Annotated in this window: 168 protein-coding genes, 2 other RNA genes and 1 pseudogene (2 of these 171 only partly in view); 45 read left to right on the top strand and 126 right to left on the bottom strand. The window is 66.2% G+C overall.

Annotated features, from left to right (window positions below; genetic code table 11):
- The 10 genes from bcsB to FHY18_RS11485 form a co-directional block, all read right to left on the bottom strand.
- Positions 1 to 1,482 carry the 5' portion of a cellulose biosynthesis cyclic di-GMP-binding regulatory protein BcsB gene (bcsB, locus tag FHY18_RS11440; protein WP_259154908.1) on the bottom strand. It extends 834 nt beyond the left edge of the window, so 1,482 of the gene's 2,316 nt are visible here — the first part of the coding sequence; the start codon lies at positions 1,480 to 1,482; its stop codon lies off the left edge, out of view.
- Positions 1,483 to 1,526: 44 nt separating this feature from the next.
- Positions 1,527 to 3,671, bottom strand: coding sequence for a UDP-forming cellulose synthase catalytic subunit (gene bcsA, locus FHY18_RS11445; RefSeq protein ID WP_259154917.1), 2,145 nt, complete (start codon positions 3,669 to 3,671; stop codon positions 1,527 to 1,529).
- An 85-nt stretch (positions 3,672 to 3,756) separates the two neighbouring features.
- The gene (locus FHY18_RS11450) at positions 3,757 to 4,254 is read right to left on the bottom strand and encodes a hypothetical protein (protein ID WP_259154918.1); all 498 of its coding nucleotides are present in this window, start codon (positions 4,252 to 4,254) and stop codon (positions 3,757 to 3,759) included.
- Between the two features lie 28 nt (positions 4,255 to 4,282).
- Positions 4,283 to 4,738: a hypothetical protein gene (locus tag FHY18_RS11455; RefSeq protein ID WP_259154919.1), complete on the bottom strand. Its 456-nt coding sequence runs from the start codon at positions 4,736 to 4,738 to the stop codon at positions 4,283 to 4,285.
- A gap of 191 nt (positions 4,739 to 4,929) precedes the next feature.
- Entirely contained in the window at positions 4,930 to 6,111 is a 1,182-nt protein-coding gene (gene pncB, locus FHY18_RS11460) for a nicotinate phosphoribosyltransferase (RefSeq protein ID WP_259154921.1), read from the bottom strand.
- 303 nt (positions 6,112 to 6,414) lie between these two features.
- Complete coding sequence (locus FHY18_RS11465; protein WP_259154922.1) at positions 6,415 to 7,383, bottom strand: glycosidase-like protein; 969 nt, start codon at positions 7,381 to 7,383, stop codon at positions 6,415 to 6,417.
- The gene (locus FHY18_RS11470; RefSeq protein WP_259155961.1) at positions 7,365 to 8,657 is read right to left on the bottom strand and encodes a hypothetical protein; all 1,293 of its coding nucleotides are present in this window, start codon (positions 8,655 to 8,657) and stop codon (positions 7,365 to 7,367) included. Before FHY18_RS11470 ends, FHY18_RS11465 begins: the two co-directional genes overlap by 19 nt.
- Positions 8,658 to 8,703: 46 nt before the next feature.
- Positions 8,704 to 10,611: a glycosyltransferase family 2 protein gene (locus FHY18_RS11475; protein WP_259154937.1), complete on the bottom strand. Its 1,908-nt coding sequence runs from the start codon at positions 10,609 to 10,611 to the stop codon at positions 8,704 to 8,706.
- Between the two features lie 13 nt (positions 10,612 to 10,624).
- Positions 10,625 to 11,659 (bottom strand): hypothetical protein, encoded by a 1,035-nt coding sequence (locus tag FHY18_RS11480; RefSeq protein ID WP_259154939.1) that lies wholly within the window; start codon positions 11,657 to 11,659, stop codon positions 10,625 to 10,627.
- A gap of 130 nt (positions 11,660 to 11,789) precedes the next feature.
- Complete coding sequence (locus FHY18_RS11485) at positions 11,790 to 12,629, bottom strand: glycosyltransferase family 2 protein (protein WP_259154940.1); 840 nt, start codon at positions 12,627 to 12,629, stop codon at positions 11,790 to 11,792.
- Positions 12,630 to 12,984: 355 nt separating this feature from the next.
- Between FHY18_RS11485 and FHY18_RS11490 the strand changes: the two genes are divergently transcribed.
- From FHY18_RS11490 to FHY18_RS11505, 4 genes are all read left to right on the top strand, one after another.
- Positions 12,985 to 14,142 (top strand): aminoglycoside phosphotransferase family protein, encoded by a 1,158-nt coding sequence (locus FHY18_RS11490; protein WP_259154948.1) that lies wholly within the window; start codon positions 12,985 to 12,987, stop codon positions 14,140 to 14,142.
- A 45-nt stretch (positions 14,143 to 14,187) separates the two neighbouring features.
- Positions 14,188 to 16,359, top strand: a complete 2,172-nt coding sequence (locus FHY18_RS11495; protein WP_259154949.1) for a TonB-dependent receptor — start codon at positions 14,188 to 14,190, stop codon at positions 16,357 to 16,359.
- A gap of 267 nt (positions 16,360 to 16,626) precedes the next feature.
- Positions 16,627 to 17,202, top strand: coding sequence for a nicotinamide riboside transporter PnuC (pnuC, locus tag FHY18_RS11500; RefSeq protein WP_205392445.1), 576 nt, complete (start codon positions 16,627 to 16,629; stop codon positions 17,200 to 17,202).
- 105 nt (positions 17,203 to 17,307) lie between these two features.
- Positions 17,308 to 18,036 carry a UTRA domain-containing protein gene (locus tag FHY18_RS11505; protein WP_205392446.1) on the top strand — a complete coding sequence of 243 codons (729 nt, stop codon included), beginning with the start codon at positions 17,308 to 17,310 and terminating at the stop codon, positions 18,034 to 18,036.
- A gap of 272 nt (positions 18,037 to 18,308) precedes the next feature.
- Here FHY18_RS11505 and FHY18_RS11510 read toward each other — a convergent pair whose 3' ends face one another.
- The 17 genes from FHY18_RS11510 to purL form a co-directional block, all read right to left on the bottom strand.
- Entirely contained in the window at positions 18,309 to 19,148 is an 840-nt protein-coding gene (locus tag FHY18_RS11510; protein WP_259154952.1) for a glycosyltransferase, read from the bottom strand.
- Complete coding sequence (gene gspD / locus FHY18_RS11515) at positions 19,145 to 21,442, bottom strand: type II secretion system secretin GspD (RefSeq protein ID WP_205392448.1); 2,298 nt, start codon at positions 21,440 to 21,442, stop codon at positions 19,145 to 19,147. The genes FHY18_RS11510 and gspD (FHY18_RS11515) overlap by 4 nt, the downstream gene beginning before the upstream one ends.
- Entirely contained in the window at positions 21,439 to 22,230 is a 792-nt protein-coding gene (xpsN, locus tag FHY18_RS11520; protein ID WP_259154959.1) for a type II secretion system protein XpsN, read from the bottom strand. Before xpsN ends, gspD (FHY18_RS11515) begins: the two co-directional genes overlap by 4 nt.
- The gene (gene gspM, locus FHY18_RS11525; RefSeq protein ID WP_259154960.1) at positions 22,220 to 22,870 is read right to left on the bottom strand and encodes a type II secretion system protein GspM; all 651 of its coding nucleotides are present in this window, start codon (positions 22,868 to 22,870) and stop codon (positions 22,220 to 22,222) included. Before gspM ends, xpsN begins: the two co-directional genes overlap by 11 nt.
- Positions 22,854 to 23,975: a PilN domain-containing protein gene (locus FHY18_RS11530; protein WP_259154961.1), complete on the bottom strand. Its 1,122-nt coding sequence runs from the start codon at positions 23,973 to 23,975 to the stop codon at positions 22,854 to 22,856. The genes gspM and FHY18_RS11530 overlap by 17 nt, the downstream gene beginning before the upstream one ends.
- Positions 23,972 to 24,823 (bottom strand): type II secretion system protein GspK, encoded by an 852-nt coding sequence (locus FHY18_RS11535; protein WP_259154962.1) that lies wholly within the window; start codon positions 24,821 to 24,823, stop codon positions 23,972 to 23,974. The genes FHY18_RS11530 and FHY18_RS11535 overlap by 4 nt, the downstream gene beginning before the upstream one ends.
- Positions 24,820 to 25,455: a type II secretion system protein J gene (locus tag FHY18_RS11540; protein ID WP_259154963.1), complete on the bottom strand. Its 636-nt coding sequence runs from the start codon at positions 25,453 to 25,455 to the stop codon at positions 24,820 to 24,822. Before FHY18_RS11540 ends, FHY18_RS11535 begins: the two co-directional genes overlap by 4 nt.
- Positions 25,452 to 25,868 (bottom strand): prepilin-type N-terminal cleavage/methylation domain-containing protein, encoded by a 417-nt coding sequence (locus FHY18_RS11545; protein ID WP_259154964.1) that lies wholly within the window; start codon positions 25,866 to 25,868, stop codon positions 25,452 to 25,454. Before FHY18_RS11545 ends, FHY18_RS11540 begins: the two co-directional genes overlap by 4 nt.
- Positions 25,865 to 26,371 (bottom strand): GspH/FimT family pseudopilin, encoded by a 507-nt coding sequence (locus tag FHY18_RS11550; protein ID WP_259154965.1) that lies wholly within the window; start codon positions 26,369 to 26,371, stop codon positions 25,865 to 25,867. Before FHY18_RS11550 ends, FHY18_RS11545 begins: the two co-directional genes overlap by 4 nt.
- A gap of 9 nt (positions 26,372 to 26,380) precedes the next feature.
- The gene (gene gspG, locus FHY18_RS11555; RefSeq protein WP_039426219.1) at positions 26,381 to 26,812 is read right to left on the bottom strand and encodes a type II secretion system major pseudopilin GspG; all 432 of its coding nucleotides are present in this window, start codon (positions 26,810 to 26,812) and stop codon (positions 26,381 to 26,383) included.
- A 225-nt stretch (positions 26,813 to 27,037) separates the two neighbouring features.
- Positions 27,038 to 28,255, bottom strand: coding sequence for a type II secretion system F family protein (locus FHY18_RS11560; RefSeq protein WP_005988200.1), 1,218 nt, complete (start codon positions 28,253 to 28,255; stop codon positions 27,038 to 27,040).
- Positions 28,256 to 28,430: 175 nt separating this feature from the next.
- Positions 28,431 to 30,158, bottom strand: coding sequence for a type II secretion system ATPase GspE (gene gspE / locus FHY18_RS11565; protein ID WP_259154982.1), 1,728 nt, complete (start codon positions 30,156 to 30,158; stop codon positions 28,431 to 28,433).
- 129 nt (positions 30,159 to 30,287) lie between these two features.
- Positions 30,288 to 32,171, bottom strand: a complete 1,884-nt coding sequence (locus tag FHY18_RS11570) for a diffusible signal factor-reguated S8 family serine peptidase (RefSeq protein ID WP_259155962.1) — start codon at positions 32,169 to 32,171, stop codon at positions 30,288 to 30,290.
- A gap of 217 nt (positions 32,172 to 32,388) precedes the next feature.
- Complete coding sequence (locus FHY18_RS11575; protein WP_259154985.1) at positions 32,389 to 38,889, bottom strand: ESPR-type extended signal peptide-containing protein; 6,501 nt, start codon at positions 38,887 to 38,889, stop codon at positions 32,389 to 32,391.
- 541 nt (positions 38,890 to 39,430) lie between these two features.
- A complete protein-coding gene (locus tag FHY18_RS11580; RefSeq protein WP_259154987.1) occupies positions 39,431 to 41,308 on the bottom strand; it encodes a S8 family peptidase in 1,878 nt (625 codons plus the stop codon).
- 102 nt (positions 41,309 to 41,410) lie between these two features.
- Positions 41,411 to 45,370, bottom strand: coding sequence for a YadA-like family protein (locus FHY18_RS11585; protein ID WP_259154988.1), 3,960 nt, complete (start codon positions 45,368 to 45,370; stop codon positions 41,411 to 41,413).
- A gap of 674 nt (positions 45,371 to 46,044) precedes the next feature.
- On the bottom strand, positions 46,045 to 50,097 hold the full coding sequence (gene purL, locus FHY18_RS11590; RefSeq protein ID WP_259154989.1) for a phosphoribosylformylglycinamidine synthase: 4,053 nt from the start codon (positions 50,095 to 50,097) through the stop codon (positions 46,045 to 46,047).
- A 353-nt stretch (positions 50,098 to 50,450) separates the two neighbouring features.
- Between purL and FHY18_RS11595 the strand changes: the two genes are divergently transcribed.
- Positions 50,451 to 50,525, top strand: a non-coding RNA gene (locus FHY18_RS11595) — sX9 sRNA.
- A 119-nt stretch (positions 50,526 to 50,644) separates the two neighbouring features.
- Here FHY18_RS11595 and FHY18_RS11600 read toward each other — a convergent pair.
- Positions 50,645 to 51,448 carry a DsbC family protein gene (locus tag FHY18_RS11600; protein ID WP_039425013.1) on the bottom strand — a complete coding sequence of 268 codons (804 nt, stop codon included), beginning with the start codon at positions 51,446 to 51,448 and terminating at the stop codon, positions 50,645 to 50,647.
- 445 nt (positions 51,449 to 51,893) lie between these two features.
- Between FHY18_RS11600 and xerD the strand changes: the two genes are divergently transcribed.
- Both xerD and FHY18_RS11610 read left to right on the top strand, forming a co-directional pair.
- Entirely contained in the window at positions 51,894 to 52,865 is a 972-nt protein-coding gene (xerD, locus tag FHY18_RS11605) for a site-specific tyrosine recombinase XerD (RefSeq protein ID WP_259154992.1), read from the top strand.
- 329 nt (positions 52,866 to 53,194) lie between these two features.
- Complete coding sequence (locus tag FHY18_RS11610) at positions 53,195 to 53,662, top strand: RDD family protein (protein WP_259154993.1); 468 nt, start codon at positions 53,195 to 53,197, stop codon at positions 53,660 to 53,662.
- 317 nt (positions 53,663 to 53,979) lie between these two features.
- Here FHY18_RS11610 and FHY18_RS11615 read toward each other — a convergent pair whose 3' ends face one another.
- Genes FHY18_RS11615 through lptF form a run of 3 tightly spaced genes read right to left on the bottom strand, consistent with a single transcriptional unit; the run spans position 53,980 to position 56,496 of the window.
- A complete protein-coding gene (locus tag FHY18_RS11615) occupies positions 53,980 to 54,309 on the bottom strand; it encodes a hypothetical protein (protein ID WP_259154994.1) in 330 nt (109 codons plus the stop codon).
- Between the two features lies 1 nt (position 54,310).
- Positions 54,311 to 55,417: an LPS export ABC transporter permease LptG gene (lptG, locus tag FHY18_RS11620; protein WP_259154995.1), complete on the bottom strand. Its 1,107-nt coding sequence runs from the start codon at positions 55,415 to 55,417 to the stop codon at positions 54,311 to 54,313.
- Complete coding sequence (gene lptF, locus FHY18_RS11625; RefSeq protein WP_259154997.1) at positions 55,414 to 56,496, bottom strand: LPS export ABC transporter permease LptF; 1,083 nt, start codon at positions 56,494 to 56,496, stop codon at positions 55,414 to 55,416. The genes lptG and lptF overlap by 4 nt, the downstream gene beginning before the upstream one ends.
- Before the next feature lie 107 nt (positions 56,497 to 56,603).
- Between lptF and FHY18_RS11630 the strand changes: the two genes are divergently transcribed.
- The 7 genes from FHY18_RS11630 to FHY18_RS11660 all read left to right on the top strand — a co-directional run bounded on the left by FHY18_RS11630 (position 56,604) and on the right by FHY18_RS11660 (position 68,476).
- Complete coding sequence (locus tag FHY18_RS11630; protein WP_259154999.1) at positions 56,604 to 58,088, top strand: leucyl aminopeptidase; 1,485 nt, start codon at positions 56,604 to 56,606, stop codon at positions 58,086 to 58,088.
- A gap of 121 nt (positions 58,089 to 58,209) precedes the next feature.
- On the top strand, positions 58,210 to 58,635 hold the full coding sequence (locus FHY18_RS11635) for a DNA polymerase III subunit chi (RefSeq protein ID WP_057673282.1): 426 nt from the start codon (positions 58,210 to 58,212) through the stop codon (positions 58,633 to 58,635).
- Between the two features lie 201 nt (positions 58,636 to 58,836).
- Positions 58,837 to 61,677, top strand: a complete 2,841-nt coding sequence (locus FHY18_RS11640) for a valine--tRNA ligase (protein ID WP_259155005.1) — start codon at positions 58,837 to 58,839, stop codon at positions 61,675 to 61,677.
- Positions 61,678 to 62,106: 429 nt separating this feature from the next.
- Positions 62,107 to 63,354 carry a multifunctional CCA addition/repair protein gene (locus FHY18_RS11645; RefSeq protein WP_259155008.1) on the top strand — a complete coding sequence of 416 codons (1,248 nt, stop codon included), beginning with the start codon at positions 62,107 to 62,109 and terminating at the stop codon, positions 63,352 to 63,354.
- 176 nt (positions 63,355 to 63,530) lie between these two features.
- Complete coding sequence (locus FHY18_RS11650; RefSeq protein ID WP_259155011.1) at positions 63,531 to 63,716, top strand: DUF6229 family protein; 186 nt, start codon at positions 63,531 to 63,533, stop codon at positions 63,714 to 63,716.
- Between the two features lie 6 nt (positions 63,717 to 63,722).
- A complete protein-coding gene (locus tag FHY18_RS11655; protein ID WP_259155013.1) occupies positions 63,723 to 66,596 on the top strand; it encodes a type 2 lanthipeptide synthetase LanM family protein in 2,874 nt (957 codons plus the stop codon).
- Positions 66,597 to 66,601: 5 nt separating this feature from the next.
- Complete coding sequence (locus FHY18_RS11660) at positions 66,602 to 68,476, top strand: ABC transporter ATP-binding protein (RefSeq protein WP_259155022.1); 1,875 nt, start codon at positions 66,602 to 66,604, stop codon at positions 68,474 to 68,476.
- Positions 68,477 to 68,529: 53 nt separating this feature from the next.
- On the opposite strand, the gene FHY18_RS11665 is transcribed toward FHY18_RS11660, so the two are convergent.
- The 21 genes from FHY18_RS11665 to FHY18_RS11765 form a co-directional block, all read right to left on the bottom strand.
- Entirely contained in the window at positions 68,530 to 71,106 is a 2,577-nt protein-coding gene (locus FHY18_RS11665; RefSeq protein WP_259155963.1) for a TonB-dependent receptor, read from the bottom strand.
- A 903-nt stretch (positions 71,107 to 72,009) separates the two neighbouring features.
- Entirely contained in the window at positions 72,010 to 73,392 is a 1,383-nt protein-coding gene (locus tag FHY18_RS11670; RefSeq protein WP_259155025.1) for a S41 family peptidase, read from the bottom strand.
- A gap of 324 nt (positions 73,393 to 73,716) precedes the next feature.
- On the bottom strand, positions 73,717 to 74,871 hold the full coding sequence (nagA, locus tag FHY18_RS11675; RefSeq protein WP_259155044.1) for an N-acetylglucosamine-6-phosphate deacetylase: 1,155 nt from the start codon (positions 74,869 to 74,871) through the stop codon (positions 73,717 to 73,719).
- A gap of 2 nt (positions 74,872 to 74,873) precedes the next feature.
- On the bottom strand, positions 74,874 to 75,902 hold the full coding sequence (locus tag FHY18_RS11680) for an SIS domain-containing protein (protein ID WP_259155045.1): 1,029 nt from the start codon (positions 75,900 to 75,902) through the stop codon (positions 74,874 to 74,876).
- A gap of 6 nt (positions 75,903 to 75,908) precedes the next feature.
- A complete protein-coding gene (locus tag FHY18_RS11685; RefSeq protein WP_259155046.1) occupies positions 75,909 to 76,976 on the bottom strand; it encodes a LacI family DNA-binding transcriptional regulator in 1,068 nt (355 codons plus the stop codon).
- Between the two features lie 40 nt (positions 76,977 to 77,016).
- Positions 77,017 to 78,291 carry a sugar MFS transporter gene (locus FHY18_RS11690; protein ID WP_259155047.1) on the bottom strand — a complete coding sequence of 425 codons (1,275 nt, stop codon included), beginning with the start codon at positions 78,289 to 78,291 and terminating at the stop codon, positions 77,017 to 77,019.
- A gap of 43 nt (positions 78,292 to 78,334) precedes the next feature.
- Positions 78,335 to 79,057, bottom strand: coding sequence for a GntR family transcriptional regulator (locus tag FHY18_RS11695; protein ID WP_259155964.1), 723 nt, complete (start codon positions 79,055 to 79,057; stop codon positions 78,335 to 78,337).
- Between the two features lie 389 nt (positions 79,058 to 79,446).
- Positions 79,447 to 80,163, bottom strand: a complete 717-nt coding sequence (gene gspN / locus FHY18_RS11700) for a type II secretion system protein N (RefSeq protein ID WP_259155051.1) — start codon at positions 80,161 to 80,163, stop codon at positions 79,447 to 79,449.
- A complete protein-coding gene (locus FHY18_RS11705; protein ID WP_259155053.1) occupies positions 80,160 to 80,615 on the bottom strand; it encodes a type II secretion system protein M in 456 nt (151 codons plus the stop codon). The genes gspN and FHY18_RS11705 overlap by 4 nt, the downstream gene beginning before the upstream one ends.
- Positions 80,612 to 81,700, bottom strand: coding sequence for a type II secretion system protein GspL (gene gspL, locus FHY18_RS11710; protein WP_259155054.1), 1,089 nt, complete (start codon positions 81,698 to 81,700; stop codon positions 80,612 to 80,614). Before gspL ends, FHY18_RS11705 begins: the two co-directional genes overlap by 4 nt.
- Complete coding sequence (gene gspK, locus FHY18_RS11715) at positions 81,697 to 82,689, bottom strand: type II secretion system minor pseudopilin GspK (protein ID WP_259155060.1); 993 nt, start codon at positions 82,687 to 82,689, stop codon at positions 81,697 to 81,699. Before gspK ends, gspL begins: the two co-directional genes overlap by 4 nt.
- Positions 82,686 to 83,288 carry a type II secretion system minor pseudopilin GspJ gene (gene gspJ, locus FHY18_RS11720; protein ID WP_259155066.1) on the bottom strand — a complete coding sequence of 201 codons (603 nt, stop codon included), beginning with the start codon at positions 83,286 to 83,288 and terminating at the stop codon, positions 82,686 to 82,688. The genes gspK and gspJ overlap by 4 nt, the downstream gene beginning before the upstream one ends.
- Entirely contained in the window at positions 83,285 to 83,662 is a 378-nt protein-coding gene (gene gspI, locus FHY18_RS11725) for a type II secretion system minor pseudopilin GspI (RefSeq protein ID WP_259155067.1), read from the bottom strand. The genes gspJ and gspI overlap by 4 nt, the downstream gene beginning before the upstream one ends.
- The gene (locus FHY18_RS11730; protein WP_259155068.1) at positions 83,646 to 84,089 is read right to left on the bottom strand and encodes a GspH/FimT family pseudopilin; all 444 of its coding nucleotides are present in this window, start codon (positions 84,087 to 84,089) and stop codon (positions 83,646 to 83,648) included. The genes gspI and FHY18_RS11730 overlap by 17 nt, the downstream gene beginning before the upstream one ends.
- Positions 84,090 to 84,155: 66 nt before the next feature.
- Positions 84,156 to 84,620, bottom strand: coding sequence for a type II secretion system major pseudopilin GspG (gene gspG / locus FHY18_RS11735; protein ID WP_259155069.1), 465 nt, complete (start codon positions 84,618 to 84,620; stop codon positions 84,156 to 84,158).
- A gap of 27 nt (positions 84,621 to 84,647) precedes the next feature.
- Entirely contained in the window at positions 84,648 to 85,844 is a 1,197-nt protein-coding gene (gene gspF / locus FHY18_RS11740; protein ID WP_259155212.1) for a type II secretion system inner membrane protein GspF, read from the bottom strand.
- Complete coding sequence (gspE, locus tag FHY18_RS11745) at positions 85,831 to 87,324, bottom strand: type II secretion system ATPase GspE (RefSeq protein WP_259155219.1); 1,494 nt, start codon at positions 87,322 to 87,324, stop codon at positions 85,831 to 85,833. Before gspE (FHY18_RS11745) ends, gspF begins: the two co-directional genes overlap by 14 nt.
- Before the next feature lie 4 nt (positions 87,325 to 87,328).
- Entirely contained in the window at positions 87,329 to 89,398 is a 2,070-nt protein-coding gene (gene gspD, locus FHY18_RS11750; RefSeq protein WP_259155224.1) for a type II secretion system secretin GspD, read from the bottom strand.
- Positions 89,395 to 90,207 (bottom strand): type II secretion system protein N, encoded by an 813-nt coding sequence (locus FHY18_RS11755; RefSeq protein ID WP_259155228.1) that lies wholly within the window; start codon positions 90,205 to 90,207, stop codon positions 89,395 to 89,397. Before FHY18_RS11755 ends, gspD (FHY18_RS11750) begins: the two co-directional genes overlap by 4 nt.
- 160 nt (positions 90,208 to 90,367) lie before the next feature.
- On the bottom strand, positions 90,368 to 93,022 hold the full coding sequence (locus FHY18_RS11760) for a TonB-dependent receptor (RefSeq protein WP_259155229.1): 2,655 nt from the start codon (positions 93,020 to 93,022) through the stop codon (positions 90,368 to 90,370).
- A gap of 78 nt (positions 93,023 to 93,100) precedes the next feature.
- Positions 93,101 to 94,585 (bottom strand): hypothetical protein, encoded by a 1,485-nt coding sequence (locus tag FHY18_RS11765; protein ID WP_259155231.1) that lies wholly within the window; start codon positions 94,583 to 94,585, stop codon positions 93,101 to 93,103.
- 187 nt (positions 94,586 to 94,772) lie between these two features.
- On the opposite strand from FHY18_RS11765, the gene FHY18_RS11770 reads away from it, so the two are divergent.
- The gene (locus FHY18_RS11770; protein ID WP_259155232.1) at positions 94,773 to 95,633 is read left to right on the top strand and encodes a 2OG-Fe(II) oxygenase; all 861 of its coding nucleotides are present in this window, start codon (positions 94,773 to 94,775) and stop codon (positions 95,631 to 95,633) included.
- 178 nt (positions 95,634 to 95,811) lie between these two features.
- Positions 95,812 to 97,857, top strand: a complete 2,046-nt coding sequence (locus FHY18_RS11775) for a TonB-dependent receptor (RefSeq protein ID WP_259155233.1) — start codon at positions 95,812 to 95,814, stop codon at positions 97,855 to 97,857.
- 225 nt (positions 97,858 to 98,082) lie between these two features.
- On the opposite strand, the gene FHY18_RS11780 is transcribed toward FHY18_RS11775, so the two are convergent.
- Complete coding sequence (locus FHY18_RS11780) at positions 98,083 to 98,496, bottom strand: VanZ family protein (RefSeq protein ID WP_259155237.1); 414 nt, start codon at positions 98,494 to 98,496, stop codon at positions 98,083 to 98,085.
- Complete coding sequence (locus tag FHY18_RS11785) at positions 98,484 to 99,737, bottom strand: SAM-dependent methyltransferase (protein ID WP_259155241.1); 1,254 nt, start codon at positions 99,735 to 99,737, stop codon at positions 98,484 to 98,486. The genes FHY18_RS11780 and FHY18_RS11785 overlap by 13 nt, the downstream gene beginning before the upstream one ends.
- On the opposite strand from FHY18_RS11785, the gene FHY18_RS11790 reads away from it, so the two are divergent.
- Positions 99,736 to 100,473, top strand: coding sequence for a pteridine reductase (locus FHY18_RS11790; protein ID WP_259155242.1), 738 nt, complete (start codon positions 99,736 to 99,738; stop codon positions 100,471 to 100,473). The two genes, FHY18_RS11785 and FHY18_RS11790, sit on opposite strands and share 2 nt — an antisense overlap.
- A 253-nt stretch (positions 100,474 to 100,726) precedes the next feature.
- Here FHY18_RS11790 and folK read toward each other — a convergent pair whose 3' ends face one another.
- The 6 genes from folK to FHY18_RS11820 all read right to left on the bottom strand — a co-directional run bounded on the left by folK (position 100,727) and on the right by FHY18_RS11820 (position 106,190).
- Complete coding sequence (folK, locus tag FHY18_RS11795) at positions 100,727 to 101,236, bottom strand: 2-amino-4-hydroxy-6-hydroxymethyldihydropteridine diphosphokinase (RefSeq protein ID WP_259155243.1); 510 nt, start codon at positions 101,234 to 101,236, stop codon at positions 100,727 to 100,729.
- A 90-nt stretch (positions 101,237 to 101,326) separates the two neighbouring features.
- The gene (locus tag FHY18_RS11800; RefSeq protein ID WP_259155244.1) at positions 101,327 to 102,829 is read right to left on the bottom strand and encodes a hybrid sensor histidine kinase/response regulator; all 1,503 of its coding nucleotides are present in this window, start codon (positions 102,827 to 102,829) and stop codon (positions 101,327 to 101,329) included.
- 3 nt (positions 102,830 to 102,832) lie between these two features.
- Positions 102,833 to 103,273, bottom strand: coding sequence for a response regulator (locus FHY18_RS11805; protein ID WP_046964586.1), 441 nt, complete (start codon positions 103,271 to 103,273; stop codon positions 102,833 to 102,835).
- Positions 103,270 to 105,081: an ATP-binding protein gene (locus FHY18_RS11810; protein ID WP_259155245.1), complete on the bottom strand. Its 1,812-nt coding sequence runs from the start codon at positions 105,079 to 105,081 to the stop codon at positions 103,270 to 103,272. The genes FHY18_RS11805 and FHY18_RS11810 overlap by 4 nt, the downstream gene beginning before the upstream one ends.
- Positions 105,082 to 105,138: 57 nt before the next feature.
- Positions 105,139 to 105,747 carry a hypothetical protein gene (locus FHY18_RS11815; protein ID WP_259155246.1) on the bottom strand — a complete coding sequence of 203 codons (609 nt, stop codon included), beginning with the start codon at positions 105,745 to 105,747 and terminating at the stop codon, positions 105,139 to 105,141.
- A 71-nt stretch (positions 105,748 to 105,818) separates the two neighbouring features.
- Positions 105,819 to 106,190: a BON domain-containing protein gene (locus FHY18_RS11820; RefSeq protein ID WP_259155965.1), complete on the bottom strand. Its 372-nt coding sequence runs from the start codon at positions 106,188 to 106,190 to the stop codon at positions 105,819 to 105,821.
- Between the two features lie 149 nt (positions 106,191 to 106,339).
- Here FHY18_RS11820 and FHY18_RS11825 point away from each other — a divergent pair, with 149 nt between their 5' ends.
- Positions 106,340 to 107,398 (top strand): oxidoreductase, encoded by a 1,059-nt coding sequence (locus FHY18_RS11825; RefSeq protein WP_259155248.1) that lies wholly within the window; start codon positions 106,340 to 106,342, stop codon positions 107,396 to 107,398.
- Positions 107,399 to 107,737: 339 nt separating this feature from the next.
- Here FHY18_RS11825 and gnd read toward each other — a convergent pair whose 3' ends face one another.
- The 8 genes from gnd to FHY18_RS11865 all read right to left on the bottom strand — a co-directional run bounded on the left by gnd (position 107,738) and on the right by FHY18_RS11865 (position 116,298).
- The gene (gene gnd / locus FHY18_RS11830; protein ID WP_259155250.1) at positions 107,738 to 108,679 is read right to left on the bottom strand and encodes a phosphogluconate dehydrogenase (NAD(+)-dependent, decarboxylating); all 942 of its coding nucleotides are present in this window, start codon (positions 108,677 to 108,679) and stop codon (positions 107,738 to 107,740) included.
- A gap of 21 nt (positions 108,680 to 108,700) precedes the next feature.
- Complete coding sequence (locus tag FHY18_RS11835) at positions 108,701 to 109,987, bottom strand: hypothetical protein (protein ID WP_259155966.1); 1,287 nt, start codon at positions 109,985 to 109,987, stop codon at positions 108,701 to 108,703.
- 201 nt (positions 109,988 to 110,188) lie between these two features.
- A complete protein-coding gene (locus FHY18_RS11840) occupies positions 110,189 to 110,566 on the bottom strand; it encodes a glycine zipper 2TM domain-containing protein (protein ID WP_259155251.1) in 378 nt (125 codons plus the stop codon).
- Positions 110,567 to 110,689: 123 nt separating this feature from the next.
- Positions 110,690 to 111,460, bottom strand: coding sequence for a DUF2242 domain-containing protein (locus FHY18_RS11845; RefSeq protein WP_259155252.1), 771 nt, complete (start codon positions 111,458 to 111,460; stop codon positions 110,690 to 110,692).
- Between the two features lie 73 nt (positions 111,461 to 111,533).
- Positions 111,534 to 112,598, bottom strand: coding sequence for a DNA methyltransferase (locus FHY18_RS11850; protein WP_259155253.1), 1,065 nt, complete (start codon positions 112,596 to 112,598; stop codon positions 111,534 to 111,536).
- The gene (locus FHY18_RS11855; RefSeq protein WP_259155254.1) at positions 112,591 to 113,691 is read right to left on the bottom strand and encodes a hypothetical protein; all 1,101 of its coding nucleotides are present in this window, start codon (positions 113,689 to 113,691) and stop codon (positions 112,591 to 112,593) included. Before FHY18_RS11855 ends, FHY18_RS11850 begins: the two co-directional genes overlap by 8 nt.
- 22 nt (positions 113,692 to 113,713) lie before the next feature.
- Positions 113,714 to 115,117, bottom strand: coding sequence for a nicotinate phosphoribosyltransferase (locus FHY18_RS11860; protein ID WP_259155255.1), 1,404 nt, complete (start codon positions 115,115 to 115,117; stop codon positions 113,714 to 113,716).
- A gap of 125 nt (positions 115,118 to 115,242) precedes the next feature.
- Positions 115,243 to 116,298: a bifunctional nicotinamide-nucleotide adenylyltransferase/Nudix hydroxylase gene (locus FHY18_RS11865; RefSeq protein WP_259155256.1), complete on the bottom strand. Its 1,056-nt coding sequence runs from the start codon at positions 116,296 to 116,298 to the stop codon at positions 115,243 to 115,245.
- A 164-nt stretch (positions 116,299 to 116,462) separates the two neighbouring features.
- Between FHY18_RS11865 and FHY18_RS11870 the strand changes: the two genes are divergently transcribed.
- The gene (locus tag FHY18_RS11870) at positions 116,463 to 117,323 is read left to right on the top strand and encodes an endonuclease/exonuclease/phosphatase family protein (protein WP_259155257.1); all 861 of its coding nucleotides are present in this window, start codon (positions 116,463 to 116,465) and stop codon (positions 117,321 to 117,323) included.
- Positions 117,324 to 117,377: 54 nt separating this feature from the next.
- On the opposite strand, the gene FHY18_RS11875 is transcribed toward FHY18_RS11870, so the two are convergent.
- Complete coding sequence (locus FHY18_RS11875) at positions 117,378 to 118,262, bottom strand: LysR substrate-binding domain-containing protein (RefSeq protein ID WP_259155258.1); 885 nt, start codon at positions 118,260 to 118,262, stop codon at positions 117,378 to 117,380.
- 178 nt (positions 118,263 to 118,440) lie between these two features.
- Between FHY18_RS11875 and FHY18_RS11880 the strand changes: the two genes are divergently transcribed.
- The gene (locus FHY18_RS11880; protein ID WP_259155259.1) at positions 118,441 to 119,184 is read left to right on the top strand and encodes a sulfite exporter TauE/SafE family protein; all 744 of its coding nucleotides are present in this window, start codon (positions 118,441 to 118,443) and stop codon (positions 119,182 to 119,184) included.
- 178 nt (positions 119,185 to 119,362) lie between these two features.
- Here FHY18_RS11880 and FHY18_RS11885 read toward each other — a convergent pair whose 3' ends face one another.
- The 5 genes from FHY18_RS11885 to FHY18_RS11905 all read right to left on the bottom strand — a co-directional run bounded on the left by FHY18_RS11885 (position 119,363) and on the right by FHY18_RS11905 (position 125,136).
- On the bottom strand, positions 119,363 to 121,522 hold the full coding sequence (locus tag FHY18_RS11885; protein WP_259155967.1) for a carboxy terminal-processing peptidase: 2,160 nt from the start codon (positions 121,520 to 121,522) through the stop codon (positions 119,363 to 119,365).
- 360 nt (positions 121,523 to 121,882) lie between these two features.
- The gene (gene lipA / locus FHY18_RS11890) at positions 121,883 to 122,896 is read right to left on the bottom strand and encodes a lipoyl synthase (RefSeq protein WP_259155260.1); all 1,014 of its coding nucleotides are present in this window, start codon (positions 122,894 to 122,896) and stop codon (positions 121,883 to 121,885) included.
- A 14-nt stretch (positions 122,897 to 122,910) separates the two neighbouring features.
- A complete protein-coding gene (gene lipB, locus FHY18_RS11895) occupies positions 122,911 to 123,603 on the bottom strand; it encodes a lipoyl(octanoyl) transferase LipB (protein ID WP_259155261.1) in 693 nt (230 codons plus the stop codon).
- Positions 123,591 to 123,869, bottom strand: a complete 279-nt coding sequence (locus FHY18_RS11900) for a YbeD family protein (protein WP_046965075.1) — start codon at positions 123,867 to 123,869, stop codon at positions 123,591 to 123,593. The genes lipB and FHY18_RS11900 overlap by 13 nt, the downstream gene beginning before the upstream one ends.
- A gap of 277 nt (positions 123,870 to 124,146) precedes the next feature.
- On the bottom strand, positions 124,147 to 125,136 hold the full coding sequence (locus FHY18_RS11905) for a CsgG/HfaB family protein (protein ID WP_259155968.1): 990 nt from the start codon (positions 125,134 to 125,136) through the stop codon (positions 124,147 to 124,149).
- Between the two features lie 298 nt (positions 125,137 to 125,434).
- Here FHY18_RS11905 and FHY18_RS11910 point away from each other — a divergent pair, with 298 nt between their 5' ends.
- Positions 125,435 to 126,496, top strand: coding sequence for a lipid A deacylase LpxR family protein (locus FHY18_RS11910; protein WP_259155263.1), 1,062 nt, complete (start codon positions 125,435 to 125,437; stop codon positions 126,494 to 126,496).
- 216 nt (positions 126,497 to 126,712) lie between these two features.
- Here the strand turns inward: FHY18_RS11910 and FHY18_RS11915 are convergent, their stop codons facing one another.
- From FHY18_RS11915 to mltB, 3 genes are all read right to left on the bottom strand, one after another.
- The gene (locus FHY18_RS11915) at positions 126,713 to 127,918 is read right to left on the bottom strand and encodes a D-alanyl-D-alanine carboxypeptidase family protein (RefSeq protein WP_046965072.1); all 1,206 of its coding nucleotides are present in this window, start codon (positions 127,916 to 127,918) and stop codon (positions 126,713 to 126,715) included.
- 240 nt (positions 127,919 to 128,158) lie between these two features.
- Positions 128,159 to 129,559, bottom strand: coding sequence for a septal ring lytic transglycosylase RlpA family protein (locus FHY18_RS11920; protein ID WP_259155264.1), 1,401 nt, complete (start codon positions 129,557 to 129,559; stop codon positions 128,159 to 128,161).
- Entirely contained in the window at positions 129,556 to 130,695 is a 1,140-nt protein-coding gene (mltB, locus tag FHY18_RS11925; protein ID WP_259155265.1) for a lytic murein transglycosylase B, read from the bottom strand. The genes FHY18_RS11920 and mltB overlap by 4 nt, the downstream gene beginning before the upstream one ends.
- Before the next feature lie 335 nt (positions 130,696 to 131,030).
- Here mltB and FHY18_RS11930 point away from each other — a divergent pair, with 335 nt between their 5' ends.
- Positions 131,031 to 131,414 carry a hypothetical protein gene (locus FHY18_RS11930; RefSeq protein WP_259155989.1) on the top strand — a complete coding sequence of 128 codons (384 nt, stop codon included), beginning with the start codon at positions 131,031 to 131,033 and terminating at the stop codon, positions 131,412 to 131,414.
- Here the strand turns inward: FHY18_RS11930 and FHY18_RS11935 are convergent.
- The 6 genes from FHY18_RS11935 to FHY18_RS11960 form a co-directional block, all read right to left on the bottom strand.
- On the bottom strand, positions 131,341 to 132,738 hold the full coding sequence (locus tag FHY18_RS11935; RefSeq protein WP_259155267.1) for a glycosyl hydrolase family 28 protein: 1,398 nt from the start codon (positions 132,736 to 132,738) through the stop codon (positions 131,341 to 131,343). The two genes, FHY18_RS11930 and FHY18_RS11935, sit on opposite strands and share 74 nt — an antisense overlap.
- A gap of 316 nt (positions 132,739 to 133,054) precedes the next feature.
- Positions 133,055 to 134,173 carry a rod shape-determining protein RodA gene (rodA, locus tag FHY18_RS11940; protein ID WP_259155268.1) on the bottom strand — a complete coding sequence of 373 codons (1,119 nt, stop codon included), beginning with the start codon at positions 134,171 to 134,173 and terminating at the stop codon, positions 133,055 to 133,057.
- On the bottom strand, positions 134,170 to 136,230 hold the full coding sequence (gene mrdA, locus FHY18_RS11945) for a penicillin-binding protein 2 (protein WP_259155269.1): 2,061 nt from the start codon (positions 136,228 to 136,230) through the stop codon (positions 134,170 to 134,172). Before mrdA ends, rodA begins: the two co-directional genes overlap by 4 nt.
- Before the next feature lie 3 nt (positions 136,231 to 136,233).
- Positions 136,234 to 136,719: a rod shape-determining protein MreD gene (mreD, locus tag FHY18_RS11950; protein ID WP_259155271.1), complete on the bottom strand. Its 486-nt coding sequence runs from the start codon at positions 136,717 to 136,719 to the stop codon at positions 136,234 to 136,236.
- Positions 136,716 to 137,996, bottom strand: a complete 1,281-nt coding sequence (mreC, locus tag FHY18_RS11955) for a rod shape-determining protein MreC (RefSeq protein ID WP_259155272.1) — start codon at positions 137,994 to 137,996, stop codon at positions 136,716 to 136,718. Before mreC ends, mreD begins: the two co-directional genes overlap by 4 nt.
- Before the next feature lie 172 nt (positions 137,997 to 138,168).
- Entirely contained in the window at positions 138,169 to 139,215 is a 1,047-nt protein-coding gene (locus FHY18_RS11960) for a rod shape-determining protein (RefSeq protein ID WP_003482734.1), read from the bottom strand.
- Positions 139,216 to 139,490: 275 nt separating this feature from the next.
- On the opposite strand from FHY18_RS11960, the gene FHY18_RS11965 reads away from it, so the two are divergent.
- The 3 genes from FHY18_RS11965 to FHY18_RS11975 all read left to right on the top strand — a co-directional run bounded on the left by FHY18_RS11965 (position 139,491) and on the right by FHY18_RS11975 (position 143,802).
- The gene (locus FHY18_RS11965) at positions 139,491 to 140,423 is read left to right on the top strand and encodes a carbohydrate kinase family protein (protein ID WP_005990298.1); all 933 of its coding nucleotides are present in this window, start codon (positions 139,491 to 139,493) and stop codon (positions 140,421 to 140,423) included.
- 453 nt (positions 140,424 to 140,876) lie between these two features.
- Positions 140,877 to 141,404: a hypothetical protein gene (locus FHY18_RS11970; RefSeq protein WP_259155969.1), complete on the top strand. Its 528-nt coding sequence runs from the start codon at positions 140,877 to 140,879 to the stop codon at positions 141,402 to 141,404.
- 424 nt (positions 141,405 to 141,828) lie between these two features.
- Positions 141,829 to 143,802 carry a sigma-54-dependent Fis family transcriptional regulator gene (locus FHY18_RS11975; protein ID WP_259155274.1) on the top strand — a complete coding sequence of 658 codons (1,974 nt, stop codon included), beginning with the start codon at positions 141,829 to 141,831 and terminating at the stop codon, positions 143,800 to 143,802.
- Positions 143,803 to 144,662: 860 nt separating this feature from the next.
- Here FHY18_RS11975 and FHY18_RS11980 read toward each other — a convergent pair.
- The 11 genes from FHY18_RS11980 to ubiE all read right to left on the bottom strand — a co-directional run bounded on the left by FHY18_RS11980 (position 144,663) and on the right by ubiE (position 160,313).
- A complete protein-coding gene (locus FHY18_RS11980) occupies positions 144,663 to 147,095 on the bottom strand; it encodes a TonB-dependent receptor (protein WP_259155276.1) in 2,433 nt (810 codons plus the stop codon).
- Between the two features lie 10 nt (positions 147,096 to 147,105).
- Positions 147,106 to 148,212, bottom strand: coding sequence for an S-(hydroxymethyl)glutathione dehydrogenase/class III alcohol dehydrogenase (locus FHY18_RS11985; RefSeq protein WP_259155278.1), 1,107 nt, complete (start codon positions 148,210 to 148,212; stop codon positions 147,106 to 147,108).
- A 35-nt stretch (positions 148,213 to 148,247) separates the two neighbouring features.
- Complete coding sequence (locus tag FHY18_RS11990) at positions 148,248 to 149,312, bottom strand: beta-propeller fold lactonase family protein (RefSeq protein WP_259155281.1); 1,065 nt, start codon at positions 149,310 to 149,312, stop codon at positions 148,248 to 148,250.
- Positions 149,309 to 149,965, bottom strand: coding sequence for a cytochrome c (locus FHY18_RS11995; RefSeq protein ID WP_259155282.1), 657 nt, complete (start codon positions 149,963 to 149,965; stop codon positions 149,309 to 149,311). Before FHY18_RS11995 ends, FHY18_RS11990 begins: the two co-directional genes overlap by 4 nt.
- 25 nt (positions 149,966 to 149,990) lie before the next feature.
- On the bottom strand, positions 149,991 to 151,766 hold the full coding sequence (locus FHY18_RS12000) for a quinoprotein dehydrogenase-associated putative ABC transporter substrate-binding protein (RefSeq protein ID WP_259155283.1): 1,776 nt from the start codon (positions 151,764 to 151,766) through the stop codon (positions 149,991 to 149,993).
- Positions 151,763 to 153,781, bottom strand: a complete 2,019-nt coding sequence (locus FHY18_RS12005; protein WP_326521153.1) for a methanol/ethanol family PQQ-dependent dehydrogenase — start codon at positions 153,779 to 153,781, stop codon at positions 151,763 to 151,765. Before FHY18_RS12005 ends, FHY18_RS12000 begins: the two co-directional genes overlap by 4 nt.
- Positions 153,782 to 154,525: 744 nt before the next feature.
- Entirely contained in the window at positions 154,526 to 155,155 is a 630-nt protein-coding gene (locus tag FHY18_RS12010) for an HAD family hydrolase (RefSeq protein WP_259155284.1), read from the bottom strand.
- 3 nt (positions 155,156 to 155,158) lie between these two features.
- The gene (locus FHY18_RS12015) at positions 155,159 to 155,878 is read right to left on the bottom strand and encodes a hypothetical protein (protein ID WP_259155285.1); all 720 of its coding nucleotides are present in this window, start codon (positions 155,876 to 155,878) and stop codon (positions 155,159 to 155,161) included.
- 403 nt (positions 155,879 to 156,281) lie between these two features.
- The gene (locus FHY18_RS12020; protein WP_259155972.1) at positions 156,282 to 158,246 is read right to left on the bottom strand and encodes a M1 family metallopeptidase; all 1,965 of its coding nucleotides are present in this window, start codon (positions 158,244 to 158,246) and stop codon (positions 156,282 to 156,284) included.
- Between the two features lie 220 nt (positions 158,247 to 158,466).
- Positions 158,467 to 159,357: a GGDEF domain-containing protein gene (locus FHY18_RS12025; protein WP_259155286.1), complete on the bottom strand. Its 891-nt coding sequence runs from the start codon at positions 159,355 to 159,357 to the stop codon at positions 158,467 to 158,469.
- Positions 159,358 to 159,551: 194 nt separating this feature from the next.
- Positions 159,552 to 160,313, bottom strand: coding sequence for a bifunctional demethylmenaquinone methyltransferase/2-methoxy-6-polyprenyl-1,4-benzoquinol methylase UbiE (gene ubiE / locus FHY18_RS12030; RefSeq protein ID WP_029218915.1), 762 nt, complete (start codon positions 160,311 to 160,313; stop codon positions 159,552 to 159,554).
- An 87-nt stretch (positions 160,314 to 160,400) separates the two neighbouring features.
- Here ubiE and FHY18_RS12035 point away from each other — a divergent pair, with 87 nt between their 5' ends.
- The 4 genes from FHY18_RS12035 to FHY18_RS12050 all read left to right on the top strand — a co-directional run bounded on the left by FHY18_RS12035 (position 160,401) and on the right by FHY18_RS12050 (position 164,395).
- Positions 160,401 to 162,050: an MFS transporter gene (locus FHY18_RS12035; RefSeq protein WP_259155287.1), complete on the top strand. Its 1,650-nt coding sequence runs from the start codon at positions 160,401 to 160,403 to the stop codon at positions 162,048 to 162,050.
- A complete protein-coding gene (locus FHY18_RS12040) occupies positions 162,047 to 163,135 on the top strand; it encodes an HlyD family secretion protein (protein ID WP_259155288.1) in 1,089 nt (362 codons plus the stop codon). Before FHY18_RS12035 ends, FHY18_RS12040 begins: the two co-directional genes overlap by 4 nt.
- Before the next feature lie 307 nt (positions 163,136 to 163,442).
- Complete coding sequence (locus tag FHY18_RS12045; protein ID WP_259155289.1) at positions 163,443 to 163,943, top strand: GNAT family N-acetyltransferase; 501 nt, start codon at positions 163,443 to 163,445, stop codon at positions 163,941 to 163,943.
- Positions 163,940 to 164,395: a nucleoside deaminase gene (locus FHY18_RS12050; protein ID WP_259155290.1), complete on the top strand. Its 456-nt coding sequence runs from the start codon at positions 163,940 to 163,942 to the stop codon at positions 164,393 to 164,395. Before FHY18_RS12045 ends, FHY18_RS12050 begins: the two co-directional genes overlap by 4 nt.
- A 784-nt stretch (positions 164,396 to 165,179) precedes the next feature.
- Here the strand turns inward: FHY18_RS12050 and hslU are convergent.
- The 9 genes from hslU to FHY18_RS12095 form a co-directional block, all read right to left on the bottom strand.
- Positions 165,180 to 166,547: an ATP-dependent protease ATPase subunit HslU gene (hslU, locus tag FHY18_RS12055; RefSeq protein ID WP_259155292.1), complete on the bottom strand. Its 1,368-nt coding sequence runs from the start codon at positions 166,545 to 166,547 to the stop codon at positions 165,180 to 165,182.
- A 100-nt stretch (positions 166,548 to 166,647) separates the two neighbouring features.
- Positions 166,648 to 167,199, bottom strand: a complete 552-nt coding sequence (gene hslV / locus FHY18_RS12060) for an ATP-dependent protease subunit HslV (RefSeq protein ID WP_005997221.1) — start codon at positions 167,197 to 167,199, stop codon at positions 166,648 to 166,650.
- A 189-nt stretch (positions 167,200 to 167,388) separates the two neighbouring features.
- Complete coding sequence (locus FHY18_RS12065; protein WP_259155296.1) at positions 167,389 to 167,862, bottom strand: DUF1203 domain-containing protein; 474 nt, start codon at positions 167,860 to 167,862, stop codon at positions 167,389 to 167,391.
- A 177-nt stretch (positions 167,863 to 168,039) separates the two neighbouring features.
- Positions 168,040 to 168,948: a tyrosine recombinase XerC gene (gene xerC / locus FHY18_RS12070; protein ID WP_259155297.1), complete on the bottom strand. Its 909-nt coding sequence runs from the start codon at positions 168,946 to 168,948 to the stop codon at positions 168,040 to 168,042.
- 75 nt (positions 168,949 to 169,023) lie between these two features.
- The gene (locus tag FHY18_RS12075) at positions 169,024 to 169,695 is read right to left on the bottom strand and encodes a DUF484 family protein (protein WP_259155298.1); all 672 of its coding nucleotides are present in this window, start codon (positions 169,693 to 169,695) and stop codon (positions 169,024 to 169,026) included.
- On the bottom strand, positions 169,695 to 170,546 hold the full coding sequence (dapF, locus tag FHY18_RS12080; RefSeq protein ID WP_259155299.1) for a diaminopimelate epimerase: 852 nt from the start codon (positions 170,544 to 170,546) through the stop codon (positions 169,695 to 169,697). The genes FHY18_RS12075 and dapF overlap by 1 nt, the downstream gene beginning before the upstream one ends.
- Positions 170,536 to 170,790 (bottom strand): lipoprotein, encoded by a 255-nt coding sequence (locus tag FHY18_RS12085; protein ID WP_259155300.1) that lies wholly within the window; start codon positions 170,788 to 170,790, stop codon positions 170,536 to 170,538. Before FHY18_RS12085 ends, dapF begins: the two co-directional genes overlap by 11 nt.
- Positions 170,791 to 170,829: 39 nt before the next feature.
- Entirely contained in the window at positions 170,830 to 171,228 is a 399-nt protein-coding gene (locus FHY18_RS12090) for a YbaN family protein (RefSeq protein ID WP_259155301.1), read from the bottom strand.
- 350 nt (positions 171,229 to 171,578) lie between these two features.
- Positions 171,579 to 173,690 (bottom strand): S9 family peptidase, encoded by a 2,112-nt coding sequence (locus tag FHY18_RS12095; protein ID WP_259155302.1) that lies wholly within the window; start codon positions 173,688 to 173,690, stop codon positions 171,579 to 171,581.
- 109 nt (positions 173,691 to 173,799) lie between these two features.
- Between FHY18_RS12095 and FHY18_RS12100 the strand changes: the two genes are divergently transcribed.
- The gene (locus tag FHY18_RS12100; protein ID WP_259155303.1) at positions 173,800 to 174,984 is read left to right on the top strand and encodes a pyridoxal phosphate-dependent aminotransferase; all 1,185 of its coding nucleotides are present in this window, start codon (positions 173,800 to 173,802) and stop codon (positions 174,982 to 174,984) included.
- Between the two features lie 304 nt (positions 174,985 to 175,288).
- Here the strand turns inward: FHY18_RS12100 and FHY18_RS12105 are convergent.
- The 3 genes and pseudogenes from FHY18_RS12105 to FHY18_RS12115 all read right to left on the bottom strand — a co-directional run.
- Positions 175,289 to 175,564 (bottom strand): annotated as a pseudogene (locus FHY18_RS12105) (AAA family ATPase); the annotation flags it as partial.
- A 743-nt stretch (positions 175,565 to 176,307) separates the two neighbouring features.
- Entirely contained in the window at positions 176,308 to 178,401 is a 2,094-nt protein-coding gene (locus FHY18_RS12110) for a prolyl oligopeptidase family serine peptidase (RefSeq protein WP_259155304.1), read from the bottom strand.
- Positions 178,402 to 178,470: 69 nt separating this feature from the next.
- Positions 178,471 to 178,782: a hypothetical protein gene (locus FHY18_RS12115; protein ID WP_259155305.1), complete on the bottom strand. Its 312-nt coding sequence runs from the start codon at positions 178,780 to 178,782 to the stop codon at positions 178,471 to 178,473.
- Between the two features lie 277 nt (positions 178,783 to 179,059).
- Here FHY18_RS12115 and FHY18_RS12120 point away from each other — a divergent pair, with 277 nt between their 5' ends.
- Positions 179,060 to 179,629, top strand: a complete 570-nt coding sequence (locus FHY18_RS12120) for a lipocalin family protein (RefSeq protein ID WP_259155312.1) — start codon at positions 179,060 to 179,062, stop codon at positions 179,627 to 179,629.
- 503 nt (positions 179,630 to 180,132) lie between these two features.
- Here the strand turns inward: FHY18_RS12120 and FHY18_RS12125 are convergent.
- Entirely contained in the window at positions 180,133 to 181,098 is a 966-nt protein-coding gene (locus tag FHY18_RS12125) for a YafY family protein (protein WP_005997239.1), read from the bottom strand.
- Between the two features lie 275 nt (positions 181,099 to 181,373).
- Between FHY18_RS12125 and FHY18_RS12130 the strand changes: the two genes are divergently transcribed.
- Entirely contained in the window at positions 181,374 to 182,180 is an 807-nt protein-coding gene (locus FHY18_RS12130) for a DUF481 domain-containing protein (protein WP_259155330.1), read from the top strand.
- Positions 182,181 to 182,468: 288 nt separating this feature from the next.
- Here the strand turns inward: FHY18_RS12130 and hemC are convergent, their stop codons facing one another.
- The 9 genes from hemC to FHY18_RS12175 form a co-directional block, all read right to left on the bottom strand.
- Positions 182,469 to 183,383 (bottom strand): hydroxymethylbilane synthase, encoded by a 915-nt coding sequence (gene hemC / locus FHY18_RS12135; RefSeq protein ID WP_259155334.1) that lies wholly within the window; start codon positions 183,381 to 183,383, stop codon positions 182,469 to 182,471.
- A 30-nt stretch (positions 183,384 to 183,413) separates the two neighbouring features.
- Positions 183,414 to 184,151, bottom strand: a complete 738-nt coding sequence (locus FHY18_RS12140) for a LytTR family DNA-binding domain-containing protein (protein WP_259155343.1) — start codon at positions 184,149 to 184,151, stop codon at positions 183,414 to 183,416.
- A 32-nt stretch (positions 184,152 to 184,183) separates the two neighbouring features.
- Entirely contained in the window at positions 184,184 to 185,236 is a 1,053-nt protein-coding gene (locus tag FHY18_RS12145; protein WP_259155350.1) for a histidine kinase, read from the bottom strand.
- Between the two features lie 4 nt (positions 185,237 to 185,240).
- On the bottom strand, positions 185,241 to 185,909 hold the full coding sequence (locus FHY18_RS12150) for an alpha/beta hydrolase (protein WP_259155353.1): 669 nt from the start codon (positions 185,907 to 185,909) through the stop codon (positions 185,241 to 185,243).
- A 244-nt stretch (positions 185,910 to 186,153) separates the two neighbouring features.
- Entirely contained in the window at positions 186,154 to 188,091 is a 1,938-nt protein-coding gene (gene mdoH / locus FHY18_RS12155; protein WP_259155363.1) for a glucans biosynthesis glucosyltransferase MdoH, read from the bottom strand.
- 1,117 nt (positions 188,092 to 189,208) lie between these two features.
- Entirely contained in the window at positions 189,209 to 190,858 is a 1,650-nt protein-coding gene (locus FHY18_RS12160; protein ID WP_259155365.1) for a M28 family metallopeptidase, read from the bottom strand.
- 163 nt (positions 190,859 to 191,021) lie between these two features.
- A non-coding RNA gene (locus FHY18_RS12165) (sX9 sRNA) lies at positions 191,022 to 191,098 on the bottom strand.
- 59 nt (positions 191,099 to 191,157) lie between these two features.
- On the bottom strand, positions 191,158 to 192,138 hold the full coding sequence (locus FHY18_RS12170; RefSeq protein ID WP_259155367.1) for a GGDEF domain-containing protein: 981 nt from the start codon (positions 192,136 to 192,138) through the stop codon (positions 191,158 to 191,160).
- Between the two features lie 241 nt (positions 192,139 to 192,379).
- Entirely contained in the window at positions 192,380 to 193,867 is a 1,488-nt protein-coding gene (locus FHY18_RS12175; RefSeq protein WP_259155370.1) for a SulP family inorganic anion transporter, read from the bottom strand.
- A gap of 210 nt (positions 193,868 to 194,077) precedes the next feature.
- Here FHY18_RS12175 and FHY18_RS12180 point away from each other — a divergent pair, with 210 nt between their 5' ends.
- Together FHY18_RS12180 and FHY18_RS12185 are read left to right on the top strand one after the other, a co-directional pair.
- Complete coding sequence (locus tag FHY18_RS12180) at positions 194,078 to 195,523, top strand: cellulase family glycosylhydrolase (protein ID WP_259155381.1); 1,446 nt, start codon at positions 194,078 to 194,080, stop codon at positions 195,521 to 195,523.
- Positions 195,524 to 195,833: 310 nt separating this feature from the next.
- Positions 195,834 to 197,966, top strand: coding sequence for a methyl-accepting chemotaxis protein (locus FHY18_RS12185; protein ID WP_259155973.1), 2,133 nt, complete (start codon positions 195,834 to 195,836; stop codon positions 197,964 to 197,966).
- A 642-nt stretch (positions 197,967 to 198,608) separates the two neighbouring features.
- Here FHY18_RS12185 and FHY18_RS12190 read toward each other — a convergent pair.
- Positions 198,609 to 201,275 (bottom strand): PAS domain S-box protein, encoded by a 2,667-nt coding sequence (locus tag FHY18_RS12190; protein WP_259155391.1) that lies wholly within the window; start codon positions 201,273 to 201,275, stop codon positions 198,609 to 198,611.
- A 492-nt stretch (positions 201,276 to 201,767) separates the two neighbouring features.
- Here FHY18_RS12190 and FHY18_RS12195 point away from each other — a divergent pair, with 492 nt between their 5' ends.
- Positions 201,768 to 204,647: a pitrilysin family protein gene (locus tag FHY18_RS12195; RefSeq protein ID WP_259155399.1), complete on the top strand. Its 2,880-nt coding sequence runs from the start codon at positions 201,768 to 201,770 to the stop codon at positions 204,645 to 204,647.
- 413 nt (positions 204,648 to 205,060) lie between these two features.
- Positions 205,061 to 205,993: a GAF domain-containing protein gene (locus tag FHY18_RS12200; RefSeq protein WP_259155402.1), complete on the top strand. Its 933-nt coding sequence runs from the start codon at positions 205,061 to 205,063 to the stop codon at positions 205,991 to 205,993.
- A gap of 132 nt (positions 205,994 to 206,125) precedes the next feature.
- Here FHY18_RS12200 and FHY18_RS12205 read toward each other — a convergent pair whose 3' ends face one another.
- Complete coding sequence (locus FHY18_RS12205; protein ID WP_259155412.1) at positions 206,126 to 207,145, bottom strand: hypothetical protein; 1,020 nt, start codon at positions 207,143 to 207,145, stop codon at positions 206,126 to 206,128.
- A gap of 573 nt (positions 207,146 to 207,718) precedes the next feature.
- Here FHY18_RS12205 and treA point away from each other — a divergent pair.
- The gene (gene treA, locus FHY18_RS12210) at positions 207,719 to 209,392 is read left to right on the top strand and encodes an alpha,alpha-trehalase TreA (protein WP_259155420.1); all 1,674 of its coding nucleotides are present in this window, start codon (positions 207,719 to 207,721) and stop codon (positions 209,390 to 209,392) included.
- 146 nt (positions 209,393 to 209,538) lie between these two features.
- Here the strand turns inward: treA and FHY18_RS12215 are convergent, their stop codons facing one another.
- Positions 209,539 to 210,543 carry an arabinan endo-1,5-alpha-L-arabinosidase gene (locus FHY18_RS12215; protein WP_259155421.1) on the bottom strand — a complete coding sequence of 335 codons (1,005 nt, stop codon included), beginning with the start codon at positions 210,541 to 210,543 and terminating at the stop codon, positions 209,539 to 209,541.
- Between the two features lie 274 nt (positions 210,544 to 210,817).
- Complete coding sequence (locus FHY18_RS12220) at positions 210,818 to 212,917, bottom strand: NHL repeat-containing protein (protein WP_259155422.1); 2,100 nt, start codon at positions 212,915 to 212,917, stop codon at positions 210,818 to 210,820.
- A gap of 191 nt (positions 212,918 to 213,108) precedes the next feature.
- Here FHY18_RS12220 and FHY18_RS12225 point away from each other — a divergent pair, with 191 nt between their 5' ends.
- On the top strand, positions 213,109 to 213,804 hold the full coding sequence (locus FHY18_RS12225) for an AIM24 family protein (protein WP_259155423.1): 696 nt from the start codon (positions 213,109 to 213,111) through the stop codon (positions 213,802 to 213,804).
- An 869-nt stretch (positions 213,805 to 214,673) separates the two neighbouring features.
- On the opposite strand, the gene FHY18_RS12230 is transcribed toward FHY18_RS12225, so the two are convergent.
- Both FHY18_RS12230 and cycA read right to left on the bottom strand, forming a co-directional pair.
- Complete coding sequence (locus tag FHY18_RS12230; RefSeq protein WP_259155424.1) at positions 214,674 to 215,585, bottom strand: CorA family divalent cation transporter; 912 nt, start codon at positions 215,583 to 215,585, stop codon at positions 214,674 to 214,676.
- Positions 215,586 to 215,859: 274 nt separating this feature from the next.
- Positions 215,860 to 217,233, bottom strand: coding sequence for a D-serine/D-alanine/glycine transporter (gene cycA / locus FHY18_RS12235; protein ID WP_259155425.1), 1,374 nt, complete (start codon positions 217,231 to 217,233; stop codon positions 215,860 to 215,862).
- A 556-nt stretch (positions 217,234 to 217,789) separates the two neighbouring features.
- Between cycA and FHY18_RS12240 the strand changes: the two genes are divergently transcribed.
- Positions 217,790 to 219,562 carry an expansin EXLX1 family cellulose-binding protein gene (locus tag FHY18_RS12240; protein WP_259155426.1) on the top strand — a complete coding sequence of 591 codons (1,773 nt, stop codon included), beginning with the start codon at positions 217,790 to 217,792 and terminating at the stop codon, positions 219,560 to 219,562.
- Between the two features lie 423 nt (positions 219,563 to 219,985).
- Here FHY18_RS12240 and FHY18_RS12245 read toward each other — a convergent pair whose 3' ends face one another.
- The gene (locus FHY18_RS12245; protein WP_259155427.1) at positions 219,986 to 220,198 is read right to left on the bottom strand and encodes a hypothetical protein; all 213 of its coding nucleotides are present in this window, start codon (positions 220,196 to 220,198) and stop codon (positions 219,986 to 219,988) included.
- A 295-nt stretch (positions 220,199 to 220,493) separates the two neighbouring features.
- Here FHY18_RS12245 and FHY18_RS12250 point away from each other — a divergent pair, with 295 nt between their 5' ends.
- Positions 220,494 to 221,264 (top strand): transporter substrate-binding domain-containing protein, encoded by a 771-nt coding sequence (locus FHY18_RS12250; RefSeq protein WP_259155428.1) that lies wholly within the window; start codon positions 220,494 to 220,496, stop codon positions 221,262 to 221,264.
- A 121-nt stretch (positions 221,265 to 221,385) separates the two neighbouring features.
- On the opposite strand, the gene FHY18_RS12255 is transcribed toward FHY18_RS12250, so the two are convergent.
- Positions 221,386 to 222,261: a DMT family transporter gene (locus FHY18_RS12255; protein WP_046964496.1), complete on the bottom strand. Its 876-nt coding sequence runs from the start codon at positions 222,259 to 222,261 to the stop codon at positions 221,386 to 221,388.
- Positions 222,262 to 222,695: 434 nt separating this feature from the next.
- Here FHY18_RS12255 and FHY18_RS12260 point away from each other — a divergent pair, with 434 nt between their 5' ends.
- The gene (locus tag FHY18_RS12260; protein WP_259155429.1) at positions 222,696 to 223,547 is read left to right on the top strand and encodes an MnmC family methyltransferase; all 852 of its coding nucleotides are present in this window, start codon (positions 222,696 to 222,698) and stop codon (positions 223,545 to 223,547) included.
- Positions 223,548 to 223,613: 66 nt separating this feature from the next.
- Positions 223,614 to 224,147, top strand: a complete 534-nt coding sequence (locus tag FHY18_RS12265) for a hypothetical protein (RefSeq protein ID WP_259155430.1) — start codon at positions 223,614 to 223,616, stop codon at positions 224,145 to 224,147.
- Positions 224,148 to 224,303: 156 nt separating this feature from the next.
- Here FHY18_RS12265 and FHY18_RS12270 read toward each other — a convergent pair whose 3' ends face one another.
- The gene (locus FHY18_RS12270) at positions 224,304 to 224,624 is read right to left on the bottom strand and encodes a hypothetical protein (protein WP_259155431.1); all 321 of its coding nucleotides are present in this window, start codon (positions 224,622 to 224,624) and stop codon (positions 224,304 to 224,306) included.
- A 306-nt stretch (positions 224,625 to 224,930) separates the two neighbouring features.
- On the opposite strand from FHY18_RS12270, the gene FHY18_RS12275 reads away from it, so the two are divergent.
- Positions 224,931 to 225,476 (top strand): hypothetical protein, encoded by a 546-nt coding sequence (locus FHY18_RS12275; RefSeq protein WP_259155432.1) that lies wholly within the window; start codon positions 224,931 to 224,933, stop codon positions 225,474 to 225,476.
- Between the two features lie 186 nt (positions 225,477 to 225,662).
- On the opposite strand, the gene FHY18_RS12280 is transcribed toward FHY18_RS12275, so the two are convergent.
- Positions 225,663 to 227,537 (bottom strand): GGDEF domain-containing protein, encoded by a 1,875-nt coding sequence (locus FHY18_RS12280; protein WP_259155974.1) that lies wholly within the window; start codon positions 227,535 to 227,537, stop codon positions 225,663 to 225,665.
- 656 nt (positions 227,538 to 228,193) lie between these two features.
- Between FHY18_RS12280 and FHY18_RS12285 the strand changes: the two genes are divergently transcribed.
- Together FHY18_RS12285 and FHY18_RS12290 are read left to right on the top strand one after the other, a co-directional pair.
- Positions 228,194 to 229,252 (top strand): DUF1615 domain-containing protein, encoded by a 1,059-nt coding sequence (locus FHY18_RS12285; protein WP_259155975.1) that lies wholly within the window; start codon positions 228,194 to 228,196, stop codon positions 229,250 to 229,252.
- A 160-nt stretch (positions 229,253 to 229,412) separates the two neighbouring features.
- Positions 229,413 to 230,686, top strand: the 5' portion of a protein-coding gene (locus FHY18_RS12290) for a S9 family peptidase (RefSeq protein WP_259155436.1). It continues 1,051 nt past the right edge of the window; only the first 1,274 of its 2,325 coding nucleotides appear in the window; it begins with the start codon at positions 229,413 to 229,415; its stop codon lies off the right edge, out of view.

Below are 230,686 nucleotides of genomic sequence, written 5' to 3' on the forward strand. Positions count from 1 at the left end.
GCCGGACACATCCGGGAAGGTGTTCTTGCAGGCCTCGCCTTGCGGGCGATCGAAGAAGAAATGGAAGCGCAGTTGGCTATTGGCCGAAAACGCGCCCACCGGCAGTTTCAGATCCTGATGCACCGGCATGCTGCCGCGCGTGCCCAGGCTGTTCCACCAGCGCATCGGCGTGGATTCGGCGAACGGGCGGCCGGTCAGCGGCAAGGTGGTCACGAACGACTCGTTGATGCTGACATTGAGCGCGGACTTGTTGTCCTGCTCCGGAAGCGTGTAGCGGTACTTCAGCGCCACCGGAATGCCGTCGCGCTCCCACACGAACAGGTCCGGCGGCAGTTGCAGACCGACCCGGATCAGGTCCGGGTGATAGCCGGTGACGTTGAGCGCGCCGGACTGGGTGACCAGGTCGCCGAAGCGCACCGGATGCTCGCTGGAAACCCACTTGGGCGCGTCGTATGGCCGACGCGGCGTCGGCGCGGACATCTCGCCGATCCGCGCCACCGCACCGGTCAACGGCGCGCGCAGCGCCAGCGCGGTAGCCGCGCGTTGCAGATCGTCGGTGTTGCGGCCCAGCACTAGCAGCAGCTTGCCGTTGGGATCGGTCGGGTTGACCACCACCGCAACCGTCGGCCCGCGGATATCGGCCACGCCGCTGTCGGCGGTGGCGAACTGCGCAGGCAAGGTGTCGGGCGTGGCGAACACCACCGCGTTGCCGGTGGCCGGCAGGGCGCTGGTCGAGGCCGTGAACACCGCACCGCGATACCCGGCCAGGGTGCCGAACCACGAGGCGACCGTGCCGGCGGCCTGCAACGTGGCCATGTCCGGCTGCTGCGGGAAATAGAACGGCAGCTCCAGACGCCGCGTATCGCGCACATCGAAAAACGGCACCGGCAGCAGCGCCAGGTTGTTGGCCAGCGCCAGCGGCGTGGTGGTCAACGACAGGCTGGTGGCCGCGTCCACATTCGCCCACAGGCTGCTGTGGTCGGGGTCTTCGCACTCGCGCGTGTAATGCCCGATGAGTTGCAGGTTGAGCTGGTTGTAGTCGGTGATCAGCCGCGGATCGACCGGCAGATCGGCCGAGAGCAACTTGCCGGCGTTGGCCTTGTCGGTGGGCAAGGTCGCAACGGTCACGCCGTTGATGGTGACCTTGACGTGCGACAGGTCCGGCAGCAGCGATGGCGAGTAGCTGTATTTCAGGTTGAGCGTGGCGGCGGTGACGATTTCATCGCTACGCACACTGAAGGGCACACCGGCACTGCCCTGCACGCCGCGCAAGGTGATTTCGTAATCGATGCCGAGATCGCGCAGCGTGGCCGCGCGCGTGCTGCCAGCGGGCAGCGGTGCCGGCGCCGCAGGTGCGATCGCTGTTGCCGCCGCGCTCTGCGCATCGTCGTCGGCCTGCGCAGCCGGCACCGGTTGTTGCGCCTGCGCCAGACCGGCCAGTAGCGTGAGCGCGCAGGTCAACACCGCCGGGGACATTCGCATCAGTTGTTTCTTTGCAGGGGAAAGGGAACTACCACGCATCACGTTCACGACTCCAGATCCACCGCGCGCGCCGGACGGAACCCCTGGCGCGTGCTATCCACCATATGCCGGCCCAGGCGCCCGAACCCGCGCGCACTCGCCGCCAAGACCTGACCCATCGAGCGCCAGAACGAATCGCGATCGTGCTGGCCCCATTGCGACAACCAGATATCGGCGCGCGCAAAGGTGGACGCCACCAGCCAGCGCTCCTGCTCCATCGACATCGCGGTGAACTGCACGCTGACCTGGCCATCGCGGTCCTGCCGCACCACGGCCGGCAAGGTCTGCTCGATGCCGCGATGACTGAGTCCGATCTGCACCGCCAGGCCGGGTTCGATCGGCTGCGGCTGCGCGAGCTTGATCGCCATGCCGCCGGTGGAAAAATTCACCGAGCGGCATGCCAGCGCCCCGCCGTCGGGCAGGTACAGATTGACCGGGATATCCAGCGGCACACGGTGCGCGCTGCGCACCTGGCGGGTTTCGCTGGCCGTGGCGATCGTGGCGCCGAGCAGCACCATGTTGTAGAGCGTCCAGGCCAGGTTGAACCAGATCGTCTGCTGCTCGCCGCTGCCGCCGACATAGATCAGCCGCAGCACGCCGGCGATCACGCCGACCACATTGAGCAGCAGCAGGAACAGATACGGCTTGGCGATCTGCGCATCGAAATAACTGCGCGCCACCAGCCCGCCCTTGGGCGTGACGTTGAACTTGCCGAGCTTGGGATTGAGCAAGGCCACCAGCGTGGGGCGGAAGATGTACCAGGCCAGCGTGGTCTCGTAGACCTCGTTCCACAACAGATGGCGGAAGCGGCTCTGCACGCGCAGGTTGGTCAGATTGGCCTGCAGGATGTGCGGCAGCGCGTAGGCCAGGATCATCAACGCCGATGCCTGGATCACATGCGCGCCGAAGAACAGGTACGCCAGCGGCGCGGTGAGATAGATGATGCGCGGCAGCCCGTAGAAGAAGTGCAGCATCGCGTTGAGATAGCACAGCCGCTGCGACAGCTTGAGCCCGCGACCGAGTAACGGATTATCGATGCGCGCGATCTGCGCCATGCCGCGCGCCCAGCGGATGCGCTGCGCCACATGCCCGGACAGGCTCTCGGTGGCCAGTCCCGCCGCCTGCGGCACCGCCAGATACGCGGTGCGATAGCCGCGACGCTGCAATTTGAGCGCGGTGTGCGCATCTTCGGTCACGGTTTCCACCGCCACACCGCCGACCTCTTCCAGCGCGGTGCGCTTGATCACCGCGCACGAGCCGCAGAAGAACGTGGCGTTCCATTGGTCGTTGCCATCCTGCAACAGGCCGTAGAACAGCTCGCCTTCGTTGGGTACCTTGCCGTGCGTATCGAGGTTGCGCTCGAACGGATCCGGCGAGAAGAAATAGTGCGGCATCTGCACCAGCGCCAGCTTGGTGTCGCGCAGAAACCAGCCCATCGCCACCTGCAGGAACGAGCGGGTCGGGATGTGATCGCAATCGAAGATGGCCACGTATTGACCGCTGCACTTCTTCAACGCCGCATTGATGTTGCCGGCCTTGGCGTGCGCATTGTTGGTGCGGGTGACGTAGTTGATGCCGACCTCGGCGCAGAACTCGCGGAACTCGTCGCGGCGTCCGTCATCGAGCAGGTGGATGGTGATCTTGCCGGCCGGCCAATCGATCACGCTGGCGGCCAGCACGGTGGTGCGCACTACCGACAACGGCTCGTTGTAGGTGGGGATGAACACGTCCACGCTCGGCCACAGGCTCTGGTCGGCAGGCAAGGGCGCCGGCTTGCGATTAAGCGGCCACAGCACCTGGAAATAGCCCAGCACCAGGATCACGAATGCATACAGCTCCGCGCCGAGCAGGCCCAGGCCGAGAATGAAATCCACCGCGCTGCCCACGCCCATGGTCTGCGTCATGCGCCACCAGATGTAGCGGCACGACACCGCCAGCGACATGCTCATCATCATCAGGATGACCACCCGCCCGCCACGGTTGCGCACCGCCAGCGCCACCGCGAACAGCACTCCGGAAAACACCATCTGCTGGGTGACATCCATCGGCACGGCCACCACGAACACCAGCAGCAGGCCACCCAGCAGCCACAGCGCCCAGGTTGCCAACGTGGGCAACGGTGATGCGGAACGGAGGCGGGCTGTGGTCATCGGGCAATCCTGGAAACGTGGCGGACGTGCGGCAACGCAGCGGCAATCGCCTGACGCGCTTGCCGGGAAGGACGGAGGTGAGGCGTCAACGCGAGCGCAGGCGCTGCAGCGGGCTATGCGCAGAGCTGCGCGCGTCGGCCTGCAGCAGGCGCTGGAACAGTTGTTCCAGCGGTGTCTGCGCCGGTCGCTCCGGCGGCGGCGATGCGCGCACGCCAGGCTCCTCGCGCTGCCGCAATTTGCGCAGTGGCGCCAGCGCATCGCCCGGCGATCCGTTGGCTGTCTGGTCGGTGGGTGCTGCGACGTGCATCGCAGGCGACGGTCGGTCGGCAAGCGGCGCGCCTGGTGCGACCGCCGCAACTGAGGGTGCTGCCGGCACGTGCCCCGGCGCCACCACAGCCTCCAGCGCAGCCGGCGCGGCCTGCCCCGTTGCCGGCGCCTCGGCAGGCGTCACGCCTGGCTTGCGCGGCGGCAGCTGGGTGTACGCAAAGTCGTGATATCCCTCGCTCGCCTGCGTCCCCAGACGCGCGAACAGGCCCGAGACATCGTCGTGTCCCTGCGCGTTTTTGGTGTTCTTCGGTGCCATCACAGTCCCCTTGCCCGATCGCACATGGTCATGCCGTCCGCGCCAACACAAACAGGCGCAGATCGACGGTATCGGCCGGCGCGCTCTGCACCGCCAGCCCTGCCAGCATCCCCAATTGCTGGAACCATCCCTCATACACACCCTGCAGGAAACCGTCGCTCCATGCGGCCCCGTCCAGCGCCACGCTCAACGGCGCACCGCCATGCCGGATCTGCACATGGTCCGGGTGTTCGTCCATCGTGCACTGGCCCCAGTCGCAGCTGTCCCAGATCGCGTTGGCGGCCTGTTGCACCTGGTCCAGCGCGATGCAGGGCGCCAGCCTGTGCTCGCGCGCGAAGCGGCGGCCGATCCGGGCCATCAAGGTGGCCAGGTCATGCTCGGGCAGCTCGGCGCCGAATTCCTCGGCCATCGCCCGCACAAAGCCCAGCCACTGTCGGGAGCAGCTCCGCGTGCGGTACAGCGACAAGGGGTCGAGTGCAGGCATTCAACAGGCTTCGCGAGGGAGGGACGTCACATACGACGGTTGCACTAAAAGTGATGCAAGCGTGATGCCAATGTTAACGTTTGCCAACTAGCGATTGAGAGATGCATCTCACTTTTCCGGGCATTCCCTGACAGCGGCACACACTTTTTGGCAGTTAATGCCGGCCTGCGTCAGTCGTTGCCGCCCCCCGGTCAGGCGCCTTCGGGCATCGGCGGCAGACCGAACACGTCGCGCAGGTAGCGCAGGTAGCCGGCGTCCTCGCACATGCTCTTGCCGGGCGAATCGCTGAGCTTGGCCACCGGCTGGCCATTGCAGCGGACCATCTTGATGACGATCTGCAACGGCGTCGGTCCCAGGTCGTTGGTCAGGCTGGTGCCCACCCCGAACGCCAGCCGGCAGCGGGTGTGGAAGTGCGCGTACAGGCGCATCACCTTGTCGATGTTGAGGCCATCGCTGAAGACCAGCACCTTGGTCTTGGGATCGATGCGATGGGCTTCCAGGTGCGCGATCACCCGCTCGCCCCATTCGAACGGGTCGCCGGAGTCGTGGCGCATGCCGTCGAACAGCTTGCAGAAATACAGGTCGAAATCGCGCAGAAACGCGTCCAGCCCCACGATGTCCGACAGCGCAATGCCCAGATCGCCACGGTACTCGCGCGCCCACGATTCCAGCGCGGCGACCTGGCTGTCGCGCAGCCGCGGCCCCAGCGCCTGGAATGCCTGCAGGTATTCGTGCGCCATCGTGCCCAGCGGGGTCAGCCCGTAGTGCTTGGCGAAATACACGTTGCTGGTGCCCACGAACTGCTCGCCCAGGCCATCGCGCAGCAGCGGCAGCAGCTCGCCGTGCCAGTGCCGCGAGTAACGGCGACGGGTGCCGTAGTCGGCGATCTTGCAGCCGGCCGGCATGTTGCGCAGGCTGCTCACCTTGGCGCGCAGGCGGCTGCGGCCCTCTTCGAAATCCGGCTCGGAGGTGTTGCGGAACCACACCTCGTTGATGATCGCCAGCAGCGGCACTTCGAACAGGATGGTGTGCAGCCACGGGCCGCGGATGGTCAGCTCGATCTCGCCCGGGTGGGTGGCCGACGCCGACAGCTGCAGATACTTGCGGTCCAGATGGAACAGCGCCAGAAAGTCGGCGAAGTCCGGCTTGATGAAACGCAGGCTGCGCAGGTAGTCCACCTCGTCCTCGCGCAGGCGCAGCCGGCACAAGGCATCGATCTCGCGCGAGATCTCATCGATGAACTGCGCCAGGTCCACGCCCGGCGTGCGGCATTTGAAGCGGTACTCGACCTGCGCGGCCGGATGCTGATGCAGCACCGCCTGCATCATGGTGAATTTGTACAGGTCGGTGTCGAGCAGCGAATGGATGATCATGCGGCCGGATTATGCCCGCAGCGGCGGTGACCGCGCGTGCATTGGGCATGACCGGAGCGCCGGCCGCGATGCACCCGCCCTGCGCTCAGGGCGCACGCTCCGGCACGCTGGCCAGGTCGAAGTTTCGAGGGTGTCCGCGAGGGCGCATGGGGCCATCGGCTGTTCGGTGCCACGCACCAGCGGCGCCAGTCAGCTCCACAAGGCCACCGATCGCAGATCCACTCCCCGAGCGCCTGCACAGTGGGATCACCACTCGCAACAGCCGCGCCGGCTAGTCGCCAGGCACGGCCGCCCGTCGATGCATCAACGTGCTAGCACCTGCTGCGCCGGCTTGCCCTGCACGGTGAAGTCGCTGTCGCCCGGGCCGCCGGCGGCAGGGTCGGTATACCAGCACCACAGCGCAATGCCGTCCACGCCATGGGCCTGCAACACGGTGCGCCACTGCTGCAGCACCTGCAGCTGCAGCTGGGTATCCACTGCGGCGGTACGTTGCTCCGGGCTTTCCCAGGGCGCTGCCAGGCTGCCGCGCGCCGAGCGCAGGCCCAGTTCGGCCACCCACACCGGCTTGCCCACGCGTTGCCCCAGATCCTGCAGGCGCTGCGCGGCGGCAGTCATTTCCGCAGCGCGCGCGCCGGCAGCGTCGGACAGGCGCGGATACAGGCTGGTGCCGACCGCGTCGAACAGCGACCAGTAACGGAAGGTTTCTGCATGCTCCATCCCGTCGGCCACGTACAGCAGCTTGCCGCGATAGACCTTGCGCACCGCCGCGACCAACTCTGGCCATTGCGGTGCGTCCTGCAGCTTGCGCAGTTCGGTGCCGACCACCAGCGCCTCGGCGTGCTCGTCTTCGGCAAGCTGCGCCAGCGGCAGCAGCGCCTGTCGATACGCCGCAAACCAGGCGGTCTGATCGGCAGGCGCCACCTCGCCGGCCCAGTGACCGGGCACCCACACGTGCACCTTGAGCGTGGGCTGCAGGCCGGAACGATGGCTCTGCCGCAGCGCTGCGCGCATCGCATCCAGGCTGCTGTCGCTGCCCAGCACCGGGTCGTTCGATTGCGGGTTCGCCTGCCAGACGAAGGCCACCAGCAGCGCCTTGCGCGCACCGGTGGCAGCCAGCGCATCCAGCGACTGCGCAGCGGCAGCGCTCTGCCACGGCGCATTGGCCGAGACCTTGACGTTGGCACCCATCCACATCGGCGCGGCCGCGTTGCAGCCATTGGCCAGCAGGCACACGGCGAGCAACGCCGCGAGAATTAAAACGCGCTTGAACATGCGGCGGACACCTCGCTGGTGGGCGCTGCACTGCCCTGCACGCACTTGCCCGTATGCAACGTTGCGTTACCGACGTCCGGCTGAAGCGCGGTGGCGGCTGCAGGGCCGGCTGGCGCGGCAGCGCTCAGCTGCGCTGCCACATGCGCCTGGATCGCCGCATCCGCCTCGGCCAACGGGGTCACTGCGGCCGCAGCGGCCGGCGTCGCCACGCGTGCGACCGGCAGCGACACCGGCGCGGCCACGACCACCGCCTCGCCCTGCAGCAGCGACTGTTCGTCGGCAGGCGCCGCACGCATCCAGCTGCCCCAGCCCTGCGGTTGCACCCAGGCCGCGCCGATCAGGCCGAGCAGCAGCAATCCCGCAGCCTGACTGCGCTGGTCGGCCTGCAGGGCGCGCAGCAACAAGGCCGCCGGCACCCACAGTAGCAACAAGGCATCGAAACCGGCCCAGCCGAGCGCGAACGAGAGTGCGGCCGCACAGATCACCGTGCCGGCGCTGGCCACAACGCCACGCATCAGCGCAGCGTTGTGCGCCCGCGCTACCAACGCCAACACCGGGAAGCAGGCCACCGCCGCCACGCCCCAACGCACCGCCGGCAACCAGCCTTCGGCCTGCTCGGCCAGCGGCAATGGCAGCGGACTGGCCGCGTGCCCGATGCTCGACAAGGTCGGCCACGGCGCGTTGAACACGGTCAGATTGACGTAGGCCCACATGCCAACCAGAAACGCAAACGGCAGATAGCACACCAGGTAAAACGAGCCCGGCGCCTTGCGCAACATCTGCGGCGGCATCACCAGCAGCAGCCACGGCGCCACCATCGTCGACAACGCCAACGTCTGCAGATCCAGGCACAGCAGGATGCACAGCCACCCGGCGATACGCAGGTAGGTGAAGGCTTCCACCGGCGCCTGCAGGCGGCGCAGCGTGCGGCACAAGCCGTAGAACGCCAGCAGGCCCACGGCCTGACTGCCGCCCGCGGCGATCGGCAGCAGGAACAGCGGGTTGCAACCCACCAGCAACGTCAGCCCGCTGGCCCAGCCGCGCCCGAACACGCCAGCCAGATCGCGCCACAGCAACGACAGGAACAGCGCATTGGCAGCCACCGCCAGGAACGGCCATACCTGAAACGGCAGATCCCAACGGTGCAACGCCAGATCCACCGCCCATGCCAGCAACCCGCTGGCCGGCACACCAATGCCGGGCGTGGTGGTCGGTGCAACAGCGCCCAGCGACTGCACCAACAACGGCTGGCTCAGCAGCGACAACGCCACCACGGCCACCAGAAACGCCGGCAAGCCACTGTCGCGACGCGCTACCGGCTCACTCTTCGAGTGCGGCGCGGCGTTCGTTTTCCGAATGCTTGCTGATGCCATGCGTGGTCTTCTCCCAATAGAACGGATTGCGGATCAACTGCCATAGACCCTTGAAGGCGGCGATCGATTGCAACGCCCAGTAAAACGGTACCGTCAACGCGTACGGCGCCAACTTGAAGTAGTCGCGCTTGAACGCGGCCACCAGCGTGATGTAGATGAAGAACGCATTGGCCAGCAGCAGATTGACCATCGAGATCGCGGCCAGCCACGGCGGGAAGATGGCATCGAACACGCGTGCACCGCTCAGCACGCTGACCAGGCACAACGTCCACATCACCGGCACACCCAGTGCGATGAAGAAATTGCCGCCGATAAAGAACTGGAAACCCCAGAATCCCTTGAACCCGGTGCTGCGATACAGATGCACCGGGTCGCGCATGTGCACCAGCCAGGTCTGCATGTAGCCCTTGAGCCAGCGTGAGCGCTGCCGGATCCAGTTGGGAATGCTGACGTTGGCTTCTTCGAACGTGGTGGAATTGACCACGTTGACGCGGTAGCCGTTCTGGATCAGCCGCACGCCCAGGTCGGCGTCTTCGGTCACGTTGTACGGGTCCCATGCGCGCACCTGGCGCAACACATCCAGACGGAAGTGATTGGAGGTGCCGCCCAGCGGAATCGGGATGCGCAGGTATTCCAGCGCCGGCAGGTAGAAGTCGAACCAGAGCGTGTACTCCAGCGTGAACATCCGCGTCAGCCAGTTTTCGTCGGCGTTGTAGTAGTTCAGCCGCGCCTGGATGCACACCACATCCTTTTCGGCCTTGCGGAACGCCGCCACCACGCGCTTGAGCTGATCCGGCTCGGGTTTGTCTTCGGCGTCGTAGATGGTGAGTAGTTCGCCACGCGCAAAGTGCAGCGCGTAGTTGCAGGCCTTGGGCTTGGTCTTGGGCTGCGATGGCGGCACCCGGATGATTTCGAAGAACGCTTCCAGGCCGAGTTTCTTGGCCGCTTCGATGGTGTCGAAGTCGTCGGCTTCCAGCACCAGCTTCACGTCGAGCTTGCTGATCGGGTAATCGAGCTTGCGCAGCGCGTTGGCCAGGATCGGCAACACCTCCGGTTCCTTGTACATCGGCACCAGCACGGTGTAGACCGGCAGGTCGTCGTCGCGCAGCGCGGCCACTTCGTCTTCGGTGACCTTGATGTCGATGCGGTGGCGCGAGCCGAACCACACCAGCAACAGCTTCAAGCCGAAGGTCGCCAGGAAGCCGAACGCCACCAGCACGTTGACGGCGATCAGCGTAGGCACCGGGAACAGCACCATCGCGATCAGCAATACCGCCGCGATCGCCCACAACGTGAACTTCTGCCCGCGCGTGACCACCTGGCGCGCCGAGTAGGTCGGTGCGTGCGATGCGAGCAGGTTCAAGGCGTTGTCGGTGAGCTGCTCGTCGGCGTAGCGCTGCAGGCTCCAGATGATGTCGAACTTGGCAGTGCCGACAAACCGCACCTCTTCGTCGTAATGCGCACGCGCCCAGGCGAACAACGCCGGGTCGGGGTCGGCCACGGCCAGTACCAGCACGCCGTCTTCGCGCTTCCACGGCAACACCAGGCGTTGCGCATAGCTATCCAGGTCGCCGGGGGTGAGCAGGCTCGGATCCGGCGGCTGCTGCACCAGATCGATGAACTCCAGCCCGAAGTGCGCGGCGACGATGGCGTAGAACCGCTGCGCCGGTACACCGCGCTGGGCCAGGATCACATCGCCCAGGCGCGAGTTCCAGCGCTGCTGCAGCGCCAGCGCCGAGCGCAGCTGTTCGTCGGTGATGACGCCTGCCGTGACCAGCGCGCGACCCAACAGTCCACGTTCGCGACCGATGTCCGGCGCCCGTCCCAGCGCTTCCATTTCGCAGGTGACCGTCATTGTCGTGGCGTCCTCAGAAACGCCACCAGGCGGCCACGAAGGGCCCGCCTGCAGCGCCGGTATTGCGGCCCATCACCGGCTGTTGGTAGCCCAACTGCCACTGGCTGCCACCCGGCGCGGTGTACAGCGTGGACAACTGCAGCTTGGTGAGGTCGTAGTTGGTGCCGGTGGCGACGAAGCCGACGCCGCCAGCAGAGCCGGGGACATCAAAGTTGCTACGTCCGTTGCCCAGGCCCTGGATCACGTTGAGCTCGCCCAGCAGCAACCAGCTCGGAGTCAGGCTCAGACCGGTGGATGCATCCACCCGCACTTCGTCGGAGGCGGCGCTGCCACGCAGGCGCACTGCGCCACCCAGGTCGACGTAGCCGTTGCGCCCGCCAAGCGTGTAACCGCGGCCACGGCTGTAACGCAGCTCCAGGCCGTAGTCGCCCAGGCCAAGCGCAGGATCGGAATTCGCGTCGGGATTATTCGGATGATAGGTCTTGCTGCGGCCGTAGGCGGGGATGCTGACCAACGCCTGCACCGAGCTGCGCCACACATCGTTCTGCGCGCTCGGCAGCGCATAGCGCAAGCCGATTTCCTGATCGGCAAAGCCGGTGGTCGTGGTCTGCTGCCGTCCGCTCACGGCATCGTGGCTGCTGAAGCCGATGTCGTTGAAATAGAAATTGCCGATGACGCTGAGCGTGTCGGTCAGGCCATGCTCGACGTAGACATTGAGCTGGTCCTGGCGACTGCGGCCGTTGCCATCGAATTGCTGGCCGTCGCCAAAGGTCGTGCGGTGATGGCTGTCGTCGAACCATCCTCGGCCATCGCTATGCAGCGCCTTGACGATCACCAACGTGTCGCCCTGCGGCTGGGTCCAGGCACCGGCGATGGCGCTACCCGGTAACGCGGCCAGCGCGCAGCTCAAGGCGAGTGCCGACATCGCGGCCACCGACAGGCGGCGGGCGTTACGGGCAGGAGTAGACGATGCAACAACCGGACTGGACTGCCCGGAGGTGAGGCACGACTGACGTACCCGCGAGCGCGGGTCGTTCTGTAAGGACATTTGTACGATTCCTGATGGGGGACCCGTTAGGGACAGGAAGCACGGGCTGGATCACACTTCGCGGCGAAACGTATCACAGTTTCGCCCGCGCCCTCATCACAGATTTATCACCAATTTAACGCCAGCAACTTCATTTCTGGCGCAACAATCGCGGCACCTGCGCGGCGGCATGGGTCCAGATCGCCAGCCACACCCCGACCCGGGTCAAGGGCCCGCGCTCAGCGGCCTCGAATTTGCGGAAATACCGCCACAATCCACGATGTTTATGCCATTCCACGAAAAATGGCCGCGCACGACTGGAGACGCCGCGCACATGCACCACCTGCAGGTCGTTGGCCACCGCGACCAGCGCGCCGGCCTGACGGGCGCGCCGGCACAGGTCCAGGTCCTCGGCGTGCAGGCGATAACGGCCGTCCCAGCCGTCCAGGCGATCAAACAGGCTGCGCTGCATCAGCATCAAGGCGCCCGAGATCGCATCCACCGGCTGCAGGGCAAGCGACGGATTGGCGGGCACGGCGAGCTGGGCAGCGGCACGCGGCGCGCGCAGCATCGCGGCAAAGTCCGGGTCGCGGCGGCGCACGGCCGCATCCGGCCGACCCTGCTCGTCCACCTGCTCCACCCCCAGCAGCACCGCCGCATGCCCATCGGCGCGCGCGCACAACTGCACCAGGGTATCGGTTTCGACCATCAGATCCGGGTTGATGAAGACCAGCCAGGGCGCCTGCGAGTCGCGCGCCCCCTGATTGCAGGCGGTGGCAAAGCCTGGATTGTCCGGGTTGGCGATGAAGTGCACCCGCGCATCGGCCAGCGCATGCCGCTGCACTACGTCCAGGGTGTCGTCGCTGGACGCGTTGTCGACCACCCGGATCTCGCCGACGCCGTCGGCCGCACGTAGCCGCGACAGGCAGGCATCGATGGTGCTGCTGCTCTGATAGGTGACAACGACGGCGGCGATCTGGACTGGAGTCATCCGGCCATTATCCGGTGCCGGGAGCGCGCAGCGCCATCGCGGCAGCGTGCCGGCATGGCGGCCGGCGGCGGCACGGGGCATACTGCGCGCCCGACGGCCGCCACGCGGCCTGGTTCGGCGCCGCCTGCGGCACTCCCACACTTGATTGTTGAGATGACGGCCAGCGACCTTTCGGTTTCGCGCTGCCCTTCCACTCCATGTCGCGCGAACGCCTGATGGCGCCAGCGCGACAACGACGGCCCGGCAGCGCCGTCCGTGTTGTCGCCGGCCTGCATGCCGGACACATTGGATCGGCCTCGTGCAGCTGGTCTATACCAATCGTGTTTTCGCCAGCATGGCTGCGGAGCGCGCGCCCATGAGTGCGACCCATCAGGTGCATGGCATGAGCCTGGAGCTGGCCCTGCCCGACTGGCCGGCACTGAGCATGGATGAAATCCGCCACGTGCTGCAGCGGTTCGCCGGGCTTGGCGCCGACCAGGGCGTGCATTGGCACAGCGCGCGTCCGTTCTCCGCTGCCGCCTGCGTACAGACCGCGTCCGGCGCGGTGATCGTCAAACGCCACCACCGCAGCGTGCGCAGTGTCGCGGCCTTGCGCGAAGAACACAGCTTCATGGCGCACCTGCGCTGGGCCGGCGCGCCGGTGGTGGAGGTGCTGTACGCGGCTGACGGTCAGACCGCTCTTGCGCAGGACCAATGGGTCTACGAAGTGCAACGCGTCGGGGCGGGACGCGACCTGTATCGCGATGCACTGTCGTGGACGCCGTTTAGCCACGTCGAGCATGCGCAGGCCGCAGGGGCTGCGCTTGCGCAGCTGCACCACGCCGCGCAGGGCTTCGATGCGCCGCCGCGCTCCACCAATGTTCTGGTCGCCAACCTGCGGCTGTTTACCCAGCAGGATCCGGTGCAGGCGCTGCAGCGCGCCTTGCCCGCGCGGCCGCAGCTGGCCGCAGCGTTGCAGGCGCTGCCCTGGCAGCACGATCTGGCCACGCACCTGCTGCCCTGGCATGCGCGTGCCTGGCCGCTGCTGTCTGCGCCGGATGCGATGCCGCCGCTGTGGACGCATGGCGACTGGCATGCGTCCAATCTGCTGTGGAATACCGACCACGGCGCCGGCGAGGTCAGCGCGATCTTCGATTTCGGATTGAGCGATCGCAGCAGTGCCTTGTTCGATCTGGCCACCGCGATCGAACGCAACCTGATCCCGTGGCTGCAGCTGGATACCGGCGCGCGCGCGCAGGCGCAGCTGCAACAACTCGATGCCTTGCTGGATGGCTATGCGCTGCATCGCCCACTCAGTGCAGGACAGCTGCGCTGCCTGGCCGCGCTGCTGCCGATCGTGCATGCCGATTTCGCCTTGAGCGAGATCGAGTACTTCGCCGGCATCACGCGCTCGCCCGACAACGTGGATATCGCCTATCACCGCTATCTGCTGGGCCACGCGGACTGGTTTGCCAGTGCCGATGGTCAAACGCTGCTTGCGCATCTGCATGCGCGCGCGGCGCTGCTGCGATGAGCGGCAACCCCGTCTATTTCCTCCCCCCTTTTGCGAGTTCTGTGCATGTCCCGTCTGTCGCTAGTTGCACTTCCCCGTCGCCCGCTGACGCTCGCCCTGGCGCTGGGCCTGGCCACCCCTGCGTTGGCGCAACAGCAGCAACCCGGCGCGTCCGCGGTGCAGCTGGACACGGTCAACGTGCTGGGCGAGCGCAGCGATAGCAGCACGGCGTTGGGCGGCTTCGGCGCCACGCGCCTGCTCGATGCACCGGCGTCCATCGCAGTGATCGAGCGCCAGCAACTGCTCGATCGCCAGGCGCGCGTGCTCAGCGAGGTGCTGCGCGCCGATGCCTCGACCGGCGATGCGTATGCGCCGATCGGCTATTACGAGAACTTCGTGGTGCGCGGCTATTCGCTCAATGCCGCCAACAGCTATCGCATCAACGGGCTGAGCGCGGTGGGCGAGCAGTCGATTGCGCTGGAAAACAAGCAGCAGGTGCAGATCCTCAAGGGCCTGGCCGGGCTGCAATCGGGCGTCAACGAGCCGGCCGGCTTGATCGACTACCGCACCAAACGCCCCGAGCATGTGCGCAGCGTGACCCTGGGCACCGACGAGCAGGGCTCGCGCTACGTCGCCGCCGATCTGGGCGAGTGGTTCGGCGCCGAGCGCACGCTCGGCCTGCGGGTGAATGCCGCGCGCGAAGACATCGACAGCTATGTCGATCACGCCGATGGCTACCGCAACTTTCTGTCGCTGGCCGGCGACTGGAAGATCAGCGCGCAATCGCTGCTGCAGCTGGACGTGGAATACCAGCATCGCCAGCAACGCTCGGTGCCCGGCTACCAATTGCTCGGTGGCACGCAGGTGCCGCGCGACATCGATGTGCACCGCCTGCTCGGTTACCAGCCGTGGGCACGACCGGTGGAAATGGACTCGCTCAACGCGCAGCTGCGCTATGCGTATCAGTTCAACGACGACTGGCGCGGCACTGCCGAGGCCTCGCGCAGCCGTTCGGCGATCAACGATTTTTCCGCATTCGCCTGGGGCTGCTACGGCGCGGCAAGCTGTGCCGACATCGCCACGCCCAACTTCTTCAGCGCACAGGGCGAGTACGACATCTACGACTATCGCAGCCCCGACGACACCCGCGTGCACGATCAGCTGCGCGCCACCCTCGAAGGCCACGTGGTCACCGGCGCGCTGGAGCATCACCTGAGCATCGGCGGCGACTGGCTGCGCCGCACCATCGATCGTTTCGGCTCGGTCAACGAGTTCGTCGGCAGCGGCAGCATCGACCGCGACCCTGAGGTCTTTGCACAGACCGATGTGGCGCTGGACCCCAAGCAACGCCGCCTGGATAGCCGTCAACGCGCGCTGGTGCTGGCCGACCGCATCGGCCTGGGCACACAGTGGGAACTGTCACTGGGCGCACGCGCGGTGCGTCTGGACGAGCGCGCCTTCGACCGCGACGGCCTGCTGGAGCGACGCACGCGCAAGAATGCGGTCTTGCCGCAGGCCGCACTGCTGTTCAAGCCGCAACAGAACGTGTCGCTGTATGCCAGCTACGCCAAGAGCCTGGCCGCCGGCGGCACCGCGCCTTGGTTTGCCGACAACGCCGATGAAATCCTGCCCCCCACCAATGCCTATCAGCTGGAAACCGGCGCCAAGCTCGAGCTACAGGGCCTGCGCCTGGGCGCGGCGCTGTTCGATATCCGGCAGGCGTATCAATTCACCCAGCCGCAGCCCGATGGTGGCCTGCTGTTCGTGCAGCAGGGCCGCCTGCACAACCGCGGGCTGGAGCTGTCCGCCGATGGCGCGGTAACCGAGCAACTGCGCCTGTTCGCCAGCGTCGCCGCCATCCGCGCGCGCGCCGAAGACACCGACATTGCCGCCTACGAAGGCCATCAGGCGATCAATGTGCCCGAGCTGCGTGCCAGCGTGCAGGCCGACTACAGCGTGCCTGGTGTCGATGGCCTGGCGGTGCTGGCAGGCGCGCAATACAGCGGCCGCAAGTTCGCCGACCGGCTCGGCAATGCCAGCGTGCCGGCCTACACCGTGGCCAACCTGGGTGCGCGTTACGCCACTGCGCTGGGCGGGGTGGCGACCACCTGGCGTCTGAACGTGGACAACGTGTTCGACAAACGCTACTGGCGCGATTCCGGCGAATACCAGGGCGATGCCTATCTGTTTCCGGGTGCGCCGCGCACGGCGCGGCTGACGGTGCAGGTGGATTTTTGAGGCCTGCTGCCCCCATCCGCCCTTCGGGCACCTTCCCCCGCAGGCGGAGGAAGGACGTCGAAGCGAGCCAGCCGTGCTTGTGCGTGTTTCAGGCAATGGCTGAAAACAGCAGGCACCAGTTGAAGGCAGGGGCTCAGCGGTGAGGGCGCTATCGCGTTTCCATCGCACGCAGATTCGGGGCATCGCGCAGCATCCACTTCCGACCGCACCGCTGTTTTGCACGGGTTGCACCTCTCCCACCGCTGTCCCCTTTCCATCAGGCATTGCATGTCGTTGCTCGAATCCATCGCCGTTGTGATCAACCTGCTGGGCGTGTGGCTGACCGCGCGGCGCATCCGCTGGTGCTGGCCGGTGGGGATCGTGGCGGTGGCCTTGTACGCTTGGCTGTTCTATCAGTGGAAGCTGTATTCGGACATGCTGCTGCAAGGGGTCTACGTGCTGACCCAGCTCTACGGATGGTGGCACTGGCGGCGCGGCGCCGCTGCAGAAACGCGGATTCGCCCGCTGCCGATGCCGGCTGCGGAACTGTGGCTGTCGCTGTGCATCGGCGCGGCGTTCGCTGCCGCGCTCGGCGCCTACATGCATCACCGCACCGATGCCGCACTGCCCTGGCTGGACGCGGCACTGGCCAGCTTCAGCCTGGTCGCCAGTGTGTGGGCGGCGCGCAAGCGCATCGCCAACTGGGTGTTGTGGATCGTGCTCGACTGCATTTACGTCGGCGTGTTCGTCAGCAAGGCGCTGTATCCCACTGCCCTGCTCTACGCGGGCTTCGTGGCGTTGGCGGTCTACGGCTGGCGCAGCTGGAAAACCCAACAGACCCGGAACCTGACAACGGCACGCTGAGCCCGGTGCGGTTTGCGTGCGCGTTCTTCTTTACCATCGCGGTATGCACGATCTTCATCTCATTGCCTGGCCGACGGGCCGTATCTCCAAGTGGCGGCGCACCGCATGACCGCCTCGCGCCAACATGCCATCACCGACATCATCGCCGCGCAGATCGCCGCCGGCGAATGGGGCCCGGACCAGCGCCTGCCGGTGGAGCGCGCGCTGGCCGAGCGCTTCGACTGCACCCGCATCACCCTGCGTGAAGCCTTGCAGCATCTCGAAGCCGAAGGCCGCATCTACCGCGAGAACCGCCGTGGCTGGTTCGTCAGCGCACCACGCGTGCGCTACGACCCCACCAGCATCGCCGGCTTCATGCAGTACGTGGCCGCGCAGGGGCGCAAACCGCGCACCGAACTGCTGAGCGCGACCCGCCAGCCCGCAGGCGCTGCGTTTGCGGCCGCGTTGCGCCTGGACACGCCCTACGAGGACGTCTTCGTGCTGCAGCGCCGGCGCTGGATCGACCGCCGCGCCGTGCTGCTGGAAACCAATGTGGTGCTGGCAGCGTGGGCGCCGGGCCTGCTCGAGCACGAGTTGGCCGGCTCGCTGTCGAGCGTGTTCAACCAAAAGCTCGGGCTGTTCCTGAGCCGCGCGCAGCTGTCGATGCATCCGGCCGGCCTGGATGCCACGCAGGCCCTGCTGCTGCAGTCCACCACCGGCACGCCGTGTTTCCGCCTGCGGCGGATCAGCTTCGCCGAAGACGGTCGCGCGGTGGAGCTGGATATCGAATCCTGGCGCCACGATGCACTCGACGTCGTGGTACGCACCGATGCGCCGACGCGGGATGCGCTTTAGCGCCGGGAATCGGGAATCGGGATTCGATGACGAGCATCGCGTACGCCTTTCTTCGTTGCGTCTGTCGTGCATCGTTGCGCCCTGTCCGCGGCTGACAACACGCCAACGGCTGAAGTGGATGCGTCATGCACGCTCAAAGCGTGCATGACGCAGTGAGCGACAACGGCGCTGTGCCTGCCTGACAACTGCGCAGCCGTTCTTGTCTGTCGCCCTGCAATGATTCCGTCGCTACTGCCGCGACATCGTATCGGGCAGGCTCGGCCATGCCATCGCTACGCGTCGAACAACATGCGTTGTGGGTCCGGCGGCGGCAGGTCGGCGAGTAGCTGGGCGAGTTGGTCGCGTTGCGCACGCAGCGGGTCGTGCATCAGGAAATTGGCCAGCCGCGCGTGCCAGGCCGGCCAGCGCGTTGCCAGCGCATCCATGTCGCCATCGGCCGGACGGCCTTCGCGTGGCGAGGCGACGAAGGCGGTATCGCACAGCACATTGCGCCAGCCAAGCCCGCCCATGCGCAGGCTCAAATCCACCAGCGCGGCGTACCACGAACCATAACTGCTGGCATCCAGGCCGCCGGCCTTGCGCCGCGCGCTGCCGCGCAACAGCACCGCATGGCCGACCGCCGAGGGCAGCTCTGGATGCAGCGGCGGCATCGCCGCGCAGGCGACGGCAAGCCGTTCCGGCGCATCCGGCATGGGGTTGAGTTCGCCCAGGCGTGGCCAGCTGCAGGCTTCGCCCACATTGCTCCAGGGTGTCGCCGTGGCGATGGCTGCATCGCGCGCGAAACACGCGCTCAACTGGCCAAGCCAGCCGGGTAGCGGGCAGGCATCCACGCCCAGCACCACCACGTCGGCGTCGCCGCAGGCGCTGAGCATTTCATCCAGATGCGCCACCTCGCCCAGCATGCGCTGGCGACGGGTGTGGTGCGCTTGCAGCTGCGTGCGCGCCAGCCAGTGCTCGATCACCGCGCGGCCGCGCGGGCCAGCCTGTGCATCGTCGGCCAGCCACACCCGCGTGCCGGCGGGCGTGGCTGCATCCAGTGCACCCAGACAGGCATCCAGCGCCTCGTCGTCGGTGCCGACCGGCACCAGCACGACGGGCAGTGCCGCACTCATTGCGGCTTCTGGCTGGGTTTCAGCGGCTCCATGGCCTTGAACTTCTGGCCGTACTCGTCGGTGAGATTGCGTGCTTCCTGCGGGTTGCGCACGATCGTGGGAGTGATCAAGACGATGACTTCACGGCGGTTGGTATCTCTGTTTTTCTGACCAAACAGGGCGCCGACGACCGGCAACTTGCTGAGAAACGGCACGCCAGCGCTGCTATCGGTCGTACTGTCGTCAATCAGGCCGGCCAGCATCATGGTGTCGCCGCTTTGCACCGCCGCCTCGGTTTTGACACGACGCGTATTGATATCGACATTGCAAGCAGCGCTATTGACGGTGGTTGTGGTTGCTGCCGTACACGCTGCAGGTCGTGCGCCCGGGGTGCTGATTTCCTGCACGATATCCAGGAACACCATGCCGTCCTTGGTGACGCGTGGACGCACCTTCAGGATCACACCGGTATCGATGTATTGCACCGACGAGAAACTGCTGTCGCTGCCCAGGCCAGTATTGATCGACGTGGAATTGATCGGGATGCGTGAGCCAACATTGAGCGTGGCTTCGGCATTGTTTCGCACAAACACTGACGGTGTCTGCAGCAGTCGCAAATTGGTGACCGTATCCAGGGCACTGATGACTGCCGCAGCATTCTTGCCGAGAAACGTCCAGCCCACGCCGCCGTTGGTGACGGTGCCTGCGATGTCTCCCCAAATGCTGCGCCCCGCCGCCGAGGGAAGTCCGGCACCACCAGCCGCCGTAGCAGCATTGACCGCGTTCTCGAAGTACCAGTTGACGCCGTACTGAAGCTCACCGGTCAAATTCACCTCGGCCACCTGCGCTTCGATATGCACCTGCATCGGCATCACGTCGAGCTTTTCGATGACGTCGCGGATGGACGTCCATGCCTGCGGAGTGGAGCGCACCAGCAAGGTGTTGGTTTCGGCTACCGCCGATACGCCGACCTTGTCGCCTTCCACTTCCAGGGTCACCGCGCCGTTGCCGTTGCTGCGCGGCGATAGCTGCAGGCTCCCGTTGCCCAGTCCACCGCTGCTGCTTCCAGTGCCGCTGCTGCCACCGAAGCTGCTGCCGGAAGAGCTGCCATCGTTGCTTTCGCCGACGCTGCCGCCGGTCATGCCGGAGCTGCCGCCCATGCTGCTGTCGCGATTACCCAATGCGCCGCCTAGCACGCTGGTTTCCGAGCCCGGCGCCAGCGAAGCGCTGGAGTCGCCGCTGTTGCTGCGCCCGCCGAACACTTCCGACAACCGATCGGCCAGGTCCTTGGCCTTGATGTACTTCAATTCGTAGGAGAACAGCCGCACGCCGCCGCCGGCGCTGTCGATGCGGTCCAGCCACTGCTGGATCTGGTCCAGATAGCGCGGCTGCGGGGTGATTACCAGCACCGCATTGGCGTTTTCCAGCGGCATGAAACGGAACATGCCGGCGCTGGGCGTCTTGCTCTGTTCGCCGAACACCTTTTCCAGGTCCGCGCTGACCTTCTCGGCCTTGCCGGACTGGATCGGGAACACGCCGACCGACATGCCCGACAACCAGTCCACGTCGAAGATCTGCACGGTGCGCAGGTAGTTTTCCAGCTCGGCGCGGGTGCCGCCCAGGGTGATCACGTTGCGCGCCGGATCGGTGCCGACGATGGCGTTCGGGCGCGCGTACGGCTCCAGCACCTTCTTCATTTCGCTGGCGGAAATGAACTTCAACGGCACCACGCGCACTTCGAAACCGCGCGCGGCAGACGGCGACGCGGTGCTGGGCGCGACGGTGCCGGCCAGCGCCTGGTCGGCCGGCACGATGTTGTAGCGGCCACCGCTGAACACCATGCGCGCATTGTTCCAGCCCAGCACCATCTCCAGCAGGTTCAAGGCCTGCGCCGGAGAGACCGGGTTGGGCGTGGCCAGGGTCACGGTGCCCTGCACGCCCGGGGCAATGACGTAGTTCTGCCCAAGCATGTCGCCCAGGATCGCCTTGACCACCGCCTGCACCGATTCGCCTTCGAAGTTGAAGGTGGCGCTGCCGCTGCTGGCCATGCCCAGGGTCGGAGCGGGGGCGCCGGCAGCGCTCTGGTTGATCATGGTGCCGCTGCCGCGCCGGATCACCGGGCTGGGCTTGGCGCTGGCGTTGCCATTGCCGTCGGCGCGTTGATCGGCAGCGGTCTGGGTGGCGCCGGCAGCGCCGACTTGCGGATCCAGGCGCGCATTGCGGCGCACGTCCGGCGGCGGAGTGGTGGCACAACCGGCCAGCAGGCCAATCAGCAGGGACACGGGAAACAGGCGCGGCGTCATGCGTTCACTCATTGGGTCTGACCGGGGGTAGAGCCGCTTTGGCGCTGCTGTTGCAGCTGGCGGCGTCGGGCTTCGATACGTTCGCGGATGGCACGCATCTGATCGTCGGAGGGGCGTGGGGCTTCCTGCGCGCCATCACTGCGTTGCGGCGGCACCGTCGGCGGGGCTTGCCCGCCAGGCTGCTGCTGTGTCGGCGGGGTGGCAGGCTGCGGCTGAGGCGGTTGCACGGTCGCGGCGGCATCGGGCGACGGCAACGGCGGGACCGCGCCCGCAGCACCACGCGCGGCGGCGTTGGCGGTCGGCGGTTGCCCGCCCTGACCGTTGAACACGTGCAATTCCAGGGTCTGGGTGCCGCCGGGGCCTTCGATGGTGGCACTGCGCGGCTGCAGGGCCAGCAGGCGCCAGCCCTTGACCGCTTCGCCGCCGAGCTGCACGCGCACCGAGTCCTGCGGGTCCAGGGTCAGCGTGGCCATCTTGAAGTTTTCGGTCAGCAGCACGCCGGTCAGACGCACCGTCGAGGCCGCGCCGCTGCCGTCGTTGCCGGACAGGAAGAACGGATGCGGCAGGCGGTCTTCGGCGAAAGCCGGGTGCGCGGCGATCTCCGAATATTTTTCGAAAGCTCCCAGCCGCTCCGGCGCAGGCGCCGGCAAGGTGGGCAGGCGCTGCACCAGCGCCGGGTCGTCCGGGAGCAGTTCCACGCGCTTGCCCAGCCCGGCCACGGCAAGGATGCATACCAGCAGCGCCCAGCCGACCACCGTGGCCAGCAACCAGGTACGCAACCCGATCAGGTCAAGGCGCATTGCTGGCCTCCCCGGCGGCGGCGGCGGGCGCGGCATCGGTATTCAACGGCGCAGCGCTGGCACCGGGACGCAGATACCCTGCCAGCTCGAACGCGATGTCCAGGCCGTTGCCGCTTTCGTTGGGCGAGAGTTGGTAGCGCTGTGCCATCACATTGAGGTTATCCACGAACAGCCGCGGCGTGCCGTTTTCCAGGCTGTACAACACCGAGGCGAGCTCCGGCGTGCCGCAGCGCAAGCGCACCTGCACCGCCACGCGGGTGAAGCGGCCCTTGCTCTCCGGCTGCAGCGGGGAGCGGTTGCTGATGGCGCAACTGCGATTGCCGGGGCTGGCGTCCACCACGGCGCGTTCCAGCCGCTGCACCAGCCCGGCCGAGGCCAGTTCGGCAGAGGTTTCCGGCAAGAATCCCGGGCGGCTTTCCAGCGTTTGCCGCGCCTGTCGCAGCCGCTGGCTGACCTGTGGCGCCTGCTGCAGTTGCACGCGCACGCGCAGCTCGCGCTCGCGCAACGATTGCAGCTCGTCCTGCACGGCGATCATCGGCTGGGTGAACCATGGGTGCACCAGCACCAGGTACGCCACGCCGAGCACCAGCAGCAGCAGGCCCAATGCGATCCAGCGATCGCGCTTAACGCTGCGTGGCATCGGCCGCCTCCTTCGCATCGGGGCCGGCCAGCTCGGCGGTGATGGTGAAACGGTCGACATTGCGACCGGCATCGCTCTGCAGCACGCCGGTCAGCGATGGCGTACGCCACAGCGGCGAGCCTTCCAGACGCCGCACCAGCGAGGACGCTTCGTTGCTCAAACCGATCAGCTGCAACTGCCCGCCTTCGACCGAGAATTTTTCCAGATAGGTGCCTCCGGGCAGGCGCCGGCTCAGCTCGTCCCAGATTTCCACCGAGGTCGGACGCGTGGCGCGTTGCTGCTGGAAGAAGCTGGCACCTTCGACCAGATCCACCAACTGCTGGCGCTCGGCAGCCACCTGCCGCGCGCGCGCGGCGTTGGCCTGGACCTTGGCGCGCAGGTCGTCGGCGGCCTGACGGCGATTGTCCAGCAGCAGCCAGCCGGCCACTGCCAGCAACACCACCGCGGTGGCGGCGAGCAACAGGTTCCAGCGTTGCATCGGGTCGCTGCGCCGCAACCGGCGTGCCGGCGGCAGCAGGTTCACACCCAATGGGGCGCCCTGCGCATCGGCCACATCGATGCCGGACAACGCGTTGGTCCAGGCGTCGGGCACACCGGCCGGGCCATCGATCATGCGCCGCGGCACCACCACCAGCTCGGCATCGAGCTGGCCGTCTTCGCGCACATCGAGCACGCGCGCATCGAAATACACCTGGTCGGCGGTGAACGGGGTCTGCCGGTCGATTTCAAAACGTGCCACGTCCTGCAGCCGCGCGGCGGCGGCGGCGGGCAGGCGCAACGGGCGCCGCAACGCATGCGCCGACGGCAACAGCCAATGCCGCGGCAGGCCATCCAGCGCCGTCGGCAGCACGGCGTTGACTTCCTGCGGCTGCACCGGCCACGGCAGGCTGGCGATCGCCTCGCGGGTCTGATCGCGGTGACGCAGCAACTGCAAGGTCTGCCCATCGAGTTGCAACAACAGGCGCGCCTGCGACAGGCCCAATTGCCATTGCCAACGCTGCGGCAACCACGCCAGCAGCGAGTGCTGCCACCAACGCCAGAAGCCTCCGGCTCCCGGCATGGCGCGTACGCCGATACGACCCAAGGTATCCCGCCATGCGGTCATTGCACTGCTGCTCCCTCTTCCCAACGCAACACGGTGTAGGCCGATCCCGGAACTGCAGACGCGCTTGTCGACACGACCGCCCGCAATACAGCCTCGCGTCCCTGACTCAGTCGCGCCCGGCTCTCGATACTATAAGTGTCAGACCCACCGACCGTCGCCTCGCTGCCCGGCAAACCCGGCGGCGCGTCACGCTGGGCCAGCAGTTGCTGCGCATCCAGGCCCATCGCGGTCAACACCGGGCCGGGCGCAAAGCGGGCTTCCGGGCGCGAGCGGCCGCTGTACAAGGTGATGTTGGGCAGCAACTTGCGATACAACTCGCTGTCCATGCCCAGCACCAGGCGCAGTTCGCCCAGGGTCTCGAACGGGCTGTCCTTTGCGCCATACGGCAGGCCGGCATCGGCGTAATCGCGGTCTTCCGCACCGCCGCCGGGCTGGCTCAGCGAATCGCCATCGCGCCAATCGACGATGGCACCGGCAATGCGCGTATCGCGACCCTGCTTGCCGCCCACGGCACGCACCAGCCCGGCCAACAGCGCCGGCTCGGCCATGTTCAGATCCACCTTGCCGCTCTCGTCAGTGATACGGATCTCCACGCTGGCGTCGTCCATCTGCCAACGATAGCGCCGGCCGTCTGCGCGCCAGCGTGCCTGGGTATCGGCGCTCTGCAAGCGCGACAGTGCGTATTCCAGGCCGGCACGCGCGTATTCCTGCGCCTGCGCGCCGTTGCGCAGCATAGTGCCTTGCAGGGCTTCCACGCGCGCGGTGAGCGCAAACGCGCCGATCATCGCGGTGAGCAGGGCGATCAGCCACAACACCAGCACCAAGGCGGCGCCACGTATCCGGCTCATTGCCCCGCTCCAGGATTGCTGGATTGCGGCAACGCCACTATCAACGGCGGCCATGCAGCGCCGCCGCTGCGGATCTCGATACGCACCATCAACGGCAGGCGGTCGTGCCATTCCCACTGCGGCAACCATCCGCTCAGGCGACCGTTCTGCGGATCCATGCCACGGTAGCGAAAGCTCACCTGCTGCACGCCTTGCGCCAGCGGCTCCGGCGGCAGCTTGCTGCCTTCCTCGATCGACTTGCCCGATTGCAGCATCGTCAACGCAATTTGCAAGGTGCGCTGCTCGCCATCGCCCACCACCGACAACTCGTGCAGGTACGGGCCGCCGCGTCCCAGGTAATCCGGCACATCGGCGGCAAAGCGCATGCGCTGCGGTTCACCGACGAACAGCATCGGTTGCTGGCTTTGCGGGTCGATGCTCATCGCCAGCGGCAACGCGGCGGCCAACCGACGGCGCAGGAATTCTTCCACCGCGCGCACGCGCTCGCTGCGTTGGGCGATCGCCTCGCCGCGCTGGCTCACCGCGCTGGCCGAGCGCAAGGTGGCAAACGCCAATGCCAGCCCGCCGACCAGCAGCATCGTGGCCAGCAGCACTTCGATCAGGGTGAAGCCTGCGCTGCGCGAACGGATCACGGCGCGGTGTCCTGCGCGGTGGCGGCCACCAGGCGCAAGGTGCGCCATTGCAGCAGTTGATTGGGCGCCTCGCCCCAACGCACCACCAGGGTCAGTTGCAGCAGCTTGTGCGCGCCAGGGGCCACCGGCGCCTGCGGATTGCGTCGCGGTTCGTCGTAGGGGCGCACATCCATCGACCAACGGAAATGCCCGTCCTCGAACGTGCCTTGCTGCTGCTCGGGCACCAGCGGCTTGTCCATGCCTTGCAATGCCAGCAGCGATTGCGCATGCAGGGTCGCACGCGTGCTGTCGTCAGCCGCGCGCACCTGGCGTGCAGCGCCGGACAACGACCCCAGCAACAGGCTCAATGCCAGGGCGAGCAACGCAAAGGCGACGATCACCTCGATCAGCGTGTAACCGCGTTGACGCTTCATGGCGCAGGCGCCCGCAGCGGGCCGGAACGCACTTCGCCGGTGATCCAGCCCACATCCACGCGCCAGCGCGCGTCCTTGACCTGCAGATCGATGCGGCCGCCGGTGGAAGCGCCATCGGGGAAGAACTGGATGGCGCCCTGATCTTCCCGCGACTGCACCTGACGCGCGCCGGTGAAGCGCACCTGCAGCGACGACGGCAGATCGCCATGATGACCGCCGGGCGCTTCCCAACGGCGCTGCAGCGGGTCGATCAGGAAGCGTTGCGGGGTGCCGGTGGCGATTGCCTGGGTGCGCGTATAGCGCAGTTGCGATGCGATCGCCTTGCCGGCGGTGCGCAGGCGCATGCCATCGATGCCGCCGTTCAATGCGGCCGCAGCCAGCACACCGGCCATCGCGATCAACGCGATGACCAGCAGCATTTCAAGCAGCGAGCTGCCACGCGTGCGGGTGCGGCCAGGACCGACTCCATGCGGACGACGCAACGGCTGACACGCAACGCGCATGGCGAGGGCTTATTGGTACTTGATGTCCGAGTCGTAGCTGCTGCCGCCAGGGCGGCCATCCTTGCCCAGGCTGATCAGGTCGAACGGCTGGCCATCGCCCGGCGCCCGGTACTCGATGGTGTGACCCCACGGGTCGTTGAGTTCCGCCGGCTTGGCGTACGGGCCCAGCCAGCCGCTGCTGCCGCCGGGCTGGGTGACCAGGTCATCCAGCTTGCTCGGCAGCTTGCCGGTGTCGAGCTGGAAGTTTTCGATCTTGCCGGCCAGGGTCTGGATCTGCGACTTGGCCAGATTGGCCTTGCCGCGATCGGCACCACCCAGCACACGGCTACCCACCAGGGTGAGCACCGCGCCGATCAGCACGATGACGATGATGATTTCCAGCAAGCTCATGCCGGCCTGGCCTGCGCGCGACGGACTACGGGTGATGGAGCGCTTGATCATGAACGATTTCCTTGCACGTCGATGAAGGATGCTGCCGCTACCAGATGACCCAGCGGCGATTGCATTGGTTCCCGCGTAGGTGTCGAGCGGTCACCGGAACGTTGTTGTGAAGACGCCACGCAAGTGAAAGCGCTGCGTGCGGTTAAGCCAGTGTACGAGCGATGCGGGCCGCTGCCGAGCCCCGCTTGCGCCCGCCTGGCTGCGCAGTCGTCTCGCCCGCCGCTCTCAGCCGATCGCATTGGTGAGGTCATACAGCGGTACCAGCACCGAAATGATGACAAGCCCCACCACCGACGCCAGGACCAGCGTGATCAGCGGCACCAGTGCCGCCAGCGCACGGTCGATCGCTTGCGCGGTTTCCAGCTCGAAGGTATCGGCGGTCTTGAGCAACATCGTATCCAGCGCACCGGATTCTTCGCCGACCTGGATCATCTGCAGGGCCAGCCGCGGAAAGCGCTTGCCGCGCGCCAGCGACATCGCCAGGCCATGCCCGTTCTTGACGTCGTCGGCCGCGTTGGCCACATCCTCGACCAGGGCCAGATTGGACATCACGTTGCGCGCGATGCCGATCGCCGCCAGCAACGGCACGCCGTTGCGCAACAAGGTGCCCAGGGTACGCGTCAGCCGTGCGGTTTCCAGGCGCGCGATCAGGCTACCGACCACTTTCTGGCGCAGCAGCCATTCGTCCAGGGATGCGCGGAAGGCGGCATTGCGCCGCTTGCGATCCAGCCATAACCCGAGCACGCCGGGCACCACGATCAGCACGAGCCACCAGTCGCGCACCAGCAAACCCACGCTCAGCACCGCCTGGGTGAACCACGGCAACGCGACATCCAGGCTTTCGTACATCTGCGCGAATTGCGGCACCACGTAGCCCAGTAGAAACAACAGCGCGCAACCGACCACCGCCAGCAGGATCGCCGGATAAATCAACGCGTTGATCACCTTGCCCTTGAGCGCGCGGCTGCGTTCCAGGTAATCGGCCAACCGTTGCAAGGTGTCCTGCATGCTGCCGCCGGCTTCGCCTGCACGCACCATGTTGATGTACAGCTTGGAGAACAACCCGTGCTGCCGCTCCAGTGCAGACGACAGCGGCGCACCGCCGCGCACGGTGTCGCGGATGTCGCCGATGACGCGCCGGCTTTTTTCGTCTTCCGGCAGATCCATCAGGATCGACAACGCACGATCCAGCGGCTGCCCGGCACCGATCAAGGTCGACAGCTGCTGGGTGAACTGCACCAGCGCCGCATTGTCGAACGGCTTCTTGCGCAGCAGCATGCGTAGCGACGGCGAATCGTTTTCGCCGGTGGCCAGCCGCGTTTCCACCGGCAGATGGCCCTGCTCCTGCAGACGCAGCGCCACCTCGGCATCGCTGCCCGCCTCCATCTGGCCGTCGAGCATTTCGCCGTGGGCGTCCAGGGCTTTGTAGCGGTACAGGGGCATCAGGATGGAAGGCCGGGATTCGGGAGTCGGGATTCGGGATTCGGTAAAAGCGCGATACCGCGCTGCGTTGGCGCGACTGGGCGCACCTGTGCGCGTGCGCGACGCGTTGCCGAGACCTTGCCCTGCTTATCTTCCGATGCTGAGCATCCGATGCTCATTGTGGCTCCGTTGACTCTCACGCATCCTCCGTCACGCGCAGCACTTCTTCGATGGTGGTTTCCCCGCGCAGGGCCTTGGACAGGCCGTCTTCGTACATGGTGCGCATGCCGGCCTTGCGCGCGAGCTGTTCGATCTCGCCCATGCCGGCGCGGCGCATCACCGCGCGCCGCAGTTCGTCGTTCATCACCAGGAACTCGACGATGGTGGTGCGGCCGAGATAGCCGGTCGGTGCAGCGGCCGAAGCTCGCGGGCGATACAGGTAAATCTCGCCATCGGGCTGCAGACGGCGCAGATCGAACTTGTCGATCTCCTCCGGCGATGCGGCGTAACGCTCGGCGTTGTCCAGGTCGAGCTTGCGCACCAGGCGCTGCGCCAGGATGCCGTTGATGGTGGAGGTCAGCAGGTAATCTTCCACGCCCATGTCGAGCAGACGGGTGATGCCGCCGGCCGCGTTGTTGGTGTGCAGCGTGGACAGCACCAGGTGGCCGGTGAGCGCGGACTGGATCGCGATGCGCGCGGTTTCCAGATCGCGCATTTCGCCGATCATGATGATGTCCGGGTCCTGGCGCACGATGCTGCGTAGCGCGTTGGCAAAATCCAGCCCGATCTGCGGCTTGGCCTGGATCTGGTTGATGCCTTCGATCTGGTACTCCACCGGGTCTTCGACGGTGATGATCTTCACGTCGGAGGTATTGAGCTGGCTCAGCGCGGTGTACAGCGTGGTGGTCTTGCCCGAGCCGGTGGGGCCGGTCACCAGCATGATGCCGTGCGGTTGCTCGAGCACCTTGCGGAACTGCGGCAGGAAGTCTTCGGTAAATCCCAGCTTGTAGAAATCGAACACCACTGTTTCGCGATCGAGCAGACGCATCACCACGCTTTCGCCGTGCGCGGTCGGCACGGTGCTGACGCGCAGATCCAGCTCCTTGCCCTGCACGCGCAGCATGATGCGACCGTCCTGCGGCAGGCGGCGCTCGGCGATATTGAGCTTGGCCATGATCTTGATGCGGCTGATCACCGCGGCGGTGAGCTTGGCCGGCGGGCTTTCGCCTTCCACCAGCACGCCATCGACGCGGTAGCGCACCTTGAGGCGGCTTTCGAACGGTTCGATATGGATGTCCGACGCGCGCAATTCCACTGCGTGCTGGATCACCAGATTCACCAGGCGAATCACCGGCGCTTCGGAGGCCAGATCGCGCAGCGCTTCGATGTCGTCGCTGCTGTTGGCATCGCCATCGGCGGTCTCGACGATGGTACCCATCGCACTGCGGCCCTGGCCGTACCAGCGCTCGATCAGATCGTCGATTTCCGAACGCAGGCCGACCTGCAGGAACAATGCACAGCCGGTGGCAAGACGCACTGCATCGATGGCGTAATCGTCGTACGGATCGGCGATCCACAGATCCAGCCGGCCATCGCGTTCGCCCACCGGGCACAGATGAAATTGTTTGAGGAAGCGCAACGACAGGCCCTGCACGTCGGGCAGCATTTCCGGCGGTGTATCGCCGAGTTGGCGTGCATCCACCAACGGCAGGCCGAGTACATCGGCGCAGGTCTCGGCATGATCGCGCTCGGACACCAGGCCCAGGCGGCCGAGCAGGGCCAGCAGGCCCATCCCGGATTCGGCCTGCAACTGGCGTGCGCGCAGCAGGTCGGAGTCCTTCAGACGACGGCGTTCAAGCAACGCTTCGACGATGCGCGTTTCCGCACTTCGATGCTCAATTGGATCGACGGCAACCGCGTTCACACTCGTCTCCACTGGTCCGGCGCCGACTGTAGCAGTTTGCCGCGACGATCAACCGCACGCATCTGAATCGTCCTGAAAAACAATGCCCCCGGTAATTGGCCGGGGGCATTGGTCACACTATTGCGCTACTTACTGTCGTGCAACGAGGGTCAGCTTCGCGTAATCGGATGCGCCTACCAGTTTGATGTAGTAGGTGCCCGCCTTCGGTGCAGTGAAACGGACGGTTTCGCTGTTGCCGGGACGCGTGGACTTGGCATCGAAACTGGTGGCGCTGGGCTCGGCTTCATAGCTGACGTACACCGACACATCGCCGGTACCGCCATAGGTCATGAAGCTCAGTACCGCACCGGCCTTGGCCTCGAAGCTGTACAGCGTGGAGCTGCCGTAGGTGCCGCTCAGACCGGCCACCGGCGCCTTGTTGGTCAGTGCGATGGCAGTCGGTGCGCAGGTCTCGGTGGCCGGATCGCACGGCTCCACCAGTACCGCTTCGAGCGCAGCCTTGGCATCGACGATGCCGCTGCCGATTGGGGTGCTGGCCGGCGGGGTCACCGGGAAGCGGCGGCTGGTCTGCTTGAGCAACGCCTCGACCGCAGCCGGAGTCAGCGGGCCGTCGCCCAGGCCGATCGCTGCGCTCTGCACCAGGGCCACGACGCCCGCCACGTGCGGGGACGCCATCGAGGTGCCGCCCAAGCCCATATAGGTATAGCTTCCCGAGGTCGGCGTGGTCGCACCGGTGTAGCCGGCCTGCCAGATGTAACCACCCGGGTTGCCGTCCACGCTGCCGCCGCCGCCGGGACCGGACAGGTCCACCTTGCTGCCGTAGTTGGAGTAATAGGTGATGCCGCCGGTGATGCGGGTGGCGCCCACGGTGATGGTGTTGTTGCAGCTGGCCGGCGAATGGTTGGCCGCATCTTCGCCGCTATTGCCCGCCGCCACGACCACGGTGGTGCCGCGCGACACCGCACCGTTGATGGCCAGCTGGGTGGCCGAATCGCAGGGCTCGCCCCCACCCAGGCTCATGTTGATCACCTCGGCCGGGTTGGTGTTGGCCGGCACGCCTTCGACCGTACCGCCGGAGGCCCACACGATGGCGTCGGCGATGTCGGAGGTGTAGCCGCCGCAACGGCCGAGCACGCGCACCGGCAGGATGGTCGACTTGGGCGCGACGCCGGCCATGCCGACGCCGTTATTGGTCGCCTCGGCCACGGTGCCGGAAACGTGGGTGCCGTGCCAGGAGCTTTCCTGGGCGACCGAGCCGCTGTAGCAGACGTTGTCGGCCTCTTCCCAATCGCCGTAATCCAGTGCACCCGGGACGCGGGCGTCGGTCGGGCGACGCGAGACTTCGGCGTCGGTGATGAAGTCGTAACCCTGCAGGAGGTTGCCGGCAAAATCGGGATGGCCCGGCAGGATGCCGGTGTCCAGTACCGCCACCACCACACCGGCGCCCTGCGACAGATCCCATGCGGCCGGCGCATTGATGCCGCCGTTGGGGTTGCTCAGGTGCCACTGGTACTGCGCATACAGCGGGTCGTTGGGAACCAGCTGCGGGCTCACATCGGTGGCGGCAACACTCTTCTTGATCTCGACCGGACGCAACATGCGGTCGATCTGCACGTCGGCGACGGACGGGTCGTTCCTGAGCTCGACGACCACCTTGTCCACCTGTGCGGCGGTGAGCGTGCTGGACAGCTTGATCAGGTCCGAGCCGATGCCGAGCTTGCGCACATACGTCGCCTTGGCGGCGGCTGCGCTGCTGCGTGCGCCGGTCGCGGCGCCGACCCGGCCGACCGCGGCCTGCACGGCATTGAGCTTGCTGCCGCGATCGGTCGCAGCGGCGGTGTTGTCCTTGTAGCGCACGATCAGGCGGCTACTGAATGGGGCGCCGGCCGAAGCGGACTGGGTCGGTTCCTTGACCAGCAGTTTCGGTGCGGCAGCCAGGGTGCCGGACGCACCAAGGGCCATCATCAGGATGGCGCCGGTCAGCGGGGTGAGGCGGAAGGTCTTGTCGATCACGGTGAAATCCTCTTCGTGTTTTTCGTGAATCAGGCTTGGAACGGGGTCGACAACACCGCGCAGCCGTGAGCCGGCCTGCGGCAGTTGATCGATCGCTCCTGGTACGGCCATCACTCCATGCGAATCCGTTGGCTGGCCTAGCCACGGTCCTTGCCCGCCCCCTCAGGCCTTACCGCGGCGGCGCAGCTCGGCGCCGCCGCGTTTGATGCAATCCGTGTTACCAGCCGAAACCGGCACCCACGCCGATCGAGCTGTCGTCGCCGCTCAGCGCACCGCCCACGGTCAACGTGGCGCGCGGGCTAATCGCACGCTGGTAGCCCACCGACAACGCCGATTCGCCGTTCTGGAAACCGACACCGGCACCGATGCGGTTTTGCGAGGCGATACCGGCCACGCTGGCGGACATGTTCAACATCGCCGAGCTCATCGCGCCCTGACGATCCAGGCGACGGTTCTGCCGACGCAGACGGTCCTCGATATCGCCCTGATAGCTTTCGAAGCTGTCGGCCATCGCGCTGTAGCGGCTGTCGGTGTAGCTGTTGGCCGCGGCAACGCCGCTGTCCAGCTGGCCCTTGTTCACCGCATCGGTGGCACGCGTACCGGCCGCCACATTGGCCACCTGCCGCTCGCCCCCGACGCTGCCCACCGACACCGTATTGGCGCGATCGGCCACCGAGCCCTGACCCAAGGCCACCGCACCTTGTGCACTGGCACGTGCGCCCTGGCCGATGGCGGTACCGGACGCCGCACTGACCTGCGCACCCTCGCCCATCGCCACCGCATTGGTCGCCACCGCCGCAATCTGCGTATTGGCACCCACTGCCGTGCTGCCGTCGGCATTGACGCGCGCATTACTGCCGATCGCGGTGTCGTTGGGGCCGTGCGCGTAGGCGCTGCCGCCGATCGCGGTACCGGTGACGTGGTTGGCCACTGCCGCGGTGCCGACTGCGGTGGAGGTTGCCGCCGGCGTGATGCTGCCGACCACTGCCGCCGTCGGGGTGCCCTGCACGCCGGCAGTCGCGGTGGCGGTGCCGACGTTGCTTGCTGCATCGCTGGCAGCGGGTGCAGCGACAGCCGGCACCGCGGCGGTACGCAGCGACGTGGTGCCGGCAACCGCAGTGCCGCCACGTGCATCCAGTTGGGTGACCTTGGTATCCAGCGCGGTCAATGCCGCGCCCACGTTGTTGTAGCTGGCGCCCTGAATCACGTAGGTCGGCGCAACGAACACGCCTTGCGCGCCGATCGCCGCGCCGCCGCCGAGGAAGCTGGCGGCATTGCTGAGCGACTGGAACAACTGACCGCCGTTGATCGCGTCAAGGCTGGCATCGGCGATCGCGCCGGCGCCCACGTTGACGATGCGGCGCGTGGCCGGACCGCCGCGGCCATTGCCGCTGCCCACCGACACCGTGTTGGCCTCGTAGGTGCGCGAACCCGAGCCCAACGCCACCGAATCGGCGCCGGTTGCGCCGGCATTGGCGCCCAAGGCGACGCTGTTGACCGCACTCTGGCGGACAAAGGAGTTGTAGCCCAGCGCCACGCTCTTCTCGCCGATGGCGTTGGTCTGCTGACCCATCGCGGTGCTGTTCGTGCCGCTGGCGCTGCTGTCCACGCCCACCGCGCTGGCACCTGCGCCGCTGGCGCTGCTGCCGGCGGCAATGGCGACACTGCGTGCACCGCTGGCAGTGGCACCGGCACCTGCGGCGGTGGCGCGATCACCGGTTGCCACGGCCACGCCGGTGCCGGTGGTCTTGACCATGCCACTGGTGGTTTGCACATCGGCCGCCAAGGCATCGAGCTGCCCCTTGTTGACGGCATCGCTGGCGGCCTGGCCGTCGCTGACATTGACGATGCGACGCGTCGCCGGACCGCCGCGGCCATTGCCGCTGCCCACCGACACCGTGTTGGCATCGTAGGTGCGCGAGCCCGAGCCCAAGGCCACCGAATCGGCACCGCTGGCACCGGCATTGGCACCCAGGGCCACTGCATTGCTGCCGCTTTCGCGCACGAAGGAGTTGTAACCCAGCGCCACGCCGTTTTCGCCGATGGAATTGGTCTGACGGCCCATCGCGGTGCTGTTCACGCCACTGGCGCTGCTGTCCACACCCATCGCACTGGCACCGGTTGCCGAGGCGCTGCTGCCGGAGGCAATGGCAACGCTGCGTGCGCCGGTGGCGACAGCGCCGGAGCCGGCAGCCGTGCTGCGCTCGCCGGTTGCGGTGGCCACTGCATCGCCGGTGGTCTTGAACTTGCTGCTGGTGTTCTGCACATCGGCCGACACCGCATCCAGCTGGCCCTTGTTGACCGCATCGGTCGCCGCCTGGCCATCGCTGACGTTGACGATGCGACGCGTCGCCGGACCGCCGCGCCCGTTGCCGCTACCGATGGACACGGTGTCGGCTTCGTAGGTACGCGAGCCCGAGCCCAAGGCCACCGAATCGGCACCGGTTGCGCCGGCATTGGCACCCAGGGCCACGCCGTTGACCGCACTCTGGCGAACGAACGAGTTGTAGCCCACCGAGACCGCGTTTTCGCCGATCACATTGACCTGGCGGCCGACACCGGTGCTGTTGACGCCGGTGGCCGACGCATCCACGCCGATCACGCTGGCGCCGACCGCATCGGCGCGGCTGTTGCCGCCCAGTGCGAGCGTGTTGTTGGCCAACGCCGCAGCGCTCTGCCCCAATGCGGTGGCATTGGTGCCGTCCGCATACGAGTTCCAGCCGATCGCGGTGGTGTAGTCGGCGGTTGCCCACGCACCCGCACCGAAGGCGGCCGCGCCGGTTCCCGAGGCACGTGCCGGGATGAAGCCGAAGAACGTGCTGCCGCCGACCGCAACGCTTTCGTCGCCGGTGGCTTCGCTGAACTCACCCACGGCCACCGCGCTGGCGCCGGAAGCCAGCGATGCGGCGCCGACGGCGGTGCTGTAATCGCTGGACGCCACCGCGCCGTAACCCAGGGCCGACGACAGCCGGCCGCTGGATTCGCTGTAACCGCCAAATGCCGCACTGCCGACGTTGGAGGCCGCACTGCGGAAGCCTGCGGCAGTGGCCTGGTTGTCCGATGCCACCGCCTCGCTGCCGAGCGCAGTGGTGTAGGTGGAACTTGCCTGCGCACCCGCGCCGTTTGCGGTGGCACCGATATCGCCGGCCAGCGCATTGCTGCCGAACGCGCTGCTGTTTTCGGCCAACGCCTGCGCGTTGTTGCCCACCGCAGCGGCACTGGCGCCGCTGGCCAACGCATCCAAGCCGACGGCGGTGGCCGCATCGGCCACCGCCTGTGCACCTGCGCCCAATGCAGTGGTGCCGGTACCGGTGGCGTTGGCGCCCTCGCCCGCGGCCAATGCGTTATCGCCTTCGACATACGCGCCGGCATCGCTGCCGTCGCTGCCGCTGGCCTGGAAGTACTTGCTGGTGGCTGCACCGGCTTCGGCAACCGCGTTGAGCTGGTCCAAGTTCACCGCATCGGTGCCCTGGGTACCGGCCGCCACGTTGGTGATCTGGCGCTCGTTGCCGGCGCTGCCCACCGACACCGCAAAGTCGCGATCGGCGACCGAGTCAGCGCCCAGGGCCACGCTGCTTTCGCCGGTGGATTCGGCGAAGTTGCCCAACGCGGTGCTGTTGAGGCCCGGCGCCCACGCGGCGCCACCCACGGCGGTGGAGAAATCGCCGGAGGCTTCGGTCGGCAAAAGGCCGAGCAAGGCGCCGCCGACCGACACGCTGTTGTAGCCGCTGGCCACACTGCCCTGGCCGGCGGCAACGCTGTAGGCGCCAGTGGCGGTCGCGTCGCTACCCACGGCAAGCGTGTTGGAGCCACTGGCGGTGCTGAAGTTGCCTAGCGCGGTGCTGTTGAAACCGCTCGCGGTGGAATAACCGCCGACCGCAGTGGCGTAATTGGCCGTCGCCTGTGCGCCGAAGCCGAGTGCCGCGGCGGTGGTGCCGTCGGCGACGCTTTCTGCGCCGATTGCCGTGGCCGATTCGCCGCTGGCGCTGGCGAAGTAGCCCAGCGCGGTGGATTCGCTGCCCTGCGCCTCGCTCAGCGCACCGACCGCCAGCGACCCATCGCCATATGCGCCGGCCGCTGCACCCAGTGCAGTGCTCTGCGCACCGGCCGCTTCGCTCTCGCCACCCACGGCCACGGCATAGTCGCCGCTGGCCTGGCTGAAGGCGCCGTTGGACACACTGCCGAAGCCGCTGGCTGCAGCGTTGTAACCGGCGGCATTGGCGTACTGCGCCGTTGCGCTGGCGCCGCTGCCGATGGCCACTGCACCGATCGCGGTGGCATTGCTGCTGGCACCGAAGGCGCTGCTGTAATCGCCATCCGCGGTGGCATTGGAACCGGCCGCCGTTGCATCTTCGCCCTGGGCGACGGCAGTGCCGTCGCCGGTCCCGGCATACAGCCGCGCGGTGGTTTCGGCGGTGCCGGCCACTGCGTTGAGCTGATCCAGATTCACCGCATCGCTGCCTTCGGTACCAGCAGCGACATTGGTGATCTGACGCTGGCCATCCACGCTGCCCACGGACACCGTGTTGGCGCGGTCGGCAACCGAGTTGGCACCCAGCGCCACGCTGTTGTCGGCCGATACACTCGTCGATGCGCCGACCGCAACCGAACCGTTGCCCAGCACGATGGCGGTGTCGCCGATTGCGACCGAGGCATCGCCACCTGCGGCCGAGGTGATGCCGACAGCGACGCTGCCCCTGCCATACGCGGTGCTTTCCGCGCCGATCGAGGTGCTGGTGTCGCCGAACGCCACGCTGGCAAAACCCAATGCGGTGGATTCAAGCCCGTTGCCGATGCTTTCGAAACCGACCGCAGTGGCGCCGCGACCGAAGGCCACGCTGGTGCTGCCAAGCGCGGTGCCGTAGAACCCCGACGCGGTGCTGTCTGCGCCCAGCGCAGTGGCGTAGCGGTCGCTGGCGATGCTGTTGAAACCCACCGCCGTGGCGTTGTTGACGTTCGCAACTGCACCGCTGCCAACGGCCGTGGTGTTGATGTCCGATGCAATGCTGCTGGACCCCAGCGCCGTGCTGTAATCGGCCAGCGCCGACGCATTGGAACCTGCCGCAACGCTGTCCACGCCTTCGGCGATTGCAGCGCCCTCGCCGGTGGCCACGAAGGTGCGCGCGGTGGTGGATGCGACATCGGAAACGGCGGTGAGCTGATCGAGATTGACCGCATCGGTGCCTTCGGTACCGGCAGCGACGCTGGTGATCTGACGTTCTGCGCCGGCCGCGCCAACCGACACGGTATCGGCGCGCGTGGCGACCGAATTGGCGCCGAGCGCCACCGAGTTGGCGCCGCGTGCGGTGCTGTAGTAACCCAGCGCCGTGCTCAGCTCACCGCTGGCCCAGGACTCCGGACCGACTGCGGTTGCGCCTTCGCCCGGTGCATAGGCGAAGTAGCCCACCGCCGTGGCTTCGGTTCCCGACGCCTCGCTCAGCGTGCCGACGGCGGTGGTGTAGGTGCCCGATGCGATCGCACCGGCGCCCAGCGCAGTGGACGCCTCGCCACTGGCCTGGGTCTGCACGAAGAAACCCAACCCGGGAATCAGATCCACCGGCCCGCCCACGGCGGTGCTGCTGGTACCGCTGGCGCTGGTCTGGGTACCGACGGCAGTGGCGTAATCGCCACCGGCGTTGGCCACCGCACCGAATGCCGATGCCTGGGCACCGGCGGCATACGCGCCGACGCCGAACGAGGACGCCGCGAACCCATCGGCATTGGCGCTGGCGCCGACCGCCGTTCCGCCAACACCGGCACTGGTGGCACCGGTGGTGACCGGCACCCCGCCGTTGGTGACCAACGGTTGGCCGTCTGCGTCGACCGCAGCGCCGCCCACGGCCACGCTGGCCGGACCATTGGCCTGTGCGTTATGGCCGAACGCTGCGCTGTTCTGACCGGAAGCGAGTGCGTTGGCACCCACGGCCGTCGCGTTCTCGGCCACGGCATTGGCGCCGGTGCCGAGCGCGGTGGTTGCAGTACCGACGGCATTGGCGGCATTGCCTGCGGCCAATGCGCTGTCGCCTTCGACATAGGCGCCGACGCTGTCGTCGCCCGGGCTTGCCTTGAAGAACAGCGCGGTGTCTTCGGCCACATCGGCCACATCGCGCAGCTGCGCCACGTTGACCGCATCGGTGGCGTTGATGCCGGCACCGACGTTGGTGATGCGGCGCGTTGCAGGGCCACCGCGCCCATTGCCGCTACCGACCGACACCACGTCGTCTTCGTGGGTGCGCGAGCCTGCGCCCAGCGCAACCGAGTTGGCACCGGTGACGCCGGCATTGGCGCCCAACGCCACGCCGTTGACGCCGGCCTGGCGCACAAAACTGTTGTAGCCGATGGCCACGGCGTTTTCGCCAATCGCGTTGGTCTGGCGACCGATCGCGCTGCTGTTCACGCCGCTGGCGCTGCTGTCGGCACCGGTGGCGACGGCGCCGGTGGCGCTGGCCTTGCTGCCGGCACCGATGGCGGTCGCCTTGGCGGCAGGTGCGGAGGCGCCGCGGCCGACTTCGACCGATTGCGCGCTGGCGGGAAGCGGGGTGGCCAATCCGGCGCCACCGAGCGCCAGGGTGATGGCGGCAGCCAGTGCCAGGCTTTGGCGGCGGTCGATGAGCGAGGCTGGAGCAACGGCTCCGGGGCTGTCACCGCTGGCCAGTTCCGAGGCCACGGCCCACACGCCCAATGATTTGTTCCAGACCTTGCGATAAATCCGATTCATCGACGTACGACTCCTGAGTTGTTGGGACTGGTTTTTGGCGAGCGCCCACCCTCGGAAGGCCTTTCGGCCACGCGATTCCCCGTGGTTGTGCGCGCTATGGGCCTTGCGGCGATGGGCGGCTTGCGCCTGCACCCCGGGTAGTCAAAAAGTGAACGCTACCCAACCATAGAACTGCGCAAAGTGTTAACAGCCGTCAAATCAGGCGTCAAGTTTTTGACAGAAAGCGAAGATATGAGTGTTTTCCGTCACACTTCTGCTTGCGTTTATTAGATTTTTGATAATTGTTTGGAAAACAGCGACCTAGATCATGTCTCGCGAGACATTTCGAAGCTGAATAGCCGTGCCCATGACGGACAAAAAAGCCCGCTGGCGAGACGCCGGCGGGCTTGGTTGCGCAAAAACGCAGCAAGAATGGGTCAGACGGCAGGTCAGTCCCCCGCCAGCCGGCCACAATTGCCTGGCTGGCTCGCCGGCGTTGGCGCCGGAGGCAATTGCGCCAAGGAAATGACGACTACGCCAGGTACCGCTGCCAGGCGTCGACTCATTGGCGCGCCAGCAGACTCACGCCATCGAAGCTGGCCCCCTCCAGTTTGAGCACATAGGTGCCTGCACGCGGCGCGGTAAAGCGCACCGTCTGGCTGGTGCCGCTACGTGTGGAGGCGCCATCGTTGTCGTCGGCACTGGGGACGCGCCCAATCGCCACGTACAGCGACGCCTGGCCGCTGCCACCGAAGCTGAGAAAGCTCAGCACCTGGCCTGCGGACGCCTGAAAGGTGAACACACCCGCATCCCCGGCCACATTGGACACGCCGCGCTGGACAGTGCCGTTTCGCAAGGTCTGGGCATCCAGCGTGCAACCCAGGTCATCGGCATCGCAACGCCGCAGTGCGCGGGCGACCGCCGCGCCCGCGTCGACAATGCCGGTACCGGCCGGGGTTGCCGCAGGCGGCGGCACCGGGAACGTCCGCGCGCTGCGCTTGAGCAGATTTTCCAGTGCCGCCGGCGACAGCGGCGCCTTGCCATCGGCAATCAACGCGCTTTGCACCAATGCCGCCACGCCAGCCACATGCGGCGAGGCCATCGAGGTACCGGCAAACGTGCTGCCGCCGTAGGTGTACTGCCCCGAGGTCGGAGTGGTTTTGCCGGTGTAGAACGTCTGCCAGATGAAGCTGCGGATCGGGCCATCGTCGGTGGCAAAGAACTGCGAGCTGCCGCCGGGGCCGGCCAGATCGACCTGACGGCCGAAATTGCTGTAATCGGTCAGCCCGCCGGTCGCGCGCGTGGCGGCCACCGCGATCACATTGGCGCAATTGGCGGGGCTGGACGTCGACACGTCCGAGGCCTCGTTGCCCGCGGCAACCACCACCGTGGTGCCGCGCGATACCGCACCGTTGATCGCTGACTGGGTCGCCGCATCGCAGGCCCCGCCGCCGCCCAGGCTCAGGTTGATCACTTCGGCAGGATCGCGGTTGTCCGGCACACCGTCGACATGCCCACCGGACGCCCAGACGATGGCGTCGCTGATGTCCGAGCTATAGCCGCCGCAATGACCGATGACGCGCACCGGAAGAATCTTCGCCTTGTTGGCGACGCCGGCTCCGCCGATTCCGTTGTTGGTGAGTTCGGCAACCGTGCCGGCCACATGCGTGCCGTGCCAGCTGCTGTCTGCAGCCAACGAGAAAATGCCGCAATCGCCATCCTGTTCGACCCAGTCGCCGCGATCCAGCCCGCCCGGTGCGCGCGCATCGCTGTCGCGCCGCGAGACGAACGCATCGGTGATGAAGTCATAGCCGGCCAGGACGTTGCCTGCCAGATCGGGATGACTGGGCAGGATGCCGGTATCCAGCACCGCAACCACCACACCTTCGCCGTGCGTGCTGCTCCAGGCCGGGGCAACATTGATGCCGCCCACCGGGTCGAGCAGATGCCACTGGTTGGTCTGCAGCAGCGGGTCGTTGGGCAAAGTGCCGCCGGTGGTTTGCAGCGGATACATGCGTCGATCGACCTGTGCAGATTCCACTGCTGGATCGGCCGCCAATGCCTGCACAAGCCGATCGGCATCGGCACGACCGAGCTGGGCGGGCAGCCTGATCAATTCACCGCCCACCGCCAGCGTGCGCAGATACGCAGGCGCCACAGTGCCGCCCGCCCGCGCAGCCGGTGCCAGGCGGATCGAGGCACGCGCTGCCGCAGCGGTGATCGTCATCGATGCACTGCGCCCCACATCGCGCGCAGCCACGCGCCCGGCGCGGTATTTGACGATGATTCTGCTGACCGACGCGTCGGCCATGGCCTGTCGACGCTGCGCGCCAGCTGCTGCCGGATCGCGTGTTGCCGCGCCGGCCACCCCGATGCCAAGGGATAGCAGACATGCACAGCAGACGAGTGCAACGATGCGAGAAGAAAAGTGCTGGATCACGATGGAGTTCCTTCAAGGTGGATGCAACGACAAGGACGGGGAGAGCGCAGCCCGGCGTCAGGCCGCGCGTTTGGATGCAAGCGCGCACGCTATTGCTGAGGGTTACCAGCCGAAACCGGCACCCACGCCGATCGAGCTGTCATCGCCGCTCAGCGCACCGCCCACGGTCAACGTGGCGCGCGGGCTGATCGCACGCTGGTAGCCCACCGACAACGCCGACTCGCCGTTCTGGAAACCGACACCGGCACCGATGCGGTTTTGCGAGGCGATACCGGCCACGCTGGCGGACATGTTCAACATCGCCGAGCTCATCGCGCCCTGACGATCCAGGCGACGGTTCTGCCGACGCAGACGGTCCTCGATATCGCCCTGATAGCTTTCGAAGCTGTCGGCCATCGCGCTGTAGCGGCTGTCGGTGTAGCTGTTGGCCGCGGCGACGCCGCTGTCCAACTGGCCCTTGTTCACCGCATCGGTGGCACGCGTACCGGCCGCCACATTGGCCACCTGCCGCTCGCCCCCGACGCTGCCCACCGACACCGTGTTGGCGCGATCGGCCACCGAGCCCTGACCCAAGGCCACCGCACCTTGTGCACTGGCACGTGCGCCCTGGCCGATGGCGGTACCGGACGCCGCACTGACCTGCGCACCCTCGTCCATCGCCACCGCATTGGTCGCCACCGCCGCAATCTGCGTATTGGCACCGACCGCAGTACTGCCGTCGGCATTGACGCGCGCATTGCTGCCGATCGCGGTGTCGTTGGGGCCGTGCACGTAGGCGCTGCCGCCGATCGCGGTACCGGTGACGTGGTTGGCCACTGCCGACGCACCGACTGCGGTGGAGGTTGCCGCCGGCGTGATGCTGCCGACCACTGCCGCCGTCGGGGTGCCTTGCACGCCATCGGTTGAGCCAAGGCTGCGTGTCGCCGTGTCGCCAGCTGCAGCGACAACAGCCGTCTGCGCGGCCGCGGTGGATGTGGATTGCACAGCGTCCACCGCATCGCCTGTAGCGCCCGCCCCCATAGACCGCGCACCTGCCGACGTCATGCGCGCTGCAGACGCGCGCGATGCGGTTGCAGTCCCCGCACGCGCATCCAGCTCGGTGACCTTGCTGTCCAACGCAGTCAATGCAGCCCCCACGTTGCTGTAACTGCTGCCTTGAATCACATAGGTCGGCGCAACGAACACACCTTGTGCGCCGATCGCCGCACCGCCACCGAGAAAGCTCGCCGCATTGCTCAACGATTGGAACAGCTGGCCACCGTTGATCGCCTCCAGGCTGCCGGCGGCGATCGCACCGGCACCGACGTTGACGAGACGACGCGTTGCCGGACCGCCACGGCCGTTGCCGTTACCCACCGACACCACATTCACCTCGCTGCTGCGTGCGCCCGCGCCCAACGCCACCGAATCGGCACCACTGGCACCGGCATTGGCTCCCAGAGCAACCGCGTTGCGACCGCTCTCGCGGGTAAAGGCGTTGTAGCCCAGCGCCAGGCTGTTGTTGCCCAGTGCGCGCGCCTGTACCCCCAAGGCCACTGCGGCACTGCCCGCTTCGCCGACGAATACACCGACGCTGGCATCGCGCCCGATTGCAATCGCATCCGGCGCATCGGCCTTGGCATTGGTGCCCAAGGCGATGTTGTCGCCGTAGAAGATCGAGGTATCGGCGCCGCTGCCGATGGCAATGCTTCTGGTCGATGCGGCACGCGCGTCGTAACCGATGGCAACCGCTTGTTCGGCCTGCGCGGACGCAGATGCGCCCAGCGACACCGTGCGTGGCCCGAACGAGCCAGCGCTATGGCCGATGGCCACCGCATCGACGTTGTCGTCGTTACCGAAGACATTGGCGTTGTAGCCCAGCGCAATCGCGTAATCGGCCTGGCTGCGCGCACCGGCACCGATGGCGACACCACCCACCCCCGAACTGGCTGCGTTCTGCAGCGTGTTGCTGATCAGCGAATAGCCGCCGATGGTGACGCTGCGCTCCCCGAAGGCTGCCGCGCTGCTGCCCACGGCCACGCTGCTTTCGCCGTTGCTCAGCGCGTCGAAACCGACCGCTGTGGTCAACCTGCCTGCGGCGATCGCATTGAAGCCCAACGCCGACGAAGCAGCGCCACGTGCGGCCGAAAAGCCGCCGAGCGCCGTCGTGGTGTCTTCCCGTGCCTGGGCGCCGAAGCCGACTGCGGTGGACTGCGCGCCGACTGCCGATGCACCGGTGCCGACCGCCGTGGCGAACGTCTGCATCGCAAGCGCACCGCCACCCAATGCCAGCGCACCGCGCGCCTGTGCGGTGGTCGCACGCTCCTGTTGACCGACGATGAAGCCGCTGGCATCGAACAACGGCACACTGGCCACACCGCCCAACGCGACGGCGGATGCATCCGACGCGCTGGCATTGCGGCCAACCGCCACCGCATCGCGGCCGACTGCCGCGCTCCCGGAGCCGAATGCGTTCGCGCCCTCGCCCAGCGCATTGCTGGCGCTGCCCAGCGCAATGGCGTTGCTGCCCTCTGCAAATGCGGCCGGCTCGTCCACATCGGACTTGGCCGACGCCAGCTGGCTGTCCAGACGCAGGGCAACTGCACGCACGCCATCGAGCTGGCCCACGTTCACCGCGTCGGTTGCTTCGGTGCCGGCGGCGACACTGGTGATCTGTCGGGTCAATCCGGCCTGCACATCGCCCACCGACACCGTGTTGCTGCGGTTCGCATACGAATGCGCGCCCAAGGCCACCGCGCTGGCGGCCGAGCGGTTCCAGGCGTCGTCGACCAGGTTGCCCACCCGCGCACCGTAGCCGATCGCCAGCGCATCCACGCCATATGTCTGCGCGTCCGCACCGATGGCGGTATTGTTTCCATTGAACCAGGAGGTGGCCGCACGCGCGCCCAGTGCGATGCTGTTGTCGGTCACGCTGGCTGCGTCATAGCCAATCGCCAGCGCACCGTCGCCGGACGTCAGCGCCCCGCCACCCAGCGACACCGCACGCGGCGAAAACGCGCCGGCGGAATGCCCGATGGCGATCGCATCGGTATTGCCCGGCCGATTGGGGAAGATATTTGCGTTGTAGCCGATTGCAATCGCGTAATCGGACTGACTCTGCGCACCTGCGCCGAGCGCGATGCCGCCAAGCCCGGTCGCCGCATTGATCGCGTTCTGCGTGCTTTGGCTGGCGCCGCCGATGGCGACGCTGTCGGCACCGCTGGCAAGCGAACTGTTGCCCACTGCCACCGTGCTGATGCCGGTACCGCGTGCGCCAAAACCCACTGCAGTGGCGAAATCGGCGCTTGCGTTGGCGCTGTAACCCAGCGCCGCACCGCCAAACCCGGAGACCTGCGACAGGCCGCCCACGGCAGTGGCACCATCCTGCGACGTGCGTGCGTGATAGCCCAGCGCCGTGCTCTGCACACCGGCGGCAATGCTGCCGGTGCCGACCGCCGTCGTCAGCGGGTCGACTGCCTTGGCACCGCCACCGATTGCGGTGGAGGCGACGCCGGTGGCCTCGGTGGTCTGCTCGCTGCTGCCGACGACAAAGCCGAATTCGTCGTAGTCGTACACCGTTGCAACGCCGCCAACCGCCACCGCAGAGGTACCGATCGCCACCGCATTGCGCCCCACTGCCGTGGCATCGCGCTCCAGTGCCAGGCTGCCCGCTCCCAGCGCGCTGGCGCCATCGGCAAGCGCATTGCTTGCCGCCCCCAGCGCAATGGCGTCGCGCCCGTCGACGAAGGGAGGCAGGTCGGCATCGTCTTCGGTCGGCATCGACGCGGTGGCCATGGAGGTCGGCGCTGCGGCACCGGCAACCAGTCCCGTCGACGCACCAGCGGCAGCCAGTGACTGCGCGCACAGACGTTGACCATCGACCACGCTGCACTGCGTGGCCGGATGGCGCGCCTGCGCCATTGCGTCGACCGTGATGGAACCGCCCGCCAGCACCATACAGATGGCAGCGGCAAGGCCACCGCGTGCATGCACGCGGCACCGCGCCTGCATGTTCGAGATAATCGGGAAATGCTTCGCCTTGCCGGAGGGCGACTGCCCCGCGGCATTTTCGATATTCTTCATTAAACACTTACTCCCCATTATGGTCTGGCGTGTGAGAACCGACCACCGCACGCCTGATCGGCGCGCAGTCCCCCTGAGGTTTTATCGAGCGCAGCAGCTCTCCTTCACCGGAATTCACCGGGAAAAGAAGCGACAGTTGAGTGCGTAGCGGACGAGCGACGCGTACTGGATACGTAACGCTCGATGAATTTATTGAAAACCCGAATAACTAAATGCGAATCGCATCACGCACACAGAAAAAATTACCTTCAATTCTAATAACTAGCATTTTTGATAGTTACTCGAAGCAAACCTTATGGTTTTTACGGAACCTTGTTGCGGTTGCGCAGCCGCACCTGATCACGCGCCGCAGCTTGTCGATCGCCGCGCTGCAGCCCGGTATGGGACGCGCTGCCGACTGGGCAACCGCACCGACCGCCACGCGGGGCCAGACTGACCAGAACGCGCCAGCAGTCGTCCAACACATGGGGATTGCACGCGTCTTCGGGCGACAGCACCGATGCAGTGCGATGTGCGGTACAGCCCGTCACACCAAGACAGCCATGCACGCACTTGCGATGACGTGACCGCGCACGCCATGGCAGCACACGAAAACGGCCGTGTGCATCGCTGCACACGGCCGTCGGCGGAGGCACGCGACGCGCACTCAGCGCACGCGGCTTCGGATCATCGACTCAACCGCACCACACACGCGCGTTACGGAACATCCGCAGCCACGGCGAATCGTCGCCCCAGTCGGCCGGATGCCAACTCAGGTTTGCCGTGCGCGGCGTGCGCTCGGGATGCGGCATCAGGATGGTGGCGCGGCCATCGGTACTGGTCAGCCCGGTGATACCGTCCGGCGACCCGTTCGGGTTGAGCGGGTACTGCGATGCCACAGCGCCGTTACCGTCGACAAAACGCAGCGCCACGCGTGCGGCGGCCTGGTCCACGGCCGTGTCGAACTCCGCACGGCCTTCGCCATGCGCCACTGCCACCGGAATCCGCGAGCCGGCCATGCCGCGCAGGAAGATCGACGGCGACTCCACCACCTCCAGCAACGCGGTGCGCGCTTCGAACTGCTCGCTGCGATTGCGCAGGAAACGCGGCCAGTGCCCGGCACCGGGAATGATGTCCTTGAGCTGGCTGAGCATCTGGCAACCGTTGCACACGCCCAGCGCGAACGTATCGCTGCGCGCGAAGAACGCGGCAAACGCATCGCGCAATGCCGCGCGTTCCAGGATCGAGGTGGCCCAACCGCGGCCGGCACCCAGCACATCGCCATAGCTGAAACCGCCACAGGCGGCGAAGCCGGAAAACTGCGCCAGATCCACGCGCCCTTCGATCAGGTCGCTCATGTGCACGTCGAACGCGCTGAACCCGGCACGTTCGAAGTTGTAGGCCATTTCGATCTGCCCGTTGACGCCCTGCTCGCGCAGGATCGCCACCTTGGGCCGCGCACCGGTCGCCACGAACGGCGCGGCCACATCCTCGGAGGGGTCGAACACCAGCTTGGGACGCAGGCCGGGCGCCTGGAAATCGCGCGCCAACGCGCGCTCCTCGTCTGCACTGTCTGGGTTGTCGCGCAGCTTCTGCATGGCGTGGGTCACCGACCACCAGGCATCGAACAATTCTTCCCAACGCCATTCCGCCAGCACACGCCCCTGCCCGCTCACGCGGATACGCGGCGCGCCAGTGGGGCGTGCGATACGCTGCGCGCATTCGGTCAGTGCATGCCGCTCGACCAGATCGGCAAACGCGGCGCGATCTTCGCTGGCGATCTGCACCACCGCACCGAGTTCTTCATTGAACAGGCTGCGGAACGCGTCTTCGCCCCACGCATCCAGGGTGATATCCAGGCCCTGACGCGAGGCAAAGGCCATCTCGCACAGCGCCGCAAACGCACCGCCATCGCTGCGATCGTGATAGGCCAGCAACAGCCCGCTCTGGCGCGCATCGCGGATCAATTCGAAGAAACTGCGCAGCCGCTGCGCATCTTCCAGATCCGGCACTTCGCCACCGAACGCCGGCAAGGCCGCATCGTCGGCATACACCTGCGCCAGTACCGAGCCACCCAGACGCTGCTTGCCGCCGCCCAGCCCGATCAACCACAGCTCGCTCTCTTCGTCGTTGCGCAACAACGGCGTCAGCTGCGTGCGCACATCGCCCACAGGCGCGAACGCACTGATGATCAGCGAGACCGGTGAAACGCTCTTGTGAGCGATGGGATTGGGGATTGGGGATTGGGGATTGGTAACAGCGGAGGGCTCTGGCGTTTCGCCAATCCCGAATGCCGAATCACCAATCCCGGCTTCAACCCACTGCGCCTGCATCGACAGCGAGTCCTTGCCCACCGGCACGCTCAGCTCCAGCGCCGGGCACAGCTCCATGCCGATCGCACGCACCGCGTCGTACAGCAAGGCGTCTTCGCCGGCATGGCCGGCCGCGGCCATCCAGTTGGCCGAGAGCTTGATGCTGTCCAGCGACTGCACCGGCGCGGAGCACAGATTGGTGATTGCCTCGCCCACCGCCATGCGCGCGGACGCTGCGGCGTTCAACAGCGCCAGCGGAGTGCGCTCGCCGATCGACATCGCCTCGCCGGAGAATGTCTCGAACCCGGCCAGGGTGATCGCACAGTCCGCCAGCGGCAGCTGCCACGGCCCGATCATCTGCTCGCGCGCGGTCAGCCCGCCCACGCTGCGGTCGCCGATGGTGACCAGAAAGCTCTTGGACGCCACCGTGGGATGCGCCAGCAAGCGCAAGCCGGCCTCGTGCAAATCCAGCCCGGCAGTCTGCAGCACCGGCCACTGCGGCGCCGGCGGATGCACCGCATCGCGATGCATCTTCGGCGCCTTGCCGAACAGCACGTCCATCGGCAGGTCGATCGGGAGCGGGGATTGGGGATTGGGGATTGGGGATTGGTTGGAAGCAACGGCGGACCCGGCGACTGACGAATCGCTGTTGCGACTCCCCAATCCCGAATCACCAATCCCGTCCCCAAACACGCCATAGCCCACCACCAGCCGCTCCTCGGCCGTCGCCACGCCAACCGCCGCAAACGGGCAGCGCTCGCGCGCGCAGATGGCGGCAAATTCGTCCAGCCGCGCCTGTGGCACGCCCAGCACGTAGCGTTCCTGCGATTCGTTGCACCACAGTTCCAGCGGCGACAGCGAGGGGTCGTCGGTGAGCACGCGACCGAGGTCGATGATGCCGCCCACGCCCGAATCGTGCAGCAGCTCGGGAATGGCGTTGGACAGCCCGCCCGCACCCACGTCGTGGAACCAGCGGATCGGGTTGTCGATCCCCAGCGCCACGCAGCGGTCGATGACCTCCTGGCAGCGGCGCTCCATTTCCGGGTTCTCGCGCTGCACGCTGGCAAAGTCCAGCGCCTCGGCGCTGTCGCCGGCCGCCACCGAACTGGCCGCACCGCCGCCCAGGCCGATCAGCATCGCCGGCCCGCCCAGCACGATCACCGCATCGCCGGGCTGCAGGCGCAGCTTTTCGACCTGGTTGCGATCGATCGCGCCCAGGCCGCCGGCCAGCATGATCGGCTTGTCGTAGGCGCGGGTCAGGCCCGGGCCTTCGGCAAGCTCGAAACTGCGGAAATAGCCGAGCAGGTTCGGCCGGCCGAATTCATTGTTGAATGCAGCGCCGCCCAGCGGGCCGTCGAGCATGATGTCCAGCGCCGGAGCCATGCGCGGGTTCAGCGCGCGCGGCGCTTCCCAGGGCTGCGGCAAGGTCGGGATGCGCAGGTGCGAGACGGTGAAACCGGTCAGGCCGGCCTTGGGTTTGCCGCCGCGGCCGGTGGCACCCTCGTCGCGGATCTCGCCGCCGGCGCCGGTGGCCGCGCCGGGAAACGGCGCGATCGCGGTCGGGTGATTATGCGTTTCCACCTTGATGGCGAATGCCGACGGCAGCACCGCTTCGCTGCGGTACTGGCCGGTGGCCGGGTCCGGGCGATAGCGCGCGGCCGGCACGCCTTCCACCACCGCCGCGTTGTCGCTGTAGGCCGACAAGGTGTGCTGCGGGGTCTGCTGGTGGGTGTGCTTGATCATGCGGAACAGCGAGCGTTCCTGCGGCTTGCCGTCGATGGTCCAGCTGGCGTTGAAGATCTTGTGCCGGCAGTGCTCGGAGTTGGCCTGGGCGAACATCATCAGCTCGACGTCGGCCGGGTCGCGGCCCAGCTCGGCGAAGCGTTCGCGCAGGTAGTCGATCTCGTCCTGCGCCAGGGCCAGGCCGAGGTCGCGGTTGGCCTGCTCCAGCCCATCCAGTGGCACGCGCTGCAGATGACCGGGCTCGGGCACGTTGAACAGCGCTTCGGCGGCCGCGGCCGAGCCGAGCAACGATTGCGTCATCGGATCGTGCAGCAGCTTGGCCACGGCGGCCTGCGTCGCGTCGTCGGCCGGCCAGCCGGCCAGATCGATGCGGGTACCGCGCTCCACGCGCTGGATCGGCTGCCCGGCGCCGCGCACCAGTTCGGTGGCCTTGCTCGACCACGGCGACAGCGTGCCCAGGCGCGGCACCACGTAGCGCGAGGAAGCCGCCTCGGCCCGCGGCGCGGGGGCGGCTTCGGCCTGCAGGATCCGCTGCAAGGTGGCCTGGTCGGGCGCTTGCCCGGCCTCGGCGCGGATGAAGTAGACGTGCCAGGCGCCGGTGATGCGCAGCGCGGGGACGAGGGTTTGCAGGCGGGTTTCGAGCCGAGCGCGGCGGAACGGCGAAAGGGCGGAAGCGCCCTCGAGGACCATCATGTCCGGGGAACCGTGTCAGAAACGGGGCTGCAGATTGTAACGGAGCTGATGGGCCGGCGCCGGACCTGGCGTGGGTGGGCCACCAATCTGTCGGCTGACGCGTCGCAGGGACTGCCCCGATTCGGCACATTCCGGCCCGATGCGGCAACGGCGAAGACGGATGGCGATGCCAGCAGGAAGTGCGGCGCACAGCTGTCGCCGGCCTGGGTAACAGCGCGCGTGCGAGGTCAGCAGCGTTGGCCGACGCCGGTCCGCCGCTGCTCCAACTCCACAACCCCTGCGGCCAGCCTGAGCGCGGCTGACAAAACGGCGGTGCTCACCACCAGGCGGGCGCGGCCGGTGCCGGGTGCGGCATGGACCACGCGTACACGCCGGCTCCTTTGCGCCATCCATGCCCATCTGACGACTGCCCGCTATGTTTGTCAGCCGCTCCAGCCCCGAAACGCAAGAGGCCGGAATGCATGCGCATTCCAGCCTCTTGATCGATCACACCAACCGCCGCAGCGGCCAGCCTCCAGGCAGCATCATCGCGCCGCCAACGGATCCCTCAGCGGCTGCCGCCGGCAGTGGTGACCGCGCGCTTTTCCAGCGCTTCGCGCAGCTGCGCCGGCGGCAGATAGCCACCGAGCTGGGTGCCGTCCGGCGCGAAGATCGCCGGGGTGCCGTTGACGCCCAGACGCTGGCCCAGCGTGTATTCCATCGACACCGGGTTCTTGCAGTCCTTGGAGTTCACCGGCTGGCCCGACTTGGCTGCGGTCAGCGCCTGCTTGCGGTCGGCCGCGCACCACACCGCGATCATTTCCTTGTGGTCCTGGCTGCCCAGGCCCATGCGCGGGAAGGCCAGGTATTCCACCGCGATGCCCTGCTTGTTGAGCTCGCCGATCTCGCTGTGCAGCTTGCGGCAGTAGCCGCATTCCACGTCGGTGAACACGGTCACGGTGTACTTGGGGTTGGCCGGCGCGAACACGATGCGGTCGGCCTTGGGCACGGTCTCCAGCTGCTTGCGGCGATACGCCAGCAGGCCCGGGCTGGCGGCGAACTGCTTGTTCTGGATGTCGAACGGCTGCGCCTGGATCAGGTAACGGCCGTCATCGCTGACGTACAGCACCTGCCCGCCGACCACCACTTCGCGGAACCCGGGGAACGGCGCGGCGCCGATGTAATCCGGCTTGAAGTCCGGGTCCAGGGCCTTGAGGGCGGCGCCGACGCGCTGATCCACATTGCCGGTCGCGGCGGGGGCGGCAGCGGCGGCTGGCTTGGCGCCGGCGTTGCTTGCCGCAGGCTGCGACGATTGTGCGCAGGCGGTAAGGCTGAGCGCGCCCAGCAGCGCGGCGATGGCAAGACGATACATTCACGCATCCAGTGGAATCGGGGTAGCTCGATTCTCGCACAGGGTGGATGAAGCCTGGCAGCGGCCGCGACAGTTTGTTCGCTCGCTCGCCGGCGAGTTCGTGGCACTCCCGGTCCGGACAGGCGGATTGTTGCGCTTGCTGTCGCTGCGTCAGCGCTTGCGGGCATTGACGCGGGAGTCGGCACGGCGGGATTGCCGGTGACGGCCGTCGCGCCCGGGTGCGCTCCTACGTGTGTGATCCCGGGTGTGCTTTGCTTGCTGTCCTGCGGCAATTCTCCGTGGCCTGGGAGCCGGCCATGGCGCTGTTACGCAGCATCAGGCGTGGCGTGCGACTTCCTTGGGGCGCAAACCTCGGCCACGATGCGGCAAGGCAAGCGCTGGCAACACCTGACCGATAACCAGCGTGGCGCATCGCATTCCGCGCGTCACGTTCTATGCTGTGGCGATGTCAGCCAGCAGCCCTGCCGAACGTCGCCAACTCACCCAACAGCTGCCGCCGGTGCAGGCGGCCGATACCGCCGCCATCGAGCGCTTTCTGGATCGCTTGTGGGCCGAGCAGGGCGTGGCGCGGCAGACGCTGGACAGTTACCGGCGCGACCTGGAAGGGTTGGCACGGTGGCGCGACGGTGCCGGCGGTGGATTGCTCGGCATCGATCGGTCGGTATTGTTCGATTACCTGCGCTGGCGGACCGAGGCCAGGTACTCGCCGCGCAGCAATGCCCGGCTGTTGTCGACGTTGCGGGCCTTCTACGGCCTGTGCCTGCGCGATGGCGTGCGCAGCGATGATCCCACTGCCCTGCTCGACCCACCCCGGTTGCCGCGCTCGCTGCCCAAGGCGCTGACCGAAACCCAGATCGAGGCCTTGCTGGCGGCGCCGGATGTCCAGGCACCGCTTGGCCTGCGCGACCGCGCCATGCTCGAGTTGATGTACGCCGCCGGCCTGCGGGTCAGCGAGCTGGTGAATCTGCCGGCGGTGGGCGTCAACCTGCGCCAGGGCGTGCTGCGAGTGACCGGCAAGGGCAGCAAGGAGCGCCTGGTGCCGCTGGGCGAAGAGTCGCAGCATTGGCTTGAGCGCTATCTGCATGAGGCGCGCCCGCTGCTGGCCGGTCACAAGGCCGTGGCCGCAGTCGACGGGCAGGTGCCGTTGTTCATCGATGCGGCACGCCAGCCGCCCAGCCGTCAGCACTTCTGGACCTTGGTCAAACGCTATGCGGCGGTGGCCGGCATCGACCCGGCCACGGTCAGCCCGCACGGCCTGCGCCACAGTTTTGCGACCCACCTGCTCAACCACGGCGCAGACCTGCGCGCGCTGCAGATGCTGCTGGGCCACAGCTCGCTATCGACCACCCAGATCTACACGCTGGTGGCAAGGCAGCACCTGCAGAAGCTGCACGCCAAGCATCACCCTCGCGGTTAGCGAACCTAGCGCAAGACCCAGCACGCGCGCCGCATTCACTCGCGCGCATCACACAGGCAGGAGCGCACCTGGGCGCGACGCTGTCATCGGAAAGCCCTTAGGTCACACGTGCCCGGATCCCAAGCACGGCCTGGGTGACACGAGACGGCGCGAGCCCACATTGTTTCCGTAGCGCCTGGACCGCAGCGGCGACAGCCCCTGCGCCGCCACCGAGGCTCTGGCCGCAGCCACCTGGCGGACCGCACAGCCAGCGTCGGCCGCTGTGCGTTGGGGACTGCATTAGTGCAGCGCGGCGTTGCCGCATCGCTGGCGCCGGCTATGCTCGCGCCATGACTTCGATCGCCGCATCCGATTCCCCACGACCGGCCGCCCTGCTGCACTGGCGGCTATTGTCGATGTGCTACGACGCCTGGCCAGTGCTGGCGCTGTGGATGTTGATTTCGGCCGGTTTCACCCTGGGTTTCACCCTGGCCGGGCACCCGGCGCGCGAAAACATCGCACCGTTCAGTGCCTGGCAGTGGCTGCTCTGGCTGTGCTGCTGGGTCGCCGCCGGGGTGTACGCCACGCTGAGTTGGCGCCGCGGCGGCCAGACCCTGGGCATGCGTCCCTGGCGACTGCAGCTGGTCGGCCCGCAAGCCTCCTGGCGCGCGCTGTGGATCCGCTTTGCGGTGGGCACGCTGTCGCTGGCCTTGGGCGGACTAGGATTCTGGTGGGCCTGGGTCGATCGCGATCGGCTGACATGGCACGACCGCGCCAGCGGAACCAGAGTGCAGCGGATGGTCAGACCCAAGGCCTAGCCTATGGCGCTCACCGCCGCGCCGGTGCAGCCGATGCTCGATGCGACAGGGGCGACCCGCATGCTCAGGTTCTGAGCGCGCCGTCCGCACCCACCTGATGATTGGCTCGCTACGTCTTCCTGGTGGCTCACACTGTCAGCGGCGCTACGCGGCACGCGCACGGCGTGAGGGACGCACAACCGGGACCAGACCACAGCGACTTTCAAGCCACCGGCCTGACGGTTGGATGTGGATGTGGCAGCGACGGACCGGCCCCCGCGAATCCAGCTAATCGAGGTCGCGTTATAGACAAAAGCAGGGCGGCAGCAGAGTGAAACTCACTGTCCGCGCCCATCCGTATTGGATGGGTCTTTCCAAGCCGGGCCATGGTCTCTGAAGGTGTTCTCCAGCGCACGGCCCAACAGATAAAGCGCCAGGAACATGGGCGCCACCATCAGCGTATAAGCCGTCGCCCAGGATAGCTGGACCGGCAGGCGCGTCAGGCCCAGGCCATCTGCAACCATCATCTGCAACATCACTGGCAGTTGCTTCCACACCAGTTGGCTTTTGTAGTCGACCTGCGGGTCGTGCGCAAAGCGCTGACAGAACGCAATCAGTGCCGCATACGGCACGCACATCGCCAATCCGGTCAGGCTCAGCCGGCGCACGTCAGCTACTTCGCCGCCGGAACAACCATGCCGACACGCCCAGCATCACCATCGGCGGCAGTGCGTAGGCGATGCGGTAATCGAGCTTGAGCGCGCCTGCCATGCGGCCGAAGAACAGCTGCAGCAGCCAGAAGCCGAGCGCGAACAGGATGCCCAGGAACAGCCGCTTGCCCAGGCCGCCGCTACGCAGCGAACCGAACGAGAACGGAATCGCCGCCATGCACAGCGCCAACACGTTGAGCGGGTAGAACCAGCGGCTCCAGTACTGATCCTCGTAATCGCGCGCATCCAGGCCGTTGCGGCGGCGGTACTCGATGCTCTGCTCCAGCTCGTGCGCGGAGAGGTTGCGCGGCTTGGCCAGGCCGGCCGCCAGCGCCGCCGGGCTCAGCTGCGATTGCCATGGCAGCTCGGGGAAGGTTTCGCGCTGCACCGAGCGTTCCTGGAAGGTATCGCGACGCACCTGGCGCAAGGTCCAGCGGCCGTCGCGATGCTCGGCCACGGATGCGTAGGTGAGCTGCTGCAGCCTGCCGTTGGCGTCCAGGTGATACAGCCGCACATCGTGCAGGTCGAGCGCGGTGCCGCCGCCGTCGAGCAGCTTTTCTTCGCCGCTGAGCGCATTGAGGAAGGTGTCGCCTTCGCGTGCCCACAGGCCCGAATAGCGCGAGGACGCCATACTGTTGTTGTAGCGGGCGCTGGCCTTGAGCGTATCGGCCTGGTTCTGCGCCCAGGGGCCCACGGTCTCGCCGCTGATCACCATGGAGGCGGTCAGCAAGGCCATCGCTGCGACCACCGAGGCCGACATGCGCTTGCGCGAGACGCCCAGCGCCCGCAAGGCGGTCAGCTCGGATGTGGCCGCCAGTTGGCCCAGGCCCATCAACGCGCCGATCACTGCGGCGGTCGGAAACAGGGTATAGGCGCGACGTGGCACGGTGTAGGCCACAAAGGCCACCGCGTGACCGAAGCTGTAGCTACCCTGGCCGATGTTCTTGGCCTCGCTGGCAAACGCGTTGACCAGGTCCAGCCCCAGCAGCACCGCCCAGGTCAGAAGCACGGTGAACAACACCGCGCGACCGACGTACCAATCATGGACCCGCGGGGTCAGCCTCATGCGCCCGCCCTCGGCCGACGCACGCGGCCATCGCGCGCATACGCCCAGACCGCCACCGTCAGCAGCGGCAGCGTCAGCCACCACAAGCCCAGCGCAGCCGGGGTCTTGCCATTGGCGATCCACTGGGTGCCGACGATCATCAGGTTGGTGCCCACCATGTAGGCCAGGAAGGCCAGCATGATCCGGCCGTAACGCTGCTGCCGCGGCGCGCTGCGCGACAGCGGCAGGGTCAGCAGGGCGAACGCCAGCGCCAACAGCGGCGGCGCCAGGCGCTCATGCAGCTGCGCGCGCGCCGCCGGACGCTCATCGGACAGCAGCTGGGTGGTCCACATCACTTCCGGGTCGTTGGCGTCGTGGGTGCGGGTGCGGTCGGGCAAGGCCACGTCGTTGCTGGCGAACTTCATCAAACGGTAGTCCAGGGTGTCGCCGGCGGCCGGGCCTTCGATGCGGTAGCCGTCCTCCAGGCGCAGGTAACGGTCGGTCTTGCCTTCGAAGAACATCGCGCCACGTTCGGCAGTGACCACGTCCAGGCGGTCGTCCTTCTGCCGTTGCATGAAGACCTTGCCCAGGTTCTTGCCGTCGGCCGAGATGGTGGTCAGGTACACCACCCCGCCGCCGGACAGCGGGGTGAACTTGCCCGACTCCAGGCCGGCCATCAGCACGCTGCGGTTGGCGTCTTCCAGCATGGTTTCGGCGGTGCGGCTGGCCCACGGACCCAGCCACAGCGAGCACAGCCCGATGATCACCACTACCGGCACCACCAGCATCAGCATCGGCCGCAACATGCGCCTTGGGCCTACGCCAATGGCGGTGATGACGGCCATTTCTGAATCGCGGTACAGCCTTGCCAGGGCCAATAACAGGCCCAGCATCAGCGCCAGCGGCAGGATGATCGGCAGGTAGGCTACGAACTGCAGGCCCACCTGGGACAGCAGCAAGCGAGCAGGGATGCGGCCATCGGCGATATTGCCGAGGATATCCACCAGCACGCCGCCGACGCTGACGACCAGCAGCACGATCAAGGTGGCCAGGAAGCTCTGGGTGAAATCGCTAAGCAGATATCGATCGAGCTTCGGCATAGGGTGGGCTTGTTTTAAACTCTCGGATTCGTTCGCGGCGTCGCCAGCCTAGTGCGGTTGGCGTAAACAGCCCGCGATTGTACGGATTTGCCTACGGAATCTGATCAATGGCCCTGCAATTCACCCTGAACCAAGACGCGCCGGCAAGCGCCGCCGTCGACTGCATCGTGGTTGGCGTGTTCGCCGACAAGACCCTGTCGCCCGCTGCGCAGGCGCTGGACAGCGCCAGCCAGGGCCGTTTGACGGCGCTGGTGGCACGTGGCGATGTGGCTGCCAAGACCGGCAGCACCACCCTGGTCCACGACCTGCCCGGCGTGACCGCTCCCCGTGTGCTGGTGGTGGGGCTGGGCGAGGCCGGCAAGTTCGGCGTGGCGCCCTACCTCAAGGCGATCGGCGATGCGACCCGCGCGCTCAAGACCGGCGCGGTCGGTACCGCCCTGCTCACCTTGACCGAATTGCCGGTCAAGGCGCGCGACAGCGCCTGGAACATCCGCCAGGCGATCATCGTCAGCGACCATGCCGCCTACCGCTACACCGCCACGCTGGGCAAGAAGAAGGTCGACGAGAGCGGCCTGACCACGCTGGCGATCGCCGGCGACGACGCCCGCGCGCTGGCCGTGGGCGTGGCCACCGCCGAGGGCGTGGAGTTCGCCCGCGAGCTGGGCAACCTGCCGCCGAACTACTGCACCCCGGCCTACCTGGCCGACACCGCGGCCGCATTCGCCGGCAAGTACGCCGGTGCCGAAGCCGAGATCCTGGACGAGACCCAGATGGAGTCGCTGGGCATGGGCTCGCTGCTGTCGGTGGCCCGCGGCTCGGCCAACCGCCCGCGGCTGATCGTGCTGAAGTGGAACGGCGGCGGCGACGCGCGTCCCTATGTGCTGGTCGGCAAGGGCATCACCTTCGACACCGGCGGCGTCAACCTCAAGACGCAGGGCGGCATCGAGGAAATGAAATACGACATGTGCGGCGGCGCCAACGTCATCGGCACCTTCGTCGCCACGGTCAAGGCCGAGCTGCCGATCAACCTGGTGGTGGTGGTGCCGGCGGTGGAAAACGCTATCGACGGCAATGCCTATCGCCCCTCCGACGTGATCACCAGCATGTCCGGCAAGACCATCGAAGTGGGCAATACCGACGCCGAAGGCCGCCTGATCCTGTGCGATGCGCTGACCTACGCCGAGCGCTTCAACCCCGAAGCACTGGTGGACGTGGCCACGCTGACCGGCGCCTGCATGGTGGCGCTCGGCCACCAGACCGCCGGCCTGATGAGCAAGCACGACGACCTGGCCAACGAACTGCTGGCCGCCGGCGAGCACGTGTTCGACCGCGCCTGGCGCCTGCCGCTGTGGGACGAGTACCAGGGCCTGCTGGATTCCACCTTCGCCGACGTCTACAACATCGGCGGCCGCTGGGGCGGCGCGATCACCGCCGGCTGCTTCCTGTCGCGCTTCACCGAAAACCAGCGCTGGGCGCACCTGGACATCGCCGGCGTGGCCAGCGACGAAGGCAAGCGCGGCATGGCCACCGGTCGCCCGGTGGGGCTGTTGACGCAGTGGTTGCTGGACCGCGCCGCAAGCGGCGCGGCGTGATTGGGGAGTGGAGATTCGGGATTCGTGCGAGCGCACGCATCCCGCCGTCCTTAGCACCTTGCAGGCAGACAGTGACCCGCTGTCACCAATCCCGAATCCCCCTCAACGAATCCCCGCCCTGATGCCCCGTGCCGACTTCTACCTGATCGCCAAACCGCGCTTCCTCGACGAACCGCTGCGGCTGGTCTGCGAGCTGGCGCGCAAGGCCAACGACGCCAACCTGTCCACCCTGATCCTGGCGCGCGACGCCGCGCAGGCCGAGGCGCTGGATGACCTGTTGTGGGCATTCGACGACGAAGCCTACGTACCGCACCAGATCGCCGGCACCGACGAGGAAGACGAACTGGCGCCGGTGCTGATCGCCGCGCCCGAGTTCGCCGCACCCTCGCGCCCGCTGGTGATCAACCTGCGCGACGACCCGTACCTGGGCGCCTGCGACCGCGTGCTGGAAGTGGTGCCTGCCGACCCCGCCGCCCGCGAACCGCTGCGCGAACGTTGGAAGCAGTACAAGGCCCTGGGCCTGGAACTGACCAAGTACGACATGTGAGAGGGGCGGGGATTTGGGATTGGGGATTGGTAAAAGCAGGTTTTTTGCGCATCCCAATGCTGCATCCAACGACGAATCCTCAATAGCCTATCTTCGCTCCACCGCACCACCGCTGATGTTGATGAGTGTAGTGCCAGTGATTCTCGCCGGCCCCATGACGCAACCAATCCCGACTCCCGAACAACGAATCCCCGCCCCACTATGACCACCCTCGCCTCCAGCTACGAACCCTCTTCCTTCGAATCGCGCCTGTACGCGCAGTGGGAGGCGGCCGGTTACTTCGTACCGTCCGGCAAGGGCGAGCCCTACACCGTGCTGCTGCCGCCGCCCAATGTCACCGGGACGCTGCATATGGGCCATGCGTTCCAGCAGACGCTGATGGATGCGCTGGTGCGCTACCACCGCATGCGCGGTTTCGACACGCTGTGGCAGGTGGGCACCGACCATGCCGGCATCGCCACCGAGATGGTGGTGTCGCGCAATCTGGCGCTGGAAGGCAAGGGCGACACGCGCGACTCGCTGGGGCGCGAGGGCTTCATCGCCAAGGTGTGGGAATGGAAGGCCGAATCCGGCGACACCATCGAACGCCAGATGCGCCGCCTGGGCACCTCCAGCGACTGGTCGCGCAGCACCTTCACCATGGACCCGCAGCCGTCGGCCGCGGTCAACCAAGCCTTCGTGCGCTGGTACGAGCAGGGCCTGATCTATCGCGGCCAGCGGCTGGTCAACTGGGACCCGGTGCTGAAGACCGCCATCTCCGATCTGGAAGTGGAAAACGTCGAAGAAGACGGCTTCCTCTGGTCGATCCGCTACCCGCTCGCCGATGGCGTGACCTACGAGCACGTCGAACACGATGCCGACGGCATCGAGACCCTGCGCGAAACCCGCGATTATCTGGTGGTGGCCACCACGCGCCCGGAAACCATGCTGGGCGATACCGCAGTGATGGTGCATCCGGAAGACCCGCGCTACACCACGCTGCACAGCGCCCGCATCGTGCTGCCGCTGACCGGCCGGCACGTGCCAGTGATCACCGACGATTATGTCGACCGCGCCTTCGGCACCGGCGTGGTCAAGGTCACGCCTGCGCATGACTTCAACGATTACCAGGTGGGCGTGCGACATGACCTGCCGCTGATCAATCTGTTCACCGTCACCGCCACCATCAACGAGAATGCGCCGGAGCGTTATCGCGGCCTGGATCGTTATGACGCACGCAAGCTGGTGCTGTCGGAACTGGAAGAGCTGGGCGTATTGGTCGAAACCAAGCCGCACAAGCTGCAGGTGCCGCGCGGCGACCGCACTGGCCAGGTGATCGAGCCGTATCTCACCGACCAGTGGTTCGTCAAAATGGACGCGCTGGCCAGGCGCGGCCTGGAGCTGGTCGAAAGCGGCCAGGTCAAATTCGTGCCGCCGAACTGGATCAACACCTACCGCCACTGGATGGAGAACATCCAGGACTGGTGCATCAGCCGTCAGCTGTGGTGGGGGCATCGCATTCCGGCGTGGTTCGACGAGGCAGGCAAGTGCTATGTCGGCCATGACGAAGCCGAGGTGCGCGCGAAACACGGCCTGGGTGCCGACGTCGCGTTGCACCAGGACAGCGACGTGCTGGAAACCTGGTTCTCCTCGCAGCTGTGGCCGTTCTCCACCCTGGGCTGGCCGGATGCGAACGCGATGGCCGAGCGCGGTTTCGAGCGCTATCTGCCTTCCAGCGTGCTGGTCACCGGCTTCGACATCATCTTCTTCTGGGTGGCGCGCATGATCATGGCCACCGACAGCTTCACCGGCCAGGTGCCGTTCCGCGATGTCTACATCACCGGCCTGATCCGCGATGCGCAGGGCCAGAAGATGTCCAAGTCCAAGGGCAACGTGCTCGATCCGCTGGACATCATCGACGGCATCAGCATCGAAGACCTGGTGGCCAAGCGCACCCACGGGCTGATGCAACCGCGCATGGCCGAGAAGATCGAAAAAGCCACCCGCCGCGAATTCCCGGACGGCATCATCGCCCACGGTGCCGACGCGCTGCGCTTCACCATTGCCGCACTGGCCACGCATGGCCGCGACATCAAGTTGGACCTGGGCCGCGCCGAGGGCTACAAGAACTTCTGCAACAAGCTGTGGAACGCCACGCGCTTTGTGCTGATGAACACCGAGGGCGCGCGCTTTGCCGGCGTGCCGCAACCGCGTACCGAAGCGGAGAAGTGGATTCTGGCGCGGCTGGACAAGGTCACCGCGGAAACGCATGCGCATTACGCCAACTACCGCTTCGACCTGCTGACGCAGTCGTTGTACGAATTTGCCTGGAACGCGTTCTGCGATTGGTTTGTGGAGCTGGCGAAGCCGGCGCTCAACGGTGCAGTGCAGGACAACGACGCCGCGGCCAGCACGCGTCACACCCTGCTGTACGTGCTGGAATCGTTGCTGCGCCTGCTGCACCCGCTCACCCCGTTCGTCACCGAAGAGCTGTGGCAACAGGTCGCGCCGCGCCTGGGCATCACTGCCGCAACGATCTCCCTGCAGACATTCCCGCAGGTTGGCGATGTGGACACCGGCAGCTACGCCAGCGCAGAGGCCGATGTCGAATGGTTGAAGTCGATGGTGTCGGCATTGCGCCGCGTGCGCAGCGAGTTGAACGTGCCGCCGTCCAAGCAGGTGCAGCTGCTGCTGCAGGCCGGCACCGCCGACGACCGCACGCGCGTGGCGCGCTTCGCATCGCAGCTGGCGTTCCTGCTCAAGCTCGAATCCATCGACTGGCTGGACGCCGGCCAGGACACTCCGCCTGCGGCTGCCGCCATCGTGGGCGAACTCACGTTGCTGGTGCCGCTGGCAGGTCTGGTCGACATGGAGGCCGAGCGCACCCGCCTGGACAAGGAGATCAAGCGGGTGGAAAGCGAAATCGGCAAGTGCAACGGCAAACTCGGCAATGCCACCTTCGTGCAGAACGCACCGGCGGCGGTCGTCGAACAGGAGCGCGCGCGCTTGAACGACTGGACCGTGCAATTGACCGGCCTCCGGGAACAACGCGCCAAGATCTGACGCAGCGGATCGTCTCGGTGCGCCGCAACTGCACGGTCACGCATCCGTGCAAGCGGCCACCGATGCGACAGCAACACTGGGCCGGGCACTGGGCGGATCGCTCAGAGCGATGAAGGCATTCACTGCTTGGTGATGCACCGACCATCGTGACCGGCCCTTGGCCGCCCACCGTCGCGGGACCTTCTGCGGCATGGATGCCGCAGAAGAGCCTCCATGGACGGATTCACGGCGTGTCCCGCGATGGTGGGCGGCCAAGGGCCCTGCAGCCAAGTCGCAGACCAGACGCCTGGCGCATCATCCATCCGCAGCAATCGCTTGCAGACACCTATCTACGCGATGCCCCCCGCCGGGCACCACACCCAAGCAAAACCCGACAGCGCTGGCCGCGCGTTGTTTCGACGCAAGCACCGCATCGGGCATCATGGAGCGATGAAGATCTATCTCGTTGGCGGCGCAGTCCGCGATGCCCTGCTTGGCCAGCCGGCCGGCGACCGCGACTGGGTGGTGGTGGGCGCCGATCAGGCGCAGATGCAGGCGCAGGGTTTCAAGGCGGTGGGCAAGGACTTCCCGGTCTTTCTGCATCCGCGCAGCGGAGAGGAGTACGCGTTGGCCCGCACCGAGCGCAAGTCAGGGCGCGGCTACCGCGGCTTCGTGGTGGATGCCGATCCGTCGGTGACGCTGGAAGAAGACCTGCTGCGCCGCGACTTCACCATCAACGCCATGGCGCGCGACGAAGACAGCGGCACCCTGGTGGACCCGTACGGCGGCGCCCGCGATCTGCAGGCGCGCGTGCTGCGGCATGTGGGCCCGGCCTTTGTCGAAGACCCCGTGCGCGTCCTGCGTGCGGCGCGCTTCATGGCGCGGCTGGCACCGCTGGGTTTCAGCATCGCACCGGACACGGCCGCACTGATGCGCGAGATGGCGGCCAGCGGCGAACTGGACAGCCTGGTGCCCGAACGCGTGTGGCAGGAACTGCGCCGTGCGCTGACCTGCGCACAGCCGGCCGCGTTCTTGCGCACCTTGCACGACACCGGTGCGCTGCGCGTCATCCTGCCCGAGCTCGATGCGCTATATGGCGTTCCCCAGCGCGCCGAGTTCCATCCGGAAGTGGATACCGGCCTTCATCAGGAGATGGTCAGCGACATGGCCGCGCGGCTGGCACCGGGCGATGCGCTGATCGGCTTTGCCGCGTTGACCCACGACCTGGGCAAGGCGCTGACTCCGCCGGACGAATGGCCGCGCCACCTGATGCACGAACAGCGCGGCGTTGCCCCGCTGCAGGCGCTGTGCGAACGGCTCAAGGTGCCGCAGGACTATCGCCAGCTCGCAGTCACCGCCTGTCGCGAGCACCTCAACATCCACCGTCTGGCGGAACTGCGCAACCGCACGGTGCACGAACTGCTGGTGCGCTGCGATGCATTCCGTCGACCGGAACGCATCGCGCAACTGGCACTGGTCTGCGAAGCCGACAAGCGCGGCAGGTTGGGCAGCGAAGAGGCCGCCTATCCACAAGGCGAAGAACTGAAGCGCCTCCATGCCGCCGCCCTGGCGATCAACGCGCGCGACCTGGCAGCCGAAGGTCTGCAAGGCCCGCAAATCGGCGAAGCATTGACCAAGGCGCGCATCGCGGCGATTGCACAGGCGCGTGCATCCGGCCGGGACGAGCGCGCCACCTAAGGCAGCCATTTTCAGACGTAAGTATCAGTTTTCAAACCTCTCCGCAGATAGCATCGGAACGCGGCAGCGTCTGCACGCAATTACGCAAGAATCAATACATCTGCGTATTCGTGCCGATACGCGATGTTTGCCGCACCACAAATGTCGCATCTCACTTCAAGACAAAGGATCTGCTCATGAGCGAAGAGACTGGAAACACTCTGGTGGACTATTGGCGCAATCATGCTGGCGATGACAATCCTGCAGGTCCGTTATTCGTCAGCGGCGCGTATGCAGAGGCCGACATCGTTTGCGAGGCCGCAGCAGTGACAGAGCAATGCGGGACGATTTGTACGGGGTCAGCCACGTTCCAGTGCTGTTGAGGCGGCGTGGTCTCCGGCCAGCAAGGCGGTGACTTCGGCACGTCGCTGGATTGCCTGATTTCGTCACCTCTCAAGAAACTGGCAGTCCAGCTTACCCAGATCGCTGCACTCGAACAGGTCGAACGCGAGGTCATCCTCAGGGCAACGCACCAAGCGCTTCTGGCAGTGCTCCACAGCAAACTCACTCGCCTCTTGTTGCTGGAACTCAATGCCGCCCGAGTAAATGCGCAACTCGATGGCGACAGCGCGGAGCAGCGTTGGACAGCATTCGAGCAACTGACTTGTAAACCGGATTACTGGCTGTCGCTGGCGCCGCATTATCCCGGGCTGATCGAACGTATCGATACTTTGGTTTCACACCGCTGCGCTGCAGCGCACATGTTTGCACACCGATGGTGCAGCGACCGGCACCTTTTGACGCCCTTGCTGCATAACGCTAGCGGTTTGCTGCTAGAAGTCACTTTCGGAGCGGGCGACAGCCATTGCAGTGGCCAGAGCGTGGCGCTGCTGCGTTGCACTGGCGGTCGGCTGGTCTACAAACCAAGATCGGTCGCAATCGATCTGGCACTTGCGCGATTTATCGAAGTGCTCAGCGAGCGCATCGTTACCACTATGCACGTGCCCAACGCCGTCGACCGCAGTGACTACGGCTGGGTAGAATTCGTCGCTCATCGGCAGGCAGATACACTGTCCGAGCAACGGGATTTTTATCGCGCCAGCGGCCACTGGCTGGCGGTCATGAGGTTGCTTGCGGGCACCGATTTGCATGCAGGAAATCTCATCGCCCATGGCTCCGCACCGACTGTCATCGACTGCGAAACGCTTTTCACACCGCGCCTGCCCGCCCCGGCATCAGGTCTTGGCGAAGCGGCGGATCGGGTTGCCGCCACCGTTGCAGGCACCGCCGCCAATATCGGGATGTTGCCTAGCCGTGCAACCGGTCTTGGATGGCGTGGGGCGGATCATTCCGCACTGGGTTCAATCCCCGGACAGCAGCCAAGCGTAGCGCGGCCCGCAATGATCGATGCGGGCACGGACAAGGCACGCATCGGGCTCGGCGAAGCAGGCATAACGCTTGAGTCACAGAATCTCCCGAGTGCGCGCCCCGAGCTCGCACGCCATTGGCCCGACGTATTGGCTGGCTTTGGCGAAATGACGCAGCTACTCCAAGAACTGGATGCGCTTGATGCATTAGCGCCGCATTTGGAAGGATTCGCTGGATGCGTCGTCCGCTTCGTTGCACGGCCAACCGAGACCTATGCAGAAATCGGCCGCATGCTTTGGCATCCCGTATCGCTGCACAATCCCGGGCAGGCACGCCAGCGCGCCTTTTCGTTGATGTTGCGCATGGCCGACAATGTAGGATCGGTACCAAAGGATCCACGCATCCTCAACGCCGAGATCGACGATCTGCTAAACGGTGACATCCCATATTTCTCCGCCAGTACCGAGGATGGCTGCCTGTCAGGCCCGGGAAATACACGCTGGAAGATCGCTGACAACCTGATCGCTGCAGCAATTAACGATTGGCGCAGTGCCGACATCGCGCTTGAGCGCGAGGTGATCCAGGCCTCACTTGTCAGTGCATTCGTCAATGACGGATGGATGCCGGAAGACCGCTCACTTCTGCCTGCGACGCCCCGCCAAGACGATACCGAATATCGACGGCGGCAACAGCTCCAAGCGCTCATGCGTCAGTTGGTTGGGAGTGCCGTCCTTGGCAAAGATGGCAGCATTGCGTGGCTGGCCCCGGTGCTGTCGGCCAATGGCTGGTCGGTGCAACCGCTCGGACCTGACGTCTATAACGGTACTGCCGGGATGGCACTCTTGCTTGCTGCCTATCGCAGGGAGTCTGCGGAAGGTCGCGCCGATCCAGTCGACGGTGTCGAGCATTGCTTGCAAGCTTGCATTACCACGATGACGATGGGTGATGCGAAACGGAGCCGGCTCCTGCGCGATGGAATCCGCTTCCGCCCGTTGCCGCCTGGCGGCTACATCGGACTGGGGTCACAGCTTTGGGCGTATCTGGTACTCGCAGATTTTGGCGTCGACACAGCACTGGACCATGCTGTAGCGCTTGCGCAAGAGCTTCCCGATGCCGCGCAGTCCGACGAGGTCTTCGATATCCTGACCGGTTGTGCCGGTGCGATCGTACCGATGCTGGCATTGGCCAGACAGACTCAAAATCAGCGCCACCTTGAAATAGCCGTACTGCTCGGCAACCTAATATGCAAGGCGGGAACGCGCAATGGCGAAGCCATGCACTGGGTCCACACACGTTGGCCCAACGGTGTTGGCGGTTTTGCCCATGGTGTCACCGGGATCGGCTGGGCGTTGACCAAGCTGGCACGGGCAACCGGATGCCAGCTGCATACGGACTGTGCGCAGGCAGCGTTCGCGTTTGAAGATGGTCTTTACGACGATGTGCATGGCAACTGGCGCGATATGCGCATGCTGGCAGGAAATCCGACGGCCGCTGCGTGGTGCCACGGTGCCGTGGGGATCGGCTTGGCACACGCGGATCTTGACCCACAGCTGACACATACGCGTACCCGCGAGACGCTACGCATCGCCATTGACGCAACACGCCGCCAAGGGCTCGGCTGGAATCACTGCGCCTGCCACGGCGATCTTGGCGCGTGGGAACTGTTCGACGTGGCCGCGCGACTGCAACCGGAGAATTACCGCGACATAGCGGGTGAATTGCTTGGTAGCGTACTGACCAGCATTGAAGAACATGGCGCTTGTTGCGGTCTGCTGCGCGACACACGTTCTCCTGGCTTGATGCCTGGCCTGGGTGGAATCGCCTACCAGTTGCTCAGAATGCATCCGAACCATCGCATTCCATCGATCCTGATGCAGGGAGGATTGGGAATCTAACGTCTATGGCACACGATTCCGGACAGATTCAAAGCCCTTACTGGCGCATCGCAACTGACGCTTCCGCTTTGGATCTGGGCGCAATTCTCATGCGACTCGCCGGAGCGATCCGACCCGTTGTGGTGATGGCCCGCCAGGCTGCGCCGAAAGCAATGCACCTGCTCGTCGCCAGCCAGCTAGTGTCGGCGGCAGCCGCAGTCTGGGGATTACTGCTGCTAAAACAGGTGTTGACCGTGTTGCTGCCTGGCGTCGCTGCCACCGACTGGGGCGCACAGCTGCTGCCGATCGGTGCACTCCTACTGCTCGCGCATCTGATGAAGGTCGGTGCGCACGCCGTCGGCCTTTCGGCGCAAGCTCAGTTGGTGCCCAAGGTTAGGCATCTGGCTGACGATCAAATTCTGGCCGCCAGCCTGTCGATTGATCTGGTGGCATTCGACGATCCGCACTTCTTCGATCGCATGCAACGCGCGCGCGATCGCGGTGCACTGCATATCGAGCGCGTGACAGTCTGCTTGGCGGAAGCGCTGTCTGCGCTGCTGTCCGTTGTGGCCGCTTCGCTTGCTTTGCTGTGGCTACACCCGCTACTGCTTTTCGCCATGTTAATGGCTTTCATCCCAGAAGGATGGGCCGCGCTTGCAGCGGCAAGGCTGCACTATTCGGGGATGGATAGGACGATCGCCCTCACCAGGCACGCGCGGATGATTTCCGAGCTTGCCACGTCGCGCGACGCAGCAGCAGAGATACGTGCATGCCAGGCGCAAGAATATGTCCTTGATCAACATCGGCGCAGCGCAATTCCGCTACAGGAGCATCTGACTACTCAGTCAACATTGGAAGCACGAACGCTCTTGCGCGGCCGTCTGCTGTCGCTGCTCGGATTGCTACTCACCTTCGGCTGCCTTGCCGCGATGCTGCATGCGGGCTGGCTGAACTTGGCGTTGGCTGGCACTGCCATCGTCGCCATTCAGGTCACCACCAGTGCATTCGCACAATGCCTGCGCATGCTGCACGAGATTTCGGAGCGTGCGCTCTACGTGGACGATTACCACGACTTTCTTGAATTGGCGAAGGCACAGCGCACCATGGGTGGCAACATGCTGCCCACCCTGCAACCACACGAGATCGTGCTGGAAGATGTAGGCTTCCACTATCCTGGCATGATGGGACGTGTTGCACTGAAGGACATCTCGCTGTCCATTCAAGCAGGTCAGACGGTGGCGCTGGTTGGCGAAAACGGGTCAGGGAAAACAACCCTGGCCAAGTTGATCTCAGGACTCTACAAACCGACCAACGGTACGATCCGCTGGGATGATTGCGATCTCCACCAACTTCAGACAGAGGCATTACGCGACCGGATAAGCATTGTCCTGCAGCATCCATTGCGCTGGCCTGGCACCGTTCGCGACAACATCCGCCTGGGTCAACCGACACGTCACGACCCAATGGATGAAGCCCTGCATCAAGCGGCTGTGCGTGCTCAAGCGATTGACGTGATAGAGGGACTGCCTGACGGCTGGGGCTGTCTTCTATCGCGCGAATTCATCGGTGGCCATGACTTGTCCAGTGGTCAATGGCAACGACTTGCGGTCGCGCGCGGCATCTTCCGCGATGCACCGCTGGTGATCTGGGACGAACCCACTGCCCCACTTGATGCAAAGGCGGAGCATGCGGTCTTCCAGTCTTTGCGTGAACTTGGACGCGGGCGCACGGTGGTACTTATCACCCACCGTTTAGCCAGCGTGCGCGAAGCGGACCGGATCTTTTTCCTGAAAGGCGGCCGTTTGGTCGAGCAGGGCACCCACACCGAACTGATGCAATACGGCTGCGCCTATGCGGAACTCTATCGTTTGCAGGCAAGAAATAATGGCACAAGTGGCTGAATGCAACGCCTTCCGAAGCGGCGGCGCTCCAGCGGCCGCTCCGGAAGCAACGCTCACATCTTGAAATTCAGGCTCAGCATGAAGGAGCGGCCGTTCTTGTAGATGTAGTACGGCTGGTTCTTGTTGCCGATGTAGCTGAAGTAGGTCTCGTCCAGCAGGTTGGTGGCTTCCAGCGCCACGCGTAGCCGCTCGGTGGCCTGATAGCCGAACGAGGCATCGACCTGGGTGAAGGCATCGGTCATCTGCTGGCCGTTGAGCCGACCGATCTGGGTGAAGTACTCCGAGCGCCAGCCCAGATTGACGCGCGCGCTCCACTTGCCCTGCTCGTAGTACGGGCTGATGTTGTAGGCATTGCGCGAGTTGTACGGCAGGCTGTAGTCGCCGTCGGTGTTGGAATCGGAATACGTGTAGTTGGCGACCACACCGAAGCCGTTGCCGAAGTTGTGCTGCAGATTGAGCGCCACGCCCTGCACCTTGGCGTCGCCGGCATTGGTCGGCACCGAGGTCTGGTAGGTGCTCGAGCCGCCGGTGGCGTTGTTGAAGAACACCCGGTCCTGCACCGTGGTCAGGATGTAGTTGGAGATATCGCGCGAGAAGAACTCGCCGCTGAGCAGGCTGCTGTCGGAGAAGTACCACTCCACCGACGCACCGAGGTTGGTCGACTCGTAGGGACTCAAACCGGGGTTGCCGGTGGACGCGGTCAACGTGGTGTCGTCGGTGGCCACGTACGGCGTCATGTTGGTGTAACGCGGTCGCGCGATGACCTTGGAGGCGGCAAAGCGCAGCATCAGATCGTCGCGCAAGTCGTAGGCGATATTGAAGGCCGGCAACCACTTGCCGTAGCTGCTGAGAAAATTCACCGGCGTGTAGCTGCCGCCTGGTGCATAACTGAAGCCATCGGTAGAGTCGCGCGTGTGCACGTAGCGCACACCGATATTGCCGCGATAGCGCTCGCCGGAAAAGTTGCCCTGCAGGAACCATGCACGGTTCTGCTCTTGGATGCTGTAGTTGCCGGCGTAGCTGATCGGTAGGCCGTCATCGCCTTCCAGCCCGCCGATATAGCGGCTGATGGCACCGCGATTGATGGTGGACCAACGTTGCATGTCGGCGCTGGTGGACAGGCCATCCAGGTAGCCGGACGGCGTGGCGCCCGGCGAAAAATCCGCCAGCGTGCTGCCATCGTTCGGCGCCCAGGTGCGGCTATAGGATGACTGTCCGGTAGCGTGGTTGGTGAGCTTGATGCCGGTGAGGATCTGCGTGAACGGCCCCCACTCCACCGCATGGTCGAAATCCAGCTGCAGGTAACGCTCCTTGTCGTACTGCGGGCTATGGCTGGCCGAGGCATTGTTGAGTTGCATCGCCGCCGCGTTGGTGGGGTCGGTGCTGTAGTCCATCGCGGTGCGACGCCCGTCGATGTTGTAGCTGTACCCGGCAAGATTGCGGAACTGGATGCCGTAGATGCGCTCGGCACCGCCTTGCGAGCTGGTGTAGCCCACCTGGCTCGAGGCATTCCAGCCATCGCCATGCCAGTCGGCACGCAAATGGATGCTGCCGGTGGTGACATCGCTGTTGCGCAAGTAGCCGTCCAGATAGGTGTTGGACTGGTCGCCGAAGGTGCCCGAAGTGGCCACGCCGTTTTCGAAGCCCAATGCCTGCGCGTCGCCTGGATTGGAGCCCCAATAACCGTAACGGCTCTGGTTGTAGTTGTCGAAATTCTCGGTGACGTACAGACCGGTCAGGTTGAGCTCGAAATCGGCATCGGGCTTCCACTGCAGCGCAGCGCTGATGCCATCGCGTTTACGCGTCTGCTGGAACAACGCGGTGTTGATCGAGGTGGGAAACACGCCGGTGTTGTTGCCGACCACCGCAGGCGGAAACGCGGCGCCAGCGACATCGTCGTAACCGAAGATCTCCACGCCCTCGCGGCGCAGCACACGCTGGGAGTGCATCACCGACGTCAGTACGCCGAAGGTGTCGTCCTGGTTCTTCCAGCTATACAGCGCCGATGCGTTGGGCTTGCCTTCTTCAGACCGGTCGTTATAGCCGTAGCTCACCGTACCGGTCAGCGTATTGCGCTCCAGCTCCAGCGGTTTGCGCGTGTGCACGATCACCGTGCCACCGATGGAGCCTTCGTCGATGCGCGCTTCCGGCGTCTTGTAGACCTCCATCAGGCCGACCACTTCCGGCGCCAGCGTGCTGTAGTTGAACGAGCGGCTGTCCGGGTCGTTGGGGTCGCCACCCCAACTGGTAGAGGCAATGGTCTGGCCATTGAGCAGCACGCGGTTGAGCGCCGGGTCGGTGCCGAGAATGCTGACCTTCTCGCCTTCGCCGAACTGGCGATCGACGGTGATGCCCGAGAGCCGCGACAGCGACTCGGCCACGTTGGTGTCGGGGAATTTGCCGATGTCTTCGGCGCTGATCGCATCGACGATCGCATCGGCATTGCGCTTGACGTTGAGCGCCTTGCCCAGGCTGGCCTGGTAACCCACCACCTTGACTTCGTCCAGCGTGGAGACCGAAGGATTGGCTGGTGCCTGTTGCTGCGATGGCGCGACGACGGGCTGTTGCTGTGCGGGTGCAGGGTCGGGCTGTTGCTGCGCAGAAGCGGGAAGTGCCAGTACGCCGCCCATTGCGGCGCCACCGATCAGCAGGCCGCGCACCGCCGCGCCCAATCGCGCGGGTTGCGGCCAATGCCTCGATGCAGCCTTGCTCGAGCAAGCACTGTGCGCATGTGCTGGATTGGCTTGGAGAGCCTTCGTCAAGCGCAATTTGAAGGGGGCCTGCGGCGCTGCGCAGAGACGATGGCGCATGTCGATTGACTGTGCAGTGGGCAGGCGTGGTGCGGCAATAGACAACGAAAACAGACGGGGAAACAGCATTACGTTGACCTCGTGGCTGATGCGTCAGGTCGCAACCGGTGGGTTGCACTAAAGCGCGCCATACGCGCCGTGCTGCGATCCGTCCCCTGTGCCGGATCGCAAGCAGCGATCCGCGCGGCTCTACAACGCGTGCGGATCGAGGCACCAACCCATGCATGGCTGGCGCAGTGATGTGTTCGACTGGAACAGGCTCCTGCTCTCTGACAACGTTATCAGTGAAGGTGCCTTCCGATAGTGGCACTGTCAACCAACGGTCAGAAATGCCTGGATTTATGCGAGATACGTCGTGGTCGCCGTCGATTATGGAATAGCTGCGTGACCCGCATCGCAGTCCTGACGGCGGCACATGCAGACCACTGCGCCAGTCAGCTTGACGTGGGAAGGCTGCGCAGCGAAATGTTGCGATGCAAGACGCGGGGCCGGCGTGGTGTGGTACACGCATCGACACGCAACTGAGTGTCTCGGTTCGCCACGCCTGTGGGCCTGCGAGCAGGATGGTCGCCACAGTGCCGACGTCGACCTATGTAGCGCGATCACAAGAAGCGATTGGCATCGATTGGTTCGCGCGAGCTTGGACGCAAGCTTCGCCTTTCCGCTCGCACCTGCATACATCACACAGACGCTCCCGCGATCACCTGTTGACGGGGCTCGGCATCAATGCGTTTGCGCGCACCGCTGCGTCCGCAGCCACTGCGCCGCCGCAGCGATGGCATCGACCTGCGGATCCAGCACAACGTCCGGTTGCAATGCGCCATCCAGACGCTGTGCATTGCGGTCCTGCGTCGCGGTGCTGGCAACTGCAAGAACGCCACCACCGGGCAGATCGACCGAACGATTACCGGTGGTCTGCCCCGCACTCGGCTGGCCGAAACTGCGCGTTGCCGGCCGCCCCCGGAACGCGATGGCGACCATTTCGCCCGCGCTTGCCGTGTGCGGCCCGATCAGCACAGCGACCGGCTGCTCGGTTTGCGAGGAATGTGCACTCCCCATCGTCGGCACGGCTCTCGCGTTCCAGGGTGTCTGCTTGCCGGTTGAGTCGACGAAGTACCCGAGCAACTGGTCACCCAGCAACGATTGCAACCCGTTGACCATCGGCCACATCGTGCCGCCGGTGTTCTGTCGCAGATCGATGACCCATCCGCAGCGCGCTTGCGATGCCATGCCATCCAGCGCGGCGGCAAGCGCGCGTTGATAGGCACCCCTGACATCACCGGACGAGGTCATCAGGCCGGTCACCTCGACATAGCCCACATCCGACGGCAGCAAGCGTGCCTGCACTGCGGGTCGCCCGGCGGCGTGTGACTCCATCTGGCGCTGCGCCGTGGGACGTATCAGGAAGCTGTGGCCGTCATCGAGCTCGGCGATCAGCGCATCGATGGCGGCGTACGCGTCGGCTTCGCGCATGCCTGCGGCCTGCGCGCGCAGCTGTGGCTCGCGGGTGGCCCAGTCGATGCGGGTGCGCTGCAGTGCGTGGTCACGGATGGCCGGGATGGCAACGTCGAGGATCGCGGACGCCGGTGCAGCATCGACGATGGCTTGCGCCACCAGCCGCAAGCCGGTCACCTCGACCGCACCATCCCCTCGCAGCACCACGCCGACTGCCAATCGACTTGCTTGCGAGGGAATCTGCATCGCAATGCGGCGCTGTGCCTGGGCATTGCCACTCACCCGATCAGCCTGCGAGGTTTCGAATGCCAGGACCTTGCCCTGCGCATCGACTGCGCGCATCCACAGGTTTGCTCCCTGCATCGCTTGAGATGCCTGCAAAAGGCCGTCCAGCGCCAGCGACTGACCACGCAGCGCGGTGGCATCCAGTTGCACGGCCACCGCACCGAAGGCGGCCGTGCGATTGGCACGGGCGGTCAGACGCAGCCGGGCGCCCTCGGCCGTCTGCACATCCCCCTGCGCTCCATCCAATTGGTAGTCCGTGCCGCCGGCAACCAGCCGCCAACCGGCGGAATCGGCAGCGGCAGCGGTCACGTGCATGCAGAACAGCAACCACCCCACCAACCACCAGCGCATCCGTGCGTTGCTCATCGGTACTGCCTTGTCCTTGAGTTGATCGCAACTCTAGCAGCCACGGCGTGCCACGAGTGGACGGCAACGCCACCCACGCGCAGCGACCATGATTCGGCCACTGATCTGCACGCAAAGATAGAGGCGCCGCAACCTGTCTGGACGGGTGCCTGACCGACATATCGCCGCTGTTGTAGCGACGGCAATGCCTGAACAACCATGCAGGCGAGCAAGGACGCTCCAACGTCAGCACTGCGCCCGGACACGCCAGACGTCATTGCCATCTGCAGGTCCAGCCCGTGGAATGCACCTGCCGGAAAGCAGGCGCAACCACCATGCGCGGCGTCAGCCGCGCTGTCCGGCGACCCAGGTGGCCAGCACGTGCACATCGGCATCCACCAGGACCAGATCGGCCTGGTAGCCGGGTGCGATGCGGCCCAGGCGTTCGCCCAGGCCGATGCATTGCGCCGGATACGTGGACGCCATGCGCGCGGCTTCGGCCAGGTCCACACCCAGCCAGCGCACGCTGTTGCGCACGGCCGTGGCCATGTCCAGCGCCGAGCCGGCCAGGGCGCCATCGGCATTGCGCACCACGCCGTCGACGGCGGTGATGGTTTCGCCGTACAGGTCGAAGCTGGGGCTGTCACTGCCGACCATCGGCATGGCATCGGTGACCAGCAGCAGCTTGCCGCGCGGCTTGGCCGCCAGCGCCACGCGCAGGCTGGCCGGGTGCACGTGCACGCCATCGACGATGACGCCGCACCACACATCGGGGTCTTCCAACGCGGCGCCGACCGCGCTGGGCTCGCGCCCGGCCAGCTGCGACATCGCGTTGTACAGATGGGTGAAACCGCTGACGCCGGCGGCAATGCCGTCGCGCGCCTGCTCGTAGCTGGCCGCGGTGTGGCCGGCGAACACGATCGCACCGCCGGCAACGAAGGCGCGGATGTCATCCAGCGGCACGCGCTCGGGCGCAAGCGTGATCAGGGTGACGCCGTTGTCCAGCGAGGTATCGACGGCGATTTCTTGCGCGTCGGGCAGGCGGAACTTGTGCGCGTCGTGGGTGCCCTTGCGCGCGGGGCTCAGGTACGGGCCTTCCAGATGGATGCCGAGAACGCCGGGCACGCCTTGTGCGATGGCCTGGCGCGTGGCGTCGATCGCCTCGGCCATCACCTGCGCGGTGTCGCTGATCAGCGTCGGCAGCATGCCGGTGGTGCCGAAGCGGCGGTGCGCTGCGGCAATCGTGGCCAGCGCCTGCGGGTCGCGCGCGTTGTTGAACAACACGCCACCACCGCCGTTGACCTGGATGTCGATGAAGCCGGGCAACAAGGTCGCGCCGGCCAGATCCACGCGAGCGGCCGCCTGCGCGACACGCGCATCGTCTGCCGCAACGACGGCCTGGATTTGCGCACCGTCCAGCAGCACGACCAGACCATCCTGCAGGCCGTCATCGGTAAGTACGCGTGCGTTGCACAACGCCTGAATCGGAGAAGCATCCATGTTCAAACTGTTTCCGTAACCTTGTTCAAGTGCGGCGGCAGATCGGGATTGTGGCCGCGCTGCAGTGCCAGCGCATTGATCGCGCGGTAGAAGCTCTGCACGGTCAGCAGCGGCGCGCACGCCGGGTGCGCGGCATCGGCCAGCGGCAGATCGCCATCGGGCGCGGCCAGCCACACCTGCGCGCCACGTGCGCGGAATTCTTCGGCCAGCGCGCGCGTGCCTGCACCGGTTTCGTCGGGCTGCGCAAACACCAGCACCGGAAAGCCCGGGCCGACCAATGCCATCGGCCCGTGTTTGACCTCCGCGGAGCTGTAGGCCTCGGCATGCAGGCCGCAGGTTTCCTTGAACTTCAATGCCGCTTCCTGCGCCGCACCCAGGCCCAGCCCGCGGCCAAGCACGAACAGGTTATGTGCGGGCGTCAGACCGGTGGTCAGCGCGGACCAGTCGGCCTGCCAGGCGCTGCGCAACTGTTGCGGCAACGCGTCCACTGCGGCGAGCAATGCGGGGTCGTTCTTCCACACCGCACCCAGGTGCAGCACCGCGGCGAGCGAGGCGAGGTAACTCTTGGTGGCAGCAACGCTTTTTTCCGGGCCGGCACCGAGCGCAATCACCACATCGGCCAGCTGCGCCAGCGGCGAATCTTCCACATTGACCAGGGCCACCACGCGCGCACCGGCGAGTTTGGCGGCCTCGGCATTGCGCAGCAGATCAGGGCTTTTGCCCGATTGCGAAATCACGATGTACAGCGCGCCACGCAGTTGCAGTGGTGCCGCGTAAACCGAGCCCACCGATGGCGATGCGGAGGCGGTGACGATGCCCAGCTGGGTCTCGAACAGGTACTTGGCATAGGTCGCTGCGTGATCGGAGCTGCCGCGCGCGCAGGTCACCACGAACGGCGGCGGGTTATCGCGCAACGACTGCGCAAGCGCAGCGATGGTGTCGGCATTGCGCGCGAATTGTGCGGCGACCACATCGGCGGTCTGCGCGGCTTCGCGGAACATCAAGGTCTGCGTTTCGGTGGGGAGGCTCATCGGGGCTCAGGCGGATTCGGGGGGAAGGGGTTTGCCGGTGGACGCGGGCGCCGGCGCAGTGGAGCCGCGCACCACCAGTTGCGGTACGAAGCCGCGGTTCTGCAATTGCGCGGGCTGGTCGTCGTAGGCATCGCTGCGCAGCTGGCTGATCAACAAGCGTGCGGCATGCCGCGCGATGTCGTCGGTGGCCTGCTTGGCGGTGGTCAATGCGGGCCACGATTGCCGCGAAAACGGGCTGTCTTCGAAGCCGGCGATCGACAACTGATACGGCACATTCATGCCGGTGGACTTGGCCGCGGCCAGTACGCCGGCGGCGATTTCATCGTTGCTGCCGAAGATGGCGGTGGGCGGCTCGCGCAGCGACAGCAACCGACGCGCGCCACGGAAGCCATCGTCGAAGGTGTAGTCGCCGGGAATCACCAGGTGCTTGTCCAGCGCAATGCCATAGTCCTTCAACGCCGCCTCGTAGCCGGCATAGCGCTCGCCGCTGGAGCGATGCTGCGGACCGCCCCACAGGAAACCGATGCGTTGATGGCCGAGCTGAATCAGATGCTCGGTGATTTCATACGCGGCATCGCGATCGTCGATATACACACATGGGCCGTCGCCGGGATCGTCGGTGGCGGCGATGATGCGCACGCTCTTGATCCCGCGCGCGGCCAGGCCGGCGAGCAGTTCGGGGCGTTCGGACATCGGCGCGGTCAATACCACGCCGGCCAGGCGCGAGCGCTGCACCCATTCGGCCAGCTCTTCGGCCAGCAATGGCGAGGTGGAATCGCAGGGATGGATCTGCAGGCCGAAGCCGGTTTCGCGGCAGGCGGCCAGCACGCCGTTCTGGATGCCGATGATGTGATATGGATTGGGGTTGTCGTAGACCAGGCCGATCACGAACGGCGTGCCGCTGCGCAGATTGCGTGCGGACGGATCGGGTTCGTAATCGAGATCGGCGATGGCACGCAGCACGCGCGCACGCGTGGCCTGCATCACCGAGGGCTCGTTGTTGATCACACGCGACACGGTCTTCAACGAGACCTTGGCGCGCTCGGCGACGTCTTTGATGGTGGGCCTGCGCATGGAAGTGCCTTGTTCGTCGGAACGCATCATGCCGCGTCGCTCACTTGGCCTGGGCCGGCAGGCCCAGGCGATGACCGCGCAGCGAATAGAACAGGATGTACAGATAGCACGGCACCATCAGCGCAGCGAACACGACCTGGAAGTCGTAGTGCTGTTTGAGAATGGCGAACAGCTGCGGAATGATCGCGCCGCCGGCAATGCCCATCACCAGCAGCGCCGAACCGATCTCGGTGAAGCGGCCAAGCCCGCGAATGGCCAGCGGAAAGATCGCCGGCCACATCATCGCGTTGGCGAAGCCCAGCGCGGCCACGAAGCCCACCGACACATAGCCATGGGTGAACAATGCACCCAGCGAGAACAGCACGCCCAGCACCGCCGACACGCTCAGGTAACGCGCCTGCGAAATGACGGTGGGGATCAGCGCCAGGCCGGCGAGGTAGCCCAGCAGCATCGCGCCCAGCGTGTAGGAGGTGAACAGCTTGGTGCTGTCCAGCGGCAGGTTGAAGCCATGTCCGTAGGTGCCGATGGCATCGCCGGCCATCACTTCCACGCCCACATAGACGAACAGGCACAACACGCCCAGCCACAGGTGCGGGAACTGGAAGATGCTGGATTTCTGCACGCCGGCAGCGCCGGGGGTTGCATTGGCTTCGGAAGCCTTGAGTTCGGGCAATGGCGAGAACAGCACGCCGATGGCCAGCAACAACAGCACGCCGGACATCACCAGATACGGTGCGTGGATCTTGGCGGCGAATGCAGTGAGCAAGGTTTCCTTGGTTGCGGCATCGGCACTGGCGACTTGCGCGGACAGGTCGCCGATACCATGCAGCACCAGCGAGCCGATCAGGATCGGCGCCAGGATGCCGGCGATCTTGTTGCAGATGCCCATCAAGGCGATGCGGCGTGCGGCACTTTCGATCGGACCGAGGATGCTGATGTACGGGTTGATCGCGGTCTGCAGCAACGCCAGGCCGCTGCCGATCACAAACAGCCCGCCCAATGCGCCCGGATACCAGCGTTGGGTGGCGAACTGGCCGAAGCCGGCCGCGCCCACCGCCATCACCACCAGGCTCAGCGCCAGGCCCTTCTTCATGCCGGTGCGCTTGAGGATCCACGACGCCGGCAGCGCCAGGAAGAAGTACGACAGGTAGAACACCATCAGCACCAGAAACGCGTTGACCTCATTGAGGTCGAACGCCAGCCGCACGAAGGTGATCAGCGGCCCGTTGATCCAGGTGAAAAAGCCGATGATGAAAAACAGCACGCCGACGATGGCGATCGAGACAACGGGATTTGCGGGCCTGGCGGTAGTCATGGATCGGCTGGCTCTGAGGTTGTCGTAGGGAATGCCGTTGGGGTCAGCGGCGCAGTTCGGCGACGAAGTCGTAGAAATCGTTATGGCAATAGGTGTCGGTCAATTCGATCGCGCTGCCGTCGCGCGCATAGCCCACGCGCACCACATGCAAAATCGCCTCACCGGTTTTCATGCGTAGATGTTCGGCCAGACGCGCCGGCAGGTTGATCGCGCGGAAGTACTGCAATGCGCGCACCACCGGCGTGCCCTGCGCATCCAGATAGCTGTACAGCGAATCGCCCACTTGCTGCGGGTCGGCCACGATGCGCTGCGGCAGCACCGCATGCTCGTAGGCCATCACGCGGTCGTCGGCGCTGCGCAGACGGGTGAGCGAAGCCACCGCCGCATCCGGCGACAGGCCCAGCCGCAGGATCTCTTCGCCATGCGCCGGGCGCAGCCGCCGCTCCAGCCAGCGCGTGCCGGGCTCGTAGCCCTTGATGCGCAGCGTTTCGCTGAAACTGGTCAGGCCACTGAGCTGGTGCTGGATCTGGGTGGTGACGAAGGTACCGGCGCCCTGCCGACGCGAGACCAGGCCTTGTTCGACCAGCACATCGACCGCCTGGCGCAGGGTGACCCGCGAGATCTGCAGGCGCTCGCACAGCTGGCGCTCGGCCGGCAGCGCTTCGCCGGCCTTCCACTGACCGCCACGAATGGCGTCGGTGAGTTTGCCGGCCAGCTGCAGGTACAGCGGGGTTGGCGCGGACGCGTCCAGGTGCAGGTCGTCCAGTCGCTTGTCGGCGTCCGCCTTGGCCTTGGCCATTCGTTAGTCCCGCCTGCCCGAATTCGATAGGTCCAATATAGTACCAATCTACGGCGACGCACCAGCCCTGCGCTGCGCCGGCCCATCTGGACGGGTTGGGCGGGCGTGTGCGACGCCAGCGGGCGCGCCTGGGGCTTGACCGGTGAATCTCGGCGCGGCGGGCACTGGTCTGCATTGCACGGGGTGCCGTCTCGGCAACCGGCTTGGCAAGGCAGCGTGGCGGCCAGCCGATGTGTGGCCAGGCAGATCAGACCAATTTTGCCGGCACTGGAGGTCTTGGACCGGCAGCTGGCGGGCAGCGGAAACCGCTGCGCCACGCAACCAGCCCTCCCCCGCTTCGCCAGCAGTGAGCGGCGCTACAGCTGCCCCTGATCGACGCGCACCAGCCAACGCTCCGGCGTCTGGACGAAGCCGAGCAGTTGCAGGCCCAACTGCAGCGCGGTGTCGTTGCCGGGCTCGACCTGGGTGCGCCACTGCCAGCGGCCATCGCGCTGCAGCCGCAGCTCGGCGCCGAGGTCGACGCCTTCGGGCAGACCGCCATCGGGCGCGAGCGCCAGCACCAGGGCATCGTCCACGCAGCGCGGGCTACCGCGCAGACGCAAGGGCAGCAGTCCGGCGGCTTCGCCACCTGCGTTGGGCAGCACCTGCACGGCGACATCGCCGCCGGCCTGCGTGCATCGTGCGGCATCGAAGATCGCATGCACCTCGCGCAGATCGATCGACAGATCCAGCAGGGCCACCCCACCCGGCTTGCGCAGCAAAAGGCGACCAGTGGCCTGCTGCACACCGTATCGGGCGCCCTGCAATGCCACCAGCTGCGCGGTGGCCGAGCGCAGCTGCACCTGGCGTTGCCCGCGCAACAAGGGCAGCGGGCGCAGACGCACGCCGACATCGCCCACGTCCATGGTGGTCCAGGTCACGCCACGCAGGGTGCCGTTCCAGATCGAGCCGTGTGCTTCCAGCGCGGTGAACGGCAGCGTCTCGATCGGCAGCACCAACCGCAGCGGCAAGGTGGCGATCACGCCGACGACCAGCAGCGCGCTGCCCAGCAACAACCAACGCACTGCCCTCATGGCGCGATGCCCGAAAACGTGCAGCGTACCCGCAGCTGCCCGTCGCGGCGGGTGATCTCAAGCGCCGAAGGCGTCAGGTCGTGACGCTGGCGCAGCTGTTCCAGCCAGGCGAACAGGACGGGGCTGGTGACGGTGTCGATCTGCACTGCGAGCGTTCCGGTCGGACTGCGCTGTTGGCGGGTGATGGTGATCGTGGCATCGCGCGCGCTTTGCACAATGCGCGCCAGCGGGATGGCGGCCACTGTACCGCCGTGCGACGCGCGCGCCATCAACAGCGCCTCTGCGGCATGGTCATACCGTGCCTGCGCGCCGCTGCGCCAGTGCCGCAGCGGCACCAGCAGCGCATACCAGCCGATGAAGGCAGCGATGGCGGCGACCATGACCGCTACCATGATGCGTTCGCGCGGTGCGCGGCTCTGCCACCACACCGGCATACCTTGCAACGTGTTCATCGCGGCGGCTCCAGTTCCAGCGAAGTGGCGAGTCTGTCATCGCGGGGCTGGCCCGCGCCTGCACGCAGCTGCCAACCGGCGCGGCCGAGCTGGGCGGTGAAGCGCTCCAGTTGCGCGGCGTCGCCGTGCAGCAAGGTGACGCGCAGCGGACCTTGTGGTTGGTAAGCGAGCGCATCCAGTTCCGCACCCGGTACTGCGTCGACTGCGGCGAACACTGCCGCCAGTTGCGTTGCGAATGCGCTCTGCGGGGCGCCGGCCTGGCGCGTCTTGTCAGCGCCATAGGGCATGCCACTCGGACCCATCAGCTGGGCGCTGCGCCGCTGCAGGAGCTGCGCACCGATGTCGTAACGCAGGCTCTGCGCCACCATCACAAGCACAGGCGAGAGCACCAGCAGCGCAAGCAACCACGCAAGCGTGCGTGGCCGCAGGCCCTCCCGTTGCGGCGTTGACGCAGCAAAGCCTTGCTGGCGCAGATTGATCGGCGCGGTGGCGGCATGCCGCGCAAACTGCGCGATGGCGTGCATTGGATCCGGCCCCGGCGGCAGCATTGGGGCGATCGGAAGCGATGCGACCAGCACCTGCGCCAGCTGCGGCTCCAGGCTGCAGGCGATACGCGTGCCACGCAGCAACCAGCGGCCATCCCAGTGCAGCAGCGTCGGCGGCTGATCCGGCGGCGCGGCGGCCAGCAGCAGACAGTCGGGCACTACCGCATCGGGGACGACACCCAGCTCTGCCGCACGGTCGAGCCACTGCCGCATCACCGCGCCATCCACTGCGGCCACCAGCCGCGTACCATCGCTCTGCGCCTGGTCGGCGATCACCACATGCAGCGCCTGTGCATCGCCTGCCAGATGCTCGGCCAGCTGCAGCCGCGCCGCAGCCAGCGATTGCGCGATGCTGCGCCCGGGCAAGGCCAGCCAACGCAGATGCACGTCCACGCCCGGCACCACCAGCACCGTCTGCGTCGTTGGCGCGCGTTGCGCATTCAACGCATCCTGCGCCAACACGTGGCCGTGTGCATCCACGCGCACGCTGATGGGCTGCGCTGTGGCATCGGCCGGCAACAACAGTAGGGTGCTACTCATTCGTCGGGGCTCCATTGACGTGCCACCAGCCGCACGCGGCCGGCAGGGTCCTGTTGCAGCAATGCCTCCAGCAGAACCTGCGCACCGGCGTGGTCGACCTGGCTGTAGAGGGAAAAATAGGACGTGCGCAATTGGATCTGCTGAAACACCGCATCCGGCAACGCCGCCTGCATGAGTGCGGGCTGCTTCCAGAACACCGCTGCATCGCGCCAACCGCCAACCGGCCGCGCGGCGATGATGCGGCGTGCGGCCGGCAACTCCACCGCGCCTTCGGTCAAGGCCGCCAGCACCGGCGCATCTTCGGCGCGTAGCGTGTTGATGTTGATCGGCGACAACCGCCCTTCGGGCAATGCGCACACATAGGGTTGCAGCTGCGCGACGAGCGCCGGCGTGTAACCGGCGACGGCGCGCAGCTCGCTGACGCCGGCCAACAAGGTCGCGCCGGTGCGCGCCGGCACCGCCGCTTGCAGATAGCGGTCGTCTTCGGCGCCCTGCGCGCCCGGCTGGGTATCGCTGTCGATCCAGTCCACCAGCGCATCGGTGAGCTCCTGCGCCTGTTGCGTGGCGATACCCAGCGCGTCCAGCAAGGCCAGGTACTGGTTGGCGCCATCGTCGCTGCGTTGCCACTGCTCGGGTGCGCCCATCACCACGCTGTTGAGGTTGAAGCAGCCGCCGCGATCGCGCAGCCGTACGCTCACCATTCCATCGTCCAGCGGGAAGTTGATCGGTTGGTCGTTCCAGCCACCGTCCAGCGTGGTGCGCAGCGGGTCGCGCCTGGCCAAGGCCTGCAAGCGTTGCCGCGCCACGGCCTCGCTGCCCAGCGCATACCACTGCGCCTGCGTCATCGCTTCTGCGTTGCCGCTGCGGCGCAACCCAAAGCGCAGGTCGTTCAATACTGCCACCATCAGCAGCGTCATCACCGCCACCAGCAACAGCACCGTCAGCAATGCGACGCCGCGTTGTTGCGCAGGGGCATGCAGCGCACTCATGCGCGCCCCTCCGGCAGCAGGAACAGCTGCCGTACGGGGCCCCATTGCTCCAGATCCAGCTCCAGCAACAGTGCATCCGGCAGTGCCTCCAGTCCGCCGCTCCAGCCATCGCTCCACTGCGCACGATAGTGAAACGCCACCTCGGCCGAACGCACACCGCGCAGCAGCACCTGCGGCGCCCCGGCCACCGCGCCATCCAGCGCCGGCCGCGCACTGCGCTCCAGACGTCCGTCGACGATGCGGTACTCGACGTATTGCAGCGACGCACGCGGCGCCTGATCCGGATTGCTCCAGCCACGCCGGACAAAGCCGAACAAAGGCCCCTGTGACCCGGGCGCACGTGCAACGAACGCGGTGCGCGCGGCGCTGCCATCGCTGTTGCGCGTGCGCCGTACCGCGGCCTGTTGCAGATCGCTGCGCAGCAGGCCATGGACCAGTTGCAGTTCGCGCACCTGCTGCAGGCGCGCGCGCACCGCATCGCGCTGATCGATGCTTTGCCGCATCACCACCACCGCGGCGCCGGCCACCAGCGCAAAGACCGCCAGCGCCACCAGCAGTTCGATCAGGGTGAAGCCCTGCATGCGCTGCGTGCGGCTCATTGCACGCTCCGCAATGTGCTCAGGCTGGCAATCTGCTGCGGCTGTCCTGCGGCGCGCACTTGCACCTCGATCCGCACCATGCCAGCGCTTGCCGGCAGCGCCTGGCGTTGCCAGTCCCAACGACGGCCACCCAGCAGGTCCTGGCCTTGCACAGGCGCCACTGCGGCGTTGGCCGGCGCCAGCATCGCCTCGATCGCCTGATTTTCCGCAACCAACGCCGCAAGCATGCGTTCTTCCAGCACCACTGCCGTGCGCGTGCTTTCGCCCGACAGATTCAGCAACCCGACCACCGCCATGCCGAAGATGGCCAATGCGACCATCAGCTCAAGCAGCGAAAATCCGGCGCAGGCGCGCTGGTTATCGACGCGGCGCATCGACCCGCACCACACCGGCGGCATCCACCATCACCTGCAGCTGGTGCTGCCCATCGTCCAGCGCGATGCGTTGCGGCGTGGCCGCACCGGTCGGGTCGAAGCGGACGCTCAACTGCGTACCGCCGCCCGGCAACTGCGCCTGCACGCCCGCAGGCCAGCGCGTGGCGGCGAACGGCGTCTGGTCCAGCGCAACCCAACGTCGCTGCGCCTGGCGACGGAACGTATAGCCGCCCGCGTCGATGCTGACTTCAACCATGCGCAGGCTCAGGATCGCCTCGTCGCGTGCATTGGCCAGTGCACTGGCCAGCATGTCGGCCTGAGCATGCAGATCCTGCCGCGTGTCCGGCACGGTCATCACTACCAGGGTGCTGGCAAGCGCGGTGATCACCAGTACCGCCAGCAGCTCGAGCAGGGTGAAGCCACGCATGCGTCCGCGATGGCTGCGTATCGCCGTCCGTTGCGCGCTGGGTGGTGCAGTCAGCACGGCGGCACCTCAGCGCCAGTTGCCGATGTCGGCATTGTCGGCATCGCCGCCTTCGGCGCCGTCGGCACCGAAGGAGTAGACGTCGAAGCCACCGGTTCGTCCCGGGCGTCGATATTGATACGCGTGGCCCCATGGATCCTCAGGCAACCGGCGGATATAACCGCCCTGCCGATAGCGCTCGGGCCGGGTCAGGCCGCTGGGCGGGCTGAGCAAGGCCTGCAAGCCCTGCTCGGTGGTCGGATAGGTGAGGTTGTCCAGTCGGTAGGTTTCCAGCGCCTGTTCCAGCACCGCAACATCCGCGCGCGCCTTTTCGACCATGGCGCGGTCCTGGCTGGGCATCACGTTGATCATCACCACGGTGGCCAGCAGGCCGATGATGACGATCACCACCATCAACTCGACCAGGGTGAAACCGCGCACGCCACTGCGCGAGACAGGCGAGCCGGCACGTGCACGACACTGGTTGGACTGCATGGGGATCTCCGAAGAAAGCGGCCGCGCTCAGCCAAGCGCGAGGGTGTTGAACTGCAGGATGGGCAACAGGATCGACAGCACGATCACCGCCACCACCCCGCCGAGCAGCACGATGATGGCCGGCTCCAGCAGGCTCATCGCCGCGCTGGTGAACGATTCGAACTCACGCTCCAGGTAATCGGCGGCGCGCTCCAGCATCGGCGCCAGGCGCCCGCTGTTTTCGCCGCTGGAGGCCATGTACAGCAGCGTCGGCGGAAACACCCCGGCGCGCTTCATCGCCGCAGCCAGACTGCCGCCTTCGCGAATCGCGGTGACCATGCTGTCGGTGGCCAGCCGCAAGGCGCGGTTGTCGACCGTGCGTGCGGCGATCATCAGCCCCTCCATCAGCGGCAGGCCGCTGTTGACCATGATCGCCAAGGTGCGCGCCATGCGTGCGGCGTGGAGGTCGCGGATCAACCGGCCGAGCAAGGGCGCACGCAGGATGGCGCGATCCGCAGCCAGCCGCAGCGCCGGGCGCCGGAGCAGACGCAACGCTGCGATGACCGCAATCACCAGCGCAACCAGTAGCGGAACGCCGGCATGCAGCAGGAAGTTGGACACACCGATCACCGCGCGCGTCAGCCATGGCAAGGCGCGGCCCATCGAGTCGAACTGGTCCACTACCTTGGGTACGACGAAGGTCATCAACACGATCACCACCGCACCGGCCGTCAGCGCCAACGCGGCCGGGTAGACCAGGGCGGACTGCAGCTTGCTGCGCACCTGCGCCTGCCGCTCGAGCAGATCGGCCAGCCGCTCCAGCACCTGCGGCAAGGCACCGGCGCTTTCGCCCGCGGCGACCATGGCGCGATACAGCGGCGGAAATGCGTTGCCCTGGCGGGCCATCGCATCGGACAAGCGGAAGCCTTCGACCACCAGGCCATGGGTCTGGCTGGTGACGCGGCGCACGCCGCGTCGTTCCGATTGCGTACCGATGGTGCGCAAGGCTTCTTCCAGGGGCGCGGTTTCCACCAGCGTCGCAAGCTGGCGCGTGAACAACACCAGATCCTTGCCGCTGAAGCGTGCCGCACGCATGGAGGTGGCAGCGGCAGCGGCGTCGACCCGCACCGGCACCCACTGGCGCTGCTCCAGCTGCGCGCGCGCACTGTGCACGCTGTCGGCGCTGATCACGCCCTGGCGGCTGCGCCCATGCAGATCGAGCACGGTGTAATCAAACCGCGGCATGCGCATCCTCCTGTTGGCGGGTGACGCGCAAGGCTTCTTCCAGCGTGGTGAGCCCTTGCAGCACGGCGGCGCGTGCGGCGTCGCCCAACCGCGGCGCGCGTGCGAAAGCGACTGCTGCCAGCGCATCCTCGTCGGCGTTGTCGCCGATCAGTCGGCGCATCGCATCGTCTACCGCGATGGCTTCGTAAATGCCCACGCGCCCGGCATAACCGCTGTGATGGCACACCGCGCAGCCGACTGCGGCGTACACCGTCGCACCGCCACCGTCGTCGACCGCAAGCAGCTGCCGTGCGGCTGCATCCAATGGCCGTGGCGCGCGGCACTGCGGGCACAGCCGCCGCACCAGCCGCTGCGCCAGAATCAGGCGCAGGCTCGAGGCCAGCAGAAACGGTTCGATCCCCATATCGCGCAGGCGCGTGACCGCGCCCACCGCATCGTTGGTGTGCACGGTGGACAGCACCAGATGGCCGGTGAGACTGGCCTGCACCGCAATCTGCGCGGTCTCGGCATCGCGGATCTCACCGATCATCACCACGTCCGGGTCCTGGCGGAGGATGGCGCGCAGACCGGCGGCAAAGGTCATGCCCACCCGCGCGTTGACCTGGGTCTGACCGACGCCGTCGATGGCGTATTCCACCGGGTCTTCGACGGTAAGGATATTGCGCGAGCCATCGTTGAGCAGGCTCAGCGCGGCGTACAAGGTGGTGGTCTTGCCCGAGCCGGTGGGACCGGTCACCAGCACGATTCCATTGGGTACCTGCAATGCGCGCTGCACGGTGTGCATCACTGCCGCGGGCATGCCCAGCTGCGTCAATGACAAGGTGCCCTGCTCCTTGTCCAGGATACGCAGCACCACCCGCTCGCTGTTGCGCGTGGGCAGCGTGGACACGCGTACGTCCAGCGCCTTGGCGCCCATCACCAGCGACACACGGCCGTCCTGCGGCACGCGCTTTTCGGCGATATCCAGCCGTGCCATCACCTTGACCCGCGACACCAGCAGCGGCGCGATGCGCCCGGGCAAGGTGGCCGCTTCGCGCATCACCCCATCCACACGCAGCCGCACGCGCAAGCGCGATTCGTAGGACTCCAGATGCACATCGGAGGCGCCCAGGCGCGCGGCTTCGGCGATGATGCCGTTGATCAGGCGGATGATCGGCGCGTCGTCCTGGCTGTCGAGCAGATCGGCAGTGGGGATATCGTCGATCAACGAATCCAGGCTGCCGTGCAGGTCCAGCGCCTCGACCTGCACGCCCTGCTCCATGCCGGCATCGGCGTAGATCTCCGAGACATGCCGATCGAATACCGACGGTGCCAAGGTGCGCACCTGCAACGGCATGCCCAGCGCCCGCCGCAACTCGATCAGGGCCTGCACATCGCCGCCTTCGCGCAGGCCGATCTGCGCGGCGCTGTCGCTGCCGAGCAGCACCACGCCGTGGCGCTTGGCGAACGCATAGGAAATGCTGGCGCGCACGGTGTCCATGGCATCAGCGCTGCACGGGACGTGCGCCGGGTGCAGGCGTGGCTGCCGGTGCCGGCGATGGTCCAGACGGCAACTGCGGCGGCTGCGCGCGCAGGTAATCGCGGACCAACGCATCGAGCGCGGCTTCCGGGTCGCCATCGGCCAACTGGCGATCGCGTAGATAGTTGTAGCGCGGTGCGGTCATGCGCTGCGCATCGGCCGCATCGCGGATGATGGTCGGGCGGATGAACACCATCAGGTTGGTCTTGTCGCGATTGCGCGACTTGTGCCGGAACAGCGCGCCCAGCCCGGGCACATCGCCGAGCAGCGGCACCTTTTCCACGGTCTGCCGGTCGTTCTGATCGAGCAGGCCGCCAAGCGCGACGATGGCGCCGTTTTCCACCACCACGCGGGTTTCGATCTGGCGCTTGTTGAACACCAGCTCCGAGGACTGCGCGCTGACCGGCCCGGCAATTGCCGAGACTTCCTGCTTGATCGCAAGCGTGATGCCGCCGGCGGTATTGATCTGCGGGCGCACCTCAAGCTCCACGCCCACGTCCTGGCGCTGGATGGTGCGGAACGGGTTGTCGTTGGCCGCGCCCAGTACTTCGCCGGTGGTGATCGGCACTTCCTGGCCCACCAGGATGCGCGCCTGCTCGTTGTCCAGCGTCATGATCGATGGCGTGGACAGCAGATTGGAGCCGGTATCGCTCTTGACCGCATCGATGATCATGCCGAACACCGCATCGTTGCTTTGCCCGGCCAGGCCGATCAGGCCGCCACTCAGTCCCAGCAACGATTGCGCGGCCACATTGCGCGCCTGTTCCAGCACCGAATCGTCGTCGCCGTTATTGCTGCGCGTGCCGGCGGCGGCCGCAGCCAGGGGCACGATGCCCGGCGCTGCACCGCTGTACTGCGTGGCGATCAACGGCACGGTGCCGTTGCGGCCAGCCAGCAGCAGCTGCACGCCCAGGCGCTTGGCCGCAGTGTCGGAAATCTCCACCACGATCGCTTCCACCAGTACCTGCTCGCGATGCACGTCCAGCTGGCGGATCACGTCCATCAAGGCACGCTGGGTTTCCGGGTCGGCATTGATGATCAGGGCGTTGGAGCCGGGGTAGCGCACGATCACCGGGCGCTTGCCGGTAGCCGGTGCGATCACCTGGGTCTGTGCGGTGCCGGCGGCTGCCGCCACATCCACGGCAGTGGAGCGCGTGTCCTGCCCGGCTTGCGCCTCATTGCCCGGCGTCTGCCCGACCAGCTGCTGCAATACCGGCAGCAGCTGCTCGGCGCTGGCGTGTTGCAGCCGCACCACGCTGACATCGCCACGGCGCTCGGCGCGCCCGTCCAGATCCATCGCGGTGCGCACCACCCGCTGCACCAGCGCCGGGTCGCCGCGTACGATCAACGAATTGCTGCTGTCCACCGGCAACACCGACAGTACCGCACTGCGCTCGCCGGCCTGGCCAAACAGCGAGGTCAATGTGCGTGCCAGCTCCTGCGCGGAACTATTGCGCAAGGTCACCGTGTCGATGGCCGCGCGATCGGTATCGATCTGCGTCACCAGCCCGCGAATGCGGCGCAGGTTGTCGGCGTAGTCGGCTATCAACAGGCCATTGCCCTGCGGCATCGCCATGATCACGCCGCCGCGCCCGATCAGCGGTTTGAGGATCTCTGCCGCGCTACGCGCATCCACCCGCTGCAGCGTGAACACCTGCGTGGCAAACCCCAGATTGCCGCTGGCGGCACTGCCCGGCTGTTGCGCGGCGGTATCGTCGGGAATGATGCGATAGGTCGACGGACCACTGGACACCGCAATCAAGCCGTTGGCGCGCAACACCGCCAGCAGCATGCCGAGCAGGTCGGCTTCGCTCATCGCCTGCGCGCGCGCCACGTTGACCGTGCCCTGCACGCGGGTGTCCACGATGAAGGTGATGCCGGTGGCGCGCGAGACATCCTGGATGAAGGCGCGCAGGTCCACGTCCTGCAGCCGCACTGCTGGCGCATCGGCGGCCTGCAGCGAGACGACTGGTGTCACGGCGCACACGCACAGCAACGTGGCCGACAACAGCCATATGGGGCGAGCAGCAATCATTGCGGGCGCTTCAAGGTCATGGTGTGGGTCTGGCCGTCGCGGCGATAGGTCAGCGTGGCCGCCTGGCCATCGCGCAGTTCGTCCTGCAACTCGCGCAGGTGTTCGGCATCGAGCGTGCGGCCGTTGATCTGGGTCAGTACATCGCCTGCCGCCAGGCCGGCCTGGCGCAACAGCGCGCCATCGCCACGCGGCATGATGGTGAAGCCGCTGCCGTCCGCGCTTGCACGCAGCCCGGCGCTGCTCAGCAGCTGTTGCGGGTCGACCGTGGTTGCGCCTGCTGCTGCCGTCGCATTGCCCACGTTGGACATCACGCCCGATGCGCTACCTGCGGCTGTGTTCGCTGACGATGACGTTGTCGCAGGCGCCTGCGGCGCCGCATCGAGCAATGTCAGGCGGCGCACGCCGCTACCGCTCCGCAGCAGCACGTGGTCGGCGGCGACCGCTTGCAACACGACGCCAGGCATCACCGTATCGCCGACGCGGTAGGCGCCCTGCCGGCCATCGCCGAGACTCAGGTAGGCCGCTGCCTGCGCAGCACCCGCACGCACACCGTGCAGCAGCACGCCATCGCTCGTGCTGTCGGCAACGCTGCGATAGAACACGTCGCGGCGCAATGCAGACCACTCCGACGCCGTGCCCGCGACCGGCTGTGCGTGACCAACCGGACCGACCGGGGTGATCAGCAACCACAGCAGACGCAGCCCTTGCAGTGCCAGCAACCCGACCAGCGCACAGCCCAGTGCCGTGCGTGCTGCATGCGACGACATGACGGTAGTCAACGAGGGCAAGGCGCGGTGCAAAGCAGACATCCGGCTGAAGGATTGCGATCGGATGACAGAATGCGGCAGCAATGTGTCAGTTCGAAGAAATCGATGACACCAGACGACACACACCGACATGCGGCAAAACGCAAACGCCCGCCATGCCGAAGCACAGCGGGCGTTTGCGATCCGACACGCGCCCGATGGATCAGAAACGCGCTGTCACACTGATGTCATAGCTGATGCCGGGCTGGTAGGTGTACAGATCAACCCGGCTGCTGCCCACGCGCTGGAACTCCTGATACTTGGTCTTGAGCAGATTACGTGCGGCGAAGTTCACCGAGAGCGTATCGCCAGACCACACCAGGCCCTTCTTGATTACCAGATCCAGCGAGGTTCCAGGCTTGTCGATGTAATCCGGCTGACCCGGGCGACCACGCGCAGAAATTCGCTCGCCGACGTAGTTGGCGATCAAGGTCGCCTGGCTGTGCGTGCTCTCGCTCTCCACACCGATCTGCAGGTTGGCGATATCGTCCGATTGTCCCTGCAACGCCGAGCCGTCGCGAATGAACAGGTTGGCCTGTACCGGTGCGCTGAAGCCGAACGGCTGCACGGTATCGCCGGCACTGGCGCTCACCTCGGACGTGGTGCGCGTGTAGTTGCCGGACACGAACAGGCGCTTGTCGCCCCACCAATCGGCCGCGACCGGCACGTCCAGATACTTCTTGGCTTCCAGCTCGATGCCGTACAACGTGGCCTTGGGCGCATTGATGAAACTCTGCACGATGCCGCCACCGGGCGCGTCGTTGACGATGGCTTCGATCGGCTTGTCGATGTTCTTGTAGAACGCGCCGACGGTGACGTACTGGCCCGGCTCGAAGAACCATTCGTAGCGCGCATCCAGATTGACCAGCTCGCTGTCGATCAGGAACGGATTGCCGAAGAACTGGCGGTCGATATCCGGGTCCAGATACTGCTGCGGCGCCATTTCGCGGAATTGCGGCCGCGCGATCGTCTTGGACGCACCGAAGCGCAGCTGCTGGTTGTCGGCAAAGTTCCAGGTCACCGTGGCCGATGGCAGCGCGTAGCTGTTCTGCAACGGTGCCACGCTGTCCTGGCGTGCGCCGCTGAAGATGTCGTACGGATGCACCGCCTGGGTGGCGTCTTCATAACGCACGCCCACGGTGGCGCGCAGGGTCGGCACGATCTCGCCTTCTGCCTGCAGGTAGGCCGCCTTGACCTTCAAGGTCGCGTCGTAGGCTGCCGCACCGAAACTGCCGGTGGTCTCGCGCAGCCGCAGCAGATCGTTGCTGAGGTTGTAGTCGGAGATCAGGTAATCCACGCGCTGATACTGGTTCAGGAACGGCAACGGGCCATCCAGCGCCAGAAAGCGGAACTCGCGGCTCCACGCGGTGCGGTCGTTGTCCAGATACGCCAACCCGCCCTTGACGGTGAGGTCGTGCTCGATCGGCAGCCGCCAGGTCACGTCCACGCCGCCGCTGGCGACCTTGTCGTCGACCTTGCTGAAGCGTGTGTAGTTCTGCACGCGCGAGGCATCGTGCGCCCAGTAACCGTCGAGCAACTCGTAACGGATGCCGGTTTCGTACGGTACATCGCGGCTGGCATTGGCCACCGCCGCGCGCCACTCGATCCTGAGATCGTCGTATTCGCCGAACGCATGCGAGCCGAGCAGCTGATTGTTGATCAACTGACGCGCATACCACTCGGTGTTGTCGTCGCGCACATCGAATCCGGCCAGCTCGTCGCGGCCGGCGCGGCTGCGCGCCACCTTCAGGCTGTCGTGTACATACAAGGTGGTCCAGCCGATCTTGTGGCGGCCATATTCCCAACCCAGGCCGAGCATGCCGTTGGTGCGCACGTTGTTGCGCGTGGTCGCAAAGTCGTAGCTGGAATTGAACTCCACGCCATCGCCGACAAAGATGCCGTCCTGCTGCTTGCCGGTACGCGTGCGCCATTCGTTGTCGTAGCTGGCCACCGCAAGAATGCCCAGCTTGGCCTCGCCGATGTCCATGCTGTAGCCGGCGCTGCCGCCGACGTTGACGTCCGGGTCGATGCTGTCCTTTTCCTGCAGCACATACAGGTTGGCGTTGTTCATGCTGCGGCCGATGCGGCGGATGTCATCACGCGAGAAATTGCCCAGGTCCACGCGGCGCCCGCTCGCGATGGCATCGCGCAATGCGCCCGGCTGCTTGCGCGCACCGTCATCAAAGCCCCACTCGTCATCGCCGGAGCCGTAATAGGTCAGGCCCTTCTCGCCGGTAGTGACGCTATTGGCGCCGCCGCCCACGGTGAGCGACAGGAACGGCTTGTCCGGCACCGTCATCGATTGCAGATCGATCACGCCGCCACCGAATTCGCCGGGATAATCGGCCGAATAGGTTTTTTGCACGGTCACGCTTTGCAGCACGTCGCTGGGAAACAGATCCAGCGGCACCACACGCTGCATCGGCTCGGGGCTGGGCAGCGGCGAGCCGTTGAACAAGGCCGACGAGTAGCGCTCGCCCAGACCGCGTACGTAGACGTATTTGCCGCGCGACAGGCTCAGGCCGGTGACGCGCGTCAGCGCCACCGCGGCGCTGCTGTCGCCGGTGCGCTCCATGTCCTCGCGGGTGACGAACGAGGCCACTTCGGAGGTCTGCAGCATCGGTTCGGGAATGTATTCGCCGCGCACCACGACCTGGTCGAGTTGCTTGGGCGCAATGGCGGCCGCACTGGAACTGCTGCCGCCGCCGGCGGCATCGCTGCCGGTCGACTGCGCCATGGCGGCACCGGACAGCAGCAAGGTGGAAATGGAAAGAGACAGGCCCGTCCGCGAAAGACGGGCGACAGCGAAGGTTCGCATCGTGGGAGCCCTGACAACAGAAAGATGAAGCTGGACGCATCGCACGGCGGCGCGCTGGCCGCCGTGCGATGCCGTGCCTCAGCAGGGGCGATCGGCGGTCAGGCCGCAGCTCCAGCCCTGCCACCAGGTGTCGTTGGCATCACGTACGCCACCGATGTAATTCACCTGCTGGAAGAAACTGCTCACCCCGTTCAGGCCCTGGAACGCCGGCACTGCGGTTTCGTTGGCGCCGTTGATGAAGGTGTTCTGCAAGGTCGACACGCCGTTGGCGACATTGTTGGTACCGGCGGCGAACTGGCTGGCCGCACGCGGGTCGCTGCCGAACGCCGTCGGGCAGGCGAAGAACACCGAGTGGAAGGTGCCTGCGGTGTCGGTATCGGCCATGTTCAAGCACACCAGGCCATCGCCGGTGCCGCCGGCGGGACGGGTGAAGACCGAGTTGTAGAACGCGGCCTGGGTACCCTGATTGAGCATGATCGCCGCACCGGCGCGCGCATTGCCCACGTAGGTGAAGTTGGCCACCTTCGGGCGCGAATACGGCTGGCGACGCAGGCTGCTCCACTCGTTCATGCGGTCGCCGCCTCCGGCGCGCTGCACCACGATGCCGAACTGCAATGCGCCGCTCCAACCTGCATCGGTATCCAGCGAATCGTCGTCGGCGCCGGTGATCACGATATGGCTGCCGTTGACCGTGCCGCCGAACCACTCGATGCCGTCGTCGGAACTGTTGTGGATCTGCACGTAATCCAGACGCGTGCCGCTACCCACGCCGGCCAGGGTGATGCCCTGCAGCTCGTTGTTGGGCGAGATTTCGAAGCCCGAATACATCACGCGCAAATAGCGCATCGAACCGCTGTTGTCGGTAGCGCTATTGCCGCCATAGAACGCGTTGGTGCCTTCGACCTGCGCCTGGCACTGCGGCGTACCGGACACGGTGGTGCCCGGGCAGTTGTTGATCGCCGCACGGCCCAGCACCACGATGCCGCCCCACAGGCCGATGGTGTTGGCGTTGACCTGGCCTTCCAGCGCCTGACGCGCGGTAAACACGATCGGCGCACTGGCGCTGCCTTCGGCGAAGATCTGCGAACCGCGATTGACCACGATGTAGTCGCTGCCCGACGAACCGTACAGGGTCGTGCCCGGCTCGATGGTCAGCACGCCCTGCGCGCTGCCGGCCGCCGGCGCAGTGGCGTCGCCGCCGCGGTCGGTACCGACGTTGACGCGGCCGCTGATCGAATACGCGGTACCGGCGCGCGCGGGCACCACCAGGTTGCCGGTGATGGTCTCCGGCAACTGGCAGGCACGCAGCGTGTTGTTGGCGATGGTGCCGACGTTGGAAAAACCGCTCGGGCAATCCGCGGCCGGGCCGGTCGGCGTCGGTGTCGGAGCCGGTGTCGGAGCCGGCGTTGGTGCAGGCGTGGGCGCCGGGGTCGGTGCCGGTGCGGGCGGAAACGCGCCTTCGCCGGGCGAGGCGACGCGGTCTGCACCGCCACCGCAGGCGGACAACGCCAGTGCGGTGCTAAAGGTCATGAGAAGTGTCTTGCTGCTATTGCGAACGGACATGCGGCTGATCTCCAGGTCAAAAGGTCCGGTATGAAGAGGAGTCGTCAAGAATTGGTAGCGTTCCGCTCACTGCAGTGGCGAGCACGTTCAAGATCCCCGTCACCTTTATAGGGGCCGTCTGTTGCATTTGTCTTACCACGACACATTTGACATATAGCTGCCACACGTTGGCATGCACTGTAGCGGGATGAGCCACACCGATATCCCCACCACCCTGGCCGACTGGATCGTGGCGCAGGCCCTGGCCGGCCAGCCGCCCGAACAAGCACTGCAACCGCTGCTGGATAGTGGCTGGGACGAACAGGACGCCATCGATGCAGTCGAAGCGCTGGTGCGTGCGCACATCCAGCAGCATGCGCAGACACATGGATTGCCGCTGCCGGTTCGCGTGCCGGCGCTGCTGCACGACAGCGATGCCGCGCTGCTGGATCTGGGCGATCGTCAGGTGCGCGTGTTGATGCGCATGCGCTTGCCGCGCGTGATGGTGCTGGGTGATTTTCTGTCCGATGCCGAATGCGATGCATTGATCGCACTGGCGCAGCCACACCTTGCGCGCTCGCGCACCGTGGACAACGCCAACGGCACGCAGGTGGTGCATGCCGCGCGCACCAGCGACAGCATGTGCCTGCAACTCGGGCAGGATGCGCTCTGCCAACGCATCGAAGCGCGTATCGCCCGCCTGCTCGACTGGCCGGTGGATCACGGCGAAGGCTTGCAGGTTCTGCGCTACAGCACCGGCGCCGAATATCAGCCGCACTACGATTACTTCGACCCCGACGCAGCGGGCACGCCAGTGTTGCTGCAGGCAGGCGGGCAACGCGTCGCCTCGATGGTGATGTACCTCAACACACCCGACCGCGGCGGGGCCACGCGCTTTCCCGATGTGCATCTGGAGATTGCCGCGATCAAGGGCAATGCGGTGTTTTTCAGCTACGACCGCCCGCACCCGATGACACGTAGCCTGCATGCCGGCGCCCCGGTGCTGGCCGGCGAAAAGTGGGTGGCGACCAAATGGCTGCGCGAACGCGCAGCGCGCATGCCCGGCTGACCGGGCAACGCGCTCAAGCAAAGCGCGTGCTAGACGCACCAACCGCCCAGACGGGCGTACAGGACACGCTGCGCTGGCGGTTTCAGCCAGCGCCAGCGACGTACGTCACATATGTTATAATATTGCATTAGCTGACACATGGGGTGATCAGCTCCTTCGCATCGGTGTCGTTCGATCCATGAAGATCCAGATTCTCGTCGCGGCAGTGGCTGCCATCCTGTTTGCCGCCCAAGCGCGTGCGCAGTCGTCCGATTCGGCGCTGACGCTCGGCAAGGTCGATGTCCACCAACATGGCGAAGGCCAACTCACCGCGCATCAGGTGCTGACCTCGGTGGACGTACTGGGCGCCGACCAGATCGAAGACAAGAACGTGTCCTATAGCTGGGAGCTGCTCGGGCAGATGCCCGGTATCCAGCTCACCGAAACCCGGCAGGGCGCCGAATCGGGCAAGGTCAGCTTTCGCGCCTTCAACGGCGAGGGTTACCTCAATGCGATCAAGACGCTGATCGACGGTATTCCCAGCAACGTCAACAGCGGCAACCAGCGCTTCATCGACATGCTGTTCCCGCTGGAAATCAGCTACATCGAGGTGGTGCGCGGCACCAATGATCCGCGCTACGGCTTGCACAACATCGGCGGCAACATCAATTTCGGCACGCGTCAGGGCGGCAATTACACCGACGCGCGCCTGACCTACGGTAGCTTCAACACCCGCGATGGGCAGCTGGCCGTGGGCCGCGAACGCGACGGGTTTGCGCAGAACTATTTCGTCGGCGTGCAGGCCTCCGATGGCTACCGTGAGCACGACACCTCCAGCAAATATGCGTTGGGCGGCAAATGGTTCTACGGCAGCCTCGACGACGGCATGCGCATCGGCCTGACCGCACGCGTCTATCACAACCAGGCCGACGAACCCGGCTTCATGACCGCAGCGGAAATGCAGGCAGACCGTCGCAGCTCGGACCTGCGCAACCGCAACGACGGCGACGACCGCGACATGCGCCAGGTCGGCGTCCATATGGACCTGAAGCTGGCGGAAGGACTGTTTTTAGGCACCAGGCTTTACTACAACCGCTATCTGGACGACCGCCAGGTGACCTTCAGCGACCTGCCCACCGGCAATGCGCCCCGCCAGCGCCGCATCTGGGACGAGGCCCAGGTCGGCATGCTCAACACGCTGACCTGGCGCAGCAGCGACACGCTCACCCTGGAAGGCGGCGTCAACTACGAACATCAGGACAACGCCTACCGACGCGAGCGCTTCAGCTACGCCGAGCCCACCAATTTCAACGCCGCCCCGGCACGCATCCAGAACGACGACCGCCATACCTTCGACAACTGGGGCGCCTACGTGCAGGCGATCTATCAGCCGATCGAGGCGCTGAAGATCGTGCCGGCCTACCGCGTGGACCGCTTCGACGGCCACACCCAACTGCCCGGCGGCGTTCGCGCACCGCTGCAGCGCTACGGCACCATCGAGCAGCCGAAACTGAGCGTGGTCTACGCCTTTACCCCGACCACCAACGTCTATGCCAACTGGGGCCGCAGCTTCCAGGTGCTGACCGGCTCCACTGCGCCGGCTTACCTCACCGCCGGGCAGCCAGACGTGCGCCCGTCCACCAATACCGGCATGGAGCTGGGCATGAAATTCAGCCCGTTCCATGGGAGCCAGGCGCGCATCGCGGTGTGGCAACAGGACGCGGCCAACGAAGTCTCCAACATGCCCGCCACCGGCACCACCGTCACCCTGGGCAAGACACGCCGGCGTGGCGTGGATGCGCAGATCAATGCGCAGCTGGGCGACAGGTGGACGCTATGGGCATCGCACGCGTATCAGGAAGCGAAGATCGAACGCGACGACCGCGATGCCAGCGTGTCGCTGGTCGGCCGCGAAGTGGCCGCAACGCCGCGTTACATCAGCAACATCGGCGTCGAATACCGCCCGACCGCTGCGCTGCGCCTGGGCATGCAGGGCCGCGCGCAAGGCGATTACTACCTGGAAGAGCGCAACGTGGCCGGCAAGTACGGCGGCTTCGCCACCCTGGATCTCACCGCCAGATACACCATCAACCCGGCCTGGAGCGTGGATCTGCAGGTCCGCAACGCCACCGGCCGCGAGTACGCCTACGTGTGGTACGACAGCTTCTTCTGGACGCAGGCACAGCCGATGTTTTCGCCAGCGGCAGGGCGCCAGCTCTATCTTGGCTTGAACATGAAGCTGTAACTCGCCCATCCACGGGCTGGGACTGACGCTACATCCGATGATGTGCGCAGGGCTGCTACGCGATGCAGCGGCCCTGCGCCGGGTCTGGAACGTCAGACACCGCCGTCGGCTGCCACAACGACCCGGTGCTCGCTGCCGACGCCTCACTCGCCATCGCAAGCCATCGCCCGATAACGGCAATGCTTGGCGTAGGCGTGCGTTCGTACGCGCCTGCGCGCACGCGACTCAATGCCGCGCAAACAGGCGCTGGTCGATCCGCAACATCACAAAACGCAACGGCGTCCACGCCAGGCACAGGCCGGCGACAATACCCAGCGTGTCGGCCAGCGCATCGTAGGGGTCGGCGCTTCGATTGGTCGTCAGTGCGCCTTGCGCGATCTCGATACCGATGCCTAACGCCACCAGACCGATGGCCGCAACCGCCTGCGCGCGGCGCGTGGCAAACAACTGCACCGCGCCCCAGCACAACAGCGCGAAGGTCAAAAAGTGCTCGGCCTTGTCGCTGTTGTCCGGCAGCTCCGGAATCTCCGGCGGCGGCCCCAGGCAGACTGCAATCACCACCACGATCGCAGCGATCCATAACCCCACCCACAACCGCGGCCGATGAAACGGGCGCAGCGTCTGCGTTACAGCCGCCATGTGAGATCGCCGGCCAGAAATGCGGGCGCGATGTCCACATCGCGCGCAAAGCCCATCACCTGAAAGCGCTCGCCCATCTCGCTGGGCAAGGTCAGCCGCTTGATCTGCTCGCGCAGGCGCATGCGCCCTACTTCATCGGTGCGCGTATCGGCCTGCGCCAGCAAGCCATCCAGGCCGTTGCCCAACAGGAAACTGGCCTGCGTGCAGTAACCGGCCAGTTCGAAGCCGGCACCGGTGCCCGCCTCCGCAAGCGCGGTGAAATCCACCGACGCCGTCAGGTCCTGCAGACCGGGCCAGCGATACAGGTCTTCATGCATGCGATGGCGATAGAACGCACGCAAGGTGCCGTCCTCGCGCTGCGCGCGATAGAACTCGCCGCGCGGATATCCGTAGTCGACAAACACCATCGCTCCGCGTTTCAGGCCGCCGGCCACCGCCTGGATCCAGTACGGCAGCTGCGGCAGCAGCTCGGAGCGGTAGCCATCGGCGAATGGCTGCTCCAGATAGCGCTCCAGATGCCGTACCGCCGCGCTCAACAACGCGTCGGCCGGCTGCTCGCCACGCGCAAACTGCTGCTGCGCATCGAGTACCACGGTTTCCTCGTAGACCTCGCCCTCACGTATCGCAAAGCGCGGCGTGGGCAGCGCATCGATCACCTCGTTGGCGAACAGCACGCCGTCCCAATCGTCCGGGAACGGGCCATCCAGCCATTCGACCAGATCGAACACCGGCGGAATCAGGCTGCGCCCCAGGCGCTCGCGCTGACGCTCGCGCAGGTCTGCGCTGGGTTCGAGAATCGCATAGCGCTCGGGCAACGCGTCCAGCTCCAGCAGCCGCTTCAGCGTGACTTCGGCAAATGCGCCGCTGCCGCCGCCCACTTCCAGCATGCGCGCCTGCGGCCCGAGCTGCTGCAGCACCGGCGCCAGCGCACCGGACACGGTGGCCGCAAACAACGGGCCCAGCTCGGGCGCGGTGACGAAGTCGCCGGCCTCGCCGAACTTGCTCGACCCGGCGCTGTAGTAACCAAGACCCGGCGCATACAACGCCAGCTCCATGAAGCGCGAGAACGGAATCGCACCGCCGGCGGCCTGGATTTCGGCGCGCACATGCGCAGCCAGTCGGTCGCTGTGGGCCAGCGCGTCCGAATCGGGAGTGGGGAGGTCGGCGTGCATGCGGGCACCGGTTGCGGGGACAATGCACAGGATAGCCGAGCCCTTTGCAACGCCGAGCGAGTACGCCATGACAGACAGTTCCAAGGTGGTGTTGATCACCGGCGCAGGCCGGCGCATCGGCGCACAGATCGCCGCCGCGCTGCACGCCGCCGGCTACCGGGTTGCCCTGCACGCGCATCAGTCCGCCGACGCGCTCGGCGCGCGCGTGGCCGAGCTGTGCGCGCAACGCGCAGGCAGCGCGCAGGCCTTGCACGCGGATCTGCGCCTGCCGCACGCGCCTGCGCAACTGGTGGCCGAGTGCATCGACGCATTCGGCCGCCTGGATGGGGTGGTCAACAACGCCTCGGCGTTCTATCCCACGGCACTTGGTCACGCCACGCCGGCGCAGTGGGACGAATTGTTCGCGGTCAATGCGCGCGCGCCGTTCTTCATCGCCCAGGCCGCTGCCACGCAATTGCGCCAGCACCGCGGCGCCATCGTCAATCTCACCGACCTGCATGCACAGCAGCCGATGCGCAACCATCCGCTGTACGGCGCCTCCAAGAGCGCGCTGGAGATGCTGACCCGCTCGCTGGCGCTGGAGTTGGCTCCGCAGGTACGCGTCAATGCCGTCGCGCCCGGCGCCATCCTGTGGCCGGAGCAAGGCAAGTCTGCCGACGCCAGGCAGGCGCTGCTCGCCCGCACGCCGTTGGCGCGCATCGGCACGCCGGAAGAGATCGCCGAGGCGGTGCGCTGGTTGCTGGACGACGCCAGCTTCATCACCGGGCAGACCCTGCATGTGGACGGCGGCCGTCAACTCAGCTGAGAGCGGCCAGCCACATGACCGCACTCACCCCAGGCGGACGCGGCAAGTGCCCGGTGCGGCACCTGGTGCCTACACTCCGGTTTTCAGTGCGCCGTCCACACGCAGCTGGCGGCTGCTCGCCAGATTCTGGTCGCGCGTCGCGTGAGGGTGCATCGTCTGCGATTGCAGACGGATGCGCCTACACCGATAGGCGCGGCCGTACCGTCAGTTCACCACGGTCGTGCAGCACGGCCAGCCGCGCCGTACACCTGCGCTAGTGCGCAGCACGCAGCGCGGGCGCATCCAGCTCCACCGTCGTAAACGCACTGCCGTATTGCGGATGCGCCTGCCACAGCGCGGCCAAGCTCCGTCCGCTCAGCGGGTCGACGAAGTCCGGCGCGATATCGGCCAGCGGCTTGAGCACGAAGGCATGCTTGAGCTCGGGGCGCGGGATACGCAGATGGCCCGGCCCTTGGACGATGCAATCGCCAAAGAACACCACGTCCACATCCAGGGTCCGGTCGCTGAAACGCGGCCCGCTGCGATCGCGGCCATGCGCATCTTCCAGCGCATGCAACCAGTGGTCGAGCGCATCCAGGTCCAGGTCGGTCTGCAAGGCCACGGCGTTGTTGACGAAGTCCGGCCCATCGAAGCCCACTGCCGGCGTGCGGTATGCCGGGGAGACGTCGAGCTGGCCAAAGCGCGCGCGCAGGGCGGCGACGGCCAAGCGCAGGTAGTGAGTCGGCTGGACATTGCTGCCGAGGCTGAGAAGCACGGTGGTCATGCGGTATTCGCGCATGCGGCCGGCGTCAGCGTCAACTGTTGGCGCGCGCCACAGGCCCATCGGCACAGGCGCAGCGCGCGCGCGCGTGGATCAGGCCACTTCCAGCGCATGCGCTACCGCGCGAAACACACGGCGCATTTCCAGCGGTTTGCGCAGCACGTGCACCGGGATGTCGGGCGGGAAATGCGCACGCTGCAACGGCGCGCCGACATCTTCCAGCACGATCGCCGGCCCCTGGTAGCCCAGCTCCTGCATGCTCAACAACACGCTCACCGCCGACAACAGGATGATGTCGCTGTCGATGATCACCAGATCCGGCATCGCGTGCTGCTGCACCAGTTGCAGCGCAGCGGCGCCATCGGTGGCCAGTTGCGGCTGGTAGCCCTGGCTGGACAGGGCATTGCCCAGCAGCGACAGCCGCGTGGCCTCGCCGTCCACCAGCAGGATGCGCTGCCCACGGCCCAGCGCCAGCGGCGGCTCGCTCTCGGCGATCACCGTCGCTGCCGCACGCATCGGCACGATCATGTCAAAGCGCGTGCCCTCGCCCAGTCGGCTGTCGACCTGGATGCTGCCACCGTAGCTTTCCACGATGCGCTTGCACGAGATCAGACCCAACCCGGTGCCATCGGCCTTGGTAGTGAAGAAGGGACTGAACAGGCGCGCGCGCGTTTCATCGGTCATGCCCACGCCGGTGTCGGCCACACTCATGCGCACGCGCGTGGCGTCGAAGCGATCGGCCGACAGCACCAGGGTGCCGCCGCCCGGCATCGCCTGGATCGCGTTCAAGCCCAGGTTGAGCAGGCATTGCTGCAATTCGGTGTAGTTGGCTTCGATGGTCAGATCCAAGGCGATCGTGTCCATCTGCAATCGCACGCCATCGGGCAGGCTGCTCCGCAGCAGCATCTGCACCGCCTGAAACAGGTTGGCGATGGACACCTGCTCGCGCGGCTTGTTGGAGCCACGCACGAACGACAGCATCGACTCGGCCATCTCGTGCCCGCGGCGGCCGCATTCGGCCACCACGTTGGCCAGCTGGCGCAGCTGCGGGTCGTCGGTGCGCCCGGCCAGCAGGTCGGGCACGATCAGCAGCGGTTGCAGGATGTTGCGCAGGTCATGGCTCAGTCCGGCCGCCAGCATCGCCAGGCTTTCCAGCCGTTGCGCACGCATCAGCTCGCTCTCCACGCGCTGGCGCTCGAGCTCTGCACGCGCCTCGCGGATGGCGCGCATCACCGCGCTCGGCAACCGCGTGGGGTTGTGCTTGATGATGTAGTCGTTGGCGCCGTCCTGCAGCGCCTTGACCGCCGTCTCCTCACCCATGGTGCCGGAGACGAAGATGAAGGGAGTGGCGCCATTCTGACGCACCAGGCGCAGCGCCTGATGGCCGGAAAACCCGGGCATGCTCAGGTCCGACAGCACGATGTCCGGCGCAAACGCCTCCAGCGCGCTGCGCAGCGACGGCTCGCTGTCCACGCGCTCGAACGCCGCGTCGATGCCGGCATCGAGCAACTGATCGGACAACAGCTCGGCATCTTCCGGCGAATCTTCCACCAGAAGGATCTTCAGCTGCTCCAGTTTGCCACCCTCATGCGGCATGGGTCAGTCCAGCTCCGGTGCCTGATTGATCACCGCCCAGAACGTGCCGAGCGTCTTGACCGCGGTAAAGAACTGATCGACATCCACCGGCTTGACCACATAGGCGTTGACGCCCAGGTCCCAGCTGCGTGCAAGGTCGCTCTCTTCGCGCGAGGACGACAGAATCACCACCGGAAGCCGCTTGAGCGCCTCGTCGCTGCGCACCTGCTTGAGCACTTCCAGCCCATCCAGGCGCGGCATCTTGATGTCCAGCAGCAGCACCGCCGGCAGGCCTTCTTCGCGGTTGGCATAGGCGCCGCGACGCAGCAGGTAGTCCATGACTTCAACGCCGTCTTCGACGTGCACGATGGGGTTGGCAAGACGGGCGTCGCGCAGGGCGTCGACCGCCATCTCCGCATCGGCCGGGCTGTCTTCTGCCAGAAGAATGGTACGGATGGCGGTCATACAGTGAACTCTTGGTTGGGCGCTTCAAGCGCAGGGGGAAGCTCGAAATAAAACGTGGCGCCTTCGTCGACGACACCTTCGGCCCAGATACGGCCACCGTGACGCGTCAACACGCGCCGCGCGCTGGCCAGACCGATGCCGGTGCCAGCGTATTCGCTGGCCTTGTGCAAGCGCTGGAACACGCCGAACAACTTGCCGCTGTACTCCATGTCGAAGCCCGCGCCATTGTCGCGCACGCTGAACTGATGGCCGCCGTCGGCCATCGGCGTGTAGGTCACCTCGACCCTGGCCACCTCGCGCTTGGCGCTGTACTTGACCGCATTGCCCAGCAGGTTCATCCATAGCTGGCGCATCATGTTTTCGTCGGCCACCAATACCGGCAGCGGCGCGATCTGCCAGTCCACACGGTGGCCGGTATTTTCGCTCTGCACGTTGGAATCCAGGATCGCACGCGTCTCGGCCACCAGCGACTGCATGTCCACTGCCTGCAACCGCAGCGCGCTGCGGCCCAGGCGCGAATACACCAGCAGGTCGTCGATGAGCGAAGCCATGCGCCGCGCCGAGGAGCTGATCACTTCCATGTAGTGACGCGACTTTTCGTCGGCCGCCTCGCCCAGATGGCGCGCCAGCTTGTCCGAAAAACCGGCCACATGCCGCAGCGGCGCGCGCAGGTCGTGCGATACCGAATAGCTGAAGGCTTCCAGCTCGCGGTTGACCTCCGACACCTGCTCCACCTTGCCCTCCATCTGCCGGTTGAGCTCCTGGATGCGCAGTTGCGAGGCCTTCTGCAGGCTGATGTCGCTGACCGTCATCAGCACCACGTCTTCGTCGACGGTATCCGGCAATGGCATGCGGCGGGCATTGATCAGCATGGTGCGCAGCACGCCATCGGCGCCGCGCTGCTCATGCTCGAAGTCCCACAGTTCGCGCCCGCGCAGCAACACGTCGGCCAGGCGCTGGTGGATCTGCTGGTCGTGCCAGACCCCGTCGCCCACATCTTCCAGCGCCATCAATTCGTTGCCGCGCTCCTCCAGACCGTACAACTCGGCAAAGGCGGGGTTGTGCAGCAGGATGCGTTGATTGGCATCCAGCAGCACGATCGGCTCACGCACGGTTTGCAGCACCGAACTGGCACGGCCGTTGGCGCGCAGGTATTCCTGCTCGGCGGCAAGACGGCGGCGGATCTGCCGCTGCAGCAGCCAGATGACGGTTGCCAGCAAGAGCAGCTGCACTGCCAGCGTGGCCCAGCTCAGCATCGCGTAGTGCAGGCGTTCGGTGTCTGCACGCCCGTTGCGCAATGCCAGCAACCGGCCCTCGGCACCCTGCAACTCGTCGATCAGCACACGGATGGGGTTGTTCACCGTCATGTCGTCGATCAGCGCACGGATCTGCGCCGGTTCGGTGGTGACCGCAATCCGCTCGGCCAGCAGCAGGCGGCGCTCGATGGTGCTCTGGATGCGCCCCATGCGCACCTGCTGCGGCGGGTTGTCCTTGGTCAGGGCGATCAACCGCTGCACCGCCGCTATCGACTCGCGCCGGCCACGCCGCATGCGTTCCAGCAAGGCCGGGCGCTCCACGCCGTGCGAGCGCATCAACGCGGCCGATTCGGTGTCGCGCATGGCCGCCTCCAGCCGTTGCGCGGTCTCCTGCACTTCCTGGCTATGCGAGACCCACACTGCGGCCTGATTGGCGTTGCGCGCCATCTGCTGCAGCAGCAACGACGGCACCACCACGATCAGGCACACGGCAACCGCCAACGAGGGCAGGCGCCAGCGATCCCATCTGTCTGCTTGGACCGTTGTCTGCATTGCTAGGTCTGTATCCGCTCGCTGCACGTGCCCGGGACGAGTCGGCATTGTCTCCGATCACGCCGCGGGCGAGATTAATGGTTCAGCCATGCCGCAACGGCCATGACATAGCTGAATGGGCATATCATAAGTGCAGCAAAGGTGAAAATGGCGCGAGAAGGCCGCCGTTTGTCGGCGGTGGAGCACCATGGACCGCTGGCCCAGCGGTCCGCCCCAATCGGCCCGGCCTTGTTGTAAAGAGGCGGGCCACGCCACAGCGGAGCACCTGCCACGCCCGGTTCCGCCCGATCCTGCATGCTGCAGGCGCAGGCGCTCGCCGGATGCGATCGCGCGTCGATAGGTGGGTGAGAAACGCTCCCCTCCAATACCGATGACCTGCTTGCGCATTACCCCGGCGGCCAGGTGGTCTTCGATGATCCGGGTCGACGGCACGATCCGGGACCAATCCAACGCATCGCTGCAGCCGAGACCGCCGCGACGTTCGTCACCGATAAACAGATAAACGCAGCAGGACAACCCGCGCCGGTCAGCAGGCGGCCGACAGACCAGAGCGAACAGAGGCTGGACATGGCATCGCATCAACGCCTGGCGACATCGCTCAGCAAGCCCGCTTCCAAGGCCCATCGCATAGGCATCGCGAATCAAACGCGCAAAAAAAAGGCGCACTCGCTAGAGTGCGCCTCGTGCTCAGATCAGCCGCCTCGCCGCAGCTGACCCGGCATTCGCAGCAGCTGCGCTTACTTCTTCGCAGCGACGACCTTCAGGCCGGTCGACTTGACGCTCTTGACACCTTCAATTCCCTTGGCCACGGCCACAGCCTTGTCGTGCTCGGCCTGGGTTGCCACCGAGCCGGTCAACGTCACGATGCCGTTCTTGGTCTCGACTTTCACGTCGGTGCCCGACACGTTGTCGGTGGCCAGCAGATCGGCCTTCACCTTGGTGGTGATCCAGGTATCGGTGACCGGCTTCTTGGATTCGTTCATGCCAGCGGCATGATCCTTGTGCGCGCCCATGTCCTGCGGGGCGGCGAATGCCTGCGAAGCACCCAGGGTCAGACCGAGCGACAACGCCAGCGCCAACAGCTTACGTGCATGCATCATGTTCTTCATTCGAATCGCTCCTGTTGAATGTGGCTGCAGCTTGCGGTGGCGGTCGTCGAGCACACGTGACCGCTGCATGCAGGGGTTGTGAACCTCGCGCACACGGGTATGTGCAATACCATGCGGATTCCCTCGTTCGTTGCGATGAACCGTTTTCAATGGCTAAACCGTTCAATCTGGCTGTCGTCGGCTACGGCTATGTCGGTCACACCTTTCATGCGCCGCTGATTGCCAGCACGCCGGGGCTGCGCTTGCACAGCCTGGTCTCGTCCAAAGCGCAGCAGGCGCAGGCCGATTTCCCCGAGGTCGCCGTCGTCGCCGACCTAGACACTGCGCTGGCCGACCCCGAGCTCGATGCGGTGGTCCTTGCCACACCCAATCAGACGCATGCGCCCTTCGCATTGCAGGCGCTGGCTGCAGGCAAACACGTGCTGGTCGATAAACCCTTTGCGCTGGACGCCGCGCAGGCGCGCGCCATGGTCGACGCTGCGGCAGCGGCCGGGCGCGTGATCAGCGTGTTCCAGAACCGACGCTGGGACGCCGACTTTCTCACCGTGCGTCGCCTGATCGACGAAGGCCAACTCGGCGAGGTGGTGGAATTTCATTCGCACTTCGACCGCTATCGGCCGCAGGTGCGCGACCGCTGGCGCGAGAGCGATATCCCCGGCGCAGGCCTGTGGTACGACCTGGGCCCGCATCTGCTCGACCAGGCGTTGCAACTGTTCGGCACGCCGCAGGCAATCGGTGCGGATCTGCAACGCCAGCGCAGCCAGGCGCGCAGCGACGATTATTTCCACGTCACCCTGCACTACCCGCGGCTGCGCGTGATCCTGCATGCCGGCTCGCTGGTCGCCGACAACAGCCTGCGGTTTGCCGTGCATGGCACGCGCGGCAGTTATCTCAAGCACGGCCTGGACACCCAGGAAGACCAGTTGCGCGCCGGGCGTCGCCCGGGCACGGTCGGCTGGGGCGTGGACCCCTTGCCGGGCACGCTCACCCGGGTGGATGAAGAAGGCCGCGTACATACCCATCAACCCGACAACCTGGCCGGCGACTATCGGCAGTGCTATGCGGCCTTCCGCGATGCGTTGGCCGGCACCGGGCCGGCGCCGGTCGCCGGCGCAGACGCCGTGCAACTCATGCACTTGCTGGAACTGGCGCAGCGCAGCGCAGCGACCGGACAGGTGCAATGGCTGGATGGCAAGCGCGCGTCCTGACGACCCGCAGGCATCGACCGCGCGCGCAAAGCGCAGCCGGCGCCTGACAACACGCCGCCGCCGAATCGACCGCACGCAATGTGCAAGGCGCCCCATGTGTGGCAGCGACGCAGCTCGCTGGCGCAACGCACTGCCTCTACAGGCCCAATACGCGCCACGCCACGAACGCAGAGCTGTCCTGAAACGTGGAGCCGTCCTGAAACGACGGCTGCGCGGGCGCGCGACGCGCATTGCGGGCAGCCGGTTGGTGACGCCTATGCGCGCGCCCGAGTCGACCGCCTTCAAACCGTTCTGCGACCGCGACGCCTCTCGGCAATCGCGGCCCTCCGAGCGATCCGCCTACGCGTCCTTGCTGCCGATCGTCGGCGCTGCCGCGGTGGTGGTCATCACTGCGTGGCCACCGAACTGGTTGCGCATTGCCGCCAGCAATTTGTCGGTGAACGAGTCCTTGTCGCGCGAACGCAAGCGCTCCATTAGCGACAAGGTGATGATCGGCGCAGACACTTCCAGGTCGATCGCCTCGGCCACTGTCCAGCGGCCTTCGCCAGAATCGGCCACGAAGGGCGCGATACCGTCCATGGCCGGGTTATGCCGCAGCGCATCGGCGGTCAGGTCCAGCAACCACGACCGCACCACGCTGCCGTCGCGCCAGATCTCCGAGACCTGGTGCAGGTCCAGCGCAAAATCGGTCTTGTGCTGCATCAGGGCGAACCCTTCGGCATAGGCCTGCATCATTCCGTACTCGATGCCGTTGTGGACCATCTTGGTGAAGTGGCCGGCACCGCTCGGGCCCACCCGTCCCCAGCCCTTGTCCGGCGCAGGCGCCAGCGTGGCCAGGATCGGATGCAGCGTGGTCACCGCGGCCTCTTCGCCGCCAACCATCAGGCTATAGCCTTCCTTCAAGCCCCAGACGCCACCGCTGGTGCCGCAGTCGACGAACGCGATGCCGCTTTCCTGCAACTGCGCCGCGCGGCGTTGCGAATCCTTGTAATACGAATTGCCGCCATCGATGACGATGTCGCCGGCCTGCAGCAACGGCAGCAGTTGCGCCAGCGTGTCATCGACAATCTTGCCCGCCGGCACCATCAGCCACACCACGCGCGGACTCGGCAGCGCGGAGACCAGCGCCGCCAGTGCATCGGCAGTGACGATGCCCTTGGCCTGCGCGCTGCTGCGCGCGCTCGCGCCCGGATCGTAACCATGCACACGATGTCCACCGTGCACCAGACGCTCGGCCATGTTGGCGCCCATGCGGCCCAAACCCACCATACCCAGTTCCATAACCACTCCTCAATGCTCTGATCAGTGCAGGGTGCCACGCCTGGCGTGCGCCGGCGTGGCGGAATTCTCAATGGATTGTTCCGTGACGGTGCTGGCGCCGCACTGCTGCAGCTGCCAGTCGATCCATCGCCAGTACAAGGTGCTGCGCAGATTGTGCAAGGTCAGGTCGATCGCATAGGGTGTGCGCGGGTTGCGATCGAGCAGGCGCGCGACGTGATATCCGATCGGCTTGGTGCCCTTGGGGTGCACATACACCAGAAAGCCTTGATAGAACGGGTCATCCAGCAACCTCTGCATTTCCTGCAAGCGCGCCTGCTGCTGCGGATCCAGCGTTACCCGCAATGCCGCGTCGCGCTCGTACAGCAGTCGCTCGAACCGCCGCTTGCCCGGCCCGCGCAGCTGCCTGGAGAGCTCCCATATCTGCCGGTTGAGCGCGTCGTAGTGCGCAAAGCCACCGTGCTGGGCCAACGCCTGCGCTGCCGCATCGCTGACATCCACCACGACGAAGTTTTCGGCCTGGTTATGGATGTCGTCCAGAGACGCCTTGTCGAACACATGCGCGATGAAGCCGGGCGCACCGACAAACGCCTGGCGCCCGAGTTGCGAAGTCTTCACCGCCTTGCCGTCGGCAAAGAACTCTCCGGCATGCGCGCCGAGCAAAATGCTGTCGGTGTCGTGCAAGGTCAAGAACGTGCCGATGGACAGTTCGCCCGGGGTAAATACCTGATCGAATCCGGCATCGCCATACAGTTCGCGCTGCGTGGCGAGCTGGGCCACCTGCCGCCCCACACCGCATTCCGAACGCACCTGTCCACGATAGAACGCGTCCAGCGCCTGTGCATTGCTGCCGCGTGGCTGATAGCCGCGGCCGAAGCTCCTGAATCCACTCCAGCCCTGCCCAGCGGCACCACGCCAGCCGAAGCCGATCCAGCCCAGTTGCAGCGCAGAAAACCGGTAATGCGGATTGTCTTGCAACCGGGTGACGGCGCGACGCGTGGCAGCACCAACTTCGAATCCGTAGGCGCATTGGCTGGCCGAATCGTCCAGCAGCGCATTGAGAGCCACGCCACGCTGTTGCGCATCCCAACCCGCCGGCAGCGTGATCCGCAGATCGCCTGCTGCGTGCGCCTGCGCAAGCGAGCCACGCGTGCAAGGCGCGCCGCGCTGGATCACTGGCGCGCCGATCGCCGCACTGTCGATGCTCCAACCCAATCGCCGCAACAGCGCTTCCACGCAATCGGGTGCGGCCGTGCTCAGCGTTTGACTGGGTGCGGCAGCGGCCACTTGCAGCAGCTGCAGGCCGCACATCGCCACCGTACAGAACAGCCTCGCCACGCGACGCCACGCGGCGCGCGGCGCGCACCCGACGCATGGCGATCGCCGCTGCCATCGGCCGCTACGTACGCAGAAACTCATCGCTCGGGAAGATGGATCGGCAGCACGGCGCTGCTCCTGAAATACAAGAAAGCCCCGGCATGACCGGGGCTCGTGACAAACGTGGCGTCAAGCTCAGCGACGTTCGCAGACGCGCTCGACCTGGCGATTGCCGTTGGCCTGCTGACGGTTGCCCTGAATCGCGCGACCGGCAAGGGCACCACCTACAACACCCACGCCCGTGGCTACCTTCTTGCCGTTGCCGCCGCCAACCTGGTTGCCAAGCAAGCCACCGATGGCCGCGCCAGCGAGCGTGCCGCCGAGGCGATTGGGGTCGGTGGAATTCTTTTGCACTTCGACGTTCTTGCAGCGCACGCGTGTGCCATCGTTGAACCTGCGGCCTTCATCTGCCGTCGTGTAACGGTGCTGCGAATAGTTCTGCGCCTGCGCGAAGGTGCTCGTCGCCATCAGAGCGATCAGGGACATACCCATCAGGGAATTGCGCATTTTCATCGTACGTCTCCATCGTCCTCGCCCATTCGGCGAGCCATGGCTGCACTGTCGCCATTCGGTCGAGAACACAACGTGAAGCGCAGCGCCTCTATTCAGGCTTTGGAGCGCTGCGTGAATCGTGCGTCACGGCTGCGTGGCGGGTTCGCTCTGCGGCACGCTGGCCGGTGCCGGCGGTGGGTCCTGCGCTTCGACCGGCAATGGCGCCACAGGCGGTTGCGCAACCGTGGTCGGGGCCGGGGCCGGAGTGGCTGATGACGCAGCCGCGCTGGTAGCAGGTGCCGGCGCCGAGGCGGGTGCGGCCGGTAGGTGCGGAGCCGCCGGTACCGATGCGGGCATCGCGCTCGCAGCGGCAGGCGCCGCTTCGGTCACCTTGGGCAGGTACGAGTTCAGCCGTTCGAAGAAACGCTTGTAGAAGGCCGCGTCCTGCACCGTGGTGCTGGACACGCGTACCAGCGAGTCGCCGCTGCTGCCCACCGGCAACGACAACGAACCGAGTACGCCGACACCGACGCTGGCCGATGTCGAGCTCTTCTTCAACGCGTATCTGTCCTGCAGCGCGCTGACGAAGATCTGCGCCTTGCCGCCATCCTGCGTCGCGCAGGAAATCCGTAGATTGAGCTGCTCGCTCTGGTCGGCTTCCTTCAGCTGGAAGTTCTTGCTGCCTTCCACTGCCGCAGCGTCGGCACGCGTCACCGCATAACCCTGGCTCAACAGCACGCGTCGTGCCGCTTCGCAGGCTTGCGGCGACGTGGCCGCCACACTGCGCGAATAGGTGTCGTCGGAGTTGAACGACTCACGCATCAGCATGCTGTCGCCCTTGCTGCCACCACAGCCGGCCAGGGTTGCCAACGCGCCAAGCAGCGCACCGCGCGCGATCAGGGAAGTACACGACATGGGAAGACTCCGGCATCCAAAACCGGCCAAAGCATAGCCGCAACCGATGTGCGCGCGGCGTCGCGTTGCCGGCTCAGGGCACCGGCGGTTCATCCGTTGGCAGTTGAAGGTCGACCTGCAGGCGGCTGCCATCGGCACCGATCCGCTCGGCGCGCAGGTAGTGATGGGCACGCACCGCTGCCAGCGTCACTGGCGCGCGACAGGGCTCGCCCCACAGGCTCAAGCTGAAGCCCTGCGCCTGCAACCAGCTGGTCAGGCGGTCCCACAGCTGCTGCTCGGCGCCCACCATCACATCCAGATCCGCCGGGCCTTGCGGCACCGCCGCAGGCGATTGCTGCCACCGCGCGTAGCTGCCGTGCACCACCACCGGCACGCCGAGCGCCTGCACGGCCTGCAGCAGTTGCCCTGCCTGCTGCACATCCAACCGGGCGCGGGCGTGTTGAAAGATCAGCGCATATTCGTGGCTGCGATTGCTGTCGGTGCCTGCAGGCTCCACTGCAACGGCAGGACGCGGGTAACACAGCACCCGCTCGTCGTGCAGCGTGAACAGGCTGCCCAGTATCCGGCCCAGATCCCAGGCCTGGGGGATCACGCGCCCACCCACACGGACATTTTCGACCATGACCACGCCGAACGCGCCCGGACGCAAGTGCCGCCGCAGCGCGTGAAACACCGCGCGCATGCCGGCCAGATAGCCCGCATAGTCTGCGCTGGCATACAGCTGCCCAGCCTCCGCCGCACCATGCCAGTGGCAACCGAAATACGGCACGTTGGTCAGACACAGATCGATCGGCGCGGCGGGCGCGGCCTGCACCAGGCTGCCGACCACGATCGGCGCATCCACGGCGTGCCGCTGCAGCCGCGTGCGCGCCAGCCGTGCACGCGCCTGGTCGATCTCCATGCCGTGTGCCGCGCGGCCTTCGAAGGCCGCTGCCAGCAAGGTACTGCCGAATCCGCAGAACGGGTCGAACACCTGCTCGCCCGGCTGGCTGAAATGGCGCACGAACGGCCGCATCTGATTCACCCAGCCACAGTCGCGCCCGTTGAGCGGGTCGCTGGCGCGCAGGTCGTCGGGCAATGCCCAGGCCGCATCGTCGGGCGCCGGCGTCCACCAGCTGCGTTGATCGAGCTCATCCATGGGCAGCGTCCCACAGCACATCGGTATCCGGGTCCCACCCCGCGCACAGCCGGCCGTTGGCGAAGAACACCAGCTTGTACAGATCGCCGGTGGCGTGACGGGCTTGCATCGCGGCGTAGTCGGCGCTTTCGAACACCACCTGCATGCCATCCTCGCTACGCATCCGCACATTCCAGAAGTAATAGCCTTCCGTCATGCCATCCAGCTGCCAACGCGACCACCATGGCTGTTGCATGCACGTCGCCAGCAGGTGTTCCACGCCGATGCGGTGCCGCTCGATGTAACGCAGCGTGCCGTTGCTGCGATACGCATCGTCCAGCCGCGACAACTCGCGGAAGATCACCTGACCCGCACCACAGCTGCGCGCCCACTCGATATACCGCGCAATCTCCTCTGCGCTGCATACCCCGCCCCGTTGCACGATGCACACCAGGCGCAGCGGCAGACGCGCGGCGATGCGACGGGCGGTCTGCACGAACGTGGTGGCATCGCCAATCGGCTCGCCCGCCCGGAAGCGCATGATCGCGTCGTTTTGCACCTGCAACGGATGGTGACGCGACAATTCGAGCCACGACACCCGGAAATCCACCAGCGCATCGAGCAGACGCTCACTGTGCGTACGCGCCAGGCCCGCACCATTGCTGTACAGCACGCGCTGCTCGACGCACGGACCATCGGGAGTGGTGGACAAGGTGTGCAGCAAGGTCTGCAGCCACTGCGCATCGTCGGTCATTTCCAGACCCGACAGCGAATACGACAATGGCACCGCATGCAGCAGTTGCAGTGCGGCGCGCAACTGCGCGAAATAGTCCGGGCCCGGGCGCAGCATCGCCCCCGCCAGACCGCCCGCGTGCTGGCGCAAATTCTCCGAACAAAACCCGCAGCGCGCCGAACAGGGCCGCACCGAGGCATACGGCGTCAAGGTGATCGGCAATGCAACCCGATAGCGGCGTGGGCCGATCTGCAACGCATGCCAGCGACTGCTGTCGGCCTGCAGCGGCACGCGCCGCTGCAGGTTGGGTACCGTCGCGCGCAACTGCGCCAACAGCGGTGATGCAGGCAGCAACGGCACAACATCGGTGAGCGCGGGCATGGCCATGCCTGCGTGCCAGCGGTCAGCGCCGGGCGGCGTCGGCACGCGCGCGTACCTGCTGCAACGTCCACTCCTGCTGCATCGCGCCGTTCTCCCACACGGTCACCAATGCATCTTCGCTGTCGGGGCTGGTGGCCGCCTCGTCGAGCAACGCACTGCGGTAACTGCCATCGCGGCGATCGCGCAGCAGGGTCAGCCGACCGCGCTTGCTCTGCTTGCCCTGGTCGGTGATCGGATCCTTGTAGACGTCGACCCACTGCCCGTCCACACGCACCGCCGAGCACTTCAGCGCGAACTTCTGCGTATCGCGGTCCACTTTCTGCAGCAATGCACCACCCATGCCGAAGGCGACGTTGTCGGCGGCATAACCGGCTGCGGTGATGCGCTCCAGAATGGCGCGCAACGATTGCGGATTGATGCCATCGCCCTGGATCACGCGCACGTGGTTGAGCACCTTGTAGCCCTTGCCGTTGAGCTGATGCCCGAAGGCCTCGTCCAGCAACAGCAGACACTGTTCGACCACATCCACCGGGTCCCCGGAATCGGGGCGGATCACCACCGTCGCGCCGGAGGCGATGATCTCATCGCGCAAGGTGGTGCCCCAGTGCTCGCGAATGGCGCGGTAGATGTCGTAGCTGTCGGACACCACCGCCACGACGGAACCGGGCCGTGCGAATTGCGTGAGCATGTTGCGGTACGCATCCACTTCGCGCTCGCGCCCCCAGCTGGTGATGGTGCTGTGCTCGGCAGCGGGAATCGAAAACCCCGCCACCGGCGTGTGGTAGTGCGCGCGCGCCAGCAACAACGCCGACAAGGTATCGGTGCCGAGGAAATTCACCAGATGCGCCGCGCCGCCGAGCGCCGCCGAGCCAAGACTGGACACGCCACGCGCGCCGAAGTCGTGCAGCTTGAAGGGCAGCTGGCCTTCCGGATCGTCGCTGGTGCGCTCCAGGTAATCGCGCACGATCTGCTTCACCTGCCAGCTCACCGTGGCCACCGTCACCGGATACCACACGCGCAGCAACAAGGTTTCCAGATACGACGGCACCCAGAACGCCTTGGCGTCGGTGGATTCGATGGTCATCAACACGTTGTGCGTGGGCACCACCGCGCCTTCGGGCACCGCACGGATACGGATCGGCAACTGCCCGCCAAGGCGGTCGACGATGTCGCGCCAGCCGGCTTCGTTGAACGGCTCGCCGTGCGCGGCCAGCAAGGCCTTGGCATCGTCGATGTCGGCATGCGTCACCGGCCGGTTGACGGCTTCCTTCAGGATCGACTGCAGGCCGAAGAACACGGTCTGGTCGTAGACGCCGCCACGCGATTCGACATAGAAGAACGAGGCATCGGTACCGGGCGGATATTGCAGCCAGTGGCTGGCCTTGTAGCTATCGGTGTTGAGCAGCAGGTTATCGAGGTAATGCATGACGGAAGCTCCTTCGCGTCGGAGAAACCAGCGGTCTGTCCGCCGGTGGGAAGTCGTGATTCAAGCAGGACGTGTCGACCTGGCCGCTGCCGGTCGGCAGTGGTACGCAGGCGCTGCCGTCGCGCTCAGCCACGACCCAGGAAGAATTCAAGAATATGCAGGTGGTCTTCGTACAGGCGCGGGCCCATCGCCATGACTTCGGCAATCGGAATCCAGCGCGCCTTGTCGGCATCGTCGCCACCGCGCACTGCGGGCAACTCACCGGCCGGAAATTCGAAATGGAATGCATGGGTGATGGTGCGCCCGCGCAGGCTGCGCTCGGGATGGTCGAATACCTGGCGCCCACGCAACGAACCCTTGAGCACCGGCACCGGCACCTTGAGCCGGGTTTCCTCGCGCAGCTCGCGCAGGCAGCTGTCCAGCAGCCCTTCTTCCTGGGCAACGAACCCGCCCGGCAGTGCCCATAGCCCCTTGCCCGGCTCGGCGCGCCGGCGCACCAGCAGCACGTGCCCGGAATGCACCACCACCGCATCGGTGGTCACGAAGGTCGGCGCGTACGGCGCGTCCTTCCAGGCGGCGCGGTACTGCTCGATAAAGCGGTATTCGGCCACCAATTGCGCGTAGCTCGGCGAATTGCGGCGGAACGCTTCCAGCATCTCGTACACCGGCGCCGGCACATTGCCGCGCAGCATCAGCAACCCGCCATGGAATCCGATGTCGCCGGCTTCGAACAGATAGCGGCGCAACTCGGTGGCCGACAAGGTGGCGGTATGTTGCACATCTTCCAGCGGCCACTGCGGAAACTCACGCAGGTAATAACTGCTGGCGTCCTTGTCCATGCCGATCAGGCCGATTCGCGCATCGAGCGTACCGCCATCGGCGTGCACCGCTTCGGCAACCTGGCGCTGCACTTCGGCAATCCACAGGCTTTCGTTGTAGAGATGATCGCGCAACGGACGCAGGATCAAACGCTCGCGCTCGCCCGGCAACGCGGACTCGATCATCACTGCGCGTTCGGCGACAGTCCAGGGGTTACGAATGGTACGTGGCGTGTCGGCCGAGCCGATCAGCACAATGAGCTTGCTCGCTTTGCCCAGCGCGTGGCGGGCGACGGCAGCGTGGCCGTTATGAAAGGGCTCGAAGCGCCCGATGAAGACAAGATAGTCGTACTGTGTTGCCATGAGAATCCCTCACGGTTGAGTGGTCAGTCAGCGGTCTATCCGCTGCCTTGATGTAAATGCTACGCCGATGCGCGACGGCGTCAAGCCTGTTTTTTAATCGCGCGTGGACGCAATGGTCATGCACGCGCACTAGACTTGGCGGTTGGTCACTCCGGATTTCCCAGATGCCACGCCAGTTCTTTCGCGCTGCCTCTCGCCCATTGCTTGCTGTTGTTGCCATGCTGTGCATGTCGCTGCCGGTATGGGCAGGATCTGCGCCGTTGCGGGTGATGTCGTTCAATGTGCGGGTGCCGGTGGACACCGACGGCGACAAGCGCTGGTCGGTACGACGCACGGCAATGGTCGAGCTGATCAAGCACACCCATCCCGACGTTTTCGGCACCCAGGAACTGGTGCAGGACCAGGCGCACTATCTTGCATCGCAATTGCCGGCTTATCGCTGGTTCGGCAAGGGACGCCGCGCCGATGGCAGCGACGAGCATATGGGCGTGTTCTACGACAGCCGCGCGTTGTCGGTGGTGGAATCGGGCGATTTCTGGCTGTCCGACACCCCCGACGTGCCCGGCAGCAGCAGCTGGAACACCGACCTGCCGCGCATGGTCACCTGGGCCCTGTTCGAGCGTCGCAGCGACAAGCGCCGCTTTTACCTGTTGAACACCCATCTGCCGCACCGTGACCAGGACGAGGCAGCGCGCGAACAAGGTGCGCGCGTGATCCTGTCGCGTATCGCCAGCTTGCCGGCAGACATTCCGGTGGTGCTGACCGGGGATTTCAACAGCGATCCCGATCAGGGCACCTACCGCACGCTCACCGCCACGCTCAAGGACGCACGCGCCAACGTGGCGACGCCGCAAGGCCCCGAAAAGACCTTTCAGGACTTCAGCACCCGCCCGACCCGTCGCATCGACTGGATCCTGTTCCGCGGCCTGACACCTGTGCGCTTCACCACGCTGGACACGCGCCCTGACGGTGTCCTGCCCTCGGACCATTACCCGGTGCTGGCCGAATTCGACTGGCCGCGTTGATCGTGCCGGCAACGTGACACTGTCACGATGCCGGCCCGTCTGACGGCATGCAGGTCAATCGCGTTGCAGCCAGTCGACCAGCGCTTGCAGCATGGTCGACGGCGCAGATTCGTGACGCAGCACGATCGACAGTTGCCGAGGCGCCCAGGCTTCATCCAGGGGCACCGTGACCAGCTGATCGCACACAGATGAGCGTTGCACTGCGGCGTGCGGAAGAATCGCCACGCCCATGCCGTGTGCGAGCATGCGGCACAACGCGTCGATGCCATGCACCTTTGCACGCGTGCGCAACTGCACGCCGGCGCGGTTCATTTGCACGCGCAGGTGCCGTTGCAAGGCGCTGTCGCCGGCCAGGCCCAGCGTGTCCACTCCCGCGAGCTCGCGCAAGCGCAGCGTCGAGGCGCCAGCCAGTGGATGCGTGGCAGCCATCACCAGCACCAAGCGATCCTCGCGGAACGGCAGCACCTGCAGGCCACTGACATCGGCATGGCCCGCGACAACCGCGATATCGGCGCGTTCCTCTCGCACCGCATCGGCGGCGGCGTCGCTGCCCTGCTCGGTCAACGCCAGATCCAGCTGCGGATGGGCGATGAGAAACTCCGCCAGCCGCTCGGGCAGCCATGCCGACAGCGCTGCGGTATTGGCCGCCAGCCGCAGCGTCACCTGCCCGCCGCCACCGTAGCCGCCCAGCTCCAGCTGCAATGCCTCGGCCTGCCGCTGCAGCTGCCGTGCGTGCCGCAGCAACACACCACCGGCCGGGGTCAGGCTGACACCGCGGCGCCCGCGTTCCAGCAGCACGGCGCCCGCTTGCAGCTCCAGCGCACGAATCCGCGCGCTGGCAGCCGCCAACGACAACGCCGCGCGTTGCGCCCCGGCCGTGATGCTGCCCGCCTCGGCCACCGCGATGAACAACCGTAGATCGACAAATTCCAGATGCATGACCGCTCCACTCGCATACGTGTATCCATCGAAGTGCACTGGCCGCCGACGAAACAGGCGGACGGGCCATGGATCTTTCCACGCTCCGCTTCCTGTGCCTCACCCTTCGGCTCCGCCGAAGCCTGCATCAAACAATCCCGCATTGTCTGTCGCGCAACAAGCCCGGATCCTTGCCTGCATGGAGACATTGCACACCCACTGGCATCTGATCGCAGGTGTTTTCCTGCTGGCCGGCTGGGTCAAGGGCGTGGCCGGAATGGGCTTGCCGACCGTTGCAATGGGACTGCTCGGCCTGTGGCTGACGCCTGCCGAGGCAGCGGCCTTGCTGGCACTGCCTTCGCTGGTGACGAATGTGCAGCAAGCCTGGGGGCCAAACACGCTGACCCTGTTGCGACGTCTGTGGCCATTGCTGGCAACCGTGACACTCGGCACCTGGCTCAGTGCAGGGGTGATGACAGGCGCCGACCCCGCCCTGGTCCGCGCCGGCTTGGGCGCGCTGCTGGCGCTGTACGCCCTGCTTGGGCTGGCCCGCCGACAGTGGACGATGCAGGCGCGTCACGAACCCTGGGTCGGGCCATTGGCCGGACTGGTCACCGGTCTGTTGAGTGGCGCCACCGGCGTGTTCGTGCTGCCATCACTGCCTTACCTCAGCGCATTGCACCTCCCGCGCGAGCTGTTGATCCGGTCGCTGGGCTGGTGTTTCGGCATTGCGACATTGGCGCTGGCCATCGCCCTGGCCTGGCACGGTGCGCTACCCGGCGCGGCGATCGCTCCGTCGCTGTGGGCGCTGCTGCCCACCGTCATCGGCATGTCGCTGGGTGCCTGGGTGCGCAATCGCATTTCTGCAGATATGTTTCGGCGCTTTTTTTTCACCACGTTGCTGGTGCTCGGCCTGCAAGGTATGTGGCAGGCGCTGGCGTAAAGCCACATCGGACGTAATGAGGCATTGCAACGCGCGCGGGCGCGGCAGCCGCTCAGCGGTCAAACCCGCTCGCGCCGCCGCACCGGACATCTAAAGGGTCGGCCAACAAAAACGCCACCGCAGTGCGGTGGCGTTTCCTGCTTCAACCCGATGTTGTCGCCAGCTGCTCGGCAAACAATCAGTCGGCCCAACGTCCCGGCGCTGTCGACTGCGGCAACACCTGCGCCGACAGCGGCTGATCCTGCGCAAGCAGGCCCAGCGCATCGGCCAGAATCGCGGCCGATTCATGCAGCAGCGGATCGGGGCGCTTTTCTGCGGCCTTCTCGCGTGCGGTGTCCTTGACGATGTCGCGCTCATTGCCGGTCAGGCCGTCGTCGCTGTCATCAGCGAGCGGATCCAGCGGCAGGCCCAACTGCTTGCGCACCTGCTGGCGATCCTTGCGCTGCTGATCCTGCTTCTGACGCTCGGCAACGCGCTCTGCTTCGTTCAAGGAGATGTACTTCTTGGCCTTTTCGTCGCGGAACTGCTTGACGTCCTCTTCCCACCACTGGAACTCCTTGTCGGCCGCGATGCGCGCGGTGTGCAGCGTCTGCAACTTGGGCAGCAGGGGCGCGAAGTTGCCGTACTGGGTGTGCGGTGCGGCAGCGATGCGCGTCCACGGCAGCGCATTGTCGTAGGTGCTTTCGCCGAACTCGGTGGCATCCACACTGGCCGGGAACGCGATATCCGGTACCACGCCCTTGTGCTGGGTGCTGGAACCGCTGACGCGGAAGAACTGCGCAATCGTCAGCTTGACCTGACCATAGCGCTGGCCTTCGGCGGCGGGCCAACGGTCCAGGTCGACGATGTTCTGCACCGTGCCCTTGCCGAAGCTGGTCTCACCGATCACCAGGCCGCGACCGTAATCCTGGATCGCACCGGCAAAGATTTCCGAAGCCGAGGCCGAGCCACGGTTGATCAGGACGCCGAGCGGGCCATCCCAGGCCACCTTCGGATTGCTGTCGCCATTGACGGTCACGCGGCCGCCGGATTCGCGCACCTGCACCACCGGACCCTGCTCGATGAACAGGCCGGTGAGCTCGATCGCTTCGTCCAGCGAACCGCCGCCGTTGTTGCGCAGGTCCAGCACCACGCCATCGACCTTGTCGGTCTTGAAGCCGGCCAGCAGCTTGGCGACGTCGCGCGTTGCCGATGCGTAATCGGTCGCGTTACGGCGACGGCCTTCGAAGTCCTGGTAGAAGCCCGGCAGCTTGATGATGCCGATGCGGCGTTCCGGTTCGCTGCCCTTGGCCGGCAGGGTGATCGTCTCGCCCTTGGCAGCCTGTTCGGCCAGACGCACCTTCTGCCGGGTCAGGGTCACGGTGCGGTGCTTGCCGTCGATGCCGGACTCGGCCGGGATGTACTCCAGGCGCACCTGGGTATCCTTGCTGCCGCGAATCTTGGCCACCACATCGTCGATGCGCCAGCCGATCACATCCTCGATCGCGCCGTTCTTGGCCTGGCCCACACCGACGATGCGATCGCCCGGCTTGAGCGTTCCATCCACTGCGGCCGGACCACCCGGGATCACCTCGCGGATCACCACCATGTCGTCCTGCTTCTGCAGTTGCGCGCCGATGCCTTCCAGCGACAACGACATCTGCTGGTTGAACGTCTCGGCGGTGCGCGGGGTGAAGTAATCGGTATGCGGGTCGACGGCGTTGGTGTAGGCGTTGACGAAGAACTGGAACACGTCCTCGCCCTTGAGCTGCTTCACCGAATCGGCGAGCGCGGCGTAACGCTTGTCCAGCGTCTTGCGGATGTCCTCAGGCTTCTTGCCGGCCAGCTTCAGGCGCAGCCAGTCGTTCATCACCGACTGCCGCCACAGGACGTCCAGCTGCTTGTCGTCCGAGGCCCACGGCACGTCCTTGCGGTCGTACTCGAACTTGTCGCTACCAGTGAAATCGAAGTCCTGCTTGAGCAGGTCGCGCGCGTATTTGACGCGCTGGTCGACGCGCTTCTTGTAGATCGCAAACACCTGGAACGCCGGCTCCAGATTGCCGCCGCGCAGCGCATCGCCTACGCCGGACTGCAGCGGCGCAAAGCCGTCGATGTCGGCCTGGGTGAAGAATTGCTTGCCGCCGTCCAACGTTTCCAGGTAGCGCTTGAACACGTCCTTGGACATCGCCTCGTCCAGCGTCCGCGGACGGTAGGCATAGCGGCTGTCGGACAGCAGGCCATAGACCAGTTTGGTCGCCGTCGCCTGTTCGGGCGTGGCGGCGGCCGGCAGCGCAGTGTCGGCGCGTGCGAGCAAGGCCATCGGAGTGGTCAACACCAGCGCCAGCAGGCCGGCCTTCATGGACGCAGAAACGTTGTAGGTCATCGAATGGCTCTCGGCACAAGGCCGACGAAAGAAAGGCGGTGAACGGATCAGACAGCATGACAGTGCCCAAAGTTGCTGGCGTTGTCATCTGCTGGCTGAATCAGCCTAGCGCCGGGTCTGTATCGGATTGTGAACGCGACCGTACCTTGCGCCGGCGCCCGGACTGTCGGATACGACACGGCCCCGTGCGCTGCACGGGGCCGGCGATGAAACGATGGCTTAGGTGCCATCCAGCTGACGCCGTCACAATCGCGCGTCATGGGACCTTGCATCCACGCGCGCGGCTTCGAACGCCTGGTGCCGCTGACGCAGGACGCATCGAGCGCCCCGCGTTGCTCAGGCAGCGACGCCTGCGCCGGCAGCCTGGCGATCGGCGTGATACGACGAGCGCACCATCGGGCCAGACGCCACGTGGCTGAAACCCAATGCGTTGCCGTAGTCTTCCAGCGCCTTGTATTCCTCAGGCGTCCAGTAGCGCATCACCGGGTGGTGGTGCGGCGTCGGCTGCAGATACTGGCCGATCGTGATCATGTCCACATCGTGCGCACGCAGATCGCGCAAGGTAGCCTGCACCTGCTCCATGGTTTCGCCCAGCCCGAGCATGATGCCGGACTTGGTAGCGATGGAAGGATGCTGCGCCTTGAAGCGTTGCAGCAGGGTCAGCGACCACTGGTAATCCGCACCGGGGCGCACGTTCGGATACAGATCCGGTACGGTTTCGATGTTGTGGTTGAACACGTCCGGCGGACTCAGCGCCAGGATCTCCAGCGCGCGGTCCATGCGGCCCTTGCCGCGGAAATCCGGGGTCAGGATCTCGATGCGGGTGTTGGGCGAGCTGGCACGGATGGCTGCGATGCAGTCCACGAAGTGCTGGGCGCCGCCGTCGCGCAAGTCGTCGCGGTCGACGCTGGTGACCACCACGTACTTCAGGCCCATGTCGGCCACCGTGGTCGCCAGACTGGCCGGCTCGTTGGCATCCGGCGGCTTGGGCCGGCCGTGCGCCACATCGCAGAACGAGCAGCGTCGTGTGCACACCTCGCCCAGGATCATGAAGGTCGCGGTGCCGTGGCTGAAGCACTCGTGGATGTTCGGGCAACTGGCTTCTTCGCACACCGTGACCAGGCGGTTTTCGCGCAGCTTGGCCTTGAGGTTCTGCACTGCGTTGCCGGACGGAATCCGCACGCGAATCCAGGACGGCTTGCGCAGCACCGGCGCGTCGACGAACTGCACCGGCGAGCGGTTGATCTTGTCGCCACCGATCTGCTTGACGCCAGTCTGCAGCGGCGCAGGCGCGGCGCTGTCGCCGGAAACGACCTGCAAGGGGATGGAGCGGGCGATAGGCTGGGTCATGGCGATACGGGCGCTCAGGCCGGAAGCGAAAGGTCGGGCATTGCGGAGGCGGGGTGCAGGGTCAGGCCGAATTGGCGCGCCAGCTGATCGAGCAGCACGGCCTTGACGGCCTCCATCCCGGAGGGGCCGCCCAAGTCTAGCACCGAGGTCACCTGCAGGCCCTGATAGCCGCAGGGGTTGATGCGGTGGAAGGGTTCCAGGTCCATCGCCACGTTGAACGACAACCCGTGGAAGGTGCAGCCCCGGCGCACGCGAATGCCGAGTGCGGCGATCTTGGCGCCGCCGACGTACACACCCGGCGCACCTTCGCGGCGTTCGGCCACGATGTTCCACTCGTCCAGCGTATCGATCAGCGCCTGCTCGATCTTGCAGACGTAATCGCGCACGCCGATCTTGAGCCGACGCAGATCCAGCAGCGGATAGACCACCAGCTGGCCGGGGCCGTGATAGGTCACCTGACCGCCACGGTCCACCTGCAGCACCGGAATATCGCCCGGCGCCAGCACGTGCTCCGGCTTGCCGGCCTGGCCCAGCGTGAACACCGGCGCATGCTCGACCACCCACACCTCATCGGCAGTTTGCTCGTCGCGTGCATCGGTGAAACGCTGCATTGCACGCCATACCGGAGCGTAATCCTGCTGACCGAGGTCGCGCAGCTGCGCAGGCGAAGCCGCAACCACGGCGGGCTCGGCCGCTACAGCGTCCACTTCACTTCCGGATGGTCGCGCAAGGCCTGATGCGCCGCGTCGAACTGCTCCCGGCTCTCGGCGCGGAAGCCGATCTTGACCGAGACATACTTGCCGTTGGAAGAATGCTTCCAGCTGACGCTTTCCTGCAGCAGCTCCACACCGGTGGCAGCGAGCAGGCGCGGCAATTCGGTTTCCAGGCCGCGCTCGGCCGCACCCATGGCGCTGAGCTCGAAGGTACCGGGAAACTGGAAGCCGTGATCGGGGTTGTCGGTGCTGATATCCATCGCCCCATTATCGGGCCGGTGGAGGGCAAACCCAAGTCCGCGCTCCCCAGAACGACAAGCGGAGCCGCGTGCATGGCACCGGCTCCGCTCGTCCCGCCAGCCAGTGGGCGCCTGACGGATTCATTCAACGATTGTGTTCGACAGCGAAGCGATACACCCGCCAAATCAGGCCGCGCCCGGAGGGCAGCTGCACGCGCTGGACACCTAATTTTCGGGACGCCGGCCTGACTGTCTGACACGGGGCGATCGGCCGGACACATCCGGCCGATGCCAGTGCTTACTTGGACAATTGCAGCATGGCCGACGATACCCAGCCGCGGTTGCCCATCTCGTCCTCGACTTCCCACATGACGCCTTCCTTGGTGCCGGTGGGGTACAGCATCATGCCAGGCTCCAGCGTGCGCACTGCTGCGCCAGAGCCCTTGGCGTTAGCCAACAGACGCCCTGCGCGAGTGACCGTGACCGCCTGCTGGGTGTTGGACGCGGCCGGATTGCCGGACAGCCCGCCCAGCTGAGTGACGACATCGGTGTACGCCTGCAGATAGGCCAGCGTGATCACCTGGCCAATCTCGGTATTGGCATAACCGCCAACGCCAGCTGCACCCAAGCCGCCGCCAGTGAAGAGGCCACCCGCACCGCCCCAGCCCATATCGGTTCTCTTGGCGTTACCTTCGGCCATGGCAACCTGCTCGGACGAGCGCACATCGGTGATGGTCAACGCTACGTCAGCAGTCTTCTTGGTGAAATTCAATCCTCCCACCAGGGCGCCCGCATTACCGCCCACCAAGCCGCCCAGCAGACCTGCCATCGCGCTGCCGCCAGCATTGCTGTTCTGCGAAATGAGGTCTGGCGTCATTACGTAGTCGGCTGCGCGGATCTGCCCCTTACCCACGTTGGAACGCGCACGCAGATCGCCACTGGCCGCCAGATCGCGCTCGCGCTGCGATGCAGCCATGCCCGCACCACGATCCACCAGGGTGAAGCAACGTGACTTGTTGACAAACACCTTGATCAACTTGGAAGGCGCCGGCAACTGCTGACCCGTCCACCAGTCGACCGCGTCTTCCGGCTCGATGACCGACAGGCTGCCCAGCGGCTTGGCGCACGTCGGGATCTGCGCAACGCCTTGTTTGCGTTCGTCCTGTGCGGAACCCTTGCCCTTGAAGGCATCCTTGAAGCCGGCCGATGCCGGCGCGCTGACGCTGGCCAATGCAATACCCAGCACGCTGGTCAGTGCCACCGCGCTCAAAGAAATCGTCTTGCTCATGTTTTTCCCCTGACACCTGCGCTGCCCTTGGCGAACGCGATCCGTTGGTGATGAAATGGCCTGCAAGGCCGCCGTTCCTTGGGGCTTCTTTCCCCGGGGCGCATCATATGCTATTCGCGCGCGCTTTTCATCGCTACTCCGTCGCAGTGTCGGCGCGTCAGATGGAACGGATCGGTGCCTGAGCCAGCGTCGCTGCGGCGCGGCCCCCAGGGCATGATGGCTCGCTTGTTCACGCGGCGCAGCCGCGGGCGCAGGCACCTTTGCACCATCCCGCCCCTCCTTGTCCACCAGGCCTTCCATGCTCCGACCGCGCGCGTTGTCTGCTGCCTTGCTGCTCTCTCTCACCGGGCTGTCGATGCCGGCCATCGCGGCGGATCAGTGCGATTCCAGCCGACTGGGTCGCACGCCGCCGGCGGTCAATTTCCGGGTCGACAACGATTTGTTCGGCGGTGAAGACCAGGACCAGGGGTATTCCAACGGTGCGGTATTGACCCTGGTCTCGCCCAACCTGGTCGACTACACCGACGACCCGTGCCTGCCGCGCACCGCACGCTGGGTCAACAGCTATCTGGAGCGGCTGCACCCGGGCGAGTTCGACCAGCAGAACATGGTGTTCTCGATCGGCCAGGCGATCTTTACGCCCACCGATTACACCCGTCGCGACGTGATCCCGGACGACCGTCCGTATGCGGGCATCCTGCTGGCGAGCTTTGGCTACAACGCGCGTAACGATGCGCACCTGCGGACCACGCAGTTGCAGGTGGGCGTGGTTGGCCCGTGGGCATTCGCGCAGGAAGCGCAGGATGCGATCCACGACGCGCTGGGCGACGAGAAATTCCAGGGCTGGGACAACCAGCTGCACAACGAGCCGCTGATCAACCTGGTGCACGAACGCATGCGCCGCTGGCCGGCCGATGCCAGCGGCAATGCCGATGGATTGGGCTGGGACTTCATCTCGCACTGGGGCGGCGCAGTGGGCAACATGGCGACGCACCTGAACGCCGGTGGCGAAGCGCGTTTTGGCTGGAAACTGCCGGACGATTTCGGCAGCACCCCCACCCGCCCGGCGGGCGAAAACACGGCCCCGAGCCGGCTGGGACGTGCCAGTGGCTGGTCGGGCCACCTGTTCGTGACCACAGACGCACGCTGGGTGATCCGCGACATCACCCTGGATGGCAACACCTTCCGCAACAGCCACAGCGTGGACAAACGCCCGTTTGTGGGCGATGTCGGCTACGGCCTGGCGGTGATGTACGGCCGCTGGAAGTTCGCGCTGGCCCGCTACCACCGCACCCGCGAATTCGAGACCCAACGCGAAACCCCGGTGTACGGCAGCTTCACGATCAGTCGGATGCTTTGAGGGCTGGGATTGGGGAGTCGGATTGGGGATTCGCAAGAGCGTGCTGTTTGTGCTTTGCGACAGTCGGCCTCCGGATCGAAGTTGGAACTCGGGACCCCGATCCGTCAAAGCGGGCAGCCGGGGCTTTGCACCCGCTCTGGCTGTTGCGAATCCCGAATCCCGAATGCCCAATCCCCGCCAACAAAAAAGCCGGCTTTCGCCGGCTTTTTCTTTGGATCACTCCGATTCCCACCACATCCAGAACGAATCCCAGAGGCGCTTGAAGAAGCCGCCCTCCTCCACTGCGTTGATGGCGACCAGCGGGGCCTGGGCAATGATCTTGCCATCCAGGCTGACCTTGACGGTGCCGACCTGCTGACCCTTCTTGATGGGCGCTTCCAGGGTCTTGGCCACTTCCATGCTGGGCTTGAGATCGTTGTAGCGGCCGCGCTGCAGGCTGACCTGCAGCGGCTGGGCCACGCCCAGTTGCACTTCGTCCTGCGCACCCTTCCAGACCTTCTGCTTGGTCACGACCTTGCCGGGCGCGTACAGGCTATGGGTTTCGAAGAAGCGGAACCCCCAGTTGAGGAGGGCCAGGCTGTCGGTGGCGCGTTGCTCTTCGGAGCTATCGCCCATGACCACCGCGATCAGGCGCTGGTCGCCGCGCTTGGCCGAGCTCAGCAGGCAGTAGCCGGCTTCGGAGGTATGGCCGGTCTTGATGCCGTCCACCGCCGGGTCGCGCCATAGCAGCCGGTTACGGTTGCTCTGCTTGATCGAGCCGACCTGGAATTCCTTGATCTTGTTGTAGGCGTAGGTTTCCGGGTAATCGCGCACCATCGCGCGGCCCAGCATGGCCAGATCGTAGGCGGTGGAGTGATGGCCTTCGGCGCTCAACCCGTGCGCGTTGACGAAGTACGAATTCTTCATGCCGATCTTGGCGGCGTAGCTGTTCATCAACGAGGCGAAGGCTTCTTCGCTCCCGGCCACGTGCTCGGCCAGCGCGATCGCGGCGTCGTTGCCGGACTGGATCGCCATGCCCTTTTCCATGTCTTCCAGACGCGCGGTCTGGTTGACCGGGAAGCCGCTGTAGCTGCCGTCGGTGCCGGCGCCGCCCTCGCGCCAGGCGCGCTCGCTCATCATGACCTGGTCGTCGCGCTTGACCTTGCCGTTCTTGATTTCTGCAGCCACCACGTAGGACGTCATCACCTTGGTGATGCTGGCCGGAGCCAACTGCTGATGGATGTTCTCGCCGGCGAGCACCTGCCCGGTGGCGTAGTCCATCAGGATCCAGGATTTGGACACGGCCGGCGCGGGTGCGGGCGGAACCGGCAGTGCAGCCGGCGCGGCAGCCACGGCGGGAGTCGGCTGCGGCGCGGGTGTCTGGGCGCAGACCAGGCCGAAGGCGAACGTGGCCAAGGCAGCGGCGGCGAAGCGGAATTTCATTGAAGAACGACTCCTGACGGGCCCGAAGGCTGGGTAATACGAAATTGTAAGGTGCGATGAAGATTCAGGCGACGCACGCCGGGTCCCACGCGCCTGCGCAGTTCAGTGTTGCAGTCAGTTGATCGCGCGCCGGACGCCCCAAGCCACTGGCTGCGCATGCACGTCGACGCGGTCGGCGCCAGCCCAGCGCCTCGGGTCGCTGACCGCGATGGCCGCTCCTGACGGCATGCCGGTCTGCGCTCAGTTGGCGACGATCTGCGGGCGACCGAAGCCCAGCCCGGCGATGCGCTGGGCGATCTCCGAGGCATTGGCGTGGTCGCGTGCATTGACGCGCAAGCGCCACAGAGTGCGGCCACCACTGACGATGTCGCTGACGCTGGCACCGGCGATACCGGCCGAGGCAAGCTGCGACAGCGCGCGGTTGGCGTTTTCGCGGCTGGCGAAGCTGGCGACCTGCAACAGGATGTCGCCAAGGGCGGCTTCCGCTGCACTCGGCGCCTTGGCCGGCGCTGGATCGGTCTTGACCGGGCGCGCAGGCGCTCCGTTGTCCACTGGCCTGACCACTGCAGCCGCCACCGGCGTGGCAGCGACAGGCGCAGGCGTGGCCGATGCCGGACGCGGCGCAACCGCTGCCGGCTTGCCGGTCGCAACGCGCACGCCCTGCGCCTTCATCCAGGCATCGAAATTGTCCGGATTGCCGGGTTGTCGCGACTCGGCAACGTTGTAGCGCCAGCGCTCGCCGGCGGGTTTGGCCGGCGCAGTGGCGAGGGATGTCGCAACGGGGACGGCAGCCGCGCTTGCAACCGCCGCGCGCGGAGCAGCCGTGCCGGTGGGCAGACGCTGCACCAGGCCATCGATCTGGCTGCTGCCCGATGCCGGCCGCGCGGTGGCAACAGCCGTCGTGACCGGCACCCGTCCGCGATTGCGCTTGGCCAACAGGTTGCCGTTATCGGCTTCGGTCAGCCCGCGCACTTCGACATTGCCGGTGCCCTTGCCGGTGATGCCCAGCTTGACCGCGGCGGCGTAGCTCAGATCGATCACGCGACCATCGTGAAACGGGCCGCGGTCGTTGACGCGCACCACCACCGAGTCGCCGGTATCGGTATTGGTCACCAGGGCGAAGCTGGGCAGCGGCAGCGTCTTGTGCGCGGCGGTGAAGGCGTACATGTCGTAGACCTCCTTGTTAGAGGTCAGCCGGCCGTGGAACTTGCTGCCGTAATACGAGGCGGTACCGCGTTCGACATAGTCGCCCGGGTTGTCCATCACCACGTAGCGCTTGCCCAGCACTTCATAGGGCGAGCGATTGCCGACCGCCGAGCGCGGCTCGTCGGTGACCAGCGGTTCGGGGATACAGGCCACGTTCGGTACGTGGTCGGGCGTGGTGTCCTTGACGCCGGGTTTGTACAGGCCGCCGGCGGTGTAGTCGCCGCGTGTGGACGGGTCTTCCTTGGCAGCGGCATACGGCGAGGTCGACGGGCATCCGGTGGCGACATACGCCGGCCCCTTGCCTTCGACCTTGACGCCCTTGACGGCGCCGCTGCCCTTGGCGCCGACGCTTTTCTTCGGTGCGCTGCTACAGGCCGCCAGGCCGAGCATCAGCGCCATCGGAATCAGCCACTTGGGGCCTGTCATGCTGTTCATGCCGGGGGTAACTCCTTGCCGGCGATGGCCTCGGACAGCTGGAACACGGCCATCGCATACATCTTGGAAATGTTGTACCGGGTGATCGCGTAGAAATTCTGGAAGCCCAGCCAGTACTGCTTGCCGTTGGCGTCGTCCAGGCTGATCGGGGTGGCGGTGCTGCCCGCCACCACCGGCGCACCAGGGTGATACCCGCGCGCGGACAGATCGGCCAGCGTGTATACCGGCGACCAGTCGGTGGGATTGAATTCCTCGTGACCGGCAGCCAGCGTGGCCGGCACGGCGACCTGACCGCCGCGCACCCAGCCGCCCTTCTTGACGAAGTAGTTGGCGATCGAGGCAAACACGTCGTTGTAATCGGTAAACAGATTGCGCTTGCCATCCGCATCGCCATCGACACCGAACTGGCGGTAGCTGGACGGCATGAACTGGCCCATGCCCATCGCGCCGGCATAGCTGCCGATCAGGCTGGTGACATCGAGCTGCTCTTCCTTGCCGAGCGCGAACAGCTGGCCGAGTTCGTCGCGGAAGAACAGCTCGCGACGCACTTCGCGCTCGAGCTTGGCCGGGTCGCCACTGCGCGGGTAGCGGAACGCCAGCGTATACAGCGCGTCCAGCACGCGATATTTGCCGACATTGCTGCCGTAACTGGTCTCTACCCCGATGATGGCCACGATCACCTGTGCCGGCACGCCGGTAGCGGCTTCGACCTTGCTCAGCTCGGCGCGGTGCTGGGCCAGGAAGTTACGCCCGCCATCGATCCGCGCCTGGGTGATGAACATCGGGCGGTATTCGTTCCACGGCTTGACCCGCTCGGCCGGCCGCGACATCGCGGTGACGATGGCGTCCTTGAACTGCGCCTGCGCCAGCACCGCGTCGATCTGGGCGGCGTCGATGCCGTACTTGGCGGCGGTGTCGCGCACGAAGTTGGCGCGTGCGATCTCGAAGGGCACCGGGGTCAGATCGACCGGCGGCAGCGCGGGGGCTTCGGCGGCGGCGCTTGCAGGCGCGACCGGAGCCACTGGCGGCTTGGCCGGCGGTGCGCTGGCAGCCGGCGGCGGGGACGGAGGGCTGGGCTGGGTCGCGCAGGCGACAAGGCCGAGGGTGAGCAGGCAGGTCAGGGTGCGTCGAATCATCGGCCGAGGGTAACAGACATCAGATGAACTTCTGGCAATAAAGCCATGAAACGAAAGAGCTTTAGCCGAAGTCAAGGCATGCCGCAGCATCGCTTGACGCGCACAGCTCACTCGCTCATGTGGGCGCGGCACGAAAAACCCTGGGCACGCACGGATGGGACCGCTGCAAAGGAGCAGGACGTGTGGAGACGGCTTGGCGGCACACGGACAAGTGCGCAGCGGGCGTGTCTGGCCAACGTGGCGACGGCGGCAATTGCCGCCATCGCGGGATCGCGGGATCGCGGGATCGCAGCCTGCGATTTTCAATCGCTTTGCGGTTGCGACAGAAACAGCTCGTGATCCGCGACCAGATGGCCGAGCTGGCCGAAGGCCGCGCCGCATTGGCGTTGAGCGACGCCGGGCTGCGCCGCGTCACCGACGTGTTGCCGGTGTTGATCGCCTTCATCGACAAGCATCTGGTGTATCGGTTCGCCAATCTGCAGGCGTGGTACCGATCGTCGATGTCTCAGCATGGCCCAGCAGCCCGCCCCGTCGGTTCAACCGATCGGCGAAGGCGCAAAACGCGCCGGCACCGATCGGCGCTGCAGCGTGCCGGGAAAAGGCAGAAGATCGGGCGCGGCCCGGAGGCCGGCCGCGCCCGATGGATCACAACGCCAGGAAACGCGGTGCCGTCGAGCAGGTCGGGATGGCACCACTCACCTGCACCGGGCCGGTGGTGACACCGGTACCGGTCGGCGTCAGGTCACTGTTGACAAGCCCGATCTGTGCGTCGCTGGCAGCGACGGCCTTGTTGCCTGTCGCAAGATTGGCCAGCACCAGGTCCAACGGTGTCTGCGCATCAAAGCCTTTCAGGATCCAACCCTTGCCCTTGAGCCCGACATCGGCGGTGGTGCGCAAGCCGTTGACGACGATCTCCTTGAAGCTGGGCTTGGTGCCGCCGCTACCGGATGCATAGAACGGGTTGATCACCAGCGGGCTGGTCACGCCGAACAGGCAGGTATTGCGGTAGGTGACCAGGCTGACCGGGCCGCCCTTGACGATACTGGTCTTGATGCGCAGCCCGTTGTTGTCGGTACTGCGGTTGCCGGCATCGTCGGTGGCGGTGATGACGTTGTTGTCGACCAGCACATTGTTGACCCCGAACATCACTTCGCTGCCGATCGAGATGCCGTGGGTGCCGTAGCAACGGTTGTCGCGCACGGTGATGTTGCCGGACTTGGAGGCGATGGTCTTGATCGCCACGCAATCGTCTCCGCCCATCACATCGTTGTCGACCAGACTGGCGTTGGTCACGCTGTCCAGGTCCAGGCCATCGGTGTTGGGGCTGGTGGCCGGCGATTTCACCCGTACGCCCCAGATGGTCAGGCCATCGACAATATGCGCGAAGAAATGGAAGTACGCCGCATTGATCAAGTTGATGTCGTACAGCGTAAACGCCGTGGAGTTCTGCACCTTGATCAGGTCCGGGCTGTTCTGTACCTGCCCGGCCGCCTTGGCGTTTTCGCCGAACTGCCACCAGCTGGTGCTCTTGCCCAGCATGGTCAGATCGCCGCGGCCATCGATGGTGCCCTGACGCCCGCCGGTGCGGATGCCCATCACGCCCGACTTGACGCCCTTGACGCTGATCAGCGGCGCGCAGCCGCCGCTCTTGGAACCTGCCACGCCGCAGCCGCTGCCATAGTCGGCCGGATTGCGTGAGCCGTACAAGGTGACGCCCTGGTCGACCACCAGCGTTACGCCGCTGGGAATGGTCAGCGGGCCGGTCAGAAATGCGTTGCCGCTGCCACCGGTCAGCAGCACGCTGCCGTTTTTGCAGGCATTGAGCGCGGCCTGGATGGTCCTGGTATCCGGCGGCGAGTGCTCGGTCGCATCATCGAATTGACGCCCGGTCGGCGTCAGCCCAGCCTTCAGGGACGGCGAACACGTGGCTGGAATGGTGGGTTGCGCGACAGTGCGGGTATCGCCGGTGGCGAAGGTGACGGCACTGGCCTGCGCGGACAGCAGCAGACAGACACCGCCGATGGCGGCGGTTAGCAATTTCATGGAAAAGGCACCCGAAAGAGAAATGGCGCGCACCTGCACAGGCAACGCGACGCGTCCGCCATCACTGCAGCGGCGTGGCGGACTCTACGGAGCATGCCCCGCGCGTGCAGAGCGCGAGCGAACCAAACGCCGCGCGCGCGAAGTCAGCCTGCATCGCGGTGTCGTCATTGCAATGCAGCGCGCAAAACGCGGAGTGATCGATGCTTGGCCGGCGCACTGACACACGCGTGACGCATCGATCAGGGTTGCACTGCCACGCATGCCGCTGGCGCGTCAGCTGCGCCGGTGCAACGCAGCGATGCGACTGCGCGAGGCCTCAATATCCATGCACCGGTCGGTGCGTCTTCACTGCCATCACCAGGCCCAATCCGGCCAGCAACGACACCGCCGAGGTGCCGCCGTAACTCATCAGCGGCATCGGCACGCCAACCACCGGCAGCAGGCCGGAGATCATGCCGCCGTTGACCAGCACGTACACGAAGAAGGCCAGGCCGGTGGCGCCGGCAACCAGGCGCGAATAGGTGTCACGCGCCTGCGAGGCGATCCACAGGCAACGGCCGATGACGATGAGATATAGCGTCAGCACGGTGGCCACGCCGATCCAGCCGAATTCTTCGCTGAGCACCGAGAACGCAAAATCGGTGGTCTGTTCGGGAATGAAGTTCAGATGCGATTGCGAACCCAGCCCCCAACCCTTGCCATCCAAGCCGCCAGAGCCAATGGCGATCTTGGACTGGATGATGTTCCAGCCGGCGCCAAGCGCGTCGTTCTCGGGGTTGAGGAACATCATGATGCGATCCTTCTGGTAAGGCCGCAGCAACCAGAACCAGGCCACCGGCGCCGCCGCCGACACGCCGCCCAGGCCCACCGCTACCCACCACCATGGCAGGCCAGCCAGCAGCAGCACGAAGACGCCGCTTGCGGCAATCAACACGCCGGTGCCGAAGTCCGGCTGCAACATGATCAGCGCGGTGGGCACGCCGATGATCATGCAGGTGACCAACACGGTGGAAATGCGCGGCGGCAGCGGCATGCGGTGCAGATACCAGGCCGCCATCATCGGCAGGCTGATCTTGAGCAGCTCGGCCGGCTGCAGGTAGAACACTTTCAGATCCAGCCACTGGCGGCCGTATTTGCCGGTGCCCAGTGCGAACACCGCCAGCAACGGCAGCATCGATAGGCCATACACCCACGGCGTCCAGGCGCGCAGGCGCAGCACCGACATGCGCGAAATGCCCCACATCGCGGCGATGCCGATGACGAAGCGAACGCCTTGCGCCATCACCAGGTGATCGCCGTTGGCCGCGCCGCCGGCGCTCTTGAGCACCGACAGGCCGATCACCATCAGCGCGCCCAGCGCCAGGCACAGCACCCAGTCCAGGCTGCGCGTGAAGCGCGCGGCCATGTCCACCAACCAGCGCAGGATGTCACTCAATGATCGGTCTCCTGCACCGCATCGGGCACATCCGGCACCACCGGCTGCGCGGGCGTGGTGGGATCCAGCGCCACCGCAGTCTGGCCGATCACCACCGGCAATTCTTCCAGCGTGGCGGCTGCCGCATCGCCGGCCGCACGTGCATCTGTGGCGCCGGCTTCGAACTGGTTGATGCCCACCGCGGTCATGCCGAGCTCGCTGTCCAACGGCAGGAGGCCCGCGGGCATCTTGCCCAGCAGCCAGGCGTCGAAGATCTTGCGGGCGATCGGCGCGGCCGAACTGGTGCCGAAACCACCACCCTCCACTGCCACCGCCACCGCGATGACCGGGTTGTCGGCCGGCGCGAAGCCGACGAACAGGCCACGGTGACGCAGATGCAGCGGCAGGCTGCGCGGGTCCACCGCGGCCACGCCCTTGCGGCTGACCACCTGCGCGGTACCGGTCTTGCCGGCCATCTGGTACGGCGCGCCCGGCGTGATCGCATAGCCGGTGCCGCCGGGGCGCATGGTGTCCATCATGCCCTCGCGCACCACCTGCAGATGCGCCGCGCTCGGGCTGATCGGCTTGCCCGGCGGCTGGATCATCGGCTGCCAGGGGTGGTCGAAACCGGTGCGCTGCTCCAGCACCAGATGCGGGCGCAGCAGCAGCCCGCCGGCGATCGCCGAGACCCCGCGTACCAGCTGCAACGGAGTCACCTTCCAGTCGCCCTGGCCGATGGCGATGTTGACGGTATCGCCGGGATACCAGCGCTCCTTGCGGGTCTTGTACTTGTAGGCCGGCGACGGCAGGATGCCGCCGATTTCGCCCAGCAGGTCCACCCCGGTGGGCGCGCCGAACCCGTAGCCGCCCATGTACTGGTCGAAGCGCTCGATACCCATATCCACCGCCAGGCGGTAGTAGTAGGTATTGACCGACTGGGCGATCGACTTGCGCAGGTCGGTCCAGCCGTGACCGCCGCGGTGCGAGTCGCCCCAGCCGCGGCTGACGCCGGGCAGGTAGAACATGCCGGTGGAGAGCACACGGTCTTCCGGCCGGCGCAGGCCGCTATCGAGCCCAGCCAGCGCGATCAGCGGCTTGAGCGTGGAGCCCGGCGCCACGCCACCCAGCACCAGCCGGTTGAATTGCGGCCGCGACGGGTTGTCGTTGAGCATCTTGAAGTCGGTATGCGAGATGCCGTTGACGAACAGGTTGGGGTCGTAGCTGGGCAGGCTGACCATGCCCAGGATCTCGCCGGTGCGCGGGTCCATCGCGATCGCCGCACCTTCGTGCTCGCCGAACGCGGCCACCATCGCGCGCTGCAGGTCGGCATCCACCGACAGCCGCAAGTCCGCACCCGACTGCGGCGCGACCCGGCCGACGGTGCGGATCGCCCGCCCCTGCACATTGGTTTCGACCTGCTCGTAGCCCACCTGCCCGCGCAGGTCCTGTTCGTAATAGCGCTCCAGACCGGACTTGCCCATATGGGTGAGCGCGGCATTGCCCTCGCCCAGCACCGCCAGGTCTTTTTCATCGATACGGCCGACGTAACCGATGATGTGTGCGAACAACGGTCCGTAGGGGTAGCGCCGGGTCAGATACGGCTCCAGCTCCACCCCGGGAAAGCGCCAGCGCTCCACCGCAAAGCGCGCCATCTCTTCGTCGCTCATGCGTAGCTTGAGCGTGACCGGCAGGAAGCTGCGGCGTGCACGACGCTCGCGATTGAAACGCTCCAGGTCCTCCGGCGCGATCGGGATCACCTTGCCCAGCGCGGCCAGCATGGCGTCCATGTCGGCAACCTTGTCCGGGGTCACGTCCAGGCGGAACGCCGGCACGTTCTCGGCCAGCAGCCGGCCGGTGCGGTCGTAGATCATGCCGCGCCCGGGCACCACCGGCTTGGGCTTGATGCGATTGGCTTCCGAGCGGGTGGCGTAGACCTCGTGGTCGAGCACCTGCAGCTTGAAATACCAGCCGCCCAGGCCGACCAGGCAGATCACCACCATCACGAACCCCAGCACCGCGCGCCGGCGGAACTGCTCGGCCTCGGCATGCGGGTTCTTGGGCTGACGCCGACCGTGCATGGGCTACTTCTTGCTCCGCTTGCCCAGGCGCAGCGCATCCAGCAACACGAACAGCGGCGGCCACAGCGCCATGCCCAGCAACGGCGCCCACCAGTAGCTCCACGGCAGGGTCGGCTCGCCGATCGCCAGATGCACCGCCGAAGACACGATGCGGTCGTTGAGCAGCAGCCCGCCGATCGCCAGCGCCTGCTGCGAGACCGGGAAGAAGCGCATCCGCGCGCGGAAGCGCTGCAGGATGAAGGTCATGATCACCAGCCGCAGCGCCTGCTCGCCCAGCAGCCCGCCGTACAGCAGATCGGCCAGCACACCGGCCACGAAAGCCACACCCAGGCCCACCCGATCCGGTTCCTCGATCACCCAGTAGGCCAGCACCAGCGCCACCCAGTACGGACGCAGCGGCTGCACCACCGCCGGCAACGGCAGCAGCCCCAGCACCAGCGCGATGAACAGGCTCACCGGCAGGATCCAGGTGTTGCGCATGCGGGTCATTGGTCCGTCTCCTGCGGAGACGGACGGGATTGGGGATTGGGGATTGGGGATTGGTTGGAAGCCGCGCCCTGCGGCAGAGCGGGACGGGATGCGGGAATCGGGATATTGGACGCGTTTGACGCGGGACGGCGGGCCGGTGTGCTGGCCGGGCGGCCGGACGCTGGCGCGCTGGACGGCTGCGCGCCGGGCGCGGCAGATATCGGCGCGGACTGGGTGCGCGGCGCGGTTCCGGTTCCGGTTCCGGTGCTCGATACCGTGTCGGCCGTCGGGCGTGCTGGATCGATCGCTGGGTTGGACACTCCGCCCGCCGGCGTGCGTGGTGTTGCGGTCACCGGCGCATTCGCTGGGGCGCTGGCGGCAGCCGTCTCGACACCGTTGCCGTTGCTGTTGCCAATCCCGTCTCCCGAATCCCCAATCCCGGCCCCAGGCACCACCCGCAACGGCTTGCCGGCGCGCAGCAGCAGCACATCGCGGCCGCGATCGAGCTTGGCGGCCGGGGTCAGTTCGCCGACCAGGAAGGCGTGGGTGTCGTCCGGATGCAGTTCGGACACCTTGCCGACCGGGAAGCCGGCCGGGAAGCGGCCGCCGAGGCCGGAGGTCACGATTTCATCGCCCACCTGCACGCCGGCACTGAGCGGGATGTCGCGCAGTTCCAGACGGTCGCCGCGGCCATAGACGATCAGGCGCACGCCGTTGCGCGCAACGCTGACCGGCACCGCGTGGTCGGGGTCGGTCAGCAGCAGCACGGTCGAATGCAGCGGGGTCACTTCGATCACCTGGCCCATCAGCCCGCCGGCATCGATCACCGCCTGGCCCATCAGCACGCCATCGCGGCTGCCGGCATCCAGCAGCAGACGCTGCCGGGTCGGGTCCAGGTCGATATCCAGGATCGGCGCCAGCTGCACGTCCAGGCCACGGCGCTCGGCGACGTTGAGCAGCTCGCGCAGCTGCGCATTGTCCAGCGCGGCGGTCTGCAGCCGGGTCAGGCGCGCATTGGCCACCAGCAGCTGGTTGCGCAGGTCGCGGGTTTCCTCCACCAATTGCGCATGAGTGGCGGCGTTGTCGCGTACTTGCGAGCCGATCCGCCCCGGCAACCCGGCCACCGCCCAGATCGGCTGGATCAGCAGATTGGCCTGCATCCGCAGCTGGCTCAGCCAGCTGCCGCGGCTATCGAGCGCGATCAGCACGATCGCCAGCACCAGATAGACCAGCAGCCGCAGCGTGGAGGTGACTTCGCCCGGACGGGAGGCGACGGGAGGACCGGCGTAGGAGGGCACTTTCAGGGCCGGGATTGGAGATTCGGGACTGGGGATTCGGGGAGCACTTGGCTGGCCCCGAGGCGAATGCGGCTAACACGTGAATCAGCGGGACTGCGCGGCAATCCCACCGGGCCGTAGGCAGGAACCGCCTTTGCGAATCCCCAATGCCGACTCCCGAATCCCGAACGCCTCACTCCGGCGCGAAGAACTCGTTGCCATGCATGTCCACCAGCTCCAGCGCGCGGCCGCCGCCGCGGGCCACGCAGGTGAGCGGGTCGTCGGCCACCTGCACGTGCAGGCCGGTTTCTTCGGAGATCAGGCGGTCCAGGTCGCGCAGCAGCGCGCCGCCGCCGGTGAGCACGATGCCGCGCTCGGCGACGTCGGCGCACAGTTCCGGCGGGGTCTGCTCCAGCGCCAGCTTGACCGCCGACACGATGCCCGACAGCGGCTCGTGCAGCGCTTCGAGCACTTCGTTGGAGTTGATCTTGATCATCTTCGGCACGCCCTCGGCGAGGTTACGGCCGGAGATTTCCATCTCCTGCACCTCGTCCTGCGGGTAGGCGCAACCGATCTGCAGCTTGATGCGCTCGGCGGTGGCCTCGCCGATCAGCATGCCGTGGTTGCGGCGTACGTAGTTGGTGATCGACTCGTCGAAACGGTCGCCACCCACGCGCACCGACTGCGAGTAGACGATGCCGTTGAGCGAGATCACTGCCACTTCGGTGGTACCGCCGCCGATGTCGATGACCATCGAGCCGCGCGCCTCGGTCACCGGCATGCCGGCGCCGATCGCTGCGGCCATGGGTTCTTCGATCAGGTACACATCGCGCGCACCGGCCTCTTCCGCAGATTCCTTGATCGCGCGGCGCTCCACCTGGGTGGAACCGGCCGGCACGCACACCAGCACGCGCGGGCTGGGGCGCAGGAAGCGCGACTTGTGCACCTTTTTGATGAAGTGCTTCAGCATTGCTTCGGTGTAGGTGAAGTCGGCGATCACGCCATCCTTCATCGGGCGGATGGTGGTGATGTGCCCCGGGGTGCGGCCGAGCATCTGCTTGGCCTCGGCGCCGACGGCGGCCACCGAGCGCGTGCCGCCGATGGCGCGGTCCTGACGCACCGCCACCACCGATGGCTCGTTCAGCACGATGCCCTGTCCGCGCACGTAGATCAGCGTATTGGCCGTGCCCAGATCGATGGACAGGTCGTTGGAGAACATGCCGCGCAGTTTCTTGAACATCGAGGGAGTTGTTCCTGGGTAAGTCGCGTGCCCGCCGCCAGACTGGCGAAATTTTGGGCAGAAAACGAAGTCCGCTAGCCTAGCAATCCCCCCCGGTGCGGGCAAGGAAAAATCGGTGATTCCGGCCCGGTTTTCATGTGGCGGTCACGCCGGGCATGGCACGTGGTTGTGGCCCTGATCGATCACAGCCGTTACCCTTTGCGCCGCGGCGTTGGCGCCGTCCCGCCGCCATGCCGGCAACTGGCGGGTATTTCCTTACGCAAAGGCCTGACTCGATGTCCGCACTGATCTGTGGTTCCCTCGCCTACGACACCATCATGGTGTTTCCGGACCAGTTCAAGAACCACATCCTGCCGGACAAGGTGCACATCCTGAATGTGTCGTTCCTGGTCCCGCGCATGCGCCGCGAGTTCGGCGGCTGCGCCGGCAACATCGCCTACAACCTGCACCTGCTCGGCGGCGCGCCGATTCCGATGGGCACCGTGGGCCAGGATTTCGGCCCGTACCGCGAACACTTCGAAACCCTGGGCATCGACCTGTCGCGGGTGAAGATCATCGACGACCTGTTCACCCCGCAGGCGTTCATCACCACCGACCACGACAACAACCAGATCACCGCCTTCCATCCGGGCGCGATGATGCGAAGCTACGAAAACCACGTGCGCGACGTGCCGGGCGTGACCCTGGGCCTGGTCGGCCCGGACGGGCGCGAAGGCATGATCCAGAACGCGGAAGAGTTCGCTGCCGGTGGCATTCCTTTCATTTTCGACCCCGGCCAGGCGATGCCGCTGTTCAACGGACCGGAGCTGCGTGAGTTCATCGAGCAGGCCGACTACGTGGTGGTCAACGACTACGAGTCCAACCTGCTGCAGGAACGCACCGGCTGGAACGAGAAGGACATCGTCTCGCGCGTGCAGGCCTACATCACCACGCAGGGGCCGAAGGGCGCACTGGTGCACACGCCCGAAAAGACCTACGACATTCCGCCGGCGCACGAGCGCCGCGTGGTCGACCCCACCGGCTGCGGCGATGCGTTCCGCGCCGGCCTGATCTACGGCATCCAGCACAACTACGACTGGCTGACCATCGGGCGCATGGGCAACCTGATGGGCGCGCTGAAGGTGGAACACCCCGGCACCCAGAACCAGCGCTTCGACTTCGCCGAATTCAACGACCAGTTCAAGCAGCAGTTCGGTTACGCGTTGTAAGAGCGGCGCGGAGCGCGCCGAGCGAACAGCCGGGCAGCCGCTTGCCGGGCCGCCTGTGTCAGGCATAGGCTCGCGGCATTCGCTTCAGTGGAGGATGCCGTGGGAAATGCGCTTGTTCCGTCCAGCGGACGCCTGACCTCGGCCAAGAACGCCGTCCGCCTGTGCCTGGCGCTGTGCATCGCCGCCTTGTGCGGATGCGGCAACTCGGGACAGGCGGCGCAGTCGGCCTCCCCGTCTGCGGCAGCTTCCGTCGACGCCAGCCGTGCCACTGCCCCGCCCGCCGCTGCCGCCACCACGCCTGCGAGCACCGTGGCGGCGGCGCGGCCTGCGCCCGGCCACTACGCCACCGAGCACGGCTGGGGCCAGCTCACGATAGAACCCGATACGCAAGGCACCTCCGGCTTCTCGCTGGAAACGCTCAATGCCGATGCCAGCTGCAGCTTCAGCGGCAAGCTGCGTGGCACCCAAGCGGCGGTGTACGACGGGGACCAGCCAGGATCCTGCACCCTGGAGATCGCCAAGACCGGCGCCGGTGCCGCGATCCGTGCCGCGACCGGCAGCGAGCACGCCTGCCGGGAGTATTGCGGCGGCAACGGCAGCTTCGAGGGCGATTACCTGCCGCTGGCGGCAGCCTGCGAGCCGACCGCCGTGCAGCGCACGCGCACGGCGTTCCAGTCGCTCTACGACCGCAAGGACTACGCCAAAGCAGAGGCGACGCTGGCGCCGCTCTACCGCAGCTGCCTGGCGACCTCCAGCTTCAGCGACGAAGGCGCGATCCGCAACGACTACGCGATCACCCAGCACAGGCTCGGCGACGATGCGGGATGCCTGCAGACACTGGCCCCTTATCGCGGCGACGCCAACCGCAGCGACGAGGCCATCGCCGACGGCATGAGTCCGGCCATCGTCGACGATTACCTGGGGGTGATCCGCGCCGCGCGCACCAACATCAAACTCTGCGGGCACGACGCGGCGGGCTAGCGCGGATCGCCGCCCCAGGGGTTTCATAACGTTAGGGAGAACGCTGCCTTCTCCCGCCGGGAGAAGGTGCCCGCAGGGGCGGATGAGGGTTCGCGCGCCCTGTGATGCGGCCGGCCGGCACACACGCGTCGAAACACACCTTCGCTCCAGCCCACACGCCGCCCCGGCCTGCCCTTGCGCCGTTGGCGCGCAAACCATGCGCCTTGGGCGCCACCGTCGCCTTCTCACGCCGCCAACAAGGGCATGTCAGCCGTCCTGGAAACGACGCGCGCCAGCGGCCGCCGCCGCGCCGCAAACGCCCTGGCCGCCAGCCTGAAGAGCTTGTCCGGCACGCCGCGCGTTGCAGTTTGCTGCAATGCGGTTTGAGCATACGTCCGGTTTGTGCCTTTACTGACGCTTCGCGCCCACTGAGGAACGCTGGCCCATGTCCGAGCCAAGCGTTGTCGCCGCTTCCTCCATCACCCTGCCGGAGATCGAACCGGATGTGCTCCGGCAGATCAGACGGCTGCGCGACATTGCGCCATTGGCGGCGCCGCTGTCGCGATCGTGGCGGCGCTGTCTGGACGACTACGCGCTGCTGCCCGAGGCGACGCCAGAGCCGTTGGTGCACGACGCCCTGCATGTGCGCGAGCGCCAGCAGCGCCTGGGCGAGGTGTTGCGTATCGCCAAGGTGGAAATGGAAAACCTGTACGAGCAGATCGCGGGCAGCGGGTACGCGGTGATCTTTGGCGATGCCGAGGCCACCGTGCTGCACAGCGTGCACGACTCCACACTGCTGCGCGAGTTTCGCCAGGCAGGGCTGCTGTGCGGGGCCAGCTGGGCCGAATGCCATCAGGGAACCAATGGCCTGGGCACCTGCGCGGCCGAGCGCACCGCCGTCAGCGTGCATCGCGGCGAGCACTACCTGACCCGACACCTGCCGCTGTCGTGCAGCGGCGCGCCGATCCTGGACCCGCACGGCGGGCTGCTGGCGGTGCTGGATGCGTCCAGCCCCAACGCGCAGGACAGCAAGCAGATCCAGCGTCACACCGTGGCGCTGGTGAGCATGTCGGCCGCGCAGATTTCGCGCTCGCATTTCCTCAATCAATTCGGCCACGCCTTCATCCTGCGCTTTCATAGCCGCCCTGAATTCGCCGGGTTGTTGCATGAAGCGCTGATCGCCATCGGGGCCGACGGCCGCGTACTGGCGGTCAACGAGGCGGTACTGGAGCAGTTGGGCAAGATCGACCGCAGCCAGTTGGTGGGCCGCGACATCTCGCAGGTGATGCAGCTTGATTTCGACACCATCGAACACCGTGCCGGCAGCGACGCAGGCACCTTGTGGTCGATCCGCTGCGCCTGCCACGGGCGGCGCTTCTATGCGCTGGTGCGCCCGCCACGTGCGCGCCCGGCGCTACCGGCGGTAGGCGGGCCGGCGCAGGCCGCACCGGACTCGGACCTGCAACCCGGCGAGCACGTTGGCTCGGACCCGCGCATGCGCCACAACCTCGCCAATGCGCTGAAATTGGCAGCGCATCGCGTCTCGATCCTGCTGCGTGGCGACACCGGCACCGGCAAGGAGGAGTTCGCCAAGGCGGTGCACCGTGGTTCGCCCTGGGCCAGCGGCGCATTTGTCGCGATCAATTGCGCCGCCATTCCAGAAGCGTTGATCGAAAGCGAGTTATTCGGCTACGCGCGCGGTGCATTCACCGATGCCGCGCGGGAAGGGCGGCATGGCAAATTGCTGCAGGCCAGCGGCGGCACGCTGTTTCTGGACGAAATCGGCGATATGCCGCTGCCCTTGCAGAGCCGCCTGCTGCGTGTGCTGGAAGAACAATGCGTCACTCCGCTGGGTAGCGAACGTGCAGTGCCGCTGGAGCTGCACGTCATCAGCGCAAGCCATCGCGACCTGGCGCAACGCGTGGCCGCAGGCGAGTTCCGCGAGGACTTGTACTACCGGCTAAACGGCGTGGTATTGCATCTGCCTCCGCTGCGCGAGCGTAGCGACAAAGCCGAGTTGATCCGCACCTTGCTGCGCGAAGAAAACGCAGAGCACAGCGTGCGCATCAGCGAAGAGGCGATGCACAAACTGCTCAGCTACGCCTGGCCGGGCAACCTGCGCCAGCTCCGCAATGTGCTGCGCACGGCGGCAGTGTTGTGCAGCGACGGCGTGATCCGCCTGCCGAACCTGCCGCAGGAAATCGTCGATGCCGGCAGCGCGCCGTGCCTGGTCGATGCGCGCGCAGTCGCCGCCGACGACATGCCGGGCCGGGTGGCCCTGGATCAGGCCGAACGCCTGGTGTTGCAGCAACAACTCGAGCGCCATCGCTGGAATGTCAGCCGCACCGCCGACGCACTCGGCATCAGCCGCAACACGCTGTATCGCAAGCTGCGCAAGCATGGGTTGGATACGGGCTGATCGGGAGCGGTGATTCGGGAGCGGTGATTCGGGATTGGAAATTGGGGATTCGTAAAAGCCAAGGCAGCGTCTCTCAGCGCTGGTAATTGGAGCGCTCAGAAAACTCCTTCTTCGCCATCAGCCGGGCAACGCCGTTGCTCGGTGCGGCATGCACTCCGTACATGCCGCGATTGCGGAGCGGATGATCTGTGGCTTTGCTGCATGGCCCCTTGCCCGCTCACCATCGTGGGACACGCTGTAAATACGCCCCTGTAAGCTCTTACGCGGCATCCATGCCGCGTAAGGTCCCGCGACGGTGGGCGGGCAAGGACCTGTCGAAATGGTCGGTGTGCAGGATTTTCAGTAAAGCTGCCAGCAATCTGTCTGGTGCGGTGTCCTCGCCGCTTGCGGGACCGTTGGCGACATGGATGCCGCCACACGGTCCCCAGGGACGGGTTTACGGCGTGTCCCGCAAGCGGTGAGGGCACCGCGCCCGCAACGCTGCGAGTTTGCTGCAGGGCCCTTGCCCGCTCACCATCGCGGGACACGCTGCAAGTACGTCCATGTAAGCTCTTACGCGGCATCCATGCCGCGTAAGGTCCCGCGACGCTGAGCGGGCAAGGACCTGTCAAGATGGTCGGTGTGCAGGATTTTCAGTAAAGCAGCCAGCAATCTGTCTGGTGCGGCGTCCTCACCGATTGCAGGACCGTGTGGCGGCATGGATGCCGCCACCGAGTCCCCGGAGATGGTTCGCGGCGTGTCCCTGCGAGCGGTGAGGGCATCGCGCCCTCGACCAGCGCGGCTTGGGACCATCCAGATCACGCCAAGCGCGGTTTTTGGCTCACCCGTTGCGACTCACCAATCCCCAATCTCAGCCCAACTCATAACGCCCAACGCAACCCGATCAGATACTGCCGCGGTACGCCCGGCGCGAGAAACCGCGCCGGGCCGGTTTCCACTGGTGCATCTTGCGGGCGCGCCAGTTCGCCATCGGGAAACACGTCTTCGGCCACAGCCGCATAGGTCGCGTAGCGGCGGTTGAAGACATTGTCGACGCGCGCAAACAGCGATAGTCGGTCACTGACTTGCCAACGCGCCTGCAGGTCGACCAGCGCATAGCCGGCGGTGCCGATGTCGATGCGCTCGGGTGCCGGCTCGCCGTCCTCGGGATTGTCGACCTGCCCATCCTCGTTGCCGCTGGCCACGCGTCCGGACACCGCACGCACGCCGGCGCCCAGGGTCAGCGCATCGCGCTGCCATTCCACGCCGAGCTTGAGGTTATGCCGGGGCAGCGCGGCGATCCGCAAGCCGGGCCGCAACGTGATCACGCGTTCGCCGGACAGCAGTTCGCCGCTGCTGCGGTAGGTCGCGTCCAGATAGCTGTACCCGGCAGACCATTGCCAATCGCCGCTGCGCAGGTGCAGCGCAGCGTCCACGCCCTGATAGCGGGTGCGGCCGACGTTATCGAAATAGCCCAGCTGCGTATCCGGCGCACGCAAGAACAGGATGTCGTCGCGATTGTCGGCGCGGTACACCGACACCGTCGCGTTGCTGTCGGCCCATGGCGACCAGCGCGCGCCCAGCTCGACGGTCCGCGAGACGATCTGCTCCAGGCGCGGGTCGGCCTGCAGGCCGGTCGGCAGCCGGCACGGCTGGGTGGGGTCGGCGCAACCCAGCTCGATGGCGGTCGGCGCGCGTGTGTTCTGCGCCACCGAGCCATACACGGTGAGGCCGGACTCCAGCCGATGGGTGAGCCCCAGCGACGGGTTGGCCTTGGCATAGACGAAGCGCTCGCGTGGGCGGTCGCCGTCCTCGGCGGTGGACAGGATATTGTCCACCACCACCCGGTTCCAGCGCACCGCGGCGGTGAGGTGGGTGGCGGCGTCCAGTTCCCAGGTGTCTGCGACAAACGCACCCAGCGTCTTGGTGCTGCCGCGCACGCCAGAGAAGAACGCGCGCTCGGCGTCGGCGTCTGCCAGCACCGACCTGTCCGGCTGCACCCAGCCATCGCGGGCGAATTGCCGGTAACGCACATGGCCGCGGTCGAAGGTGACGCCGGCACTGAGCGCATGCGCCGCCCATTGCTTGCTCAGGTTGATCGCAAGCCCCTGCGCTTGCTGACGCATCTGGGTGGTATTGAGGGCGCCGGTATGCAGCGCATCGGCATCGGCGCGCGTCACCTCGCAATCGGCGTCCAGCGCACTGCCGTCGGCGGCGTAGCCGGAGGCGCATTCTTCGACGAATTCTTCGTAGTCTTCGCCGATGTCGCCGTTGACGGTGTCGCGCCGGCCAGCCCGCGAGTACGCCAGCGCATGCAGCGCGGTGTCCGCATCGAACCGGTGGTCCAGCTGCGCCGTCAGCAGCGTATTGCGATTGCGGGTGAGATCGGGCGAGGTATACACCGCACGGCGGTCGGCACGGTACAAGCCTGGCTCGGGTCCTTCGTCGGTGTAGCTGGTATCGGGCAGCAGCCCATTGCCGATCAGGCGGCTACGCCCGTGCAGCAGCGACAGGCTCCAGTCGGTGTCATCGCCTTGCCGGCCGAGCTTGCCGAACACCGTGCCCAGGCGTCCTTCGGACGCATCGCGCCAGCCGTTTTCGTCGAAGCCGGTGACTGCGATAAAGCCATGCCAGCCATCGCCACCGGCCACGCCATAACTGGCGTCCAGCCGCTTGCGCGCGCCGCTGCCGATGCTGAGTTCGCCCAGTAATCCGGGCGCAGTGAGTCCGGATGCGGTGGACAGCACCACCGCACCGCCGAGCGTGTTCGGCCCGAACAACGGGTTGGAACCGGGCATCAGGGTGACCGCGGTGATGGCCGATTCGGGCAGCATGTCCCAGCTGACGATATCGGCGAACGGTTCGTTGACGCGTACGCCATCCAGATAGACCGACACGCCTTGCGAGGCGCCCGGCAATGCCGATGCGCGAAAACCATGGAAGGTGAGGTCGTTCTGAAAGGCGCTGCCCTGCACATCGTTGCCATCCACACCGACAAAGCGGCGTTGCAGCAGATCGCCGAGGTTGTTACTGCGCCCGCGCGACAACTCCGCAGTGGTCGCCGATTGCACCATGTACGGCAGTTGCGCCGCATCGATGGTGGTGCCGGGGATGGGCGTGGCAGTGACTTCGATACGATCCAGCCAGGTGACTTGCGGCGCGTCGTCTGCCCTTGCGGTGCCGATCGTGCCGGCGCACAGCAGCGCTGCACATGCGCAGGCAAGCCGATGCCGTTGCAATGGGTCGCGGCCATGGCCTGCGGCGCGAAGCGGCGGTGTGCTGCGATACCTCGGCAGGTGATGTGTCAACCTCATGTCGTCTCCTTCAGTACCGCACGATCGATTTGATGCCGCGCGCCGCGCGCAGATCCGCCAGCGCCTGATTGATGTCGTCCAATGCCAGGGTGCGGGTGATCAGCGGCGCCAGCTGGATGTCGCCCTGCAGATAACGCTCTACGTAACCGGGCAACTCGCTGCGCCCCTTCACGCCACCGAACGCGCTGCCACGCCACACCCGGCCGGTGACCAGCTGGAATGGGCGGGTGCTGATTTCCTGCGCATCGTCGGCCACGCCGAGAATGACGCTCTCGCCCCAGCCCTTGTGGCAGCACTCCAGCGCCGCGCGCATCGCGCCGACATCGCCAACGCATTCGAAGCTGTGGTCGGCACCGCCATCGGTGAGGTCCACGATCACCTGCTGGATCGGCGCGCCGTAGTCGCGCGGATCCAGGCAATCGGTGGCGCCCAGCGCGCGTGCCAGTGCGAATTTGCCCGGGTCGATATCCACCGCGATGATGCGCCCGGCCTGCGCCAACACCGCGCCCTGGATGACCGATAAGCCGATCCCGCCCAACCCGAACACCGCCACGCAATCGCCGGGCCGCACATGCGTGCTGTTGAGCACTGCGCCTACACCGGTGGTGACCGTGCAACCGAGCAGGCAGGCCTGGTCGAGTGGCGCGTCCGGATGGATGCGCGCCACCGCTATCTCCGGCAACACGGTGTATTCGGAAAACGTGCTGGTGCCCATGTGGTGCAGGATCGGGCGCCCGTTCAACGAAAACCGGCTGCTGCCATCGGGCATCAGGCCGCGCTCCTGACTGCTGCGAATCGCCTGGCACAGATTGGTGCGGCCGGAGCGACAGAACTTGCAGACGCCGCATTCGGGCATGTACAGCGGGATGACGTGATCGCCGGCACGCACGCTGGTCACGCCAATGCCCACGTCTTCGACAATCCCCGCGCCCTCCTGCCCCAGGATTGCCGGAAAGCTGCTCGCATGCCCGTGCGCCAGCGCATGCGCATCGCCGTGGCAGATGCCGGTGGCAACCAACCGCACCAGCACTTCGCCGGGGCGCGGCGGCTGCAGATCCACCTCTTCGATGCTCAGCGGTTGATTCGGCCCCCAGGCCACCGCAGCGCGTGTCTTCATCCCGCCTCCCCGGCGCGTCTGGGCATGGCCGCCGCTCAGCGCGCGATGACCACGCCCCACGGCAGTTCGCCGACAGGGATCTGTTTGAGTTCGCGCAAGCTGCCGGTATCGATCACGCTCACCGTGTTGGAGCGTCCATTGGCCACATACAACTTGTCGCCGGCCGGCGTGAGCGCCGGATTCCAGGGCCGTAATCCGACCGCGATCTCGGCCAGGCTGCGCGCGCTGCCGGTATCGATCACGCTGACCGTGCCGGCACCGCCGTTGGATGCGTACAACCGCGTGCCGTCGGCCGAGAGCGTCACGCCGGCGGTGCGCACGCCGGCCGGCAGACTGGCACGGCGCGTGCGGGTCTGCAGGTCGATCACATCCACTACGTTGGCGGTTTCCTGCGCGATATAGACGCTGCGGCCGTCCGGTGCGAACGCCATGCCGCGGGGATGCCCGCTGGTGGCGACCACACCGCGCGACTGATGCGTGGCCAGCTCGATCATGTCCATGTCGTTGGAGCCTTCGTTGCTGGTGAGCAGCCATTGCCCATCGGGGGTATACGCGCAATGCTCCGGCGCCTGCCCACGCGTGGCGATGACCTGCTGCACGCGGAACTGCGCCGCGTCGATCAGCATCACCTGATTCTGCCCTTCCACGCACACCGCAAACTGCTTGCCATCCGGCGACAGCGCGATGCCTTCGGCGTTTTCGCCGATGTCCACTTGCCGCAATACCGCGTCCTTGGCGGTGTCGAGTTCGATCAAACGGTGGTGCTCGGCATCGATCAGATACAGGTGCCCCTGCGGGCCGGGCAACACCTGTTGCAGGCGCTTGCCGAGCTGGCCTTGCGCGGTGAGGGTGCGCACCACCGTATCGGTGCCGGTGTCGATCACCGACACCGTGCCGCTACGCTGGTTGGGCACGTAGGCCAACACCGCTGACGGCGCCGGTGCCGCACTGCTGGATGCAGCCGCAGACGCGGACGCTGTGGCTGCCGGGGCAGCAGCATCGCGCTGGCAACCGGCGATCAGCAGCAACGCGCCCGATGCAATCACCGCACAGGCGCGCTGCCAGCGACCGGGTGCCGAGCGCAGTGCGCCTTGCTTCATTGCGCCTTGCCCGCGGTCTTGTTGATCGAATGGATGAAAGCCAGCAGTTTTTCGGTGTCGCCCGGCTTGAGCACCGGCGCGAACGGCGGCATCTGCCCCACGACTTTTTCGTGCCCGATGCGGGTCTTGCCGTGCGTGATCATGGCCGCGGTGCCTTCGCTGATCAGCGTGCGCAGGGTGTCGTCATCGCTGCCGTAGACCCAGATGTCGTTGGTCAGCGGCGGGCACATGCCACCGCCCCCGGTGCCGCCGTGGCAGGCGTTGCAGCCGGCAGAGAAATAGATCTTCTTGCCTTCGGCAATCAGTTCAGGCGTAACCTTGACCTCCGGCCCCTTCGCAATCGGCGTCACCGTGGCCGGCGGTGCGGCTGGCGTGGCCGGGTCGGGCGCGGGCCCTGCGGCCGGATTGGGCATTGCCGCGGGTGCAGCTGCGGACGGAGGTGGCGCGGTGGCATCGGCCGCCGGTGCGGGCGCGCTGGCGGCCGGTGGTGGCGGCGCGTCGGATGCCGGTGCCGGCGGAGCCTCTTTTCCGCACGCAGCCAGCAGTGTGCTGAGCAACAACGCACAGACCGGCATGCGCATGGAACGATCGATACAACCCACAGTGGACTTGCGCATGAACGAACCTTTCTGATCGGAGGGAACGCCGCGCACCCCGTGCACGCGGCGGATGAAACAGTCAGCGTCTGGAGGGGCGCCTGGCCTCGCTGAGGAGCGCAGCCAACGCGGCATCGCCACGGTCCTGTGCCAATGTCGCAGCAGTCTTGCCATCGCGGTTGCGCGCCGCCGGGTCGGCACCGGCCGCCAGCAGACGCTTGGCGACGTCCTCGCGTCCGGCCGCTGCGGCCAGCATCAGGGCGGTGACGCCGGCCTGGTTTGCATGTCCCACATCGGCGCCGCGCGCGAGCAGCGCATCGAGGATGGCGGGGTCGTCGCGCGCCACCGCAAACATCACCGGCGTGAATCCCTTGGCATTGGCTCGCCTGACGTTCGCCCCCGCCGCCAGCAAAGCCTGCACCACGCTGGCGTCGGCATACGAGACCGCCAGATCCAGTGCGCTCCAGCCATCGCCGGACACCGTATCGACCAGCGCGCGCTTGCCCACTAGCCGGGTCACGCTATCGGCATCATTGGCCCACGCGGCTTTCATCAGCGCAGTCCAGCCACTGGCATCGCGCGCCTCCAGGCGCGCACCGGCATCCAGCAACAGCCCGACCAGATCCGGTTCCTGATTGCGGATGGCCTGATGCAATGGCGGCTCACCGAGCAAGTTGGGCGTGTTGGCATCGGCGCCATGCCGCAGCAACCACGCCGCACGCACTGCATCGCCGGCATCCAGCGCATGCGCCAGCTCCTGGTTGGGGTCTGCACCATCGGCAATGCGTAACTGCAACTGCGCCAGCTCCTGCGACGAGGCGGCAGGACTGCGCGCGGTCGATGCGGAAGCCGGTGTGACGTAAGGCCCGTGCGATGGCAGGTCGCCAGCCACGATGCAGTCGCTGCAGCGCACCAGCGGCACGTGATAGCTGCGCAGGATCTCGGCGATCTTGGCGGCGTTGTCCTGCAGCGCGGTGTTCAATGCATCGCGTAGTGCGGCGTTCTTGCGCGATACCGCCCATGCCATCGAATATTCCAGCACCGCATCGTCGATGGTGTTCAACGGCACCACGCCCAGGCTGCTGCGTGCGGCGTAGTAACCGGCGACCGGGCCCCAGGATTCGGCCGCATCCAGTTCGTTGGCGGCCACACGCTCCACCAGCTTGCCCGGATGTTCTTCCGGCGCGGTGGCCGAGTCGTAGAACAGGTATTGCACCTCACCACTGATGCCGTGCTCGTAGAGCGCCTGGCGGGCGGGCGAGCTTTGAAACACGCCCAGCCGCAGTTTTTTCAGCGCCGGATCGTCCAGCGATGCGGGCACCAGATTCAAACCCTTGCGCGTGACCAGCACGTAGGTCGAGCGGTACAGCGGGCGCGTGGTCAGGCCTTGCTCGAAATCGCTGTTGAGATCCATCAGCAGATCGCAGCGGCCGGCAGTGATGGTGCTGCGCGCCAGCCCGCGCTGGTAATAGGTGCGCCATTCGTATTCCAGGCGCCGGCCCATGGCATCGGCGACGACTTGCGCAATCTTGTTCTGGAAGCCTTCGCCGGCCTTGTTGGACAACGGCATGTTGCCCGGGTCGGCGCAGACGCGCAGCGCCGTGGGATCGGGTGCCGCTGGCGGCGTGTTGGCCGGCATTTGCGCGGAGGCTGGCGCTGTCGTGGATGCAGGCGCCGATGTGGGCGCCGCCCCGGAATCAGAAGCGCGAGCCGCCGGTGAAGACGGCTCGCGTGTGCAACCTGCGGCGACGAGTCCGAGGCTGCAAACCACCAGCACCTTGCGCAGGTGCCAGGTCATGCCGCGCACGCCGGCAGGGCTCTGCCGACGTGCGCGTCCAACGCCTTGCGTGGATCTCATCGTGCCGTCTTCGCTGCTGCGTTGGCGGTGCCGCCGCCGGCGGCCGCAGTGGCGGTGGCACTGGCGGTCACTGTCTTGCCGGCGCCATCGAGACGGAAGGTATGCACCATGCCGCCGAGCGGGATCTTGTCGAAGCCGGCGCCGAACGCCAGCCCGGCGGCCCCCAGCGCGCCGTACGGATCGGACGGATCCAGACCTGCGGCGACCGGCAGGCCGATCCAGCCGCCGATACCCGAGAACACCGCCACGTACTGGTGGCCGTTGGCCTTGTAGGCTATCGGGTTGCCGATGATGCCGGACGGCAGCTTCATCTCCCACAGCTTCTTGCCGGTGTCCTTGTCCACTGCACGGAACCAGCCATCCAGCGTGCCGTAGAACACCAGCCCGCCATCGGTGACCAGGGTGCCGCTCCACACCGGGAACTTCTCCTTGATCTCCCACTTGGACTTGCCTTCCACCACATCGAAGGCCTTGACGATGCCCAGCGCACCGGGCTCGTTGGGCTTCATCATCACGTTGGCGAACACGTAGGGCAGGCCCATCATGGTGTTGCCGCGTTCCTGCGGTTCCAGCTCCATGTGCCAGTTGTTGGTGCCGCAGAAGAACACTGCGGAGTTGGCCGGATCCACCGAGCACGGCTGCTGGTCCTTGCCACCCATCGCCGAGGGGAACGCCTGTACCTTCTTGCCGCGCTCCAGCGGCGAATGCGCGGCCACCTTCACCGGCCGGCCGGTCTTCATGTCGATGCGTTCGGCCCAGTTGGCCGGCACGAACTTGTGCGCGCGCAGCAAGGTGCCATCGCGGCGATCGAGCACGTAGGCAAAGCCGTTGCGGTCGAACTGCACCACCGACGGAACCTGCTTGCCGTCGATGGTCAGGTCGACCAGGATCGGCTCGTTGATGCCGTCGTAATCCCACTGGTCGAACGGGGTTTTCTGGTAGCCCCACACCGCTTCGCCGGTATCGATCTTGCGCGCGAACAGCGTCATCGACCACTTGTTGTCGTGCTCGCCGTTGTTGCATTCCTCATGCGAGGTCTTGCCGCAGCGATACGACGGGCTCCACAGGCCGGGATTGCCGGTGCCGTAATAGACCAGCTTCAACTTCGGGTCATAGCTGTACCAGCCCCAGGCCGCGCCGCCACCTCGCTTCCATTCGTCATTGGGGAAGGTCTTGACGCCCAGGTCGCCGAGCTGGCCATGCTGCGGATTGGCCTTGTTGAAGTCCGGGCCCAGGCAGATCGCCTTGTCGGTACCGGCCGCATCGCAGGACCACGCCTGCTTGCCATCGGACAGGTTGTAGGCGGCCACGCGCCCGAGCACGCCGAACTCGTTGCCGCTGATGCCGGCCACCACTTTACCGTCGGCGATGATCGGCGCCATGGTGATGGTTTCGCCCTTGTCCGGGTGCGCGAGTTTCTGCTTCCACACTTCCTTGCCGGTCTTGGCATCGAGCGCGATCACATCGCCGCTCAGGCTGCCGAACACCAGCTTGCCATCGGCATACGACGCACCGCGGTTGACGGTATCGCAGCAGGCCACCGCCACCGAGCGTTCGTCCTGCTGCGGGGTGTATTTCCACAACACCTTGCCGCCGTCGTCCTGCGCCGCCAGATCGATCGCGAACACGTTGTTCGGATACGCGCTGACCATGTACATGATGCTGCCGATCACCAGCGGCTGGCCTTCGTGGCCGCGCGTGGCGTCGGTTTTCATCTCCCACGACATCTTCAGGTTCTTGACGTTGTCGCGGTTGATTTCGGCCAGCGGGCTATGGCGAGTGAGCGCGAAATCGCGACCGACGCCACCCCAGTTGTCCGCGTTGCTGGCGTTGGCGGTGAATTCGCTATCGGTATCGACCACGGCGGCGGCGGGCGGCGCGGCGGCGGGTGTGGCTGCAGGTGCGGGCGCTGCGGTTTCGGCCGGCGTGTCTTTCTTGCAGCCGGCCAGTGCGGCGCTCAGCGCAAGCATCAGCAACGCGCCGCTGCGGATGCTGCGACAGGAAGATTGGTGCATATGCGTCTACCCCTCTCGGTGAACAATCCAATCGAACGAACAGCCACGGGCGTTTGAGGCACGCAACGGCGGCGCAAACGGGTGGGTACCGCGAGAGGACAGAGCACAGCGCGTGCCAGCGCGCTGTTGCGTCGCAGCACCTTGCGGTGTCAGGGCTTTGTATGGACGCAGTGAATGCCACGCGAGCGGTGTAACGGATTTGGCACACTTTGTGCCGGGCGTGCTGTAGCAGCAATGGAACAGGTTGGGCGCAAACGCTTCGGTAGAGGAGGAGGAAACGCCGGTCGACCGGACGACGGAGATGTTCCCGGGCCTGTGGCTTTGTGGAAGGCCGCAAGGAGAGGGACGCGACGCTGCCGCGCCTGGTCTGCCGTTGGAGGAATGCGCCGGGGCGGACGGAAGGGTGCTCCAGCGCCGATACCTTCGCGGTCGTGCGCTGTTGAAGCCCGATACCGGGGATCCGATGGACTGCGCTTGATCCGTACCCTCACCCCTCTCCTGCGGGAAGCGGGGCTGTAGCGCGACGCCACACGCCTGTTCCTTCACCTTTTGGGCGAAGTTGCCCCGAAGGGGTGGATGCGGGGAGGGGCGCAGCCACCGTGCAGTTGAAGCGGCTCCGGGGATCCGCTCGGTACCCTCACCTCACCCCCTCACCCGCGGGGAAAGGGGCAGTTGATGCACCGACGCGTGTGAGCTGGCGGCGCGTCATCGCTCTACCGGCGGCGAGACGCCACTGATGCAAGGTCAGCCGTCTGCGCGGGACTGCCATCGCTGCAACAGTTCGCTGCAATCGAGCAGGCGCCAATCGGCCAGGCCGGGCCAGGGATCGCCGGGAGTATTGACCAGCACGGTCGCCGCGCCGGCCGCGCGGCCGCAGGCCAGGTCGTTGTGGTGGTCGCCGATCATGAGCAATGCAGCGGCACTCACCGCCCAACGCTGCTGGAAATACTGCAGTCCGTCGGGCGCAGGCTTGGGCGCGGCCTCGTCGCGGCCGACGATGTCGTCCCAGGCGAAGGCATCGTCCAGGCCGATCGCCTCCAGCGTCACCTTCGCCAGGCTGCGTGCGTTGCGGGTCAGCAAACCGAGGCGACAGCCGTCCGCGTGCAGCGCGCGCACCGCTTCTTGCGCGCCCGGCGCAGGCCGCGCCGCTTCAGCCAGTGCGCGCTCGTGCTCCAGCAACCAGGCGTGCTTGGCCTGCGCCTGATCGGGGGGCAATGCAGACAGGTGATGCAGGATGTCGTCTTCGGGCGGGATCTCCAGCTCGCGCCGGATCAACGCGAAATCGTGCACCGGCAGCGTGAGCGTGCCATCCATGTCGAACACCCAATGCCGGTAGGCAGACAGCGGCAGCCGGGCAGCGCTTGCGCCGTCCATGGATTATTTCCAGCCCGGCATCTGGGTGGTATCCAGGCCGCCCACGTCGAACTCTGCGGTGCGCGTGCCGCCGGCCTTCACCGGGAAGGCGATGCTGATGCGCTTTGCGTTGCGCACCAGCTTCCACAGCGCCTTGTCGTCGTCGATGAACATCGCGATCGCTTCATCGGTATCGGGGCGGTGCGCGGCCATCGCGCGCGGTGCGCCACCATCGGCCGAGACCTGCACCTTGCAGCCGCCATAGCAGTTGAAATCGCCGGCCTTGAGCACGAGATAGCTGTGGCGCTTCCACTGCGGGTGATCGCGAAATACCAGGCTCACCGGCTTGGGACCGCTGCCGTCGACATCCACGCGGCTCTTGGCGTCGATCATCGCCGAGCGCTGCGTGCCGCCCTTGGCCGGCACCTGCGAGTATTGCCACAACGCCTGCATGCGACGCAGCTCGCGCGCCTGTTCGCCCTTGGCCTTGATGTCGGCATACCCGGGTTCGATGCGCGTGGCGGCGGCGGTGCCGGCGTAGCCTTCCAGCAGTGCGGCACCATGCGCGCGCGCCATGTCCCAGTTCTGCGCTTTCACCGCCTCGTCGTATTGCTTGGCGAGTGCATCGGCCTGGCCTTCCTTGACCTGTGCCTGTGCGGCTTCCTGCGCCTGACGTTGCGCCTCGCGATCGGTACAGCCGCTCACTACAGCGACGCACAAGGCCGCGCTCAGCAGATACTTCATCGTCGACTCCAGGGCAAATTCAGCGGCAACGATACCAGCACGCCCCATGGCACGATCAGCTAGCCACGCATCGTAGGAGCGCACCCGGGCGCGACGGGCTGCACTGGGAATGCCCCATCGCGCCCGGGTGCGCTCCTACGGCGGTAGTTGCAGGGCACGGTGCGGCGATGGAAGCGGCGGGCGGGCATGCACCACGGCGCGACTGCACCATCGGTTCCGGAAGACATGGACGGCAGCGGCAACGATACCGGCCTACCGCACCACCCCCGATCAGCTACCCCGCGTCGCAGGAGCGCACCTGGGCGCGATCGGGCCTCACCGGGAAAGCCCCGTCGCGCCCGGGTGCGCTCCTACGGCGGCGTGTTGCCGCGACGGGAGGGCGGCGCAACGCCCTCCCCTGCCATTACGGCTGCGTCGGCGTCGGCGTCGGCTGCGGTGCGGCCTTGGCCTTGGCGATCATCTCGGCCACCGAGGCGGTGGTGATCGGGTGATAGCTGGGCTTGGCTTTTTCGAAGGCCTGTTCGGCGAATGCAATGCCGTCCGGGGTTTTCAACAGTTCGGCATAGATCGGCAATACCAGCTTGCGACGGCCCACGCGTTCGATGAACTCGCCGGCGGCAGGACGTGCCTCCATATAGCCGCTGCGGATCGCCAACGGATACCAGCGCATGGCGATCTCGCCGTTCGGGGTGCCGGTGAAGTGATAGGCCTCATCCAGCTGCTTGAGCTGCTCGGGCTTCAAGGTGGCGCCCATGCCGCTGAGGAAATGCACCCACTCCTGCGTGCCCCACTCGCTGGTGACCTGCTTGCTCGGCAGGGTGCCGCTACCGCTCCAGGCGATGCGTGCAGTGTCCACGATCGAAAAGCTGCGCGAGCGCGCCTTGGCCGCAAACGCCGGGATGCCCGGCTGCTTCAACCAGGCATCCACTTCGGCCGCGCTCACGGTGTTGGGATGCTTGGCCAGCAGGTTCTTCTGCAGATAGTCGACGAACTGGTCGGTGGTGGCGCTCTGGAACGCATGATCGTCGAACCAGCCACGCAGGAACGGGTCGAACACCTCACGGCCAAAACGCTGCTCCAGGAACTGCAGGAACCACGCGCCCTTGACGTAGGCCACCTGGCTCAAGGCTTCGTCCGGGTCGCGCTGCGCCAGCGGCGGCAGCGCCAGCGCCTGGTCGGCCGGCGCCATGTCCTTTACTTCGGCCAGCAGATCGCCCTGGTCGATCTCGCGCTCCATTTCGGCCATTTCCACGCCGTACAAGGCTTCGGTGATGCGGCCCTGCACGTAGGTGGTGAAGCCTTCGTTGAGCCAGATGTCCTTCCAGCTGGCGTTGGTCACCAGGTTGCCGGACCAGCTATGCGCCAGTTCGTGGGCGACCAGCGACACCAGCGACTTGTCGCCGACGATCACGGTGGGCGTGGCGAAGGTCAGGCGCGGGTTTTCCATGCCGCCGAACGGGAACGACGGCGGCAGCACCAGCATGTCGTAACGGCCCCAGCGATACGGGCCATACAGTTTTTCGGCCGCACCGATCATCTTTTCGGTGTCTTCGAATTCCTTGGCGGCCTTGTCGGCCATCGCCGGCTCGGCCCACACGCCCGAGCGCGCGGAAATCGGCTTGAACACCACATCGCCGGCGGCGATCGCCAGCAGATAGGAGGGAATCGGCTCGGGCATCTTGAAGCTGTAATCGCCGTCGCGCGCGGCCTTGGGGTCGTTGTCGGCACTCATCAGCACCATCACGTCCGGGCGCGAGGTCACATGCGCGCTGTAAGTGAAGCGCACGCTCGGGGTGTCCTGCAACGGCACCCAGCTGCGTGCGTGGATCGCCTGCGACTGGCTGAACATGAAAGGCAGCTGCTTGCCTTCGGTCATCGACGGCTCCAGCCACTGCAGGCCGGAGGCGGTTGGTGCGGTGTGATAGGTGATCACGACCTTGGACGGCTGGTTCGGCGTCTCGATGGTGAGCTTGCTGCCGAAGGTCTTGTCGGCCGGCGCCAGCGCGAACTGCAGCGGCGCCAGGCCGCCCTTGCCGTCGTCGGCCTGCACCTGGGCGATGCTGAGCTCGCGCGTATCCAGCAGCAGTTGCTTGGCCGCCTTGTCCTTCCACTCCAGCGTATAGGTGGCGATACCGCCGATCTGCTTGCTGTCGAAATCCAGCTTCACGTCCAGCGCCAGATCCTTGATGACCACCAGCTGCGGCTGGGCGTAGGAGCTTTCGTCGTGGTTGCGGGCGTCTGCTTTCACGGGAGCCTTGGCGGTGGCGGCCGGCGCAGCGGTAGTGGCAGCCGGCGATGGGGATTCGTTGGAACAGCCGGCCAGCGCAATGGACACGGCCAGGGACAGCGACAGGTACGGGAAGCGCATCGATGGCACCGCAGCGAGGGAATTGTGCATTTTAACGCCCCGGGCCGTCGCCTGCCTGTGCGGCGCCAGGCGAGCGCCTGGCGGCCGGTCAGCCCATGCATGTCGCTGCGTGCATCAGAGCGAACCGTCTGCAGCAGCCGCAGCCTGGAGTGATGCATGCCGCCCACGCGCCGCGCGCACCGGCCTGTGGCCCGGCCGCCAGGTGATCTCCGGATCGCGCCTAGACCACCGGATGACTGCGCGGCGTGTCGTGCCCGTCGCGCACCAGGCGCCGGCCGCCGGAGAACTTGGCGCGATACATCGCAGCATCCGCACGGCGATACAGCTCGGTGGCATCCAGGCCACGCTCGCACACCGCGCTGCCGGCGCTCACATGCAACGGCGCCTCCTCGCCATCTTCGCGTTCGAGCATCGACAGCCATTGATTGAGCTTGAGCGTGGCGTCGTCTTCGCTGGCATGTACGCCGATCAGGAATTCATCGCCGCCCCAGCGCCCGATCCAGTCCTGCGCGCCCAGCCAGCCGTAGGCCGACTCCACCAGCCGCACCAGCACGCGGTCGCCCGCCAGGTGGCCGAAGCGGTCGTTGATCGGCTTGAGGTTGTCCATGTCCAACACGAACAACACGAACGGCCAGCCTTCGCGTTGAGAGGCGGCGACCGAATCGCGCATCGCCTGTTCGCAGCCGCGCCGGTTCAGCGCTTCGGTCAACGGATCGAACAAGGCGTGCTTCTTGAGATCGCGCATGCCGGCATCGATCCCGCGCAGGCTGCGGTTGATGCCGCGCAACAGGCGCCCCAATTCGTCGTCGCCATGCTCGGGCAGGCTGGGCAGGCGTTGGTCGGCGTAATACGTATCCAGCGCGTCGGCGGCGATACGCAACGGCGCCAGCAGGCGATACAGCGCCGAGAGTGTCAATGCCGTCCCCGCCAGCGTGGCCAGCAGGGCGACGATGATCACCGACCACAACATGCGCCCTTCCAGCTCGCTCTGCGATGCCAGCCACGCGATCAACAACAGCAGCGGCAGGTGGATCCCGACGAAGGTCACCGCCAGCAACTTGGCGCTGAAGGAACGGGGAAACACGCGCGAGAGCCCGGCGTATAAGCGCATCCAACTCTCCGGCAAAAGAGCGCCTAGTGTCGCCGACCAATGGTGGAGCCAACGCGACGAAAGTCTCAGAAATTCGTTGGCGCATCGGACCGCGCGCGACGCAAAGCCGCCTCAAGCGAACACAAGCGGCGACCGCGCTACCAAGCGCGGCGCGCGATGCGCGCGCCGCGTCGGCACTCGACCGTGCGGCGGATTCAGATCTTGTAGCCGGAGTGGATTGCCACGATGCCGCCGGTCAGATTCTTGTAGTGGCAGCGCGCAAATCCGGCCTCGCCCATCATGCCCTTGAGCGACTCCTGCGGCGGATGCTTGCGGATGCTTTCGGCCAGGTACTGGTAGCTGTCGGCATCGCGCGCGAACAACTGGCCCAGCTTGGGCAGGATCTTGAACGAGTGGAAGTCGTAGATCGGCTTGAACCACTCGGCGGTGACTTCGGAGAACTCCAGCACGCGTGCCTGGCCGCCCACCTTCAACACGCGATACATCTCGCGCAGTGCGGCGTCCTTGTCGGTGACGTTGCGCAGGCCGAAGGAGATGGTCACCAGATCGAAGCTCTGATCCGGAAACGGCAGCGCCTCGGCATTGCATTGCACGTAGTCGAAGCCGGCCACCAGGCCGCGATTGGTCAGCCGGTCGCGACCCACCGACAACATGCCTGCGTTGATGTCGCCCAGCACCACGGCACCCTCGTCGCCCACACGCTCCTTGAGCAGCACGGCGATGTCGCCGGTGCCGCCGGCCAGATCCAGCACGCGGTCGCCCGGCTTCACCTGCGCGGTCGCCACGAAGTAGCGTTTCCATGCGCGATGGACGCCCAGGCTCATCAGATCGTTCATCAGGTCGTAGTTGCGCGCGACCGAGGTGAACACTTCGCCGACCAGCTTCTGCTTGTCCTTGGCAGCGACATCGCGAAAGCCGAAATGGGTGGTACCGGAGGTATAGGGGGATTCGCTCATGCCCGGATTATCGCACTGCTGACGCCACCATGACCGCAACCGGACCACAATCGCGAACTCTTCCGCAACCGGCCCTGCGAGCCTTGCGTGCCCGACAAGTACGCCCCACGCGACTGGCAGCCCCACGAAAAGCCCACCCTGCCGGGGTCGGCATCCACGCCGCTGCACCCGACCCGGCGCCGCATTCAGTACGGCCTGGTCGGCCTGGTGGTGGCGCTGACCGGCGGGCTGAGCAACGCACTGGTCACCGCCAACCTGCCATATCTGCAGGGCAGCCTGGGCGCCTATGCCACCGAAATGGCCTGGCTGCCGGCGGCCTACGTGATGACCAATATGTCGGCCAATCTGTTGCTGGTGAAGTTTCGCCAGCAGTTCGGGCTGCGCCGCTTCACCGAGATCTTCCTGGCCTTGTATGCGGCCATCGCGCTGGCGCACCTGTTCGTGCACAGCCTGAGTTCGGCGATCACCGTGCGCGCGGCGCATGGGTTGGTCGGCGCGGCGCTCAGCTCGCTGGGGCTGTACTACGTGATCCAGGCATTTCCCGGCAAGTACCGGCTCAAGGCGGTAGTGCTGGGCCTGGGTGTGACCCAGTTGGCGTTGCCGCTGGCGCGGGTGTTCTCCACCGACCTGCTGGAATTCGGGCAGTGGCAGGGTCTGTACCTGTTCGAGTTCGGGCTGGCGATCTTCGCGCTGGCCTGCGTACTGGCACTCAAGCTGCCACCCAGCGACCGCTACCGGGTGTTCGAGCCGCTGGATTTCGTCACGTTCCCCCTGTTTGCGGCCGGCGCGGCCGGGTTGGCCGCGGTGCTGTCGCTGGGGCGACTGCTGTGGTGGACCAGCACGCCGTGGCTGGGCGTAGTGCTGGCGACCTCCATCGTGCTGCTGTGCATGGCCGCCTGGATCGAACACAACCGCCGCAATCCGATGATCAATACCCGCTGGCTGGCCAGCGGCGACATGCTGCGGCTGGGCCTGGCGATCCTGCTGATCCGGCTGGTGCTGTCCGAGCAGAGCACTGGCGCGATCGGCTTCTTCCAGACCCTGGGCCTGGCCAACGATCAGCTGCAGACCCTGTTCGCGCTGATGCTGCTGGGCGCGGTGGTCGGGGTTGCCGCAAGCGCATGGCTGATCAACCCTGCGCGCGTGGCCGAGCACCTGATCATTGCGGTGGCGGCGATCTGTGTCGGCTGTTTCATGGATGCCGATGCCACCAGCCTCACCCGCCCGGAGCAGATGTACGTCAGCCAGTTCCTGCTGGCATTCGGCAGCACCTTCTTCATCGGCCCGGCGATGGTGGCCGGGCTGGGCCGGGTGATCGCCCAGCCCGGCAATCTGATCAGCTTCATCGTGTTGTTCGGCATGGCGCAGAACATGGGCGGGCTGCTCGGCAGCGCCCTGCTCGGTAGCGTGCAGATCCTCCGCGAGAAATACCATTCCAGCCAGTTGGTCGAGCATCTGGTGTTGACCGACCCGCAGGTGGCCGCGCGCGTGCAGGCGTATGCGAGCCTGTATGGCCGCAGCATCGGCGACCCGACGCTGCGCCAGGCGCAGGGCGTGCGTGCGCTCGGCAACGTGGCAACGCGCGAGGCCAATGTACTGGCCTATAACGATGTGTTTCTGCTGATCGGCTGTATCGCCATCGCCACGGGGGTGTGGATCCTGTCCGTGCTGGTGTGGCGACGCTATCTGCGGCCTCCCGTGTCACCCTCCCCTTCCGCCTCCACTGCGCGCCCATGAATACAACTGCCGACCCCACTGCCGACTCCGATCGCGCCCGTCGCCGCCGTCGCCGCATCGCCGGCGCGATTGGGTTTGGCGGGCTTGCCCTGATCGGGGTGGCGCTGGTGCTGTACGCATGGCGGCTGCCACCGTTCGTCAGCGCGATCGAGCGCACCGAAAATGCCATGGTGCATGGCCAGATCACCGTCATTGCGCCGCAGGTCAGCGGCTATGTCACGCAGGTCACCGTGCAGGATTTTGCGCATGTCAAACGTGGCCAGCTGCTGGCCACCATCGACAACCGCATTTACGCCCAGCAGCTCGAACAGGCCAAGGCACAAGTGCAGACCGCGCAAGCCAATCTCGCCAACTGGGAGCAGCAACGCCATAGCGCGGAAGCGACCATCGCCGAGCAACGCGCAGCGCTGAGCAGCAATCGGGCCCTGAGCGATCGCACCCGCTCGGCCTATGCGCGTGCGCAACAGCTGGCCGACCAGAAACTGGTGTCCGAACAGGACCGCGACACCGCCTTTGCCGCGCGCGCCCAGGCCACTGCGGGCGTAGCGCAGGCGCGTGCGGCGGTGCAGGCCGCGGAAGAAAACGCACGTAGCGTTACCGTCAATCGCGCAGCGCTCGAAGCGGCAGTGGCCAATGCGCAAGCGGCCGTGCAACTGGCGCAGATCAACCTGGACAACACGCGCATCCTGGCCCCGCGCGATGGCCAGCTCGGCCAGCTCGGCGTACGTCAGGGCGCCTACGTCACCAACGGCACGCAGTTGATGTCGCTGGTGCCGGACACGCTGTGGATCGTGGCCAATTTCAAGGAGACCCAGATGGCGAAGATCCGTATCGGCCAACGCGCCAGCTTTACCGTCGATGCCCTGGACAACGCACGCCTGCAAGGCCGCGTGCAGGAAATCTCTCCGGCCGCCGGCTCCGAATTCAGCGTGCTGCCGGCCGACAACGCCACCGGCAACTTCGTCAAGATCGCCCAGCGTATTCCGCTGCGTATCAGCGTCGACCCCGACCAGCCGCTGGCGCCGCGCCTGCGCCCGGGCATGTCGGTGGTGGTGGCGGTCGATACAGACAGCAAGGCCGATTGAACGCTGCCGACGCCATGCACGCAGGGGCGGCCAGCGAAACGCATCGGCAACCTCACAACGGGCGCGGCCTGTGCCCGGGTGGCGTGGGCCACTCATTCGCTGCGGTGACGAGTGCGTCGTCCACATCTAGCGGACCACTGCAGGCTACGTTTTAGGCGCTCCCGGCGCCCCGTCCGGCGGACGTGGACAACATCGGCAATGGCACTGTCCGCCTCAGCACCGACGCTCTCATCGTCCTGCGCGCTCGTGCCGCACGTGGCGCGCCTGCCGGCCTGCCGCCCGCAAGCGATGCCGTTATCATGCGCCGATGCCCTCCACATCCACGCCTCCCCTGCACTGGCAGCAGCTGCGCTTTACCCAGCTGAGCACACAGCAGTTGTACGCGCTGCTGCGCCTGCGCACGGACGTGTTCGTGGTGGAGCAGCAATGCGCCTACCCGGAACTGGATGGCAAGGATACCGATCCCGGCGTTCTGCATGTCCTGGGTACCACCCACACAAGCGCGCTGGCGGCCTACCTGCGCGTGCTGCCGCCGGGACTGAGTTACGCCGAACCCAGCATCGGCCGCGTGGTCGTTGCGGCCGCGTCTCGCGGCACCGGCTTGGCGCACGCCTTGTTGCGCGAGGGCATCGGCCTGGTGCATACGCACTGGCCGGGCAGCGCGATCCAGCTCGGTGCACAGGCGCATCTGCAATCGTTCTACGCGGCGCATGGATTTGCGCCGTCGTCCGCGCCGTATCTGGAAGACGGCATCCCACATCTCGACATGCTGCGCCCTGCCGGCGCGGCCACGATGGAGTCCCCATGATCACCACCCCCGACTACCGCGCATTGCTCGACACCGCCATTGCCGAAGCCCGCCAGGGCCTGGCCGAAGGCGGCATCCCGATCGGTGCTGCGCTGTATCACAACGACGGGCGCCTGCTCGGCTGCGGCCACAACCGCCGCGTGCAGGAGAACGACCCGTCCGTGCATGGCGAAACCGATGCCTTCCGCAAGGCTGGCCGTCAGCGCCGTTACAAGGACACCATCATGGTCACCACGCTGGCGCCGTGCTGGTACTGCAGCGGACTGGTGCGCCAGTTCAACATCGGCACCGTGGTGGTGGGCGAGTCGGTCACTTTCCAGGGCGGCATCGCCTGGCTGCGCGAACACGGCGTCAACGTCATCGACCTGCAAAGCCAAGACTGCATCGACCTGCTGGGCGGCTATATCGCGGCCAATCCGGACGTGTGGAACGAGGATATCGGCGAGGACTGAGCGGTTTGCTGGGTGCAACGGGTTTGATGTGCGGTGCAGATGACGGCTGACGTACTGCCTCCATCCACTCTTCGGGCGCCTTCCTCGGCACGTGAGGAAAGAAAGACTGCAACGAGAAGGCCGGCCGTGTAGCGTGATGCTGTTCGCTGGGAGCTGCTGACAGACGACTTCAGGCAGGTGTATGCAGAGCCGATGATTTGGGCCTTCGTTGCGGGGGGCTGATCTGCGGCCTGGCTGCAGCGGTTTGGCTGCAGCGGTTTAGCTGCAGCGGTTTGGCTGCAGCGGTTTGGCTGCAGAGCGGCTGATCTGCAGCTTGGCTGCAGGGCCCTTACCCGCCCACCATCGCGGGACAGGCCGTAAATCCGTCCATGGAGGCTCTTACGCGGCATCCATGCCGCGTAAGGTCTCGCGACGGTGCGCGGGCAAGGACCATCGGAGATGGTCGGTGTGCATGTGCAAGCAACGCACTACGCAAGTCGGGCAACAAGCAGCTTTTATGCGAGCGCCGACCAACGTTAGGTGCGGTGTCCTCGCCGCTTGCGGGACCGTGTGGCGGCATGGATGCCGCCACCGAGCCTCCAGGGACGGATTCACGGCGTGTCCCGCAAGCGGGGAGGGCGCAGCGCCCTCGACCGACTCGGCTTTTGACTACATCTGACGGGATGCGGCTAACAAAGCCACCTCTTGCATCGTTCTGTTAGGCGTTCCTGCCGTGCTTGCAACGCATTTGATGCCGATGCCATCCATGCAGTGCATCCGGCAGGTGCGCGCAGGTGCGCTGCGCTCAGAGGATGTAGCGGCTCAGGTCCGGATCCTGCACCAATTCGCCGAGCTGCGCATCGACATAGGCCGCATCGACGGTGACGCTCTGGCCGTCGCGATCCGGCGCCTCGTAGCTCAGCACATCGAGCAGACGCTCCAACACCGTGTGCAGACGTCGCGCGCCGATGTTTTCCTGCCGCTCGTTGACCTGCGCGGCGATCTCGGCCAGGCGGTCGACAGCGTCCGCGCCGAAGGTCAGCGTGACACCTTCGGTCTGCAGCAAGGCTTCGTACTGCTTGATCAACGCGGCCTTGGGCTCGGTGAGGATGCGCACGAAATCGGCCTTGGTCAGCGCGGTCAGTTCCACCCGGATCGGAAAGCGCCCCTGCAACTCCGGAATCAGATCGCTGGGCTTTGCAAGATGGAAGGCGCCGGAGGCAATAAACAGGATATGGTCGGTCTTGACCGTGCCGTACTTGGTCGACACGTTGGAGCCCTCCACCAGCGGCAGCAGATCGCGCTGCACACCTTCGCGACTCACATCGCCGCCATTGGAACCGGCTTCGCCGCGCTTGGCGACCTTGTCGATTTCATCGATGAACACGATGCCGTGCTGCTCGCAGGCTTCGATCGCCGCTGCACGTACGTCGTCTTCGTTGACCAGCTTGCCGGCTTCTTCTTCGATCAACAGCGGGCGCGCTGCCTTGATGGTGAGCTTGCGCTTCTGCGACTTGCCGCTGCCCAGGTTGGAAAACATCTGGCGCAGCTGCTGGCCCATTTCTTCCATGCCCGGCGGGGTCATGATGTCCATGCTGGCGTTGATCGCGACGTCCAGTTCGATTTCGCGCTCGTCCAGCTCGCCATTGCGCAGCATGCGGCGGAACTTGATGCGGGTATCGTTGTCCTGCGACGACGGCTCGTTGCGCGCGGCTTCCGGATCGAAGCCAATACCGGCTGCGCGGCGCGGCAGCAGCGCATCCAGGATGCGATCTTCGGCACGTTCTTCGGCCTGGTTGCGCACACGCACCTTGGCCTGCTCGCGGTACAACTTGACCGAGGTATCGGCCAGATCGCGGATGATCTGCTCCACGTCCTTGCCGACGTAACCCACTTCGGTAAAGCGCGTGGCTTCCACCTTGACGAACGGCGCATTGGCCAAGGTTGCCAGACGTCGCGCGATCTCGGTCTTGCCGACGCCGGTCGGGCCGATCATCAGGATGTTCTTGGGCATCACCTCGTTGCGCAGCTCTTCGGGCAGCTGCATGCGCCGCCAGCGGTTGCGCAGCGCGATGGCCACCGCGCGCTTGGCGTCGTGCTGGCCAACGATATGACGGTCGAGCTCCTGCACGATTTCGCGCGGAGTCATGGTTGAAGTATCGGAATTTGGCATTGGGGTTCGGGGATTCGTAAAAGCGGAGTAGGAACGATCGATGCATGTACGGGCGCAGGGAGGGGAGCGCTTTTGCGAATCTCCAATCCCAAATCCCGAATCACAGCTCCTCGACCACCACGTTGCGATTGGTATAGATGCAGATATCGCCAGCGATATTGATCGCTTCGGTGGCGATGGTCTTGGCATCGAGCTCGGTGTGCGCCAGCAGCGCGCGGGCGGCCGACAAGGCGTACGAGCCGCCGGAACCGATGGCGATGATGCCGTCTTCCGGTTCGATCACATCGCCGGTGCCGCTGATGATCAACGAGGTTTCTTTATCGGCGACCGCAAGCAACGCTTCGAGCTTGCCCAGGCGGCGCTCGGTGCGCCAATCCTTGGCCAACTCCACGGCGGCACGGGTCAATTGCCCATGCTTGTCGAGTTTGGCTTCGAACAGTTCGAACAGCGTAAACGCATCGGCGGCGGCACCGGCAAACCCGGCCAGGACCTGACCCTCGCGACCGAGCCGGCGCACCTTGCGCGCGTTGCCCTTCATGACGGTGTGGCCGAGCGTGACCTGGCCATCGCCCGCGACGGCGACGTGCCCACCACGCCGAACCGAAATGATGGTGGTGGCGTGAACGATGTTGGGATTCTGGCTGGGGTCCATGGGTCCTCCGGGGGTTTCCAATGAGGTGGGGACGCCCCTGCCGGGTTCAAGCGCGCTGCGCCGATGCGCCGCAGACCGCAGCGCCGACGCATGAGCGCGCGCCAGGCGCCGCTACGGCAGCGCGCGCGATGCCTCATCCCGGACCACTCAGGCCACCGTGCTTGCGCGTTGCATCGCCCCTGGGATGATTCACCCCACACGTTCCGCACGGCACGCGTAACAGCCCTGGCGTGCGTGGTGCAGGTGCACGTAGGCGATCTGCCGGTCATCCAGGCAATGCCGCAGCCACGCGGCAACCTGTTCCCCTGCGCACACCTCGGCGGCGACCAGATGATCACGATGATCGTAGCTACGTAGCGATATCAGCCGTGAGCGGATCGCCGGTGGTACCGCATCGGGCTGCAGCTGCGCCGGTGTCGCCGCACTGCGGACGAAGATCGGCCCGCTGGCGCGGTAGGGCGAGTCGGCGGGTTGATGCAGGTAGGGCAACAACAGCAGCGGTTCACCCGCGCGCGCATCCTGCAGGCTGACGCGACAGGGAAACCCATGGTCGGCATCGGCGATCACGCGCACGGCCTGATGGCTTGCCAGCGCAGCATCGTCGAGTCCATGCAGGTGGGTGAACAGGGCCGGATCGAGTCCGGTCAGACGGAAGGTGGCCATGTTGATCTTCCAGGGATTGGAAGCCCAGGATGACGCGCGCATGCCGGGCCCGCTCGCCGTGTTCGGACATGACACCCCTGCAAGTGCGTTCGCCCAGTCCCGCGCACTGACACTGCAGCAACCTGCCGAGCGCACCGATGCAATCGCGTGCCTGCCCGGTCCGCGACGATCAGCCGCTCAGTCGGCAGACTTCTTGCGCTTGGCACGCGGATGCGCGGCGTCGTAGACCTTGGCCAGGTGCTGGAAATCCAGGTGCGTGTAGATCTGCGTGGTGGCGATATCGGAATGACCGAGCAGCTCCTGCACACCGCGCAGATCGCCCGACGACTCCAGGATATGGCTGGCAAAACTGTGCCGCAGCATATGCGGGTGCACGTCCTTGAACATGCCCTGGCGCACGGCCAATTGCTTGATGCGGATCTGCACCGCACGCTGCGAAATCGCACCGCCGGCGCGCCCGGGGAAGACATGCGTTTCGGCACGTCCGCCGCTGTCGCGCTGCCATTGGCGCAAGGCCGCAATCGCATGCGAACCCACCGGCACCAGGCGCTGCTTGCCGCCCTTGCCCAGCACCATCACCAGGCCGCTGGCCAGATCCAGATCGCGCCAGCGCAATGCGCAGAGCTCGCTCAAGCGCAACCCCGACGAATAGAACAGTTCCAGCAATGCGCGATCGCGCAAGCCCAGCGGCGCATCCGTCGGCACCTCGACCAGGCGCACGGCCTCATCGGCATCGAGCACCTGCGGCAACTTGCGCGGCGCCTTGGGCGCCCGCAACGCCGCCGCGGGGCTGGCCGCGATACGGCCGTGCTTGAGCAACCAGGCGTAATAGCTGCGGCATGCAGACAGGCGCCGCTGCAGGCTCTTGGCGGACAGGCCGCGCCGGTGTTCTGCCGCAACAAACTGACGCAGCTGCGCGCTGTCCAGCTGTGCGACGTCCAACCCGACCGCGACACCCGCAGCATCCTTGTGTTCGGCTGCCCAGCTCAGCAACGCGGCAAGATCGCGCCGATACGCATCCAGCGTGTGCGCTGACACCTGACGTTCGACCTGCAGATACGCCAGAAATCCTTCGACCGAGGACATCTCAGCTACCCTGCCGCCGCCGCAGCGACGCTGGGGTGCACAGCAGGCCGCGCATTGCATGGCCTGCCACTGCCATCACGGCGTGAAACGCTGCAGCGCCACGCCCAGCGACTCGCCCATCATGCGCAGGAACAAAGTGCCCATGCCGGGATAGAACCGGTTGGCATCGCTGCTGCCGACCGCAATCAGGCCGACACCCGGCAACGGCAGCAACGCGGTGGATTGCACCGCATCCGCCTGTTCGGCATACAGCAGCGCGTGTTTTTCAGCCTGCAGCCGGCCGCAGATCGGCTCGCCATCGCTCAGGCAATCGCGAAACGGGGCCAGGCGCGCATCGTCGGCGGCGATCACCTGCAACCAATCCGCGTTCAGGCCGGCGACCGGCGCGAGCACGACCAGCCGCACCAGCTCACCGTTGAAATCTTCTGCCAACGACGCAGCCATCGCCTTGAGCGTATCGGCGGCCGTGGTCTGGCGCATCAGTGCCAGCGTGAGTTGGTGGGTGCGCACCGCCAGCCGCTCATTGACCTGCGCATTGCTGCCCAGCTCGTGCAGGCGCCGCGACAGCTCGCGGTTCTTGTCGCGCAACACTTCCAGCTGATAGGTCGCCAGCGACGCGGTAGGGCCATCGTCGCGCGGCACCAGCAGGCTCACCGCCAGATCGGGGAATTGCTTGAGAAAGGTGGGATGGCGACGCAACCACGTTGCGACCTCGTGCGCGCTGAACTTGTCCGTGTTGTCGCTCATCAGTTCCATTCTCCATCGAAGACGAACACCGCCGGGCCGGACATCACCACCTCCTGCGCATCGTCGGGCCAGCGAATCTGCAGCTCGCCGCCGGGCAACGACACGCGCACGTCGCGCTCGACGCGGCCGCGCTGCATCAGCACCACCGCAGCCGCGCACGCACCGCTGCCGCAGGCCAGCGTTTCGCCGACGCCGCGCTCGAACACGCGCAGGCGCACATGCGTGGGATCCACCACCTGCGCGAACCCGACATTGACCGAATTGGGGAATGCGGCGTTTTGCTGCAGCAAGCTGCCCACACGCTCCACCGGGGCGGCATCGACACGGCCAACCTCCAGCACGGCATGCGGGTTGCCCATCGACACTGCACCAAAGCGTACCGTCTCGCCGTGCACGGGCAGCGCGTATTCGTCGCGCGCATGCGCAAATCCGGCCAGCGGAATCTGCGTGGGCTCGAACTGCGGCACGCCCATGGCCACCGCATACGTTCCCGCATCCACCTGCTCCACCGCATGTGCGGTGACCGGGCTGTCGATGAGGAAGCGCTCGCCCTGCGCGGTTCCATCGCGCACCAGCCAGGCCGCGACGCAACGCGCGCCGTTGCCGCATTGACGCGCGGCCGAGCCGTCGGAATTCCAGATGCCGTAGGCCGCCACTGCGCCTTCGCTGCGCGGGGCTTGGATGGTCAGGATCTGATCGCAGCCGACCCCGAAGTGTCGATCTGCCAGGCGCGCTGCCAGCGCAGCATCCGGCGGTGGCGTGCCGTCGCGCAGGTCCAGCACCACGAAATCGTTGCCGGCGCCATGCATTTTTGTGAAACGCAGACGCTCGCTGCGGCCGTCAGCGCTCATTGCCGCTGCTAGCGGGCTGGTCGGTGGTTGATGCGGGCTTGCCGTCGGTCTCCACCGGCGCGGGCGCAGGTGTGGACTCATCCAGCGGTTGCGGCGCATCCGGCGGCTGCGGCACGGGCTGGGCTTCCACCGGCACCGGCTTCTGCGGCATCACCAGCGGGCCCTTGTTGCCGCAAGCGGCAAGCAGGACAAAGGTCGCACCAACCAGTGCGAGACGAACGGAAGGTCGGGACATGATGCTCATGGACCGGAGTATAGCCAGAACACCCTGACTGCCGTGCGCTCAGTGCGGCGTTTGCAGCGCGCGCGGCGGCGGCTCCGGACGCAGCCACAACCAGATCGCCACCACCGTCATGCTGCCGATCGACAGGCATTTCACCCAGAACACCGGCACGCACCACAGCATGATGCCGGCGCACAGGGTCATCGTCAGCGTCGCCATCCACTTGGCCTTGCGACTGACCGCCCGATAGGTCTGCCACTCCACGATTGCCGGCCCGAAACGCGGATGCGACAGCAGCCACGCATGCAGCCGCTCGGACCCACGCGACGCCGCCCAGGCCGAAATCAGGATGAACACCGTCGTCGGCAATCCCGGCACAAAGATCCCGACAATGCCGGTCGCCAGGCTGGCATACGCCAGCAACCACCAGGCCCAGCGAAATCGGTTCGGTCGCGTCATGTGCAAATGATACGACCAGACCGGGGTGAGGTGGCCTGGCCTGCGCGTTGTCGGCGCGACCACTGCAGGCGCCGGTGGAGGCCCTGGCAAGGCAAGGCGCCCAGACGCGCGGCACTCGGACAAGCACGCCTCTTCGGCCAAGCGTGGCGGCAGTGCTCAACTCACTTTCAAGCGACCGGGGAGAAGAGCAACAACAACGAGCCCAAGCGGGGGCAACGGCCGAAGGCGGAAACACACCAAGGAGGCCGGAAACCAACCGTCCCACCCCAACGCGATGCAACAACCACCGAAACCTCAGCCATCGGCCTTGGCGAATCCCCAATCCCGACTCCCCAATCCCGGCTCCCCAGCTACTTGACGCCCAGCTGGTCCAGCACGAACGCGTACGACTCCGCCAACTCGCGGTAACGGCGGAAGCGGCCGGATTTGCCGCCGTGACCGGCTTCCATATTGGTGCGGAACACAATCGGAGCCTTGCCGGTGTTGTCGTCGCGCAACCTAGCCACCCACTTGGCCGGCTCCCAGTACTGCACCTGCGAATCCCACAGACCGGTGCCGACGAACATCGCCGGGTACGCCTGCTTGCGCACATTGTCGTAGGGCGAATACGACAGCATGTAGTCGTAGTAGTCCTTGGTTTCCGGGTTGCCCCACTCGTCGTATTCGTTGGTGGTCAACGGGATGCTGGCATCCAGCATGGTGGTGACCACATCGACGAATGGCACCTGCGCCACCATCACGCGGTAGTCCTGCGGCGCCATGTTGGCCACCGCACCCATCAGCAGGCCACCTGCGCTGCCGCCGGATGCCGCCACACGGTCCTTGGCGGCGTAGCCCTGCGCGACCAGCCCGCGGGTGACGTCGACGAAATCGTTGAAGGTGTTCTTCTTGTGCAGCAGCTTGCCATCGTCGTACCACTTGCGGCCCATTTCCTGGCCGCCGCGGATGTGCGCGATGGCGTACACCACACCACGGTCCAGCAGGCTGATCGCCGGCAGATTGAAGGACGGGTCCATCGACATGCCGTAGCTGCCGTACGCGTACTGGAACAACGCGGCCGTGCCGTCCTTCTCGAAGCCTTTCTTGTACACCAGCGACACCGGCACCTTGACGCCGTCGCGGGCCGTGACCCAGACGCGTTCGGTCTCATACTTGCCCGCGTCGTAGCCGATCACCGGTTGCTGCTTGAGCACCTTGCGCTCGCCGGTGGCGGTGTTGAGGTCGTAGGTGGTGGCCGGAGTGGTCAGCGATGTATAGCTGTAACGCAGCCACACGGTGTCCGGCTCGGGGTTGACCGACAAGCCCATCGAATACGCCGGCTCATCCGCCTTGACGTACTCATGGCTGCCATCACGCTTGAGCAGTCGCACGCGCTCCAGGCCACCGGAGCGTTCTTCGATGGCCGTGAATCCATCGAACAGCTCGAAATTTTCGATGTAGACCTTGTCATCGTGGGCGACCCAGTCGGTCCACTGCTTGCGCGTGGTGGCATCGGTGGGCGCAGTCACCAGCTTGAAGTTCTCGGCGCCATCGGCGTTGGTGCGGATCACCCAACGCCCGTCGAAATGTTCGGCGTGGTACTCCACATCGCGCTCGCGCTTGGCCAGCACCTTGAAGGTGTCCGGCTTGGCGGCCAGCGCATAACGCGTCTCGGACGACACCGTGCTTTCCACGCCGATGGTGATGTACTTGTCGTCGCGGGTACGCCCCACGCCCATGTAAAAACTGTCGTCCTTCTCTTCGTACACCAGCACGTCGTCCTTGGACGCAGTACCCAGGACGTGTTTCTTGACGCGCACGGTGAGCAGCGTTTCCGGGTCGTTTTCGACATAGAACACGGTCTTGTTGTCGTCCGCCCACACCACGTTCGGGGAGACGCCTTCCACGGTGTCCGGATAGATCTCGCCGGTGTCCAGATTCTTGAAGCGAATCGTGTATTGGCGGCGGCCGACGGCGTCGTCGGCCCAGGCAAGCAGGCGGTTGTCCTGACTGACTTCGGCCTCGCCCACGCTGAAATAGCCCTTGCCCTGGGCCATCTGGTTGACGTCCAGCAGGATTTCTTCCGGCGCCGCCATGCTGCCCTTGCGACGCGCCTGGATCGGGTAATCCTTGCCGGCTTCGAAGCGGGTGTAATACCAATAGCCGCGTTCGCGATACGGCACGCTGGCATCGTCCTGCTTGATGCGCCCGACGATCTCGTTGTAGAGCGTGTCTTCCAACGGCTTGAGCGGCGCCATCACCTGGTCGGTGTAGGCATTCTCGGCGTTGAGATAGGCCAGCATCGCCTTGTCTTCGCGCTTGTCGTCGCGCAGCCAGTAGTAATCGTCGTTACGGGTGGCGCCAAACGGCGTCTTGACCACGTGCGGGTGCTTGGCGACGTCCGGCGGCGACGGGAGAGCGGCGAAAGAGGAGGCGGATGTGGTCATCAGGCTGGCGATCAACAAGGTCAGGACAGGCTTCATCAGATTGGGGTCCGTTGGATGAACGCAATGCCATCCCAGCGACCGAGTGTGGAAGAGCCCGTCGCCGGGCGTCATGTGTCCTAGGTCATGCTGGTCTATGATCTTCGCAATGGACCCCTTGCTTTCGCCCGCGTCGGGCTACAGCCGCCGCAGCCAGGACATCGCGCCGTTCCATGTGATGTCGCTGCTGGCCCGCGCCAATGCGCTCGAACAGGCCGGTCACGACGTGATCCACCTGGAAATCGGCGAACCCGATTTCACCACTGCCGCGCCGATCGTGGCTGCCGGGCAGGCCGCATTGGCCGCCGGCCATACCCGCTACACCGCCGCACGCGGCCTGCCCGCGTTGCGCGAGGCGATTGCCGGCTTTTATGCGCAACGTTATGGCCGCAGCGTCGACCCGGAGCGGATCCTGGTCACGCCAGGCGGCTCGGGCGCGCTGCTGTTGGCCAGCAGCCTGCTGGTGGACCCGGGCAAGCACTGGCTGCTTGCCGACCCTGGGTATCCGTGCAACCGCCACTTCCTGCGCCTGATCGAAGGTGCCGCACAACTGGTTCCGGTCGGGCCGGACACCGACTACCAACTGACCCCGGCGCTGGTGGACGCGTGCTGGAACGCCGACAGCGTCGGCGCCCTGGTGGCATCGCCGGCCAACCCCACCGGCAGCGTGCTGTCGCGCGCGCAGCTGGCCGCGTTGTCGCAGGCGCTGCGTGCGCGCGGCGGGCACCTGGTGGTGGACGAGATCTACCACGGCCTGACCTATGGCCTGGACGCGCATAGCGTGCTGGAAGTGGACGACAGCGCCTTCGTCTTGAACAGTTTTTCCAAATACTTCGGCATGACCGGCTGGCGCCTGGGCTGGCTGATCGCCCCGCCCGGCGCGGTGCCCGAGCTGGAAAAACTCGCGCAAAACCTCTACATCAGCGCCTCGACCATTGCGCAGCACGCAGCGCTTGCGTGTTTCACGCCGGAAAGCATCGCCATCTTCGAAGCGCGCCGCGCGCAGTTCCAGCAACGCCGCGACTATCTGCTGCCCGCGCTACGCCAGCTTGGCTTCAACATCGCCATCGAACCCCAAGGCGCGTTCTATCTCTACGCCGACATCAGCGCGTTTTCCGACGATGCGCAGGCGTTCTGCGCGCATTTCCTGGAAACCGAGCACGTCGCCTTTACTCCCGGCATCGACTTCGGCTTCCATCGCGCCAACCAGCACGTGCGCATCGCCTACACCCAGAGCCTGCCGCGCCTGGAACAGGCGGTGGAGCGCATTGCGCGTGGGTTACGCAGTCTGTAGACGCGCCTTGCATGACACCACAGCACCTGCCATCCATAAGGCGTGTTGAGCGCGCCCTCGCGGTCAATCGCCTTCTGTCGTGACACCACGCCGGGAGCCGCTGTCACCGGCGCAGACCTTTCTAGTTCAACTTTTCAAGGCGATAGAATTGATCGATCGCCGGCACCGTCAGCAGTGCGATCTTCGGCACGCTGCTGCGCTCGAATATCCTTGCAAGGTCTTTGCGTTTTCTGCGTTCGACGACCGCGATGTGGCGCAGCATCTCCCACCTGACCCGCTCCCTGGCGCCATCGAGGCCGCCGCAACGGCGCTGCTCGAACCAGGTTCGGCGCAGATAGCGCACCAGGCTGGTCGTCACCGGGATGTCCAATAGAACAACGCCCGTTGCACGCGCCAGACGCTGCGACAGGCAGCCCAGGTAATTGCCATCCATCACCCACTGCTCTGCGGCAATGGCCGCATCGTGAAGCGCGAAAAAGTCCTGCCTGGGGCGAGGTAGCCAGGCAGTGTTCGGGAAATGATGCAGCTGATCCAGATGTACGCATGCGCATCCGCGCTTGCGCGCGATCGCCTGGGCCAAGGTCGATTTACCGCTGTTGGACGGCCCGAGAATGCACAGCCGCGGTCCCAGATCCTCGAGTTTCATTCCACCCCTCCAAGGGATATCGCGCCTGGTCATCGCAGTGGCGACAACCAGGCCCGAACGCGCCACACAGTGTTACCTCGGCACGCAGCTGACCAGATCGGAGAATTGCCGTGCAATCGCTTGCCGCTGGCCCGGCGCCGCTCGGTACCACAGCGCTAATCAATACGTGCGCATCGATACATCCGAAGCCTGTCGCGCCTGGAACAGGCAGTGGGCGTATTGAGCGTGGGTTACGCAGTTTGTGGCCACAGATCGAGCGTGTGAAGTGCTCGCAGTTCTACCGTGCACTCGCCATTGTTGCACTTGCTGTTGCTCGTGGCTTCCTCGCCTTGAAGCGGGCCGAACACCGCAGCCACTTGTGGCCGGAGGCGCGCTGTTTGAGCACAGCGAGTTGGGGCGCCGTGCCACGGATGGCGAGGAGCGCAGGGAACCGGTGCAGTTTCATCGCACCGGTTCGCGTCAGGCGCATGGTGCTGGTTACTTTTGCCGAAACAAACCCAACCCGTGCCGCAAGGCGCGGAAGCCTGGCACTTTCTAGATGCCTCGACCCACGCGATTGTTCATCGAACGGGCTTCAACCCAGCGAGCAACCGTACCCTCATCCGCCCTTCGGGCACCTTCTCCCGAGGGGAGAAGGGCTTGTATGCGAGGCGCACGCCACCGATTGTCATGCCGCATCAGTCGGCCAGGCGCTCCCACAGGAAGCTATACGCCAATGCCGACATATGCGCTGCCTGCGCGTTGTTGGCCGCACCGCCGTGACCGCCCTCGATGTTCTCGTAGTAGGTCACGTCCTTGCCGGCCTCGACCATCTTGGCCGCCATCTTGCGCGCGTGGCCCGGATGCACGCGGTCGTCGCGGGTGGAGGTCAGGAAGATCACCGGCGGATAGGTCTTCTTCGGATCGAACAGGTGATACGGCGAAAAGGTCTGGATGAAGCTCCAGTCGTCGGTGTCCGGGTCGCCGTATTCGGCCATCCACGAGGCGCCGGCCAGCAAATGGCTGTAGCGCTTCATGTCCAGCAGCGGCACCTGCACCACCACCGCGCCGAACAGCTCCGGATACTGGGTGAGCATGTTGCCGGTCATCAGGCCGCCATTACTGCCGCCCTGCACGCCCAGATGCCTGGTCGAGGTGATCTTGCGCGCGACCAGATCCTTGGCCACCGCGGCCATGTCTTCGTAGGCCTTGTGGCGGTTCTGCTTGAGCGCAGCCTGGTGCCAGCGCGGGCCGTACTCGCCGCCGCCGCGGATGTTGGCCACCACGTAGACGCCGCCCTTGTCCAGCCAGGCGCGGCCCAATCCACCGGAATAATTGGGCGTCATCGAAATCTCGAAACCGCCGTAGCCGTACAGCAGCGTCGGCGCGCTGCCATCGAGCTTGAGGTTCTTGGGGCGCACCAGGAAATACGGCACGCGGGTGCCGTCCTTGCTGGTGACAAAGTGCTGCTCGATGCTGTCCTTGCCGGCATCGAAGAACGCCGGCATGGTCTTGAGCGGCTGCGGCGCACTGCCGACGTCCACCCACGACAAGGTGGTGGGTGTGAGGTAATCGGTGACGGTCAGCCACAGCGCGTCGCTGTCGTCGCTGTCCACGGCGCTGACATCGATCGTGCCGAAAGCCGGCGCACCGACAAACGCGCTCTTCTTCCACCCGTCCTGCGATGGGGTGATGACGCTGAGCCGATTCTTGACATCTTCCAGCACGTTCAACACCAGGTGCGACTTGGTCCATGCCACGCCCGCCAGCGAGGTGGTGTCGGTCGGTGCGAACAGCACATCGAAGCTGCGCTTGCCGGCCATGAAGTCGTCAAAGCGCGTGGCCAGCAGCGAGCCCGCCGTGTAGGTCTTGCCGCCCACCGTCCATGGCTCGCGCAGCTCCAGCGTCAGCCATTGCCGCTTGACCGACTTGCTGGCCGAGTTGGGCACATCCACCTTGACCAGCTTGCCGTCGGCGCCCTTGAGATACAGCTCGTCGTTGTAGAAGGCCAGCGTGCGGCTGACAAAATCGCGCTCGAAGCCCGGGGTGTCATCGTGCATCGCCGCGATGTACATGTCGGTGGGCTTGCCCTCGTACACCACGGTGGCGGCGCCGAGCGGGGTACCGCGCTTCCACTGCTTGGCGATGCGCGGGTAGCCGGAACTGGTCATGCTGCCGGCACCGAAATCGGTGAAGACGTAGACCGTGTCCTTGTCGATCCAGCCCAGCCCGCCCTTGGATTCGGGACGGAAGAAGCCGTCCTTGACCCACTGCTTGCTGCCGAGATCGAACTCGCGGGTGACGTCGGCATCGGCGCCGCCGCGCGACAGCGCGATCAGGCAGCGCTGGTAGTCCGGGCGCAGGCAGTCGGCGCCATGCCAGACCCAGTTCTCGCCCTCGGCCTTGTTGAGCGCATCCAGGTCCAGCACCGTCTCCCACTTCGGCGAGGCCTTGCGGTACTCGTCCAGCGTGGTGCGCCGCCACAGGCCGCGCTCGTGCTGCTTGTCCTTCCAGAAGTTGTAGTAGTACTCGCCGATCTTCTGCACGCCGGGAATCTTCGCGTCCGAATCCAGCACTTCGCGGATGCTGGTTTCCATCTGCCTGAAGGCCGGCGTGGTGGCCAGGCGCGCCTCGGTCTTGGCGTTCTGGGCCTTGACCCAGTCCAGCGGCTTGGCGCCAGTGACATCTTCCAGCCAGGCGTAGGGATCGTTGGACACGGCGGTTTCCTCTGCAGAGACGGCGCCAGCGGTGATCAGGCCGGCAACCAGGCAGATCGAGGCGAACTTGGGCATGTATTTTTCCGGAAAAACCAATGCCGGAAAACCTAACACAGCCCCTTGCCCGGCCTCCCCTGCCGAAGGTCAGGCCGCCCGCGCCGGTGTCGTGGCCCGCGCGGCAACGCGCCGACGCTGTGCCTGCGGGCCACGCCGCCGCGGCAAGACCCGCCGAGCGCCCGGCCGGGTCAGCGTGGGCAGCGCGAAGCGATGCAGGCTCCACCAGGCCAGCATCGGCATGCCCACCAGCCACAGGGGCAGCCAGCCGATCCACTCGCTGTAACCGCGCGCCGCCGGCCACACCAGCACCAGCGCCAGGCCGGCAAGGGCGATCTGCCGCACCGGGCGCAACACCCGCGGATCGGGACGTTCGGAACGAGGAGAAGGACGATGCGACATGGCGGCACTCCGTGGCAGAAGGGATGAACACAGGCCGGCAGGATTGCCTGTGCCCATCTCACCGATTGCGACCCGACAGGCGAGATGCTGGCCGGGCGGGTGCGGCGCCGCGGGCTGTGCCTTGAAGTGGCTGGCGATCGGGATCGGGCAGCGAGGACGGAGGATCGAGGGATTGATCCCGATGCCGCAGTCGCCGACGCCAGACCCGACCGTTGACGCGAACTTGCCCCCTGCATGCGGTAGTGTGCTGCTCCTACTGCCCCTTTGTGATGTTGCGATGCGCCTGACCGTTACGATCGCCCTCGCTTTCCTGCTCGTCCTCGGCCTGCCCGTGGCATCCGCCAAGGACACATCCACCACCGAGCCGGCGATCGATCTGTCCAAGATCATGGGCACCTGGTACGTGATTGCGCGCATGCCCAACCCGGTCGAGCGCGGGCACGTCACCAGCCGCGACGAGTACACCCTGGTCGAAGACGGCAAGGTGGCGGTGCGCTATCTGTACCGCGAAGGCTTCGGCGAGCCGGAAAAAGAGGTCAACGCGCGCGCGTCGGTGGACGCCGAGAGCGGCAACCGCGATTGGCGGGTGTGGTTCTACAAGGTCATTCCGGCCAAGCAGCGCATCCTGGAAATTGCACCGGACGGTTCATGGATGCTGATTTCCTATCCCGGCCGCGACCTGGCCTGGATCTTCGCGCGCAAGCCGGACATGAGCCGCGACCAGTACCGCAAGCTGGTCGACAAGATGCGCGACGACTATTCCATCTACACCGATAAGCTCAAGCGCGTGCCGCAGTTGCGCGAGCAGGTGGACCGTCTGGGATTTGAAGTACCCAACAAACGCTGAGTATTGCGCTGCCGATATGCTCCGGCGTCTTCCGGTCATGGATGCAATCGGCTGATCATTGCGATCAGACGCGTTGCCAAGTCCAGCTGCCAGCGCCGGAATGCCTGCGAGAACTTCTGCGAAGCCGCCAGGCGCGTCCCGCCATTGCCTGGCGATCGGTTCCGTAGCGCGTACGTCGATCCCGGGTGCGCCTTCAACACTTGCCTGACGACTTGATCGCTACGTCTGGCTAGCTGCCTCTGGCTCTACCGGACTGCCGCGTTCATGCCACCGCGGCTGATCGCCACCGCAGGATCCGGCGCGATCGATGACGCACCGTGGCCAGCCTAGTGTTTGTGCAGCGCGTGGATTGCCCAAGCACCTGGCGTGCAAGCCTGGTCGCGGAGGTGCCGTGCGGCGTCAGCAGTGCGCCCGCCTCGACCAGATGGCTGGTCAACTTGCATGTCGCTGATTGAGCGGAACCCCTGCGCGCAAGACAAACGCGTGCATGCGACCGATCTGGCTCAGTCGTAGTTGCTCAGCGCCAGCGACAACAGCGCCTTGGCCTGCTCGCGCAGCGAAACCGGTTCGACGATCTCCGCATCCGAGCCGTAGTGCAGCACGTCCATCAGCAGCTCGCGCGAGTTGCTGTACGGCAATTTGAGCTCGTAGCGGCCGTCCGGCAAAAAGCGGCCCTGCTGCTTGGAATGCCAGTGCTCGTCGGCCACCCAGCGCGCGGCCTTGGCGCTGAACACGATGGTCGCCCAGCCCTTGGGAGCGCCGGAAAAGATGCCGTAGCTGGCGGCCAACTGCTCGTCCAGCTCGCTGTCGGGCACATCGCGCGGGGCGGCATCGAGCAGGCGCGCATGATTGATACGGTCCACCGCAAAGCTGCGCACGCCATCGCGGCCATGGTCCCAGGCATCCAGGTACCAGTTGTCGCGGTAATGGGTGATGCGCTGCGGGGACACGGTGCGCTTGGTCGATTCGTCGGTCGAGCGTGCCCGGTAATCGAAGCTCAATTGCTTGCGCTCCAGCACCCCGGAGGCCACCGTGCGAAAGCTCGCTTCGTCCAGCTTGCGGCCGCGATGCGGAATCACCCGCACACGGTCCACTGGCCACTGCGATACGCCGGCCTGTGCCGCCAATAGCCCTTCGATGCGCTGCTGCAACGGTGCCAGCATCGAGGACAATACGCCCCCGCCGGTGCGCGCGAGCAATTGCTGGGATGCCAGCAGTGCATGCAGTTCTTCCGAACTCAGCCACAGGCCGGGCAGCTCGAAGCGATCGCTTTCGCCGGACAGATAGCGAAAGCCCGATTCGCCATCGCCTTCCACCGGCGCCATCAGCGCATCGCGCAGAAACGCCAGGTCGCGATACACGGTGGCGCGGGAGCAGCTCAGCTCATCCTGCAGCCGCGCCACGGTGACCGGATAGCGCGCCGACTTGAGCAGGCGATGCAGGGAGTTGATACGTTCATAGCGGTCCATGCGCCGATTATGTCCGGTTCTTCGCGCGGCGGGGTGAGCGTCGCTATGCACTCTGGTGCAGAACACGCCAGTCCCGGCCGCTCGGATTGCGCCGGTCGCGACGACGCCGTGCGCGGGTCTGCGCGCCGCCCGCAACCGCACACGACAACGCGCCATCTGCCGCCAGCGCCAGAACCGCCAATGAAGCGCGGCGTTCACCGGGTCATGACGTGCCGCACAGTCCGTTATCATGAAATCGCTTTCACCCTCCCGCCCTGCCCTCAAGCGAGCCGCTTATGTCCCGCCGTGCCCAGTTGTCTGCCTTGCTGCCCCTGCTGTTGATCACGCCTACCGTGTGGGCCCAGTCGATCGCGGTCGCGCCGACACCGGTTGACCCTGCCGCTGCGCTGGTGCCCTCGCCCTGGAGCGGCAGCAGCGGCGAGCTGGGCTATGCCGCTGCCCACGGCAACAGCACCACCGACAGCCTCAACGGCCGCGTGCGCCTGCGCTACACCGACGGCGACTGGATCCACAGCCTGGATGCCACCGCGCTGCGTTCGAGCTCGGAGTACACCAATACCAACGACGACGGCAGCACCGAACGCGAACGCCAGACCACCGCCGAGCGTTACACCGGCAGCGTGGGCAGTGCCTTGCAGTTGGGCGAGCACCGCCAGCTCACCGCCACCGGACGCTACGAACACGACGACTTCGCCACCTACGATCGGCTGGCCACCTTCGGTATCGGTTACGGCACGCGCCTGATCGATGCCGAGCGCTTCTATCTGGACGCGCAGATCGGCCCGGGTATCCGCCGCGCGCACAACAGCGACGAAGACCGCAACGAGACCGGCCTGATCGGGCGCGGCCTGTTCGACCTGAAGTACACCGTCACCGACAACACTGACCTGATCAACACGCTGCTGGTGGAATCGGGCGAATACAACACCTACGCGCAGAACGATTTCGGCGTGCAGGTCAGCATGAACTCGCACTTCGCGCTCAAGGCCGCCTGGCAGATGCGCCACAACAGCGAGGTCAGCGACGGCGACAAGAAGACCGACACGCTGACCACGGTGAACCTGGTTTACACGTTCAAGTAAGCGATCCCGCTCGGCAGGAGCGGCCTTGGCCGCGACAGCTGTATCGGGAGTGCCCGTCGCGGCCGGGTCCGCTCCTACGACAGGAGGACCTGGTAGTAGGCGGGCGACGCGAGGGGCGGTACGTCGACCATGGTCGACCTGGTGCGCACGTTCGAATACGCGACCGCGCTCGGTAGGAGCGGCCTTGGCCGCGAAAGCTCTATCGGGAACGCCCGTCGCGGCCGGGTCCGCTCCTACGACAGCCGGGGCGTGGGCGTGGCGGCCGAAGGGGCGGGCGACGGCGGTGCGCTACAGCTCGGCCAGCAGCTGGGCGGCGCCCTTGTCGAACAGGCCTTGGGCGACGCGGCGGCCCAGCGCTTCGGTGTCTTCGGGACTGCCGTGCGCATCGGCGTGGATCAGGCGGCCATCGCTGGCGCTGCCGACCATGCCCTGCAGGTACAGGCCCTCGTCCTTCCAGGTGGCGAAGGCGGCCACCGGGACATGGCAGCTGCCGTGCAGCGCGCGATTCATCGCCCGCTCGGCTTCCACGCAGACGCGGGTGGCGGGGGCATCCAGCACCGCCAGCAGCGCATGGATGCGCGCATCGTCGCCACGACATTCCACTGCCACCGCACCCTGCGCCGGTGCCGGCAACCAGTCCGGCGCGTCCAGCCGCGCACTGATGCGCGCGTCCAGCCCCAGCCGTTGCAGGCCGGCGCAGGCCAGCACGATGGCGTCGTAGCCGCCGTTGTCGAGCTTGGCCAGGCGGGTGTTGACGTTGCCGCGCAGGTCGATCAGTTCCAGGTCCGGGCGTGCGGCGCGCAGCTGCGCCTGCCGCCGTAACGACGAGGTGCCCACCCGCGCGCCCAGCGGCAATGCCTGCAGGCTGGCATAGAGATTGGACACCAGCGCGTCGGCTGGGTCGCCGCGGCCCAGGATCGCCGGCAGCACGAACGGATCGTCCAGTTCCATCGGCACATCCTTGAGCGAATGCACCGCGCAGTCGGCCTCGCCGCGCAGCATGGCCAGCTCCAGTTCCTTCAGAAACAGGCCCTTGCCGCCGATTGCCGCCAGCGAGCGGTCCAGCACTTCGTCGCCGCGGGTGCTCATCGGCACCAGCACCACCTCCAGGCCGGGGTGGTGCTGGCGCAACGCGGCAGCGACATGTTCGCTCTGCCAAAGGGCGAGCGGGCTCTTGCGGGTGGCGATGCGGAGCGTGGTCATCCGGCCATTATCGCGGACCGGACCGGTAACTCATACATGACGCAGTTGATCGCGCAGGCTGGCCACGCAACGCCGGCTCACTTCCAGGGTCTGCGGCACGTTGCGCAGCACCGCGTGCACCTGGCCGTCGCCGCTGCGGCGCAACTCCATCAGTTCATCGCGGGCCACCAGGCAATTGCGATGGATGCGCACCAGGCGGTCGGCGAATTCGTCTTCCAGCGATTTGAGCGACTCTTCGATCAGGTCCTCGCCACGGGCGTGATGGACGATGACGTACTTCTCTTCGGCCTGCAGATAGCGGATGTCGCCGATGGCGATCAGCCGCAGGCTGCCACGCAGACGCGCGCACAGGTGGGTGCGCAACGGCCGCGGCGCGACACCGGGCACGCGTCCGGCCAGAAACGTGGCGACCTTTTCCAGGGCCGCGGACAGGCGTTCCGGGCGCACCGGTTTCATCAGGTAATCCAGCGCGGCGGCGTCGAACGCCGACAAGGCATGCTGGTCGTAGGCGGTGCAGAACACCACCGCCGGCGGTGGCTGGCGCTGGCGCAGCAGCCGCGCGGTTTCCAGGCCGTCGACACCGGGCATGGCGATGTCCAGCAACACCAGGTCCGGGTGCAGCTGTTCGCACTGCTGCAGGACCTGCTGGCCGTTTTCGGCCTCGCCGATCACCTCGACCTGCGGATGCTCGCCCAGCAGCATGCGCAGGCGCTCGCGCGCCAGTGGCTCGTCATCGGCGATCAGCACCCGCACTTGCGTGGCCGTCATGGACATCCCCCTTCGCTGCAGCGACTCCCCCGTCACGGCAGCGGCAATGTGATCTCGCAGGCATAGTAGCCCTCAGCCCAGCTGGCCGCCATCCGTGCCCCGGCACCGAACTGAAACGCCAGCCGGTGCGAGATGCTGGCCTGCGCATGCCCGGCGCCGGCCAGCAGCGGCAACTGGGTTCCCGGTTGCGGGGCGGGGTTGACGATGCGGATCTGCAACTGGCTGCCGCGCTGGCGCAGCGACAGATACAGCGTGCCGCCCTCGGGCATGCGCGAGACTCCGTGCAGCACCGCGTTTTCGACCAGCGGCTGCAGCACCAGGCGCGGCATCGGCAGCTCCCACGGCAATGGTTCCTGGCGGTGCCAGCGCACCTGCAGGCGCTCGCCCAGGCGCAAGGACTCGATGGCCAGATAGCGCTCGGCCAGCTCGCATTCGGCGCGCAGGGTGGACACGCCTTCGCCGGCGCCGAGCGCGGCGCGAAACAGATCCGACAGATCCAGCACCGCCTGCTCGGCCACCACCGGGTCGCGCCGCAGCAGGCTGGCGATCAGGTTCATGCTGTTGAACAGGAAGTGCGGGCGGATGCGTGCCTGCAAGGCGTCGGCTTCGGCGCGCGCATTGGCCTGCACCTGCGCTTCCCAGCGGTCGCTGACGTAGAAATAGCGCAGCGCCAGCGCGGTGATCAGCACCACGGTGGCGGCACTGCCCAGGGTGAAGCGCCAGAAGCCGACCAACGGGCCAAGCGGGGCCTGGCCCAGCACGGCGTATAGCCCGTGCACGATGCCGGCGCCCAGCATCGCCACCAGCGCGGCAATCAGCAGCGCGGCCAGCCCACCCAGCCTGGGCGGCAGCCGCGACAGCGAAGGCCGCAGTACGCACAGCAACACGGTGACCGCCAGCGCCAGCCATAGCGCCAGGCCGCTGGCCGAGACGAAGCGCGACAGGGTGATGCTGCGCGCGGCGCCGGCATCGGGCACCAGGGTCACCACCAGCACCACCAGCTCGGCCAGCCCCAGCATGGCACCCAAGCGTGGCAGCCGGCACAGGTCCGGCATCCAGGTGATCTGCGGGGCACCGGTGGCCACGGGCTCAGGCGGCGGTGAAGCGTGCCTGCATCCAGTCGCGCAGGGCGTCGATTTCTTCCAGGCAGACCTGATGGCCCATCGGATAGGTCTGCCATTCCAGAGCGAAGCCGAGCGCGCACAGCGCCTGCATGCTGGCCTGGCCGGCGGCGAACGGCACCACCGGGTCGGCGCTGCCGTGCGCCATGAACAACGGTTGGGCAATGGCAGCGGGCTGCAACTGGCTGGCAGCGGCCGACGGATCCGGTAGATAGGTCGACAGGGCGATCAGCCCGGCCAGCGGGATGCGGCGCTGCAGACCCACGGCCAACGTCACCGCACCGCCTTGCGAAAACCCGGCCAGCAGGATGCGCTCGGGCGGCGTGCCGCGGGCCTGCTCATGGGCGATCAAGGCTTCGACCTGGGCCACCGACTCGGCGATACCGGCCTTGTCGGCACGGCTGGCGAAGTCCATGCCGACGATGTCGTACCAGCCGCGCATGCGCACGCCGTTGTTGATGGTGATCGGGCGGATGGGCGCATGCGGGAACACGAAGCGCAGCGCCGGCCAGTGCGGTCGCACCAGCTCCGGCACCATCGGGGCGAAGTCGCTGCCATCGGCACCCAGGCCATGCAGCCACAGCACGGTCCACTGCGGATTGGGTCCGGTCTCGCGTTCGATCACTTCCAGCATCATCCAGCTCCGCTTGGGGGCCGGGCATTATGCCTTGCGCGCCGGTCACTGCCCGGTCACGCGCGCGCGCCCGCACGCGCCGCCACCCGGATCGCGTGCGGCGAGTTGCCGTGGAGCAGTGGCCGTGGGCCGCCTGCCGGTCGCGCCCTCGTCGGTGCAGATGCGGCCGGGGCGTCGCCCGGGGCGGCGACAGCGCGTGGTTGGCGAACAGCACACCGGGTCCAATCGGGCCCGCCAGTACCGCCAATCAGATCAGCGACGGTTCCAGCGCAGCAGCGCGGCGCAGCTCGGATGCACGCACCAGCACCCTGGGCGGATCGAGCTCTTCGGGGATGCAGAAGATGCCCGCACGGCGCAGCGCAAGACCGCTGCGACGCAGCGAGGTCAGCGCCACCACCGGGATCGACAGCGCCATGCCCACGATCACCGGCGCCATCCAGGCCGCCAGCGACGGCGAAACGGTGTACGCCACCGCGCCCATGAACAGGCCGAACACGGTCAGCCCGCCATAGCTGCGCAACAGCGCCGGCCACGACAGCTTGCCGTCGTCGCGCACCTGCGCGTCCCAGCCCGAATCCTTGCCGGCCAGCACTTCGAACACGCCACGCGACTGCAGGTACATCACCACCGGCGCCATCAGCGCGGCCAGCACGGTTTCCAGCAGGATGCTCAGCAGAGCGCGGATCGCGCCGCCGCAGGCACGCAGTTCGCGCGGGTTGAGCAGCAGTGCGATATAGCCCAGCAGCTTGGGCGCCAGCAGCACGAACATGGTGCAGACGAAGATCCAGATCGCATTGCCCTGGCTGCTGCCGTGCCAATAGCGGGCAGGCGAGAACGGCAGGTCGCCGGCCAGGTCGATGCCGCCGCCGGCCAGCGGGATGCCGATGCCGATCAGCATCAGCAAGCCCCACATCGGCGCAGTGAAGTAATGCCCGATGCCGATCAGCATGTGCATGCGGCTGATCCAGTGCAGGCCTTTGGCGCTCACCACCTTGGCGTGCTGCAGGTTGCCCTGGCACCAGCGGCGGTCGCGGATCAGCAGGTCGGTCAGTGTGGGCGGGCCCTCTTCGTAGCTGCCCTGCAGGTACGGCACCATGTGCATGGCCCAGCCGCCGCGCCGCATCAGTGCCGCTTCGACGAAATCGTGGCTGAGCACGTGGCCGCCGAACGGCTTGCGCCCGCGCAGCGACGGCAGGCCGGCGTGGTCGGCGAAGGCCTGGGTGCGGATGATGGCGTTATGGCCCCAGTAATTGCTCTCGGCGCCATGCCACCAGGCCACGCCGAAGGCGATGATCGGCCCGTACACACGCCCACCGAACTGCTGCATGCGGGCGAACAGCGTCTGGCCGTTGACCACCGCCGGCAGGGTCTGGATCAGGCCCACGTCCGGGTTGTTTTCCATGCCGGCGACCAGCCGCACGATGGTGTCGCCGGTCATCACGCTGTCGGCGTCCAGGATCAGCATCTGCGGATAGCTCCCGCCGAAGCGGCGCACCCAGTCCGCCACATTGCCGGCCTTGCGTGCGGCATTGTCGGCGCGGCGGCGGTAGAAGATGCGCCCGTGCCCGTCGACGCGGTCGCACAACTCGTTGTAGACCAGTTCTTCGGCAGCGCCGATGTGATCGCGGGTGGTGTCGCTGAGTACGAAGAAATCGAAATGCTCCAGCTGGCCGGTTTCGGCCACCGATTCGTAGATCGCCTGCAGGCCGGCCAGCAGCCGGCGCGGGTCTTCGTTATAGGTGGGCATCAGCAACGCGGTGCGCGAGCGCAGCGTGGGCAGCGGCTGTTCCGGGTCGATGCCGAGCTTGCGTCCGGCGCGCGCCACCACGGTGATGAAACCGGCCACCGCGCTGGCAAAGGACATCGCGATCCACGCGAACAGCAGCACGAACAGGCCGAGCAGGCAGCCTTCCAGCACGCTGACGCCGTCGGGCCACAGCACGCTGAGCATTACCCACACCGCCACGGCGGTGGTGGCGAAGGTGCCGCCGATCAGGTAGAAGCGCCGCAGGCCGATGCCGGCCGGCGCGGTGCGTTGATGGGGCACCTGCAGTCTGCCTTCGCGCAGGTTCTGTTCGGGCATCGCCAGCGGCGCTTCCGGTGGCAGCGTGGGCTGGCCGGCGTCGAGGGCGGAGGTGGGGGGCAATGCGGTTGGTGCGGGGGAAAGGGTCACGGTGCCGTCCATCAAGGCTGCCCGTCGCATGCGTGCGACAGTGCGGGCTGCAGCGAGAGGTCCATCCTCGCCACGCGTAGCGATCGTGCGAAGCGCACCGCACCGGCAAGATGCCCGGCGGCGTGCGACCAGGTCGCGGTATTGGCAGCTATGAAACCACTCCGATGCACAAACTCTCCTGGCGGCGACGCAACGTCGCGGCTCATCCTAAAGAATCGACCGTTAAAGGAAACGAAGGCCATCGTGCAGTCTTCGCCCCACCCGACGAGGACCGCGCGGCAGACTACGCGGTAACGACCGAACGCAACCCCAACAGATTGCAGCCTGGCACGCGTGCTGTCACGGGCGTCAAACCACGCTGTCGTGTCAGACAGGTGCAATTGATGTGCCAGGACCTGCAATCGGTTGCAGCGACAGCCTGCTGGCGGGCGATCGTGGCGGTCGGTGGGTCTCACCAGACAGTCTGCGGACTGCTCTATTGAAAGCCATGCCCACCGACCATCTCGACTGGTCCTTGCCCGCTCACGTCGCGGGACCTTACGCGGCATGGATGCCGCGTAAGAGCTTGCAACGACGTACTTGCAGCGTGTCCTGCGATGGTGGGCGGGCAAGGGCCCTGCAGCAAACTCGCAGCATCGCGGGCGCGGTGCCCTCGCCGCTCGCGGGACACGCCGTGAACCCGTCCATGGGGGCTCGATGGCGGCATCCATGCCGCCAACGGTCCCGCAATCGGCGAGGACACCGCACCAGACAGTTGGCTGGCAGCTTTACTGAAAACCCTGCACACCGACCATCTTGACTGGCCCTTGCCCGCCCACCGTCGCGGGACCTTACGCGGCATGGATGCCGCGTAAGAGCTTGCAAGGACGTACTTGCAGCGTGCCCCGCGATGGTGGGCGGGCAAGGGCCCTGCAGCAAACTCGCAGCATCGAGGGCGCCGTGCCCTCACCGCTTGCGGGACACGCTGTGAACCCGTCCCTGGGGACCGTGTGGCGGCATGGATGCCGCCACACGGTCCCGCAACCGGCGAGGAAACCGCACCAGACAGATTGCTGGCTGCTTTACCGAAACCCATGCACACCGAAGCAACGCTACCCTGATGGAAGCGCGGTCGTCTTGTCAGCCGGTCCTACTTGCGTGCCGCCTCGCTTGCATCGCGGGTGGCGCGGAATTCCGAATCGCTGCTCCAGTTCGGCCACTGACGCGAATCGGCCAACTGCTGGCCCAACGCGTACAGCACGCCCAGATCGCGCGCGGCGCCGGCGAAGGTCCAATCCGGCTTCCATTCGTCGCCTTGCTGGTGATAGCGCTTGGCGGTGTAGTCGTCCGATGCCGCCTTGCCTGCGGCAATGCCGCCCACTTCCCAATCCTGCCCGGCCGCATAGGACAGCGCCGGCACACCGCGCTTGGCGAAGGAGAAATGGTCGGAGCGGAAGAAATACCCGGCCTGCGGCTTGGGGTCGGGCGTGTAGCGCAGCTTGGACTGTGCGGCCACCGTCTTGAGCTGATCGAGCAACTCGAGCTTGGCGGTGCCGTAGATGCCGAAATCGCGCGACGGCACGAACGGGCTCATGCCGTCCATGTTGATCACCGCAACGGTGGTATCCAGCGGGTACAACGGCTTGGAGGCGTAGAACTCCGAGCCCAGCAAGCCCTTCTCTTCGGCAGTGACGGCCAGGAACACCACCGAGCGCTCCGGCTTGGGCCCTCCGGCAAAACCGCGTGCCAGTTCCAGCAACGCCGCAGTGCCGCTGGCGTTATCCAGTGCGCCATTGAAGATGGTGTCGCCGCGTGCGTCCGGCTTGCCCACGCCGATATGGTCCCAGTGCGCGCTGTAGATCAGCGTTTCATCCGGATGCGTGCTGCCTTGCAGGCGTGCGACCACGTTGTGCGAGGTGATCACGTCGGATTTGACCTGATAGCTGGCGCTCAGGCCCTGGCCCTTGAGCTCGACCGGCTTGAAGCCGCGGGTCTGCGCCTGCTTCTTCAGCGCGTCGAAATCCAGCCCGGCGCGCTTGAACAGCTCGGTGGCCAGATCGCGCTGGATCCAGCCTTCCACGGTGGGGTGCGCGGCACGCGGGTTGTCGCGCACCACGTCGAACATGGTGTTGGTATTGGAGCTGGCCACGGTGTCCCAGCCATACGAGGCGGGTGCGGTTTCGTGCACCACCAGCACGCCGAGCGCGCCCTGACGTGCGCCCTCTTCGTACTTGTAGGTCCAGCGGCCGTAATAGGTCATGCCGGCGCCGTCGAAGGCGCCCTTGCCGGTTTCGAAGTCCGGGTCGTTGATCAGCACCACCGCGATCTTGCCCTTCAGGTCCACGCCCTTGAAGTCGTCCCAGTCTCGCTCCGGCGCCTTGACGCCATAGCCGACGAAGACCAACGGCGCGTTGGCGATGTCGACCTTGGACGCGCCGTCGAGCGCGGCACGGATGGCGATCTGCTTGCCTTGCGTCAGCGCCTGCGGCTTGCCGGCATCGGTCAGCGCAAGCGTCGGCGCACCGACGATATCGGCGCGACGCAACGGCACCGCCTGGGTCCACAGCCGCTTGCCATCTTTGAGGTCGCCGCCGGGCTGCAGGCCCGCGTCGGCAAATTGCTTGCTCAGATAGGCGATGGTTTTTTCTTCGCCGGCGGTGGCCGGGCCACGCCCTTCATAGGCATCGGACGCCAGCTCCTTGACGTCGCGCGAGATGCGCGCGCCATCGAACGTCGGCGCCTGCGCCATCACTGCGGTCGAGACCGCCATTGCCAAGAGTCCCATGGCACATCGCTTCATTGCATACCCCAACTATCAGACAGCCCTGGAGTGTAGCCACCCGCGGGTGCAAGCGGCGGCATGTCGCGGGATGGTCGCCTGCGATGGCCGCGTGTCGCGCGGGAGCAGCCGCGCACCTGCACGCGTCCAACCGGTGCGGCACGGCGATGCGCGCGCCTGGAGAGGCCAGCAAAGCCTGGCGCGCAGTCGTCAGGTGGGGGGCGGACAGTGCGCTCGGAACCGGAGTGTGCGGGGGGGCATCTGCCGCACCGGGCACCGGCTACGTCCGCCTGGCTGCGCAGTCGTTTTGCCAAGCGCTCTTAGAACAGGTCCACGCTGCCGGTCTGTTGCGTGGTCTGCAGCAACTGCCCGCTGGTGATCAGCTCGGAGTACACCACCGCGCGATTGCGGCCATGCTGCTTGGCCCAGTACAGCGCCTTGTCCGCTTCGTCCAGCAGCTGGCTGATCAGCCGCCCGTGGGTCAGCTGCACGATGCCGGTGCTGAGCGTGACCTGCCCGACCTGCGGGAACACATGCTCGGCAACGGCCAGGCGGAAGCGCTCGAACAGGCTGACCGCCACATCGCGATCCACCCCACGCAGCACGATCACGAATTCTTCGCCGCCGAAGCGGAACAGCAGATCGTCCTGACGGAACGCGCGCTGCATCAACTGCGCCACCAGCAGCAGTACTTCGTCGCCGTACAGATGACCGAAGGTGTCGTTGACCCGCTTGAAGTGATCGATATCCACGATGCCCAGCCAGATGCTGTCGTTGGCCGGAGCGTCCGGTCCACCTGCGAACAGCCCCAGCACCACGTCGTCGAAGGTCTTGCGGTTGCGCAGGCCGGTCAACGCGTCGCGCTGGGCATCGTCGAGCAGGCTGCGGTAGTTCTGGAAGAAGCGTGCGAAGCCCTGCAACATTGCCTGTTCGGCAACACCGGGCGTGCGCGCACCGCCCACCCTCAGGCAGGTCCGGATGCCACGCGCTTCCATCATCGGGTACAGCAGCAGCGCATTGCCATCCTGCTGCAGCTGCACCACCTCGCCAGGGCCATGCACGTCGGCCAGCCGGGCACGCATCTGCGCATCCTTCAGCTCGGCCACCGTCAGCGACAGGCGGCCGTCGTCGTGCAGGCGGGTTTCGGCCATGGTGCGGCCGTCCGGGGCGATGCGCAGCAGCGACAATTCCTCGACGGAGCAGACCTCGCGCATGGTGCGCAACAGGCTCAGATCGAGCAGATCGGCGTCGCGGATGGCGGTCATGTCCACCATCCGTTCCAGCAACGGCGTAGCGCTCATTGGCGGCGCAGCCGGTGCGCAAACGCGGGCCCGCCCTGCCGGACGCGGCGGGCTGGCAGACAACTGGAGTGGCAACGCGCAGGCTTCACGACAACGACCGGCAGTCAGGATGCCGGTTCATCGGCGTTGCCCGCGCAAACTTGAGACCGCTCGCCGACCATGCTCAGCCCGCATCCAGCCCTCGATGCGCAGCGGACAAAAATGCCCGGCGCTGCGATGGGCGCGCGTCGCCCCGCGGGGCTCAGGGCAGCGCGGATTCCAGCGCGTCTTCGCCCAGGGCATGCCGCTGCATCAGCCGGCGGCTACCGGCATTGAGGCCCTCGACCTGCACATCCAGATCGTGATGCCGCAAGCGCTGCACCACCTTGTCCAGCGCCGCCACGGCGGTGATGTCCCAGAAATGCGCACGGCTGACGTCGATCACCACGGCGCGGCCAGGCACCTGCCGTGCGTCGAAGGCATCGATGAACACATCGGCCGAGGCGAAGAACACCTGCCCGCGCACACTGTAGGTGCGCACGCCATCTGCGCCATCGCTGTGGGCGATCTGCAGCAGCCCGGCCACCTTGAAGGTGAAGAACACCCCGCTCAGCACCACGCCCACCGCCACGCCGGCGGCCAGGTTGTGGGTCACCAGGGTCACTGCCACCGTGGCCAGCATCACCACGCTGGAGGTGCGCGGATGGGTGATGACGGTGCGCAGCGAGCGCCAGTCGAAGGTCTCGGCCGACACCATCACCATGATCGCCACCAATGCCACCACCGGCACCTGCGACACCCACGGCTTGAGCAGCACCATCAGGATCAGCAGGAACACCCCGGCGAACAAGGTCGACAGCCGGCCGCGGCCGCCGTACTTCACGTTGCCCACGGTCTGGCCGATCATGCCGCAGCCGGCGATGCCGCCGAACAGGCTGGCCGCCGCGTTGGCGAGCCCGAGCCCGGTGCATTCGCGGTTCTTGTCGCTGGGGGTGTCGGTGAGTTCGTCAACCACCCGCGCAGTCATCAGCGATTCGAGCAGGCCCACCATGGCGATGGCCAATGCCGGCAAGGCGATGATGCGCAGCGTTTCCAGCGTCATCGGCACCGCCGGCCATTGCAGGAACGGCAATGCAGTGGGGAGCCTGCCAAGATCGGCCACGGTCTTGAGCGGCAGGTGCAGGGCGCTGCCGGCGATGGTCAACAGCAGGATGCACAACAGCGGCGAGGGAATCGCCGACAGGCCCGGCACGCGCAATCGCGGCAGGCCGTAGATGATCGCCAGGCCCACACCGAGCATGGCCCACGTGGTGAGGTTGGCGCCCAGCAGGTGCGGCAGCTGCGCGGCGAAGATCAGCACCGCCAGTGCATTGACGAAGCCGGTGCGCACCGAGCTGCTGACAAAGCGCATCAACACGCCCAAGCGCAGCAACCCGAACAGGATCTGCACCGCGCCGGCGAGCAGCCCGGCTGCCAGCAGATACGGCAAGCCGTGCGCCGCCACCAGCGGTGCGGCCACCAGCGCCACCGAGCCGGCTGCAGCAGAAATCATCGCCGGGCGCCCGCCACAGAACGCAATCACGATGCCGATGACGAAGGACGCGAACAGGCCGACCTGCGGGTCCACGCCTGCCACGAAGGCGAAGGCGATCACTTCGGGAATCAGGGCAAATGTTGCGACCGCACCGGCCATCAGTTCGCGCGCAGGTGAAGCGCGCCATTGCGCCAGTTCGGCACGCAGGAAAGACATCGGGGACACTCCGGGGACAAAAGGGACAGCCTGCGGACAGTGCGCAGCGGCGATAGTGTGCGGGAAAGCGACCGCGCCCGCAGCCCACCTGTGATCTGTGCGCCAATGCGCTTTTTTGTGGCTGCGATCACGCCGCGCGGCGCGGGCGCAGACCAAGATGCCCCCCTCACCGCGCTCGGGTGTCGAGCCCGGTTATCTAGGGAGATCACCATGTCCATCTTCAGGACCGCAAGTACGCTCGCACTGGCCACTGCGCTGGCCTTGGCCGCCGCGCCGGCTTTCAGCTATTCCATCAGCAACAACCGGGTTGTCGACGACAGTGGCAAGGTGGTGCAGCTCAAGGGCGTCAACGTGTTTGGCTTCGAGACCGGCAACCATGTCATGCATGGCCTGTGGGCGCGCAACTGGAAGGAGATGATCAACCAGATGCAGGGCCTGGGCTTCAATGCCGTGCGGCTGCCGTTCTGCCCGGCCACGCTGCGTAGCGACACCATGCCCAGCAGCATCGACTACAGCCGCAATGCCGACCTGCAGGGCCTGACCTCGCTGCAGATCCTCGACAAGGTGATCAACGAATTCAACGCGCGTGGCATGTACGTGCTGCTGGACCACCACACCCCCGATTGCGCCGGCATCTCCGAGCTCTGGTACACCGGCTCCTACACCGAAGCCCAGTGGCTGGCCGACCTGCGCTTTGTGGCCAACCGCTACAAGAACGTGCCGTATGTGCTCGGCCTGGACCTGAAGAACGAGCCGCACGGCGCCGCCACCTGGGGCACCGGCAACGCCGCCACCGACTGGAACAAGGCCGCCGAACGCGGGTCGGCCGCGGTGCTGGCCGTGGCGCCGAAGTGGATCATTGCGGTGGAAGGCATCACCGACAACCCGGTGTGTTCGACCAACGGCGGCATCTACTGGGGCGGCAACCTGCAGCCGCTGGCCTGCACCCCGCTGAACATCCCGGCCAACCGCCTGCTGCTGGCGCCGCACGTGTACGGCCCGGACGTGTATGTGCAGTCCTACTTCAACGACAGCAACTTCCCCAACAATATGCCGGCCATCTGGGACCGTCACTTCGGCCAGTTCGCCGGCAAGTACGCGTTGCTGCTGGGCGAGTTCGGCGGCAAGTACGGCGAAGGCGATGCGCGCGACAAGGTGTGGCAGGACGCGCTGGTGAAGTACCTGCGCAGCAAGGGCATCAACGAAGGCTTCTACTGGTCGTGGAACCCCAACAGCGGCGACACCGGCGGCATCCTGCGCGACGACTGGACCACCGTGCGCCAGGACAAGATGACGCTGTTGCGCACCCTGTGGGGCACGCTGAGCAGCACCACGCCGACGCCGACGCCTACTCCAACGCCTACGCCTACGCCGACCCCCACCCCGACCCCGACCCCGGGCACCGGCACCTTCAGCACCAAGGTCATCGTGGACAGCAGCTGGAACGCCGGTTCGTGCAACCGCGTGCAGGTCACCAACACCGGGACCGGCAGCGGCACCTGGTCGGTGACGGTACCGGTCACCGGCACGGTCAACAACGCTTGGAATGTGGTGTGGTCGCAGAGCGGTAGCACGCTCAAGGCCAGTGGCGTGGACTTCAACCGCACGCTGGCCGCCGGTGCCACGGCCGAATTCGGCTTCTGCGCCGCAAGCTGATGTGGAAGGCGGGCACGCGCCTTGCGTGCCCGCCTTTGTATCGCGCGACCGGCCGCTCTTCGATCGATGTGGCGCCTGCGCTCTGTGCAAGACAACGGGCCATCGTAGGAGCGCACCTGGGCGCGACGAAGCCTTCCAGGCAACGTCGCATCGCGCCCGGGGGCGCTCCTACGTTGCATCGGTGTTGCCTTGTCATAAGCAGACGCTGCCGCAATCAATGTTCAACCCGCATGTGAATCAGCCGTTATCCCTCTCATAGCGTCCTGCGCGGCGCGTTCCGGATATCGTTGCCATGCCCGTTGTCTCCCTGTTGCGTCGCCATGTTGCCAATCTTCCGCTGACCCGCAAATTCGTGCTGTTGTGCACGCTGTTGACGGTAGGCGTGATCCTGCTCGCGGTCGCCGCGGCGCGCCTGCAGTACCTGGACCTGATCGAGGCGCGCAAGCTCAGCGTCAAGACCGAGGTCGAGATGGGCCTCACGGTGATGCAGCACTACGCCGACAAGGTCAAAGCCGGCGAACTGACCGCCGACCAGGCAAAGGAAGCCGCGCGCACCACGCTCGCGGACATGCGCACCAACGATGGCGTGGATTACTTCTTCATCGTCGACCCGCAGATGCGCATCCTGATGCATCCCAAGCGCCCGGTCGGCACCGACATGACCGACTACAAGAGCGATGCCGGGCAGTACGTGTATCGCGACATCAAGACCGCGATCGACAGCGGCGATGGCTTCAGCTATTACGACGCGCCCAAGCCGGGCAAGAAGGAACAGCTCCCAAAGATCAGCTACGCCAAGACGTTTCCGGCCTGGAACTGGGTGCTGGTGATGGGCGTGTACGCCGAGGACATCCAGGTGCAGGCGTGGGGCTTTACCCGCACCCTGACCCTGATTGGCGGCGCGCTGGTCGCACTGGTGATCGGCCTGTGCTGGTTGATCGCGTCGGCGATGGCCGCACCGTTGCGTGCCGCCTCACGCACCGCCGAGGCGATTGCCTCGGGCCGTTTCGACAACGACATCCGGGTGGAATCGCGCGATGAAACCGGGCAACTGATGCACAGCATGCAGCAGATGCAGAGCCAGCTGCAGCGCTTCAACGGCGAGATGCAGACCATGATCCGGCTGCAGCAGGGCGAGAACATCGCGCACCGCATTCCGGAGGATTTTCCTGGCGATTACGGCAGCCTGGCGCATGGCGTGAACACGGTGGTGTTCGAACATCTGGATGCCATCAACGAGGCGATGGACCTGATGGGCGACTACGGCCGTGGCGATCTGCGCCGCGACATGCGCCGCCTGCCCGGCCAGCGCGCGGCGCTGCACCAAGCGCTGGACACGGTGAAGGGCAACCTGTCGGCAATCAACAGCGACATCGCGCGCCTGGCCGATGCCGCCGCGCGTGGCGATTTCTCCGCACGCGGCGAGCAGGCGCGCTACCAGTTTGCGTTCGCCGAAATGGTGCAGGCCTTGAACCGCCTGATGCAGCAGGCCGATGCGGGCCTGGACGATGTGGGCCGCATCATGGCCGCCATTGCAGATGGCGATCTGTCGCAACGGGTGGAATCGCATTACGAAGGCGCCTTCGGACGTCTGGCCGATGCTGCCAATCGCACTGCGATCCAGCTCACCAGCATCGTACAGGGCATCCAGCAATCGGCCGAGATGATCAATACCGCCGCCGGCGAGATCGCCAGCGGCAACGCCGATCTGTCCACGCGCACCGAACACCAGGCCGCAAATCTTGAGGAAACCGCCGCATCGATGGAGGAGCTGACCTCCACCGTGCGCCAGAACGCAGACAACGCACGCCAAGCCAATCAACTGGTCAAGGGCACCGGCGATGTCGCCGAAAGCGGTGGTCGCGTGGTGCAGGAAGTGGTCACCACCATGCAGGCGATCACGCAATCGTCGGCGCGCATTTCCGACATCATCGGCGTCATCGACGGCATCGCCTTCCAGACCAACATCCTGGCCTTGAATGCCGCAGTGGAAGCCGCGCGCGCCGGCGAACAGGGCCGTGGCTTTGCAGTGGTCGCAACCGAGGTCCGTGCATTAGCGCAGCGTTCGGCCGGTGCGGCCAAGGAAATCAAACAGCTGATTTCCGACTCGGTGGAAAAGGTGGAGCAAGGCTCGGCGCTGGTGCAGCAGGCCGGCAGCACCATGACCGAGGTGGTCAGCTCGGTGAAGCGCGTAACCGACATCATGGCCGAGATCACCGCCGCCAGCACCGAACAGAGCGCCGGCATCGAACAGGTCAGCACCACGGTGATGCAGCTGGACGAAATGACCCAGCAGAACGCCGCGCTGGTGGAAGAAGCCACTGCGGCCGCGCGCAGCCTGGAAGACCAGGCCGCGGATCTGACGCGCGCGGTGGCGGTGTTCCAGCTGGCACCGGCGCAGCCTGGATCGATGCAGCGCCATCGCGTCGAGCAGGCTGCGTAGTGCCGCAGCACCGTCACTTCAATGAGGCCGCCTGGTCATGCAGCAGCTCTACTTCGAGTGGACCGATGAGTGATGTCGCACCACCGCGTCTAGCAGGCTAAATCGTGGCGATGTAGCCGCACGTCGGGCAAAGCCTGGTAGGAATGGTTCGAGGGCGCACATGTCTGACGCGCCCTCATCCGCCCTTCGGGCACCTTCTCCCGAGGGGAGAAGGAACAGCGTCACCCGCTTCGCTGCTCAAGCCCCTCTCCCGCCGGGAGAGGGGTTGGGGTGAGGGTGCCCCGTCGGCCATAACACGTCGACGAAGAACGATGCGCACTGCGAGTCGGCAGAAGTGCGCCGGCAATCGAGAGATCGACAAACACCCTTATCACAGGTGTATCCAAACTCGTTGACCAGCCCTGGCGCAGCCTGCATCGACAGCGCTGCCGCATCGAGCAGACTGCAGTGCGATGCAGCACCACAACTTCGAGCAGGCGCGTCGTGAGGTAGCGCGCCACATGGAGCTAGCCGCGTGCTGCTTCAGCAGCACGTCGGGCAACCCGCAGAGTCATGGCTGGCGGGGCACCTGCCTGACGTACCCTCATCCGCCCTTAGGGCAGCTTCTCCCGTGGTGAGAAGGAACCGCGGTTGCCGCCGACCTCAACGCGCTGCGTCGCGGCGGTTCATTGCGGCGTCCTTGCTGCAGCGCGCGTTTTTTGCGGCGTACATCGCCTCGTCTGCGGCATGCATCAGGCTTGCCGCCTCGGCCTGGTCGCCGTGTTGCCAGGCCACGCCGATGCTGGGTTGGATCGGTAGCCGCTGCTCGCCGAACAGGGCGCCGGCGGAGGCCGCATGGCGGATGCGCTCGGCAACCCGGGCGCAGTCGGCCTTGGGCGTCTGCAGATTGTCCAGCAGCACCACGAATTCGTCGCCGGCCAGACGCGCGACCAGGTAACGGCCTTCCACCGCGCGTTGCAGGCAATGACCGAACTCCACCAGCACCGCGTCGCCGGCGCGGTGGCCGTAGGTGTCGTTGATGCGTTTGAAGCCATCCAGATCCAGAAACATCACCGCCACCGCGCGTTGCAACTGATGCGCCTGCAGCACGGCGTTCTGCAATGCCTCGGTCCAGGCGTGGCGGTTGGGCAGGCCGGTCAGCGCATCGCGGGTGGCGCGCTCGTGCATCAGGCGGTGCAGGGTCTTGTGCGCGGTGACGTCCTGCGCCATCAGGAAAAACCCGTGTGCCTGCCCCGGCAGGCGCCGGTTTTCCGGCACCAGGGTGATCTCCATATCGCGTGCGTTGCCACCCATCTGCAACACGTGCTCGAAGCTGGCGCGCTGCCCTTGGGCCACCTGTGCCAGTGCGGTGCATGCAGTCGCGCTGAGCGGCGCGCCCAGCAAATGCGTAATCGGCGACCCGACCAGGCTGGCCGGCTCCACGCCCAGCCAATCGCGGTGCGCTTCGTTGGCGAACAGGCAGCGTTGGCCGGCATCGAACTGGCTGACCAGCGCCGGGGTGGCGTCGCTGATCGCGCGCAACCGCGCTTCGCTCTCGGCCAGGCGTTCGGCGGCGACATGGCGTTCGGTGACGTCCTGGATCTGCGAAACGAAATGCACCGGTGCACCGCTACCGTCGCGCACCAGCGACACCGACAGCTGCGCCCAGATCACTGCGCCTTGCTGGCTGATGTAGCGCTTGGCCAGGCTGTAGCTATCGCGCTTGCCGGCGATCAATTGCTGTACCAGCTGCAGGTCCATTTCCAGATCGTCCGGGTGGGTGATCTGCTGGAAGGTGGTGCGCAGCAATTGCTCGCGCGGGTAGCCGAGGATGCTGCACAAGGACGGATTGACGTCGCGCCAGGCGCCATCCAGCGAGACGATCGCCATGCCCTGCGGTGCGGTTTCGAAGGCGCCGGTGAAGCGTTCGGCGGCCAATTGCGCGGCGGCCTGCGCCTGCAGTTCGGCGGTGACGTCGATGGCCATGGCCAGATAGCCGGCCAGGCCTTGCTGCGCATCGTGGATGACGTTGAAGCACAGCCGCACCCGGCGTAGCTCGCCGTTCTTGCGCACCAGGGTCCACAATTCTTCGGCCAGCACATTGCCGGCGGCGGCCGCAGCCAGTTCCACATACGCCGGTGGCGACAACGCCAGCGTGGCCATGTGACGCTCCAGCTCGGCCTGTAGGTGGAACCGCGACGGGGAGCTGCCCAGCACTTCGTCGGCCGCGTAGCCCAGCAGTTGTTCGGCACCGGGATTGAACAGCTCGATGCGCCCCTGCGGGTCGAAGGCGATGATCGCCACGTCCTGCGAGGCATCCACCAGCGCCTGCAGCCGCGCGCGCTCGGCAGACAAGGCCGCCGACGCGTCCTTGAGCTGGGTGATGTCGTGCATCACGCAGACCGCGCCCAGCGCAGTGCCCTTGTCGCCGACCACCGGGTCTGCATTGCACAGCACGCTGCGCGGAGGCTGACCGTTGGCACGGATCACCAGTTCTGCATTGCGCACGTGCTCGCCGCGCCAGGCGCGCAGCAGCGGGATGGCGTCGGTGGGCAGCAGCCGGTTGCCGTCTGCGCTGTACAGGTCGAAATGTTGCGCCCATTGCGCCGGCGGCAGCACGCGCGGGTCGGTGCCATGCCATTGCCGCGCGGCGTGGTTGAACTCGCGCAGCAGACCATCGGTGCCGCAGGCCACCACGCCGTCGGGCATGGCTTCCAGCAACATGCTCAGGGTCTGCCGCTGCGCCTGCGCATCGAGCCGGTCGCGGCGCGCTTCCAGCTGGCTGACCGCCTGCCGCGCCAGGCGGATCAGTGCCTGTTTCTGATCGTCGTCGAGTACGCGCGACTTGGTGCTGAGCGTGCACAAGGTGCCGTAGGCATAGCCTTCGCGGCCGACCAGCGGCACCCCGACATAGGAGCGCACACCGGGCGCGGCGGCCACCAACGGGTTGTTGACGAAGCGTGGGTCGGCCTCGGCGTCAGGCACTTCCATCAACTCGGTCCCCATCACCGCGTAGGAGCAGAACGACACGCTGCGCGGCGTGCCCTCCAGGTCGGTACCGCAGTGCGCCTTGAACCATTGCCGGTCGGCGTCCAGCAGCGACACCAGTGCCATCGGTGCGCCGGTGACATGCGCCGCCAGCCAGGCGATATCGTCGAACTCGGCCTCGGCCTCGGTGTCCAGCACCCCCAGCCGGCGGACCGCGTCCACGCGCAAGGCGTCGTTGGCGGGAATCGGCACGGGCGGCAACAGGGCGGTCATGGGGTGATCGGCGGGCGGCGTATGGCCAAGAAGGTAGGTCGCCCCAAGTAACGGCGAGGCGATGATCAACTTGAGCGTGTCCGGCCGGGCCCGCTTACGGCCCGCTCAACCCGTGGCGGCCGGTGCGGGAGGGCCACCGTGGCGGGACGATCGCGCCAGCCTCAGCGACCGGCCGCTACAGCCGCGCTTTGCATGTACGCCGTGCCGGCGCGTGGCGGGGCCCGGCCACCAGCCCTTGCAGCGCCTCCGCCGGATCCCGGCGCGTCCGTGTACCGATGGCGCGCCGCCTGCACGGCCCGGGCAAGCCAGCCGCCACGCAGGCCTTCCGGCGCACAGCACCTGCAACACCTTAGTTGCCGGGCTCCAAGGCGGGCAGCTGCCCGCTGCGGCCCGCACACATCCCATTTCACGGCGCGAACTCAGCCCAGACGAAGTTCTGTCGCCGTTTTTCGGATTTCCGGCAGCGTGCTACTGCCGCCCGCCGCCTCCGTGCCTAACAGCATTTGCGGCCTCGCCAAGCAGCCACTACCCTCGGCCGATTGTCCTGCTCTGGAGTGTCACATGCTGCGTCCGTTGTCCTTGTTGATCGCCGGCGTGCTCGGCGCCGCTGCCGGTACCGTTCCGCCCGCCGCACAGGCCGCCCCGGCCAGCCTGTCCAAGACTACGGACAACAGCGCCATCCCCGACATCGCCTACACCCGCTTTACCCTGCCCAACGGCCTGACCGTGGTGGTGCACGAAGACCACAAGGCGCCGGTGGTGGCGGTAAGCATCTGGTACCACATCGGTTCCGGCGACGAGCCGGCCGGCAAGACCGGCTTTGCCCACCTGTTCGAGCACCTGATGTTCTCCGGTTCGGAAAACAACAAGGGCAGCTTCTTCGCGCCGCTGGAGCAGGTCGGCACCACCGACATGAACGGCACCACCTGGTTCGACCGCACCAATTATTTCGAAACGGTGCCGACCACCGCGCTGGATACCGCGCTGTGGCTGGAATCGGACCGCATGGGCCACCTGCTCGGCGCGATCGGCCAGGAAGAACTCGACACCCAGCGCGGCGTGGTGCAGAACGAAAAGCGCCAGGGCGAAAACCGCCCCTATGGCCGCGTGGACCAGAACATCCTGTCCAACCTGTTCCCGGCCAACCACCCGTACCAGCACGACACCATCGGCTCGATGGAAGATCTGGACGCGGCCTCGCTGGCCGACGTCAAACAGTGGTTCAACGACAACTACGGCGCCGCCAACACCACCCTGGTGCTGGCCGGCGACATCACCGTGGCGCAGGCGCGCGCCAAGGCCGCGCAGTACTTTGGCGATATCCCGTCCGGCAAGCCGGTGGCGCGTCAGCAGCCGTGGGTGACCCCGCTGGCGGCGCAGAAGCGTGGCGTGCAGCACGACCATGTCTCGCAGCCGCGGATCTACCGCACCTGGGCCGCGCCGCAGCTGGGCACCGACGACTTGATCCAGCTGGATCTGGCCACCACCGTGCTGGGCGGCGGCAAGACCTCGCGGCTGTATCAGCGCCTGGTCTACCAGGACAAGCTGGTCGATGACGTGTCCGCCGCGGTGCAGCCGTTCGCGCTGTCCAGCCAGGTGCAGATCCAGGCCGACGTCAAGGACGGTGTGGACCCGGCCAAGGTCGAGGCGGTGATCGACGAAGAGCTCAGGAAATTCATCGCCCAGGGCCCGACCGCCGACGAACTTCAACGGGCCCAGGTGGCCTATCGCGCCGGCTTCGTGCGCGGGCTGGAAAAGGTCGGCGGCTTCACCGGCAAGGCGGTGCTCCTGGCCGAGGGCCAGGTCTATCGCGGCGACCCGGGCGCCTACAAGAAAGACCTGCAGCGCGGCCAGGCCGCCACCGTGGACAGCGTCAGGCAGGCCTCCGCCACCTGGTTCGGCAAGGGCGACTATCTGCTCACCGTGCTGCCGGCCGGCAAGGATTTCGACCCGGCTGCCGAAGACAAGGCAGTGGTCGCACGCGCCGCCGAACCGGGCAAGCCGGCGCCCAAGCTCCCCGCCGCCGGCAAGTACACCGTCGCCGCCTCCAAGGTGGACCGCAGCAAGGGCGTGCCCAAGACCACCCAGTTCCCCGACCTGAGCTTCCCCAAACTGCAGCGCGGCAAGTTGAAGAACGGCATCGAGGTGATCCTGGCCGAGCGCCACACCATCCCGGTCACCCAGGTCGAGCTGCTGTTCGACGCCGGTTATGCCGCCGACCAGGGCAAGAAGCTCGGCACCGCCAGCTTCAGCGCCGCACTGATGAACGAGAGCACCGCCTCGCTGGATTCGGTGGAGGTGGCCCAGCGCAAGCAGCGCCTGGGGGCGATCACCGGCGTCGGCTGCGATCTGGATAGCTGCAGCGCCTCGCTCAATGCCCTCAACGACCAGTTGCAGCCGTCGCTGCACTTGTTCTCCGACATCGTGCGCAACCCGGCGTTCAACGCGTCGGACATCGAACGCATCCGTGGTCAGTGGCTGGCCGGCATCGCGCAGGAAAAGACCAAGCCCACCAGCCTGGGTCTGCGTGCGCTGCCGCCGCTGCTGTACGGCGACAAGCATCCGTACGGCATCCCGCTCACCGGCAGCGGCACCGAGGCGGCGATCAAGAGCCTCGATGCCAAGGACCTGCAGGCCTTCCACAGCCAGTGGCTGCGCCCGGACAACCTGCGCATCCTGGTCGCCGGCGACACCACCCTGGCGCAGATCATCCCGCAGCTGGATGCGGCCTTCGGCGACTGGAAGGCCCCGGCCAGCCCGCTGCCGAAGAAGAACCTGGTCGATGTGGCCGCCCAGCCCAAGCCGCGCGTGTACCTGATCAACCGGCCGGATGCGCCGCAGTCGGTGATCCTGGCGGGCCTGCTCGCACCGTCGACGAAAAGGCAGGACAACCTGGCCATCGGCGTGGCCGACGATGCCTTCGGCGGCACCTTCACCTCGCGGTTGAACATGAACCTGCGCGAGAGCAAGCGCTGGGCCTACGGTGCCGGCACCCGCCTGATGGATGCGCAGGGCCAGCGGCCGTATCTGTTCTCCGCACCGGTGCAGACCGACAAGACCGCCGAGTCGGCCAACGAGATCCTCAAGGAGGCCCGCGCCATCGTCGGCGACAAGCCACTGACCGGCGAGGAGATCGAAAAGATCAAGAACCAAAGCATCCGCGCCCTGCCCGGCAGCTACGAAACCACCACCGCCGTGCTCGGTGCGATCGAAGGCATCGTGCAGTTCGACCGCCCTGACGACTACGTGCAGACGCTCAAGCCGCGCCTGGAAGCGATCGACCAGCCGGCCGCGCAGAAGGCCATCGCACAGATCATCAAGCCCGACGCGATGACCTGGGTGATCGTGGGCGACCTGAAGAAGATCGAGGCCCCGGTGCGTGCGCTCAAGCTGGGCGAGGTGCAGGTGCTGGACGCCGACGGCAAGCCGGTCAAACGCTGACACTCGCCTGATGCCCTGCCCGCCTGCGCGATGCAGGCGGGTGGGTGGACAGCGATGCTGCGTTGCCCGGTGCGGGACGGTTTGGGGGATTTGCCGGTTGATCCGGTTGATCCGGTTGATCCGGTTGATCGGTTGATTGGCCGTCTGTTTCAGTGCTCGATCGAGTGATTGGCGGGCGCGCAGTCCGATCGCGCCGCTACCGGCATCGCGCCACCCCGGCTGCGCGATTGCCGGCCTGTTGCATTGACTGGCGATTGCAGCAGTACACGCCGGGCCGTGGGCGATCATCATTGCACCCCGCACGTCGCTGCATCACTTCGATCTCCAGCGGCGGCGCCCATCCTATCCACGCCACGTTATCGGCCAGTCCGTTAAGGTTGGCCGCTCTCCTCGACAGGTGTTTGGCTGATCCGATGAAAGAGATGCCGACGGCAGATGAAGCCTCCCGCCAGCAGGTCCTCGATGGGTATCGCATCGTCGACAGCCTGCCGGAAGATACGTATCAGGACATCGTGCAGGTGGCCGCATCGCTATGCGATACGCCCATTGCACTGATGTCGCTGGTGGACCGCGACCGTCAGTGGTTCAAGGCCCAACTTGGCCTGGGGCTGCAACAGACCGACCGCAGCCAGGCGGTGTGCGACCACGCCATTCGCGACCCGAGCCAGCTGATGGAAGTGCCGGACCTGACCCAGGACCCACGGTTCCGCGATATTTCCGTGGTCACCGGCGACACCGGCGCACGCTTCTACGCAGGCATGCCGTTGGTGACGCCCGAAGGCGTGGCGCTGGGCACCGTGTGCGTGCTCGATACCGAACCGCGCACGCTCAACGAACACCAGCGTACCGGTCTGCAGGCGCTGGCCCGCGTCACCATGCACCTGCTGGACGCACGCCAGGAGGCGTTGCATCAGGAGCGTGCCGCCATCCTGCAGCCGGCCGCGGCTGCCGCCGCGACCGCGCTGGATGCCGAGGCGCCCTACCAGCTGGTGATCCTGGAAGTGCAGGAACTGGCCGCATTGGCCGAACGCCAGAGCGAACGCCTGCTTGGCCGCAACTTGCAACAGCTCGACCAGGCATTCGCCGCACTCGTGCAGGGGCCGGGCAACAGCATCGATCGGGTCACCGACAGCGCGGAATTCATCGCCGTCCTGCGTGGCCCCGATGCCGACCGCACGCTGCAGCAGCTGCGCGACGTCGCGCAGCTGCAACAGGGGCTGGGACTGACGGTCTTGCTCGGCCACGCGCAAGCCGCCCGCGCCGACGAGCCGATCGGCCAGGTTTTTTTACGCGCGGAAATTGCGCTGAGCGCAGAGAAGGATCGCTACCGGCAGAGTCTGGCCTAGGCCGCTGCTTCGCTGCCGTAGCAGTACCCTCACCCCAACCCCTCTCCCGCGGGCGGGAGAGGGGCTCACAGTAGCGCTCGGCGGAGTGCCGTAGCGTTCCGTCGGATTTACGCCGTAGCGCAAACGTCCCACCTACCCCACCGCGCACTGCTTCAATTGCCGGTCGGCGTACCACAGCGCGCGGCGCGCCAGGTCGTAGGCACTGTCGGCCTGACGTGGCAACAGCTGTGCAGCCATCACCGGGTCGGCGCCATTGTTGAGCGCGTGTTCGGCGCGCTCCAGGTCGGACAGATGCGTGCGGACCGGCGACAGCAGCGACTTGCGCCTGGACCCATCGCAGCGTGCGCTGCGTTGTTCCAGCGTCGCCAATGCCTCGCGGATGCGGCGGCTGGCTTCGCCCTTGAGGTCGGGCAAGGTTTCGTGTGCGATCGGCGCGGCCTTGTACGCATCGCCGGTGGCTTCGCTGCCCATGTCGGCCTGATTTGCGGCCAGCGCAGGATTGAAGCGCACGTCCGGCGGCGGGCGTGCCTTGGCCACCTGCGTCTGCGGCCCGTTGAGCATGTCGTTGAACTTCTTCATGCCGCGATTCATTTCCTGCATCGCCACGTCGCCCAGCGTGCCGTCGCTCTTCCAATCCTTGGCAAAGCGCGTGTCCTGGTACTGCACCGGGTTGACCCGCTCCATCACGTTGCGCGCCTTGCCCTGCGCGCGCGCGTCGGTCATCCCCGGCGGCACTGCGCCGCCTTGCGCCATCGGGTCCACCTTGGTGTCGAGCGGCATGCGCAGACGGCCCTCGCGGGTATACAGCTGCGCTGCCATCGATGCATCGGCCGGCGCGTTGGCGGCCGCGACCTGACGCTGCGGCGGCGGGGTGCGCGTGGGCGGCGGCGCACGACGGGCGGCCGATGCGGAAGCGGCGCTGGCGCGTTGTTGCCGCCTGAGCTGCTCCTGCGGCGGCGGCTCGACCGGCGGCGCCGGCGGCGTCACCTGCGGACGCGGCAGGAAATACACCTGCAGGCTTTCATCCTGCTGCACGGCCAGACGCGGAGCCGGCATGTACAGCAACAGGCACGCAAGAAAAAACAGGATGGCGCCCGTGCATGCGGCTGCAGCAACATGCGCGACAAGCGCTTCCTTCCTGCGGGTGATCACAATGCGGGAGACCGATAAGGTAAGAGACGGGCACCGCACCACCAACCCTGGTGCGGAGCGCGCAAATCTAGCGGTCGCGGCGTTTATGCGCGTTTGAAATTCGTTGTCTGCTCGACAGGGACCAGTCGCCATTCACATTGAGCGCAGGCCCCGGCTCTACCGATCACCCATCGCGCAGCCACGGCGCGCTGGCCGGTGCCCGATGATCGGCCGGGCAGTCCCGGGCCCGGCACTGACGCAGACAAGCCGACGTCGGCACCTGCGCGCGCGCAGCGCCATCATCCGCGGGCATGTCGTCGACCTCGGCCATGCGCGCTTGCCGCTTGCCTGTCGTGCGCTGGCGCACTTCTTGCAGCGATGGCATTGGACTCAGCACGCCGGCGCGCCGCTCAAGCTGACTGGATCGGCGCCGATACGCCTGGATTGGCGCACGTTGCGGCGGCGCGCCGGATCACCTTGCTGAATCCCGTTGTCACTGCGCGAAGTCTGCCGGCGTTGCGGCAGCGCACGCGGTCCCGCCTGCCACTTCGGTCGTTTACCATGCCTGACGCCACTGCCCGTTCTGGAGATGCCATGAGTTCTGCCGCGCCCCCGTGCTGCACGTCGCTGCTTGGCCTGTCGCTGAGCATGTTCGTCGCGCCATGCACGCTGACTGCCGCGCCGATGGACACTCCGGTCGTCAATGCGCCTGCGTCCACGCCGCCGACGCCCGATGTGGCCTACCCGGAACTGTTCCAGGCCGTGCAGAGCGGCGAGCTGTTCGACGACCAGAAGCATTTCGTCGACTTCCTGCCGCTGCGCGACCCGGCCCTGATCAATGCCGACTATCTGGCGCAGCACGATCACCCCGGCTTCGATCTGCGCAAGTTCGTGGATGCCAATTTCGAAGAATCGCCGCCGGTGCAGACCGACGCCATCCGCCAGGACACGGCACTGCGCGAACACATCGACCTGTTGTGGCCGAAGCTGGTGCGCAGCCAGACCCACGTGCCACCGCACAGCAGCCTGCTGGCGCTGCCGCACCCGTACGTGGTGCCGGGCGGGCGCTTCCGCGAGGTGTACTACTGGGATTCCTACTTCACCATGCTCGGCCTGGTGAAGAGCGGCGAGACCACGCTCAGCCGTCAGATGCTGGACAACTTCGCCTACCTGATCGATACCTACGGGCATATCCCCAACGGTAACCGCAGCTACTACCTCAGCCGCTCGCAGCCGCCGTTCTTCTCCTACATGGTGGAACTGCAGGCCGGCGTGGAAGGCGAGGCGGTCTATCAGCGGTATCTGCCGCAGCTGCAAAAGGAATACGCGTACTGGATGCAGGGCAGCGACGGGCTCCAGCCCGGCGAAGCCGCGCGCCATGTGGTGCGCCTGGCCGATGGCAGCGTGCTCAACCGCTATTGGGACGAGCGCGACACGCCGCGTCCAGAGGCCTGGCTCCACGACACCCGCACCGCAGCCGAAGTAAAGGACCGTCCCGCCGCCGAGGTTTACCGCGACCTGCGCGCCGGTGCCGAGAGCGGCTGGGACTACACCAGCCGCTGGTTGGCCGATGGGCAGAACCTGCGCACCATCCGCACCACCGCCATCATCCCGATCGATCTCAACAGCCTGCTGTATCACCTGGAGCGCACCCTGGCGCAGGCGTGTACGCAGCCGGGCGCCGAGTGCACGCTCGATTACGCCGCACTGGCGCAGCAACGCAAGCAGGCCATCGAGGCGCATCTGTGGAACGCCGCCGGCTACTACGCCGACTACGACTGGCAGAACCGCACGCTCAGCGACCAGGTCACCGCCGCTGCGTTGTATCCGCTGTTCGCAGGCCTGGCGTCGGATGCCCATGCCAAGCGCACCGCCACCGTGGTGCGCGCGCGTCTGCTACGCCCCGGCGGCCTGGCCACCACCGCGGTGAAGACCGGCCAGCAATGGGACGAGCCCAATGGCTGGGCGCCGCTGCAGTGGGTGGCGGTGGACGGCTTGCGTCGCTACGGCGAAGACGCACTGGCGCGCACCATCGGCGAACGTTTCCTCACCCAGGTGCAGGCGCTGTTCGCGCGCGAGCACAAGCTGGTCGAAAAATACGGCCTGGATGCCGATGCGGCCGGTGGCGGCGGCGGCGAATACGCCTTGCAGGACGGCTTTGGCTGGACCAATGGCGTGACCTTGATGCTGTTGAATCTGTATCCGGACTCAGCGACCCAGGCGGCGCCGGCCAAACGCGTGCGCAAGCCCGAAGCGGCCACGCGCTGAGCGTGCGCCAGCGGATGCCGGGCATTGCTCGGCGGCGCTGGCGGCAGCGTAGTTTCGGCAGTCGGCAGCGCCGGCAGATCACGGCAACACGCATCGCCCGATCGCTGCGCCATTGCAGGGAGCAGCAGCGTGCCCATTGATCGCTGCTACTGCACCACCGGCCATGCACTGCCGTCATACCCCAGCCGATTGATGCCCAGGCGCGCGTCGCCGCGGTCGTCGTAGTAGTGGTAGACCAGGATGTCGCCGTCGCCATCGCGGAACACCGATTGCCCGCCTGGCCCATGCATGCTGCCCAAGCCGGACTGGATCACCGTGCCGCCGCCGTTGCGCATGTCCACACCGGCGCGATCCAGATACGGCCCGGTCACCGAGCGCGCACGCCCCACCGCGATCTTGTAGGTGCTGCTGGCGCCCTTGCAGCACGCATCGAACGACACGAACAGGTAGTACCAGCCATTGGCCTGCTGGATGAAAGGTGCCTCCACCGCGCCTGGGGACGGCCGGCTCGCCAGGCTGTAGCGCGCCGTGTTGCCGGACAGCTGCTTGCCGGTGCCCGGATCGAGCTGGATCAGCTTGATGCCCGACCAGAACGAGCCGAACGCCAGCCACCACCTGCCGTTACCGTCCACCACCAGATTGCCGTCGATGGCGTTGTAGTCGTCGCTGCTTTTGGAGGTGTAGACAATGCCTTGATCCTTCCACGAGCCAGGCTTGCCGGTGCTGCTGCTGGCAAGCGCAATCGCCGAGGTGTTGGTGGCGAACTTGGAGGCGGTGTAATACATCAGGTACTTGCCGCCGTGGAAGGACACATCCGGCGCCCACAGCTGGTTGTCCGGGTTGTAGCTGCGCACCCAGCTCGGCATGCTGCTGAAGATTGCACCCGCATTGCTGAACTTGGTCCGGTCGGTACTGGTGACCACGCCGGTGGTGGCATAGATGTAGTAACGCCCATCGCTCAACTTGAGCATCGACGGATCGTGCACGATGGTGTCGCCGCTCACCACACCCGGCCCCACTGCCGCCTGCACGGGTGCGCTGTGCAAGCCGGTCGCAGCAGCGGCCAGGGTCAACAGTGACGCGGTTGCGCCGCCACGCAGCGACATTCCAGACCAGCCCCCATCCACTCCACTGCCACGAACAACGCGCATCGGCCCACTCCTTGAACAACGTAAAGACGTTTTCTGCAGGACCAATCTAGCCAAGCGGCAATGCCATGAATCCGACGCTGATCTCAGAAGCACGGCGCAGGCAACCTGGAAGCGTGTTTTGCGACGCACCTTCAACGCGGAGCGTGCGATGCAGCTGAGTGCCGGGCATGCGCATGTGGATCCAATCCCGATCGCAGCGACGTCGTGCACAGCGGCCTACGCCCCGCATGTGTCACCGATGCGCTGCCTCGTCATCAACGCAAGGCCCTACGCGTCATTCCACCCGCACGCGCAGATCCCGATTGGCGGTCGCCGTATTGCCGCTGTAATCGCGCGCGGTAATGCGCAGGACGTAGTCGCCCGGCGGCAGCGCACCGGCTTGCCACTTCCCGCTGCCAAGACGGCCATCGCGCACCGTGTTGCCGACCATGTAGCGGAACCGCGTCACCGCGCTGCCATGCACGGTGATACCGCTATCGGGCGCGTAGGCGGTCAAGACGGCATCCGGGTCACTGGGCATGCGGTCGAACACGATCGTCATGCGCGGCTCCGCTTCGCCGGCCAGAGGCGTGCCCTGCGCATCCAGCACTTGATAGCCGAGCGCGTACAGCCCCAGACGACGACGCGGCAAATTGCGATCCACCTGGTCCCACGCCTCGACCACGATCTGCACCCCCGCCGCGCGCGGCACCTGTACCACGCCGTTGGTCACCGGCAATGGCTGGCCCGCAGCATCGAGCAGACTCAGCTTGTCGATACGCGGCGCCACATGATCCGCGTAGCCGACAAGCCCCAGCTGCACCGCATTGCGCTCGAAGCCGTTGGCACCAACAGTCAGATGCACATGCGCCATGCCATTGAGCGTGCCCAGTGCATCGCCGGCACGAAATCGCGTACCGCGCAGTACGCGCATACGCTCGGGTTTGCCGTCGGCGTCGGCCAGCAGATGAAAGCGTGCTGGATCCAGCGGCTTGCCTTGCGCGGTACGGCCCACGCGCAGATGGATGTAGCCGATCGTATCCAGTGCCAGACCTTCACTCAATTGCCCCAGCCCCCAACTGGCGTTGGGACTGGACACCTTGGCATCGGCAATCGCAACGACCGTCTGGCCGACGTCGCCGCGGATATCCAGGCCCGCATGCAGATGATCGCGACTGACTCCCTGGTAGTTACCGCGCACCTCGCCGAGCGTGCCCACCACTTCATGCCAGCCGGTCTGCGGCTGTAACGGCCAGCGGCCCTGGGTGACGGGCAAGGGCTGCGCATCGGCCGGCCCGACCACGGGCGCGGCATCCGCGTTGGCCGCAGTTGCCGGCACCAACCGATGCACGCGCGCGCTGCCCGCGTCGCTGACGTACACCACGCCCTGCGCATCCACCGCCATCCCCGCCGGGCGCGACAGGCGTTGCATCACGTCCTCGCCGCTCATCGTCACCACATGCCCGGCACGCGTCACCTGCAGCACGCGCCCGCTTGCATCGCCCACGTACAGCACGCCGTCATGCGTGATGGCCAGCGCCATCGGCCGATACAGCAGCGGACTGAGGTCGGCAGGATCGCCACCGACCAAGGTACTGACGCTGCCATCGGGGGCAATACGGCGGATCGCGTCGTTACGCATGTCGGCCACCCACACCACACCGTGCGCATCCACCTCAAGGTCGGTCGGCGTATCCAGGCGCGCCTGATCGCCGACGCCATCGGCCATGCCGGGCAAGGCGCCGCCGGCCAGGGTGCGGACCTGTCCATCGGGCGCGATCACGCGGATGCGATCGTTGTAGGTATCGGCGACATACACGCGCCCCTGCGCATCCACCGCCACGCCCATCGGCCCATTGAAACGTGCCTGCGCCGGGGCACCATCGCGAAACCCGGCACGGCCGTCGCCGGCCAGCGTGGTCACTACGCCTTGTGGTGTGCGCTTGCGGATCGCATGGTTGCCGGTGTCGGCGATATACAGATTGCCGGCCGTGTCGAAGGCGATCCCCGATGGCGTATTGAACGCCGCGGCCGCGCCCGTGCCATCGGCAAAACCTTCGCGCCCGCCCGCGAGCGTCTGCACGCTGCCGTCGGGAAGCATGGCGCGGATGCGGTTGTTGTCGCCGCCGTCGGCGATGTACAGCGCGCCATCCGCGTCGATCGCCAGGCCGTAGGGGTCGGCAAACTGCGCCTCGGTCGCGCGGCCATCCTGCGCGCCACGCACACCGTTGCCGGCCACCCACTGCAACTGCGCCCGCCATCCCAATGGCGTCGCAGCCGGGCCCTGCGCCTGCGGCAAGGCCCTTGGCGCCGGCACCCACCACCATGTCGCCAGCAACGCGCTTGCGGTGGCCACCAGCACCGCACAGATCCACAGCTTGGGTCGTGTTGCCATGCAAGTCGCGTCTGTTCAAAGGAACCGCACTTTAAACGCGTTCGGCAACGTGCGAGGTTGGGTGTGGCAATGGACGCCGCGTGCAACGCCGCGTCGAGCTGCGGCAAGCGCAAGCCCCTGCGTGCGCAGGCGAGGGCTGCCGACATCCAGGCCGCGTATCATGCGCACTCTTTCACTCCAGGATGGAACGCATGGCCGTACGCTCGCTCAACGAATTTCTTGCCCACTCCAAGGAAAAGGACCTCAGCCCGGATCCGTTCGAGCTGGAAAACCCGCATCTGCTGGAAGTGCGCCTGGACGGCATGGTGTGGTCCAAGGCCGGCGCCATGGTCGCGCGCACCGGCAACGTCAAGTTCACCCGCGAGGGTCTGCTGGAACAGGGCCTGGGCAACCTGCTGAAGAAGGCCGTCAGCGGCGAAGGCATGCAGCTGATGAAGGCCGAAGGCCAGGGCCGTGTGTATCTGGCCGACCTCGGCAAGCTGGTCACGCTGCTGCGTTTGAATGGCGAGGCGATCTTCGTCAACGGCAACGATGTGCTGGCGTTCGAGTCCGGTGTCGAACACAAGATCACGATGATGCGCAAAGTGGCAGGCATGCTGTCCGGCGGCCTGTTCAACGTGCGCCTGAGCGGCCACGGCATCGTGGCGATCACCTCGCACTACGAGCCGCTGACCCTGCCGGTCACCACCGCCAGCGGCCCGGTGTTCACCGACCCCAACGCCACCGTGGCCTGGTCGGGCACGCTGACCCCGGAGCTGGTGACCGACGTGTCGATCGGCACGCTGTTTGGCCGCGGCTCGGGCGAAAGCCTGCAGATGCGCTTCGCCGGCGAAGGCTGGGTGGTGGTGCAGCCGTACGAAGAAGCCAGTTTCCAGGCCAAGGGCTGATTCAGGCCACCCGGCAGCACTAGACAATGCGCATCACACGCTACGCAGCTAGGCGGTTTTCCAGTCACGACGCGGTGCGCAGTGACAGCGGCGCATCCCGGCCCACCCTGTAGGAGCGCCCCCGGGCGCGATGTGGCCTTACCGGTAACGCCACATCGCGCCCAGGTGCGCTCATACGGTTTCCTGCATTCTGTCGCGGGCTGCACAGCTTCCGAGCTGCACTGGCCTGGCAGTGCGTGGTCGCGACATCGTGCGCATCAGATGCTTGCGCACGGCATGTCGTAGGAGCGCCCCCGGGCGCGAGGGCATTACCGGTAACGCCACATCGCGCCCGGGGGCGCTCCTACGGTTTCCTGCATTCTGTCGCGGGCTGCACAGCTTCCGAGCTGCACTGGCCTGGCAGTGCGTGGTCGCGACATCGTGCGCAACAGATGCTTGCGCACGGCAAGTCGTAGGAGCGCCCCCGGGCGCGAGGGCATTACCGGTAACGCCACATCGCGCCCGGGTGCGCTCCTACGGTTTCCTGCGTTCTGTCGCGCGCTGCGCAAATACCGGGCTGCACTGGCTTGGCAGTGCGTGGTCGCGACATCGTGCGCAACAGATGCTTGCGCACGGCATGTCGTAGGAGCGCCCCCGGGCGCGAGGGCATTACCGGTAACGCCACATCGCGCCCGAGGGCGCTCCTACGTTTTCCTGCGTTCTGCCGCGGGCTGCACAGCGTCCGAGCTGCACTGGCCTGGCAATGCGTAGTCGCGACATCGTACGCATCAGATGATTGCGCACGGCATGTCGTAGGAGCGCCCTTGGGCGCGAGGGCCTTACCGGTAACGCCGCATCGCGCCCGGGTGCGCCCCTACGGTTCTCATGGATCACACCCAGCCGCGCTTGCGGAACCATGCCAGCGGAATCACCACGCTCAGCGCGATGACGCCCAGCGCCCAGAAATAGTTGTCGTGCCCCTTCAGTTCGGGCATGTAGGCGAAGTTCATGCCCCAGATGCCGACCAGCACGGTGGGCGGGATGCCGACCACCGAGGCCACCGCCATCACCTTCATCACGTTGTTCTGGTCCATGTTGATCATGCCCAGCACGCTGTCGAGCAGGAACTCGATGCGGTCGTCCATGTGCTGCTGGAATTCGCTCAGGGTGGTCAGGTCCTTGTGCAGCATTCCGATACGCTTGGCCGCATCGGCGGCGAACCAGTCCGGGGCAGCGCCATCCAGATAGGTGATCAGGCGCAGCATGCCCTGCCCTGCATTGTGCAGCCCGCCCAGCTGGCGGCCCATGCCGCCGACCTGATGCAGCATGCGCTCCAGGTCACGGGTTTTGTGCGGCTTGTCGAACACCTGCTGGGTGGTTTCGGTGACCTGGGCTTCGAGCGCCTCCAGCCGGTCTGCCAGGCGCCCGACCAATTGATCGAACATGCGCAGCAACAAGTCGTCGGAACTGTGGCAGGGATCGTGCTCCAGCCGCGCGACCAAGGCGTCGAACGAGCCGATGCGCTGCTCGCGCTGGGTCACCAGCATGCTCGGCGATAGCGCAAAGCCCAGCGGCGCGGTCGGACCATCGTCGTCCTGAAAGCGCGGCACGTTGAGGAACAGCACATCGCCCTGGCGGCGCACCCGGCTACTGAATTCGATCTCGCCGATGGCGGCACGATCGGGCAGCGCAAACCCCACCCGCTTGGCGGTGTCGTCCAACTCCTGCGGGGTCGGCTGGCACAGGTCGACCCAGTAGCCCTGTGCGTGATGGGTTCCGGCAATCGGGTGGATCGTGATCATGCGGCAGGCCGTGGCGGTGGATGGCCGCGAGCATCCGGCCCCACCTCATCGGCGTCAACGCCAATGCACCAGCACGCTCAGCTGACAGTGGCCTTCATCGCGGCGATGTGCAGCCGCAAACGCATCGTCCGCCCATGCGGAGCCTGCGTTGCAGCACTCGTCGAGCAAGCCCAACTAAAGCGGCGGCGCGCATGGCGATGTACGGACCGGCAGTGCAGTACCGCGCCGGTCATGCCGGCAGGTCACGCCGTGCCGGCCCTGCCACGCCGACCGCTCAGGCACGGATCTGCCGCTGCTTCACCGCATAGCCGATCGCCAGGATCAGGAACCACACCGGGCTGGCCAGCAAGGCCTGGCGCGTGTCCGCCTGCAGGGTCAGCAGCACCAGAACGAAGGCGAAGAACGCCAGGCACACGTAGCACATCAGTACGCCGCCAGGCATCTTGAATGCCGAAGCGGCATGCTGCTCCGGTCGCTTGCGCCGGTACGCGATGTAGGCGCACAGGATCAGCGACCACACGAACATGAAGAGCACCGCCGACAACGTCGTGACCAGCGTGAACGCAGTGACCAGGTTGGGAATCAGGTACACCAGCATCGCGCCCAGCAGCAGGCACACGCAGGAAAAGAGCAGGCCGCGTGCCGGTACCGCAGCGCGCGAGAGTGTTGCGAACCCCTTTGGCGCATGTCGTTCTTCGGCAAGACCATAGAGCATGCGGCTGGTGGAAAAGATGCCACTGTTTGCCGACGAGGTGGCCGAGGTCAACACCACGAAGTTGATCAGGCTCGCTGCCGCCGGCACGCCGGCCAGCACGAACAACTCCACGAACGGGCTCTTGTCGGCCACCACCTGCCGCCACGGCGTGACCGCCATGATCGCCACCAGCGCCAGCACGTAGAAGATCAAAATGCGGACCGGAATCGAGTTGATCGCCTTGGGCAGATTGCGGCGCGGGTCGGCGGTTTCTGCGGCGGTGGTGCCCACCAGCTCGATACCGACGAAGGCGAACACCGCGATCTGGAAACCGGCAAAAAAGCCGCCGATGCCCATCGGGAACATGCCGCCGTCGTTCCACAGATTGCTCAGTGAGGCCACATTGCCCGACGGCGAGCGGAAACCCCAGGCCACCAGTCCGGCGCCGGTGACGATCAACGCGCAGATGGCGATGATCTTGATCAGCGCAAACCAGAACTCCATCTCGCCGAACAGTTTCACCGTCACCAGATTCAATGCCAGCAGCAACAGCACGCACAGAATCGCCGGAATCCACGGTGCCAGGCCCGGAAACCAGAATTGCGCATACGCGGCAATGGCGATCACATCGGCGATGGCAGTGATGATCCAGCAGAACCAGTACGTCCATCCGCAGAAGAACCCGGCCCACGGCCCGAGCAGGTCGGTGGAGAAATCGATGAACGACTTGTAGTCCAGGTTGGACAGCAGCAGCTCGCCCATCGCGCGCATCACGAAGAACAGCATCGCGCCGATGATCAGGTAGACGAACAGGATCGACGGCCCGGCCAGACTGATCGTCTTGCCCGAGCCCATGAACAAGCCGGTACCGATCGCCCCACCGATCGCGATCAACTGCAGGTGGCGATTGGACAAGCTGCGTTGCAACTGATCGGGTGCGGACGGATCGGACATTGGCACGGCACCGGCAAGTGAACAAGCCGTCAAAAATACGAGATCGCGCCCGCCGGCACCAGCGTTTGATGCAGCTGCCGTTCGCACGACCGAAGTCGCCACAGCAGGGGAGTACCCGCCCCAACATGGTGCGTTGATCGTCGCCGTCACGCAGCCACCGGCCGCTGGCCATCTGCGAGTGCATCGGTAGGTCAGGTCTGCTGCGTGGCACTTGTCGGCGGCCCGCTGCGATCCAAGCATGCATGGCGTCCATTGCATTGAAGTGCGCCGCGGCTGCAATGCGCTGCCAGTCCATCTGTCCACGGACTGTCATCCACACAGTGCAGCGTGTGGTTGTCATGCACCGACCAGCAGCCAGCGGCACACTCGCCATCCGGGACGACTATGCCGAGCCATATGACATTCGTGCGGCATCTCGCACAAACAGCGATCCCCATTCCAGTGCGGCAGTCTGCTTACGGTGCTGCGCACACTCCCGCCCGCTTCCTTGACTGCGCGCACGGACCGCATGCGGCAATAGCTGGTCTGCTGCGTAGCCGCCACCCAGGAGACTTCCATGCAATCGCGCACCCATCTATTGCTCGCCCTCGCGTTGCTCGCCCCCGTGAACGCACCGGCGGTGCAAGTCGATCCGCAGGGCCGACTCGTCGATGCGCACGGCCAGGCGCTGCAAATCCGCGGGGTAACCTGGCCCGGCTTTGATCGCACTGCGCTGGCCGCTGCCGGTTTGCGCGACAGCACGCTGACGCAGGTTCTGGATCAGATGCAGGCTGCCGATATCAATACCGTGCGTGTGCCGGTGTGCGCAGCGGCGCTGCAGGCCAGACCAGTGGCGGCGGCAGAGGTTGCCGGCGACCCGGCATTGCGTGGGCTGGATGCATCGCAGTTGCTCGATGCGGTGGTGCGTGCCGCCACCGGACGCGGGCTGCAGGTGATATTCGCATTTGCCGATGGCCGCTGCGATGACAGTGCACCGCAACTGGGCACGCAGCAGCAGACATGGATGCGCGGTCTGACCGGCCTTGCACATCGCTACCGCGACACCACCGGTGTCATCGGCATCGATCTTGGCAGCAGCGGATATCGCAATGCCAGTTGGGCAGGAAATGCCGCGGAGGCGGACTGGAATCGCATCGCATCGCGCGCGGCCGCCAGCGTGCTTGCCCAGGCACCACGCTGGGTGGTGGGCGTGGAAGGCGTAGGGAGCAACGTGGTGTGCAGCGACCCTGCACGCAAGGCCGCTGGCAGCAATCTGCAGCCGCTGGCCTGCGTGCCGCTACGTATCGCAGCGCGACATCTGGTGTTGATGCCGAAGCTGGCCGGCCCGGATCGCGACACGGTCGACGCGTTTGCAGCGCCGGACTTTGCGCAGCGGTTGCCTGCCACCTGGCAACGCGACTTCGGACAATTTGCGCGCGACCACGCCGTGGTCCCGGTCAGCATTGGCGGCGGTCTGGGCGATGGCGATCCGCGCGACCCGGCATGGCAAACCGCACTGAGCGCCTATCTTGCCAACACCGGATTGCGCAGCGCGGTTCTCGGCAGCTGGGAGGTGGGCAATGCCAACAACGGCGGCCTGCTGGCGCCAGACGGCAGCCCGCGCGCTGACAAGTTGCAGGTGCTGCACCAGGCCTGGGGCATCGCGCCGCCAGCCTTTATCGCCCCATCTGCAAAAAGTGCTGGTGCAAAGGACGTCAGCAAGGCCACGACCTGGGACAGCACCTTCACCGGCACCGCGACGTATACCGGCTCCGGATATTCCGGCGGTGCGCTGCTGCTGGATCCGATCCCGAGCACCGCGTTCATCACCGCACTCAACCCGACGCAGCTGAACTTCGGCGGGGTCAAGGCCGCGATGGCTGGCGCCTATCTGGAAGTGACCGGCCCCAAAGGCAAGACCACCGTGTATGTCACCGACCTGTATCCGGAAGGCGCGTCCGGTGGTCTGGACCTGTCGCATAACGCGTTCGCGGCGATCGGCAACATGGTGGACGGGCGCATCCCGATCAGCTGGAAGGTTGTGCGCGCACCGGTCACCGGCAATGTGCAGTACCGCATCAAGGAGGGCAGCTCACGCTGGTGGGCCGCGATCCAGGTACGCAACCATGCCTACCCGGTGGTCAAGTTCGAAGTAAAGCAAGGCACCACCTGGAAGAGCCTGCAGAAGATGGATTACAACCATTTCCTCGGCGAACAACTGGGCAACCAACCGCTGTCCATCCGCATCACCGATATCCGCGGCAAGGCGATCCTGGACACGATTCCGGCACTCTACGAAGACGGCAGCCACCCTGCGTATTTCCAGCCTGGCAGTGTGCAGTTTCCGTAATTCGGGATTTTGAATTCGGGATTCGCAGTGGCGTAATGCGCAGCTGGCACATCGGTCACGCGCAAGCGAGTAACTCAACACGGTCTACGCTAGGCGAAACGATCAACGCCCCTCTCCTGTCGAGGCGAGGGGCGTTGGTTCCACCCTTCGACTCGCAAGCCCTGCAGCGCCCGCGCCGCTGGCCTGGACGCCGAGCGGGATTGGAGTAGCCAAGTGGGGTTGGAGTAAGAAAAAAGCGCGAAGCCTCGACATGTTCATCGTTGCCCGAAGACATCCGTCTCGCTCTCGACGTCTCCTCCAGGCAACGCTGCTTGAGCCAGCTGCGTCGCAGACAACGTTGTAAGTGCGGCAGTCGTCTCCACACAGGACGCAGCTCGCTCGCCTCATGCGAACAGCACGACTGCGCAACTTGCCATTACGCCCTCACCCGCCGGCAAGACCACCGCCGACACGCCCCGGCAAAGCCTGATCGTCTTCCTCGTCGAGATTGCCCACCTCCTCGCGCAGGCCGCCTTGTTGCGGCGCCTCCTCGACGGGGATCTCGTCGCCGTTCGTATCCGGATCCGGGGTGCCATGGACCGACATGGCTGCAGCAAAGCTGGTCATGGGGAGTGCAATGCGAGAGGTAAGGTGCATGACTGAGTCCGTGCTTTCGGGTGATGCGGCGACGCTAGGCCGGAGGGCGCTACCGGGTTGTGAGCCGGACGGCGGGAGCCGTAACGCCATGTTGACGTCGCTCGGCGACGAGGTGCGGCGGCCACGCGTGGCGCACGGAGCACCGCGCCGCCTATCGTCCATGTCAACACCGCTGTGACCGACAGCACGCAGCGCACCGGCACGGGGGCACCGCCTGCCACCGGCGACGTCGCAACGGTCCAGCGCCGCTCGCCCGACCATCGCTATCATGCGTCCTCATCCTCGAGACCATGCCATGCGCTGTCGCATCCTGCTCGCACTTCTGCTGACCTGTGGTACCGCGCACGCTGCCACGCCGGCGTCTCGGCTGGATGCGGTGCTGCACGCTGGGGTCTTGCGTGTATGCACCACCGGCGACTATCGCCCCTATACGTTGTTGCGCGCCGACGGCAGCTTTGAAGGCAGCGATATCGCGCTGGCGCAATCGCTGGCCGATAGTCTCGGCGTGCGGACCAGTTTTGTGCGCACCAGCTGGCCGCAGCTGCTGCCCGACCTGCTGGCCGACCGGTGCGAGATTGCCGTTGGCGGTATTTCGGTGACCTTGCAACGGCAGCGCCAGGCCAGCTTCAGCGCGGTGCTGGATGTGGACGGCAAGATCCCGCTGGTGCGCTGCGCCGACCAGGCACGCTATCGCAGCGTTGCGCAGCTCAATCGCCCCGAAGTGCGCGTGATAGAACCGCCGGGCGGCACCAACGAAGCCTTCGCACGGCGCGAATTGCCGCGCGCGCAGCTGCGCCTGTTTGCCGACAACATCACCATCTTTCAGGAGCTGCTGGAGCAACGCGCCGATGTCATGATCACCGACGCGTCCGAGGCTGTGTACCAGCAGGCTCGCCTGCCTGGCCTATGTGCCATCGCACCCGAGCAGCCGCTGCAATACAGCGAAAAAGCCTTCCTGTTGCCACGCGATGACACCGCATGGAAAGCCTATGTGGACCAGTGGCTGCACCTGAGCAAGGCCAGCGGCGAGTATGTTCGTATTGTCGAGGCCTGGCGCAGGCCTTGATTCGGGAGTCGGGATTCGGGAGTCGCAACAGCGCTGCTGCGCTCATGTCGCGACGCGCTGAAGCGCTTGCTCTTGTTCTTGCGAATCCCAGATCCCAAATCCCGAGGCGCACAGCGCCTGCCTAAACGATCTTGGTTCGCCGCCACCAGCGCGATACCTGTTCTTCGCGGATCAAGGTAAACAGGCCGGCGCCCAGGATCAGCGCGATGCCCACGCCCATCGGCCAGTCCAGATGGTCGTGGAACAGCAGGTAGCCGAACGCGATCGCCCATAGCATCTGGCTGTATTGCGTGGGCGCCACCACGCTGACCGGCGCCAGCCGTGTGGCGTACATCATGCAAATGGCCGCCAACCCCGCAAGCAGGCCGTAACCGGCCAGCAGGCCCCATTGGTAAAGCGACGGCCAGACAAAGCTCGGCAGCATCAGGATGCCGCCCATCACCAACGGCCCGATCACGCCGGCCCCGTACAGCGTCAACCGTTTTTCGCTATGCCCGGCCATGCGCAGGGCGATCACCGAGATCGCACCGACCAGGCCGCACACGATCGCCGCCACATGGCCATGGGTGAGATGCCGAAACCCGGGGCGCAGCACGATCAGCACACCGATAAAGCCGACGATCACCGCCGTCCAGCGCCGCCAGCGCACTTCCTCTTTCAGAAACACCACCGACAGCACGGTGACGAAGATCGGCATCAGGAAGATCAGCGCAAACGCTTCGGCCATCGGCAAGGTGGTGAAGGCAATCACCGAGGTGAGATTACCGATGGCGCCGGTGAGCGCGCGCAGCAGCCACAATGCCGGCTGCTTGGCCATGACCAGTTCGCGCAGCTGGTCGTCGGGCTTCTTCAGGAACGGCACCGCCAACAGCATCAGCAAGGCACCGAGAAACAGCACCTCGTACACGGGCAGCGTCCCTTCGAGCAGCTTCACGAAGGCATCGCTGATCGAATAGGCCGCATAACACGCAAAACCGAGCAGCACACCTTTGAGCATCACGCGCCTCGTGCCTTCGATGACGCCCCACGCGGAAGGAGCGCGGGGAACGTAGCCATTATGCAGTGTGCGTGCGGCCTGCTGGCCGGATGATCCCGCTATTTCGTCCCAAGGCGCCCATGCCAGATCGTGCGAAGACGCCTGCCCTGAGCGCCTGGCCGTGGACCGTCGCCAGGCGTGCAGGGCGCTCGCGCAAGACCGTACGTGAGCGAACCTGGGCGGAGCTCGCGCAAGGGCCGGCAGTCGTGGGGGCCTGGCGCGGCATCCCCGTCGTCGCAGGCCAGGCCCATCATCCCTGGGCAGGCACCGCGTGCAAGTCGCGCCGTTCCCCGCCAGAGCCAGCAAACGCTGCAATGTATCGCGCATGCATCACCACGTTTTTAACTCGTCGCCTCGTCGGTTACGATGCCGCCAAGCTCTTCCCCTGCGACCACGTGACCCACTACTCCGGACCGTTGCTCACCCTTCCCGATGCCCAGGCGCTGCTGGCCGCACGCAGCGCCGGCCTTGCCACCTGGACCGGGTCGCTGGATCTGGGCCGCGGCAGCGATACCGTGCAGCTCGACGCGCAGACATGGCAGTGGCGGGGCATGGGCTTTCCCTATCCGGGCAAGCTCAAGGACCGCACGGTGTATTTCTGGGGTGGCGACGATTTTGCGCCGATCTCGCGCTTCGGCAGTGCACTGATCAAACTGGTACCGACCGAATGGGGCGCGCCCACCTTCGAGATCGATGGCATCAAGATGCTGCCGTCTGCACAGATATCGCCGTTCGAAGATGCGCGCCGCAAGGTGGCGCTGGTGAACCCACGCGGCAAGATCGTGCTGGACACCTGCGGCGGCCTGGGGTATTTCGCGGCCTGCGCGCTGGAAGACGGCGTGGCGCAGCTGCTCTCCTTCGAAAAGAACGCCGACGTGCTGTGGCTGCGCACCCTCAACCCGTGGTCGCCGAATCCGGAGGCGGCCGATGCCGGCGGGCGCCTGCACCTCACCCATGCCGACATATCGCAGCAGATCGCCACGCTGGCGGACGATTCGGTCGACGCCATCCTGCATGACCCGCCACGTTTCGGTATCGCCGGCGAGTTGTATTCGCAGGTGTTCTACGACCAACTGGCGCGCGTCCTGCGCCGCGGCGGGCGGCTGTTTCATTACACCGGCGCGCCCAACAGACTCACCAGCGGCCGCGATGTGCCCAATGAAGTGGCCAAGCGTCTGACCAAGGCCGGCTTTACCGCCCAGCTCGCACTGGATGGCGTGCTCGCCACGCTGCCTGTGCGGCGCTAGTTTTCTGGCCCGGCCATGCCGCCGGGCCGATCTGCGATACTGCACCGCCCTCGACACGGACGTTGCATGCGCACGCATCTGGCCACCTTTTCTTTAGCTGCGTCGTTGATGGCGCTGTGCGCCCCGGCACGCGCGCAGACCGCGCCGGCACAGCCGATGTCGGAAGTCACCGCGCGGTATCCGGTAACCACCGCAACGCTGGCCGGGCGCCTGATCCGGCTGGGCGAACGCGATGGCAAATGCGCGGTCTTGCGCGACAACGAGGTGCTGCCACTGGGTGTGCATGCCCCCTGCTACTTCAGCATCGACCGCGAGCACGGCGCGCAGGTACATCACTTCAATGGCAGCGACATCGTGTTGGTGCAGCATGCGCATCCCACCGCGCGCGCAGATTGGGACGTCGCCCGCTATGGGCCGATCTGCGCGTTCGAATCGCAGTCGGTGCGCGAGGTCGACGGGGTGCTGGAGCCCGGCACCGTTGCCAGCTCCTGGCAGTGCGATCCCACCGCCGGCGCCGACCAGAAGCAGTTCGTCTATAGCTACGACACCTGGCCCAAACGCAACCTGCAAAAGCCTGCGCGCAAGCAACGCACGCCATGACGACGACGGCATGCACGCGTACGATGCGGCAGCGCGGCCGCCGCGTTCGCGTGCTGCATTGGTGACCAGCGTCCGCTCAACACATGCCTGCCTGCAGCGCATGGACGAACGCACCACATCAAGCGCAGGCGACTATTTTCCGGACGACCACAGCGCTCACCGGCGCCTGCGGCGACACGCGCTCCACTCGGCGTAAGCGAACCAGACGATGAGGGCCAACAGCGTGCAGGTCAGTGCGGCATCCCAGCCGATGGAAATCCAGAACCGCTGCGGGTCGCTGTCGGCATGGAAGATCCTGGCCGGGCGGCCGCGGATGACGCTGACATAGCGCTGTCGGGCGATCGCCTCCAGCAGCAGCCATAGCCGTCCACAACATGCGATTGTCACCACCAGTACCACCGCGCGCACCAACCATGTCTGGAGGGCACGGTGCCCACGCGTGCGCGCCGGCGGAGAGACAGTGCGGGGCTTTTTCACCCGGGAGTCCAGGCAGTTGCGGGGCGCGCAGTGTACGTGAGCGATCGCGCGCGACACAGGCGTTGAGGGGTTGTCTGCGCGGGTTGAAGGCGATCGCACCGCCAATGAGCTGGTGTTGCAACGCATGGACAAGACGTGCGGCTATACTGCCGGCGCAGCGTACGCAACTGCGTGCATGGAAGGCTTCACGCTGCATTCGTCTCAAGGAAGATGGCCTGCACAACGCGATACCGATGTCCGGACGCTTCCTTGAGTTCCTGCGGGTTCGCCACTCGATGGCAACCGCGTTGTATCAAGGATCTCACTTTGAAGACGTTCACCACCCTGTTGCTGGTCTCCCTCAGCCTGTTGCTCTCTGCGTGCGGGGGCGGCGTCACGTCCGGCGCATCCAAGCTGTCTTCCAGCGATTACCTGCTGCACAACGTGTCGGTCTGGAATGGCGCGGTGACCATCATCGACCCGTGGGTGTCGGGCGAGCGCGGGCAGAGCCTGATCGCCGATGCCGTCGCGCACAAACCGCTGGGTGGGTACAAGACGGCGCTGGGCAGCCAACGCAAGGCATTGGCGGCCAATACGCAGGCCAATACCGCGGTGGCCTCGGGCGTGCCGGACAACGCCAAGGACCTGGACACCAAACTGTCGGCCTACCTCAAGAGCGCCGATACGATGATGGCCGCGCTGGAACGCGTCGCCTCCCTGCCCGATGGCTACACCAATGCCGAGCTGGAGCCCTTGGCCAAGGATCTGGAATCGGTCTCCAACCAGCTCAATACCGACATGGAAGCCTTGAATACCGCACAGCGCGCATATTCCGCCGAGCACAAGATTCCGCTGCAGCAAGCCCGCCAGTAACATCTGCGGCCATCGCTCGCCCGCTCAGGCCATGCCGACCTGTCCGGGCGACCGAGTTAGCAACGGGCCGGTCCCGGTCCGTGGGGTGATGCGCAGGTCCAGCACGAACGCCGGCCGCGTGCAGCACTCACCGAGCGCATCGCGCCTGCAGCGCCGCTCACAGACTGCCCGTCGCATGCCAGCGGCTCAGCACACCGCCCATTGATCGCGCCCTGCAGTCTTGGCGGCGTACAGCGCCAGATCGGCCTGGCTCAGCAGCACGTCCAGTCCTGCCGCCGAAGTCACGCTCACCGCGCCCATGCAAAAGCGCACCGGCCGCTGTGCGGGCAAGCCGGGAATCTCGATCGCCGCCACCGCATTGCGCAACCGGGCAAACACCGCTGGAATTTCGTCCACACCGCAGCCCGGCAGCACCAGCAGGAATTCTTCGCCGCCCAGTCGGCCAAGGCGGTCGTGGGCGCGCAACGCCAGCTGCGAGGCGCTGGCCAGCGCCTTGAGCACCGCATCGCCACTGGCATGGCCGTGCACATCGTTGATCAGCTTGAAGTGATCCAGGTCGATCAAGGCCAGCATGCAGGGCGTGTGGGTGCGCAAGGCATGGTCGATCTGTTGCTGCGCCTCGGCGCGGATGGCGCGGCGGTTGGGCAGGCCGGTGAGTTCGTCGCGCATGGCCAGCCGCGAGAGTTGCCTGCGATGGCGTGCGACAAATGCCAGCACGATCAGCGCGCTCACCAGCAGCAGGCAGGCGGCACAGAGCGCGATCCACAAGGCGCGCTGGCCCGCTTCGCGTGCCTCCAGCGCCAGCTGCGCGGTTTCGCTGCGACGGCGCAACTCGGCGTTTTCCGCTTCGCGCCGGGCATCTTCATAGCGCGCCTGCAGCCGCAGCATCACCGTATCGCGCTGGCGGTCCAGGTTCTGCGCGCGCAGCGCGTTGGCGCGCTGCAGCTGCTGGTAGGCCTCGGCATGCCGCCCTTCCACCGCCAGCGCCTGGGCGATGGCATCGACCAGCTCCGCACGTCCACTCAAGCTCAGGTTCGGGTCGTCGGCCGCCTCGGCCGCGACGATCGCGCTGCCGAGACTGGGCGATTTCAGTGCGGTCAAGGCCTGCAACAGGATCGCGTGGCAGGCGGCGACCCGGCCGATATTTCCCTGCGCCTGCATCAACGGCAGCGCCTCGCGCGCCATGGCCAGCGCCGCCGCTGCATCGCCGGTCTTGATCAAGGCTTCGCTGGTGCTGGTCAGCGCTGCGGCCACGCCGGCCTGATCCCCCAGCTCGCGGCTGAGCGCCAGCGCGCGCCGGAAGTGCAGCAAGGCGGCGGACGGTTGCTGCAGTGCCAGCGCGCTGCCGTATTCGTATTCGATCAGGCTGCGCTGAAAGCGTGCCGGCTGGTCGTGCAGGCGCGCCAGGGCACGTTGCAGATAATCCTGGGCGTCGTTGTCGTCGACCACCCGGCCTGCGACGCGGCTGGCCAGCGACCCCAGCTGGGTCAGGCCATCCAGCTCCAGGCCAAGCAAGTGTTCGCGCGCGGCGCATTGGTAACTGGCCTGCGCCGCACTCCATGCCTCGTCGCTGCTCCCGGAGGCCAGCATGCTCCACATGTCGACCGCTTCGATCTCGCACAACAGATCGCTGCGCCCCAGCGCGCGCGCCTGCTGACGCAAGCCGTTCAGCCGCGCCACCATGCTGCGGTTGGGGTTTTCGCGCACGTCGCTGAGCGCCTGCACGATGTCCAGCCATAGCCGCGCCTGCGCCGCATTGCCATGCAACTGGTCCAGCAGGCCGTGGGCCTGGGTGAGCGCGGCCTGGCGCGCATCGCTGTCTTCCAGCGAGATCAGCACGCGCGCCTGCGCCAGCAGCGCCCAGAACTGCGCATCGCGGTCGCCATCGGCGCGGGCCTGCTGCAACGCACGCTGGGCGATCCGCAACGCCTGCATCGGGTCGTCGAGCGTGGCCGATTCGATGGTCTTCCAGGGCTGCGGCTGCGCCCAGGCCGTAGCGCTCACCAACAGCAACAGGCAGGCAGCGAGCAGGCGGCGCCAGGCGATCGCAGGCATGCTCAGCGCCCCCTCACTGCGAGGGGGGGCCACACCGCATGCACACGCTTGCCACCGCACTGCACCTGACCTGGCCGGGGCTGGCTGTTTGCTGCGGCATCTGAAGGCACTCCCGTGGTCGGACAGCGGTGGAATCGCGCGAGCTGCACGGCAATGCGCGCGCTCGATGGCATACGGCTGCAAGGATGACCTGTGGAAGCGGCCGAGGCCGCGACAAGCTTTCATGGTCGAGCCCGTTATCGGCCGGAATATGCAAGTCTTGAATCGGGTGGATGAAGCGGTTGGCCGCGCCGGGTTGTCTGCATGCGGGGCCAGCAGGCCGTCGCGTCTCATGACGCGGCGGCTTTGCGGATCGGCGGGCGGTGGACGACGCTTGCTCGCGTCGCCGCGCTCTGCGGCGCCGCGTGGCGTGTAGCGGAGGCCGGTCACGTGCTGTCGATCGATGCGGGCTTGCCGCAGCACCCAGCGCACAGACACTTCGAGCGCCAGCACCACGCCACCGCCGTATCGGCACGATCGGGATATGCGCGGCGCAAACCTGCCTTGCCCGACCGCCCATGACAGACGCCACGGTGCAGCCACGTAAACTTCGGCACGGCAGCTGCCGCCCCTGATCGTCTGGAGAAGCCGTGACCTTGCCCCTGCACCGCCTGCTCACCCTGATGGCCGTCGCGCTGCTGTCGGCCTGCGCCACCCAGGCACCGCGCGCGCCGCAACGCTCGCCGGAGGCAGTCAAGGCCGATATCGCGCGGCGCCTGCCGGCCAGCCTGCCCGACCGCGCGGGCTGGGCCAACGATGTCTACGTCGCGCTGTCGTCGCAGGCATTGGACACCAGCGCCGATCACATCTGTGCCGTGCTGGCGGTGACCGAGCAGGAGTCGACCTACCAGGCCAACCCGGTCGTGCCCAATCTCGGCAGGATTTCGCGCGCGGAGATCGACCGCCGCGCCAGCGCGCACCACATCCCGGGCTTCATGGTCGATGCCGCCCTGCGCATCTCCTCGCCGGATGGCCGCAGTTATGCCACCCGTATCGCCGCAGCGCGCACCGAGCAGGAACTGAGCCGCATCTTCGAAGACTTCACCGGCAGCGTGCCGCTGGGCGCGCGTCTGTTCGACGGGCTCAATCCGGTGCACACCGCCGGGCCGATGCAGGTCAGCATCGCGTTTGCCGAACAACATGCCGCGCGCTATCCGTACCCGCCCGACAGCTCGATCCGCCACGAGGTGTTCAGCCGCAGCGGCGGGTTGTGGTTCGGCACCACCCATCTGCTGGGCTACCCCGCCAGCTACGACGCGCTGCTGTACCGCTTTGCCGACTTCAACGCAGGTTGGTACGCCAGTCGCAATGCCGCCTTCCAGGCCGCGCTGAGCAAGGCCAGCGGGATCGCGCTTGCGCTGGACGGCGACCTGCTCACGCCCGGCGCCAGCCTGGAGGCACCCGGCGGCACCGAACGCGCCGCACGTGCGCTGGGCAGCCAGCTGGCGATGAGCGACCGGCAGCTGCGCCGCGCCCTGGAAGCCGGCAACGCGGCCGATTTCGAAGACACCGAGCTGTATCGCCAGGTATTCGCACTGGCCGAGCGCAGTGCCGGCAAGCCGCTACCGCGTGCCGTGCTGCCCGGCATCACCCTGGACAGCCCCAAGATCACCCGCACGCTGACCACTGCCTGGTTTGCGCAGCGGGTCAACGAGCGCTGGAAGCGCTGCATGGGCAAGTAGCCGCAGGTGCCGCGGGCCGCGCGGCAACGACGGCACCACGCCTGACACCTTCGTTCCGCAGCAAGGCACGACGTTTGGCAGGGTCGCTTGCCCTGCCCGCACACGTAGCATGCAAGGTTGCACCGCCGTTTTCGGCGCGCACCCTATTGATGAGGTCCACATGCCTACACCGTTGCCGTTGCGCCACCTGCTCACCGCCCTGATGACCGCCCTGCTGCCCGCCGTGGCCAGCGCGCAGGCAGCGGGCGTGACCGAAGCCGATTACGCGCGTGCCGAGCGCCTGATCTACTACGCCGCGCAGCCGCTGGTGGACCACGCCGCCACCCGCATCGACTGGCTGGACGCCACGCATATGGTCTATGTCGATCACGATGCCAAGGGCAACCGGCTGCTGCAGCTGGATACCACCACCGGCAAGACCGCACCGATCTTCAAACAGTCCGCGCTGGTCGCCTCGCTCAATACGCTCCTGAAGACCGGCGACAAGCCGCTCAAGGCCGACACCTTCGCGCCGGTGGTCAAGGTCACCGCCGATGGCCGCTACCGCCTCAACGTGCGTGACACCACCGTGGTCTGCGACGCGCGTGCGCGCTGCAGCAAGCTGTATGCGCAGGACAAGCCCGAACCGGGCGTGCTGTCGCCGGACAAGCGCAGCGAGGCCTTCATCCGCAACTGGAACCTGTGGGTGCGCGAGCTGGCTACCGGCAAGGAAACCCAGCTCACCCGCGATGGCGTGGAAAACTTCGGCTACGCCACCGACAACGCCGGCTGGCAGCACAGCGACAACGCCATCGTTGCGTGGTCGCCGGACTCGCGCAAGATCGCCACCTTCCAGCAGGACCAGCGCAAGACCGGCGACATGTACCTGGTCAGCACCAAGCTCGGGCATCCGGAACTGCAGTCGTGGAAGTACCCGCTGGCCGGCGACAAGGACGTGACCATGATCGAGCGCGTGATCATCGACGTACCCAGTGCCAGCGTAGTGCGGCTGAAGATGCCAGCGGACCAGCACCGCTCCACGCTGTGCGACGACGTCAGCTGCTCGCCGGGCCTGTGGGACGATGTGAAATGGGCGCCGGACAGCAAGACCCTGGCGTTCGCCTCGACCTCGCGCTTCCACAAGCAGGTCTGGCTGCGTATCGCCGATGCCGGCACCGGCGCGGTGCGCACCGCCTTCGACGAAACCGCCAAGACCTATTACGAAAGCGGCCAGGTCGCCGCCAACTGGGCCTACCTGCCCGGCAGCAACGAGGCGGTGTGGTTCTCCGAGCGTAGCGATTGGGGCCAGCTGTATCTCTACGACCTGGCCACCGGCAAACCCAAGCGCGCCATCACCACCGGCGAAGGCAATGTCACCGAATTGCTGCGCGTGGACCCGGTGACGCGCACTGCGTGGTTTGTCGGCGTCGGCCGCAGCCCGGGCGTGGACCCGTA

The organism is Xanthomonas sp. 3793, assembly GCF_024806835.1.
In the GTDB taxonomy this organism is placed as follows: domain Bacteria; phylum Pseudomonadota; class Gammaproteobacteria; order Xanthomonadales; family Xanthomonadaceae; genus Xanthomonas; species Xanthomonas arboricola_F.

What these genes read in the sequence shown, in the direction of transcription:
- ubiE (WP_029218915.1), bottom strand. Translation starts at nt 160,313, where the DNA reads ATGAGCGAATCCCCCTATACCTCCGGTACCACCCATTTCGGCTTTCGC.
- FHY18_RS11790 (WP_259155242.1), top strand. Translation starts at nt 99,736, where the DNA reads ATGACAGACAGTTCCAAGGTGGTGTTGATCACCGGCGCAGGCCGGCGC.
- FHY18_RS12175 (WP_259155370.1), bottom strand. Translation starts at nt 193,867, where the DNA reads ATGTCTTTCCTGCGTGCCGAACTGGCGCAATGGCGCGCTTCACCTGCG.
- FHY18_RS11965 (WP_005990298.1), top strand. Translation starts at nt 139,491, where the DNA reads ATGTCCGCACTGATCTGTGGTTCCCTCGCCTACGACACCATCATGGTG.
- FHY18_RS12225 (WP_259155423.1), top strand. Translation starts at nt 213,109, where the DNA reads ATGGCCGTACGCTCGCTCAACGAATTTCTTGCCCACTCCAAGGAAAAG.
- FHY18_RS12085 (WP_259155300.1), bottom strand. Translation starts at nt 170,790, where the DNA reads ATGAGCATCATGTCCCGACCTTCCGTTCGTCTCGCACTGGTTGGTGCG.
- FHY18_RS11690 (WP_259155047.1), bottom strand. Translation starts at nt 78,291, where the DNA reads ATGACTACCGCCAGGCCCGCAAATCCCGTTGTCTCGATCGCCATCGTC.
- FHY18_RS11855 (WP_259155254.1), bottom strand. Translation starts at nt 113,691, where the DNA reads ATGCCCGCGCTCACCGATGTTGTGCCGTTGCTGCCTGCATCACCGCTG.
- FHY18_RS11665 (WP_259155963.1), bottom strand. Translation starts at nt 71,106, where the DNA reads ATGGGCGGCGTACTGGCACTTCCCGCTTCTGCGCAGCAACAGCCCGAC.
- FHY18_RS11730 (WP_259155068.1), bottom strand. Translation starts at nt 84,089, where the DNA reads ATGCGTGGCTTCACCCTGCTCGAGCTGCTGGCGGTACTGGTGATCACC.
- gspD (WP_259155224.1), bottom strand. Translation starts at nt 89,398, where the DNA reads ATGATTGCTGCTCGCCCCATATGGCTGTTGTCGGCCACGTTGCTGTGC.
- FHY18_RS11820 (WP_259155965.1), bottom strand. Translation starts at nt 106,190, where the DNA reads ATGAAGAACATGATGCATGCACGTAAGCTGTTGGCGCTGGCGTTGTCG.
- FHY18_RS11510 (WP_259154952.1), bottom strand. Translation starts at nt 19,148, where the DNA reads ATGAGTGCGGCACTGCCCGTCGTGCTGGTGCCGGTCGGCACCGACGAC.
- gspL (WP_259155054.1), bottom strand. Translation starts at nt 81,700, where the DNA reads ATGAGTAGCACCCTACTGTTGTTGCCGGCCGATGCCACAGCGCAGCCC.
- FHY18_RS11645 (WP_259155008.1), top strand. Translation starts at nt 62,107, where the DNA reads ATGAAGATCTATCTCGTTGGCGGCGCAGTCCGCGATGCCCTGCTTGGC.
- FHY18_RS11920 (WP_259155264.1), bottom strand. Translation starts at nt 129,559, where the DNA reads ATGAACAGCATGACAGGCCCCAAGTGGCTGATTCCGATGGCGCTGATG.
- FHY18_RS11990 (WP_259155281.1), bottom strand. Translation starts at nt 149,312, where the DNA reads ATGAAGCAAGGCGCACTGCGCTCGGCACCCGGTCGCTGGCAGCGCGCC.
- lptF (WP_259154997.1), bottom strand. Translation starts at nt 56,496, where the DNA reads ATGCCGAAGCTCGATCGATATCTGCTTAGCGATTTCACCCAGAGCTTC.
- bcsA (WP_259154917.1), bottom strand. Translation starts at nt 3,671, where the DNA reads ATGACCACAGCCCGCCTCCGTTCCGCATCACCGTTGCCCACGTTGGCA.
- folK (WP_259155243.1), bottom strand. Translation starts at nt 101,236, where the DNA reads ATGACCACCGTGCTTCTCAGCCTCGGCAGCAATGTCCAGCCGACTCAC.
- FHY18_RS11985 (WP_259155278.1), bottom strand. Translation starts at nt 148,212, where the DNA reads ATGAAGACACGCGCTGCGGTGGCCTGGGGGCCGAATCAACCGCTGAGC.
- hemC (WP_259155334.1), bottom strand. Translation starts at nt 183,383, where the DNA reads ATGACCACGCTCCGCATCGCCACCCGCAAGAGCCCGCTCGCCCTTTGG.
- FHY18_RS12005 (WP_326521153.1), bottom strand. Translation starts at nt 153,781, where the DNA reads ATGCACCAATCTTCCTGTCGCAGCATCCGCAGCGGCGCGTTGCTGATG.
- FHY18_RS11805 (WP_046964586.1), bottom strand. Translation starts at nt 103,273, where the DNA reads ATGACCGCCATCCGTACCATTCTTCTGGCAGAAGACAGCCCGGCCGAT.
- treA (WP_259155420.1), top strand. Translation starts at nt 207,719, where the DNA reads ATGAGTTCTGCCGCGCCCCCGTGCTGCACGTCGCTGCTTGGCCTGTCG.
- FHY18_RS12245 (WP_259155427.1), bottom strand. Translation starts at nt 220,198, where the DNA reads ATGCACCTTACCTCTCGCATTGCACTCCCCATGACCAGCTTTGCTGCA.
- gspG (WP_259155069.1), bottom strand. Translation starts at nt 84,620, where the DNA reads ATGCAGTCCAACCAGTGTCGTGCACGTGCCGGCTCGCCTGTCTCGCGC.
- gspF (WP_259155212.1), bottom strand. Translation starts at nt 85,844, where the DNA reads ATGCCGCGGTTTGATTACACCGTGCTCGATCTGCATGGGCGCAGCCGC.
- FHY18_RS11490 (WP_259154948.1), top strand. Translation starts at nt 12,985, where the DNA reads ATGAGTGCGACCCATCAGGTGCATGGCATGAGCCTGGAGCTGGCCCTG.
- pnuC (WP_205392445.1), top strand. Translation starts at nt 16,627, where the DNA reads ATGTCGTTGCTCGAATCCATCGCCGTTGTGATCAACCTGCTGGGCGTG.
- FHY18_RS12140 (WP_259155343.1), bottom strand. Translation starts at nt 184,151, where the DNA reads ATGACGGCCACGCAAGTGCGGGTGCTGATCGCCGATGACGAGCCACTG.
- FHY18_RS12160 (WP_259155365.1), bottom strand. Translation starts at nt 190,858, where the DNA reads ATGAAGCGATGTGCCATGGGACTCTTGGCAATGGCGGTCTCGACCGCA.
- hslV (WP_005997221.1), bottom strand. Translation starts at nt 167,199, where the DNA reads ATGGACCCCAGCCAGAATCCCAACATCGTTCACGCCACCACCATCATT.
- pncB (WP_259154921.1), bottom strand. Translation starts at nt 6,111, where the DNA reads ATGATCATCCATTCGCTGCTCGACACCGACCTGTACAAATTCACCATG.
- FHY18_RS12015 (WP_259155285.1), bottom strand. Translation starts at nt 155,878, where the DNA reads ATGAAGTATCTGCTGAGCGCGGCCTTGTGCGTCGCTGTAGTGAGCGGC.
- FHY18_RS11885 (WP_259155967.1), bottom strand. Translation starts at nt 121,522, where the DNA reads ATGAAGGCCGGCCTGCTGGCGCTGGTGTTGACCACTCCGATGGCCTTG.
- FHY18_RS12025 (WP_259155286.1), bottom strand. Translation starts at nt 159,357, where the DNA reads ATGCGCTTATACGCCGGGCTCTCGCGCGTGTTTCCCCGTTCCTTCAGC.
- FHY18_RS11865 (WP_259155256.1), bottom strand. Translation starts at nt 116,298, where the DNA reads ATGGCAACACAGTACGACTATCTTGTCTTCATCGGGCGCTTCGAGCCC.
- FHY18_RS12040 (WP_259155288.1), top strand. Translation starts at nt 162,047, where the DNA reads ATGAATACAACTGCCGACCCCACTGCCGACTCCGATCGCGCCCGTCGC.
- FHY18_RS12125 (WP_005997239.1), bottom strand. Translation starts at nt 181,098, where the DNA reads ATGGACCGCTATGAACGTATCAACTCCCTGCATCGCCTGCTCAAGTCG.
- FHY18_RS11650 (WP_259155011.1), top strand. Translation starts at nt 63,531, where the DNA reads ATGAGCGAAGAGACTGGAAACACTCTGGTGGACTATTGGCGCAATCAT.
- FHY18_RS12170 (WP_259155367.1), bottom strand. Translation starts at nt 192,138, where the DNA reads ATGAGCGCTACGCCGTTGCTGGAACGGATGGTGGACATGACCGCCATC.
- FHY18_RS11960 (WP_003482734.1), bottom strand. Translation starts at nt 139,215, where the DNA reads ATGTTCAAGAAACTGCGCGGCATGTTCTCCAACGACCTGTCCATCGAT.
- FHY18_RS12220 (WP_259155422.1), bottom strand. Translation starts at nt 212,917, where the DNA reads ATGGCAACACGACCCAAGCTGTGGATCTGTGCGGTGCTGGTGGCCACC.
- FHY18_RS11755 (WP_259155228.1), bottom strand. Translation starts at nt 90,207, where the DNA reads ATGTCTGCTTTGCACCGCGCCTTGCCCTCGTTGACTACCGTCATGTCG.
- lipA (WP_259155260.1), bottom strand. Translation starts at nt 122,896, where the DNA reads ATGACCCAGCCTATCGCCCGCTCCATCCCCTTGCAGGTCGTTTCCGGC.
- FHY18_RS12075 (WP_259155298.1), bottom strand. Translation starts at nt 169,695, where the DNA reads ATGAGCGACAACACGGACAAGTTCAGCGCGCACGAGGTCGCAACGTGG.
- FHY18_RS11485 (WP_259154940.1), bottom strand. Translation starts at nt 12,629, where the DNA reads ATGACTCCAGTCCAGATCGCCGCCGTCGTTGTCACCTATCAGAGCAGC.
- xerD (WP_259154992.1), top strand. Translation starts at nt 51,894, where the DNA reads ATGTCAGCCAGCAGCCCTGCCGAACGTCGCCAACTCACCCAACAGCTG.
- nagA (WP_259155044.1), bottom strand. Translation starts at nt 74,871, where the DNA reads ATGGATGCTTCTCCGATTCAGGCGTTGTGCAACGCACGCGTACTTACC.
- FHY18_RS11685 (WP_259155046.1), bottom strand. Translation starts at nt 76,976, where the DNA reads ATGCGCAGGCCCACCATCAAAGACGTCGCCGAGCGCGCCAAGGTCTCG.
- FHY18_RS12230 (WP_259155424.1), bottom strand. Translation starts at nt 215,585, where the DNA reads ATGATCACGATCCACCCGATTGCCGGAACCCATCACGCACAGGGCTAC.
- FHY18_RS11980 (WP_259155276.1), bottom strand. Translation starts at nt 147,095, where the DNA reads ATGAGGTTGACACATCACCTGCCGAGGTATCGCAGCACACCGCCGCTT.
- FHY18_RS11660 (WP_259155022.1), top strand. Translation starts at nt 66,602, where the DNA reads ATGGCACACGATTCCGGACAGATTCAAAGCCCTTACTGGCGCATCGCA.
- FHY18_RS12090 (WP_259155301.1), bottom strand. Translation starts at nt 171,228, where the DNA reads ATGACGCGACCGAACCGATTTCGCTGGGCCTGGTGGTTGCTGGCGTAT.
- FHY18_RS11860 (WP_259155255.1), bottom strand. Translation starts at nt 115,117, where the DNA reads ATGCATTACCTCGATAACCTGCTGCTCAACACCGATAGCTACAAGGCC.
- FHY18_RS12180 (WP_259155381.1), top strand. Translation starts at nt 194,078, where the DNA reads ATGTCCATCTTCAGGACCGCAAGTACGCTCGCACTGGCCACTGCGCTG.
- FHY18_RS11530 (WP_259154961.1), bottom strand. Translation starts at nt 23,975, where the DNA reads ATGACCGCATGGCGGGATACCTTGGGTCGTATCGGCGTACGCGCCATG.
- FHY18_RS12115 (WP_259155305.1), bottom strand. Translation starts at nt 178,782, where the DNA reads ATGTCGCATCGTCCTTCTCCTCGTTCCGAACGTCCCGATCCGCGGGTG.
- FHY18_RS11910 (WP_259155263.1), top strand. Translation starts at nt 125,435, where the DNA reads ATGCTCCGACCGCGCGCGTTGTCTGCTGCCTTGCTGCTCTCTCTCACC.
- FHY18_RS11870 (WP_259155257.1), top strand. Translation starts at nt 116,463, where the DNA reads ATGCCACGCCAGTTCTTTCGCGCTGCCTCTCGCCCATTGCTTGCTGTT.
- gspE (WP_259155219.1), bottom strand. Translation starts at nt 87,324, where the DNA reads ATGGACACCGTGCGCGCCAGCATTTCCTATGCGTTCGCCAAGCGCCAC.
- cycA (WP_259155425.1), bottom strand. Translation starts at nt 217,233, where the DNA reads ATGTCCGATCCGTCCGCACCCGATCAGTTGCAACGCAGCTTGTCCAAT.
- FHY18_RS11780 (WP_259155237.1), bottom strand. Translation starts at nt 98,496, where the DNA reads ATGGCGGCTGTAACGCAGACGCTGCGCCCGTTTCATCGGCCGCGGTTG.
- FHY18_RS11845 (WP_259155252.1), bottom strand. Translation starts at nt 111,460, where the DNA reads ATGTCGTGTACTTCCCTGATCGCGCGCGGTGCGCTGCTTGGCGCGTTG.
- mrdA (WP_259155269.1), bottom strand. Translation starts at nt 136,230, where the DNA reads ATGCACGGTCGGCGTCAGCCCAAGAACCCGCATGCCGAGGCCGAGCAG.
- FHY18_RS11550 (WP_259154965.1), bottom strand. Translation starts at nt 26,371, where the DNA reads ATGCGCGTTGCGTGTCAGCCGTTGCGTCGTCCGCATGGAGTCGGTCCT.
- hslU (WP_259155292.1), bottom strand. Translation starts at nt 166,547, where the DNA reads ATGCCAAATTCCGATACTTCAACCATGACTCCGCGCGAAATCGTGCAG.
- FHY18_RS11670 (WP_259155025.1), bottom strand. Translation starts at nt 73,392, where the DNA reads ATGAGCAACGCACGGATGCGCTGGTGGTTGGTGGGGTGGTTGCTGTTC.
- gnd (WP_259155250.1), bottom strand. Translation starts at nt 108,679, where the DNA reads ATGGAACTGGGTATGGTGGGTTTGGGCCGCATGGGCGCCAACATGGCC.
- FHY18_RS11785 (WP_259155241.1), bottom strand. Translation starts at nt 99,737, where the DNA reads ATGGCGTACTCGCTCGGCGTTGCAAAGGGCTCGGCTATCCTGTGCATT.
- FHY18_RS12110 (WP_259155304.1), bottom strand. Translation starts at nt 178,401, where the DNA reads ATGCCCAAGTTCGCCTCGATCTGCCTGGTTGCCGGCCTGATCACCGCT.
- FHY18_RS12250 (WP_259155428.1), top strand. Translation starts at nt 220,494, where the DNA reads ATGCGCTGTCGCATCCTGCTCGCACTTCTGCTGACCTGTGGTACCGCG.
- FHY18_RS11915 (WP_046965072.1), bottom strand. Translation starts at nt 127,918, where the DNA reads ATGAAATTCCGCTTCGCCGCCGCTGCCTTGGCCACGTTCGCCTTCGGC.
- gspI (WP_259155067.1), bottom strand. Translation starts at nt 83,662, where the DNA reads ATGCGCCGCGTCGATAACCAGCGCGCCTGCGCCGGATTTTCGCTGCTT.
- FHY18_RS11775 (WP_259155233.1), top strand. Translation starts at nt 95,812, where the DNA reads ATGAAGATCCAGATTCTCGTCGCGGCAGTGGCTGCCATCCTGTTTGCC.
- FHY18_RS11835 (WP_259155966.1), bottom strand. Translation starts at nt 109,987, where the DNA reads ATGTGCGGCCTGCAGCTGCTGCAAGTGGCCGCTGCCGCACCCAGTCAA.
- xerC (WP_259155297.1), bottom strand. Translation starts at nt 168,948, where the DNA reads ATGTCCTCGGTCGAAGGATTTCTGGCGTATCTGCAGGTCGAACGTCAG.
- FHY18_RS11880 (WP_259155259.1), top strand. Translation starts at nt 118,441, where the DNA reads ATGGAGACATTGCACACCCACTGGCATCTGATCGCAGGTGTTTTCCTG.
- gspN (WP_259155051.1), bottom strand. Translation starts at nt 80,163, where the DNA reads ATGAGGGCAGTGCGTTGGTTGTTGCTGGGCAGCGCGCTGCTGGTCGTC.
- FHY18_RS11495 (WP_259154949.1), top strand. Translation starts at nt 14,188, where the DNA reads ATGTCCCGTCTGTCGCTAGTTGCACTTCCCCGTCGCCCGCTGACGCTC.
- FHY18_RS12255 (WP_046964496.1), bottom strand. Translation starts at nt 222,261, where the DNA reads ATGCTCAAAGGTGTGCTGCTCGGTTTTGCGTGTTATGCGGCCTATTCG.
- FHY18_RS11505 (WP_205392446.1), top strand. Translation starts at nt 17,308, where the DNA reads ATGACCGCCTCGCGCCAACATGCCATCACCGACATCATCGCCGCGCAG.
- FHY18_RS11770 (WP_259155232.1), top strand. Translation starts at nt 94,773, where the DNA reads ATGAGCCACACCGATATCCCCACCACCCTGGCCGACTGGATCGTGGCG.
- FHY18_RS11765 (WP_259155231.1), bottom strand. Translation starts at nt 94,585, where the DNA reads ATGTCCGTTCGCAATAGCAGCAAGACACTTCTCATGACCTTTAGCACC.
- FHY18_RS12195 (WP_259155399.1), top strand. Translation starts at nt 201,768, where the DNA reads ATGCTGCGTCCGTTGTCCTTGTTGATCGCCGGCGTGCTCGGCGCCGCT.
- FHY18_RS12100 (WP_259155303.1), top strand. Translation starts at nt 173,800, where the DNA reads ATGGACCCCTTGCTTTCGCCCGCGTCGGGCTACAGCCGCCGCAGCCAG.
- FHY18_RS12285 (WP_259155975.1), top strand. Translation starts at nt 228,194, where the DNA reads ATGGCCGTCGCGCTGCTGTCGGCCTGCGCCACCCAGGCACCGCGCGCG.
- dapF (WP_259155299.1), bottom strand. Translation starts at nt 170,546, where the DNA reads ATGAGCGCTGACGGCCGCAGCGAGCGTCTGCGTTTCACAAAAATGCAT.
- gspG (WP_039426219.1), bottom strand. Translation starts at nt 26,812, where the DNA reads ATGATCAAGCGCTCCATCACCCGTAGTCCGTCGCGCGCAGGCCAGGCC.
- FHY18_RS11585 (WP_259154988.1), bottom strand. Translation starts at nt 45,370, where the DNA reads ATGAAGAATATCGAAAATGCCGCGGGGCAGTCGCCCTCCGGCAAGGCG.
- gspM (WP_259154960.1), bottom strand. Translation starts at nt 22,870, where the DNA reads ATGCCACGCAGCGTTAAGCGCGATCGCTGGATCGCATTGGGCCTGCTG.
- mltB (WP_259155265.1), bottom strand. Translation starts at nt 130,695, where the DNA reads ATGATTCGACGCACCCTGACCTGCCTGCTCACCCTCGGCCTTGTCGCC.
- FHY18_RS11875 (WP_259155258.1), bottom strand. Translation starts at nt 118,262, where the DNA reads ATGCATCTGGAATTTGTCGATCTACGGTTGTTCATCGCGGTGGCCGAG.
- FHY18_RS11455 (WP_259154919.1), bottom strand. Translation starts at nt 4,738, where the DNA reads ATGCCTGCACTCGACCCCTTGTCGCTGTACCGCACGCGGAGCTGCTCC.
- FHY18_RS11680 (WP_259155045.1), bottom strand. Translation starts at nt 75,902, where the DNA reads ATGAGCCTCCCCACCGAAACGCAGACCTTGATGTTCCGCGAAGCCGCG.
- FHY18_RS11450 (WP_259154918.1), bottom strand. Translation starts at nt 4,254, where the DNA reads ATGGCACCGAAGAACACCAAAAACGCGCAGGGACACGACGATGTCTCG.
- FHY18_RS12010 (WP_259155284.1), bottom strand. Translation starts at nt 155,155, where the DNA reads ATGGACGGCGCAAGCGCTGCCCGGCTGCCGCTGTCTGCCTACCGGCAT.
- FHY18_RS12200 (WP_259155402.1), top strand. Translation starts at nt 205,061, where the DNA reads ATGAAAGAGATGCCGACGGCAGATGAAGCCTCCCGCCAGCAGGTCCTC.
- FHY18_RS12150 (WP_259155353.1), bottom strand. Translation starts at nt 185,909, where the DNA reads ATGATGCTGGAAGTGATCGAACGCGAGACCGGACCCAATCCGCAGTGG.
- FHY18_RS11465 (WP_259154922.1), bottom strand. Translation starts at nt 7,383, where the DNA reads ATGTTCAAGCGCGTTTTAATTCTCGCGGCGTTGCTCGCCGTGTGCCTG.
- FHY18_RS11545 (WP_259154964.1), bottom strand. Translation starts at nt 25,868, where the DNA reads ATGAAGCGTCAACGCGGTTACACGCTGATCGAGGTGATCGTCGCCTTT.
- FHY18_RS11640 (WP_259155005.1), top strand. Translation starts at nt 58,837, where the DNA reads ATGACCACCCTCGCCTCCAGCTACGAACCCTCTTCCTTCGAATCGCGC.
- purL (WP_259154989.1), bottom strand. Translation starts at nt 50,097, where the DNA reads ATGATGGTCCTCGAGGGCGCTTCCGCCCTTTCGCCGTTCCGCCGCGCT.
- FHY18_RS12020 (WP_259155972.1), bottom strand. Translation starts at nt 158,246, where the DNA reads ATGCGCTTCCCGTACCTGTCGCTGTCCCTGGCCGTGTCCATTGCGCTG.
- FHY18_RS12130 (WP_259155330.1), top strand. Translation starts at nt 181,374, where the DNA reads ATGTCCCGCCGTGCCCAGTTGTCTGCCTTGCTGCCCCTGCTGTTGATC.
- FHY18_RS11905 (WP_259155968.1), bottom strand. Translation starts at nt 125,136, where the DNA reads ATGAGCAAGACGATTTCTTTGAGCGCGGTGGCACTGACCAGCGTGCTG.
- gspK (WP_259155060.1), bottom strand. Translation starts at nt 82,689, where the DNA reads ATGAGTGCGCTGCATGCCCCTGCGCAACAACGCGGCGTCGCATTGCTG.
- FHY18_RS11630 (WP_259154999.1), top strand. Translation starts at nt 56,604, where the DNA reads ATGGCCCTGCAATTCACCCTGAACCAAGACGCGCCGGCAAGCGCCGCC.
- FHY18_RS11760 (WP_259155229.1), bottom strand. Translation starts at nt 93,022, where the DNA reads ATGCGAACCTTCGCTGTCGCCCGTCTTTCGCGGACGGGCCTGTCTCTT.
- FHY18_RS12050 (WP_259155290.1), top strand. Translation starts at nt 163,940, where the DNA reads ATGATCACCACCCCCGACTACCGCGCATTGCTCGACACCGCCATTGCC.
- FHY18_RS11800 (WP_259155244.1), bottom strand. Translation starts at nt 102,829, where the DNA reads ATGCCGCATGAGGGTGGCAAACTGGAGCAGCTGAAGATCCTTCTGGTG.
- FHY18_RS11610 (WP_259154993.1), top strand. Translation starts at nt 53,195, where the DNA reads ATGACTTCGATCGCCGCATCCGATTCCCCACGACCGGCCGCCCTGCTG.
- xpsN (WP_259154959.1), bottom strand. Translation starts at nt 22,230, where the DNA reads ATGCGCCTTGACCTGATCGGGTTGCGTACCTGGTTGCTGGCCACGGTG.
- lptG (WP_259154995.1), bottom strand. Translation starts at nt 55,417, where the DNA reads ATGAGGCTGACCCCGCGGGTCCATGATTGGTACGTCGGTCGCGCGGTG.
- FHY18_RS11840 (WP_259155251.1), bottom strand. Translation starts at nt 110,566, where the DNA reads ATGAAAATGCGCAATTCCCTGATGGGTATGTCCCTGATCGCTCTGATG.
- FHY18_RS12065 (WP_259155296.1), bottom strand. Translation starts at nt 167,862, where the DNA reads ATGGCCACCTTCCGTCTGACCGGACTCGATCCGGCCCTGTTCACCCAC.
- FHY18_RS12240 (WP_259155426.1), top strand. Translation starts at nt 217,790, where the DNA reads ATGCAATCGCGCACCCATCTATTGCTCGCCCTCGCGTTGCTCGCCCCC.
- FHY18_RS11810 (WP_259155245.1), bottom strand. Translation starts at nt 105,081, where the DNA reads ATGCAGACAACGGTCCAAGCAGACAGATGGGATCGCTGGCGCCTGCCC.
- gspJ (WP_259155066.1), bottom strand. Translation starts at nt 83,288, where the DNA reads ATGAGCCGCACGCAGCGCATGCAGGGCTTCACCCTGATCGAACTGCTG.
- mreD (WP_259155271.1), bottom strand. Translation starts at nt 136,719, where the DNA reads ATGACCCGCATGCGCAACACCTGGATCCTGCCGGTGAGCCTGTTCATC.
- FHY18_RS11705 (WP_259155053.1), bottom strand. Translation starts at nt 80,615, where the DNA reads ATGAACACGTTGCAAGGTATGCCGGTGTGGTGGCAGAGCCGCGCACCG.
- FHY18_RS12265 (WP_259155430.1), top strand. Translation starts at nt 223,614, where the DNA reads ATGCGCACGCATCTGGCCACCTTTTCTTTAGCTGCGTCGTTGATGGCG.
- FHY18_RS11480 (WP_259154939.1), bottom strand. Translation starts at nt 11,659, where the DNA reads ATGTCCTTACAGAACGACCCGCGCTCGCGGGTACGTCAGTCGTGCCTC.
- FHY18_RS11825 (WP_259155248.1), top strand. Translation starts at nt 106,340, where the DNA reads ATGGCTAAACCGTTCAATCTGGCTGTCGTCGGCTACGGCTATGTCGGT.
- gspD (WP_205392448.1), bottom strand. Translation starts at nt 21,442, where the DNA reads ATGAGTGAACGCATGACGCCGCGCCTGTTTCCCGTGTCCCTGCTGATT.
- FHY18_RS12000 (WP_259155283.1), bottom strand. Translation starts at nt 151,766, where the DNA reads ATGAGATCCACGCAAGGCGTTGGACGCGCACGTCGGCAGAGCCCTGCC.
- FHY18_RS11900 (WP_046965075.1), bottom strand. Translation starts at nt 123,869, where the DNA reads ATGGATATCAGCACCGACAACCCCGATCACGGCTTCCAGTTTCCCGGT.
- FHY18_RS11975 (WP_259155274.1), top strand. Translation starts at nt 141,829, where the DNA reads ATGTCCGAGCCAAGCGTTGTCGCCGCTTCCTCCATCACCCTGCCGGAG.
- FHY18_RS11850 (WP_259155253.1), bottom strand. Translation starts at nt 112,598, where the DNA reads ATGGATGAGCTCGATCAACGCAGCTGGTGGACGCCGGCGCCCGACGAT.
- FHY18_RS11475 (WP_259154937.1), bottom strand. Translation starts at nt 10,611, where the DNA reads ATGACGGTCACCTGCGAAATGGAAGCGCTGGGACGGGCGCCGGACATC.
- FHY18_RS11600 (WP_039425013.1), bottom strand. Translation starts at nt 51,448, where the DNA reads ATGTATCGTCTTGCCATCGCCGCGCTGCTGGGCGCGCTCAGCCTTACC.
- FHY18_RS11535 (WP_259154962.1), bottom strand. Translation starts at nt 24,823, where the DNA reads ATGAGCCGGATACGTGGCGCCGCCTTGGTGCTGGTGTTGTGGCTGATC.
- FHY18_RS11635 (WP_057673282.1), top strand. Translation starts at nt 58,210, where the DNA reads ATGCCCCGTGCCGACTTCTACCTGATCGCCAAACCGCGCTTCCTCGAC.
- FHY18_RS11935 (WP_259155267.1), bottom strand. Translation starts at nt 132,738, where the DNA reads ATGAAATTGCTAACCGCCGCCATCGGCGGTGTCTGTCTGCTGCTGTCC.
- FHY18_RS12045 (WP_259155289.1), top strand. Translation starts at nt 163,443, where the DNA reads ATGCCCTCCACATCCACGCCTCCCCTGCACTGGCAGCAGCTGCGCTTT.
- FHY18_RS12120 (WP_259155312.1), top strand. Translation starts at nt 179,060, where the DNA reads ATGCGCCTGACCGTTACGATCGCCCTCGCTTTCCTGCTCGTCCTCGGC.
- FHY18_RS11575 (WP_259154985.1), bottom strand. Translation starts at nt 38,889, where the DNA reads ATGAATCGGATTTATCGCAAGGTCTGGAACAAATCATTGGGCGTGTGG.
- FHY18_RS12215 (WP_259155421.1), bottom strand. Translation starts at nt 210,543, where the DNA reads ATGCGCGTTGTTCGTGGCAGTGGAGTGGATGGGGGCTGGTCTGGAATG.
- FHY18_RS12095 (WP_259155302.1), bottom strand. Translation starts at nt 173,690, where the DNA reads ATGAAGCCTGTCCTGACCTTGTTGATCGCCAGCCTGATGACCACATCC.
- FHY18_RS11560 (WP_005988200.1), bottom strand. Translation starts at nt 28,255, where the DNA reads ATGCCCCTGTACCGCTACAAAGCCCTGGACGCCCACGGCGAAATGCTC.
- mdoH (WP_259155363.1), bottom strand. Translation starts at nt 188,091, where the DNA reads ATGGACGGCACCGTGACCCTTTCCCCCGCACCAACCGCATTGCCCCCC.